We start from the raw sequence: 223,938 nt of genomic DNA, 5'->3' as shown, positions 1-223,938 counted from the left end.
GGTCGTAGGGGAACAGCGGGTCGCCGGGGAAGTACATCTGGGTCACCAGCCGCTGGGCGAAGGCCGTGCCGAACAGCGAGAAGTGGATGTGTGCGGGCCGCCAGGCGTTGAGGTGGTTGCGCCAGGGGTAGGGGCCGGGCTTGATCGTGGTGAAGTGGTACTCGCCGTCGTCGCCGGTCAGGCAGCGGCCCACTCCGGTGAAGTTGGGGTCGAGCGGCGCCGGGTGGTCGTCACGCTGGTGCAGGTAGCGGCCCGCGGAGTTGGCCTGCCAGATCTCCACGAGCTGGCCGCGTACCGGACGGCCCTGGCGGTCGAGCACGCGGCCGGTCACGGTGATCCGCTCGCCCAGCGGTTCGCCGAGGTGCTGCCGGGTCAGGTCGGAGTCGAGCGCGGTCACGTCCGTGACGCCGAACACCGGGCCGGACAGCTCGCTCGCCTCCGGGTCCTTCAGCGCGACCAGCGGCTGCTTGGGGTGACGTAGCAGGGTGCTGCGGTACGGGGCGTAGTCGCGCGCGGGGTGGTCGGCCGGCCGGTCGCCGCGGGCCTCGCTCAGCGCGGCGATCTCGCGGTCGATGTCGGCCTGCGTGAGTGGTTCGGACATGGACGCTACCTTTCGAGTACGACGGCCAGCCCCTGGCCGACGCCGATGCAGAGGGAGGCGAGCCCGACGCCCGACCCGGCCGCGGCCAGCCGGTGGGCCACGGCGCCGGTGACGCGGGCCCCGGAGGCGCCGAGCGGGTGGCCGATCGCGATCGCGCCGCCGTCGGGGTTGACGAGGGCGGGGTCGAGCTCGGGCAGCTCGGCCAGGCAGCCGAGCACCTGCGCGGCGAACGCCTCGTTCAGCTCCACGGTCGACAGGTCGCCGAAGCCCTTGCCCGCCTTGGCCAGCGCCTTGCGTACGGCCTCGACCGGCCCGAGCCCGAAGTAGCGCGGCTCCAGCGCGCTCGCGGCACTCGTGGTGATGCGGGCCAGCGGCTCGCGGCCGCGCAGCCCCTCCTCGTCGGTCAGCAGCAGCGCCGCCGCGCCGTCGTTGAGCGGGGAGGAGTTGCCGGCCGTGACCGTGCCGCCGTCCCTCCTGAACACCGGCTTGAGCCGGGCCAGCGCCTCGGCGGAGGTGTCGTCGCGGATGCCCTCGTCCCTGGTCAGGCCGGCGATGGGGACGATCTCGCGGTCGAGGGCCGCCTTGGCCGCCTTCCGGTGGCTGCCCAGCGCGTACGCGTCCTGTTCCTCGCGGGTGATGCCGTGCTTGTCGGCGATCAGCTCCGCGCCCTCGCCGAGCGCGACCGTGTGCTCGGCGGGCATCCTCGGGTTGACCAGCCGCCAGCCGAGCGTCGTGGAGACCAGCTCCTGGCCGCCCGCCGGGAAGGCGCGGTCGGGCTTGGGCAGCACCCACGGGGCGCGGGTCATCGACTCCACGCCGCCCGCGATCACCGCCGAGGCGTCGCCGACCGCGATGGCCCGGTACGCCTGGATGACGGCCTCCATGCCCGAGCCGCACAGCCGGTTGACGGTCGCGCCGGGCGTGGTGACCGGCAGCCCGGCCAGCAGCGCGGCCATGCGGGCGACGTTGCGGTTCTCCTCGCCCGCGCCGTTGGCGTTGCCGAGGAGCACCTCGTCGGCGCTCTCCTGGCCGGTGCGCTCGACCAGCGCCGCGACGACGTGCGCGGCCAGGTCGTCGGGGCGTACCCCGGCCAGCGCGCCGCCGTACCGGCCGAACGGCGTGCGGACGGCGTCGAGGATGTAGACGTCCTTCATGCGATGACCTCCGCGTCGGTACGGTTGCGCAGCTCTTCCAGGCTCACCCCTGGCGCGAGTTCGACCAGGGCCGGCCCCTGTTCGGTGATGTCGAGGACGCCGAGGTCGGTGACGACCCTGTGCACGCACCGCCGGCCGGTCAGGGGCAGCGAGCACTCCTCGACGATCTTCGGTGAGCCGCCCTTGGCGTTGTGCTCCATGATCACGATGACCTTGCGCGCGCCGTGCACCAGGTCCATGGCCCCGCCCATGCCCTTGACCAGCTTGCCGGGGACCATCCAGTTGGCCAGGTCGCCGCGGGCCGAGACCTGCATCGCGCCGAGCACGGCCACGTCGACGTGACCCCCTCGGATCATGCCGAACGACAACGAGGAGTCGAAGAACGACGCGCCGGGGAGCACGGTGACCGTCTCCTTGCCCGCGTTGATCAGGTCGGGGTCGACGTCGGCGGGCGCGGGGTACGGGCCGACGCCGAGGACGCCGTTCTCGGAGTGGAGGACCACGTCGACGCCCGAGGGCAGGAACGTGGGGATGCGGGTGGGCAGGCCGATGCCGAGGTTGACGTAGTCGCCGTCGCGCAGCTCGGCCGCCGCCCGCGCGACCATCTGGTCACGGGTCCAGCTCATTCGGTGACCGTCCCCCCTGCCGGAGGCGGGGTAGTCGTACGCCTCTCGATGCCCTTGTCGGCGGCCTGTTCCGGGGTGAGGGGGAGCACGCGCTGCACGAACACGCCCGGCAGGTGGACCTCGTCGGGGTCGATGTGCTCGGCCAGCTCCTCGACCTCGGCGACGGTGATCCGCCCGGCCATGGCGGCCAGCGGGTTGAAGTTCCTGGCGGAGCGGTGGAAGACCAGGTTGCCCGACCGGTCGCCCCTGGCCGCCCGGACCAGCGCGAAGTCGGTGCGGATGCCGTGCTCCAGGACGTACTCCCGGCCGTCGAACTCGCGCACCTCCTTCGGCGGCGAGGCGACGGCGACCGTGCCGTCGGGGTGGTGGCGCAGCGGCAGGCCGCCGTCGGCGACGGGGGTGCCGACCCCGGCCGGGGTGTAGAAGGCGGGGATGCCGCTGCCGCCGGCCCGCAGCCGCTCGGCCAGGCTGCCCTGCGGGGTCAGCTCGACCTCGATGTCGCCGCCCAGGTACTGCCGGGCGAACTCCTTGTTGTCGCCGATGTAGGAGGCGGTCACGCGGGCGATGCGCCCGGCTGCCAGCAGGATGCCGAGGCCGCCGCCGTCGACGCCGCAGTTGTTGGACACGACGCCGATGCCGGTCACGCCGGTGTCGTAGAGGGCCTGGATCAGCACGTTGGGGATGCCGCTGAGCCCGAAGCCGCCGACCGCGAACGACGCGCCGTCATGCACGCCGGCCAGCGCCTCCGCGGCCGTCGCGACCACCTTGTCTCTCCGCACGACGCTCCGTTCAGCCGAGCAAGTTCGCCGAGGTGTTCGCTCTGCGAACTTTAGTTCACTATTATGGTTCGAGTATCTGTAACGGGAGCGTTCCTGTCAAAGCCCCCCGATCTGGACGAGGAGCCGCCGATGGAACCGGCCGGGACCCTGGAGCGCGGCCTCGCCGTGCTGCGCGTGCTGGCGGACGACCCCGGGCGGCGCATGCGCGCGACCGACCTCGTACGCGCCACCGGGCTGGCCAGGTCCACGGTCGACCGCGTGCTGGCCACGCTCGTGCACCTGGGTCACCTGCGGGCCGAGGGCCGCGACGTGCTGCTCGCGCCGCCGCTGATGGAGCTGGGCGCGGCCTACCTGGCCTGCGACGGCCTCCAGGAGACCCTGTCGCCCCTGGCCGAGCGGCTGGCCGCCGAGCTGGACGAGTCCGTCTCCCTGGCCGTGCGCGACGGCGACGGCGTGCGATTCGTCGGCCAGTTCACCCGGCGGCGCACGATGTCGGTGGCCTTCCGGGTGGGCGACCTGCTGCCCGCCGGGCGGTGCGCGGCGGGGCTGGCGCTGCTCGACCCCGGCGCGCCCTGGGCCGAGGACGACCAGCTCATCGAGCCGGGGCTGATCGCGGTCGCGCTGCCCGTCCGCGACCCGGACGGCAAGGCGGTCTGCGCGGTCAGCGTGGTCAGCCACACCAGCAGGCACACGATGGCGGGGCTGCGCGAGCACGCCCTGCCCCGCCTGCGCGCCACGGTCGCGGCCATGGAGGCCGCCCTGGCCGTCCGGGCCCGGGAGCCGCGTCGCGCGCCCGCCGGCGTCGACGGCTCCCGGGCCGTCAAGGAGGAGCTGGGCATGGGGTACCTCCGGTCGCTCGCCCGCGGCCTGGCCGTACTGGTCTCGCTCGGGTCGGTGCGCGGGGGCGGCACCCTGGCCGACTCCGCGCGGGCGACCGGGCTGCCCCGCGCCACGGTCCGGCGCGCGGTGCAGGCCCTGGAGGGCCTCGGCTACGCCGCCGCCGAGGGCGACCGCCACGTGCTGCTGCCCAAGGTGCTCGAACTGGGCTACACCCACCTGTCCGGGCTCACGTTCGGCGAGGTGGTCCAGCCGCACCTGGCCGACCTGGTGGCCCGCGTACGCGAGTCGGCGTCGGTCGCGGTGCTGTCCGGCGACGACGTGGTCTACGTGGCCCGGGTGCCCACGGTCAGCATCATGAGCGTCGACATCACGGTCGGCACCCGCTTCCCCGCGTACGCCACCTCCATGGGCCGGGTGCTGCTGGCCGGGCTGCCCGCCGAGCGGGTGGCCGCCATCGAGCCGAAGCCGCTGTCCCGGCGCACGGTCACCTCGCCCGAAGGGCTGGCCGCGGCCGTACGGCAGGCCGCCACCGACGGCTACGCGCTGGTGGACCAGGAGCTGGAGGAGGGCGTGCGGTCGATCGCCGTCCCGGTGCGCGGGCCGGACGGGCGCGTGGTGGCGGCGGTCAACGTGGCCACGCACGCCAGCAGGGCCAGCCGCGACCACCTGCTGCGCGACGTGCTGCCCGAGCTCAGGGCGACGGCCGCGCGCATGGAGGCCGACCTCGCGCACACCGGCCGCCTTCCCTGAGGACGGCCCTCCGGCTAGCGGGTGGCCTCGGCGCGGGCCTCGCTCGGGGTCAGGCCGTACCGGGTGCGGAAGAGCCGGGCGAAGTGGGCCTGGCTGGAGAAGCCCCACCGGTGCGCCACGTCGGCGATCGTGGTCTCCCGGGCGCCGGGGCCGGTCAGCTCGGCGTGCGCCCGGACCAGCCGGCGTTCCACGATGTGCCGGGCGGGCGAGCGGCCGGTGGACTCGAAGATGCGCGCCAGGTGCCGTACGGAGATGCCCATGACCCCGGCCACCTGCGCCGCCCCCAGGCACGGGTCGTGCAGGTGCCGGTCGATGTAGTCCTCGGCCACGATGAGCTGCGACCGGTAGGCGTCGGGCCCGGGACGCCCGCCCGTACGCTCCTCGGCGAGCTGCCTGAGCAGGTCGAGCACGGCCCGCTCGGCCTCGGCCGGGTCGGGCGCGGACCGCAGGGCGGCCAGGCCGCCGATCATCGAGCGCAGCGCGGCCACGAGCGCGCCCTCGCGCGCCGTCCCCCTGCCGAACACCATCGGCCCCGGCAGCCCGCCCGCCACGCACGCCTGCGCGAACAGGTCGCGCGGGACGTCCACCAGGATCTGCCGCATCGAGGAGGAGAACCCGAACAGGTACGGCCGGCGGGTGTCGTAGACGACCAGCTCGCCCGCCGTGGCCGCCAGGCAGCCGTTCTCGTGCAGGAACACCGCCTCACCCTTGAGCAGCAGCGTCGCGAACACCGAGTCCTTCGGCGTGGACCTGACGGTCTGCGGGCTGCGCTCGATCGCGTGGGCGTTCCCGGCGATCTCGGCCAGCCGCAGCCCGGCCAGCTCGATGTTGGTCTGCCTGGCCAGCAGGCCGTGCTCGGAGTACGACGTGCACGACAGGCCCACGAGCGCCCTGCGGTTGTAGTCCTCCCAGAAGTGGATGCGCTCGGCGGGTTCGACGTGCTCGGTCGTGGCCTGGGAGATCACGGAGACGGCGGACAAGGCGACCCTCCTCGCGTTCGTGCCTGTCAGGGGGACCCTCAGCTTAGGTGACCTGTCACACAGCCAGATAGCCTCCGTCCACGGGGAGGACCGCCCCGGTGACGTACGACGCGGCCGGCGAGCACAGGAACGCCACCACCGTGGCCACCTCGCGCGGCCTGCCGAGCCGTCCGCCGGGGATGCGGGCCAGCACCTGGGCCAGGGCCGGTGGGTCGTCGAGCACGCCGCGGGCCAGCGGGGTGACCACGAAGCCGGGGGCGACGGCGTTGACCCTGATGCCGTCGGCGGCGTACTCGGCCGCCAGCGACTTCGTGAGCTGCGAGACGCCGCCCTTGCTCGCGCTGTAGGCGGGCCGGTCCCTGCTGCCGGAGAAGGCGAACATGGAGGAGACGTTCACGACCGCGCCGCCGTGCTCGGCCAGCGCGGGGCGGGCGGCCTGGCAGGCGACCATGGTGGCGGTCAGGTTGACCTCGATGACGCGCTGCCAGCGGGCCAGGTCGTACTCCTCGCGGTCGTGGCTGACGCCCGCGCAGTTGACCAGCGCGTCCAGCGGGTCGCCGGCCGACAGCACTCGGGCCAGGCCGCCCCGGTCGAGCACGTCGTGCTCCACGACCCGGACCAGCGGGTGGACGGGCAGCTCGGCGGGGTCGGCGGGCCGCAGGCCGAGCGCGGTCACGGCGGCGCCCAGCTCGGCGAGGAGCACGGCGGTCGCCGCGCCGATGCCGGAGGTGCCGCCGGTCACGAACGCTTGCCGTCCGGCGAACAGCCCGGGGGCGAATCCGCCGGTCATGAGAGCCGCCCTTCGTCGTGAGGGGGTCGTACCAGCACCTTGACCTGGTCCTCGCCGCGCAGCAGCGCCTCGAACCCGTCGCGGACCACGTGTTCGAGCGGGATGGTCGCGGTGACGATCGCGGCCAGGTCCACGCCCTCCTCGGCGACCATGCGGATCAGCTCCGGGTAGACGTCGCGGTAGCCGACGCTGGTCACGATCGTCTGCTCGTTGTTGACCAGGGCGAAGGCGTCGAGGGAGACCGTGCCGGTCAGCCCGAGGAACACCACCCGTCCGCCGCGCCTGGTGACGGCCAGGCAGGCGCGCAGCGTGCCCTCCGAGCCGACGGCCTCGAAGACGACGTCCGCGCCCTCCCCGCCGACCGCCTCGGCCAGGCCGTCGCCCGGCACCGCCTCCGCGCCGAGGCGGCGGGCCAGGTCCAGGCGGGCGGGCGAGCGGTCGGCGGCCACGACGCGGCCCGCGCCGGCCCGCGCCGCGAAGCGGGCCACGAGCAGCCCGATCGGGCCGAGCCCGAGGACCGCGACGGTGTCGCCGTCGCGGATGCCGGCCCGCCGCACCGCGTGCAGGGCCACGGCCGCCGGCTCGAACACCGCCGCCTGCTCCAGCGGCACCGCCTCGGGCAGCCGGTGCAGCATGTACGCGGGCACCGTCGCCCGTTCGGCGAGCCCGCCGTGGCCCATCAACCCGGCGAACCCGAAATGTCGGCAGATGTTGTACTCCCCCGCCAGGCAGCGCGGGCAGCTCCCGCACCGGTAGTGCGGTTCCACCGCGACCCGGTCGCCCACGGCCAGGCCGGTGACCTCCGCGCCCAGCCCGGTGACCGTGCCGCAGAACTCGTGGCCGAGGACGACCGGCGCGCGGACGCCCGACTCCGGGTGCGGCTCGCCCACGGGGATCGCGTGCGGGCCGTCGGCGTACTCGTGCAGGTCGCTGCCGCAGATCCCGCAGTACGCCACCGCGATCGTCACCTCCCCCGGGCCGGGCTCGCGCACGGGGACGTCCTCGACCCGCACGTCCTTGGCCCCGTGCCAGACCGCGGCCCTCACGCGGCCGCCCTGCGCAGCACGGCGGGGGCCGTCTCCTTCAGCGCGAAGGCGAGCCCCACCACGACCAGCGCGCCACCGGCGGCGATGAACATCGCGGCCTGGAGCCCCCACTGGTCGGAGGCCCAGCCGGCGACCATCGGGCCCAGGAAGCCGCCCGCCAGCTCGCCCACGCCCATGATCACGCCGAGCGCGGTGGCCAGCGCGCCGCGCGGCACGGTCTCGGCCGGGATCGTCGCCATGAACAGGGTGAAGCAGCCGAGCCCGGTGTAGGTCACGATCATGATCGCGCCGAGCAGCACCGGGCTCTCGACGTAGACCACGGCGAGCGGGCAGAACACGGCGAGCGCGGTGAAGCCGATCAGCGCGGGCTTGCGTCCCAGCCGGTCGGAGATGGCCGGGGTGGCGAAGCCCCAGAGCACCCAGGCCACGCCCAGGCAGGTCATGACGCCGCTCATCGTGCCGGGTCCGAAGCCCTTCACCTGGGTCAGGTACGTCGGCGTGAAGGTGATGATGGTGACGAACCAGGTGAGGTAGCAACAGGCGATGAGCATGCACACGACGATGTTGCGCAGCTTCAGCACCTCGCCCAGCGGCACCCTGGGCTCCTTGGTGGGCGCCTCGGCCGCCGTCCGCGGCGACCGCTCGCGGACGAACTTCGCGATCAGCGCGGCCATCACCAGCCCCGGCACGATCGTGACGTAGAAGGCGATCCGCCAGTCGTAGGTCTCGGCGATCCACACCACGACCAGCGGCGCGACGATGCCGCCGAGCAGCCCGGCCGACGAACCCTGCAACAGGCCCATGTTGAAGCCCCTGCGGCGCTCCCGGCTGGCCTCGACCATGAGCGACTGCGCCATCGGCAGCACGGCGCCCTCGGCCGTGCCCATCAGCGCGCGGGCGGCCAGCAGCCCGGCGAACCCGCCCATCAGCCCCGACGAGGCCGAGAACAGCGAGAACAGCACCACGGCCGCGACCAGGATGGGCTTGCGCCTGCCGAGCACGTCGGACAGGCGGCCGGCGAACATCCCGGCCAGCGCCCAGGTGAGCGCGAGCACGCCGGACAGCGTGCCCAGCTCGGCGTTGGACAGGCCGAAGTCCTGGTCCATGTACGGCGCCAGGAACGACAGCGCCTGCCGGTCGAAGAAGACGAAGCCGAAGGACAGGAAGAGGATGACGAGGAGGCGGTTCTCGTACCGGTCGGCGGCCCTGGTGTCCGGCGCGGCCGCGATGTCGGTCATGACGTTCTCATTTCGGGGGATGCGGCGGGGCGGCGGTCAGCGGAACAGGGAGTTGACGTAGTCGGCGCCGATGCCGACCTTCTCGTAGTGCTCGCGGCACATCTTGATGTAGTCGTGCACGTCGAAGAAGCCGTCGGGGTCGCCGTTCTCGTCCAGCCAGACCAGGGGGCCCTTGACGATGAAGAACGTCTTCATCGGCTCGCCGCTGTCGTAGGCGACCAGCGTGTGGCCCTCGCCGGGGGCCTCGTAGACGAAGTCGCCGGCGGTCGCCGTCCAGGGGCGTTCCAGGTAGCCCCACTTGCCGGAGATCGTGTACGCGAACACCTCGTGCGGGTGGTAGTGCCGGTTGACCAGCCCGGCCTCCTTGGCCCGCAGGATGTCGGCCCAGCTGTTGTCCTTGACGTTGATCCACAGCGGCCGGGAGCCGACGGTCTCGGTGAACGGCACGTAGTACCGGTCGTCGTCGGTGGCCACCTTGGACAGGTACACCTCGGGCAGCGCGTCCGGCCGGAAGGAGTTCTCGATCGGCCGCAGGTCCTTCCAGAACTCGCCGGCAGGGTTGTCAGGCATGTGAACGGCCCCTTTCGTGTCGTGTTCCCGGAAGTGAATCCCGGTGGGGCCGACGCCGTCTTTCGCCTGGTGGACGTGGCGGCTTGCATATTCAGGACATGCGGGCGGGCTCGCCGCGGCTCAGGCGCCCAGGTCGCGCACCACGTTGTCCAGCCGTACGGCGAGGTCGTCGAGGGCCTGCCCGCTCGTCGCGGCGCCGTCGGGGAGCTGGGACACGACGTCCTCGCGGCTGGCGATCACGAGCCCCCGGTGGGCGTCGTCGATCTCTGCGGCCCGCAGCACGACGCAGTCGCCCCGGACGAACACGAGCGTCGCGTCGGCGTGCTCGGACTCCAGCAGCTTGCGCACACAGTCACTGTCGATGAGAGACATCACGGCTCCTCTTTCCTCAGCGGGCGTGTACCCCCACAAGCGACCCGAAACCCCAGGCAGCGACCCCGCCGGCGTCCGCACGCTAGCCGAAGGTGGGCGGGCCGCCGTCGTCGCGGGCGCGGCGCCGCGCGAACACCACCAGGTAGACGGCGGCGGCCACGGCCAGGATCGCGGGCGGCAGCGCCAGCGGAAGCCGTCCGGCCAGCACCGCGAGCACCGCCAGCACGATCCCGGCGAGCAGCAGCAGCGCGGCGGCCAGCAGGCGCAGGCCGAGCGCGTTCGACGGCGGCGGGTGCGGGGACCAGTGCCCCTCGCCGCCGCCGTGCACGCCGGGCACGCCGGTGTCGCTCACCACGCCGGAACGGCTGATCTCGTCCGGGGGCGGCGGCTCGCGCAGGACGGGGGCGAAGAACTCGTCCTCGGGATCGTCATTCTGCCGGTTCATGAGGGTGACCCCTACCCAGGATTCCGGCCGCTCCCACGAGTGAACGGCGAGGCACCGGGAAGGGCTGTTGCTGGCGGTAACGAGCCGCCCACCTGCGTGAACGAGGACTGAGGACATGACGACGACGCCGCATCCAGCTTCTGGGGACGAGCAACGGGAGCACGACCTGCGCGATGCCGTGAAGGCGGACATCGAACGCGTCGAGGAGCCCGCGCGCCTGCTCCGCGTGAGCGCGATGGCCCGCAGCCTGCTGGAGGAGGCCAAGGGCGTGCACCTGGAGGAGCGCGCCCGGGAGCGCATGCACCGCATCTACGAGCAGGCCATCAAGGAGGTCGCGGGGGCGGTCGCGCCGGAGCTGCGCGACGAGCTGGAGCGCCTGCGGCCCACCCCGGACGGCGCGACGCCGACGGAGATGGAGATCCGGGTCATGCAGGGCCAGCTCGTGGGCTGGCTGGAGGGCGTCTTCCAGGGCATCCAGGCGGGGCTCCAGCTCCAGCAGGCCGCCGCCCGCCAGCAGCAGCTCGGCCTGCACGCCGGCCGCGCCCTGCCCCTCCCCGAGGGCGCCCGCGTCCAGGGCGAGGGCAACTACCTCTGAACGGTCAGGGCTCGGGCCGTCAGCGGGAGGGGCTCCATTCGGGGCGCCAGCCGGGGCGGAGGCGGTAGCCGTAGGCGAGGTGGCGCAGCGTCTGGCAGGGCGATCCGGCGGCCTCGCCGCACAGCGGACAGGCCGCCTCCCTGGCCTCCCTGGCGCCCCCGGCCTCCCTGGCGCCCCCGGCTTCCCCGGCGTTCCCGGCGGTCAGGGGCGGGGTGTGCTCGTTCAGCAGCGCCAGCTCCGCGCCGCAGCGGGCGATGGCGTCGGCCGGGTCGTGCAGGGCGATGTGGATCGCCTCGACCGGGTGGAGCAGGTCGTCGTCGTGGAAGCCGATGCGGGTGACCGCCCGACCGCCGCCGAACTCCAGCCGCCGCGCGCCGCCCGGACCCTGGCGCACCGGGGCCGCGACGGGGCCGGAGGCGGTGAGGTAGCGCCAGGCCCCGGCGCCGGCCGCCTCCGCGGTGGCCTTGTCGGCCTCGATCTGCGTACGCAGCCACTGCGCCAGCGACGCTCCGCCGGTGTCGAGGACGCCCTCGGCGCCGTCCAGCTCGCGCAGGAACGGGGTGACCGCCGCGTTCAGCTCGGCCACGAACGCCTCCAGGGACGCCTGGGCGTCGTCCAGGTTGGGCAGGCCCTCGGCGCGCGGCCGGGTGGGCGTCGGCAGCCGGTCCCCGGACAGCGGAATGCGCAGCTCCAGCGTGCTCAGCACGGTCGGCGCGCCCTCGGTGCCCGCCGCGTACGCCTGCTCTCCCACGTGCCGCCAGCTCGACCAGCCGTCCGGCAGCGGGACGGGCGGCGGCGCGGCGAGTTCGACCACGGCCAGCGGGTCGCGCGCGTCCTCGGCGCGGTGGCAGGTCGCGTCCAGGACGCGGGGATGGGTGCGCACGTACGGCAGATCGGCGACCGGCCGGGTGGCCACCTCCCAGGCGGCCAGCGCGAAGTGCAGCGGATCCAGCGTGACGCCGCTCGCGCCCGGCTCCCCGCCCGTGGCCGCGAACGCGTGCCGCCACCTGCGCAGCTGCTCGCCGTAGTGCTCCTGCCCACCGCCGTGCCCGGCGTCGATCCAGAACGCCTGCGTCGCGGCGCGAACCGTACTCTTCATCGTAAAAACTCCCCTTAAATCCCCGCTTATACCTTTATGCCCGATATCGAGGGCGACCAACGCCTCCCGAAGGCCCCCTCGTTAGCGCTGTGACCTGCGGGGTAGGCCACGGCCAGCGGGTAGTGCGAGCGAGGGGGATTGTGGTCATGCGCACGACTGCTTTTCGGGGCATGAGCTCCAACAACGGGGAACCGCGGAAAATCCGCGGGGAACTGCGGAAAACCGGCGGAGAATCGCGGCAACAGGCTCCGCGGCGCATTCAGATCGTCCACACGGAGTCGCGAAGGCGGTCCCATCCGATCGCCGCGGCCGTGCTCGGCGCGTGCGCCGGGGCCGCGGTGACATACCTGCTGGATCCGGACCGCGGCCGTACGCGCCGCGCCCGCGTACGGGACAAGGGCTCGCACGCCACGCACGAGATGCGCGACGGCCTGGGCGTGCTCGGCCGCGACCTGTCCAACCGGGGCCGCGGATCGGCCGCGGCGGCCAGGTACCGCCTGACCGGCGGCACCGCCGACGACCGCGTCCTGCACGAGCGGGTACGCGCCGAACTGGGCCGCCACATCAGCCACCCGCACGCCGTCGAGGTCGACGTGCACGAGCGCGTCGTGACGCTCACCGGCGACGTGCTCGCGGGCGAGGACGAGCGCGCCCGCCAGAAGGTGCGCCGCATCCCGGGCGTCAAGCACGTCGAGACCAACTGGCACGTGCACAGGGACGGCACCGACTCGCCCCGGCTGCAGGGCCAGGGCAGGCGGCGCAAGGCGGTGCCCGAGCTGATGCAGCAGCGCTGGTCGCCCACGACCAGGCTGCTCGCGGGCGGGGCCGCGGCGTCGATCTGGGCGATGACCGGCAAGCTGCCGGGGCCGCTGTCCTGGCTGACCCGCTGCGCCGCGTCCGCGCTGGCCGTCCGGGCGGCGACGAACCTGCCGCTGCGCCGCCTCACCGGGGTCAACGCCGGCCGCGAGGCGATCCACGTCAACGCGGCCGTCTCGATCGCGGCGCCGCTGGAGGCCGTGTGGCCGCTGGTGAGCGACTATTCGCTGTTCCCGCGCTTCATGCCGGACGTGGAGGAGGTGCGGCTGTCGGCCGACGAACTGCGCTCCCACTGGGTGATCAGGGGCCCGGCCGGGACGCGCATCCGCTTCACGGCCACGGAGACCAGGCGCGAGGAGGGCGCGGAGATCGCCTGGAAGTCCACCGAGGGCGAGCTCATCGCCCACAGCGGCGTGCTGCGCGTGGACGCCCAGGCCGACGGCAGGACGCGCGTCCAGGTCCATCTGTGCTACAACCCCATCGCAGGGGCGGCCGGGCACGCCATCGCCGGACTGCTCGGCGCGCATCCCGCGCGCAAGCTGCGGCAGGATCTGATGCGGCTGAAGGAGCACGTCGAGAACCAGGTGCAGCCGGTTGCGCCGACGATGATCTGACGCAGGCGGCCACGCGCGACGGGTGCTCGCGCGTGGCCCGTACGCTGCGGTGATATCGAAATCGATATCACCGCAAAGTTGATATCGGTCTTGGACAGCGTCTTTTGTCCTGTGTTGTCATGTCCGGGCTCACCCATGTTCCCGCCCGGAGGTGCTCCCGCATGCCCACTCGCCTGTCGAACGTCGCCCGGCTCACGGTCGCGGCGGTGTCGGCCGGGCTGCTGACGGCGGCGATCACGCTCCCCGCCGTCGGCGGCACCGGCAGCCTGGTCGTCTCCGCCACCGAGGAGCTGAACCTCAAGCCGATGGCGCTCGTGGAGCCGCCGCTCTCCCAGACCTCCACCGTGTACGACGCCCGCGGCAACGTGATCGCCCGCTTCTACGACCAGAACCGGGAGATCGTCCGGCTGGACCAGATCGCCGAGGTGATGCGGACGGCGGTCGTCGCCATCGAGGACGACCGGTTCTACGAGCACGGCGCGATCGACGTGGAGGGCACGGTGCGCGCCCTGGTCAAGAACCTCAGCTCCGACCGGCTCAGCCAGGGCGGTTCGAGCATCACCCAGCAGTACGTCAAGCAGGTCCTGCTCAACGCGGCCGACACCGAGCAGGACAAGAACAAGGCCCTGGAGGCCAGCTACGCCCGCAAGCTCAAGGAGCTGCGCTACGCGATGGGCGTCGAGAAGAAGTACGGCAAGGACGAGATTCTGCGCCGCTACCTCAACATCGCCTATTTCGGGGCGGGGGCCAACGGCGTGCAGGCCGCGGCCCGGCGCTTCTTCGGCGTCCCGGCGTCCCGGCTGGACCTGGCCCAGGCCGCCACGCTGGCGGGCGCCGTGCAGGACCCGAACACGACCGACCCGAGCCGCGGCAAGAAGGCCCGCGAGCTGCTGCTCGCCCGGCGGAACGTGGTGCTCGACCGGATGGCCGAGCTCGGCAGGATCACGCCGGAGCAGGCGTCCGCGGCCAAGGCGAAGAAGCTGGGGTTCAAGGACGTCCGGCTGCCCAACGGCTGCGGCGACAGCGACTATCCGTACTTCTGCGAGTACGTCCGGCGCGAGCTGCTGATCAACCCGGCCTTCGGCGGCACGCGGCAGGCCAGGGAACGCGCCTTCGCGCAGGGCGGCCTGAAGATCTACACCACGCTCGACCCGAAGGCCCAGGCCGCCGCCGACCGGGCGATCAAGAAGCACGTCAACGCCACCGACAACGCCCTGGCCTCCGAGGCGCTGGTCCAGCCCGGCACCGGCGCGATCAGGGCCATGGCCGCCAGCCGCGGCTACGGCTCCTCGGCCAAGAAGAAGCAGATCTCCTACAACGCGGTGGCCGACGCCCGGCACGGCGGGCTGATCGGCTTCCAGGCGGGCTCGACGTTCAAGACGTTCACCCTGATCGCGGCGCTCCAGCAGGGCATGAAGGTGGACGACGGCATCACCGTCGGCAACGGCTACAACGCCCCCTCCGCCGCGGCCTTCAAGAACTGCGCCGGCGGCGGCGTCGGCGACCCGTCCTGGACGGTCACCAACGACGAGGGCACCCCCGGGTTCAAGACGCTGCGCACCGGCACGTGGGGGTCGGTGAACACGTTCTTCATGGCACTGGAGCAGCGGGTGGGCCTGTGCCGGACGGTGGAGACAGCCAAGTCGCTCGGCGCCCTCCGGGCCGACGGGCGCAAGCTCCAGGAGTACGAGACGTTCACGCTCGGCATCAACGAGATGGACCCGGTGACGGTGGCCAACGCGTACGCCGCCATCGCCGCCCAGGGGAAGTACTGCACGCCGATGGCGATCACCAAGATCACCGCCTCCGGCACCGGCCCCGGCCGGACGACCTCGTACCGGCCGTCGTGCCGGCAGGCGCTCGACCCGGGCATCGCCGACGCGACCGCGCACATCCTGTCGGGCGTGTTCACCAAGGGCACGATGCGCGGCGTCGGCGGCATCGGCCGTCCCGCGGCGGGCAAGACCGGCACGACCGACGGGTACGCCTCCGCCTGGTTCGCCGGGTTCACCCCGGATCTGGCGGGCGCGGTCAGCATCGGCGACCCGCGCGGCTCGCAGCGGCACAAGCTGGTGAACACCACGATCGGCGGCCGGTACTTCCCCCTGGTGGCCGGGGCCTCGCTGCCGGGGCCGATCTGGAAGGACACGATGACGGCGGCCCTGAAGGGCGTGCCCGCCACGCCGTTCGCGCCGATCGACACCGGACGCTTCGGCGGCTGCGGCGACGACTGCGCGCCCGCCCGTCCCAGCGGGGACGCCGACCGTCCCGACGCGGGAGAACCCGCTCTGGGGGAGCCTGACCCGGGAGAGCAGGGCCTCGGCGAGCTCGACGCGGAGGAACTCGGGTGACGGGGACGCACCGCTCCCGCATCCCCGCCCGGCCCCATAACGCCGACCGGCGACTCAAGAGCTATACGACAGGGCACGCGGCCCGCCCATACCCTCGATGAGTCCGCACATCTCCGCCTCACGAGGGACGGTCTCTCCATGCCCAAGGCACGGACGTTCAGCCGGACACATCTGGCGCTCTGCCTCGCACTCGCCGCCGGGGTCGCCGCGATCGGCGCGGGAGCGGTGGCCGACGCCACCGCCTCGCGGCCGGGCGACCCGCGGCCCGTGGTCATCCGCGACACCCACGGCGTCGCGGTCGGCAGGCTCAGCATCCTGCGCGAGGGGTTCGGGACGGCGCGCGTCTCGGTCTCCGTCAAGGGTCTGACGCCCGGCTTCCACGGCTTCCACATCCACACGACGGGCCTGTGCGACCCGCAGGCCGTCGATCCTGCGACCGGCCAGGTCTCCCCCTTCTTCACCGCCGGGGGCCACCTCGACCTGGCCGGCGGCGGCAGCCACGCCGGGCACTCGGGCGACCTGCCGCCGCTGCTGGTCGGCAAGGACGGGTCGGGCACCGCGTCGATCGTCACCGACCGGTTCGGGCTGCGCGAGCTGACCGACGCCGACGGCAGCGCGATCGTCGTGCACGCGCTCCCCGACAACCTGGCCAACATCCCCGCCCGCTACGCCCCGAACGGCCCCGACGAGGCCACCCTCAGAACCGGCGACGCAGGCGGCCGAACGGCCTGCGGCGTGATCAAGTAACCCACGCGCCGGCCTGCGCCGTGATCAGGCGGCCTGACGCCGGTCAGTGGCGTGACCAGGTGGCACGGGCGGTGGCCTGTGGTGCGGTCGGTGGCACGGCGCGTCCGGCGCGCCTGGTGGCGGACGCGGACGGGCGGTGGTCTGCGGCTAGTCTCGTGCCGTAACGCCACCGACCACGGAGAGTTCTCGTCATGATCTTCATCACCGCCAAGTTCCGCGTCCTGCCGGAGCACGCCGGCCGCTGGCCGGAGATCTCGGCCGAGTTCACCGAGGCCACCCGCGCCGAGCCGGGCTGCCTGTGGTTCGACTGGTCGCGCAGCCTCGACGACCCGGCCGAGTACGTCCTCGTCGAAGCCTTCCGCGACGAGGACGCCGGGGCCGCGCACGTGACGTCGGCGCACTTCAAGCAGGCCCAGCAGGTGCTGCCCGGCTACCTGGCCGAGACGCCGCGCATCGTCAACGCGAACGTCCCGCAGGACGACTGGTCGCTCCTGGGCGAGCTGGCCGTCCCCGAACGGGACTGACCACCGCCCAGAACGACCCCACCGCCGAGAACGGCCCCACCGCTCAGAGCGACACCACCGCTCAGAGCCGCACCACCAGCGCGGTGTCCAGCGCCAGGGTGGCGACCGCGAGCGCCAGGAACACGATAGCCAGGTAGAACTGCGGCGAGCGGTCGTCCACGCGCAGGTGGGTGAAGAGGGCGCAGACGAAGTAGAGGACGAGCCCGGCCGCGGCCGCCGTCCCGGCCAGGGGCACACCCAGCAGGCCGAGCGCCAGCCCGGCCGCGCCGGCCGCCTTGAGCGCGCCGATCGGCCAGACCAGCCACGACTCCGGCACCCCGGCCCGGTCGAGCGCGGGGCCGAGCGTCCGCATGACCGGCTTGAGTCGGGTCATGGCGGCGAACCCGGAGAAGGCGTTGAAGCCGATCGTCACCAGCGCGGTGACGACGTAGGCGGTGGAGTGAACCACGAAAACCTCCGATCCCGGCCGGCCGTCCGGCCGTCCAGCTGAAAAAACGCCAACCGACGAGCCGCGGCCCGGTCAGGCCGACGGGCGGAGGGTGGGGCGGGTTCGTCAGGGGTGGTGGAAGGCCGGGGCGTGGGTGGTGGCCCAGGTGGCGAAGGTGCGGGGTGGGCGGCCGAGTGCCGCGGCGGCGTCCCCGGTGACCGGGTGCTGCGGGCGGGCCGCGTACCGGGCGTACCGGGCCAGCAGGGCGTGGACGAACGGCTCGGGCAGCCCGCCCGCGACCAGGTGCCGTTCGGCGGCCTCTGGCGGGATCTCCTCGAACCGCAGCGGCCGGCCGATCGCCTCGCCGATCACCGCCACCATCGCGGCATGGGTCAGCGACTCGGGCCCGGTCAGTTCCAGCCGCCCGCCGAGCCGCCCGCCGGGGTGGCCACCGGAGTGGCCACCGGGGTGCCCGCCGGGGTGCCCGCCGGGGTGCTCGCCGGGGTGCTCGCCGAGCAGCGCCTTGGCGGCCACCTCGATCAGGTCCCGCTCGTCGATCGGCACCTCCTGGAAGCCGGCGTGCACGTACCGGACGACGTCCCCGGCCCGGATCTGCGGGGCCCACGCCTGGAGGGCGTTGCCGGCGAAGGAGGCGGCGCGCAGGCTGGTCCACTCCAGGCCGCTGTCCACGGCGGCGGCCTCGGCCTCCTTGTTGCGGTCGCCGCGGAAGCGGGAGGGCTGCTCGTCGAGGGGGTCGTCGGCGTTCATCGCGGACAGGGCCACCACCCGCCGCGCCCCGCGGTCGGCGGCGCGGGCGAGCAGGCCGGGCGCGCCGTCGCCGATGGCGCGCGGGTGCAGGAAGACGGCGGTGACGCCGTCCAGGTGATGGGCGAGGGTGTCGGGGCGGGCGGGGTCGCCCTCGACGACCTCGACCCCGGCGGGCAGCCGCACCGGCCCCGCCGAACGGGTGACGGCCCGCACCTTGGCCCCTTGGGCGGTGAGCAGTTCGACCAGCGGACGTCCGAACGCCCCGGTGGCACCGGTGACGAGAATCATGTCGTTCATGCCCCCTGAGAGAACCCCGGGGCGGGAAGTGTGACATCAGGCCACGAACCCGAACGGTGACCCGATCGAGCCCCGAGACCCGCCGACAAGGGGTGCTTTATCCGGATCGGAGCGATGGACGGCTACTCTGCGGCCCATGCACACGCAGTCACTCGCACCCGCTCCGGCCCTCGGCCCCAGACTCATCAAGGCCGAGATCCTCGTCGTGCTGTCGGTCTCGCTCGGCGCCAGCGGGTTGTTGTCGCTGGTCCGGCTGATCGGCGCGCTGACCGCGCCCAAGGAGCTGAAGGGGCAGCAGGCCGTGCTCGTCGGCTCGCTGGCGCCGGGACGTCCGTGGCTGGACCTGACGTTGCAGCTCGTGGACATCGCGATCTCGGTGGCGCCGGTCGCGCTGGTGGCGTACCTGCTGGTCCGGTCGGGCGAGTCGCTGCGGACGATCGGGGTGGACCTGCGCGAGCCGGGCCGCGACACGCTGCGCGGCGCGCTGCTCGCCGCCGCGATCGGCGGCACGGGGCTGGCCTTCTACCTGGTGGTCTACGCGCTGGGCGTCAACCTGACGGTGGTGCCGGGGCAGTTGCCGGAGGTGTGGTGGCGGGTGCCGGTGCTGCTGCTGGCCGCGGCGCAGAACGGGGTGCTGGAGGAGGTGCTGGTCGCCGGCTACCTGTTGCACCGGCTGGACCAGGCGGGCTGGGGGCCGTGGCGGGCGGTGGCCGTTTCGTCGGTGTTGCGGGGGTCGTACCACCTGTATCAGGGGTTCGGGGGGTTCGTCGGGAACGTGGTGATGGGGCTGGTGTTCGGGCGGTTGTACCAGCGGTGGGGGCGCGCGATGCCGTTGGTGATCGCGCACACGCTGATCGACGTGGTGGCCTTCGTCGGGTACGCGGCGCTGCACGGCCGGGTGAGCTGGCTCCCATGACGACCGCTTGCAAGCGGTTTGCGTAACTGTCGCAAGAAATCGATAGTGTCTCGAAGCTCGACAACAACGTTACGAAACTCCTTCGCAGGAGCCTTGTGTCCCGGGGTCGTGGGGTCCTACTGTCACCTCACCCCCCGAGAGAATCGAGCTTCGGATGTCACTCACGAGCACATCCCGGAGGGTCGTGGCGGTGCTCGCCGCGGCTCTCGGCCTCCCCCTCGTCTCGATCGCCGTCCCCGCGGCGGCCGCCGCCACGGCACAGCGGCCCGTCGTGACGCGGGCCGCCCTCGACCCGGCGCTGGTCGCCGGCCGGGGCGCGCGCGTCGGCTTCGCCGAGCAGGAGGCCGAGAACGCAGCGACGGACGGCACGGTCATCGGCCCCGACCGCAGCGCGTACACGCTGCCCGCCGAGGCGTCCGGGCGGCGGGCCGTCAGGCTGACCCCCGGACGGCACGTCGAGTTCACCCTCCCGGCCGCGGCCAACGCGATCACGGTGCGCTACAGCATCCCCGACGCGCCCTCGGGCGGCGGCATCACCGCGCCGCTGGACGTGGCGGTCAACGGCCGCCATCGGGCGACCATGACGCTGACCTCGCAGTACTCGTGGCTGTACAACCAGTACCCCTTCACCAACGACCCCGGCGCCGACCTGCTGCACCCGGACTGGTGGATCACCGAGTGCTCCTGCGTGCCCAGCGCCACCACCCCCGCCCCTGCGATCACCAAGCCGTTCCGGCCCAGCCACTTCTACGACGAGCAGCGCCTGCTGCTCGGGCGCACGTACCGGGCGGGCGACCGGATCCGGCTGACGGCGGGCTCCGGCGCCGCCTGGACGGTCATCGACCTGCTGGACTCCGAGCTCGTCGCCCCGCCGCGGATCGAGCCGGTCGCGGCCAACGTGCTGGCCTTCGGCGCCGACCCGTCCGGCCGCCGCGAGTCCTCGTCCGCCTTCGACCGGGCCGTCGCCTTCGCCCGGCGCACCCACCTGAAGGTGTACGTCCCGCCCGGCACGTACCAGGTGAACCGGCACATCGTCGTGGACGACGTGACGATCACCGGCGCGGGAAGCTGGTACACGATCATCAAGGGCCGCGAGGTCGCCCTCGACACCCCGGCGCCCGACGGGTCCGTCCACACCGGCGTCGGCTTCTACGGCAAGGACGCCAAGGACGGCGGCAGCCGGAACGTGCACCTGTCCGGGTTCGCCGTCGAGGGCGACGTCCGCGAGCGGATCGACACCGACCAGGTCAACGGCGTCGGCGGCGCGATGAGCGACTCCACGATCGAGGGCCTCCACATCCACCACACCAAGGTCGGCCTCTGGTTCGACGGGCCCATGAGCGGCACCCGCGTCACCGGCAACGTGATCGCCGACCAGATCGCCGACGGGCTCAACCTGCACACCGGCGTCACCGACTCGGTCGTGTCGGACAACTTCGTCCGCAACTCCGGCGACGACGGCCTGGCCATGTGGTCGGAGAGGACGGCGAACGCGCGCAACACGTTCGACCACAACACCGTGCAGACACCGGTGCTGGCCAACGGCATCGCGATCTACGGCGGCACGGACAACACGGTCTCGGCCAACCTGGTCGCCGACCCCGTCCGGGAGGGCAGCGCGCTGCAGGTCGGCTCCCGCTTCGGCGCCGAGCCGTTCACCGGCCGCCTGGACATCACCGGCAACACCACCGTGCGGGCGGGCACGTACGAGCTGAACTGGAACATCGGCCTCGGCGCCATCTGGTTCTACGCCCTGGAGCGGAACATCGACGCCGACGTCCGGGTGACCGGCGACCACTACCTCGACAACACCTACAACGCCGTGATGCTGGTCGCCGACTGGCCCGTCAAGGACCTCTACTCCATCACGAACCTGCGCTTCAAGGACGTCCGGGTGGACGGCACCGGCACCTCGGTGCTCAGCGCCCGCGCCGCCGGCTCGGCCACCTTCGAGAACGTGGACGCCCGCAACGTGGGCGCGGTCCCCGTCAACAACTGCGGCACCTTCCACTTCACCCCGTCCGGCTCGGAGTTCTCACTGACGGACGGCGGCGGCAACGACGGCTGGCTCGCCCCCTGGCTCCTCCCCAACACCCTCACCTGCGACGACCGCCCCCCAGTGGTCACACCCCCGGCCCCCTCCCCCTGGTGAGCCCGGAAACACCGGCGAAGGGATTTTGACAGCGTGATTCCTGCGGCCATGATGGAGGAGCACATTCGTCCCAGGAGCTGATCGACGTGCACGGAGACGGCGGAGCGCCCCCTGGTCCGGGCGGCAACGAATGGCCTGCCGACCTCGACGTCGGGCTCCTCCTGGAGTCCGGCTGGCGCCCCACCGCCTTCCGCCAGTTCATCCTCAAGCTGCACAGCCGCTGCAACCTCGCCTGCGACTACTGCTACATGTACGAGATGGCCGACCAGAGCTGGCGCCGCCAGCCGCGCAGCATGGCGAAGCCGACCATCGACCGCGTGGCCGCCCGCATCGCCGAGCACGCCGAGGCCCACCAGCTGAAGAGCGTGGAGATCACCCTGCACGGCGGCGAACCCCTGCTGGCGGGCATGCCACACGTCCGGTACGCGGTGAACGCGCTGAGATCGGCGCTCGGCGAGCGGACGGACGCGGTCGTCCAGGTGCAGACCAACGGCGTCCTGCTCAGCGAGGCGTTCCTGGACCTGCTGACCGAGCTCGACGTGTACGTCGGCGTCAGCCTCGACGGTGACGCCGACGGGCACGACCGCCACCGCCGGCGCGCCGACGGGGAGGGCAGCTACCCGAAGGTGCGCGCCGGGCTGGCCCGGCTCACCTCCCCCGCCTATCGCCACTTGTTCAGCGGCCTGCTGTGCACGCTCGACCTGGCCAACGACCCTGTCGTCACCTACAAGGCCCTGCTGGAGTTCCAGCCGCCGACCGTCGACTTCCTGCTGCCGCACGGCAACTGGGAGACCCCGCCGCCCGGCTGGTCGGCGACCGCGCGGCCGTACGGCGACTGGCTCGTCGCCGTCTTCGAGCACTGGCGTTCGGTCCGGCCCAGGACGACCCGCGTCCGGCTGTTCAACGAGATCATCCGGCAGTTGTGCGGCAGCCCGTCCAGGAGCGAGTCGATCGGGCTGGCGCCCGTGGCCGTCGTCGTGGTGGAGACGGACGGCAGCATCGAGCAGGTCGACACGCTCAAGTCCGCCTACGAGGGAGCGACGCGCACCCCGCTGCACGTGCTGCGGGACTCCTTCGACAGGGCCCTGCTCGAACCGGCCATCGTGGCCCGGCAGATCGGCCGTGACGCGATGTCGGAGACGTGCGCGTCCTGCGACATCGTGGGGATCTGCGGGGGCGGCCTCTACCCGCATCGGTATCGCGACGGCAGCGGCTTCCGCAATCCGTCCGTCTACAGCCGCGACCTGTACCGGCTGATCACGCACATCCGGGGCGCGCTCCACGAGGAGCTGGCCGCGCTGTCCGGGCCGCCCCCGGCGGGGAGCGAACGCGGAGGGTGAACGCCGCGCCCGCCCGTCACACGGGTGGGGGGTCGAAGTCCAGGTCGAGATGGCGGCCTTCGTCCGCCGCCCGCGCGTCGGGATGCTCCATGCCGCGCGTCTCGCGGTAGTGGCGCATCGTCTCCTCGCGCAGGGCGTCCGCCTCCTCCTTGTGGCCGGCCCTGGCCAGGTCCGCGGCGAGGTTGGCGGCACAGGCGAGGGTGGTGGGATGTTGCTCCCCCACCAGGGGGCCGAGCTGCCGATGTGTGTCCCTGCCCAGCCGGCAGGCCGCTTCGAGCTCGCCGAGGGCGGCCAGGTCGCTGGCGAGGTTGACGGAGACGGTCAGCACGTAGTGGTGGCCACCGCCCACCTTGGCCCGCAGCCCGTTGATGACGCGTTCGTTCAGCTCGCGGGCGCCCTCCACGTCGCCGCGCACCCGCAGCAGGACCGCCACGTTGCTGGCGCAGCCGAAATAGTACGGATGGTCGGCCCCGTACACCCGCGGATAGCGCACCATGGCGTCCTGGGCCAGCTTGAACGCCCGGTCGATCAGGTCGTTGACCCGGAACGCGTTGGCCAGGCACAAGGCGGCGCCCAGCGTGCTCGGATGGTCGATGCCGTAGTTGCGCACGTAGCGCGCGTGCACGGTGGCGGCGAGTTCGAGGGCCTCGGCCGCCTCCCCCACCCTGAGCCGGGCGATGGCCAGGTCCTTCTGGGTGAGCAGGATGCGCGGATGATCGGCGTCGAGCTGCTCCTGGCCGTAGGCCAGCGCCTCCTCGCCGATGTCGCAGGCCTCGGCGTAGTCTCCGCAGAGCCGGGTCATGCGGCTCAGGCTGGCCCACAGGTTCAGGACCGTGCCCCGGCTCACGGCCGACTCGGAGAGCTGAGCCGCCCTCAGCGCCTCTTCCAGCAGTGTCCGCGCGCCGCGGTAGTCGCTGTTGAGCCCGAGGTCGAGCGCCAGGTTGTTGACCGCCATGAGCGTACGGGCGTTGTCGGGGCCGAGCACGGCCTGGTGCAGGCTCACCGACTCGGTGTCGTGCTCGCGCGCCTCGACGAACAGGCCGCGGCCGCGCAGGTCGGCGCCGATGCCGTTGCGCAGGACCAGGGTGTCGCGATGCTCGTCGCCGGCCACCTCCCGCATCGCGGCGAGCGTGGCGGTGTCCAGGTCGTACGCCTCGTCGTAGCGGCCCAGGAAGCGGAGCAGGTCGCCCTTGACGCGCCGCGCCCGCAGCACGCTCATGTCCTGCTGGCCGGAGTCGGCGGTCCACCGCTCCAGGAAGCTGTCGACGTGCGTGCGCGCGACGTTGTGGTTGCCGGAGGCCATCAGGTATTCGAGGATCCGCAGCGCGAACTCCCGCACGTCTCCGCGCCGGCTGTCGGCCAGCCTGGTCGGCGCGACGTGGGCGAGCAGGGCGTCGAAGCGGGGCCAGTTCGCGGGGTCGCCGGTGTCGCCGGGCGCCGCTCCGGCGAGCAGGGAGTGCACCTCCGTCCGGATCTGGTCCTGGGTGTCGGCCGCCAGGCCCTCCCTCAGCAGCGCCTGGATGAGCCGGTGGACCTGGATCGTGCGCTCGCCGGTGACCGTGCCCTCACCCGGCTCGGCCTCGATGCGGACCAGCGCGTACTTCCCCAGTCGCTTGATCGCCCTGCTCAGCCGGAGCGGGTCGGCGAGCAACTCGGCCATGACGGGCCGCACCGGGCCCTTGACCGGGCGGAACACCCCCCGGGGGATGGGCTCGGGCCCGAAGAAGGCGCAGCAGCGCAGCAGCTCCATGGCTTCGGGCAGGTGCTCCTGGAGCGTGCTGACCGACAGCTCCCAGGCCGCGGACATCGACAGCGGATACTCGGCGGGCTTGCCCTCGCTCAGCAGGCTCGCGGTGCGCTCATTGAGCAGGCGCAGGTACTCCTCCGGCGACATGCCGGTCTCGCTCTGCAGCGCGGCCGACTGCTCCAGCGCCAGCGGCAGGTCACCGAGGGCCTCGGCGAGCCGTCCGGCGTCGGCGTCGCTGATCGAGCGGCGCATGCGCCTGCCGAGGAACTGCATGCTCTCCTCGCGGCTGAACACGTCGACGGCGACCGTGCCGACCACGCCTTCCCAGCGGTGGTTGCGCGAGGTGATGAGCACGTGCCCGGGGCCGGGAGGGATGTTCGGCTGGAGGTCTTCGGGCTCGTCGGCGTTGTCGAAGATCAGCAGCCACCGCTCGTACGGCTCCCCGCTGCGCAATCTGTCGATCACGGCGTCGGCGGCGTCCTCCGTGCTGGTCATGGTGGATCCCGGCACGCCCAGCCTCGGCGCGAGCTGCGCCAGGTTCGATCGCACGAGGCCCGGCTGGTCGGCGGGGATCCACCAGACGAGGTCGTACTGGTCGCGGAAGCGGTAGGCGTACTCGATGGCCATCTGGGTCTTGCCGACGCCGCCCAGGCCGTGCAGGGCGCGCGGGCCCTGCGGGAGGGTGGGGGCGTGTGCCACCACGGCGGTGACCTGGCCGACGATCCCGCTGCGCAGCCTGTCGAGCAGATCCTCGCGCCCGGTGAAGTTCTGGTTCCGTGGCGGGACCTTCCAGACCGCGGGGTACGGGCCCGTGGTCCCCCACGCCACCGACTCCGGTGAATCCGTCACGCGTTTTCGCCTCCCGTCCGCGAGTCCCAGTGATGGATTACCGCACTGGTGGCAGGGGCAAGATGGAGATGGCCGACATTATGCTGATTAGCGTACAGGTTTCATACACGCCGGTCATTACGGTCAGCACTGTTAGCGCTTTCCGGACAGCTACAATAGGGCGACAACAATGCCGGCACGCAGACAGTACCTTCCAGATCAACGTCCTCGCGAAACTTCAGAGGAGAGGGCCATGGCGCCGCAGCGAAGCGATCTCATCGACGCGTCCTCGATCGTGTCCGACCTTGACAGGCTCGGCGACTCCCCCATCGGCCTGACCGTGCGGGAGCTGCTGGAGGAGCCGCGTCAGGCGGAGGACTGCAGGATGTTCGACAACTGCACCCCGCCGCCGCCCCTGACGGGCGACCGCTAGGGACCGGATTTCGGGGTCGGCGAGGAATCGACACCTCGCCGACGCCCCTCCAAATACGTCATTTCATTACTTAATCGACATTAAACCCAACGCCGCTTTCGCCCGCCTAAACGGACCATTTATTGATTCATCCGACGTCTAACCATATGGTCACATCAGTAACACAACCGTAGACGGCTCATCCTCCGTTGTGGTGTAGGTCTTGTGTGACCGTAGGGTGGTTCAACTATTCGGATGCCGTGAAAGTGCTGGGCGGCGAGGGGAAATTGGTCAAGGCGCTCGACCGCCTGGTCGGAGGGCTGTTGCTCAGCGCCACCGGCCCGACGGGCGAGCTGGTGGTCAGCCTGTTCGACGTCGAGGGGGAGCTCGCCCGCGTGAGCGGACAGCTCGGCACGGCGCTGCACGACCGCTTCTCCGGGCTCGGCAGGTACCAGCGCACCCAGCGGATCGCCGCGGCCCACGCGGTCATCGTCGTCACCGCGTTCTTCGAGGCCGTCCGGCAAGGCGAGGAGCACTTCGGCTCCGGGAAGCTGCGCATGCTCAAGTCGGAGCAGGTGCTCATCGCCGGGGCCTCGGACGTCACCGGCACCCGGCTGGGCGACCTGGTCGAGCACCTCCTGCACGCCGAACTGCCCTGCCCTGGACCGACGCAGCCGTACGAGCAGGTCGAGGAGGCCCTGGACGACTACTACCGGCTGCTGTCGGCCCGGCTGCTGGCGTTCCTGCGCGGGCTGCGCATGTGGGAGTCCATGGCCGAGGCCCAGCGCGAGCAGGCCGAACGCTGGCTGACCGACGGCGTTCCGCAGGCGGCCCGACGGCAGTACGCCGAACTGTTCCACCGCCTGTGCACCGAGGTGCCCGAGATCGCCTACTGGGCGGCGCGCGTCGACCGTCAGGCCACCCGTGCCGTCATAGGATCGCTCGACACCGGCCTGCGCGATCTGCGCCGGCTGCTCGAATCGGTCGTGTCGGGGGCCGTGCCCGGCGGCATCCGCGACGCGCTCTCGCAGCACTACCGGACGGCGTTGAACCAGCCCGTCATCTCCAGCGCCGACCTGCCGGACGACATGACCATGCCCACGCTCGACCAGGCGTACATCAGCCCGTGCTTCCGCCGGGCGGTCATGACCGGCTCGTCCCGGCCGGCCGAGTGGAGCTGGTGGCGGGGCCGTCCTCTGGAGAACGACCTGCACGCGTTGCTCTTCGGCTACCTCACCCATCCGAGTGCCACCCAGCTGCCGCTGCTGGTGCTGGGGCAGCCCGGCGCGGGGAAGTCCGTGCTGACCAAGATCCTGGCGGCCAGGCTGCCGCCGGAGCAGTTCGCCGTCGTCCGCGTCCCGCTCCGGGAGGTGCCGGCCGAGCAGGACCTGCAGACGCAGATCGAGCACGCCATCCGGCAGGCCACCGGTGAGAGCGCGCGATGGCCCGCCCTGCACGCCGGGGCCGCCAACATCGTCGGCGTGGTCATCCTGGACGGCTTCGACGAGTTGCTCCAGGTCACCGGCGTGAGCAGCACGAACTACCTGGAGAAGGTGGCCGGGTTCCAGGAGCGCGAGGCCGCCCAGGGAAGGCCCACGGCGGTCATCGTCACGAGCCGGACCGTGGTGGCCGACCGGGCCCGCCTGCCGCGGGAGACCGTGGTGATCCACCTGGAACCGTTCAACGAGACCCAGGTCAGGCACTGGCTGGACATGTGGAACCGGCTGAACGCCGGCTACTTCGGCGACCACTCCCTCCTCCCGCTGGAGCTGTCCACCGTCGCCGGGCTCGGCGAACTCGCCTCGCAGCCGCTCCTCCTGCTGATGCTCGCGCTCTACGACATGGACGGCAATCCCCTGCGGCACGAGCTGGGCAGGCTGGACCGGGCGCAGCTCTACGAACGGCTCCTGGTCAGGTTCGCCCGCAGGGAGGTCCGCAAGTCCGGCGACGCGCTGTCGGAGGAGGCGCTGGAGCGTTCCGTGGACCAGGAGCTGCTGCGGCTGTCGGTGGTGGCGTTCGCCATGTTCAACCGCAACAGCCAGTGGGCGACCGAGGAGGACCTCGCGGGAGACCTTCTCCGCCTGCTGTCCGAGGAGAGCAGCCAGGCCGGCGAGTTCCAGACGCCGTTGAACCCCGCCCAGCTCATCGTCGGGCGCTTCTTCTTCGTGCACGAATCGCAGGCGACGCAGGACGACCGCAAGCGGAAGACCTACGAGTTCCTGCACTCCACCTTCGGGGAGTATCTCGTCGCCCGGCTCACCACCCACGAGGTCGAGGCCCTGGTGGCCGCGGCGGAACTGGACACCGGACACGCCCGGCGCAACCGGCCGAACGACGATTTCCTGCATGCGCTGCTCTGCCACAACCCGCTGTCGGCCCGTGAGTCGGTGCTGGAGTTCCTCCAGGACCTGATCCGCGGACTGAGCCGGGACTCGCGGACCATGCTCAAGCGCACCCTGCTGGCCCTGTTCCACGACGCGCTGTACTTCCGCAGCTCCACGAGCTTCGGCTCGTACCTGCCCGGCCGCGTCCGCGAGCTGCGCACCGCCCCCATGCAGTTCGCCACCTACAGCCTCAACCTGCTCATCCTGCTGACCCTCGCGTGCGACGAGGTCACCGGCGAGGAGCTGTTCCCGGCGCCGGCGGTCACGGCGGGCACCCCGATCTCGGTGGTGAGCAGGTGGCGGAGCATCGCCCGTCTGTGGCGGTCCCAGATCGCCTACAACGCCTGGACGAACCTGGTCCGCAGCGTGGAGGTCCAGCGGTCGTGGCAGGACGGCGAACGCACCCTGCTGCTCAGGTGGGTGGGCAGCAGGGGATCCGCCCCGCCGCTGGTCGACCTCTACTGGACCTTCGAGAGGGGGCCGGGGCACGAGACCCGCGGACAGTCCTCCTGGATGCACGAGGAGTTCATGGCGGCCGCCCGCCACTTCCACTTCATCTGCGGGTACGAGGAAGAGCTGCTCGTCCACGCCCTGGCGCCGCTCACGGCCGAGCTGAGCCGCTCGCTGATGACCGTCGCCGGCTACTGGCCCGACCGCGCGATGTCGCCCGCCCACGCCCTGCTGCGCCTGTGGCTGCTCTCCAGCCGCGGCGACGACCCGGCCGAGCTGGCCGGCGCCTACGCCGACTGCATCCTGCTGAGCCAGGCGTTCGCCCCCTATGCCGACAAGGACGCGACCGCCTTCCTCGACATCGTCCTGGGACACCTCAGGCTGGACGCGCCCCGGCTCCGCGGCGTGCTCACCCTGCGGGATCTGCGGCTCGGGCGGGACAAGCCCGCGATGGTGGCCAAGGTCCGCTCGGTGCTGGCGGAGTTGGGGCTGGGGTCGTGAGCCCGGGGCGTCAGGCGGCGGGGGTCGGGCAGGGGGATGGCATGACCGACAGTTACGACCGGGTCGCCGTCGTCACGGGCGCCGACTCCGGTATCGGCAAGGCCACCGCCGTGCTGCTCGCCGAGCACGGGTTCGACGTGGGGATCACCTACCACGAGGACGAGGAGGGCGCGTGGGAGACCGCCGCGCTGGTGCGGGAGGCGGGCAAGGCGGCGGCCGTGCGCCGCCACGACCTGACCGACCCGGTACGGGCCGCGCACGTCGTCGACGAGCTGGCCGGGGAACTGGGCGGGATCGGCGTGCTGGTCAACAACGCCGGCACGGGGTCGTCGGAGCCGTTGCTCGGCATGGACTACGAGCGCTGGCGTTCGGTGTTGTCGGTGGACCTGGACGGGCCGTTCCTGTGCGCGCAGCGGGCGGCCCGGCGGATGGCGACCGAGGGGCGCGGCGGCCGGATCGTGAACGTCACCAGCGTGCACGAGGAGTACCCGAGGGTGGGGGCGGGGCCGTACTGCGCGGCCAAGGGCGGGCTGAAGCTGCTCAGCCGGGTGCTGGCGCTGGAGCTGGCCGTGTACGGCATCACGGTCAACACCGTCGCGCCCGGCGAGATCGCCACCCCGATGACCGGGCAGGAGGACCGGGTGCCGCGGGCCGGGAGCCGTCCTGGGTACCCGATCCCGCGGCCGGGCGACGCCCGCGAGGTGGCCGCGGTCATCGCCTTCATCGCCTCGCCGGCCGCCTCGTACATGACGGGCTCGTCGGTGTTCGTGGACGGCGGGATGGTCACGATGGGACCGCAGGCGGCGGGGGCGCTCCAGTCCGGCGACTGGCGTTGACCCCGCGCCCCCGCCCGCTCGGTGAGGCCCGCTGAGAAGGCCCGCTGAAGAAGGCCCGGTCAGGAGGCCGGTCGGGGAGGCCCGCTCCCCGGAGAGCCGCCCGGTCTCAGGCGGTGGCCGGGTGGCCGACCGCGAGGGCCGCGGCCACCTGCGGCGCGACGCGGTCCGCCCAGCGGCTCAGGATCTCCTCCAGCTCGGGCAGCCGCGACTCCAGCACGGCCAGCCCCGGCGTCGGCACGGTCGCGCCGAGCTCCACCAGCAGGGGCCGCAGGTGCACCTCGACCGCCAGCGCGTGCTTCGGGTCGCCCATGACCAGCAGCGGCAGCGCCGCCACCCCGGCCAGCGCCTCCGGCCGCAACCGGTCGAGGAACGCCTTCAGCAGCCCGGTGTACGTCCCCTTGTACGTGGGGCTGGCCACCACCAGCACCCTCGCCTCGGTCACCAGCTCCAGCGCCACCTCGACGCCGGGCGCGGGCCCGGGGGCGAGCAGGTGCGGCCCGAGCGCCGACAGGTCGACCACGTCGTGCGCGCCCGGGAGGCCGAGCCGCCGCGCGACGGCCTCGGCCGCCTCGACCGCCACGGTCCTCGTCCTGGAGCCTTCGCGGGGGTTGCCGACCAGCGCCACGACGCTCATCCGGCCACCGCCGCTGCCAGCCTGGCGGCGTACCGGGAGGCGGGCCGGGTCAGGCCGTAGTTGTCGCGGAGGGTGCGGCCCTCGTACTCGTACCGGAACAGGCCCCTGATCTGCAGCTCCGGCACGACGTGGTCGACGAAGTCGGACAGGCCCGACGGGAGCAGCGGCGGCATGATGTTGAAGCCGTCGGCCGCCCCGGTGAAGAACCATTCCTGGAGCTGGTCGGCGATCTGCTCGGGCGTCCCGGCGACCACGCGGTGGCCGCGGCCGCCGGCCAGCCGGTTGAGCAGTTGCCGGACCGTCAGGCGCTCCCGCTTGGCCAGGTCGATGACGAGCTTGCGCCGGCTCTGCGCGCCCTCGGTCTCGACGGGCACGTCCGGCAGCGGCAGGTCGAGGTCGTCCTCGGTCAGGTCGATGCCGGTCATGTGGGAGAGCTGGGCCAGGCCGTAGGCGGGGATGATCAGGTCTTCGAGCTCCTTCTCCAGGTGCAGCGCCTCCCGTTCGGTCGAGCCGATGATCGGCGAGATGCCGGGCAGGACGAGCAGGTCGTCCGGCTGCCTGCCGTGGGCGGCCACCCGCCGCTTGATGTCGCTGTAGAACTCCTGGCCCTCCTCCAGGGTCTGCTGGGCGGTGAAGACGGCCTCGGCGTGCCGGGCGGCGAACTCCCTGCCGTCCTCCGACGACCCGGCCTGCACCAGCAGCGGACGTCCCTGCGGCGAGCGCGAGGTGTTCAGCGGTCCCCTGACGGCGAAGTGGCGCCCGATGTGCTCGATGGGATGGATCTTGCCGGTGTCGGCGTAGAGGCCGCCGGCGCGATCGCCCAGGACGGCGTCGTCCTCCCAGCTGTCCCAGAGCTTGCCGACGACCTCCAGGAACTCGTCCGCCCTGGCGTAGCGGGCGGAGTGCGCGGGGCGTTCGACGCCGAAGTTGAGCGCCTCGGCCTCGCTGGCGGAGGTGACGATGTTCCAGCCGGCCCGGCCGCCGCTGATGTGGTCGAGGGAGGCGAACTTGCGCGCCACGTGGAAGGGCTCGTTGTACGTCGTGGAGACGGTCGCGATCAGGCCGATGTGGTCGGTCACCGAGGCGAGGGCGGCCAGCAGCGTGAGCGGTTCGAGCCCGCCGAGCGCGTTGTGCCGGACGTTGCCCTGCAGGGCCACGCCGTCGGCGAGGAAGAGCGAGTCGAGCTTGCCGCGCTCGGCGATCCTGGCCAGCTCCTGGTAGTGGCGGACGTCGGTCAGGCGGCTCGGCTCGGTGCGCGGGTGCCGCCAGGCCGCCTCGTGGTGGCCGACGCCCATGAGGAAGGCGTTCAGGTGGAGCTTTCTCGTCACGTGGTCCTCCAGGTGGAGAAGCGGCGCTCGACGCCGATCAGGAGCAGGTTGAACAGCAGGCCGACCACGGAGATCGTGATGATGCCGGCGTACATGTCGGGGATGCGGAAGCTGGACTGGGCGTCGAGGATGAGGTAGCCGAGCCCGGCCTTGGCGCCGACCATCTCGGCGAACAGCAGGACGAGGATCGAGTACGCGCCCGCCAGCCGTACGCCCGTGAAGATGGTGGGGACGGCGGCCGGCAGGATCACCTTCTGGAACAGCCGCACCGGGCCGAGCCCCATCGACCGGGCCGACTTGATCAGCAGGGGCTCGACAGTCTTCACGCCGCTGATGGTGTTGAGCAGGATGGGCCAGGAGCAGGCGTACAGGACGAACGCCACCTTCGTCGTCTCGCCGATGCCGAGGATGAGCGTGAAGACCGGCAGCAGCGCGACCGCGGAGGTGTTGCGGAACACCTCCAGCAGCGGGGTCAGGAAGTCGGCGACCGGCTTGTACCAGCCGATCAGCAGCCCGAGCGGGATGGCCAGCACGATCGCCAGCCCGAACCCGGACAGCGAGCGCGCCAGCGACGCCTCCAGGTGCTCGGGCAGGCGGCCCGTGAGCAGCAGGTCCGCGCCGGCGGCCAGGCTCTCGGAGAGCGGGGGCACGAACACGGGGTCCACCACGCCGAGGCGGGGCAGCACCTCCCAGGCGGCCAGGAGCAGCAGGATCGCGGCCGAGTTCCGTCCCGCCCGCCGCGCCAGCCCGCCCGCGCGGCTCCGCGCCGCCTTCCGGCTCGCTCTCGCCGGGGCCGGGTTCCGGCTCTCCCCCTCGGTGGGCCGGACCGGGACGGCGGGCTCCTTCCCTGAGGTGGGAACGGGCTCCGGCTCGTCGTCGGGGAGGTCGTACCAGTGGACGTCGCCCTCGGGGCGGGTCCGCTCGTCGGCGCGCGCGTCAGTCATGCCGGATCGCCGCCGTCCGCTCCTGCACCTGCGCCGCGGCGACCTCGTCGCGCAGCAGCCCCCACACGTGGTGCCGGTACTCGCCGAAGCGCGGGTGTGCCCGCAGGTCGCCCTCGCGCGAGTCGAACTCCACCTCGATGATCTCCTTGATCCGGCCGGGCCTTGAGGTCATCACGGCGACCCGCTGCCCCAGGTAGACGGCCTCGTCGATGCCGTGCGTGATGAAGACGACGGTCTTGCGGGTGTGCTGCCAGATGCGCAGCAGCTCCTCCTGGAGGGACTCGCGGGTCTGGGCGTCGAGCGCGGCGAACGGCTCGTCCATCAGCAGGACGTCGGGGTCGAAGGCCAGGCTGCGGGCGATGGCGACGCGCTGGCGCATGCCGCCCGACAGCTCGTGCGGGTAGCGGTCCTCGAAGCCGGACAGGCCGACCAGTTCGAGGTGCCGCCGCGCCCGTTCCGTACGCTCGGCCCTGGGCACGCCCTTGGCCTCCAGCCCGAACGCGACGTTGGCCAGCGCGGTCCGCCACGGGAACAGCGCGTACTGCTGGAAGACGATCCCCCGGTCGAGGCCGGGCCCGGTGACCGGCGCGCCGTTGACCACGATCTCGCCCGTCGTCGGCGCGGTCAGCCCGGCGACCAGGTCGAGGAGGGTGGACTTGCCGCAGCCGCTCGGCCCGACGAGCGTGAGGAACTCCCCTTCGCGGACGTCGAGGTCGATCCCGGACAGGGCGGTGAACGGCTCCTCCGCGTCCCTGACCGTGAACTCCTTGCCGACGTTCCGGATGCCGATCTTCGTACGGACGCCGGTCTCGCTGATCGTGGCGGTCATGAGCCGCTCCCGTTCGCGTAGGGGTTGAACTCGTTGGTGTAGAGGTCGGTGGCCTTGACCTGGCCCGGACGGAGCTCGCCCTCGCGCTGGAGCCAGTCGATCCACCGCTGGAACTCCCGGCTGTCGATCACCCCGCCCCTGCCCGCGATGCCGGTGCTCTTCCAGAGCTTGACGACGTCGGTGCTCTCGTTGCGCCCGCGCTTGGCGATGATCTGCTCGAACGTGGCGACGACCTCCTCGCGCGGCCGGGTCTGCGCCCAGGCGATGGCCTTGGCGAAGCCGGCGACGAAGGTCCTGACGGTGCCGGGGTTCCTGGCGATGAAGTCCTCGCGCAGCACGACGGACCCGGCCGTGAACGGCCCGAACAGCTCGACGTCGGTGAACAGCGGACGCAGCCCGCCGCGTTCGAGCGCCTTGTCCTTGAGCACGGCGCCGAGCGTGCCGACGTCGAGCTGCCCCTGCCGCAGCGCCTGCTCGGTGTTGACCGGCGGGATCACCACGAGCTGGACCTGCTCGATCTCGGCCGGGGTCAGGCCCTGGCGCTTGAGGTACTCCTTGATGACGGCCTCGTGGTGGGCGCCGAGGGTGTTGACGCCGATCTTCTTGCCGATGAGGTCGCGGGCGGTTCTGATGGGGCTGTCGTCCTTGACGTAGTAGCCGTTGAACGACTTCTCGTCGGAGCCGTAGTAGCCGATCACCGCCTTGATCGGGGCCTTGGCCGCCTTGAGCTTGATGACCGCGCCGTCGAAGGCGCCGCCGAAGTCGGTCTGGCCGGTGGCCGCGGACTGGATGTCCTGCGGCCCTGAGGTGGTGTTGCCCACCCACTTGAGCTTGACGTCGCCGAGGTAGCCGAGCTCCGCGGCCAGTTCGGGGAAGGTGACGTTGCCCGCGCTGCCCTGGTAGCGGAGCTCCTTCACCTCCGGTTCGCCGGGTTTCGCCGAGCCCTCGGCCGCGCCGCAGCCGACCGTCACGGTCGCGAGCAGCACGGCGAGGAGTGCACGTCTGATGTCGATCACGATGAGTTCCTCTGGGGAGAACTGCGCAGGGGGTAGGGAGGTCTGCCGGAGGTACGTGATCAGCGACACTGAGCGCTGGCGACGTGGCCGTAGTCCACGTGCGGGCGCCGGGTCAGGTACAGGCCCTGGCTCATGCGTACGAAGCTACGGAACCCCCGCAGCCAAGTCAACATTTCCTACTGGATTTACATGAAAAGCCTTTCAGCGCATCGCGTCCAGGCCCTCGACCACCGTGCTGGTCAGCGTTCCGACCTCGGCGATCCCGATGGAGACGACGTCGCCGTGCCGCAGCGTGAAGGGCAGGTCGGGCACCAGGCTCGTGCCGGTGGACAGCACCGCCCCGTCGGGGAAGACGTCGGCGCGGAAGAGGTGGGCGACCAGGTCGTCCAGGCGCCGGTGCAGCCCGGACGTGGACGCCTCGCCGTCCCACACCGTACGGCCCCGCCTGGAGATGGCCATCGTGATGCCCAGCGCGTACGGGTCGGCCACCTCCCACACGGGCCTGATCGCCGGGCCGACGGCGCACGCGCCCAGGTAGATCTTGGCCTGGGGCAGGTAGAGCGGGTTGGCGCCCTCGATCGTGCGCGAGCTGACGTCGTCGACGACCGTGTAACCGGCGACCTCGCCGGCCGCGTTGAGCACCAGGCCCAGCTCCGGCTCGGGCACGTCGATCTCCGAGTCGGCGCGTACCGCGATCCGGCCGCCGTGCCCGGACACCTTCCAGGCCACGGACTTGAAGAACAGCTCGGGGCGTTCGGCGTCGTAGACGAGCTCGTACACGTCGGCCGCCCGCTCGCTCTCGGTCACCCGGGCCTCCCGCGACCGCCGGTAGGTGACCCCGGCGGCCCACACCTCCATCCGGCCGTCCACGGGGGCCAGCGGGCGCACGTCCGCCGACCTGTGCCGGGGACCGCCGGGGGCGGCACATCGTTCCCGCAGCTCGGCGACGGGCAGCCGGAGCAGCTCGCCCACCCCGCCCACCCCGTCGAGCTCCGCCACCTGTTCCCCGTCGTCGACGCCGACCGCGTCGAGACGGGTCACCGGGCTGTTGAACCGCACGATGCGCATGATCCGCTCCTGCTCTCGTCCGTCGGGGGCACGATCACCCTACGGCCGGTCGCGGCGCGGGCCATGCCGGATGGGAATGCCTTCTCCCGAAGGGGAACGACAGGGATGAAAGACCTGGTCAGCGCGGTTCCGCCGGGCCCTCCTGGCACGCCGGGCGGCCCGTTCGGGGCGGCGGTGGAGCGGAAGGCCATTGGCGGGCAGGCGAAAGTCCGCCAAGGTGAAACCGGCCCGTCGAGCGACTTCGCCTCGTGCGAGGAACGCCGCGGGCAGGCCGGAGCCGACGAAGGAGCATCCATGACACCGCCGACCGTCACGTGCCCCCAGGACCTTGTCGACCTGTCCGTCCTCGCACCCGCGCGGCTGGAGGGACTCGGGAACTCCGTCATCGCCATGGAGCTGCTCGAACTGCTCGCATCGGCTCCGGAGGAGGACGACCTGTTCGCCGTGTTCGACACCGGCACGCCCGCGCCGCGTCGAGCCGGCGGTCGCTGACCGCGGCACCGGTCCGCCCGTGACGAGGCCGGCCCGGTCACCGGCGTGCTGGGTTGACAGGGCGGGTGGGGCGGTTTTCGCTGCAACCAGACGCCGGAGGGCGGAGGGGAGCTGGTCATGCGTGGTTTCCGGCGGTTCGTCGTCGCCCTGGTCCTGTGCGTGCCGCCGGTCGCCGTCGCGGCCGGGCCCGCCGTCGCCGCCGGCCCCGCGCCCACCGGGCCCGGGGTCGCGTCCCACTTCGGGCTCGCCCGCAAGGACTGCGTCGGGACGGCGGCCGGCCGGACCTCCAAGGTCTGGTACACGGTCGCGGGCGGCGTGTTGTCCGACGTCTACGAGCCCACGATCGACAACACGAACGTCGAGACGATGCAGTTCGTCGTCACCGACGGCGCCACGTTCACCGAGGCGCAGGCCCGCGACACCACCTACCGGGTGGAGACCGGCCGTTCGGGGCTGAGCTGCACCGTCACCTCCACCAGCAGAAGCGGCCGCTACCGGCTGACCACCACCTACGTCACCGACCCGGGGAGCGACGCGGTCGTCGTGCGGACCCGGCTCCAGCCGCCCGGCCTGCGCCTGTACGTCCGGCTGGACGCGAGCGTGAACGGCAACGGCGGCGGCGGCCCGGCCGACGGCGGGGCCGACACCGGCACGGTGGACGCCGCCACCGGCGCGCCCGTGATCTCCGACACCGGCACCGAGACCTCCGCGGCGGAACGCGACTACGCGGTGCCCACCCACCTGGCGCTGCGGGCGGAGCGGCGGCTGCCGCGGGCCGGCGTCGGCTACGCGGGAACGTCCGGCGACGGGCTGGCGCAGCTCGACGCCGACCACGAGCTGACCGCCTACGACAGCGCGCCGCGCGGCAACGTCGTGGCCACCGCCCGGCTGCCGATCGACGCCTCGGGCGCGGTGACGTTCGCGCTGGGCTTCGGGCGCAGCGCCGAGGCCGCGCTGCGGACGGCGGGCGAGGCGGCGGCGCGGCCGTTCGCGTCCACCCTCGCCCGGTTCGAGGCGGGCTGGGCGGCCTACGACGCCGGGCTGCGCCGGCCGCCCGCCGCCCTCGCCGACGCCTACCGGCTGTCGGCGAACGTGCTTAAGGCCAGTGAGGACAAGACCTTCCCCGGCGCGGTCGTCGCCTCGCCGGCGAGCCCGTGGGGCCAGGCGGTCGACGCGGGCGCGCTGCCGGACGGCAAACCGGTCTACTTCGGCTCCTATCGCGAGGTGTTCGCCCGCGACCTGTACGAGGCGTTCACCGGCTTCCTCACCGCCGGCGACCTGGCCACGGCCCGCGCCACCACCCGCTTCCTGCTGGAACGCCAGCAGCTCCCCGACGGCAGGCTGCCGCGCAACTCGCTGCTCAACGGCCGGCTCGCGCCCGACTCCGGCGGCGACCAGCTCGACGAGACTGCCTATCCGATCCTCATGGCCCACCAGTCCGGGCTCGGCGGCGACGCGACCTTGTGGCCGCGCGTACGGGCGGCGGCCGACTTCCTGCTGGCGCACGGGCCCGCGTACGGCGTGGAACGGTGGGAGGAGCAGCCGGGCCACTCGCCGTCCACGATCGCGGCCGAGATCGCCGGGCTGGTCGCGGCGGGCGAGATCGCCGACCGGCAGGGCGACCGGGCCCGCGCCCGGCTCTACCGGGCCACCGCCGACCACTTCGCCCGCTCGGTCAAGGAGTGGACGGTGACCACCACCGGCCCGTACGCCCCCCGCTACTTCCTGCGCCTGTCGCGCGGCGGCGACCCTGACGCGGCCGTCTCCTACGGCCTGGGCAACGGCGGCCCCACCGAGGACCAGCGCCGGGTGGTGGACGCCGGCTTCCTGGAGCTGACCAGGCTCGGCGTCCTGCCCGCGGACGACCCCGACGTGCTGGCCGGCCTCGCGGTCGTGGACCGGGTGATCAGGCGCACGACCGCGAGCGGCCCCGGCTGGTACCGGTACGGCTCGGACACCCCGGGCACCGAGGACGGCTACGGCGACTGCCACGAGCCCGATCCGACCTCGTGCGCGCCGTCCGGCAGGCCGTGGCCGACCGGGAACACCGGCTCGGGCCACGTGTGGCCGGTGCTGGCCGGGGAGCGGGCCGAGCAGGCGCTCCAGACGGGCGACCAGGCCACGGCGGCGTCGCTGCTGGCGGCCATGCGGGCGATGTCGTCGGGGACGGGGCTGGTGCCGGAGCAGGCGTGGGAGAACCCCGGCCTGGGCGCGTCGCCGTACGGGAGCGACCCGGCGACCGCCTCGATCGGCTTCCGCGACGGCGGGCCGGCGGGGTCGGCGTCCCCGCTGACCTGGGCTCAGGCGCAGGAGGTGCGGCTCATTCTGTCGCTCGGCTCCCGCCGTCCGGCCGAGCAGCCCGAGGCGGTGCGCGAGCGGTACGCCGCCCACGGCCTGCCCGCCGCCACCCCGCTCACCCTCACCTCGCCGCCCGCCGGAGGCGGGACGATTGCTGACACCTCAGTCACCGTGAAGGGGACGGCCGCGCCGGGCGCGCTCGTGGACGTCGAGGCCGCGCCCGTGGACGTCGGGGCGCCCGCGCGGGTCGTCTCGGTGCGGGCCGGGGCCGACGGCGCGTTCACGGCCCGGGCTCCGATCGTGTTCGGCGAGGTCGTGCTCACCGTCGCCGCGACCTCGGACGGCCGCACCGGGTACGCCCGGCGCTCGGTCGTCGGCGACATCACCGGCGGCACGACCGTGCTCGACGTCACCGACCCCGAGGGCGACGACGACGGCCCGGGGACCTACGCCTACCCGACGGCGGCCGACTTCCGTCCCGGAGCGTTCGACCTGCGGCGGTTCCAGGTGATCACCGATGCGACCACCGTCTACCTGCGGGCCGGGCTGCGCGACCTGACCCCCACGTTCGGCAACCCGCTCGGCGCGCAGCTCCTCGACGTCTACGTCCAGGATCCGGCCGCCGCCGGACGGTCGGCGCAGGCGGCCTTCCCTCAGCGCAACCACCGGATCGCCGAGGAGGACGCCTGGTCGCAGCGCGTCGAGGCGCAGGGCTTCGCCGCCCCCGTCTGGGTCACCGCGGACGGGCGCGGGCCCGGCGGCGCGGCGGTGCGCGCGTCCGAGGCCACCAGGACGATCACCGTCGCCCTGCCCAAGGCGTCCTTCGGCACGCCGGGGCCGGGGTGGCGGTTCGCGGTCGTGCTGACCGGCCAGGACGGCTACGCCGCCGACCAGGCCAGAGGGTTCGCGGCGACGCCCGAGCCGTACCGGTTCGGGGTGTGCGCCGAGGGCGGCGGCGCGCCACTGTGCGCGGCCGACCCCGGCACGGTGCCCAAGGCACTGGACGTGCTCACCCCGCCCGGGGTGTCCCAGGCCGACGAGCTGAACCCGCTTCCCGGCCCGGTCACCCTCCACGCGGTCGCGGTGCCCTGACCCGCCGACCGGCCACGCGGTCGCCGCGCCCTGCCCCCGTCTCCCATTAGGCGAAGCGTTCGATGGTCACCGGGATCAGGCCCTGCCCGCGGATCGCCTGCCGGTGGTGGTGGAGCAGGGCGCCGATGGCGGCGAGCGGGCCGGCGCTCAGGCGTACGGTGACGTCCAGGCACCAGGCGATGCCGGGGCCGATGCGCCGCAGCTCCCAGGTGAAGGTGTGTCCCGCGGCGGTCCCGGTGGCGGTGCCCGCGATCCTGGCCCGCGGGTTCACCTCCGGCTGCTCCAGGCGCAGGACCGTGCGCACGTTCGCCAGGCCGCGCTCGCCGAGCTCGCCCGCGAACAGGATGCGGTAGCGCCGGGTCTGCGTGGACCGGGAGCCGCCCAGGTCGAGCGGGGCCGCGGCGGGCAGCGCCTGGCGGTACTGGAAGAAGGCCCGCAGCTCGGCCTCCTGCGGCAGCGCGCCCCCGCCGAGCATCGAGTAGGTGTCGCGGGCGTCGCGCCGGGTCACCGGCAGCACCCGCTCGCGCAGCGCGGGCTCGGCGCGGATGGCCCGGCTGGACCCGGGCGACTCACGCCACTCGCCGCAGTCGGAGGTCCATTCCGCGCAGTCGATGCCCGCGGCGGTGTAGTCGTCGCAGAGCACGAACTCCTCGACCAGGATGCCCAGGGGAAGTGTTCCGCGACCGCGGTCTTCGGGGGCGGCGTAGATCAGGTAGTAGTCCAGGGGTACGTCGGCGTCCATTCGCGACATGATCGTGGGACGGACCCGCGCGGGCAAGGCGACATTCTGATGTTCTCGCAGGTCCTGCCGTTAGATGCGGGTCTAGCCGGTAACGGGCTTGCCCGTGGCGCCGCCGGCGAGCCACTCCTCCCACGACTTCGCCCACGGCGTGGGGCCGTTCCCGAACCGCAGTTTGCGCGAGGTGCCCTTGACCTGGATGACGTCGCCGCGCTGGGTGAAGTCGTAGAACCAGCGGGCGTCGGCGGGGCTCGCGTTGACGCAGCCGTGGCTGACGTTGGAGTTGCCCTGCGCGCCGGTGGACCAGGGCGCGGCGTGGAAGAAGGTGCCGCTGTAGGTCATCCGGACGTTCCACTTGGTCTTGATCTTGTACTCGCCCGGCTTCCCGATGGTGGCCGAGTCCATGACGGTCTCCGCCGCCTTCTCCTGGGCGATCATGGTGCCGGAGTAGCTGTCGTCGCCGGGTTTGCCGAGGCTCACGGGGATCGTCCGGACGGTCTTGCCGTCCGCGGTGACGACGGCCCGGTGGCGGTCGGCGTCCACCTTGGTGATGTGCCGCGGGCCGACGGTGAAGGACAGGCTGCGGTCCTTGGTCCCCCACAGGTCCTGGCCCGCGCGCAGCCCGGCCAGGTGGGCGACGACCTTGACCTGCTCGCCGACCGGCCAGTAGTCGCGCGGCCTGAACTGCACCTCCCGGTCGCTCACCCAGCTCCACGCGCCCTCGACCGGCTCGGACATCTTCACGACCAGTGAACGCTCGACCGCCGCGCGGGCCTGCCTGGAGGTGACCGGCTGGGACAGCAGGAGCTGGACCGGCATCCCTACGCCGACCTTCTCGCCGTCCAGCGGCGACATGCCGCTCTGCAGGGTCCGGCCGGGCTTGAGCGTGGTGAAGGACGACTGCCCGGTGACGGCCTTGCCGTCGGTGCCCATGGCCTGCGCGCTCACCGTGTACGACGTCGCCGGCCGCAGCGGCCACCGGGGCCGCCAGGTGCCGTCGGCCGCCGTCGAGCCGGTCACCTGGCGTCCCTTGGCGTCGGCGACGGTCACCTTGGTGACCTTGCCGCCGGTGACCTTGACGCTGATCCCGGTGTCGGGGGCGACCTTCTTCGTGCCGTCGGCGGGGGTGATCGCGAGCCTGGCCACCGGGCCCTGGGCCTGTCCTGGGCCGCCCGGCGGCCGTGCGCCGCCTCCGCCGGAGGCGCATCCGGCGATCAGGAGCGCCGCGAGGGCGAGGGTCGTGCTGGTCCGGCCGTTCCGCATCTCCGATGCCTCCCGTGCCTGACAAGGCGTCGTTTCCACCTTAGGCGGTCGGTGCTGTCACGTCCGGACACTTCTGCCCGTAGGGCATGGGAGAAACCTTCATCCGCAGATGATCGCTCTTGCGAACCTTGCGGGCGGATCTGGTGTCCAACTCTCTGGAACGGTCCTTGTGGGCTGATCTCAGGGGATGACGCACCGGGGGCGGTGCATGAGGGGGAACGCCATGAACAGCGCCATGAGGCCGGGTCTGTCCGGTATCGCAATGGCCACGGCGATGCTGGCCGTCACGACCGCGCTCACGGGGGCCACCCCCGCCGGCCCCACGCCCTCCCCCACGCATCCGACCCCCACGCATCCGACGCCGTCGGCCTCCCCGGAGCCGAAGCCCGACCAGAAGCCGGACCAAGCCGAGCCGTCCGCCGAGCCGTCCGGCAGCCCGGCGGAGAAGGTCGACTGCCGCAAGGTCAAGTGCGTGGCGCTCACCTTCGACGACGGCCCGGGCCCCTACACCGGGACGCTCCTGCGGCACCTGGCGAAGTACCAGGCCCGCGCCACGTTCTTCGTCGTCGGCCGGAACGTCGCCGCCTACCCCGACGTGGTCCGGCGCACGGTCGGGGCCGGGCACGAGCTGGGCAACCACACCTGGTCCCACCCCGACCTGACCCGGCTGACTCCGGCCGCGATCAGGTCCCAGCTCGCCCGCACCGACCGGGCCGTGGAGTCGGCCACGGGCGTCGTGCCCGGCCTGGTACGCCCCCCGTACGGCGCGATGGACCGCGACGTGCGGCGGCAGGCGCGCCGGCCGCTGGTCCTGTGGAGCGTGGACACCCTCGACTGGGCCCACCGCGACAGCGCCAGGGTGGCCCGCGTCGCGCTCAAGCGGGTCCGCCCCGGCAGCGTCATCCTGTTCCACGACATCCATCCGACCACGGTCAAGGCCCTCCCGCGGGTGCTGAAGGGCCTGTCCGCCCGCGGCTACCGCTTCGTCACGGTCGGCGAGCTGTTCGGCGGCCGGCCGCCGAAGGTGGTCTACGACGCACCGGCCCGCCGGCTCTCGGGCGGCCCCAAGTAGCTGGGCAGGCGCCCGCCGGTGTCCACCACGAGCCGTTGCAGGACGACGGTCGGGTCCACCATCCAGAACTTCAGCACGTGCATGCCCGGGGTCGTGACCGTGTGCACGGTGGTGGTCTCGTTGACGTTGTCGGAGGTGTTGCGCTCCCACTGGCGGTTCATGGTCGTGTCGTTCGCGCCGGTCACGGCCGTGATGTCGACCGTCTGGGGCGGCTGGTCGTCGATGGAGACGGCGTACCGGAGCCCGTCGGACGGCAGGAGCAGGAAGCGCGCGAACGGGCTGGATCTTCTCATGTCACGTTCTCCGGGAGGGTGCGGGGACGCGCGAGGAGCCGACCGAAAGTTTCGGATATCATGGGAAATTTTCGGATACAGGCATGCGGATGCTAGAACGAACCTGACGCCCGGTCAACGATCCGCGAGCCCTGTTCCCGGCTCAGGCGAGGTCGCGGGTGTAGGTCAGCTCGAAGTCGAGGCGCCAGACCAGACCGTCCTCCGACATCTCCCAGCGACCCTCGATCAGGTCGCCGCCGTCGCAGATCTCGCCGGTGAAACGCTGGTTGAAGCCGGGCGCCTCGCGCCAGACGCGCCAGACACCGCCGTCGAGGGTCGTGCGGTAGACGCGGTGAACGCCGCGGACGTCGGCGTAGAGCATCGCGCACTCACCGGTGGCGTCGTCGAGGCCGATCAGGGAGGTGGCGGGGAACGGCGAGTTCCGCCGCCACTCCAGGGGCGCGGTGTCGGGGACCGGGCCGGACTCGGTGTGCTGGCGCAGGTAGGCGCCACCCTCCAGCCAGGTGAACTCGGACCGGGCGGCGCCGAGCCCCGGCACCTTGGCCTGGAGGGCCCACCGGCCGGTCAGCGCGTCGAAGCGGGCGAGTGCGGGGTTTCTGCCGTCCATCTCGTCCTCCCTCCGCCGGAAGCCTATCCCGCGAGTCGTGGCAGGCCATTGACTGGCGATCGTTTGGGCCCATACATTTTTGTTTCACCCCCGTCCACGACAGAAGGGCCGACGATGGCAGACCCGGCGGACGCACGGACTCACGGCCAGACGTTCGCCACCGAACAAGCGGTGACCCACGAGGAATGGCTGAGCCGGGCCGCGGCGCTGGTGCCGCCGTCCGCGCACCACATCGACGGTGCCGACGAGCCGGGCGGCGCGTCCTTCCCGGTGCGCTCGCCGCGCGACGGCCGGGTGCTGGCCGAGGTGGCCGACGGGGGCGAGGCGGAGGTCGGGCTCGCGGTGTCGGCGGCGCGGCGGGCGTTCGACTCCGGGCCGTGGCCGCGGATGGCGCCCGCCGAGCGCGGGCGGGCGCTGGTGCGGCTGGCGTCCCTGATCGAGGAGCGGCGCGAGCAGCTGGCGCTGCTCGTCAGCCTGGAGATGGGCAAGCCGATCACCGACGCGCACGACATCGAGCTGCGCGCCGCGATCACCACCTTCCGCTGGTACGGCGAGCTGGCCGGCAAGCTCACCGACGAGGCCCCGCACGTGCCCGCCGACGCCCTCGCCCTGGTCACCCGTGAGCCCGCCGGGGTCGTCGGCGCGGTCGTGCCGTGGAACTTCCCGCTCACGCTCGCCTCGTGGAAGGTGGCCCCCGCCCTGGCCGCGGGGTGCACGGTCGTGCTGAAGCCGTCGGAGCTGTCGCCGCTGTCGGCCCTGGAGCTGGGCCGGCTGGCCACCCGGGCCGGGCTGCCGCCGGGCGTGCTGAACGTCGTCGCCGGCGACGGCCCCACCGCCGGGCGGGCGCTCGGCCTGCACCCCGGCGTGGACGTGCTGGCCTTCACCGGCTCCACCGCCGTCGGCCGGCATTTCCTGCGCTACTCGGCCGACTCCAACCTCAAGCGCGTATGGCTGGAGCTGGGCGGCAAATCGCCCAACATCATCCTTCCCGACGCCCCCGACCTGGAGGCCGCCGCCGCCACCGCCGCCTGGGGCATCTTCTTCAACCAGGGCGAGATGTGCACCGCGCCCTCCCGCCTGCTGGTCCACCGGTCGGTCGCCGAGCGGGTGACGGAGGCCGTGGTCGCCCGCGCCCGTACGCTGCGGGTCGGCGACCCGCTCGACCCGGCCACGGAGATGGGCGCGCTGGTCGGCGAGGCCCACCTGGAACGGGTGCGCGGCCACGTCGAGGCCGGGCTCGCCGAGGGCGCGCGGCTGCGTACGGGCGGCGGCCGGATCCTGACCGGCAGCGGCGGCACGTACCTCGAACCGACCGTCTTCGACCGGGTGGACCCCGGCTCCCGGCTGGCCAGGGAGGAGATCTTCGGGCCGGTGCTGTCCGTGCTGGCCTTCGACGACGTGGAGGAGGCCGTCCGCCTGGCCAACGACACCGATTACGGCCTCGCGGCCGGCCTGTGGACGTCGGACCTGGGCACCGCGCACCGCGTCGCCCGCGCGCTGAGGGCGGGCACCGTCTGGGTCAACTGCTACGAGGAGGGCGACCTGACCGTGCCCTTCGGCGGCATGCGGCAGTCGGGCAACGGCCGCGACAAGTCGGCGCACGCACTGGAGAAGTACACCGAGCTCAAGACCACCTGGATCCAGCTGTGAGACCCCTGATCGCGATCCCCGCCCGCTTCTCCGCCACGGCCTCGGCCCTGCGGTACGCCGCCGAGGTGAGCGCCCGCGCCCTGGTGGAGGCCGTGTGGCGGGCGGGCGGCGAGCCGGCGACGATCCATCCGGCGGACGAGCACGACGTGGCGGGCCGGATGGCCAGGTTCGACGGCCTGCTCCTGCCCGGCGGCGGCGACGTGGCCCCCCACCGGTACGGCGCCCCCGACACCCACCAGGACGTCTACGACGTGGACGACGAGCAGGACGCCTTCGACCTGGCCCTGGCCCGCCACGCGCTGGCCGCCGGGCTGCCCACCCTGGCCGTCTGCCGCGGGCTCCAGGTCGTCAACGTGGCCCTCGGCGGCACCCTGGAGCAGGACATGGGCGGCCCCGAGGGCGGGCACCGGCACGTCGTGCACCCGGTGTCGCTGCTCCCGGGCACCCTGCTGGAGCGCGCGGCCGGGACGCGGAAGGTCGAGGCGTCCTGCTTCCACCACCAGCGCGTCGAACGCCTCGGCGACGGCCTGTCCCCCGCCGCCCACGCCGCCGACGGCACGGTGGAGGCCCTGGAGCACGACGGCCTGCCCGGCTGGTTCACCGCCGTCCAGTGGCATCCGGAGGACACCGCCCGTCGCGACCCGGCCCAGCAGGCCCTGTTCGACGCACTCGTCCGCGAATCGGGGCATCATGGCTGCCATGATCCGCGCCGCCGTCCCTGAGGACCTGCCCGCACTGCACGTCCTCGCCGTCGCCTTCTACGCCGAGGACGGCTTCACCACCCCGGCGCACACGCTGAAGGCCAACCTCACCAGGCTGATCGCCTCGCCGGAGGCCCGGGTCGCGGTCAGCGAGAGCGACGGCGCGCTGGTCGCGTTCGGCATCACCACGACCGCGTTCGGGCTGGAGCAGGGGCTCTACGCCGAGCTGGAGGACCTGTTCGTCACGCCGGCGGCGCGGCGGCGCGGCGAGGCGGAGCGGCTGATCGAGGACAGCCGCCACTGGGCCGCCGCCCGGGGCTGCACGACCCTGGAGATCGTGATCGCCCCGAACGGCGCCGACGTCGGCCACCTGTTCGCCTACTACGGCAAGCGCGGCTTCCGCGACGAGGGCCGCCGCATCCTCAGCCGGCCCCTGTGAGCCTCACGGGCGGCGCGGCGCACGCACGCCCCTGAACTCCCAGTCGCCGCCGAGCGCGGTCGAGCGCACCTCCTCCGACTCCGTCGGCTGCGCGCCCACGTCGGACCGGATCGGCACCGGCCCGGTCACGACGTGGTTGGTCAGCCGGCCCAGCCCTTCGGCCTCGACCTCGACCACGTCCCCCGGCCGGATGGGCCGCGAGCCCGCCGGGGTGCCCGACAGCAGCACGTCGCCGGGGAAGAGGGTGATCGTCCGGGCGATGTCGGCGACCAGGTAGTGCATGTCCCACGTCATCTCGTCGGTGTTGCCGTCCTGGACGACCTCGCCGTTGACGTACGTCCGCAGCCGCTTGCCGCGGAAGTCCCAGCCGGTCACCAGGCCGGGGCCGAGCGGGCAGAGCGTGTCGGAGCCCTTGACGCGCAGCATCGAGCCGGCGTCGGTGTCGCGGAAGTCGTGCAGCCCGAAGTCGTTGGCCACGGTGTAGCCGGCGATGTGCTCGGCGGCCTCGGAGGGGGCGATGTTGCGGCAGGTCCGGCCGATGACGATGGCGATCTCGCCCTCGTAGTTGAGCCACTTGCAGCCCTCGGGCCGCACGACCGCGCCCCGGTGGGAGTTGAGCGCGGAGGTGGGCTTGTGGAAGTAGGTCGGCGCGTCCGGCAGCCGGGTCCGGAACTCCTCGACCCGGCTGCGGTGGTTGAGGTGCACCGCGATGATCTTCGTGGGGACGACCGGCGGCAGGTGCGCGGCCTCCTCGGCCCTGATCCGGCGGCCGTCCCCGGCGACGAGGTCGTCCCCGTCGCGGACGGTCTCGGTGACGGCGCCGTCGAGCAGGACGCGGCGGTACTCAGGCATGGGCGTTCTCCTGTCGGGGGGCGGTCCAGCCGCCGGACGGGCGGTCGAACCAGAGCAGCGCCTGGCCGGTGCCGACCGAGTTCTCGTACTCGCCGTACTGGCGGGCGGGGGCGGTGCAGCGTTCCTCGCCGAGGGCGCCGGCCAGCATGGCGTAGTGGTGGAAGCGGGCCTCGGGCTTGTACGTCCAGAACTCCGGCATCGTGCGCAGGACCTCGTCGTGGCGGCCGTGCCTGAACCACTCGATGCGCTGGAGGTCGGCGGCGCGGGCCTCGGGGGTGAAGATGTGGCGCGGGTCGCTGGCCTCGTGGTCGCGCAGCTCGCGCAGCGGCCAGAACGTGTGCGACAGCGCGCCGGAGGCGATCACCAGCACCCGGCGGTCGGTGGCCGCGACGCCGTCGGCCAGCGCGCGGCCGAGCCGCAGGTGGTCCTCCATGTCGCCGGTCTGGCACACGCCGATGCTCACCCAGCGCTTGCCGGGCAGGCCCTCGCCGAGGTACTTCCACAGGTTGGTGGTGGCGTAGTAGATCGGCAGGTACTCGTCGTCGATCGGGGTGATCCAGGTACCGTGCCGGTCGGCGAAGGAGGCCACGTTGCGGGCCAGCTCGGGGTCGCCGGGGAAGTCGTACGGCATCCGGCACATGCCGCGCGGCAGCTCCTCGGAGGTGAACAGCCCGGCGCGGCGCGGCTGGGCGGTGACCACGAACTCGACCGTGGTGGCCCAGTGGGAGTCCAGCACCACGACGGTGTCGTAGTCGTCGCGCTCGAAGACGTCCCGGCGCAGCTCGCGCAGGCCGGTGACCAGGGTGATCTCCTTGCCCCCGTTCAGCTCCAGCCGGACCCGCTCGGGCAGCACGATGGTGGGGACGTGCGCGAGCAGGCCCGCCCCGACGATCTCACCCATGGTCGTTCCAGCCCTTCGGCGCGGTGACGGTGTTCTTCAGGTCGCAGTAGAAGTCGAAGCTCCAGGTGCCGCCCTCGCGGCCGACGCCGGACTCGCGGGAGCCGCCGAAGGGCGCGCGCAGGTCGCGCACGAAGAAGCAGTTGACCCAGACCGTGCCCGCGACCAGCCGCTCGGTGACCCGGCGGGCGCGCTCGCGGTCGCCGGTCGCGACGGTGGCGGCCAGGCCGAAGCGGGTGTCGTTCGCCAGCCGGACGGCCTCCTCCTCGGTGTCGAACGTCTGCAACGTGAGCACCGGGCCGAAGACCTCCTCCTGGACGATCTCGCTGTCCTGGGCCACGTCGGTGAGCAGGGTGGGCCGGTAGTACAGGCCGTCCCCGCGCTCGCCGCCGATGACGGCGCGGGCCCCGGCCGCCAGGGCCCGGCGGACGAATGCGTCGATCTTCTCGACCTGGCGCGGGTGGATGTTGGGGCCGACGTCGGTGGCCTCGTCGCGCGGGTCGCCCTGGACCAGGGCCGCGGCCCGCTCGGTGAAGCGCCGGGTGAACTCCTCGGCGATCGGCGACTCGACCAGCAGGCGGGTGGCGGCCAGGCACACCTGGCCGGCGTTGTCGTACTGCTCGACGGCCAGGTCGACGGCCAGGTCGAGGTCGGCGTCGGCGAAGACGAGCAGCGGCGACTTGCCGCCCAGCTCCAGGCTGAGCGGGGTGAGGTTGGCGGCGGCCGAGCGGGCGATGCGCCGCGCGGTCGGCACCGAGCCGGTGAAGCTGACGCGGCGCACGCCGTGGTGCTCGACCAGGGCCTGCCCGGCCTCGTCGCCGAACCCCTGGACGACGTTGAGCACGCCGTCCGGCAGCCCGGCCGCGGCGGCGACGTCGGCCAGCAGGGAGGCGGTGAGCGGCGACCACTCGGCGGGCTTGAGCACCACCGTGTTCCCGGCGGCGAGCGCGGGGGCGATCTTCCAGGTGGCCAGCATGAGGGGGGCGTTCCACGGCGTGATCAGCGCGCAGGGGCCGGCCGGGTCCCAGGAGACGTGGTTGGCGTGGCCGCGGGTGTCGAAGTCGTCGTGGCCGAGGCCCTCCAGCCAGTCGGCGAAGAAGCGGAAGTTGTGCGCCACGCGGGGCATGACGCCGCGGCGGTGCGAGCGCAGCAGGGCGCCGTTGTCGCGGGTCTCGACGGCGGCCAGTTCCTCCAGCCGCTTCTCCACGCCGTCGGCGATCGCCCGCAGCACGGCGGCCCGTCCGGCGCGCGGGGTGGCGGCCCATCCGGGGAAGGCGTCCTGGGCGGCGGTGACGGCGGCGTCCACCTCGGCGGGGCCGCCGCGGGCGATCTCCCCGAGCGCGGTGCCGTCGATGGGCGAGAGGTCGGTGAACGTGCGCTCGGAGGCGACGCGCCGGCCGCCGATCCAGTGGCGGGTGTCGACGGTGACCCCGGCGACGGTGATGTGTTCGGACATGTCAGGTGCTTCCCTTCTCAAGGGGCTAGTGCGCGCCGGACGTGCCGGATTCCAGGAGTGTGCCGCCGTCCCACACCACGCCGACCTGGCGGAAGTAGGCGCCGATGGGCTCGCGGACCGCCAGCCGGGACAGCTCTTCGGTCGGGGCGTCGAACAGCTCCAGCTCGGCGTCGCCCGCCCATGCCTGGCCGGCCTCGAAGGCGGCGGCGCCGGACTCGACCAGCTCGTCGAGCGCCAGCCCGCCGCCCTTGCCGATGGCGGGCAGCCAGCGGTGGTGGGCCATCGGGTGGCCGTTGACGAACCCGTTGTGCGGCGACGGCTCGCGCAGGGTCACCACGGCCTGGGCCAGGCGGCGGTCGGCGGCGGCCAGCGTCGCGCCGAACCGGGCGCCCGCCTCGATCCGGGGCGCGGGCCCGTACGGGTGCGGCCTGGTCTGGTGGATCGACCCCAGCTTCTTCGGGTAACCCTGGTGCAGCCCCCTGGCGACGGCGAAGTCCTTGTCCACCCAGATGTAGACGCACCTGGAGTACGTCCGCCCCCGGTAGGAGCAGCGGACGACCGCGAACGCCTCCTTGTACTGCGAGCGCACCGGGTCCAGCAGCTCCTCGCGGGAGCCGGCGCAGGACTGCCAGTCGGCCCAGATGAGCGCGACCGCGCCCGGGTCCTCCTCGGCGAGCTCCAGCGGGTCGGGCAGCAGCTCGCGCACCCGGCCGGGGTCGGTGCGGTACTCGATCGTGAGCAGGTCGCCGGAGTAGTGCCACGGCGGCTCCGGGACGAGGGACGAGCGGCCCGTGGCCGTCTTGGGGTGGAAGTAGCCGCGGACGCCGGCCAAGATGGTCCTCCTGGAAACTCGTTTGGTTCCAAATAAAATAGGAACATCTGGGCCGATCGGTCAACAGGTCTTGCGGCGGCCAATACGCGCCCGTTACGTTTGGCGTCAAACGACCATAGGAGAGACCGGTGCAGCAGCACATCGACCGCCTGACCGAGCGGGGCGTCGACGTGGTCCGCGTGACCTACCCCGACCTGACCGGGACCGACCGCGCCCGCGACGTCCTGCTGGAGTCGCTGCCCGACGCCGTCGATCACGGTCTCGCCTTCTGCCGGGCGGTCTACCACTCCACCCCGCGCGGCGGCACCGCCGACATCAGCGGCGGCCTGGACGCGGGGCTGCCCGACATCGCCGTCATACCCGATCTGGCGACGCTCGCCCCGCTGCCGTGGGAGCCCGGCGTCGCCTGGTGCCACGGCGACGTCGTCGACCCCGCCACCGGCGCCCCGGCCCCCGAGTCGCCCCGCGACCTGCTGCGCGCCGTGCTGGCCCGGTGCGCCGAGCAGGGCCTGCGCCCGGTCGTCGGGCCTGAGCTGGAGTACTTCCTGTGCGACCCGGCCCCCGCGGGCGGCTGGCAGCGCTACGCCGAGGCCACCGGCAACGTCTACACCGCCGGCCGCCGCGGCGACCCCGACGGCCACCTCACCCGCACGCTGCGGCACCTGCGCGACCTCGGCCTCGGCGTGACGGCGGGCAACCACGAGTTCAGCAGCGGCCAGTTCGAGATCAACCTGCGGCACTCCGAGGCGCTCGACGCGGCCGACCGGGCCTTCTGGTTCAAGGTGGCGGTCAAGGAGCTGGCGCGGGTGGAGGGCAGGCTGGCGACGTTCATGGCCAAGCCGTTCAACGACGAGGGCGGGTCGGGGTTCCACCTGCACCTGTCGTGCCTGGGCGAGGACGGCGGCAACGCCTTCGACGACCCGGCCGCGCCGTACGGGCTGTCGGCGACCGCGCGGTACGCGATCGCGGGCGTGCTGGCCCACGCCCCCGCGCTGGCGGCGCTGGCCAACCCGACGGTCAACTCCTACAAACGGTTCGGCCCCGACACGCTGGCCCCCTGGCTCGTCGACTGGGGGCTCGACAACCGCAGCGCGATGCTCCGGATCCCGCCGGAGCGCGGCGCGGGCACCCGGTTCGAGCTGCGGCTCGGGGACGCCAGCGCCAACCCGTACCTGCTGGTCGCCGGGGCGGCGGCCGCCGCGCTGCTGGGCGTGCGGGCGGCCGAGGAGCCGCCCGCACCGCTCGTCGGCTACGGCTACGACGCCTCCAAGGCCCCCGTGCTGCCGATGACCCTGCCCGACGCCCTGGACGCCCTGGAGGCCGACGGCGAGCTCACCGAGCTGCTCGGCAAGGACTTCACCGCCGCCTTCCTGGCCTACAAGCGCGACGAGGTCGCCCGATTCCAGCGGCACGTCACCGACTGGGAGTTCGGCGAGTACGCCTACCACCTGTGACCCGTCATTCGATCGCGCGCTGCGCCAGGTCCTCGGCCAGCGCGATGATCTCCGGGTTGTAGGGCGCCTTCTCGCCGGGCACGTACCGCACCCGGTCCAGGCCGCGCCGGTAGCGGAACACGCCGCGGCGCTCGTGCAGCTCCCAGTCCACCGGGCCGCCGTAGTCGAAGCCGACGCTGATGCCGGTGAAGGGGGCCATGCCCAGCAACTGCGGGACCCCCTCGACCGCCAGCACGGGCTTCTCCTCCACCAGCACCTCGATGTCCCAGCGCATCTCCGGCAGCGCCGTGAAGCGGGCCGTGACGGTCACCGGCCCCTCCGCCGGGAGCGGGCCGCCCGCCCGCACCGGCACCCCGTAGGCGTTGTACGTCAGCCGCAGCTCGCCGTCCTCCACGTAAAGGACGTAGCCGCCGCCCTGGTCGCCGTGGGCCACGATCACGCCCTCGTCGCCCGGCCGCCGTTCCAGCCAGGCCTCGATCGTGAACGAGCGCATAGAGGTGAGCCTGCTCGACCGGAACCGTTCCAGCACCGGCGTGCCCGGGCGGATGGTGACCGGCTCCGACAGCGGCAGCTCGGTCGGCGGCCGGGTCTCCAGCATGTCGGGCGTGTCGGCCAGCGGGAAGACCGTGTTCAGCCAGGCCGCCGCCCGCCACTTCGCGGCCAGGTCGGCGACCCGTTCCGGCTGCTCGGCGGCCAGGTCGGCGGTCTCGGCCGGGTCGCGGGCGATGTCGTACAGCTCCCAGTCGTGGCCGAGCGACGGGGCGATGATCTTGTAGTCGTCCTCGAAGTAGCCGCGCTGTCCGCCGCACTCGACGTACTGCGAGCGGTGCAGGCTCGGCCGGTCGCGCTCGCGCAGGAAATGGTCGAACGGCACGCCGTCCACGTCCTGCGGGCGGTCCAGGCCGGCCAGCGCGAGGAGGGTGGGGGCGACGTCGGTGACGTAGGCGTACTGGTCGCGCACGCCCGGGTCGCCGGCTCCCCTGGGCAGGCCGGCCGGCCACGACAGCACGAACGGCACATGGATGCCGCCCGCGTGGGCGTGGCCCTTGTAGAGGCGGAACGGGGTGTTGGAGACGTTCGCCCAGCCGCGCGGGTAGTGGCCGTGGACCTGGGGGCCGCCGACGAGGTCGAGGTCGCGCGGCACGTCGGGGCACCAGTCGTCGGGCAGGCCGGCCAGGCGCACGAAGCGGCTGAAGTAGCTGCGCGTGCCCTCGGGGCCGCCCTCGGCGGTCGCGCCGTTGTCGCTGGTGACGACGATGACGGTGTTGTCGTACTCGCCGATGCGCTTCAGGTGCTCGACCAGCCGGCCGAGGCTCTGGTCCACGGCGTCCACGGCGGCGGCGTAGACCTCCATGTGGCGGGCGTACAGCTCGGTGTTCTCCTCCCACGGCGGCAGGTCCGGGTCAGACGGCCTGGTGCCCTCGGGGAAGAGGCCGTCGCGGAGCTGGCGGGCGAAGCGCTCCTCGCGGGTCCGCGCCCAGCCCGCGTCGTAGCGGCCGCGGTACTTCGCGACGTCGGCCGGCTTGCCCTGCACCGGGCCGTGCACGGCCTGGTGGGCGAAGTAGAGGAAGAACGGCTTGTCCGCGTCGTTGGCGCGCAACCCGTCGATCATGCCGATGGCGCGGTCGGTGAGGGCGTCGGTCAGGTAGAAGTCGTCCGGGAAGCCTTCGTCGGGGACCGGGCCGTTGTCGCTGATCAGGCGGTGCGGGTGGAACAGGGAGGTGAAGCCGTCCATGGAGCCGTAGTAGCGGTCGAAGCCGCGCTGGATCGGCCAGGAGCTCTTGTCGGCCCCGTCGTGCAGCTTGGACTCGATCGTCAGGTGCCACTTGCCGACCATGAACGTCGCGTACCCGCCGGCCCGGAACGACTCGGCCAGCGTGGGCACCTCCGGCGCGATCTCCATCCGGTAGCCGGGATAGCCGGGGTCCACGTGGGCCACCATCGCGAACCCGGCCCGGTGCGGGTTGAGCCCGGTCATCAGGGCGGCCCTGGAGGGCGAGCAGAGCGGCGTGCTGTGGTAGTTGGTGAACCGGTAGCCCGACTCGGCCAGCGCCTGCACGTGCGGCGTGTCGATCTCCGACCCGAACGGCGACAGGTCGCTGAAGCCCAGGTCGTCCACCAGCACGACCACCACGTTGGGCGCGCCGCGACGGGCCCGCCGTCGCGGCGGCCACCAGGGCGTGGACTGCGAGGCCAGCTCGCGGACCGTGCCGCCGAAGCCCTCGTAACCCCTGCTCGGCGGGGTGCTCACGGGCCCTCCGGATCGACGGCGTCCTTGTCGGCCCACAGCGGCGCCACGCGGGCCCGCAGCTCCTCGGCGCCGACCCGCTCGACCAGCTCCACGGCCGCCAGGTTGTCGCGCAACTGCTCCAGGCCGGTCGCGCCGAACAGCGTGGTGGTGTTGGCCGGGTGGGTGAGGGTGAAGGCCACGCACACCTGCGCCGGGGTGGTGTCCAGGTCGGCGGCCAGGCGGGCCAGCTCGGCCGCCGAGGCCGCGATGCGCTCCCTGATGCCGCCGGGGTCGCGGCCGACCTGCCGGTCCACGCCCTTGCCCAGCAGCACGCCGCCCTCCAGCACGTCGGAGGACTGCAACGTGACGCCCTGGGCGAAGATCCGGGCGAACGGCGCCCCGTCGGGGATCGACCGGCGTGAGACGCTGTACTTGAGCTGCGCGATGGCCGGGCCCTCGACGCCCTCCCCGGCGGCGGCGTCGATGAGCGTCTGCACGTTCGTCGCCGACCAGTTGTTGACGCCCCAGCTCCGGATCAGCCCCTCCTTGGCCAGGCCGTCCAGGTCGAGGACGAGCCGGTGCAGGTCCACGCCGTCGTGCCGCAGGTCGCCCAGCACCACGAGGTCGGCGTGGTCGGCGCCGGCGCGGAACAGGGCGTTGTGGAGCTGGTCGCGGAGGCTGTGCTCGGGGTAGCCCTCCAGCCACAGCTTGGAGGAGAGCAGGTAGTCCTCGCGGCGCAGGCCGGCCGCGCGCACCAGGGCCGAGAAGATCACGTCGGTGAAGACGGGCGGCATGCCGGGGAAGCCGTACACGCCGACGTCGAAGAGGTCGATGCCGCGGTCCACGGCCTCGCGGATCATGGCGACCGCGTCGTGGAAGTCCATGCGGTCGTAGGTGTGCCAGGAGCCGAGCGCGAGCACGCCCGTCTCCGGTCCGTTGCGCCCGATGCGGCGGCGCGGGATGGTCTGCACGGTGGGGCTCCTAGGGCAGGCGGGGGTCGACGACGGCCTTGATCTGGCCGAGCCTGGACATCGACTCGACGCAGGCGGTGGCCCGGGCCAGGCCGACGGGCTCGCTGAACAGCTCGTCCCACGGCATGCGGCCGGCGAACGTCTGGAAGAACTCGATCGAACGGTGGTAGTCGGCGATGTCGCCGTTGAGCGAGCCGACCACGGTCAGCTCCTTGCCCATGACCGCGCCGAGCGGCACGGGCGCGAGCTCGAACCCGGTGGAGCCGACGATCACCACGGTCCCGCGCTGGGCGGCCACCGCGACGGCCTCCTCGGCCACGGTCGGCGCCCCGGCCAGGTCGAACACGTAGTCCGCGCCGCGCTCCCCGGCCAGCTCCCTGATCCGGGCGACGCGCTCGTCCTTGCCCAGGTCGGTCGAGACGGTCGCGTCGGCGCCGAAGCGCGTAGCGGCGGCCAGCCGGTCGTCCGGGCCGCCCACGGTGATGACCCGGCCCGCGCCGGCGATCCTGGCGACGGCCGTGGCGAAGATGCCGAGCGCGCCCGCGCCCTGCACCACCACGGTCGAGCCGGCCCTGATGCCGCCGGCCCGGTCCACGGCGCGCAGCACGGTCTTGGCCGCGCAGCCCGACATCGAGGCCCAGGTGTCCTTGACGTCGGCGGGCAGCAGCAGCTTGGCCGCGCCCGGGGTCACGTAGCAGTACTCGACCAGGCCGCCCGTGGCGTACGGGGGGCGGTCTGCGCGCTGGGTGAAGCCGTACCCGCGGTTGGCGCAGGCGACCGGCTGGCGCAGCACGGCGCAGCCGTAGCAGTGGCCGCAGGTGGACTCCGACCAGCCGATGCGGTCGCCCGCGCCGATCGGGCGGCCGAGGGCGTCCGTGGTGCCCGGCCCGGCCTCCACGACCTCGCCGACCATCTCGTGGCCGAGGATCATCGGGAGCATCCCGGGGAACGTCATCTGCCCGGCCCACAGGTGCACGTCGGTGCCGCACAGGGTGGTGCACGTGATGCGGACCAGGGCGGCGCCGGGTTCGACGGCGTCGGGCAGCGGCACGTCCTGAAGGCTGAGGGGCTTGCCGTGCTCGGTGAGGACGGCGGCGGCGGTTCTCGTAGGCATGGTCACCTTCGTGGCTTTCGACCGTTAAGTGTGGTTAATCTACACTCGTTGACAAACAATTACAGCCCCTCAGGAGGAACCCGGTGTCAGCGGACGAGTACGCGGACCTCGTGGCGGTCGGCGGCAACGTGCTCACCTTCGACGCCCGCGACGGGCGGGCGAGCGCCCTGGCGGTGCGCGCCGGACGCCTGGTGGCGGTCGGGACGGACGAGGAGGCCCTGGCGCACGCCGGGCCGGGCACGCGGGTGCTCTCCCTGGCCGGACGCACGGTCCTGCCGGGCATCAACGACTCGCACCTGCACGCCGCCTGGCTGGGCGCGGTCTGGCCGGACACCCTGATCAGCGAGCACGGCCTGTCCGCCCACCAGGGCCTGCTGCTGGCCGACGAGGAGTCCAGGCGGGCGGCCATCCTGCGCGCCGGACGGATCTGCGCCTCGCTCGGCATCACCAGCTACACCGAGCCCGGCCTCGGCCCCGGCGAGGACGACGGCGAGACCGGCTGCTTCTCCCAGGCCGTCCTGGACACCTACGCGAGGCTGGCCGAGGAGGGCGAGCTGCGGGCGCGGGTGACCGCGTTGCGGCTGTTCGGCGCCCTCGACGGCCCCAGCACCCTGGAGGACGTGGCCGCCGGCCTGGACGCGCCGCTCCCCCGGTCCGACCCCGCCTGGCTGAACGTGGCCGGGCTCAAGATCTTCGCCGACGGCATCCCGCCCATGGGGTCGGCCTGGACCTGCCACCCCTACACCGCGGGCGGCCACGGATCGCTGCTGGTGGCGGGGGCCGACGACGCCGGGCGCGAGCACAACCTCCGCACGATGATCCGGCTGGCGCACCGGGCGGGCCTCCAGGTGGGCGTGCACGCCACGGGCGACCGGTCCATCGACGCGTTCGTGGACACGGTGGCCGAGCTGGAACAGGGGGCCGCGGGACGGCACTACGTCATCCACGGCGACCTGGTGAACCCCGCTCAGATCGCCCGCATGGGCCTGCTCGGCATGGGCCTGACCACGCAGCCCGTGATCGCGGTCGCCACGGCGGACTGGGTGGCGGGCGCGCTCGGCCCTGAGGTCGCGGGCGCGGCCTGGCCGCTGCAGGAGCTGCTGGCGAGCGGGGTGACGTTCACCCTGAGCAGCGACGGGCCGGTGACCACGCCCGACTGGCGGGCGCAGGTGGCGGCGGCGTGCGCGCTGCTGGGCGAACGGGCCCCCCGTCCCCGGCTGATGGCCCGCCTGCTGCACTGCTACACCACCGCGCCCGCCGTGCAGGACGGCGCGGAGGCGTGGAAGGGGTCGCTGGAGGCGGGCAAGGTCGCCGACTTCTGCGTCCTGGAACGCGACCCGCTGGAGGTCGCCCCGGCGGACCTGCCCGCGGTCGCGGTCGACGCCACCGTCACCGGAGGCCGGATCGTCCACCTCCGCGAGGGGGTGGCCCTGGACTGACCGCCGGGGCCAGGTGGCGGCCCGGCCCCGGCGGTGGCGGGTCAGGCCAGGAGTTGGCCGCCGTCCACCTGGAGGCTGACGCCCGTGATGTGGCGGGCGCCGTCGGAGGCCAGGAAGAGCACGGCCGGCACGATGTCGGCCACCTGGGCGATCGAGCCCAGCGGGATCCGGGCCTCCCACGCCTTCCTGGCCGCGTCGTCCGTGGCGAACATGGCCGTCATCGGGGTGAGCACCGGCCCGGGGGCGACGCCGTTCACGCGGATGCCGTGCGGGGCCAGCTCGATGCCGGCCGAGCGGGTCAGGGCGTCGATGGCGGCCTTGGTGGCCTCGTAGTGGCCGAGGCCGGGCGTGGGCTGGCGGGCGCCGATGGAGGAGATGTTGACCATGCAGCCGCGTACGCCGCGCTCCACCATGTGCGCGCCGACGGCTCTGGTCATCAGGAACGTGCCGCGGAAGTTCACCCGGGCGCAGGCGTCGAAGACGTCCACGTCGAGCCCGATGAGGAGGCCGCCGCCCGCGGTGTGCCCGGCGTTGTTCACCAGCACGTCGATGGAGCCGTGCTCGGCGACGACGGCCGCGACGGCGGACTCGACGGAGGCGGCGTCCCCGACGTCCACCTGGACGTGGTGGGCGCCGATCTCCTCGGCGACGGCCCGCGCCCGCGCCTCGTCGAGGTCGGCGACGAGGACCCGATCGCCCGCCGCGGCGAAGGCCTCGGCGACGCCGCGGCCGATGCCGCTCGCGCCGCCGGTGACGAGGACGGTCCTGGGAACGACAGGTTCGCTCATGTGGGGGTTCCTGTTCGGTGAGTGCCCTTCACAGACGGGGCTGCGGGGGCGTCCGGGGTTTATTATTATACAAGCGTAGACAAAAAAGACCTCGTCCGGCAGGGAGTGGATCGACGTGAGCGACACAGAGCGGGTTCCGGTACGACGCCTCGGACCGGACGGCCCCACGACGTCCCTGTTCGGGCTGGGATCCTGGAACACCTGGGACCGCATGGAGTTCGGCGACGCGGTGGCCCTGATCAGGGCGGCGCTCGACGCCGGCGTGACCCTCTTCGACGTCGCCCACTACAACATGGGCCCGCACGCCGAGCAGGCCCGTACGGACCTCATCTTCGGCCGGGCGGTGCGCGAGGCGGGCGCGAAGCGGGACGACTGGCAGCTCTGCGGCAAGCTGTGGCTGTGGGAGTACCCGCGCACGGGCTTCCGCGAGCAGCTCGACGTCAGCTTCGAGCGCGTCGGCGTCGAGAGCGCCGAGACCGTCGTGGTCGGCGACTACATGCAGCGGCCCGACATCCGGCAGATCGTGACGGACGTCGCCGAGCAGATCGCGGCCGGCCGGTTCACGAGCTGGGGCGTCAACAACTGGATCGCCGAGGACGTCGACCTCGCGCTGCGCTTCGCCGCCGAGGAGGGCCTGACACCGCCGAGCTTCGCCCAGCTCAAGTACAGCATCGCGCGGCGTTCGATGGCCGAGGGCGACTTCTACGGCCGGCACTTCACGTCCGGGGCGCTGGCGTTGCAGGCCAGCGACGTCTTCGAGGGCGGCATCCTGGTCGGCAGGAAGTTCCCCGAGCGGAAGATCGGCGCGGACCCGGGCGGCATCCGGGAGGCGATCAGAGAGGCCGCGGACGTGGTGGCGCGGGTGGCGGACGAGTTCGGCGCGACGTCCGGCCAGGTCGCGATCGTGTTCTGCCTGGAGCATCCGGCGGTGGCCAACGTGCTGTTCGGGGTGAGCAGGCCGGCCCAGCTGGAGGACAACCTGGGCGCGCTGCGACTCTGGCGCGAGCACGGGCCGCAGGTCCGCGCGGCCCTGGCCGACCTGTGGCTGGACCGCGAGGTCAGCCCGGACGGCGTCTGGACCCCCTGACACGGACGCGGGGGCGCCCGGCGGTGATCGCCGGGCGTCCCCGCGCGCGCCCGCCGTCACCGTGCCGGACGGCGGGTGCGCAGCTTCTGCAGCTCGCTCATCGACCGGGCGCGCGCGTCCACGACGTTGCGCATGCTCGACCCGATGAGGTTCAGCAGCAGCACGCAGAACATGATCGCCGCACCCGGCAGCACGATCAGCCACGGTGCCTGCGTCAGGTACGACCGCCCCTCGGCGATCATGTTGCCCCATGTCGGCGTCGGCGGCGCGATGCCCAGCCCGAGGAAGCTCATCGCCCCGTCGACCAGCATCGCCGAGGCCGACAGGATCACGACCTGCACCAGCGCCAGCGGCAGCACGTTGGGCAGCACGTGCACGAACAGGATCTTCGCCGGTCGCATGCCCGACACCCGCGCCGCCCCGATGTACTGCCGCGCCGCCACGCCGAGCACCCGGCTGCGGATCACCCGGGCCGTGAACGGCGTGAAGATGACCGTCAGCGCGATCAGCTCGGTCCAGATGCTGGCGCCGAGCCCGATGGCCAGCGCCATGGCCAGGATGATCGCGGGGAACGACATCCAGGCGTCCATGATCCGCATGACGATCGCGTCCACGGTCCGGTAGAAGCCGCTGACCAGGCCGATCACCATGCCGGTGAACGCCGCGCAGAGCGTGATCAGCGCCGACAGGCCGAGCGAGGCCCGGCCGCCGGAGACCAGGCGGCTCAGCACGTCCCGGCCGTAGGAGTCGGTGCCGAGCAGGTGGTCGGCCGAGGGCGGCAGCAGCCGGTGCACCGGGTCGGTCGCGTTCGCGTCCGGCAGGAACACCGGCAGCAGGACGACGGCCAGCACGACCAGGACGAGCAGCGCGGTGGCGGTGATCAGCACCCGGTTGCGGCGCCAGGCACGGGAGGCGGCGGAGGGCCGCCCGGCCGTCCCGACGCGCCCCGCGACGGCCTCGGTAGTCACGAAACACGCACCTTGGGGTCGAGGAGGGCATAGGACAGGTCGACGATCAGGTTGACGACCACGAACATCAGCGCGACGAACAACGTCACGCCCTGGACGAGCGGGAAGTCCCGGGTCGAGACCGCGCCCATGAGCAGCGACCCCAGCCCGGGGATGACGAAGATCGACTCGATGATCACGATGCCGCCGACCATCATCGCGAAGTTGCTGCCGAGCTGGGTGATCAGCGGCATGAGCGCGTTCGGCAGCACATGCCTGAGCATGACCTGCCGCTCCGACAGGCCCTTGACCCGCGCGGTGCGCAGGTACGTGTGCGGCAGCTCGCCGAGCACGCTCTCCCGCAGCGTCAACGTGAACAGCGCCGACTGCCCGATCACCAGGCACACCACCGGGAGCACCAGCATCGGCACCCCGGCGACCGGATCAGTGAAGAGGTCGGCGTACCCGCTGGAGGGGAACCAGCGCAGCGACACGGCGAACACCAGCACCAGGATCAGCGCGATCCAGAAGTCGGGGATCGCCATGCCGAGCGAGGACAGCAGGTTGAGCGCGCGGGCCACGGGGTTGCGCGGCGAGACCGCGTTCCACGAGGTGACCAGCACCGCGACGAAGAAGCTGACGACGGTGCTGATCACCGCCAGGGTCAGCGTCGGGACGAAGTGCTCGGCCACGACCCCCACCACCGGCGCGTGGTAGGTGATCGACGAGCCGAAGTCGCCGCCCGCCACGTTGCCGAGCCAGCTCAGGTACTGCTCCCACAGCGAGCCGGACAGGCCCATGCTCTGCCTGAGCGCCTCGACGTCCTCGGGTCTGGCCGTCGGGCCGAGGATCGCGATGGCCGGGTCGCCCGGGATCAGGCGGATGACGAAGAACATCATCGTGCCCACGATCAGCAGGATGACGACCAGGTCACGCAGTCGCCGGAGCAGCAGTCCCGCCATGTTCCCCCCTCACTTCTGGAGCCAGGAGTTCCAGAACACGCGGTAGAACGTGTCGTACCCCTTGAGCTTGGGCGAGTAGGCGGCGTACAGCTTCGACTGGCTGATCGTGATGACCGGGAACTGCTGCCACACGAACGCCTGGAGCTGGTCCATCAGCGTCCTGGCCGTCTCGGGGGAGGTCGCGGCGTTGTAGTCCTCGATGAGCTTGGCCAGCTCGGGCGAGCCCGAGCCGTTGAACGCCCCGAGGGTCAGCGCGGGCATCTGCGAGGGCGAGGTGAGCGCGGCGTTGAAGAACAGGGTGGTGATGTCCCAGCCGCCGGGGTCCTTGGTGATCGTGCCGAGCATCGTCGGGAAGTCGTAGGTGTCGATCTTCGTCTTGATGCCGATCTTGGAGAGCTGGTCCTGCAGCAGCACCGCCCACTGGCTGAACTGCGGGTAGCTGCTGGAGGTCAGGATGCGCACGGTGTCACCGGCGTTGACGCCGGCCTGCGCGAACAGCTCCTTGGCCTTGTTCGGGTCGTGCTGCCTGTAGACGTCGTCGCCGGCGGTGGAGTACAGGCCCTTGTTGTCCTGCGAGACCAGCGCGCCCACCTCGGCGGTGAGGTCGGGGCCGCCGCCGGTGGCGGCGTTCAGCGCGGGCTTGTCCATCAGCAGGTTGAGCGCCTGCCGGGCCCGTACGTCGGAGAACTTGGAGCCCTGGTTGAAGTTGGGGATCAGCACGTTCTGGTTGGCCCCGGCCAGGTTCGACACGACCACGGCGGGATTGTTCTTGAGCGGGGTGTACTGGTCGTCGCCCGGCATGGCGTGCGCCCACTGGCCGGTCTGGAGGCCGTTGACCACGGCGTCCTGGTCGGCGACGACCTTGTAGGTGACCGTGTCGAGGTAGGCGTGCTTGGCGCCGGCCTGGCCGCCCCAGTCCTCCTCGGTGCGCGACTTGTAGCCGTCGTAGCGCTCCAGCACGACCTGCTGCCCGATGTCCCAGCTCTTCAGCTTGTACGGCCCGGTGCCGACCGCGCCCTCCTTGGCGAAGCCGGTGGCCGGCACGCCCTTGAGGTTCTTCGCCTCGTAGACCTCCGCGCCGGGGCTGGCCAGCTCGTCGATCAGCGGGTACCGCGGCTTCTTCAGCTCCAGCGTGACCGTGGTGTCGTCGGTGGCCTTGAGGCTCTTGACGTCGGCGGCGACCTGCTGGCCGGTGACGTGGCTCTTCAGCCAGCGCTCCAGGCTGGCCACCACGTCGGCGGCGGTCAACGGGTTGCCGTCTTGGAACGTGACACCGGCGCGCAGCCTGAAGGTGTAGGTGAGCCGGTCGTCGCTCTGCTTGTAGGTGTCGACCAGCATCGGCCTGGCCGTGAAGGTCTTGTCGACCTCGAAGAGCTTCTCGTACAACATGTTGCCGATGTGCGCGGTGACCTGGCCCGGGTTGGCGACCATGTCCAGCGACTGCGGGTCGGTCGGCACCGCGACGACCAGGCCGCCGCCCCGTACGGGGGTGCCTGCGTCGGCGGAGGAGGACGGGGAGGACGACGTCGCGCCGCCCGCGCAGCCGGAGAGCAGCAGGGCGCTCGCCGCGGCGACGGAGACGAGCCCGGCCCTCAGGCTCTTGAGCACGTTCATGGGGGTTCTCGCTCTTGCTCTAAAAGGGGGGACAGAAGAGAAGGTCGGCCCGGGGCTATCCCACGTATGCCGACAAGTCGGGGTTCGCGGCGAGGAGCCGTCGCGTGTACTCGTGGGTGGAGGAGGAGGCGATGGTTTCCGGGGCGCCGACCTCGATGAGATCGCCCTTGTACATCACGCCGACACGGTCGGCCACCGACAGCACCAGGCTGAGGTTGTGCGTGATGAACAGGAAGCTGATGCCGTGCGAGCGGCGCAGTTGCAGGAGGAGATTCATGACCTGGCCCTGGACGGAGACGTCGAGGGCGGAGGTGGGCTCGTCGGCGACGATGAGCTTCGGCTCGGCGGCGACCGCGCGCGCGATGGACACGCGCTGGCGCATGCCGCCGGACAGTTGCGAGGGCAGCTTGCCGGCGCAGTCGGCGGGCAGGCCGACCTCGTCGATCAGCTCGGCCACCCGCCGGTCGAGGTCCGCGCCGCGCAGCGGGGTCAGCTCGCGCAGCGGCTCGGCGATGATGCGGGCCACGGTGTGCCGGGGGTCGAGCGAGCTCTGCGGGTCCTGGAAGATCAGTTGGGTGACCCGGCGGAAGGCGCGCTCGTCGCCGCGCAGCCCCGACTCGGTGATGCGGTGCTCGCCGAAGGCGATGCTGCCCGAGGTGGGCCGTTCCAGTGCGCTGACCATGCGGCCGAGCGTCGTCTTGCCGGAGCCGGACTCGCCGACCAGGCCGAAGAACTCGCCGGGCGCGATCTCCAGCGAGACGTCGTCGACCGCGCGCACGCTCGCCCGGCGGCCGGTCCGGTAGACCTTGGTGACGTTCTCGACGACCAGGGGCGGGGTGCCGGTCACCGGCGCCGGCTCGTCGCCGAGCGCCGGCGTCTCGGTCACGGTCCCGCCGGAGCCTTCCGTGGCGGCCCGCAGCTTGGCCTCCGAGATCGTCGGGAATCCCGTACGGCGGCTGACGCCGAGCCGCGGCACGCATTCCAGCAGCGCCTTGGTGTACGGATGCGTAGGCTTAAGAAGGATGTCCATCTTGTCGCCGATCTCCACCAGCCTGCCCCGGTACATGACGGCGATCCGGTCGGCGATCTCGGCGGCGACGCCCATGTCATGGGTGATGAACACGCAGGCGGTCCGATGCTCACGCTGCACGCGGCGGAACAGCGCCAGGATCTCGGCCTGCGTCGTCACGTCGAGCGCGGTGGTGGGCTCGTCGGCGATGAGGATGTCGGGGTCGGACATCAGCGCCATGGCGATCATCACGCGCTGCTGCATGCCGCCGGACATCTGGTGCGGATAGAGCGCCATGATCCGGTCGGTGTCGTCCAGCCCGACCTCGGTGAGCAGGCTCCTGGCCTTGGCCTCGGCCTCGCGGCGCAACCGGCTCCCCCGGCGCAGCGCCTGCCGGGGCAGCGCGCCCTCGGGCCGGTAGCCCTCGATGAGCTGCACGCCGACGCGCTGGGCGGGGTTGAGCGAGTCCAGGGCCTCCTGGAAGATCATGCCGATCCGGGCGCCCCGGTAGGCGCGCATCTGCTCGGCGCTCAGCCGCGTGACGTCCACGCCGCCGATCTCGATCGTCCCCTCGGTGTAGGCCGGCGCCACGAACTCCAGCAGGCGGATGATCGACAACGCCGTCACGGTCTTGCCGCTGCCCGACTCCCCCACCACGCAGAGCGTCTGCCCGGAGGCGACGTCGAGGGTGAGCCGATGGACGAGTTCCTGGGGCTCGGCGTCCTCCCGGGTGACGCCGATGGTGAGGTCCGTCAGGTTGAGCAGCGACATGCGCGAGAGCTCCATTCCAGGCACCGGTCCCGTGCTCGAAGTGGGGTACGCAAACCCACACTGAGCTGCCGAAAAGCCATGTTCGAGCCAGATAGTTCTACAAAGGTTGACAGAGGGTCCCCCTACTGTCAACGGTTATTCCACGTTCGTAGACAGAGGGTCTATGGTGAACGTCTACATTCGTAGACAATACAGAAAGGGCAGGGCCTTGACCATGTCCACGCCTTCCCCCACGCCGGATCCGATCGTCGCCATCGCCACCGGTTACATGGGCGCCAAGCAGCTCTTCGCGGCCAGCCGCATCGGGCTCTTCGCGGCGCTCGCGGACGGCGAGCGCAGCGCCGGGGAGATCGCGGCGGCCACCGGCGTCACCCCCCGCATGGCCCGCATCCTGGCCGACAGCATGGCCGGGCTCGGCCTCCTGACCAGGACCGACGGCCGGTACGCCCTCGGCGCCGACGCGGCCGGCTACCTGGCCGGGCAGAAGTCGTCCGAGCTCGACCTCGGCCCGTTCCTGACCTTCCTCAACGAGGTCAGCTACGGGCACTGGCTGCAGTTCGACAAGACCGTGGACACCACCGAGCCGGGCGTCCTGGACACCTCGGGCGAGCGGTGGGGCACGTTCATGGCCGGGGTGATGACCTACAACAGCCTGCACGCCAGGATGCTGGGCGGCGCGTTCGACTTCTCCGGCTTCCGCAGCCTGCTGGACCTGGGCGGCCTGTCCAGCGCCTTCGCCTTCGAGGCCCTGCGCGCCAACCCGGGGCTGCGGGCGTCCTTCGTGTACGACCCGACCTTCTCCGACTCGATCGCCGAGCAGGTGGCGCAGGCCGGGTTCGCCGACCGGGCCGAGGTGACCGGCGTCCCGACCGACACGGCCACGCCGTCCGGCCCGTACGACCTGGTCATGGTCAACCACGTCATCCACCGGTTCGGCGTCGAGCAGAACCGGGCCATCCTGCGCAACGCCCGCGCGGCGGCGGCGCCCGGGGCGCGGCTGCTGCTGCTCGACTTCTTCCTCGACGACGACGCCGAGCAGCGCGCCATCGACGCGCTGCACGCCGGGGAGTACCTGGTGATCGACGGGACCGTCGTCTACGAGGAGTCGGAGGTGCGCGGCTGGCTCGACGAGGCGGCCTGGAAGCCGGTGGACAAGCTGGCCCTGCCGGGCAGCCCGCGGGTCATCGTGGCCGAAGCGGTCTGAGCACGCGCCGGCCCGCGCCGCGGACGCGCGACGCGGGCCGGAACGGGCGGGATCAGGGCCGGGTCAGGGCCGGGTCAGGGCCGGGAGATGCGGTCGAAGAACGACTCCAGGTGCCGCTTCTGCAGCTCGACCGTGGAGAACTGCGGGCCGACCAGGCTCATCACGTTGGCCCCCGCGTTGAGCAGCACGAGCTCGTCCACGAGTTGCTCGTCGGGGATCGAGGTGCGGATGTCGCCGTCGGCGCGGCCCTCCCCGATGAGCCGGTGGAGCATCCCGCGCCAGGCGCGCAGGTGCTCCAGGTACTTGTCGTACATCTTGGGGTTGGTCAGCGAGGTCTGCCAGAAGATCAGCAGCACCCGGCCGGCCGTGATGCGCTCCTCGTCGATCGGCATCGCCGCCTCGCACATCTCCCGCAGCGCGCCCAGCCCGCGACGGCCGTCGAGCTTGACGTAGCTGGTCACGATGGCCAGGGCGCGCTCGTACGTCGCCTCGATGATGTCTTCCTTGCCGGGGAAGTAGTGCTTGAGCGCGCCGTTGGCGAAGCCGGCCGCGTTCGCGATCTCGCGCATGGTGGCCGCCTCGATGCCCCCTTTCGTGATCAGCTCCCACGTGACGTCGATGATGTCGCTACGACGCTGGTCGTGGTCAATGATCTTGGGCATGCGGCACCCCTCCGTACGGCGTTTCGTCTACCAGTGTAGGACAAACTGCCAGGAGGGTATGACCCGATCGTTAGCCGCGGGTGACCCGGACGTCATAGAGGGCGCCGGCGGTGTTCGTCTTGTGCGCGCAGGCGAGCCGTTCGATCTCCGCGGGGTCGGCTCCCCCGGCGATGAGGTCGAGCAGGTGCTCGTGCTCCTCGACCGAACGGCGGGCCCGGCCCGGCAGGTAGCCGAACACCGAGCGCCGCATGTGGTCCAGCCTGGTCCATTCGGCCTCCAGCAGGAAGTTCAGGTGCTCGTCGTCGCAGTGCTCGTAGACCGAGAAGTGGAAGGCGCGGTTGAGCGCGGTGAACGCGGCGGGGTCGAAGGAGTCGAGCGCCTGGAACAGCCGGGCGTTGATGTCGCGGGAGCGGGCCACGTCCGCCGGGCCCATGCGCGGGGCGGCGACGGCGGTCGCGTACCCCTCCAGGCGGGCCAGCACCTCCAGCGTGTGCCGCACCTGCGCCGCGTCGAAGACCGCGACGCGGGCGCCGACGTTGCGCACGACCTCCACCAGCCCGTCGGACTGCAGGCGGCGCAGCGCCTCGCGCAGGGGGATCGTGCTCACGCCGATCTCCCGCGCGAGGCGGTCCATGACGAGCTGGTAGCCGGGGCCGTACGTGCCGTCCAGGATGCGCGAACGCAGGATCTCGTAGCTGAGCTCCGCCTTCGACGCGACTCCGTCGGTGCTGGTCACGTGCCGAGCACCGTATCGGACGCCGTACTGAGCGCTGCGGCGATCGCGGCGCGGAACTCGGGGCCGGCCAGCGCGGCTCGGTGGTCGCCGGGGACGGTGACCAGCCGGGCGCCGGGGACCAGCGCGACGACGTTCTCGATGCCCGAGGTCATCATGTCCTGCGAGCCCGCCACGAACACCGGCGGCGTGCGCCCGGCCCAGCCCTTGGGCTCGAACGGCGTACCGCGCAGCCCCTCGACCAGCCGTACCAACCCGGCGGCGCGCTCGGGGTCGCCGCCCGAGGCGCCCGCGATCATCGACGCGATCATGCCGGTCATCGGGTCGCCCGGCTCGCCGCCCGCGACGGCCGAGCGCAGCGCCGCCACGTCGAGCGCGGCGAACGGCTCGAACGGGCTGAGCCCGCCCAGCACGACCGCGCGCACCCGGTCGGGGGCCAGCTCCGGCAGCTCCCAGGCGAGCCGGGCGCCGAGGGAGTAGCCCACCACGTCGAGCGGCCCGTCGCCGGTCAGGGCGAGCAGCGCCGCCGCGACCTCGGACGCGCCCACCGGCCCGGCCGGAACCGGGCTCTCGCCGTGACCGGGCAGGTCGGGCACGACGACCACGCGCCCGGCCGCGGCCAGTTCCGCCGCGATCCCGGTCTCCACCCAGTCCTGCCGCCCGCTGGAGGCGAACCCGTGCAGCAGCAGCACGGGCGGCGCCCCGCCGGGCCTGTCGGGCGTGAACGTCTGTACGGCCGTCATCTGCGCTGATTCCTTCATGTCGTGTGGTGGGCGGGCACGGGGAAGTCGACGACCACCTGGCCGGTGCCGCTGCTGCCGAAGTACGGGCAGAGCTGCTCGCCCCGTCCGGTGTACTCGCGCCAGCCCAGCAGCCCGAACAGCATGGCGGTGTCGGCCATGGCCCCTTCGCCGGTGCAACGCTCGTTGTAGTCGGGCAGCATGTCGAGGAACTCCGGGATGCGCCCTTCGCCCCACATCTCCAGCACCGCGTGGTCGACGTTGCGGTTCAGCTCGCTGCTCACGTCGTCGAGCAGCGACTCGGCGATCTCGTTGGGCGGGAAGGCGTGCGAGAGCGACCCGCTGGCCAGGAAGGCGACCTTCCGGTCACCGCGCCGCACGGCGCGCAGCAGGGCCTCGCCGATCCGCCGGTTCTCCTCGACGGTCGAGTAGATGTTGCAGCCGATGGGCAGGACCCGGATGCCGGCGTCCTGGTTCATGAAGTACATCGGCACCAGCGTGGCGTACTCCAGGCCCAGGTCCTGGTAGGTGTGCACGCGGGCCTTCTGGCCGCCCGCGACGATCTCCTCGCGGATCAGCTCGGCCAGCTCCGGGTCGCCCGCGTAGTCGTAGGCGAGGTCGTGGATGAAGTGCGGCAACTCATGGCTGACGTACGTGGCCCGGTGGCGCGGCTTGCCGTTGAGGTGGAAGCCGATGCTGTTCATCCAGTGGGTGTCGGCGATCAGGAACGTGTCCGCGCCGCGCTCGCGTGCCCGCCTGCCGACCTCGGCGAGGGCGAGCTCGGCGGGCCTGCGGATGCCGAAGTGTTTGCCGGGCTGGATCGACAGCCAGATCGACGGCACGTGCGTGATCTTCGCGGCGAGCACGATCTCGCCCATCACGCCACCCGCCGGCCCGCTTGGGCGGTCTGAACCATCATCCGCACTCTCCTCTCCACTGATGACGTGATGAGCATCATGTAGGCATCTGAGGGGGTTTGTCGATATTGTTCCACATGTCATAACATAAACGATGTCGTATATGATTTGGAAGGAGACGAGGTGGGACACCCTCTTGGCCTGTCACCGGGGAAGATCATCGCGGTCCATCTGAACTACCGCGGCCGGGCCGCCGAGCGCGGTCGCGTCCCTGCCGTCCCCTCCTACTTCCTCAAGCCGCCGACGTCCCTGTCCTGGTCCGGCCGGCCCGTGGTGCGTCCGGACGGATGCGAGCTGCTGGCGTTCGAGGGCGAGATCGGCGTGCTGATCGGCAGCCGCGCCCACCGCGTATCCCCCGAGCGCGCGCTGGAGCACGTGGCCGGGTACGTGGCGGCGAACGACTTCGGCGTCTACGACTTCAAGCACGCCGACCTCGGTTCCAACCTGCGGGCCAAGGGCCAGGACGGGTTCACCCCGGTCGGCTCGGAACTGCTCACCGGCGCCGACCCGGGGCGGTTGTGGCTGCGCACGTACGTCAACGGCGAGCCGGCCCAGGAGGCGTGCACCGACGAGCTGCTGTTCGGCTTCGACCTGCTGATCGCCGACCTGTCCCGGTACATGACGCTGGAACCCGGCGACCTGATCCTGGCCGGCACCCCGGCGGGCTCGACCGTCGTGCAGCCCGGGGACGTGGTGGAGGTCGAGCTGGAGGGCACGGCCCGGCTGCGCAACGAGGTCGTCGCGGGCCAGGGACCACCGGCGGCGTACGGCGTCCAGCCCAAGGTCACCGACGCGACCCGGGCCGCCGCGTACGGCGCCGCGCACCCCGCGCCCGGCCCCCTGACCCCGGAGATCGTCGCCGCGCTGCGGTCGGTCTCGACCGCGACGCTCTCCTCCCAGCTCCGTTCGCGCGGCATCGACCACCACTTCATCGAGGGCGTCCGCCCCGCCCGCCCCGACCTGCGCATGGTCGGCGTCGCACGCACCCTGCGCTACCTGCCGCTGCGCGAGGACGTCTTCGCCGAGCGCGGCGGCGGCATGAACGCCCAGAAGCGCACCGTCGAGGAGCTCCAGCCCGGCGAGGTGCTGGTGATCTCCGCCCGGGGCGAGCACGGCGCCGGCACGCTGGGCGACATCCTGGCCATGCGCGCCCTGCGCCGGGGCGCCGCCGGCGTCGTCACCGACGGCGGGCTGCGCGACAGCCCCTCCTTCGCCTCCCTCGACCTGCCCTCCTACTACGGCGCCGCGCACGCCGCCGTGCTCGGCCGCCGCCACGTCCCGATGGACTCCCAGGTGCCGGTGGACTGCGGCGGCGTGCTGGTGTGCCCCGGCGACGTGCTGGTGGGCGACGCCGAAGGCGTCGTCGTCATCCCGCCCGCGCTGGTCGCCGAGGTCGCCGGGGACGCCGCCCGGCAGGAGGACGAGGAGCGCTTCATCCTCGATCGCGTCTCCGAGGGAGCCTCGATCGACGGCCTCTACCCGCTGAAGGGCGCCTGGCGCGAGGCGTACGAGCAGCAGCGCTGACCCCCCGAGAAGGAGAACCCCATGAAGTTCCGCTCCGATCCGTCGACCGTCCGCGGATCCATCGCCCCCGTGGTGACGCCGTTCGCCGCCGACGGGTCGCTGGATCTCGGCTCGCTGCGCTCGCTGGTGCGCTGGCAGCTCGACCAGGGCTCGCACGGCATCTCGACCGGCGGGTCCACCGGCGAGCCCGGCGCCCAGTCCGTCGAGGAGCGCGTCGCGGCGATGGCCGTGGTGGCCGAGGAGACCGCCGACCGGGTGCCGTTCCTGCCCGGCACCGGGTCGGCCAAGCTCGACGAGACCCTGCGGCTGACCGCCGAGGCCGAGCGCCTGGGCGCCGACGCCGCCCTGGTCATCACGCCCTACTACGCCCGTCCCACCCAGGAAGCCCTCTACCGCTGGTACGCCACGGTCGCCGCCGAGTTCCCCGCGCTGCCGATCGTCATCTACAACGTGCCCTCCCGCACCGCCGTCGACATCGCCCCCGCCACCGTGGCCAGGCTGCGCCGCGACCACGACAACATCGTCGGCATCAAGGAGACCACCAAGGACTTCGAGCACTTCTCGCACGTGCTCAACCTGTGCGGGCGCGACTTCCTCATGTGGTCCGGCATCGAGCTGCTCTGCCTGCCGCTGCTGGCCATCGGCGGCGTCGGCTTCGTCAGCGCGGCGGCCAACCTCGCGCCGAAGACCGTGGCCCGCATGTACGAGGCGTACACGTCCGGCGACCACGCGACCGCGCTGGACCTGCACTACTCGCTGCACCCGCTGGTCGAGCTGCTGTTCGTGGAGACGAACCCGGCCCCCGCCAAGTGGGTGCTGGAGCAGCGCGGCCTGATCGCCTCCGGTCACGTACGGGCGCCCCTGATCACCCCCACCGAACCCGGCATCGCCCGGATCAACGAGCTACTGGCACAGAGCGAGGGAGTCGCCTGATGAAACTGGAGCACTACATCGGCGGCCGGCACGTCCCGAGCCAGTCCGGTGCGACCTTCACCGCGCTCGACCCGACCACGAACGAGCCGTACCTGGAGGTGTCCGCGGGCGGCGCGGCCGACGTGGACGCGGCCGTGGCCGCCGCCCAGAAGGCGTTCACCGACGGCCCGTGGAGCACGATGCCCGCCGAGCAGCGGGCCGGGACCCTGCGCGCGGTCGCGGCGGCCATCGAGTCCAGGGACGACGAGATCGCAGCCCTGGAGTGCCGGGACACCGGCCTGCCGATCACGCAGGCCCGCGGCCAGGCCCGGCGCGCCGCGCACAACTTCCGCTTCTTCGCCGACGTGATCACCACGATGGGCGAGGACGTCTACCGCGTCGGCTCCGCGCAGCTCAACTACGTCGTGCGCAAGCCGGTCGGCGTGGCGGGGCTGATCACGCCGTGGAACACGCCGTTCATGCTGGAGACCTGGAAGCTGGCCCCCGCGCTGGCCGCCGGATGCCCGGTCGTGCTCAAACCCGCCGAATGGTCCCCGGCGTCGGCGAGCCTGCTGCCGCAGATCATGGAGGAGGCCGGGCTGCCCGAGGGCGTGTTCAACCTGGTCCACGGCATCGGCGAGGACGCCGGCGCGGCGCTGGTCGCCCACCCCGACGTCCCGGTGATCTCCTTCACCGGCGAGAGCGGCACCGGGCAGACCATCATGCGCAACGCCGCGTCGTCGCTGAAGACGTTGTCGATGGAGCTGGGCGGCAAGTCGCCGCTGCTCGTCTTCGAGGACGCCGACCTGGAGCGGGCGCTCGACGCGGCCGTTTTCGGCGTGTTCTCGCTGAACGGCGAGCGTTGCACGGCCAGCTCGCGGGTGCTCGTCCAGGACACCGTCTACGAGGAGTTCGTGACGCGGCTGGCCGAGCGGGCCGCGCGGGTGCGCGTGGGCGCGCCCGACGACCCGGCCACCGAGCTGGGCGCGCTCATCCACCCCGAGCACTACGAGCGCGTCATGGAGTACGTCGCGATCGGCTCGGGCGAGGGCGCCCGCCTGGTGGCCGGCGGTTCCCGGCCCGAGCACCTGACGTCGGGCAACTTCCTGTCCGCGACGGTGTTCGCCGACGTGGCCCCGCACATGCGGATCTTCCAGGAGGAGATCTTCGGACCGGTCGTCTGCGTGACGCCCTTCTCCACCGAGACGGAGGCGGTGGAGCTGGCCAACGCGACCCGGTACGGCTTGGCGGCCTACCTGTGGACCAACGACCTGCGCCGGACGCACCGGCTGGCCCAGTCGATCGAGGCGGGCATGGTCTGGGTCAACTCCCAGAACGTGCGCGACCTGCGTACGCCGTTCGGCGGGGTGAAGGCCAGCGGCGTGGGCCGTGAGGGCGGCAGGCACAGCATCGACGTCTACACCGAGTCGCACATCGTGCACGTCGCCACCGAGGACCTGCCGATCCCCCGGTTCGGCGCCGCCTGATCCGGCACGTCCCACGCCGGGCCGATCCCGGCCCGGCGTGGGACGTGGACGCCGAGGAGTGCGCGGAGTTACGCTCCCGGTGGCCGATACGGCGGTGATGGCCATCTTTGGGGGGAACCCAATGAGCTACACACTTTTGCGCGGCAGCTTCGTGATTCGTTACCCGGACCTTCCCCGGCAGGGCCCCGAGCCCGACGGCGACACGATCAAGTTCAGGCCGGACACGCCCGCCCTGGTCGAAGGGCTGGCCCGGCCGTCCGGACGGCCGCCGGTGCTCAGCGCGCGCGGCATCTCCGTCCGTCTGGAGGCCATCGACGCGCTGGAGACCCACTTCCAGGACACCCACCAGGAGCTGACCGGTGCGAACGCCGCCCGCGACGAGCTGCTGCGCCTGCTCGGCTTCACGAACGTGCGCTTCTTCGACGACCTGCCCAACAAGGTCCGCTCCGCCGACCAGGACGAGCTGCGCGGGCACGTCCTCAGCAACGGCATCGACGCCAACGGGCGGTTGATCGGCTTCGCGTTCCCCGGCGAGCACCCCGGGCCCGACGGGCTGGCCGTGTTCCTCGACGAGGCGCTGGTGGACACGTCCGCGAACGCCAGGCTGCTGGCCACCGGGCTGACGTACCCGGCCTTCTACGCCACGCTGCCCGCGACGCTGCGCGCGCACCTGGCCGGGGTGTCGCGTGCGGCCAGGGCGCAGGCGTCGCCCACCGGCATCTGGCCGCGCTCGGCCGCCGACCCCGACGGGCCCGCCGAGGTCGGCTCCCTGGACGCGCTCACCGGGCTGGTCATGTGGCCCAAGCTGTTCCGCAGGCTGGTGCCCTACCTCGCGACCGGGGCGGCCGACCTCGACGGCTTCGACGCCTGGCTCCGGGCCGACCCCGTCAACCGGGACGACGCGGTCTTCCTGCTGGACCAGCTCGAACACGGCAACCTGCACGACGTGATCCGGGCCTCGGGCACCCAGATCCAGCTCACGGCCTGGCCGGAGGACTTCGTCATCAGCCCCGACCCGGCGCCGCCCGGCGCCACCGTCGAACCGCACCCGCCGTCCACCGGGGACGTGCTCATCGTGGCCGCGCTGCCCGACCCGCTGGGCGGCGACCGGGGGCACGAGACCGTCACCCTGCTCAACGTCACCAGCCGGGCCGTGGACCTGGCCGGATGGGCGCTGGCGGACTCGGGGGGCGGGCGCGAGGAGCTGACGGGGACGGTCGCGGGCGGGGGCGTGGTGCAGGTCGTGGTGGGCGGTCGCGGGCAGCTGCGGAACCAGGGCGACACGATCCTCCTGGTGGACCCGAAGGGCCTCACCATCGACCGGGCCACCTACAAACCCGACGCCGTCCACCCCGGCCGCACCATCCCCTTCAACCACTGATCCCGACCGAAGAACACCCACCCCGCCCTGAGCGTCCGCGGGCGCGGTTGCGCCCAGGGCGGTGGTGCCCCACCCAGAGCAGCGGCTCGGGGCAGGGTGGCTCGCTCACACCAGCAGTGCTGCCAGGGCGGTGGCCGTGGTGGGGTGGTCGGTGAGCAGGGTTTCCACCTCTCGGTGCTGGGAGCCGGTGGCGGGGGTGGCAGCCTGCCAGCCGCCCCCGCAGCCCAGCAGCCCGGCCACCGCGTCGCAGGCCACCGGGTGCCCCGCCAGCAGCTCCGCGACCGGCCCCGACGCGACCGCCGGGACCGCCTTCGGCGCGGGCGCCGCCGTACGGGCCCAGGGCGGCGTCCAGGCGTCCACCGCCGTCAGGCTGCCCGGGAACGTGCGCCCGGCCTCTCGGACGAGGACCGGCATCAGCTCCCCCGCCTGATCCCGCAGCGTCGTGATCAGCTTCGGCAGCCACGGCAGCAACACGTGGTCGGGCAGCCGTCCGAACGCCTTGGAGATCACCTCGACCACGAACCCGGACAGCGCCGGAGCCGGCTCCATCGCCTGGACGAACCCGGTGATGTACTGCGGGAACGACGGGATGACCAGCGGGTTGCCCAGCAGCTCGTCGCACCGCGACCGCAGCTCGGCCAGCGGCAGCAGCCCCAGCAGGTGCTGGGCGGCCCACAGCAGCGCCACCTTGGCCGGCGCCTCCGGATGCGACTGCCGCACCGCGATCTCCAGCTGCGCCCGGTCGCAGCCCAGCGCCAGCGCCAGCCCCTCCATCGTGAACAGGAACCCGAGCATCGCCGACACCTGCCGCACGCCGGTGTCGTCCTCGACGAACGCGGTCGGGAGCAGGGTGCAGTAGTGCGCGTACCCCTCGGTCACGAACGCCTCGCACCACGCCGGCAGCGTGGGCTCGGCGGTGCGGTAGTAGGCCAGCAGGCGGCGGATGCGGCGCAGCACGTCGGGCGCGTCGTCGACGCCGCGCTCGGCGGCGAGCAGCTCGACCGCCCGCGCGCCCAGCTCGTCGGCGATGCGCCCGCCGCCCAGGTAGAGGATGGCGTCCTCGACGGCGGCCAGCGCCACGGCGGCGGTGGCGTCCGGCTCCCAGACCATGCGCCGCAGCCGCTGTTCGACCACCTGCTCGATGGTGACGCCCTCGTAGCCGAGCTCGATGATGGCCCGCTGGTTGCGCCCGAGCGCGAGGTCCCAGCTCTCCTGGATCGACCGCTCGCCGAGCCGGCGCTCGCCCATGATCGGCCGCGCCGCGTCGCCGGGCAGCAGGAAGCGCAGCATCCACAGCAGGTCGGAGCAGGGCCGCAGCTCCGGATCGGAGTGCAGGTCGAGCAGCGCCCGCTGGATCGTGCGCTTGTCGAAGTCGACGCCGAGCGGCCGCAGCCGGTCGTAGACGTTCTGGGCCAGCGGTGGCAGCGCGTCATAGCCGACCGAGCCGATGCGGTCGCCGCCGAGCAGGATCTCGCACAGGCGCCGCACGTCGCGCCGGCCCGGCACGACGTCCTTCTCGATGCAGGTGACCGCCGCGTCCTGGAAGTCGTACGGCGTCGGCCTGGCCCGGTTGCGCATGCCGGCGAGCAGGATCGACGTCTCGAACACCGCGATGGCGTCGGCGGTGCTGGCGAGGTAGCCGTTGCGCCGGGCCAGCCGGACGATGTCCACGCTCCAGCCCAGCAGCTCGGCCTCGTCGAGCGCGTCGAGCGCGGGCGGCCTGGACAGGAACCCGGTCAGCCGGTCGGTGACCTGCGCCGGCGCGGTCGGCGCGGGCAGCTTGACCGGCCGTTTCCTGGCCCCCTTCTGCCCGCTGAGCTGGAACGGGGTCAGCTTGCTCCGCGTCACCGCCTTGGCCCAGGTCGCGGCGGCGATCGAGACCGACCCCGAGGCCAGCCCGAACTGCGCCTCGATGGCCGAGTGGCTGGAGGGGATCAGGCCGTACAGCCAGCGGGTCGCGGTACGCGGGCCGATCTCGTACGGGGCCGTGGCGGCCAGACCGAACTGCTCGACGCGGCTGGCGGCGTGGAAGGCTCCGCAGACGTACAGGCAGTCGGCCGGGTCGGCGCCCGAGGTGGACAGGTGCTCGCGCATCCTGGTCCACATGTAGCGCTCGCGCTCCTCGTCGCCGGCCAGCCGGTCGTCGTCGGGGCGCAACCGGCGGAACAGGCTGCCGATGAGGACCATGACCTGGCGGTAGGTGTCGTAGTCGGCGCCGGAGAGCGGCTGCTCGACGTACTGGTCCCACCATTCCGACCAGTGACGCACCTTGCCGTGGTGGAGCAGGTGCTCCTCCAGCTCGGCGAAGCGGGGGCGCAGGTCGCCGATCTCCACGCCGACGGCGTCGCCGTGCAGGCCGGCCTCCTCCCCCGGTTTCGCCGGCTCCTCCCGCTCCTGCGGCAGCCACTGGAAGACGTGGTCGGACGAGCGGTCGACCAGCACCAGCTCGACGCCCGGGGTCTCCAGCGCGTACGAGATGGCCTGGTACTCGGCCGACGCCTCGGTGATCGGGGCCACCACGCTCAGCGGCCCCGAACCCTTGGGGAAGCCGTCCAGCTCGGTCGCGAACGCCTGGAGCGCCACCGGCAGCCGGCAGTTGCGCAGCTCGGTCAGCAGCGGCGTCAGGTCTTCGCAGAGCTCCAGGTAGATGACCTTCGGCTGCTTCTCCCGCAGGCGGCGCACCATGGCCAGCGCCGAGGCCGGCGAATGGTGACAGACCGGGAAGATCTCCAGCTCCTCGCGCAGCGCCCGGTCGACGTCCTCCAGCATGCCGGTGAGGATGGACGACACCGCGCCGTCGCCCGCGAAGGCCGAGGCGGCCTCGCTGAGCTGCTCCTTCAGCGGTTGGAAGAGGCTCATGACAGGGTGGAGATGGCCTGGCGGCCGCCCTCGAGGAAGTCCTGCCACGGGCCGCCGTCCTTCTTGCTGCGCGGCTCGACGACACCGTGCCAGTACTTGTTGAGGATGGCCAGGTCTTCCGGGCTGCGCCGGGCCAGCGAGCCGACCAGCGAACCGGCGAGCGTGTCGGGGCGCAGCGTGCGGTCGCCGAAGAAGTGGCTGTGCAGGATCGCGTCCTCCAGCACGCCGATCTGCTCGGCCGTGGACAGCGCGGACTCCAGCTTCTCGTCGTCGCTGGTCGCCGAGGCGGCCGCGGCCCGCAGGTCGGCGAAGCTCTGCAGCAGGATGTCCAGCAGCGTGGGCGGCAGGTCCAGCTCGATCTGATGCCTGCGCAGCAGCTCCTCGGTACGGAAGCGGACGATCTCCGCCTCGCTCTTCTTGTTCGTCACCACCGGGATGCGGACGAAGTTGAAGCGGCGCTTGAGCGCGGAGGACAGGTCGTTGACGCCCCGGTCGCGGCTGTTGGCGGTGGCGATGATCGAGAAGCCGGGCTGGGCGAAGACGATGTTGTCGTCGTCGAGCTCGGGGATGGAGACGTACTTCTCCGACAGGATCGAGATCAGCGCGTCCTGGACGTCGCTGGTCGAACGGGTCAGCTCCTCGAAGCGGCCGATCACGCCCTGCTCCATGGCGTTCATGATCGGCGAGGGGATCATCGACTCGCGCGACTGGCCCTTGGCGATGACCATCGAGACGTTCCACGAGTACTTGATGTGGTCCTCGGTGGTGCCCGCGGTGCCCTGCACGACCAGCGTGGAGTTGCGGCTGATCGCCGCGGACAGCAGCTCGGCCAGCCAGCTCTTGCCCGTGCCCGGGTCGCCGATCAGCAGCAGGCCGCGGTCGGAGGCCAGCGTCACGATGCTGCGCTCGACGAAGCTGCGGTCACCGAACCACTTCTGCGGGATCTCGCGGTCGAGCCCGTCGGAGCGCTCGGAGCCGAGGATGAAGATGCGGATCATGCGCGGGCTGAGCCGCCACGAGAACGGCTTGGGGCCGTCGTCGACCGACTCCAGCCAGTCGAGCTCGTCGGCGTACTTCACCTCTGCGGGGGCGCGCAGCATGTCACTCATGGTCGGGGGTTCTCCTAGGTGAGGAAGTTCTTGAGCTCGAAGACGAGCTTGCGGACATGGCCGGAGAGCACGGGGGTGCCCAGGTCCTTGAGTTTCTGGCGGTACCACGGATCGACGCTCTGGTAGCCGGAGCTGTTGACCGAGCCGACGGGGATGAACTTGACCCCCGACCGGTGGATCGACCCGAAGTCGTTGATCAGCGAGCGGTTGTCGTAGAAGTCGGAGATCCACACCATCACCGTGTTGCGCGGATCGGCGATCTTCGGTCTGGCCAGGGCCATCGCGGCCGTGCCGTCGGTGCCGCCGCCGAGCGTCGTGCGCAGCAGCACCTCGAACGGGTCGTTCACCCACGGCGTCAGGTCGAGAGCGCGGGTGTCGTACGCGACGAGGTGCACGTCGACCTTGGGCAGGCCGGCGAAGATCGAGGCCAGGATGGTGCAGTTGACCATCGCGTCGACCATCGAGCCCGACTGGTCGACGACCACGATCAGCCGGGCCGGGGTGGTGCGGCGGGCCGTCTGCCGGTAGAAGAGCCGGTCGACGTAGAGCCGCTGGTCCTCGGGGCTCCAGTTGGTGAGGTTCTTCCAGATCGTGCGCTCGATGTCGAGGTTGCGGAAGACCCGCTTCGGCGGCACCGACCGGTCGATGACGCCCACGCTGGTCTTCTCCACCTGCGTGCGCAGCACCTCGGCGACCTCGTCCACGAACCTGCGGATGAGGGCCTTGGCGTTGGCCAGCGCGACGCCCGACAGGTTGGACTTGTCGCGCAGCAACTGCTCGATGAGCGACATGCTGGGTGTGAGCTGCCTGGCCAGGGCCGGGTCCGCCAGCACCTCGCGCAGGCGCATGCGCTTGACGAGGTCGCCCTCGATCATGGCGAGCACGGCGGCCAGCTCCTCGTTGCCCGGCCCGTTCCTGAGGCCGCCGGGCTCGCAGCCCATGCCCTTCTCGAACCAGCCGGCGTCCTGCTTCCAGCGGGCCAGCTGACCCGCCGAGACGTCGCCCGTGCCGGTGGAGAACACGTTGAGCAGCAGCTTGGAGACCAGCGCGGCGCGGCGCACCTCGCCGCCCTCCTCGTGCTCCTTGTCCGCCATCAGGTCCTGGAGCTCGTCGCCCAGCTCGGGAAAACGCTGGACGAGCGTGTCCACCGACACGCCGGGGTCGAGCAGCGCGGGCGGCAGCTCCAGGTCGCCGACGATGCCCATGCTGGCCGTCTCCAGCGCGGGCTGCTCGTCGGCCGAGAACAGCCGCGACATGAGCCGCCAGTACAGCACTTGACGCCTGGTCTCGTCGGCGCTCGTGGTGGGTTCGGTCATTTCCGCAGCAGCCGTCCTGCCCGTTCGCGCAGCACGGCGACCACGTCACCGGCCTTGGCCTCGGCCTTGACGACCTTGGGGTCGGTCGGGCCCGTCGCCCAGTCGCCGTTGTGCACGGTGACCGGCTTCTTCTTGACCGTGGCCTGGACGGCGAGCGGCTGCAGCAACCACCTGCCGCCGTCGCGGCGCACCAGCCCGATGCACGCCGAGGACGCGGCCACCAGCTCCGGCGTGAGCGGGCAGCTCGTCGGGAGCCGGTCGAGGTCGAGGGTGAGCTTGTTGCCGCCCAGGTCGAGGACGTGCCCGTCGACCGTGTACCCCTCGACCAGCACCGGCTCGGCGATGCGTACGGGATGGCGGTCGAGCGGCGGCGTGGCCGGGGCCGACGCGCCCGCGAGCTGAACCCGCGCGGTGGTGAACGGATCGGCCTCGGCCCCCGTACGGGCGCGGTCGTCGTGCCACAGCAGGTCGCCGCCGGGCAGCAGCGGCATGCCGTCGATCTCCACGGACCGGTGCTCGGCCAGCGCGCCCATGAGCACGGGCCGGCCGCCGAACAGCCGCCACACCGACGGCCCGACGATGGTGTCGACCTTGGCCGCCGCGACACTCGTCCGCACCAGCCTCGCCTGCCCCCCGGCCTCCTCCAGGACGCCGTGCACCTGCACGCGGACGACCGTGGCATGCTCGTGCACGTCGGCGCCGAGGATCAGCAGCCGCCCCGACACCGGCTCGGGCACGCCGTGCCACGGGCCGGACTGGGCGAGCAGCAGCCCGCGCGTCCACAGATCGGCCCACCGCCTGACCGGCACCCTGTCCATGGTCGCCACCGGGGACGACGCCCGCAGCTCGGCCGCCAGCCCGTCGAGCAGGACGGCGAGCCCGCGTGACCCGGGCACCGCGAGCAGCGCCTCGATCACCTGGTCACCGCCGGAGACGAGGTCGTCGTCGACGCCCCGCCAACCGGTGATCGCCAGCTCCCGCAACCACACCCGGCACCCGGCCAGCACGTTCTCCGGCACCCCACCACCGGACGCCGCCCCTGCATCGACCTCCGTCGCACCGCCGACAGACGCCGCCCCTGTGTTGGCGTCAGTAGTGGCGGCCGAAGGCCAGGAGGTGCGGCTGCGGCCCAGTGCCTGGTCGAGGCGGGCGAGCAGGGCGTCGTGCACCGCGCCGAACAGCGCGGCACGCCCCCCGGCCAGCGCCGCCAGATGCTCGTCGGCGACCGACCCCGCGGTCACCTTCTCCGCCGCCTCGGCCAGCCGGTCGCCGAGCGGGGAGCCCGCGAGCGCCCCCGCCAGCGCGGCCAGCGCCGCCGCGTCCTCCTCCGCGACCCGGGCGAACCCGTGCCCGAGCGCTCCGTCGAACCCCGCGACGAGCGCGAGCGCCTCCTCCACCCCGGCCGGCCCGTCGCCGACCAGCTCCCCAAGCTGTACGTCGAGCATCACCGCACCTCCCCCATCGCCGGGAACCAGTGCAGCTCGGCCAGCGGCTCGGTGCTGTCCGGCACCTCCAGGTAGGCCAGGTGGCGCAGGAACCGGCTGAACACCACGGCCGCCGGCGTCCGCTGCGGGGTCCCGTTCAGCGCGCTCATCAGGCCGGCGCCTTCGGGCACCTCGACACGCAGGTAGCGGGCCACCCGGTCGAGGCCGTACTGCAGCACGGCCTCGTCGGCCAGCATGCGGATGTGCTTGCACGCGTAGCCGTGCAGCGCGCCGCACGGGCGGTTGTTGTTGGTGCTGCAACTCAGGTCATGGGTGCCGGCGGCGATCGACGAGACGTAGACCCGCTCGATGTCGGACCCGCTCGACACGACCCCCTGCAACCTGCCGTCAGCCAGCTCGACGAAGGGCACCTTCGCCAGCTTGCGCGGCTGGACCGGCGGCACCACCCGCACGACGCTGCGCTGCTCCCACGCGGTTTCGTCCGCGTCCAAGATCTCGACCTCCAGTCCGACGGCATGCTCACGCCGACAGCCAACTTCGATGGGCTTGATCAACAGATCCGGAAATCTACCGGAGGCCACCGACATACCGGGGCCGAACGATCATCTGGCCAGTACGCCTCCCGCGGCGGCCGGCGGCGCGTTCGTCAGGGACACGCTCGGCGCCCGCGTCACCGAGCAGATCATGCCGGACAGCGGCCGGATCCCGGCCCAGTGGCGGCACTTCGCGAACAAGTCCTACGACCTCGTCTGCACCGACGACCGGTCCGGCTCCAGCGGCCGGCTGCACCACATCGCGTTCGCCACGAACAGCCGGGAGGACATCCTGCGGACCGCCGACCTGTGCCTCGACCGCGGCGGCTTCATCGCCGGAGCCGAGGTCAAGCAGCCCGGGCGCTCCGCACCCGGCCTACGCCGTTCACGGCGTGACGGCCGTCCAGGTCGGGTGGTCGCCGGGGGTGAGTTCCGTGAAGCCGGGGAGGTCGCGGAGTGCCGCTTCGGCTCCGCCCGGCGTGTACGTCGCGATGATCCGCAGCGGCCGCCACCCCGTGTTGAACGTGGAGTGCAGCGTGCCCTTCGGGATGTAGATCGCCTCACCGGCCCTGACCGGGAACTCCGGGTCGTCGCCGACGGTCTGCCGCCCCTCGCCCTCGATGACGTAGAGGACCTCGTCGGAGTCCGGGTGGAGGTGGCGTTCGTGCCCCTTGTTCGGGTTGATGATGACCTCGCCGAACGTGGAGGACGCGCCCGGCACGGCGTCGGGCGTCACGTGCCATTTGATGGCCCCCCAGTCGAAGAGCATCGTGGGAAGGGCGTCCGGTCGTCGGTGCATGGCGGGTTCCTCCCGGTCAGAGCTGCTTGAAGGCGCGGACCTGCTCGGCGATGGCCCGCTCGGCGGGCAGGCGTTCCATCGAGGACGCGCCGAAGAAGCCGGCGATGCCGACCGTCTTGTCCTGGATGTGGCGTACGTCGTCGGGCTCGGCGATGGGGCCGCCGTGGCACAGGACGATGATGTCGGGGTTCACGGCGACGGCGGCGTCGCGCATCTCCTGGATCCGTACGGCGGCCTCGTCGAGGCTGATCGCGGTGACGGCGCCGATGCTGCCCTTGGTGGTCAGGCCCATGTGCGGGACGAGGATGTCGGCGCCCGCCCGCGCCATGGCCGTGGCCTGCTCGGGGCTGAACACGTAGGGGGCGGTGAGCAGGTCGCGCTCGGCCGCCAGCTTGATCATCTCGACCTCCAGGTCGAAGCCCATGCCGGTCTCCTCCAGGTTCGCCCGGAAGACGCCGTCGATCAGGCCGACCGTCGGGAAGTTCTGGACGCCGGTGAAGCCCATGCGCTTCAGCTCGTCGAGGAAGTGCGGCATCAGCCGGAACGGGTCGGTCCCGCACACCCCGGCCAGCACCGGCGTGTCCTTGACGACCGGCAGGACCTCGCCCGCCATCTCCACGACGATCGCGTTGGCGTCGCCGTACGGCATCAGGCCGGCGAGCGAGCCGCGGCCGGCCATCCGGAACCGCCCGGAGTTGTAGATGATGAGCAGATCGACCCCGCCCGCCTCGGCGGATTTGGCGGACAGCCCGGTGCCGGCGCCGCCGCCGATGATCAGCTTGCCTGCCTCCCGCTGGGCGCGCAGCCTCCGTAGTGCCTCGTCGCGATGCATCAGGCCCCCTTCTGGATCAGTTGGTGCAGCCGGTCGGCGGCCGCCACGGCGAACTCCGCGCTGTTGATGTCCTGGTCGCTCTGGACGACCTCGACGGGGCTCCCGGCGACGGCCGCGAGCACGGCGTCGAAGCAGGCCGCGTCGGCCCGGGGGTCGTGGAACGGCCCGCCCTCGACGTCGACGGCCGAGACGCCGCCGCGCGGCACGAACAGCGTGACGGGCCCGGAGGCGCGGGCCAGCCGCTCGCCGATCGCCCGCCCGATCTCGGCGTTCTCGGCGGGGGTGGTGCGCATGAGCGTCACGGTGGGGTTGTGGACCAGGAGCTGCCGTGACCTGAAGCGGTCCGGCACGGTCTCCATCGGGCCGAAGTTGACCATGTCGACCGCACCCAGGCTGACGACCTGCGGGACGCCGGCGTTCCCCGCGGCGGTCAGGCGGTCGGGGCCGGCCGACAGGACGCCGCCGACGAGCTCGTCGGCCAGCTCGGTGGTGGTCAGGTCGAGCACTCCGGCGAAGTGGCCGCCCGCCGCCAGCGCCTCCATGGCGCGTCCGCCCGAGCCGGTGGCGTGGAAGACCAGCACCTCGTAGCCCAGGGACTCCAGCCGGGCCCGCGCGGCGTCCACGGCGGGCGTGGTGACGCCGAACATCGTGGCCGCGACCAGTGGTTTGTCCGCGCCGGACGGCTCGGCGCCGGCGTCGTACGAGGCGGCCATCGCGCTGATCGCGGCGGCGGCGTTGGCCAGGATGCGGCGGGAGATGGAGTTGACGCCCGCGACATCGACGACGCTGTACATGAGCGTCACGTCGGTCTCGCCGACGTAGGCGGACACGTCGCCGCTGACCATGGTCGACACCAGCAGCTTGGGCAGGCCGACGGGCAGCGCCCGCATGACCGCGGCGGCGATGGACGAGCCGCCGCTGCCGCCCAGCGCGAGCACGCCGCCCAGCCCGCCGCGGGCGTGCAGGTCCTTGGCGACGGCCGTGGCCCCGGCCGCCATCGCCGCGAGCGCGGCGCCGCGGTCCCCCGCGCTCCTGAGCCGGTCGAGGTCGGTGCCGGCGGCCCGCGCGACGGCCTCGGCCGGGACGTCGGCGGCCAGCGCGGAGGCGCCCATCACGCCGGTGTCCATGAGGACGACGTCCTGCCCGGCCCGGACGATCAGATCGCGGACGAGGGCGTACTCCTCCCCCTTGGTGTCGAGGGTGCCCAGCAGCAGAACCGCCATGTCAGACCTCCTACGATCGGCTCCTCGACCTTACCCGTTGATCTCCGGGCGGGCTGTCACATGCCGGAGCGGTCGCGGGGTCACCGGACGCCGAGGACGTCCACTCCGTGCTCGGACAGGGGGCGGGAGCCGAAGATGCGGCGTTCGTCCTCCGTGATGGGGACGTCGTTGATGCTGGCCTCCCGGCGGCGCATCAGCCCGGACTCGTCGAACTCCCACTGCTCGTTGCCGTAGCTGCGCCACCACTGGCCGGTGGCGTCGCGGGACTCGTACTGGAAGCGGACGGCGATGCGGTCGCCGGTGAACGCCCAGAGCTCCTTGCGCAGGGCGTAGTCCAGCTCCCGATCCCACTTGCGGCGCAGGAACGCGGCGATCTCGGCGCGGCCCGTGACGAACTCGCCGCGGTTGCGCCACACGGAGTCCTCGGTGTAGGCGAGCGCGACACGTTCGGGGTCGCGGGTGTTCCAGGCGTCCTCGGCGGCCTGGACCTTGATCCGGGCGGTCTCCTCGGTGAACGGCGGAACGGGCGGGCGTGTCATGTGATGTCCTCTCATATCGAGAGAACGGGCGTTCTCCCGGGGTGTGCGATAGCGTAGAGAACGAGCGTTCTCCGCCGCAAGCACCTGGAGGAGTGTCATGGATCACGAGCAGCTGCTGCTGGACGCCGCGGGCGACCTGTTCTACCGCCGCGGCGTGCAGGCGGTCGGCATGGACGAGATCCGGGCCGCCTCCGGCCTCTCGCTGAAGCGGCTCTACCAGTGCTTCCCGTCGAAGGAGGCGCTGGTCGTGGCGTACCTGCGGCGGCGCGACGAACGCTGGACGGCCTCGCTCACCGCGTACGTGACGGACGCCGGCGACCGCATCCCGGCGGTCTTCGAGTGGCTGGAACGCTGGTTCACCGAGGACGACTTCCGCGGCTGCGGCTTCGTCAACGCCTTCGCCGAGCTGGGCGCCGGTTCGGCCGCCGTCCGTACGGCGGTGCGCGCGCACAAGGAACGCCTGCGCGCCTACCTGAGCTCGCTCGCCGAGAAGGCGGGCGCCGGCGATCCCGGCCTGCTCGCCGAGCAGTTGCTCACCCTGATCGACGGCGCCACCGTGACCGCGATGATCTCCGAGGACCCCGGCGCCGCCCGCTCGGCCGCCCAGGCCGCCGCCACCCTGGTCGACCAGCACACACGCGAAAGAGCGCACCCCCCGCAGGGAGTGCGCTCTTCACAGGAGGGAGATCAGGCGGCGTACGACGGGTAGCCGTAGCCGACGACCTGGGAGGCCGGGCGGACGCGCTCCTCGACCTTGCCGTTGCCGGTGTTGCCTTCGATCGTGGAGATCGTGCCGTCGCCGTTGTCCTTGACGACGAAGCCGACGTGCTGGATGTCGCTCAGGCTCTTGCTGCCGCTCCAGGAGAAGAAGACGACGGCGCCGGGCTTGGCCTCGGTGCCCCAGCGGCCGTTGGAGGCGAACCACTTGGCGTGCGAGACGGTGTAGGCGTCCCAGCCGACCTGCGGGCGGGCGCCGGTCTGGTCACCGACCCAGGAGACGAACATCGAGCACCATGCGGCGTTCACGTAGTCCTGGCGGCTGCCGCCGTCACGGGCGACGGTCTCGGCGGCGCGGGGCGAGCCGGCGTACCACTTCTGGAACTTGGTGCCGCCGCCGTTGGCGTCCTCGGAGACGCCGACCTGGGCGCGGGCGGTGGCCAGGACCTGGGCGGCGGTGACGTTCACCTTGCCCTTGGCGCTCTCGTCGGTGGCGCGCTTGTCGGCCACGGTGGCGACACGCGGCTGGGCGGCGGCCACGCCGGCGACCTTGGCGGTCTGGGCGGCGGTGCCGGCGGTGGCGTGGACGGTGTCGGCGTTCACTGCCGCGTGCGTGCCGAGCACGCCGGCGACGGCGGTCGCGCCGAGGGCGATCTTGGCGAGGTCGAGCTTGTAGGCACGGTGAAGACGGTGCTTGGCCATGAGGGATTACTCCTTGTGCTTCCGTGCCGCTTGCCGGGTTAGCTGACGGGTTCGGGCGGGAAGCTGCCCTACGGCACCGTGGTGCCGATTCACCCCGATGGACACATGGGTCCCCGGTTCCGCGCACAGGCGGATTCAGCGGTCTCTGGTCAGGCAAAGGGCTGACGCATCGTCTTCCCGGGCCCAGGAAAGGGCCTGAAGGTATATCTGCGACGCCCGGACGCGGTGTATCCGCGCCGACTCTGTACAACACGGGTCCCACTGGGGTAATTCCCCGGCAATGACATCCCTACCTGGGACGTCTCCCCGTTCGGCTGTGTACAACCAAGCTACCCGGCGAGTAATTCCAGGGCAAATGGAGGGCATTGTTCGGACGGTGCGTAGGAGAAACGCTACGCACCGCGAAGAATCGTTTCAGGCCACGTGCGCCTTTATCGCCACGCTCGTGAGGGCCAGCAACAATTCCAGATCGGGCTCGGCGTCGACCTGCACGGCGACCCAGGCGCGGTCGCGGCAGGCATGGACCTGATCGCACGCCTGCAAATAGGGCTCCAGGCGTCCGATGGCGGGGGCGGTGAGCCGTACGTGGACCTCGTCCCGGCCGGCCAGGCGCAGGATCTCGGTTCCGTGTACGGCGAAGGCGACCTGTCGCCCGGTGCCGCTGACGTTCAGCGACGGCCAGGACCGTAACTCCGCGACCGCGCGGACCACGTAAGGTCCGCGGCGCGTGGGCGTCCGCCGCCAGGCGGAGATTCCTGCCACGCTCCCATGCTGGGCCACGGCTCACCCCGCCGTCAGCCCCCGTTCCTGAACCGTTATCCCCTCGTGAACGGGCACATTCGGGGTCTGACCGGCACGATTACGGACGCCTGACCGATACGTATTGACGCTCCCGCAGGCAGAGGCTACCGTCGATTCACAACTTAAAGGAAACTTTCCTAATAGTTTCCCCAGAAGTCTCCCATCCCACTCCCCACACACCCCCCAACGGATGTCGGAGCGACATGAAACACACCATTCTGAGCAAGGTCCTGGCAGGAATGGCGGCATTGGCCCTGCCCCTGACCGCGGCCGTCGCCGTCCCACCGATCGCCTCCGCCAGCACGGTGGCCTTCGCGGCGGCCTGGGCCCCGTGGACCGCGTACACCGCGGGCACGGTCGTCACCTACAACGGCGTGGACTACGTCTGCCTCCAGGCGCACACCTCCCAGCCCGGCTGGGAGCCGCCGAACGTGGCGGCGCTGTGGAAGGTCTCCGGCGGCGGCGGCAGCGACACGACCGCGCCGTCGGTGCCGGGCAACCTGCGCTCGACCGGCGTCACGAACAACAGCGTGGCCCTGGCCTGGGACGCCTCCACCGACAACGTGGCCGTCACCGGTTACGAGATCTACCGCGGCGGCACTCTCGTCACCACCGTCACGGGCACCACGTACAACGACACGGGCCTCACCGCGAGCACGGCCTACACCTACACCGTGCGCGCGCGTGACGCCGCCGGCAACCGCTCGGCCAACAGCAACCAGATCACCGCCACCACCACGGGCGGCGGCGGCGACGACAAGACCCCGCCGACCGTGCCGGGCAACCTGCGCTCGACCGGCGTCAGCAGCAGCAGCGTCTCGCTGGCCTGGAACGCCTCGACCGACAACGTGGCCGTCACCGGTTACGAGATCTACCGCGGCGGCACTCTCGTCACCACCGTCACGGGCACCTCGCACACCGACAGCGGCCTCAGCGCCAACACGTCCTACACCTACACGGTGCGCGCGCGTGACGCGGCCGGCAACCGCTCGGCCGACAGCAACCAGATCACCGCGACCACCACGGGCGGCGGCGGTGGCGGCAACAAGGTGCTGGGCTACTTCGTCCAGTGGGGCATCTACCAGCGCGGCTACCACGTCAAGAACATCGACACCAGCGGCTCGGCGGCCAAGCTGACCCACATCAACTACGCGTTCGGCAACGTGCAGAACGGGCAGTGCACGATCGGCGACAGCTACGCCGACTACGACCGCTTCTACCAGGCGGGCGAGAGCGTGGACGGCGTCGCCGACACCTGGGACAACGGCGCGCTGCGCGGCAACTTCAACCAGCTGCGCAAGCTGAAGAAGAAGTACCCCAACCTGAAGGTGCTCTTCTCCTTCGGCGGCTGGACCTGGTCCGGCGGCTTCGGCCAGGCGGCGCAGAACCCGACGGCCTTCGCCGACTCCTGCTACAAGCTGGTGGAGGACCCCCGCTGGGCCGACGTCTTCGACGGCATCGACATCGACTGGGAGTACCCGAACGCCTGCGGCCTGACCTGTGACACCAGCGGCGCGGCGGCGTTCAAGAACGTCATGTCGGCGCTGCGCTCGCGCTTCGGCGCGAACAACCTGGTCACCGCGGCCATCACCGCCGACGGCAACGACGGCGGCAAGATCGACGCGGCCGACTACGGCGGCGCCTCCCAGTACGTCGACTGGTACAACGTCATGACGTACGACTTCTTCGGCGGCTGGGACGCGCAGGGCCCGACCGCCCCGCACTCGCCGCTCACCACCTGGGACAAGATCCCGATCCCCGGCTTCTACACCGACAACGCCATCCAGAAGCTCAAGAGCAAGGGCGTCCCGGCCGCGAAGCTGCTGCTCGGCATCGGCTTCTACGGCCGCGGCTGGACCGGCGTGACCCAGGCCGCGCCCGGCGGCACGGCGACGGGCCCGGCGCCCGGCACGTACGAGCAGGGCATCGAGGACTACAAGGTCATCAAGACCCGCTGCCCGTCCACCGGCACGGTCGCGGGCACGGCGTACGCCTACTGCGGCAACCAGTGGTGGAGCTACGACACGCCGAGCACGATCGGCGGCAAGATGGGCTACTCGAAGAGCCAGGGCCTCGGCGGCGCGTTCTTCTGGGAGCTCAGCGGTGACACCACCAACGCCGAACTTCTCACGGCCATGAAGAACGGCCTCGGATAAGTTCGCACGTCAGGGCCGGTCCCGGGTTTCGGGGCCGGCCCTTCGCCGTGTCCGGCGCGCCGCAGGACGGAACGTGGACGCCTTGGGAGAAGCTGGTCACCGGGGGTGAACGACGATTCTCTGGGGTGGCGGGCTCAGGCGGCCCTTCTTCACGACGCCGGTGTTCCTGGTCGGCCTGGTCGGGATCACGGCGCTGGTGGTCGGGCTGGACCGGTTCACCGGCGGGGGCGCGGAGCTCGTGCCGGTGCTGATCTTCCTGCCGGCGATCGTCTCGGGGCTCGGCACGGTGTGGCAGACGGCGATCGCGTCGTTGTGGGTGCTGGTGGTGGTGTCGGGCTCGGTCGCCTACCTGGGCGGCAACCTGCGGACGAACCTGGAGGTCTCCGGCTTCACCGCGGCGTTCGGGTTGATGAGCGTGGTCGGGGCGAGCTACCGGATCCAGCGCGAGGACGAGGTGCGCCGGTTGCGCTCGGCCGCCGCGGCCTTGCAGCGGCAGCTCGTCAGGCCGCTGCCGCTGCGCTCGCTCGACGTGGTCGTGGACGGCCTCTACCAGCCCATCGAGGAGGACACGATGGTGGGCGGCGACATGTACGAGGTGGCGCCGTCGCCGTACGGGACCCGGGTCATGATCGCCGACGTGCAGGGCAAGGGGCTGCCCGCGATCGGCGCCGCGCTGGCCGTGCTGGGCGCCTTCCGGGAGGCGGCCTACCGCGAGATCAGCCTCATGGGCGTGGCCGACGCCCTGGAGGACGCGGTGACCAGGCACAACAGGTTCGCCGCGCACACCGGCGAGCCCGAGCGCTTCGTCACCGCGCTCCTGCTGGACGTCGGCCCGGAGCTGGAGGTGGACGCCGTCAACTGCGGGCACATCGCGCCGTACCTGATCCACAACGGGAACGCCGGGCAGCTCTGGCTCGGCGAGCCCGAGGTGCCGCTCGGCCTGGCGTCGCTGACGGGCGAGCCCCGCCACGGCGCGCGTTTCGCCTTCCCGCGGGGGGCCTCGCTGCTGCTGTGCACCGACGGCGTCACCGAGGCCCGCGACCGGGACGGCTCCTTCTACCCGCTGGAGCAGCGGCTGCGCTCCTGGGCCCGCGACCCGCCGGCCAGGACCGTCGAGGCCCTGGCCGCCGACCTGAACACCTTCACCCACGGCGCCCCGCGCGACGACATCGCCGTGCTCATCCTGCGCAGGACCGGCTCATGACCGCCGCTGGTGGCCGAACCTGACCGGCTCGGGGCCGAGCATCCGTACCGCCGGGTCGGGCAGGACGCGTTCGTCGGAGTCCAGCTCGGCGGCCGGGTCGACGACCGGCTCGGCCTCGCCCGCCTCGACGATCCGGCGCAGCAGGCGTTCGCGCAGCTCGGCGGCCACCTGCGCGTGCGAGCGCAGCCCGGCCAGGTTGACCAGCTCGTGCGGGTCGCTGTCGAGGTCGTACAGGGCCTGCTCGCGGTAGCGGGGGGCGGCCGGGGCGTTCCAGGGGTCGGCGTCCTCGGCGACGGCGTAGTACTTCCACCGCCGCGTACGGAGGCCACGTCCCACCTCCGACTCGCTCACCTGGAAGAACACCTCCTCCGGCCACGGCGCGCGGGAGTCGGCGAGCAGCGGCAGGAACGAGCGGCCCTGCATCTCCTCCGGGACGGGCAGCCCGGCCGCCGCCAGCAGCGTGGGCGGCAGGTCCAGGGTGCTGACCAGGCGGGAGATGGCGCCGCCGCCGTCGAAGCCGGGGCCGCGCAGCGCCAGCGGCACCCGCAGGGACGCGTCGTGGCAGGAACGTTTGTACTCGTCGTTGCGGGTCTTGAAGTGGCTGCCGTGGTCGGAGGTGTAGGCGACGATCGTGTCGTCGAGCAGGTCCATGCTGCGCAGCGCGTCGAGCAGCCGGCCGAGGCCCTCGTCCAGGCGTCTGACCTGGCCCAGGTAGCCGCCCAGGTGGCGGGCCGAGGTGCCGCCGAGCGCGGCCAGGTCGGCGGGCAGCCAGCGGCCCTGGTGGCGCTCCTCGTAGCCGTCGGGGGCGGGGTGGTTGTCGACCTCGTTCTGGTGGTGGGGCTCAAGGAACGAGACGAAGAGGTAGAAGGGCTCGGCGTGGTGGTCGGCGACGAACCTGATCGCGGCGTCCACCAGCGCGTCGGAGCGGTAGCCGGGCAGGAAGACCGGCTCGTCGGCGTCGTCGTAGACGATCGTGCGGTAGGCGTCGGAGGTGAACTCCAGCGTGTTGGCCGCCAGCCAGGTGCCGTAGCCGCCGCGCTGCCCGGCCGGTACGGGGTCGCCGTCGGCCAGGTGCCACTTGCCGATATAGCCGGTGGCGTACCCGGCCTCGCCGAAGTGGTGGGCCAGGGTGCGCTGCCCGCCGGGCAGGGTCAGCCCGTTGCGGTGCACGCCCACGGACGTCGGGTAGCGGCCGGTCTGCAGGGCGGCGCGGGCCGGGGCGCACACCGGCTGCGGGGTGAGCGCCACCGTGGCCTGCGTGCCGTGCCTGGCCATCCTGTCGAGGTTCGGGGTGAAGGGGCCGACGGTGTCCCACCGCTGCTGGTCGGTGAGGACGACGATCACGTTCGGACGCAAGAAGGGGCTCCTATCGAAGGCCGGTGAGCGCGATGCCGCGCACGAAGTACCGCTGGGTGAGGACGAACAGGACGGCGGTGGGCACGAAGAGGATCACCGAACCGGCCGCCGTCAGGTGCCACAGCGTGAAGTACTCCTGGTTGAACAGGGTGAGCCCGACCGGGATGGTCCGCATCTCCGGCGTGGACGTGGCCACCAGCGGCCACAGGAACTCGTTCCACTGGAAGACGAAGGTGAACAGCCCGAGCACGGCCATCGCCGGCCTGGCCTGCGGCAGGATGATCCGCCGGTAGATGGCCAGTTCCGAGGCGCCGTCGATGCGGGCCGCGCTGATCAGGTCGTCGGGGATGGGCTGGATGAACTGCCGCATGAGGAAGATGCCGAACGCGTCCATGAGGAACGGCGTGATCAGCCCCTGGTACGTGTCGAGCCAGCCGAGCTGGGCCATGAGCACGTACAACGGGATCATCCGCACGAAGAACGGCACCATCAGCGTGGCCAGCAACGCCACGAACAGCGTGTTGCGCAGCGGGAAGCGGAACTTGGCGAACACGTACCCGACCAGCGGGTCGAACACCAGGTGCGCCAGCGTGATGGCGCCCGCCACGACGAGGCTGTTGACGATGAAGTCGCCGAAGGGCGCGCGGGTGAACAGCTCGGCGTAGTTGCCCCACTGCGGCGCGGCGGGCCACAGGACCGCCTCGGCCGACATGGTCTCCGCCTCGGTCTGCAGCGACAGCGACACCATGTACAGCAGCGGCAGCACGGTGACCAGCGAGGCCAGCCCGAGCAGGGTGTAGAGCAGCGGCCTGCGCATCAGTACACGACCTCCCCGCGCCGGCCGGCCCTGAGCTGGATCAGCGTGAACGCCACGATGACCGCCAGCAGCAGCACCGACTGGGCCGAGGAGTAGCCGAAGTCCCTGGTGCGGAAGGCCACGTTGAAGATGTGGAACACCGACAGGTCCGTGGCGTCGCCGGGCCCTCCGTTGGTGATGATGTACGCCTGGCCGAACGCCTGCAGCCCCGAGATGACCGCCATCACCGACACGAACAGCGTGGTCGGCGCGAGCAGCGGCAGCGTGATCGACCAGAACCGGCGCCAGGCGTCGGCGCCGTCCATCTTGGCGGCCTCGTGGTAGGTCTCCGGGATACCTTGCAAGCCCGCCAGGAACAGCACCATCGTGTAGCCGACGCTCTGCCACAGCGTGACCGCGGCGATGGTGAGCAGCGGCGCGGTGTTGAGCCACTGCTGTCCGGGCAGGCCGAGCGCGCCGAGCAGCCGGTTCAGCACGCCCAGCTCGGGGTCGAGGATGTTCCGCCACAGCAGCCCGACGATGGCCACGGACGTCAGGTACGGCACCAGCAGCAGCACGCGGAAGGCCACCCGCCCCTTGAGCGGCTGGTCGATGGCGAGCGCCAGGCCCAGTCCGATCACGATCGAGCCGGCCACCACGGCCACCGCGAAGGCCACCGTGACCAGGAACGAGTGCCGCACCGCCGGGTCGGCCAGGGCCTGGCCGTAGTTGGCCAGGCCGGCGAACCGGTCGGCCTGCGGGCCGGTGCGCAGGCTGGTGGCGACGACGTTGCCGATCGGCAGGTAGAAGAAGGCCGCGAAGAACAGGATGGCGGGGGTCAGGAACAGGTAGGCCGTCCTGGCGTAGCGGCCGGCCAGGGTCCTGGGGCGCGGGATCACTTGAGGAAGCCCTCCGCGGCCTGGGTGAACTTCTTCAGGGCCGCCTCGGCGGGCGTGTTCCGGATGAGCACCTCCTGATACATGATCTTGAGCTGCTCCTCCCACTTGCCGAGCTGCCCGGTGAGCCGGACCTGCCTGCCGGGGTCCTCGGCGTAGGCCAGGGCGTCGGCGAAGACCTTGGTGGCCGCGTCCGACTGGACCTCGGGCAGGGCGGCCCAGGAGGTGCGGGGCATGAGCATGCCGACCTCCGCGGTCGCCGCCTGCTCGGCCTGGAGGGTGGTGACGCGCCTGATGAAGTCCCACGACAGGTCGGGCCTGGCCGCCTTGGCGGGCACGAACAGGCTGACGCCCGCCGCGTTGGTGGCCTGCCGGGCCTTCCGCAGCGGCGGGGCGACGCCGAGGTCGATGTCGGGGCTGGTCTTCCTGATCGGGTCCAGGTCCCAAGGACCGGTGAGGATCATCGCGGCGCGCTTGGCCGAGAACAGCTTCTGCGGGCCGGAGTAGTCGGTGCTGGAGACCGGGACGGGGGCCACCTTGTGCTTGTGGGTCAGGTCGGCCTGGAACTGCATGGCGGCGACCGCGTCCGCGAAGGGGGTCATGATCTGGCCGGTCTTCGCGTCGTAGGGGGTGACGCCGGCCTGGAGCAGCCAGGGCCAGATGTAGCCGTAGTCCTGGTTGAGCGCGACGCCGTGGACGCCGTCCTTGGTGAGCTTGACGGCGGCGGCGAGGAACTCGTCCCAGGTGGACGGGGGCTCCAGGCCGGCGTCGTCGAGCATGGCCTTGTTGTAGAGGAGCGTGTTGCAGGTCAGGTGGAGCTGAACGCCGTACACCTTGCCCTGGTAGGAGTTGCGCTCGACGGTGGCCGGACGCCAGTCGGCGGGGAAGCCCATGGCGGCGCCGTCGCGATCGACGTGGTCCTGGAGCGAGCGGGCGTTGCCGGAGATGGCGAACTCCTGCACCCAGCCGCCGGGCTCCTCCACCACGTCGGGGCCGATCCCGGAGGCGAAGTCGGCCAGCAGGCGGGTGCGCAGGTCGGGCCACTGGTACTTCTGCAGGTTGACCTTGACCTTGTGGGCCTGCTCGAACTCGGCGATCACCTTGCGGTAGGCCTGGTAGTCGTGGCCGGCGTTCCAGTAGACGGTGAACGTGCCGGGCGCCGCGCTCTGCGTGGGCGGGGCTCCCGCGCAGGCGGACAGGACGGGCACGGCGGCCGCCGCCCCGGCCAGGCGGAGCAGGTCGCGGCGGGAGAGGGTGGGAGACATCTCGCATTTCCCTTCTAGGAAGAGCCCCGCCGCAGGAACGTCCACGGCCGGACGATCTCGCGGGCGGGCAGGGGCTCCTCGGCCTGGAGGCGGTCGAAGAGCAGGCGCACGACGTCGGTGTAGTCGTGCCTGAGCGGGCCGACGGTGCTGAGCTGCGGGTTGCTGATGAGACCTTCGCCGACGTTGCCGACCCCGACCACCGCCAGGTCGCCGGGGACACGCAAGCCCGCGTCCCTGGCGGCCCGGATGACGCTGATCGCGGCCCGGTCGGAGGCGGCGAAGACCGCGTCCGGACGGCCGGGCGAGGCCAGCAGCTCGGCGGCGGTCTGGTAGGCCGAGACGCGGTCGTCCGCGCCGGAGACGATGATCCGGTCGGTGACGCCGTGCCGGTCGAGGGCCGTGGTGTAGCCCAGGAGCCGGCCGACCGGACGGTCGCGGTAGAGCTCGTGGCGCTGGGCCATGAACGCGATCCGGCGCCTGCCCTGCTCCAGGACGTGCTCGACGGCTTCGGCGCACGCCTCGGCCTCCGGGGTGCGGACGACGTCGCAGCCCTCGGGCACGTCCACGTCGTGCACCACCACCATCGGCGGCCGTCCGGCCGACTCGGCCAGCAGGTCGTGGACGAGCTCGTCGACGGCGACGTTGACCAGGGCACCGTCGGCGATGCCGCTGCGCAGCACGTCCGCGGCCGCCCTCGCGCGGGCCCGGGAGTAGACGGCCAGGGTGATCACGGAGTAGCCGTGCATGTCGGCCATCTCGTGCAGGTCCCTGGCCAGCCGCTCCTCCGACGGCACGCCGCCGGGCGAGCTCTGCACCAGGCAGACCCGCTGGGTCCGCCGTCTGCGCAGGCTCCTGGCCGCCTGGTCGGGGGTGTAGCCGAGCTGCCTGGCCGCGTCGAGCACCCGTTTCCTGGTGCCGACGGCGACGGGACGGTCCCGGCCGCTGAGCACGTAGGAGACGGTCGCCACGGACACGTTCGCCAGTTCGGCCACCTGTCGCGCTGTCGGTCTCATGTTAGTCGAATAACCTAGCATTCCCTATAGGAAAGACGGGTAATTGAGCGATGGTGAGCTCGGGCTGCTGTGGCTGGAGTGGGGGAGTGGACATGCGTCGGCCGTCCGTCCTGTTAATCGTTTAACAGAGAGGTGGAGGAACCGTACTCCCCCTGGTCACATGCGGGCAAGCGGCACCTCGGGCGGCCCTCAGGTGAACTATTAAGAAAGTTTCCTAACAGAGAGCATTGACGGTCCTGGTCACTCGGCTTACGTTCCGATCAACCCCCCCAGCCATGCCCCATCGGAGGTGGCCTTGAAGCCCTTACGCACCCGCGCGGCGCTCGCCGCGTGCGGCACCTCACTGCTGCTCATCGCCGGAGCCCTGGCCGGTACGGCCACCGCCGCGGCCGACAACGCCGCCTGCCGCCCGGACGGCCTCTACCAGACCCCCGGCGTGGACGTCCCCTACTGCCTGGCCTACGACGAGGACGGCCGCGAGAAGATGGGGGCCGACCACCCCCGCCGCATCATCGGCTACTTCACCAGCTGGCGCACCGGCAAGAACGGCCAGCCCGCCTACCTGGCGAACAACATCCCGTGGGGCAAGGTCACCCACCTCAACTACGCCTTCGCCCACGTCGACGGCGCCAACAAGATCGCCGTGGACGCCAACGCCACCGCGACGGAATGGCCCGGCGTCGCGGGCGCCGAGATGGACCCCGCCTACTCCTACAAGGGGCACTTCAACCTGCTCAACAAGTACAAGAAGCAGTTCCCCGGCACCAAGACGCTGGTGTCGGTCGGCGGCTGGGCCGAGACCGGCGGCTACTTCGACGCGAACGGCGCCCGCGTGCCCTCCGGCGGCTTCTACTCCATGACCACCAACGCCGACGGCTCGGTCAACCAGGCCGGCATCGGCACGTTCGCCGACTCGGTCGTCGCCTTCATCCGCGCGTACGGGTTCAACGGCGTCGACATCGACTACGAGTACCCGACCTCGATGAAGGACGCCGGGAACCCGCTCGACTGGACCATCGCCAACGCCCGCAGGCCGAACCTGATGAAGGGCTACGCGGCGCTGATGCGGACGCTGCGCCAGAAGCTGGACACCGCGGCGGCCGCCGACGGCAAGTACTACATGCTGACCGTCGCCGCCCCCGCCTCCGGCTACCTGCTGCGCGGCATGGAGACCTTCCAGGTCACCCAGTACCTGGACTACGTGAACATCATGTCGTACGACCTGCACGGCGCCTGGAACGAGTTCGTCGGCCCCAACGCGGCCCTGTACGACGATGGCAAGGACGCCGAGCTGGCCAAGTGGGGCGTCTACACCACCGCCCAGTACGGCGGCCTCGGCTACCTCAACACCGACTGGGCCTACCACTACTTCCGCGGCGCGATGCCGGCCGGCCGGATCAACGTCGGCGTGCCGTACTACACGCGCGGCTGGAAGAACGTCAACGGCGGCACGAACGGCCTGTGGGGCACCTCCAACGGCCAGAGCGGAAGCTGCCCGCAGGGCCTGACGACGTGCGGCGACGGCGCCCGCGGCATCGACAACCTGTGGCACGACGAGGAGAACGGCAAGGAGGTCGGCGCCGGCTCCAACCCCATGTGGCACGCCATGAACCTGGCCAAGGGCATCGCCGGCTCCTACGGCCCCGCCTACGGCCTCGACCCGGCCGGCGACCCCGAGGACAGGCTGACCGGCACCTACACCCGCAACTACAACGCCACCCTGACCGCCCCCTGGCTGTGGAACGCCACCAAGAAGGTGTTCCTGTCCACCGAGGACGACCAGTCGCTCGGCGCCAAGGCCGACTACGTCAAGAACCAGGGCATCGGCGGCGTGATGATCTGGGAGCTGGCCGGCGACTACGCCTGGGACGCGGCCAAGGGCGAGTACTTCATGGGCCAGACCCTGACCGGCCTGCTCTACGACAAGCTCAGGACGGCGAGCCCGTACGGCGCGGCCAAGGCCAAGGTGGCCGTCCCCGCCGAGAAGGTGGACGTCACGATCGAGGCCACCGGCTTCCCCGCCGGCGACAGCAACTACCCGATCAACCCCAAGCTCGTCATCACCAACAAGACGCAGACCACCATCCCGGGCGGCGCGGAGTTCCAGTGGGACTACGCGTCCTCGGCCCCGAACAACGCCAAGGACCAGTCCGGCTTCGGCCTGAGGGTGATCAGCAGCGAGCACACCGGCAACAACGTCGGCGGCCTCAAGGGCGACTTCAACCGGGTGTCGGTGAAGCTGCCCACGTGGCAGACGCTCGCCCCCGGGGCGTCGGTGACCCTCGACTACGTGTACTACCTGCCCGTCCCCGGCCAGGCGAACTACACGCTGACCTTCGGCGGCAGGACGTACGGGCTGCTCCAGGACCTGGCGCGCGGCGGCGTCGCGCCCAGCCCGAGCCCGACGCCGACCGTCACCCCGACCGGCGGCTCCTGCACCGCGCCCGCCTGGAGCGCGACGGCCGTCTACAACGGCGGCCAGCGCGTCTCGCACAAGGCGCACACGTGGGAGGCCAAGTGGTGGACGCAGGGCCAGGAGCCCGGCACCACCGGCGAATGGGGGGTCTGGAAGGACGTCGGCGCCTGCTGAGGAGGCGCCGGCGACCGCGCGGACGGGCCCTCGGCGAGGTCAGGTACGCAAGCACCTGGAGCAGACCCTTGCGACGTGACCGTGAGCTACGGAAGGATCGCCAGATCGAGCCCCACCGGTATCCGTAACCCCATGCGTATACCGAGGCCCGTCACCCCCCGCGTGCGCGCATGACGACATGGAGAGGCTGTCGTGCAACCTCAGGAGAACGTCGAGCAGTTCGGCTACCGTCAGGAATTACGCCGCGGGGTCGGGCTTACCGACCTCGTGTTCTACGGCCTGATCTTCATGGTGCCGATCGCGCCGTTCGCGATCTTCGGCCCGGTGTACAAGATCTCGGGCGGCATGCCCGTGCTGGCGTACCTGGTGGGCATGGTCGCGATGTTGTTCACCGCGGCCTCGTACACGCAGATGGTCCGGGCCTTCCCGTTGTCGGGTTCGGTCTACAACTACGCGGGCCGCGGCATCGCCCCGCCGGTCGGATTCATGACCGGCTGGGCGATCCTGCTCGACTACCTCCTGGTGCCGAGCCTGCTCTACCTCGTCGCCTCGATCGCCATGAACGCCAGCGTGCCGGGGGTGCCGGTCTGGGGCTGGCTGCTCATCTTCGTGGCCGTCAACACGGTGATCAACCTACGCGGCATCCGGATGACGATCACCCTCACCAAGGTGCTGATCACCTGCGAGCTGGTCGTGCTCGGCCTGTTCGTACTCATCGGGGTCTGGGCCCTGCTCCAGGGCGAGGGCCAAGGGTTCAGCCTCTCTCCGCTGTTCAACCCGGACACCTTCTCCTGGCCGGTGATCTTCGCCGCGGTCTCCGTCGCGGTGCTGTCCTTCCTCGGCTTCGACGGCATCAGCATGCTCGTCGAGGAGTCCGCCGGCGGTTCCGCCCAGGTGGGCCGGGCCATGCGGCTCGCGCTGATCCTGGCCGGCCTGCTGTTCGTCGTCCAGGTCTGGGTGGCGGCCCTGCTGGTGCCCGATCCGGCGGGCCTGCTGGCGTCCGGCTCGGAGAGCGCCTTCTACGACGCCGCCGCCTCGGCGGGCGGCGAGTGGCTGCGGCACGTCACCTCGACCGCCACCGCGATCTCCTGGGGCTTCGCCGACACGCTGGTGGCCCAGGTCGCCGTCTCCCGCCTGCTGTACGCCATGGCCCGCGACCGGCAACTGCCCTCCTTCCTCGCCAAGGTGTCGATCAAGCACTCGGTGCCGGCCAACGCCATCCTGCTCGTCTCGGTCCTGTCCGTCGGCATCGGCGTGTGGGCGGCGCAGCTGGAGGACGGCTCCGGCGTCACCCTGCTGAGCAGCCTGGTCAACATGGGCGGTTTGATCGCGTTCGTGGTGCTGCACCTGTCGGTGATCGTCCACTACCGGGTGCGCGGGCGTTCGTCCGACCTCTGGTCGCACGTGGTGATGCCGCTGATCGGCATGGCGATCCTGATCTTCGTGATCGTCAACGCCAACATCCTGGCCCAGCGGGTCGGGCTGATCTGGCTCGCCGTCGGCTTCGTCGTCCTCGGCGTCCTGTACGCCCGGGGCCGCCGTCCGACGCTGGACGACGGCGAGAAGGCCGGCCTGACCGGCATCCGGTCGCCATGACGCGGCCGCCGCTCCACCAGGAGCTGTTCCTCATCGGCCACGACCAGTCCGGCAAGCCCCTGGTGCACCAGCACTCGATGGCGCTCGGGCTGGCCGGGGCGATGCTGCTCGACCTGGCGCTGAGCGAGCGCGTCACGGTCGAGCAGGGCCGGATCGCCGTCACCGACCCCACCCCGGTCGGCGACGCCGCGGTGGACTCACTCGTCCCGATGCTGGCCCGCGACCGGGCCGAGCGGGAGGCCAAGTTCTGGATCAAGAAGCTGGCCGAGGACGCCTACGACCGCACCCGGCAGAGCCTGGTCGCCTCGGGCGTGCTCGTCATCGTGACCAGGCGCCGCATGGGCATGTTGCCGTACACGCGTCACCAGCTGGCCGACATCGCCTCGGTGGTGCGCGCCTCGGCCGGGGTGCGTTCGGCCGTGGAGGGCTGGAAGCAGCCCGACGGGCGCGGCGCGGCGCTGTGCGGGCTGGTGGGGGCGCTGCGGCTGGAGGCCGAGCTCTACCTCGACCAGCCTTCTGCCCGGCTCATCGAACGGCTGCGGGAGATCGCGCGCGAGCACTCCCCCGTCGTCGCGGCGGTCGTGGAGCTGATCGACGACATGCTCGGCGAGGCCGCGGTCGCGGTCTTCCGCTGACCACGGCCCCCGCCGGGAACACGGTCTCTGCCGGGGGACACGGCCTCCCCCCGACCACGATCCCCCGCCCGGGTCAGGTGAACAGCTCGCGGATCTGGCCGACGACCTCCACGATCACCGACACCTCGGCCGCGCGGGCCGACAGCCGCTTGAGCGCGTCCATGACGCGGGAGCGGTCGGGGTCGGCCTGCTCGATCTCCTGCCGCACGTCGGCAACGTCCCGGCGGGCCCGCGCGGGCTCGGTCACGGCCGCCTCGTGCTCGGTGAGCAGCCGCTCCAGCAGGTCGAGGAGCCGGGCAGCCTCGCCGGGGGACGTGCCGCCCAGGTTGTTGACCGTGGCGCGGGAGTGCGGGCCCACCGCGATCGGGCCGCTGACCTCGCCGCCGCTGATGTGCACGCCGTACGAGCCGGGCATGGGGGTCTCCTCGTTCGTCACGCGTTCTGCCCTCCCAGGTTGTTGACCGTCGCGGCGGCCTGGTGCCCGAAGGCGACCGGGCCGCTGACCGTGGCGCCGCCGCTGACCGACAGCGTGTTCATGGTCACGCTCGCCGCCTGCAGACGGTAGGCGCCGGTCTCCACGCCCCGGTCCTCCAGGAAGTCGAGGACCGCCTCGGTGAGCCGTTGCTCGATCATCCGCACGTACTTGGAGACGTCGAGCACCTGGATGTGGGTCTGCAGGTCGTCGCTCGCGCCCAGCTCGCGGACGCTGAAGCGGGCGCCGTAGGGGTAGACGATGTGCTTGCGCGGGTCGGGCGCCATCATGTTCTGCCGGACGGCCTGCGTGCCCGTACGGACCAGGCGCGCGGGGGCGGCGAGCACGTCGCGCAGCAGCCGCAGCTTCAGCGACCGGACCGCCTCCCAGGCGATGCGGCCGCCGGTCATCGTGGGCAGCCGGTCGACCACGTGGTACGGGCCGTAGGCCGGCGGCAGCACGGTGACCACGAACTGGGTGTAGAGCATCCGGCCCTCGACGGCCAGGTAGATGAACGCCGAGGTCAGCGCCTCCTGGTCCTCGGCGGGCGCGACGAGCCGGCCGTTGCGGTCGCGGATCTCCTGCCCGGCGTTGTTGATCGTGACGCGCTGGTAGTAGCGCACGCCGCCCTGCGGATGGCGGACGACGGCCTCGATCTCCTCGGGCGTGGCGTGGGACCTGGGCAGGCCGTTCTTGCCGATCAGCGGATGGGACACCGGGGCGCCGCCCTGGTGCCAGTCGGCCACGGTGAAGATCCCCCGGGTGACGACGTGGTCGCCGATGTCGAGGCGCTGGATGCCCTCGTTGGGACGCAGCACGCGGTCGCGCATGTCCTTGAGCCGCTCGCGGACGAAGGCGTGCAGTTCGACGGGGTCGAGGTCGACCGGGTCGTCCTGGCGGCGCGGCGGGCCCTCGCGGCCGCGTACGCGGTCGAGCTCGACGGCGATCGACCAGCTCCGGGCGATGGACCCGGCGCCCATGAAGGCGTCTTCGTTGGCGTACATGGTGACGTTGCCCCACTGGGCGCTGCGCACGTAGTCGATGCGATGGGCGGCGCGGGGGCCGGCCGCGCCGGTGACCGGCTCGGGCGCGCCCGGCCGCAGCGTGCCGGCCAGGGTCATGTACGTCGCGATCCGGTAGACCAGCGCCACCCCGAGCGTGGTGAGGGGCACGGACATCGCCAGCGCCAGCGGCCCCGCGTTCTGGCCCAGGACGTCGGCGAGGTCGTAGGAGGGGCGGTCGTCGTAGAACGAGGACCCGGAGAACCCCAGCAGGATCGTGTACAGGCCGGTGAAGAACACCGCGAACAGCGTGACCAGGGCCATGCTCGCGGCCCAGAACCAGAGCATGGCCCGCAGCACCGCCGAGCCGCGCCGGACCCGCGCCGAGGTGAGCAGCACCAGCGGGACGAGCACCGCCACCCACGCGATCGTGTTCATCGGGGAGATCATGAACCCGATGAGGAAGAACACCGTGATGAGGGCGTCGCGGACGACGAGCATCGAGCGCGAGCGGCGGCAGTGGTGGATCACCGGGATGAGGTCGAAGCCGCCGTAGGACGGGGGGACCGCGCGGTAGGGATCGAACATCAGCTCCGCCAGCACCCGGTCGCGGAACCCGCTGTCCAGGTAGGCGGCGGCGCTGAGGTAGCGGGTGACGTTGCTCATGCGGGGCACGCCCGGGTGGGCCGCCGTGTCCCGCGTCGAGCCGGTGGCACCGGAGCTGCCGACGGCCATGACCCTCCTTCGTCGGTGGACCCGGCCGAGCTTATGAGGGGCGAGTGCTTTGGGGGGCTCGTTGTTATCAAATAGTCTCGTTCACCAGAAGTGAAGCTCAGGACAAAAGCCCGATAAATCGAAATTCATCCCTTTACGGAACATTACGGGAGGGTGTATTGGTCCACCATTCAGGCGTGGGAGGGCGGTGCGGGCGATGCGGCAGCGACACCGGCGCCCTGGCCCAATGCCCCCGCTGCGGCGCCCTCCTCCCCGTCCCCCCTCCCACCCCCTCCCCCACCTCCCCCGCTCCGACCGCCACCCCTGACACCGGCAGCCCGCCCGGCACCGCAGGAGGCGGCCCAACGCCCACCGGCTCGCCACCCTTCAGCCCCGCGCCCACCGGCTCGCCGCCCCTCGGCCCTGCGGACGTCAGGGGCGGCGCGTCGGGCGGGCGTCCGATCCAGGGCGGGCCGCTCGGCGGGGCTTCGCCGAGGGCGCCCGGGGACGACCATCCGCCGCCGCCCTCACGGCTGCGTCCGCCGGGGTGGCGGCGACCGGTGGTGCTGGTCAGCGTGGCGGCGGCCTGCGCGACGACGGCCCTGGTGTGGTGGGTGGCCGGGAGCGGGCCGTCCGCACCGGCCGAGGCGGGCCGGAGCCCGGACGGCGGGCCGCCGGCCGGGCAGCCGCAGACGTCGACCGCGACGGCCGGGGACCCGGCGACCGACGACCCCTCGACCGGGGACGCCACCGCCACCGGAGACCCGGCCGCGACCGGGGACCCGACGCCGAGCGGCGACCCGACCACGGACGGGGCCGGGACGGCGGCCGGCCAGGCCGGGCAGGTGGACGAGCTCCTGTCCAGCAGCAGCTCGACCCGTTCCAGCCTGTCGGCGGCGATCGCCGACGCGACCGGCTGCCGCCGGGCCGCCGTGACCACGATCGAGGAGATCACCGCGAGCCGCCGCGACCAGCTCGCCGCCGCCCGGACGCTGGAGGTGACGGCCCTGCCCGAGGGCGCGGCGCTGAAGCAGGCGCTCATCACCGCGCTCGACGCCTCCTACGACGCCGACACCGCCTTTCTGTCCTGGGCCCGGCGCCATCTGGCGGGGGGCTGCACCGGCCCGGTCTCCGGCGACCGGAATTACCGGCGGGGTCTCAGCAGATCGGCGGACGCGCAGACGGCGAAGGAGCGATTCGTCCAGGCATGGCGACCGATAGCGGAGACCTACGATCTGACGTTTTGGAAAGCCGATCAGATCTAGCCATATTGGCCCATAATTCACACATATAGCCGAAATTCCGAGCGTACGAAGGAGTGTTGCGATGTTCCTGCCACGACGTCTGGTCCGGCTGGCCGCGGGTGCGGCGGCCGGGTACCTGCTCGCCGTACGCCCCTGGCATCTGCGCTGGGGCGCCACCGACAGCGAGGTGCACGAGGACCTGCCGGGTGACGACATCGTGCCGCTCCCCCAGCTCCAGGCCACCCGCGCCGTCACCGTGGACGCCCCGCCCGCCGCGGTCTGGGCCTGGGTGGTCCGGCTCGGCGGCTACCCGCGTCCCGGCACGCGTCCCGGAGCGGCCGCCGAACCCGACCGGCCCCTCCGGGACCTCAAGCCGGGCGACGTCATCGGCGGCGGCTTCGTCGTCGAACGGGCCGAGGTGCCCCACAGCCTGGTGCTGGCCGACCGCGGCGCGGACGCCACCACGACCTGCTCCGTCGCGCTCCGCGACACCGGCGGCGGCACCCGGCTGATCTACCGGCTCCGGACGCGCGGCGAGCCCACCGTACGCGGCGCCGCCCACGTCGCGATGACGGACGTCGGGGACTTCGTCACGATGCGCAGGCAGCTCCTCGCCGTCAAGGCCGGGGCCGAGTCGGCGGGCTGACCCCGGTTCGCCTCCTCCGCCGCTGCCTTAGGGTTCATGCTGTGGATCAACGGGGAGCGAGCGCGACGGCCGAACGCGCATCCGCCGACGAGCGTCCGGCCCCCCGGCGGCGCAGGCGCTGGTTCGCCTGGACGGTGGTCGCGCTGCTGGCGGCCTGGGCGGCGCTGCGGGTCGGCGGCCTGGAGACCGGCTCCTTCCTGACCCAGCTCATGACGGTGACGCCGATCGGCGCGGGGCTGGCCGCCCTGACCGCGCTGCTGTCGGTGCTCAGGCGCAACCGTCCGGCGGGGCTGTGCGCGGCGCTCGTGGGCGTGGTGCTGGTCGCGTGCCTGATCCCGAGGGCGTCCGGGGTGGAGGCGGGCAAGGTGACCGACGGCGTCCCGCTGCGGGTGTTGTCGGTCAACCTGTTCGGCCGGGCCGACGCCGAGGCCGTGGTGCGCCTGGTGAGCACGTACGAGATCGAGATGTTCAGCGCGCTGGAGCTGACGCCGGACGCGGTCCGGCGGCTCGACCAGGCCGGGCTGCGCAAGCTGCTCCCCTACCGGGTGCTCCAGGCCGCGGACGGCGCGATCGGCAGCGGCCTGTTCGCCAAGCACCCGCTCAGGTCGTTGCGGGGCCTGTTCACCCCGATCGGCCACAACATGCCGGCCGCCACGCTGTCCCTGCCCGGGGGCGTCAAGGTCGAGGTCGTGGCGGTGCATCCCGACGCGCCGCTCGGCCCGATGGTGGAGCGGTGGAACGCCTCGCTCAGGGCGCTGCCGTCCCCGTCGCCGTCGGTGATCAGGGTCCTGGCCGGCGACTTCAACGCCACCCTCGACCACCGCGCCTTCCGCGACCTGCTGGCCCGCGGTTACGTCGACGCGGCCGACCAGGTGGGCAAGGGGCTCGTCCCGACCTGGCCCAGCGGCCGGGCGATACCGCCGATCATCGCGATCGACCACGTGCTGGCCGACCGGCGGGTGGGCGTGGCCCGTACGGAGCTCCTCGACGTGCCCGGCACCGACCACCGCGGCGTCTTCGCCGACCTGCGCCTGCCCGCGATCGGCTGATCCCGCCCGGGTCAGCCGCCCTGCTCCCCGTACAGCCTGCTGAGGGACGCCTTGAGCACCTTGCCGGCGCCGTTCCTCGGCAGCTCGGGGACGAACTCCAGATATTTCGGGACCTTGAAGCGGGCCAGGCGGCCGTCCAGGTGGGCGAGCAGGTCGTCGGGCTCCGCGCTCGCGCCCGGCCGAAGCACGACCAGCGCCTTGCCGGTCTCGCCCCACTTCTCGTCCGGTACGCCGATCACCGCGCACTCGGCCACCGCCGGATGGGCGTACAGCAGGTTCTCGATCTCGGCCGGGTAGACGTTCTCGCCGCCGGAGACGTACATGTCGCTGATCCGGTCGGAGATGCGGACGTAACCGTCCTCGTCGGCCACGCCGATGTCGCCCGACCTGAACCAGCCGTCGGCGGACAGCACCTTCGCGGTCTCCTTCGGACGCCGCCAGTAGCCGGGCATGACGTTGGGGCCCTGCACGTACACCTCGCCGGGCTCGCCGGGGGCGGCGGGCGAGCCGTCGGGGGCCACCAGCCGCACGTCGGAGAAGAAGCACGGCACCCCGGCCGAGCCGAGCTTGTCGTCCGGGTGCCCCTCCCCGAGGAAGAGCGCGCCGGGCGAGGTCTCCGTCATGCCGTACCCCTGGAGGAACGTCAGCCCGCGCGCCCGGTACGTCCTGATCAGCGGCTCGGGCACCGGCGCTCCCCCGCACAGCAGGTGCCGCACTCCGGACAGGTCGGCGCCCGCCCAGCGCGGCGACCGCGCGAGGGCCGTGAACATCGACGGCACCCCGAACATCACCGTCACCCGCTCGGACTCGATCAGGTCGAACGTCCTGTCCACCTCGAACGACGGCTCCAGCAGCGCCCTGCCGCCCTTGAGCACGGTCGGCACGAGCGTCTGCGCCAGGGCCGCGATGTGGAACAGCGGCGCGCTGACCAGCGTCACCTCGTCGTGCGCGAGCGGCACGTCGACCAGCAGGTTCACGGCGTTCCAGATGAGGTTGCCGTGGGTGAGCATCGCGCCCTTGGGGCGGCCCGTGGTGCCCGAGGTGTACATGATCAGGCAGATGTCGTCCTGGCTCACCGGCTCGTCGAGGGGGTCGGCGGGCGCGCCGGCGATCAGCTCCTCGACGGCGTCCTGGCTCAGGTGCCGTCCTGGCAGCCCGCCGCCGTCGCGGCCCTCGCCGAGGACGACGACCCGGGCGCCGGAGTCGTCCAGGACGAACCGCAGCTCGGGCGGGGCGAGCCGGGCGTTGAGCGGGACGAACATCGCGCCGAGCAGGCCCGCGGCGAAGAACGTCTCCACCAGGGACGGGTGATTGGGCCCGAGGTAGGCGATCCGGTCGCCGCGGCCCACGTCGAGGGCCGCGAGCCCGTGAGCCAGCCGGGTGACCCGGTCGTACAGCTCGCCATAAGTGCGGTCGATTCCCTGGAAACCGATCGCGGGCCGGGCGGGCGTCATCCGCGCCCTGCGTGCCGGCCAAGACCCAAGCCCCTGATTGCGCATCGGCACTCCTTGACGGTCAGGACTCAAGGTAGGTCACCAAGCGCTTGCTGTCACCGGAATGCCACACTTTCTCCCGCCCCGCCCGGGCGAGCCCGCATGGTGGCCGAGGGCGCTGCCGGCAAGGCGGTCGCCGAGCAGCTCTTCCTCGGCGGCCGCACGGTCGAGCACCATCTCAGGGACATCTTCAGCAAGCTCGGCATCCGCTCACGGGTGGAGCTGGTCAGGTTCACGTCCTGAGCGATGCCGCCGCCGGAAGGACCCAGGTGAACGTACGACGGCCGCGTGCCCTGCTCGTCATGGACCCCGCCACCTTCGCCGAGCAGTTCCACGAGCCGCAGTTGCGGCGGCTGCGCGAACTGGCCGAGGTCGGCGACCCCGTCTGGACCGCCGACCTGGACGCGCCCGCGGCGCGGCGGGCGCTGAACGCGGCCGAGGTGCTGGTGACGTCGTGGGGCTGCCCGCCGCTGACCGCCGAGCGCCTGGCGGACGCGTCCCGGCTGCGTGCGATCTTCCACTGCGCCGGCTCGGTACGCGGGTTCGCCACGGACGCGGTCTGGCGCCGCGGCCTGCTCGTCACCACGGCGGCGGACGAGAACGCGATCCCGGTGGCCGAGTTCACCCTGGCCGCGATCGTCTTCGCCGGGAAGAAGGCGCCGTTCCTCGCCCAGGACGCGCGCCGGTACCGCGAGGACCGGTCCTACCTGGCCCGCCGCGGCGAGCTGTCCAACCGCGGCAGGACGATCGGCGTCGTCGGCTTCTCCCGGGTGGGCCGCCGGGTCGTGGACCTGCTGCGCGTCCTGGAGGCGGCGGAGGTGCTGGTCGCCGACCCGTACGCGGACGCGGACGAGGTGCGCGCGGCCGGCGCCCGCCTGGTCGCGTTGCCCGAGCTGCTGGCCCGCTGCGACGTGCTCACGCTGCACGTCCCGGCGCTGCCCGCCACCCGTCACCTCGTCGGGGCCGCCGAGCTGGCCCTGCTGCGCGACGGCGCGACCGTGATCAACACCGCGCGCGGCTCGGTCCTGGACACCGCCGCGCTGGAACGCGAGTGCGCGGCCGGCCGGATCGACGCCATCCTCGATGTCACCGACCCCGAGCCGCTGCCGGCCGGCTCACCGCTGTACGACCTGCCCAACGTCATGCTCACCCCGCACGTCGCGGGCTCGATCGGCGCGGAGACCCGGCGGCTCAGCGACAGCGCACTCGACGAGCTCGAACGGCACGTGTCGGGCCGTCCGCCGCGCGCTCCCGTGACGGCCGGGGATCTCGGCGTGAGCGCCTGAGCCGACGCGCGGGCCGTCCGTCCCGGCGGGCGTCACCGGAAGGCGGCGGCGTTGCGCCTGGCCCAGCCCGCGAAGTCGCCGGGGGCCCGGCCGAGGATCTTCTCGACGTCGGGGCTGACGGTCCGCTCCCGGACGGTCGGGGTGCCGAGGATGTCGAGCGTGGTGTCGGCGACGGGGGCGGGCATGAACGTGACCATCTGGGCGCGGGCCTCCTCGCGGGTCTGCTCGGCGAAGGCGATCGGCTCGCCGACGGCCTCGGCGATGGCGGCGGCCCGCTCGCGCGGGGTGGTGAGGGCCGGCCCGGTCAGTTCGTACGTCGCGCCGGCGTGGCCCGGCTCGGTCAGGACGGCGGCGGCCACGGCCGAGATGTCCTCCGGGTCGACGATCGGCAGGCCGACCTCTCCGAAGGGCGCGGCCACCGCACGGCCCGACCGGACGGACGGGACCCAGGCGTAGGCGTTGGAGGCCAGGCCACCGGGGCGCAGGATCGTCCAGTCGGCGCCGGACTCCATGACGGCGCGTTCGAAGGCGGCGAAGGCCAGGCCGTGCGACGGCGAGTCGGGCCGGGTGGCCACTCCCTGGGAGGAGAGCAGGACGATCCTGCCGGCCCCGGCGAAGGGCGCGACCACCCGGACGGGGTCCCCGGTCATCATCAGGTCGCCGCCGATGAGCAGGAAGACCGCGTCCGCCGCGGCAGGCAGGCCGGCGGACGGGCCGGACAGGTCGGCGGCGACCGCGCGCACGCCGGCCGGCACGTCGGACGGGGTGATGCGGCGGGACACGGCGGTCACCTCGTGGCCCCGCTCGGCGAGCAGGCGGACCAGCGGACGGCCGACGTTCCCGGTGGCACCGGTGACAACGATCATGATTCTCTCCTCAGTCATTAGTCAGTTGCCTGACTAACAAGAACCGTAACACAGAAACTGAGTCAGGCAACTAACTACGTGTGAATCCCGCGCGCCCCGGGGACATCTGGGCAAATGGGGACGGTTCTCGCTGCCACGGCGCTGGCCGGGCAAGGATGGACCCAGCTGGGCGAACTGGGCCTGGCCCTGCTGCTGTCGGCCGCCATCGGGCTCGAACGCGAGATCCGCCAGAAGAGCGCCGGCCTGCGCACCCACACGCTGGTCGGCTTCGCCTCGGCCCTGATCATGCTGGTGTCCAAGTACGGCTTCGCCGACGTCCTGGGCGAGCACGTCACGCTCGACCCCTCCCGGGTGGCCGCGCAGATCGTGTCGGGCATCGGGTTCATCGGCGGCGGCCTGATCTTCGTCCGGCGGGACGCGGTGCGCGGCCTGACCACCGCCGCGGTGGTCTGGCTGACCTGCGCGGTCGGCATGGCCGCCGGAGCCGGCCTGTGGCTGCTGGCGATCGCCGTCACCGCCGGCCACTTCCTGGTCCTGTTCGCCTTCACCCCGCTCAGCGCCCGGCTGCCGCGCTCGAAGTACGCCCAGTCGCGCCTGCACCTGACCTACCTCGACCGCCACGGCGCGCTCCGGCGGGTGCTCTCCCTGTGCAGCGACATGGGCTTCGTCATCGCCGAGCTCACCATGGAACGCGAGCACGAGGGCAAGGACCCGCGGTCGGTCTCGATCTGGCTCGTCGTCCAGGGCTCCGGGGTGGTCAGGGAGCTGGTCGCCGAGCTGCTGGACATCGACGGCGTGCTCGGCGTCTCCAGCGAGGACCTCGACGTCACCACGCCCTGACGGCGGCCGGGGCCGCACAACCGTTCAAGACCGGGGCCCGTCCGCCCGGCTACAACGGTTGGCGGCGGCACGCGTGGAGCGGGAGGTCGGGCGCATGGCCGGAGCGGGATTCATCGGACTGGGCATCATGGGACGGCCCATGGCGCTCAACCTGGTGCGGGCGGGCACGCCGGTCGTGGTCTGGAACCGTACGGCGGCCGGGTGCGAGCCGTTGCGGGCGGCCGGCGCGCGGGTCGCGGCGAGCCCGGCCGAGGTGTTCGAGGCGGCCCGGGTCGTGCTGCTCATGCTGGCCGACGAGGCCGCCGTGAACGCGGTGCTCGGACGCGGCACGCCGCGGTTCGCGTCCATGGTCGCGGGGCGGGTCGTGGTGCACATGGGCACGACGTCCCCGGCGTACTCGGCGGACCTGGGCGCGGCGGTGCGGGCGGCGGGCGGCGACTACGTCGAGGCGCCCGTGTCGGGCTCGCGCGGCCCGGCCGAGGCCGGGCGGCTGGTGGCGATGCCGGCCGGCGAGCCCGCGGCGGTCGAGGAGGTACGCCCCCTGCTCGCGCCGATGTGCTCCGAGGTGATCGCGTGCGGCCAGGTCCCCGGCGGGCTGCTGATGAAGCTGGCGGTGAACATCTTCCTGATCACCATGGTCAGCGGCCTGGCCGAGGCCGCGCACTTCGCCGCCCGGCACGGCCTGGACCTGGAGACGTTCGCCCACGCGCTGCACTCGGGCCCGATGGCCAGCGAGGTGTCCCGGTCGAAGGCCCGCAAGCTGCTGGACGGCGACTTCGCCGCCCAGGCCGCCGTCGCCGACGTGCTGAAGAACAACCGGCTCATCGCCGAGGCGGCGCGGGCGTCGGGCGTGGCCTCGCCGCTGCTGGACGTCTGCCACGAGCTGTTCGCCGAGACCCTGGCGCTCGGGCACGGCACGCTCGACATGGCGGCCGTCGTGCGCGCGATCGAGGCCAGGACCGACGGGCCTCAGGTGAGGGCGGCGGTCCACTCGCCGGGCGTGAGCCCGTAGGCGCGCTTGAACATGCGGGTCAGGTGGCTCTGGTCGGCGAAGCCCGCCCGCAGCGCGGCCTCCGGCAGCGGCAGGCCACCGCGCATCGCCCGCCGGGCCAGGTCCAGCTGGCGCATCGTCCTGAACCGGGTGGGGCTGGTGCCGAAGGCGGCGCGGAACTGGCGGGCGATCGTCCAGCGGTCGAGCCCCGAGACGCGTTCCAGCACGGCCACCGGGTGCCGGGTCGCGGGGTCGGCGGCGATCAGCTCGCGCACCCGCGTCAGGGCCTCCAACGCGAGGGCGCCGCGCCGCCGCCGGGCGGGGACGTCGGCGTGACGCTCCAGCGCCGCCGCGACCAGCAGCGCGACCTCCAGCCGGGCCAGTTCCTCCAGGGGCTCGTCCAGGTGCCGCAGCCACGCCAGAAGGGCCGGCGACATCCCCTCCGGCCGCACGACGGGGTCGGCGACGAACGGCAGCGGCCGGCCGCCCAGCGCCTCCTGGACCAGGTACGGGTCGACGTAGAAGATCCGGTAGCCGAAGCCCGCGTCGGTGCCCGCGGCGCCGTCGTGCGGCTCGTCGGGGTGCAGCACGTGCCACTCCCCCGGCAGGCATCGCCGCAGCTCGCCGCGGTAACGGAAGGTCTGCACGCCGGCGAGCGTGACACCGATCGCGTACGTGTCGTGGCGGTGGGGCGCGAACGCCTCGCCGACGAGCGAGGCCGCCAGCCGCTCGATGCCCTCGGCGGCCGGGCCGAAGCGCAGCCGGTGCCCCGGCCGTGCCGCCCCGCCCCGGACAGGTCGTGTCTCCACCACCCCAGTGTCGGCCATCGCGGCCGGGTTCACCCCTCCGTCTCGGGCAGCGCCCGCGCGTCGTTCCCGACGATCGGGTTGCGCACCCGGCCGAGGCGTTCGGCCTCGACCTCGACGACGTCGCCGGGCCGCAGCAGCCACGGCGGGGTGCGCGCGTAGCCGACCCCGGCGGGCGTGCCGGTGGCCAGCAGGTCGCCGGGCCGCAGCGTGAACGTGCGCGAGATCAGGGCCAGGGTGTCGCCGACGCCGTAGACCATCTCGTCGGTACGCCCGTCCTGGACCACCTCGCCGTTCACCCGGGTCCGCACCCGCAGCCCGTCACGCAGGTCGCCGACCTCGGACGCGGGCACCAGCGGGCCGAGCGGGCCGGAACGGTCGGCGTTCTTGCCGAGGATCCACTGGCTGGTGAGCTTCTGCGCCCTGCGCGCGGTCAGGTCGTTGAAGACCGAGTAGCCGGCGACCGCGGCCAGCGCCTCCTCCGGGTCCGCGTCCACCAGCGGCGCGCCGACGTACGCGACCACCTCGCCCTCCCAGTCCAGGCCGTCCTCGCCGGAGGGCACCGGGACCGGGACGCCGTCCACGGTCAGCGACCGCGTCCAGCGGGCGAACAGCGTGGGGTGCGGCGGCACGCCCTCCCCGGCGTACGAGCCCTCGGCGACGTGCCTGAGGTAGTTCAGACCGACGCAGATCACCCGGGCCTGCGGCAGCACCGGCGGCACGAAGGTGACCGACGAGGCCGGGACCCGCTCACCGGCCGGCTCGCCGGACAGGAACCCGGCCGCGCCGGCCCAGAACCGCTCCAGCGGGGCCAGCACGGCGACCTCGGCGCCGTCGTCCGACAACGCACCCACTTCTACCCCGCCGCCCCTTTCAACGGCCCTTTCAACGGCCCTTTCCGGGGCGTTCCGGCGGATCCCGACGATCCTCATCGTTCATCTCCTCAAGGCCGCGAAAACCTTCCAAAGGTTCGCAGGTTTTGTGGTTGGATCCGGACTATGCCCTACCTCTCCTCGCCCGGACAACCGGCGTCCGCCCCCGGACAGGGCGCGCTCACGCGGGCCGAGCGGCTGGCCGCCGCGCTCGACGACCGGATCAGGTCGCGCGGGCTGACGCCCGGCGAACCGGTCGGCACGCTGGAGTCGCTGCGCGCGGAGACGGGCCTCGGCTACGCCACGGTCAGCGAGGCCGTCCGGCTGCTGCGCGACCGGGGCGTGCTGGAGATCCGGCCGGGGCGCGGCGGCGGGCTGTTCGTCGCCGACCCCGGTCCGGTGGTGCGGCTGCGGCACACCCTGCTGGGCGTCGCGGAGGAGCCGGGCACGGTCGCCGACGCCATCGAGCTGCGCGACCACCTGGAGGAGCTGATCGACGTCGGCGCCGCCCGCCATCGCACCCGCCGGGACGTCGCCGACCTGCGCCGCCTGCTGCGACGGCTGCGCGCCGCGCCCGGCTGGGACGCCTTCGTCCGCGCCAACTGGGCCCTGCACGAACGCATCGCCGCGATCAGCCCGAACGCCATGGCCCGCGCCGTCTACACCGGCACCCTCGGCCATCTGGGCGCCACCTCCCCGAGCCCCGACGACGCGGCCGGCGCCGGCTACCGCGAGCAGCGCTACCAGGCCCACGCCGACCTGGTCGAGGCGATCGCCGCGGGCGACGAGAACGCGGTACGGGCCGCCGTCGCCCGGCACAACACCACCACCTGAGACAGACCGAAGGGGCCCGCATGCCCGGCGAGTACCGCCAGTACCTGTTCCCGCACGACCACCCGCGGCTGGCCGGCGTCCGCGGCCTCGACCCCTACGCCTACCGCGAGCTGGCCAGGACGCCGGGCACGTTCACCGGCGGCCTGATCGAGGGCTGGACCCCGCTGTACGGGAACGACTTCCGCGGCGTCACCGAGGACGGCGCCTTGAGGGACGGCCTGCACCCGTTGACACCGGCCGCGCCCGGCGAGGAGGCCCCGGTCGCCGCCATGGTGTCGGCCGCCCGCGACCTGCTGGCCTGCCTCGACGACGAGGGCCGCGAACGCCTCTCGTACGAGGTCGACGCCGTGGAGTGGCAGACCTGGGCCAACCCCGAGTTCATGCAGTTCGACACCGGCCTGCGGCTGGACCTGCGGCCGCCGGTCGTCAGGGAGAAGGCGCTGGCCCTGGTGGGCGCCTCGCTCTCGCCCGAGGGCCACCGGCTCGTCCGCGCGGTGATGCGGGTCAACGGCTTCCTCGGCGAGGTCGTCGGCCTGGAGACCGTGCTCAACGAGTTCAGCTACAACCTCGCCCTCTACGGCACCCCCGACCTGCGGGCCCCCTGGGGCTGGCAGCTCTACGGCCACCACTGCGCCCTGAACTGCCTGGTCGTCGAGGGCCGCATGGCGCTGTCGCCGGTGTTCCTCGGCGCCGAGCCGGACGAGATCGACGCCGGTCCGCACGCCGGCCTGCGTGACCTGTTCGCCGACCGAGTCGCCCTCGGCCTGCGGCTGATGGCCGCCCTGCCCGAGGAGCAGCGCCGGCAGGCCGTCGTGTACGAGCGCATGGTCGATCCGGCGATGCCCGAGGGACGCGTGCACCCCGGGGACGAACGTCACCTGGCCGGGGCGTTCCAGGACAACCGCGTGATCCCGTACGAAGGGATTCGGGTCGCCGCCATGCCCGCGGCGGCGAGGGAGCACGCGCTGGCCGTCGCCGAGTCGTTCGCCGGCCTGCTCCCGCCCGGCCCGCGCGCCACCCGGCTGCGGGAGATCGCCGCGCACCTGGACGAGACCTGGTTCTGCTGGATCGGCGGCCACGCGCCCGGCGACGTCTTCTACTACCGGCTGCAGTCACCGGTGATCGTCGCCGAACTCGACCACCACTGCGGCGTCTTCCTCGACTACGACACGCCGAAGCCGTTCCACGTCCACACCGTGCTGCGCACGCCGCACGGCAACGACTACGGCCGCGCGTGGGTCCGGCGGTGGACGGCCGCGGGTCAGGACTCGGGCTGAAGGTAGACGACCGTGGACATCGGGACCCGTTCGCGGATGCGCCGCTCGGTCTCGGCCAGCGCCTCGGCCACCTCGTCCCCCTGCTCGGCGACGGTGACGCGGGCGGCCACCAGCAGCTCCTCCGGGCCCAGGTGCAGGGTGCGCAGGCGGGTGAAGGAGGCGACGGCGTCGTCCTCGCGCAGGGCCTCCTCGATGGCCCGCTGGACCTCCGGGGACGCCGACTCGCCGATGATCATGCTCTTGGTCTCGGTGGCCAGCGTGATGGCCACGATGATCAGGAGCACGCCGATGGCGATCGAACCGATGCCGTCGTAGACCGGGTTGCCGGTGACCAGCGCGAGCGTGACCCCGATGAGGGCGAAGGCCAGCCCGGTCAGCGCGGCGGTGTCCTCCAGCAGGACCACGGGCAGCTCGGGGGCCTTGGCCTCGCGGATGTAACGCGTCCACGACCGGCCGCGGCGGGCCTGGTCGGCGTTGCGGACCGCCGTGCGCAGGGACAGCCCTTCCATGACGATCGCGCCCACCAGCACGCCGATCGCCCATGGCCAGCTCTCCAGGGGCTTCGGGTCGCTGATCTTCTCGTAGCCCTCGTACAGGGCGAACAGGCCGCCGCCGAAGAACAGCACCACCGAGACCAGGAAGGCGTAGAAGTACCGCTCGCGCCCGTAGCCGAAGGGGTGGTCGGGGGTGGGTCCGCGTTTGGCGCGGGACTGGCCGAGCAGCAGCAACCCCTGGTTGCCGGAGTCGGCGAAGGAATGGATGCCCTCGGCGAGCATCGAGGACGAGCCGGTGAAGAAGAACGCCACGAACTTGGTGACGGCGATCCCCAGGTTGGCGGCCAGCGCCGCGTAGGTGGCCTCCTGCGAACCCTTACCGCTCACGCCGTCCCCGCAACCGGTGCTCGTGCGGGCTGTCGGGTCATCACTGTCCTCCCGGGCCGTCGTCTCTGTTGGATGCGTGCCTTTGCCCCGTGGGCCCGCGTCCACACCTTGATCCCGCGTCCAGGTCGCCGTGCACGGCGTGCATTGATGCGCGTCATGCATCTTTGTAGGGTGGAACGGCCGCATCCGAGAGAACAGGACGTGCCGATGAGCGACACCAGCCTGACCGACGACTCCCCGGGCGCCGGCCCCACGGCGATGCGCCGCATCCTGCCCGCCGACCTGGTCGAGCGCGGCCGCTGCCCGTTCGACCCGCCGCCGGGCCTGCGGGAGCGGCGCGGCCAGGACCCGGTCCAGCCGGTGCGGCTGCTCAACGGCGCCCAGGCGTGGCTGGTCACCGGCTTCGACGAGGCCCGCACCGTCCTGTCGGACGCCCGCTTCAGCGCCGACCGGGTCCGCCACCGCGAGGCCACGTCGTTGCAGCCGCACGAGGTGGCCGAGCAGGCGGCTGGCACCCTCCAGCCGGGCCCGCCGGTCGAGAGCCGCGAGGACGGCTTCTTCGTGTTCATGGACCCGCCCGAGCACACGCGCATCCGCCGGCTGCTGACCGGCCAGTTCACCGTCCGTCGCATGCGGGAGCTGGAGTCGCGGGTCACCGAGATCGCGGTCGAGCACATCGAGGCGATGCGGGCGGCCGGCCCGCGGGCCGACCTCGTGCCGGCGTTCGCGCTGCCGCTGCCCTCCCTGGTCATCTGCGAGCTGCTCGGCGTCGACTACGCCGACCGCGCCGAGTTCCAGGAACGCACCTCCGTAGGGCTGAACGCCAACTCCACCGCCGAGGAGCGGGCCGTCGCGGGCGCCGAGCTGTACGCGTTCATGCAGCGCCTGGTGGCCGCCAAGCGTGCCGAACCGGCCGACGACCTGCTGTCGGGGCTCGTCCACGAGGCCGACCCGCCGCTGACCGACGCCCAGCTCGTGGACGTCGCCCTCGTCCTGCTCGGCGCCGGCCACGAGACCACCGCCAACATGCTGGGCCTGGGCGCGTTCGCCCTGCTGGAGCATCCCGACCAGCTCGCCGCCCTGCGGGAGGACCCCTCCCTCGTCGACAACGCGGTCGAGGAGCTGCTGCGCTTCCTGAGCATCATCCAGCTCGGCGTCAGCCGGGTCACGACCGAGCCCGTCACGCTGGGCGGCGCCGACCTCCCGGCCGGTTCGACGGTCGTGATCGCCACGCCGGAGGTCAACCGCGACCCCCGCCACTGGCCCGACGCCGACCGGTTCGACGTCGACCGCGCCCGCGTCCCGCACCTGGCCTTCGGGCACGGCGTGCACCAGTGCCTGGGCCAGCAGCTCGCCCGGGTCGAGATGCGCATCGGGCTCAAAGAGCTGATCACGCGGCTGCCCGGCCTGCGGCTGGCCGTCCCGGCCGAGCAGGTGCCGGTGCGCAACGAGATGCTGATCTTCGGCGTGCACTCCCTGCCCGTCACCTGGTCCTGACCGGGCCGGACCCCATAATGGGGACCGTGGTGAAGGAGGCCGGGGTGGTTCAGCTCGCATCGGGCGGCGGGGAGCCCGCGTCGCCGGCCGTCGGCCGCCGCGAACGCAAGAAGCAGGCCACCCGCGCCGCCCTCCGCGAGGCGGCGCTCCGGCTCTCCCTGCGCCACGGCGTCGCGAACGTGACCGTCGAGCAGATCGCCGACGAGGCCGACATCGCGTTGCGCACCTTCTTCAACTACTTCTCCAGCAAGGAGGAGGCGGTCGTGGCCTCGCTGGCCGCCGCGGCCCAGGAGCTCATCGCCCGGTTCAGGGCCCGGCCGCGCACCGAGCCGGTCCTGCGGGCGTTCCGCGAGGCCGTGCTGGCCGTCATGAACGAGAGCGACGCCGCCGGCCGCGACCACGTCCGGGCCCTGCAGCTCGTACGGGCGGCGCCCACGCTGGTGCCCCAGCAGCTGGCCGTACTGGCCGCGCAGGAGCAGGCCCTGGCCGAGGCGATCGCCGAGCACATCGGCCACCCCGCCCCCGGACGGCCCGGCGACACCGGCTATCCCCTCCTGTGCGCGTCCGCCGCGTTGACGGCGCTCCGCGTCGTCCTGGACCAGTGGCTCCGGCAGACCGCGGCCTCCGCCCGGCCGCCGGACACGGCCCTGCTCGCGCGGCAGATCGACACGGCCATCGGCCAGCTCGCGTCCGGCCTCGACCACCCCGGCCACGACGCCCCGTAGCGCCCGCCCGGCCGAGAACTGAAGCTGATTACCGGAAAGAGAGTTCGTTATATGGTGGTGAGTGATCGAACTCCTCTGCGCCTGCCCGGCAGCCGACCGTGAAGTGAGCAGCCAGCGTGCCCGACGACCGTCCCTCCACCTGGACCTTCCTCACCCACCACGCACGCGTCCTGATGGAGATCGCCAGAGATCCCGAGACCCGGCTGCGCGACATCGCCGCCCGCATCGGCATCACCGAGCGGGCCGTCCAGGGCATCGTCTCCGACCTGCACGAGGGCGGCTACCTCAACCGCGAGCGCGTGGGCCGCCGCAACCACTACAGCCTCAACCTCGACCGCGGCTTCCGCTACCCGACGGAGGCCGGCATGCCGGTCCGCGCCCTGATCGACATCTTCGCCCAGCACGACCTCCCCACCCGCCACGACCCCGGACCTTGAAGGTCCTGCGGCAAGCAGGCGAACTCCCCGAAGGCGCCCCCCTGACCATCAGCTGACGCCACCGCCTACATCACGGAAGACCGGGCGACGGCGATGCCGCGCTAAGATCGCGTCCCGTGCAGCCGGACGGTTTATGGCGAATTATCAGGATCGGATTGGTAGGTCTGGTCCTTGCGGCGGCGGTCGCGGGACTGATGATCGGCGACTCCTGGCTCTGGGTGGCCGTCGAATGGTCGCCACCGGCTCAGCTGAGGTTCTACGCGCCCGACGGGTTCGACACCCTGACGACGGTGACGCTGCTCGCGGCGGCCCCGGTGAAGGCCGTGCTCCTGTGGCTGATCCTGCGTGCCCCCGCACCGGGCCCGCTGGATCGCCGGGCGAAGGCGCTGCGCCTGCTGCTGTGTCTGGCGGTGGCGTACATGCTCGTGCTGTGGTTCGCGATCGCGCTGCTCCCCGACGTGGTCGGCGCGGCGTTCCGGCTCGCGCTGTGGACCTCGATCAACGTCCTGTACCTGCTCGTCATCCGCTGGCGGTCCTGGGCGCTGCGCACGGCGGCCGGGGCGGTGTTCGCGGTCGATCTGACCGGGATGGCCAACGAACTGCTCGACGAGCTCGACCTCCCGGAGCTCGGCTCGGGCGGCATCGTCGGACCGGTCTTGATGCTGAGCGGAGCGGCGGCGACCGTCATCACGGTCCTCGGGCAGTGGCGCGACGGACGGTGGAGCCGCGGCACGCTGATCGCCGGGTGGTCATCGGTGGGCGTCTGGGCGTTGGTGATCCCGCTCAACCTGCTCTTCGCGGAGATCTTCGGCGGCAGTCTGGCGACGACCGTCGTGATGGACGCGGTGGGGCTCGTCAGCCTCGTCTGGCTCGCCGCGACCGCCCGTGAACTGCCCACCGACGACCGCCTGGCGGATCTTCCGCCCGCGCGGCGGCGGGCGGTCCGCGTCGCGGTGGCGGCCGTGGTCGTGCTGCCGGTCATCGCGGCGATCCACCCGGAGCAGAACGCGTACCGCACCTACACCGGCACCTACACCGGCACGTCGCCGGGCTGCTACGACCCGCCCAGCTTCGGCGACCTCGAACCCGCGGAACGCGACGCCACGTTCCTGTGCCTGGCGCGCAGCACAACTGCCGGGATCCCGCCCATGTTCCCGGACAACCTGTCGGACCAGGCGATCCTCGCGTACGGGCGGGCGCTGTGCCGCGCCAAAGACCGTGACGAGCAGGAGGTGATCCTGAAGCGGGCCGGGAGCGCGCGGCCCGCCTCGGGCGCGTCCCCGTGGGACCTCGTCTACGTCTGCCCGGAGATCGTCGGCGCGACCAATCCCGAACTGCTGCGGTCGACCGCGGAGACCAAGGCGGCGCACGACGCCTACATCGCCAAGGAGAACGCGAAGTGCCGCGATCCGTGGCCCCGGACGAAGGGGGTCGTCCAGGCCACGGCCAACTATTTCCTGTTCGTCGACGGCGATCCCGGCTACCTGGTCCACGACCCCGCGGACGAAGCCGCCGAAGTGGCGGCGGAACAGGCGACGGACAGGAGCTACGACGACAGCGCCGGCATCGGGGTGTCTCGCAGCGCGGCGCTCATCGGGCATGTCGAGGACGTCTCTGATCTGTGTCTCACGGTCAAGGCCCTCCGTACCGCGCCGCCACGGCGCACGGCCGGCTGGGATCAGGTCGACGAGGTGCCGATCGTCAGCCTCAGCGGCCGGCTCACCGTGCCCGAGAAGGGGGAGGGCGAGGTGGGCGCGGGCGCCCCGATGCCGAACCTGGCGATCGCGGGCAAGGGCGGCTACCGTCTCCGTGTCCACGTGCGGATCGGCGAGACGGGAGAGGAACACCTGGTCGTCGTGTTCCCGGGTACGTCGAGAAAGCGGCTCACGCTGAAGCCGTGAGCGGCGGCCGCCGGACGTCAAGCTCAACCGGCTGCGCCGCCTGTCGCTTCCCGGCGCTGGTCAGCCGGCCGGATGGGGTGTCGTCGTAGAGCGGGTCGGGGTCGGCGTGGACGGCACCCGCCGCCCCCTCGGTGGCGTAGGAGCCGGGTTCGATCAGGGTCACCTTGACGCCGAAGGCGGCGACCTCCTGGGCGAGGGCGCCGGCCGAAGTGCTCCTTGCCCGCTTCACGCTCTCGAAGACCGCGGCCCGTTCCGTCAGGTGTGTCAGGACAGGCTGAACGCCGCCGCGCGATGGGCGACCCATTGGGCGTAGGTGAACGGCGGCCGTCCGGTGACGTCCTCGACGGTCGGCGACGTCTCGGCGGTCCTGCCGTCCAGCGCGGCGAGCCCATCGAGGTAGGCGTCGGCCACCTGCGGGGGCATGCCGCTGCCGACCAGCTGCCGCCGGGCCTGCGCGCGTGGCACCTCCTCGAAGCGCACCGGCCGGCCCACCGTCTCCGCGATGATCCGCACGCGGTCGATCTGGGTCAGCGACTGCGGTCCGGTCAGGAGGTACGCCTCACCGACCCGTGCGTCGAGCAGGGCTCGGACGGCGACCGCGGCGATGTCACGGGGATCGATCGCGGGTACCGCCGCGTTGCCGTGGACGCCGCGCACGACCTCCCCTTCGGCGAGCTGCCGAGCCCAGCTGAGGTCGTTGGTCATGAAATAGTCGGGACGGATGAAGGTCCACGGCACCCTGGAGGCGGCGACGGCCCGTTCGAGCCGCAGATGCTGCTCGCCGATCAGCCCGGGTATGGCGTAGGTGACGGCCGCCGACGACAACAGGACGACCTGCCGCAGCTCGACCTGCCTGGCCGCCTCCAGGAAGCCGTCGACGGCGTCGTGGAGGGGGAACAGGAAGGCCCGGTCGATTCCCGTCAGCGCCGCGGGAAGCGTGTCCGGCCGGGTCAGGTCACCGACCACCACCTCGACCTCGTCGGGGAACGGGTGGCGGGTGGGGTCACGGGTGAGCACGCGGACCTGCTCTCCCGCTTCCAGGAGCTGGTGGACGATGTCGGCGCCGACGTTTCCTGAGGCGCCGGTGACCAGGATCATGATCGATCTCTCTTTCTCTTCTCGGGGCCGTGCCGGTCAGGGCCTTCTGAGTGCCGCCACGTCGAACTCCAGCGTCACTTTCCCGGCCACCAGGCCGGCGGCGGCGGACCAGTGCACGCCCCAGTCCTTGCGGTTGATCGTGGCGCCGCCCTTGAGCTGGAGCCGGAGGTCGCCCGACGGGTCGTGCTCGGCGGACGTCAGTTCGAGGTTCACGGTGATCGGGTTGCGCACGCCGCGGATGGTCAGGTCCCCGGTGAGTTCGAAGGCGGTCGCGCCGATCTGCCGCACCTCACTTGAGGTGAAGGTGATGGCCGGGTGCTCGGCGAGGTTCAGGTACTTGTCCCGCAGGTACTCGTCGCGCTTCGGGTTGCCGCTCTGGATGCTCGCGCTCTGGACGGTGAGCTGGACGGCCGACCTGGCCGGGTCGCCGCCGTCCAGACGTGCGTGCCCCTCGAAGTCGTCGAACCGTCCGCGGACCTCGGGGCCGATCGTGTGCCGGGCGACGAAGCCGATCCGGGTGCGGGCCAGGTCGAGGGTGTAGTCGCCGGTCAGGTCGCTGAGCACGAAGGTGGTCGTCATGCTGGTCTCTCCTGGATGCGTCGGGGGGATCAGGCGTTGAGCGGCGAGCCCGGCAGCGGCGTGGAGTCGAGGTACCTGACCTCGTAGACGCGCTCGGCGAACCTCCACCCTTCGCGGGTGCGCTGGTAGCGGTCGTGGTAGAGGGCGAAGTTCAGGTGCGAGCTGCCGTCGCGCATGCGTCCGAACTCCTGGACGTAGGCCCGGCCGGTCGCGGTGTCGCCGTCGATCCGGATGATGCCGGGGTGGACGTTCTGCACGAAGAACTCCCAGAGTCCCTGGCCCCACCTGACCCCTTCGCGGATCTGCTCCCTGCCGAGGAACTCCTTGCCGATGTGCGGCCAGCGCATGGCGGCGTCGGGGACGAACAGCGAGGCGAGGCGGTCGTAGTCGCGCATCATCACCGCGTCGGTGAGCTCGCCGCGCAGCGCCTCGATCTCGACGCGGTCGGCGACGGCCTGCATGTCGCTCATCGGAATCCCTGCCTTGTCGATGTGTTCCTGAGGTGCTTCGCCACCTTCCAGGTGGTGACGTGTTCATCATCAGCGCAGGTCAGAGGCCGATCAATGTAAGGTTCGTGGGGCGATGCATAACATGGGGGTTATTCATGGAGTTACGGGACATCGAGATCTTCCTGACGCTCGCCGAAGAGCTGCACTTCGGCCGCACCGCCGAACGGCTTCACGTGTCCCAGGCGCGTGTCAGCCAGGCGATCAGCAAGCAAGAACGGCAGATCGGCGCGGCGCTGTTCGACCGCACCAGCCGGCGCGTGGCGCTGACCCCGATCGGCCGACGGCTCCGCGAGGATCTGCAGCAGGCCTACGACCTGCTGCGGGAGGGCCTGGCCCGCGCCCAGGCGGCAGGTCAGGGCACGGACCGCACCCTCCGATTGGGCGTGTTCGGCCACGCCGGGCACGAGCTACAGCCTCTCGTGGACGCCTTCCGCGCCCGTCACCCCGGCGGCGACGTGCAGTTCAGCGAGGTCACCGGCGGCGACCCGTTCGCCGCGCTGCGGGCCGGGGAGGCCGACGGGCACGTGCTGTGGTTGCCCGTGGCCGAACCGGACCTCTCCGTCGGGCCCACCGTGCTCACCAGCGGCCGGGTGCTGGCAGTGGCCGAGGGCCATCCGCTCGCCGAACGCGGCAGCGCCTCCCTGGAGGATCTCGCCGACAACCACGTCATCGACCTCGGGCCTCGTGCACCTGACTACTGGGTCGCGTCAATGGTTCCGTTTCGTACGCCGCTCGGCAGTCGGGTCCCCCGGGGGCCCATCGCGCGTACCTTCCACGAGATCCTCGCTCTGGTCGCCGCCGGGCACTGCGTCCACCCGTTGGGCGAGATCGCCGCCCGCTACAACCGCCCTCCCGGCATCGTCTTCGTGCCCCTCACCGACGCTCCCGCTCTTCAGTTCGCCCTGATCTGGCCGTCCGGCATCGACAACCCGGCCATCCGGGCCCTGGCCCGGACCGCCGCCGACCTCGGTCCCATCGTGCTGGACGCTCCTCACGGTGCTTGACGAGGGAGGGGAAGGGCGCGGTCGCCGAGGTCGCTTCGACGGCCCTGCCGCGCCGTCGGCGGGACAAGGGCGACAGCGACCACGACCAGGCCGATCCCGACGAACTCGACAGCGGTCAGGACGGTACCGGAGAACAGCAGATCCAGCAGTGCGGTGACGGGTGGCACGCAGTAGAACAGGCTGGTCACCCGGGCGACTTCACCGGCCGCGACCATCAAGTACAACAATGCGGCTGCGCCGACCGAAACGACCACGATCATCCAGCCGAGCGCGAGGAAGAAGGCCGGATGACTGGTCAGGTGCAGCCCACCCGTGCACGCCGTGATCACGGCGAACGCCGCCGAACTGATGGTGCATTGAATCGCCAGTGCCGCCCAGGTACCCACGCCCACGGATCGGCCTTGGACGATGGTGGCGACGGTGATGGCCCCTAATGCGAGAAAGGCGAAAAGGAATCCCGAAAGCGTGCCGGTCTCACTGGCCCGGGACGTCGAACCGAACGCCGGACCAACCGTCAGTATGACACCGAGGAGACCGATCAGCAGCCCCGTCCGGAATCGGCGGTCATGACCCGGACGGGTGAGCAGCGTGGTGAAGATCGGCTGTGTCCCCAGCACGACGGCGATGATGTGCACCGCAACGGAGGCACGACGACACCCGAACTGTGGAACGCCGAGGCACGGCCGAGCGTCGCCGCGGAGGTCGGCTCGGTCGATGACTGGCAGAGCAACATCGCCGCGAACAACGGTGTGGGCATCACCCCGGCATCGAGCACCCGCCTGCATCCGCACGCCGAGATCGTCTACATTCCCCTGATCGACGCGCCCTCGGTGCCGGTCTTTCTCGCGTGGGCCCCCAATTCCCGACACCCCGCCCTGTCAGACTTCAGCCGGGTGGCACACGCCGTCGTACACGGCGCCCCCGACTCGTGACCTCTGGTGCCGCGCCCCTCAGAGCACTGCGCCATCCCCCACGAAACAGCGACGGAACAAGAACAGAGCTTGGAGGCGGCTGTGGCGATACCGAAGAAGGGCTCACGGCTCATCACCGTCGACGGCACCGTCTTCCGCTGGCGCGTGCGCCACAAGCCGACCTACGACGAGGGCATGGCCTGGTCACCCCTCAGCTTCGCAGTCGAGCGAGCCGAGTAGCCGGGAGTCGTTCTCATGGTGTCACTCCCCTACGCCCGGCCGGACAACTGGCTAGGAGAGCGAGCGATCGCGATCCGTCCTGCTCTCGTCGTCGGATGCATCCGGCGAGCCGCCTCAGCATCTGATCCGAGCTTCCCCTTTCTTCGGGGCATGATTCCGCAAGGTGACGGCATCGAAGACTTCGCTCGACGCCTTGGCACCGTTGGCGTTGGCATCGTCCTCGTCGGAGACCTCCCGCAGATCCGTCCACGGCACCACGCCCGGCAGGCGGCTGCTGCGTGACCTGCCTGGCACGCCGCCTTGGGGCGCGAGGAGGTCGAGGTCGTCGGAGACCGGTGAAGCTGACCCCGGCTCGGCACGCCGAGCCGGACGGGGTGTCGGCCTGGATGCCGCCGTTCAGGCGTCATGACGGATCGGGTCAGGCATGCCCACCGGCGTGTGCGTGCGCGTCGAGGAGGTGCGCGACCGCTTCGGTCACCTGTACGGCGAACGGGATGTGCAGCCATTCGTCCGGCACGTGCACGTTCGAGTCCGCACCGAGCGCGCCCGTGACGACGAACTGCGCCCGCGGGTACCGCCTGCCGAGCATCTCCATGAAGGGGATCCCGCCGCCGATGCCCATGTTCTGGCACGGCTTCCCGAACACGCGATCACCGACCTGCCGCAACGCCGAGGCCAGCCCTGGGGCCGGCGCCGGCGCGTGCCAGCCGTTCAGGACCATGAAGTCGCCGACCTCGACCTGCGCCCCGTACGGCACGTCGGTCGTGAGGATCTTCTCCAGCGCGGCCCGCGCCGCCTCGGCGTCGGCCGAGGGCGGCAGGCGGAAGCTCAGCCGGAAGGAGGTCCAGGGCCGCAGCACGGCGCCCGCCACCGCGGGGTCCGGGAGCCCGCCGGCGCCGGTCACGGACAGGGTCGGCCGCCAGGTGTTGTTGAGGACGAGCTCGACGTCATCGTCGGACACTCGCCTCATCTCCGGCAGCAGCGGCAACCGGGGCACGGCGACCTCCGGATGGAGCGCGACGAGCGCCGCCGCCTCCGCCCGCCGTTCCTCCGGGATGGGCACCACCATCTCGGCCACCTTGACCTCACCGGTCTCCGAGTCCTCCACCCGATCGAGCAGCCGGCGCATGACACGGAACGAGCTCGGCACGATGCCGCTCCCGAGCCCGGAGTGGATGCCCGTCTCGAGGACGCGCACCGTGACGGTCGCCTGCACCGCGCCGCGCAGGCTGGACGTCAGCCACAGCCGCTCGTAGTCTCCGCCGCCCGCGTCCAGGCAGACCACCAGCGACACCTCGCCGAGCCGGTCGGCGAGATGCTCCAGGTACGCGGGCAGGTCCGGGCTGCCGGACTCCTCGCCAGTCTCCAGTAGCAGGACCGCCCGCGCGTGTTCGCCGCCTGCCCCGCGTACGGCCTCCAGCGCGGTCGTGGCGGCGTAGCCCGAGTACCCGTCGTCGGCGGCACCGCGGCCGTAGAGCCGGTCGTCGCGGATCACCGCCTGCCATGGGCCCAGGCCCTCCGACCAGTCACCCAGCGGCGGCTGCTTGTCGAGGTGCCCGTACAGCAGGACGGTCCCGGTCGCCGCCGCGCCCGGCGTCGCGGGCACGTCCACGAACAGGAGCGGGGCACGGCCGTCGAGCTGCACGACGTCGCACCGCGCGTCGGGCAGGCCCCGCGACGCCACCCAGCCCCGCACATGCTCGACGGCGGCCAGCAGATGACCGTGCTCCTCCCAGGCGGCGTCGTAGGCGGACGACACGGCCGGAATCTCGATCAACCCGGTGAGGCTGGGCAGCACGTCCGTCGCCCAGGCCTCACTGATCGATTCGCGAAGTTTCTGATGGTCCATGCGGTAATACTGGCGCAACCCCCGCGCCTCTCACGCACGGCGAGCGCGACGGCCCAGCCAGAAGCTGTCGGCCCCGTACTCCATGATCGGCCGTCGCTCACCGGGAGCAGGCCGGACAGGACCTCTCCCTTGGAGAACAACTCGATCAGTTGGAACGTATGGGGCAACAGGCTCAATCACGAAGGCCGTTCCCCTCTGGGACGGCCTTGGCCGGCTTGGGATGGCGCCCATATCAACGGATCGCAACTTCACCGTTACTCACAGCTCATAAGATCGGCGTCATGGCAGACATCGTCATTTGGGCGAAGCCCTTCGAGCCGCAGAATCACAACCCAGACACGAAGGGGCGCAAGGGCCTCTGCGATTGGCATGAGATGACTTTGAGGCGGGGTCCGTGTCCGCACAGGCCGTACGCAAGCGTGAAGATCAGGCACGAGGAGGCGGACCGCGAGTTCACGCACTCGGCATGTATCGAGGCACTCAATGAGATCTCGCAGCGCTACGGCTTCCCCATCCCCCAGCAGTAAAGCGAGCGCCTGGAGAACAGCTGATGCCGTAGCTGTACCTGGCAGCTCCACAAGATCGACAAGGCCACTTCCCGATCACGGGTAGTGGCGTTTGACCTCGAGTGGAGCCAAGGAGATACGAACTCCCGACATCTTGCTTGCAAAGACGAACACCGATCATGCCCGACCTGCGAAGACGCAGCTCACGGCACTGATCGCGTTCTCCGTGACTTCCCGCTGTTCCCCTGGTTCCCCGCCCTGGCGGGCACACGACGGGCACGGCTTGAGAACCTTCGCGCGGACGCGCACACCTTCGCCCGCCTGACCATCCCGCCTGCCGTCGATAAGCACTATTTGAGTGGTTCGGCGTGTGCCCTACATCGGTGGATGGCATCGTGGGCCCATGGGGAAGGATCTTGTCCGGGGCGCTGGTGTTGGGCTGGTGGTAGGCCTTGGGCTCGGGTATCCGGTGTCGCGGTTGTACGAGGACGACATAGAGACGTACACGGTCATGCCCTTGGTGGCTGTGGGCGTAGTGCTGGTCGTTCCCGTCGGATGGCTGCTTGCCAGAATGCTGAGGATTGCGCATCCGATCCGCAGCGCGTTGCTAGCGCCCCTGTTGTTGTTGGTGTTGAAGAACGCGGTGGATCTGGCCGTGCCGAGCCCCCGTCCCCATCTGGCCTTGCTCGGATTCACCGTCCTGGCCATGGCGAGTTATGCGAGCGCCGCGGGATTGGCGAGTACAGCGTCGCTGATACCCCAGGTCATCGCGGCCGTGGTCGTGTGCGCGTGCGTGATCACGACGACGACGATCCATCAACAGCGAACGGCGGCTCGGAAACAGCAACTCCGCAAAGACTTGATCGCCTCCTACAACGAGTCCCTTCCCCTGGCGGTGCCTGACGTAGTCCCGGGACGCACACTGGTCAACGTATGGACCATCTCCGACGACGTCCTGGCACTCGACTACGCCAAGGACCGACAGAGCGAGCCCGACGTATTCGTCCGTATCAGCAGCAGCGGGGATCCACGCAAGGCGTGTACGGCGTGGGAAAGGGGCTCTGAGTCCTGCGAGCGGCTGGCGGCGGATCGATGGCTGTCCAAGAAGGAGGCGAACGGCAGAATGGTGCTGTTCGCCAGGGTCGGGCGCCGGCTTGTCGAGGTCGACTCAACCACGTTGAGTCTCAACGAGACCCTTGCCGCAGGGAGCAAACTGCGTGCGATCAGCGCGGAGTACCTCGTCGACTTCGAGCCTCCGCAGAGATGATCGTCAGTCAGCCGCCATACGCTAAGTCACCGGTCACGGCGGGAGATCGTATGCCGAGCGCCGTAGCCGAAGGAAGCAGGCGGCGGCGCGTCCATGGTTGGTGCTTTCGGTCGGTACGGCGCGGCAGGTGTGCGGCGGCCGGCCAGGTATCCCGCCGCCGTCCGGGACCGGCCCCCAGGCCGCATGCCCGGCCGGCGGGCGGCAGAGGGCCGGGTACGGCGGCGCGGCGCGCCGCCGCTTGATCGAGGAGCGACGCATCGCGTGCGTCCGCCTCGGGCGCAATGTCCGCATTCCAGAGGCGGCCCTTGAGGCGTTCATTTCGGCGGGACTTGTCGAGCCGGTCACCGCGCGGCGTGGGAGCGCTGCGTGATGGCCGACGCCCCGGAGGAGAAGCCTCGCCGTTCGAGCAAGAGAAAGCCCGCCAAGCGGGCCGGCCACAGCGTCGATGTTCTGCTTCGGGGCTATGCCAATTGCATGGACGGTCAACAGGGCATATGAATACCAAGCCCAACGACGCGTTGACGGGTAGTCCTGATCAATCCGCTTTCGGCCCCGGCTTGACCGGGGCTCATTTCTTGCGCGCTTCTTGCGGAGCAAGATATTCCCGCCGGTTTCGCCGTGCGGCTGGCGTGGCTCAGCAAGCAGGACCAGCCCTGTGGATGAGCCATGTCCGCCGCCCTGCCATAGCACTGGACTGAGCAGGGTGTTCTAGATAGACCAATTCCGACACTTCGGTTGCCTGATGCTTCGAGTAATTGTGCAATTGTTGTCCGGCTTGCGAGGGAGTCGTGTATGACACGAGAGCAACTGGAGCAGGCGTTACGAGGCGCCGAGGCGCTGGCGGAGCAGGCGAGGGCTGATCTCGATGGCGCTGTGGCACTCATGTCGCAGAGTGTCTGGACGGGACCAGCTGCGGATCAATTCGGCCAGGAACTGGCCGGGCAGCGTCAGGCCGTCATGGGGGCGTTCACTGCGGCGATCAGTGAGCTACGTATGCTCCTGGCCCGCACTCCGGCCGATGCACCACAGTAAGCCATGAGCGACTTAGAGGGCATGGTGCCTGACGGGGTCAGGGCTCTGATGGGGAGGCTGCACCGGGCCGAGTCGTCGCTGGAGGCAGCAGCGGAGGAGTTGTGGGGGCTCCTACTGGAAGCTGGGTTGTCGGTTACCCCCGCACATGCTGTACGGCAAGCAGCCGGGTGGGCAGGCCAGCAAGTCCCCGGGATCAATCAGCGCGTGCTGCTGTTGGAGCGGATGGAGCAGGTACGGCCGGACCTCTTCCAAGGGGGAAGGGCCATAACGGTCGACGCCGAGACCTTTACCCCCGGTAAGCCGCTGCCGCTCATGGGTGATGTCGGGGACAGGTTGGGACAGATGTTCCAACGCGCTCTCGACCTCAATCAGAACTCGGGCTTCTCGGCAGCGGAGATGGCCAAGGGTGCAGTGGAGGCCGTAGGTGGTCTGGTGGACATGGCCTCCACATATTCCACCGTCCGGCTTGTCGTGGATCCAGCGGGCTGGGCACAAGACCTTGAAGACCTGGGCAGCGGCCTGGCGCATGGAGTCCAACACCCGATCGAGTTGGGTAAGGCGCTGCTGGACTGGGACACGTGGGCCACCAACCCCGACAGGGCCTTCGGTCGGCTGGTGCCGGACATGCTCATGGCGGCGGCGTCGGCGGGTTCGAGTGGCGCGGCCTCGGGTGCTGTAAAGGGGGCCCGTGCAGTCGACCAAGCCTCCCGCGCTTTGGACAAAGTGGCTGGAGCGGGCAAGGCAGCAGCAAAGATCACCGCTGACGGAGGTTGGGAATGGAAGGGCCTGCGGCTCGAGCCTGAGGTCAACCGTCGAGTGACTGAGGTGTTCTCCGGATTACGGCAGGCCGAGCAGGACGTGTCGGCCAACATGCGGATGAACGCAGGGGAGTTGGGCGCGAAGATGGAAGGCTATCCGGAATTCGTACTGAAGAGTGAGGATCGCTTCAAAGAGAAGCTGGCCAAGCAGGTCGCTGAGCGCCCTGATCTGCCGCTGGACAAGCTGTTAGGAAACATCCCTGACGGCATCAGGTATACCTTCAGCCTTTCTGATGACCGCTACACCTCTGGGGTGACACGAGCGAGACAACTGCTGGAGCACCAAGGTTACGAGCTGATCCTGCAGAAGCCTTCCTGGAGCAACCCGGGAAGCTACAAGGGTATCAATACGAGGTGGCGGGATCCGAAGAGCGGCCAACTGTTCGAGGTGCAATTCCACACCCCCAGCAGCTGGCAGGCTAAGCAGTCGACACACGACGCTTATGAGAAGATTGAGGACCCGACGACTCCACCTGAAGAGATCACGCGCTGGGAAGGGTATCAGGAGGAGGTATTCTCCGCGGTTCCGGTGCCGCCAGGCGCACGCGACATCCCCTCCTTCACGAAGGTCAACCCACCTAGATGAACGAACATGTGCAGTACTACGCGATGGTCCTTCTGGACGGCCCCGACAGCCCGGAAAGCCCTGGCGGGCTCGCACGCCGACGCGTGCTGGAAAACGGCACCCAGGTTGACGAAGCCCTACACCGGGACCTCCAATGGCATCCAACACGCGAGATCAAGCACTGGGAAGTGGGCAATGCAGTCGGAGATCTTGTGGAAATCAGTCAGGCGCAGGCGGAGAAGGTGATCGCATCGTTCCAGCAGAAGTTCGGCCCAAAAGCCCCCTGACACTGGTGGAAGCAGCGAAGCGATTTGCCGACGGAAGGCTGGACAGCGTGGCCCTCCACGAGGTCTTCCGCCTCTCACCAGTGTTCTGCGAGGCTCCATCCGCACCCGGCTTCTTTGCCAGAGAAGTGACCGGCCGCAGCATCATCCCGATCTTCAGCTCACTCGCTGCTCTGGCCGGGTTCACCGAGCATCGGGCCTGGTTCCGTACGAAAGGGGACGATCTACTTACCCAGCTCCCCGGCAGATGCCACCTTCTCCTCGACCCAGGCACTGACCACGCCCTCCATCTGCGCGCCGATGCCATCCAGCGGGTCGCGATACAGACTCAACGCCCATAAGGATTGGGATTACGGAGTCTGAGAAGAATGCCTCCGGCCGTACCGCCCTGATCCGGTCCATGGGAGACAGTGCCCGCTTTATTTCTAAATGCGAAGATGGCAGCGAAATCCTCCTCTCGATTGAGAGTAGTCGCTTTAACTCGACGTCATACCACGTCCAGGGTGTGGCCGCACGACCGGGAGCGCGTCGTACCGCTGCCCGATCGGACGGCAGAGGCCGTCCAGCGGCACGTCTCGGTCTACCGTCCGCTGGGCTGTTCCCTGCCCTGGGAGAGGCTGGATGGCAAGCCCCGCACCCACAACCTGCTCTTCCGCTGGACGGATGACCGCCACATCAGCTCCCGGACCTACAGCGGGACCATTTGAGCCTCGAACACAAGACAGCGAACCCCGCCTCCCAGGAACCGGTAGGCAGGGTTTTCGCATGTCAGGCGCTACTTGGCGAGTTGGCGGGCGATGACCAGGCGCTGGATCTGGTTCGTGCCCTCGAAGATCTGCATGATTTTGGCTTCGCGCATGTAGCGCTCCACCCGGAATTCCCTGGTGTAGCCGTAGCCGCCGAAGACCTGGACCGCGTCCGTCGTGACCTTCATGGCGGTGTCCGTGGCGACCAGTTTGGCCACGCTGGCCTGCCTGCTGTAGTCGAGGCCGGCGTCGCGGCGGCGGGCCGCGTCCAGGTACGTGGCCCGTGCGCTGTCCACGCCCGCCGCCATGTCGGCGAGCAGGAAGCCGAGGCCCTGGTGGTCGATGATGCGCTTGCCGAACGTCTGCCGTTCCTTGGCGTAGGCGACGGCCTCGTCCAGGGCGGCCTGGGCGAGGCCGACGGCGCAGGCGGCGATGCCGAGCCGGCCGGAGTCGAGGGCGCTGAAGGCGATCTGCAGGCCCTGGCCCTCCTCGCCGATCAGCCGGTCGCCGTCGATGACGGCGCCGTCCCAGTGGGCGCTGGTGGTGGGCACGGCGTGCAGGCCCATCTTCTCCTCGGGGCGGCCGAACGTCAGGCCCTCGGCCGCGCCGGGCGCGACGAAGCAGGAGATGCGCTCGCCGGTACGGGCGAACAGGGCGTAGAAGTCGGCGATGCCGCCGTGGGTGATCCACGCCTTGTTGCCGGTGATGCGGTAGTCGCCGCTCTCGGTGCGCTCGGCGCGGCAGGTGAGCGCGCCGGCGTCCGAGCCCGCCTGCGGCTCCGACAGGCTGTAGCCGCCGACGATCCGTCCGGCCAGCATGTCGGGGAGCCAGCGTTCGCGCTGCTCGGCGGTGCCGTACGCGGCCACGGGGAAGCAGGCCAGCGTGTGCACGCTCGTCGCCACCGCGACCGCCGCCCAGCGTGCCGCCAGTTCCTCGATCACCTGGAGGTACACCTCGTACGGCTGCCCGCCGCCGCCGAACTCCTCGGGGTAGGGCAGGCCGAGCAGCCCGGCGGCGCCGAGCGTGGCGAACAGCCCCTCGGGGTACGTCTCCGCGCGCTCGTGCTCGTCGACCCGGCGCGCGAGCTCCTTGTCGGCGATGTCCCGGGTCAGTTCGATCAGGTCCTTGGCGTCCTGGTCGGGGAGCAGGCGGTCAACGGTCACGACGACTCCTTGGGTGCGGCTTCGGCGAGGCGGGCCAGGGCGGTCGCCGCCCGCTCACGGAACTCGGCGACGCGGGCGAGCTTGATGTCCTCGTACCCGCGGATCGACTCGGGAAGGCCGGCGATCTCGGCGACGGCGTCGATCGTGCCGGGGGTCAGCCGGGCGAGGGCGGCACGCATGAGATCACGATATTCGGTGATCAGTTCCCGTTCGACCCGGCGGACCTCGGCCTGGCCGAACACGTCGAAGGCGGTCCCGCGCAGCACGCGTGCGGCACGCAGGCCGCGGAACAGCGTCGGCGCGCTGCGGCGCAGCCGGATCTTGCGCTTCATGCCCATCGCGCGCAGCAGCGGCGGGTGCAGCAGCACGGACACGACCGCGTCGGCGCCGTACTCGCGTTCGCGCCTGGCCTGCTCGTCGGGGTCGAGGTGCAGCCGGGCGACCTCGTACTCGTCCTTGTAGGCCATGAGCTTGTGCAGGGAGCGGGCGTAGGCGAGCCCGACGCGCGCGCCGGCCTCCTCCCCCGCACGCCCGGCCGCCTCGGCGATCACGCGCCTGACCTCGGTCTCGTACGTACGGGCGTAGGTCGCGTTCTGGTAGCCGGTCAGGTCCGTCACCCGCAGGGCCAGCGTCTCCTCCAGGCCGGGCGCGGGCCGCTCGGCGGGTTCGGCGAGCGCGGCCCGGCGTACCGCCTCGCGGTCGGCGACGGCGGCCCGGCCCCAGCGGAAGGCCGCGAGGTTCTGCTCGACGGCGGCCTTGTTGAGTCTGATCGCCGCCTCGACCGACGCGGCCGAGACGGGCAGGCAGCCGTGCTGGTACGCCGCCCCGACCAGCAGCATGTTGGCCGGCATGTGGTCGCCGAACAGCGCTTCGGCCAGCTCGTGGGCGTCGAGGTAGAGGTTGTCCCCACCCTCTGTGGCCGACTCCAGCCTGACCACGGCGTCGGCGGAGGAGCCGGGCAGGGCGACCCGTCCGGTGACCATGGCGGCGGTGGGCACGACCGAGGTGTTCACCACGGCGACCGTACGGCCGGGCGCGGCGACGGCGAGGTTGGCGTCGGCGGCGGCCCCGAGCAGGTCGAACCCCAGCAGCACGTCGGCCGTGCCGCGCGAGGCCCGCACCGAGCCGTCCACCGGCCGCTTGGCGATGCGCACGTCGCTGACGACCGGGCCGCCCTTCTGCGCGAGGCCGGTCTGCTCGATGCCGGCGGCGTGCAGGCCGTCGAGGTGGGCGGCCATCTGGAGGATCTGCGAGACCGTGACGACCCCAGTGCCGCCGATTCCGGGCATCCGGATCAGCGTCTCGGCGTCGCCGTCGAGCCTGACGACCGGATCGGGCAGCGGCACGGGCAGCGGCGGCAGCTCGCGCGGCGCCCTGGTGCCCGGCTCGACCAGCAGGAACGACGGGCAGTCGCCCTTGAGGCAGCTCAGGTCGGAGTTGCACGACGGCTGGTGGATGCGGGTCTTGCGGCCGTACTCGGTCTCGACGGGCTGGACGGACAGGCACGTGGAGACGTCGCCGCAGTCGCCGCAGCCCTCGCAGACGCGCTCGTTGACCACGACCTTCGCCGTCGGGGTGGGCAGCTTGCCGCGCTTGCGCAGCCGCCGTTCCTCGGCCGCGCACTTGTCGTCGTGCAGCAGGACGGTCACGCCGTCGAGCGCGGCCAGCTCCCGCTCGACGTCGGCGAGGTCGTCGCGGTGCCGCACCGACACGATCGGCCCGAGCCGCACCCCGCGGTACGTCTCCGGCTCGGGCGTGGTGATCACGATCCTGCGCACGCCCTCCTCGGCCAGCGACCGCGTCAGCGCGGGCACGTCGAGCCGCCCTTCGGCGCGCTGGCCGCCGGTCATGGCGACGGCGTCGTTGTAGAGCAGTTTGTACGTCATCGTCACCCCGGCCGCCACCGCGGCCCGCACCGCCAGGGAGCCGGAGTGGTGGAAGGTGCCGTCGCCGAGGTTCTGTACGAAATGCCGGTCCCGGGTGAACGGCGCGAGCCCGATCCACTGGGCGCCCTCGCCGCCCATCTGGGTGATGCCGATCTGGGTGCCGCGGCCGTGCCCGTCGAGGGCGATCATGGCGTGGCAGCCGATGCCGACGCCGACCAGCGTGTCGTCGGCGGTGCGGGTGGAGGAGTTGTGCGGGCAGCCCGAGCAGAAGTACGGCGTGCGCGCCGCGACCACCGGCAGCAGGCGGCGCGCGGCGGTCGGGGGCGGCGTCAGGCGGACGCTCCCGCGCGGGAGCCGGTCGGGGCCGAGGCAGCTGACCAGCGCCTTGGCGACGTCCTCGGCGCCCAGGGTGCCGCGGGCGGTCAGCAGGTCCCGGCCCGACACGACCGGCGCGCGCTCGCCGCCGTACAGGGCCTGCTTGAGGTGCCCTTCGAGGAACGGCACCTTGTCCTCGACCACCAGCACCCGGTCGAGGTCGGAGGTCATGGCGGCCAGGTCGGCCGCGGCCAGCGGGAACGGCATGCCGAGCCGGATCAGGCGCAGGCCGAGGTCCTCGGTGGCGCTCTCGTCCAGGCCGAGGTCGGCCAGGGCGCGCAGGACCACCGCGTACGTGGTGCCGGAGGCCAGGATGCCCAGCGTGGCGCGGGGCGCGTCGCGCATGACGCGGTTGAGCCCGTTCACGCGGGCGTAGTCGCGGGCCAGCTCCAGCCTGCGGGTGAGCAGGTCGTACTCGGCGTCCAGGGCGGACGGGCCGACCAGGATCGGCGACTTGCCGCGGTCGGCGTGGTCGGGGAAGGGGATGCCCTCGCGCAGCGCGCCCAGGTCGACGGTGGCCGAGGCGTCGGCGATGTCGGCGACGATCTTCAGGCCCGTCCACAGGCCGGTGGCGCGGGAGAGGGCGACCGCGTGCAGGCCGAACTCGATGATCTCGGCGACCGAGCCGGGCGCGAGCAGCGGCATCGACAGGCTCTGGCACATCGGCTCGCACGAGCTGGGCACCGTGGAGGACTTGCAGCCGGGGTCGTCGCCGATCCAGGCCACCGCGCCGCCGAGCGCGGCGGTGCCGGCCATGTTGCCGTGCCTGATGGCGTCGGCGGCGCGGTCGAGGCCGGGGTTCTTGCCGTACCAGAAGGCGGTGACGCCGTCGTGGCTGCGGCCGGGGACCTGGCCGAGGAGCTGCGTGCCGGCCACGGCCGTCGCGGCCAGCTCCTCGTTGAGGCCGGGACGGAAGACGACGCCGGCCTCGTCCAGGAACCGGGCGGCGCGGGCCATCTCCAGATCGACGCCGCCCAGCGGGGAGCCCTGGTAGCCGGAGACGAAGGCCCTGGTGTCCAGGCCGCGTTCCCGGTCCAGGCGCCGCTGTTCGAGGGTCAGCCGGACGAGGGCCTGGATGCCGGAGATCAGCACCCGGCCGTCGGGCGCGGCGTACTTGTCGTCGAGCGACACGGTCGCGCTGTTCACGCTCACGCGAACCTCCTGGCGGGCAATGCGTATGTGGGGTTCCCCAGCACAGCAACGGAGAGCTACTGTGCGCAAGTATCAGACGCGAAACCACGAAGAAGACGCAAATAATGTGAGCTGGGCGATTCTGACACAGAAGATCTTTGCGTCACCAGGGAGGATTCTCACATGCCGGACATCGACGACATTGACCACCATGTGCTCCGGCTGCTGCGCGAGGACGGCAGGCGGACCTTCTCCGAGATGGCCGATCAGGTCGGTCTGTCGGTGGCGGCGGTCAAGCGGCGGGTCGACCGGCTCAGGGAGATCGGGGTGATCACGGGGTTCACCGTCCAGATCGACTACGCCAAGCTCGGATGGGGCATCGAGGCGTTCACCGAGCTGCGGTACCCGGGCACCACGCCGGTGGCCGAGATCGTCCGCACGGCGACCGACGTGCCGGAGGTGCAGGCCGTCTTCACCATCGCCGGCGACCCCGACGCCCTCATCCACGTACGGGTACGGGACCTGGGACACCTCCAGCTGGTCATCGACCGGCTGCGCAGAGCCGGCAACGTCACGGGCACCAAGTCCCTGCTGGTCCTGGGCTCCTGGACCCGCGACGCCCTCACCTGACCCTACCCGGCGAGGCACGGGCCGGTCAGTTCACCCGCCAGGCGTACTCGTACTCGGGCAGCTCGAACCCCTGCCGAAACGGCACATCCGCTCGTCGGTGCGGCGTGCGCCGTGTCGTTCGTAGAAGGCGACGGCCCGCGTGTTCGCGCTCAGCACCTCCAGGTAGACCTCCCGGCCGGGGTGCTCGTCCGCCACCCAGGCCAGGCCGCGGCGCAGCAGCCGCGACCCGGCGCCCGAGCCCGTGCTCCCCGGCCGCACGTGCAGGTTGTCGAGCAGGACGCGGCCGTCCGGGGCCGGGAGCAGGTAGACGAACCCGAGCAGGTCCCCGTCGTCGTCATGGCCGACGAACAGGCCCGCTCCCGGCACCGGCGCGTCCAGCCGTTCCCGCCAGAGGGCCAGCCGGTCGTCGCCCAGGGGGCCGTTCAGGAAGGCGTCGGGCATGATGCCCGCGTAGGCCGTACGCCAGCTCTCCACGTGCAACGCCACGATCGGGGAAATGTCGTCAATTGTCCCGTTCCTTATCAGCATGGCGGAGAGCATTCCATACCGGGACCGCCCTCACCCCACCCGGCAGGACACCGAGGGCCAGGTCCAGTTGCCGTTGTGCTGGACGGTGAACCCGAAGGTGTTCCCGCCGCCGTTCGGCCGCATCGTCATGACGTTGCCCGTGCCGTCCCAGGTCGGGGTGCCGTTCCAGGTGGCGATGATCTTCTGCGGGCTGCGCACGGTCACGGTGACGATCCAGGAGTTCGTGCCGGAGACCGTGACCGACAGGTTGAACCGGTCGCTCCACTGCCGGCCCGCAGAGACGGTCGCCGTGCAGGTGCCGCCGCCGGGCGGCGGGGACGAGGGCGGCGTGGTCGGGCCGCTCCCGTCGGGCGCGACGGCCCGGCCGGTCGCCGGCGAGATCATGCCCGCGCACATGTTGCGGGCACGCAGGTTCGCGGCGATCTGCGGGACGGCGGCGATCGTCGTCGCGTAGTTGTCGTGCATGAGGATGACCTGGCCGTTCTGCAACCGGCCCGCCGCCTGGACGATCTGGGCGGTGCTCGCGCCGTTCCAGTCCTGGGAGTCGACGTCCCAGATGACCTCGGTCAGGCCGAGTTGCTGCTCGACCGACCGGAGAGTGGCGTTGGTCTCCCCGTACGGCGGCCGGAACAGCTTCGGCGCGGCGCCCGTGGCCTGCTGGATCGCCTGCTGGGTGCGTTGCAGTTCGGACTGGATCTGGGCGGCGCCCAGCTGGGTCAGGTGCGGGTGGGTCCAGCTGTGGTTGCCGATCCACATGCCCGCGTTCTGCTGGGCCCGGACCAGGGCCTGGTTGTTCTGGGCGTTCTGACCGACGTTGAACATCGTGGCCCGCAGGCCGTTGGAGGTCAGCGCGTCGAGCAGGTTGGAGGTGGTGGCGGGGTTGGGGCCGTCGTCGTAGGTGAGGCCGACGTAGCCGCCGCTGCAGTCGGCGGCTTTCGAGGGGGTGGTGGTCCAGGTCAGCACGAGGCCCGCGGCGAGCGTGCACGCGGCGCCCAGGACGAGCAACTTCCGGATCATGGTCTGCCTCCAAAGCGGCCGGGCGGAGGGGGGAAGCTCGATGGCGAGTGTGATGACCATCCCGAAACATGTCAATCCATCACAGAAACTTTCGCCCACGCCCTCCGACGACCGCGAGAAGAGCTGCGCGAACCGGCCGAGAAAGTTTCGCCGCACGGAAAGCTTCATGACCCATACGTAGATTTCCCGATGCTTTGCCCGCCCGATGTGCCTACTGTCGGCCCCATCCGAAGCCTTCCGAGCAAGGTGGGTTCATGCGCGTGCTGACCGTGTTCCTGTCCGGACTCCTGCTGGCCACCACCCTCCAACCTCCCGCCGCCGCCGTCGCCGCCGTCGCCGAGCAGAAGCCGGGGCCGCTCGTCCCCGACGTCGTCTACCAGCGGGCCGACTTCGCCGCGGGCGCCGGCGAGGGCACGTCCGCCGGGGACGGGCTGTCGTTCGCCGCGGCCGCCGGCACCACCTCCTACACCGACGCCCTGGGCACCAAGAGCTGGGAGTACTCCCGCTGGACCGGCCCCGAGCGCACGGTCGGCTTCCCCGCCACCGAGCTGATCGCCTCCTGGACCGCCGACGTGCCCCAGGGCAGCTGGGTGCAGGTCGAGGCCAGGGCCAGGAACACCGCCGGCCTGACCAAGTGGTACGTCCTGGGCCGCTGGTCCTACGCCGAGGGCGACATCCTGCGCACCTCCGTGGCCGGCCAGGGCGACGCGGACGCGTCCGTCGCCGTGGACACGCTGGTGGCGGCGGCCGGGCGGCAGCTGTCGGCGTACCAGCTGCGCCTGACCCTCTACCGGACGCCGGGCTCGACCGTGACGCCCCGGGTGCGCACGCTCGGCGCGATGGCCTCGAACGTGCCGGACCGCAAGACCGTCCCGGTCAGCCCTGGCGGCGGCGCGTGGGGCGTCGAGCTGAACGTGCCGCGCCGCTCCCAGAACGTGCACGCCGGCCACTACCCCGAATGGGACGGCGGCGGCGAGGCGTGGTGCAGCCCGACCTCGACCACGATGGTGCTCGGCTACTGGGACAAGTGGCCGAGCGCGCAGGACACCTCCTGGGTGGACCCGTCCGACCCGAACCCCGAGGTGGACCACGCGGCCCGCTACACCTACGACCACGCCTACCAGGGCGCGGGCAACTGGCCGTTCAACACCGCCTACGCCGGCCGGTACGGCCTGGACGGCTTCGTCACCCGCCTGCGCACCCTGACCGAGCTGGAACAGCTGATCAAGGCGGGCATCCCCGTGATCACCTCGCAGTCGTTCAAGAAGGGCGAGCTGCCCGGCGCCGGGTACGGCACCGACGGCCACCTCATGGTGGTCGTCGGCTTCACCGCGACGGGCGACGTGATAGCCAACGACCCGGCCTCGTCCGGCAACGACGCCGTCCGCCACGTCTATCCCCGCGCCGCCTTCGAGAACGTGTGGCTGCGCAGTTCGAGCAGCGGCGGCGTCGCCTACGTCATCCGCCCGCCCGGCCACGCCCTGCCCGCCACGACGCCGGGGCTGCCCGCGAACTGGTGATCAGTCCAGGACCGGGTAGTTGGCACGGAACACGCCGTGCGGGTCGCGCGAGCGCTTGATCTCGCGCAGCCGGGCGAGCGCGGGCTCGGGGAACGCCTGCGCCGCCCGCTCGCCCGGCGCCAGGAACGTGTACGGCTTGCGCCCGCTGACCCGGTCCCCCAGGGCGGCGGCGATCGCGCCCTGCTTGGCCCGTACGGCCTGGGTGAGCTGGGGGGTGGCGCCGGGCCCGAGCAGGTAGAGCAGGTACGGCTCGGCCAGCGCTCCCCCGGCGCCGCCTCCCGGCCGGGTCAGCGCGCCGCCCAGGTGCCTGATCTGCATGCTGATCAGCGGCTCGACCGGCTCGGCCGTCAGGATCTCCACGGTGTCGTCGTCCAGCCCGGTCAGCAGCTCCGTACGGGACAGCGCGGGCGCCGGGTCGGTCGGCTCGGCGGTGATCGTGCCCAGGTCGGCCGTGGCCATGGCGGCGCGCGTGTCGGCCAGCACGCCGTCGATCTTGGCCAGGCGGCCCAGCAGGTCCTCGGCCTCGGCCGCCCCGCCCAGGTGGGCCAGGTCCACGGTCACCATCGGGGGCGCCTTGGGGAACTGCACCCGGTTCAGCCACAGCGACAACTCGGGCGGCGCGTCGGCGGTCAGCTCCCGGAAGGCCGCGAACACCTCGGCCTCCTTCTGGCCGGGCCACATGAGGCGGCCGCCGTACAGGGCGCGTTCGGCGTACAGGTCGAACTCGACGGCGGTGACCAGCGCGAAGTCGCCGCCGCCACCCCGCAGCGCCCAGAACAGGTCGGGGTCGCTCTCCTCGGTCACCCGCGCGGGCCTGCCCTCGGCGTCCACGACGTCGAAGGCGCGCACGCTGTCGGCCGCCCAGCCGTACCTGCGGGCGAACCAGCCCAGGCCGCCGCCGAGGGTGTAGCCGGTGACCGTCACGGTGGGGTTGCTGCCGGCGAGCCCGGTCAGGCCGTGCCTGCCCGCCTCGGCCTGCACGGCACCCCAGTTCACGCCCGCGCCGGCACGGGCGCGCCGCTCGCCCGGGTGGATCTCCAACTCGTCCAGCCGGTTGGTGCGCAGCAGGATCACGCCTTCGCAGGCGCCGCTCGCGCCGTGCCCGCGCGGCTGCGCGGAGACGGTCAGCCCCTCCTGGCGCGCATGGCGGACCAGGGCGGCCACGTCGCCGGCGTCGGCCGCCTCGACCACGGCGGCCACCGGCTGGGCCACCGTCAGGTTCCACGCCCTGGCGGCCTCCTCGAAGCCCTCGTCGCCGGGCAGCCACACCCGCCCGTCGACCACGGTGCGCAGGTTGTCGTACGTCATTCGGTCACTCCTTCATGAAGACTCACCACCTTGACGACGGGGGCCCGGAAAAGGTGACCGCCGATCAGAAGAAGCACGATCGTCCCCAAGACATGCCCGCGGGCCTTCACCACCCCCGGACGGGCCTTAGGATTCCGCCATGGTCGCCCCCCGTCGTCGCCCAGCCGCCTGTATGACGACCCGGCGCGACGAAAGGTGACCGATGAACGCGCAAGCCCACCTGGCCGAGCACTTCGACCTGACCAGGAGCCATCTGCGGGCGGTGGCGCACCGCATGCTCGGCTCGGCCGACGAGGCCGACGACGCCGTCCAGGAGACCTGGCTGCGCGCCGCCCGCGCCGGCACGGACGGGGTCGCGAACGTGCCCGGCTGGCTGACCACGATCGTCGGCCGGGTCTGCCTCGACATGTTGCGCGCCCGCGGGCGCAGGGACGAGCACCTCGTCGAGGCGGAGCGGTTCGACCAGGTGAGCGTCCATGACGGCGATCCGGCCGACGCGGCGGTGCTGGCCGACTCGGTCGGGCTCGCCCTGCTCGTGGTCCTGGACACGCTGAGCCCGGCCGAGCGGGTCGCGTTCGTGCTGCACGACCTGTTCGCGGTGCCGTTCGGGGAGATCGCGGAGATCGTCGCGCGCACGCCCGCCACGGCCAAGAAGCTGGCCAGCCGGGCGCGGCAGCGGGTGCACGGCACGCCCGTGCTGCCCGCCCCCGACCACGCCAGGCAGCGCAGGCTCGTGGCAGCCTTCCTCGCCGCGGCCCGCGCCGGCGACCTGAACGCCCTGCTCGCGGTGCTCGACCCCGACGTGCTGCACCGGTCGGACCTGCCGGGCTCGGGCGGCGAGCGGCGCGGGGCCCGTCCGGTGGCGCAGGGCACGCTCACCGACGCCGGCGGCGCGCGTTTCGCCGACCTCGTGCTCATCGACGGCACGCCGGGCATCGGCGTCCTGCGCGGCGGCAGGCTGTTCCTGGTGCTGCGGGTCACGACGGACGGCGAGCGCATCACCGAGATCGACATCGTCTCCGACCCCGCCCGCCTGGCCGCCCTGGACGTCGCACTCGACGAGGAGGCACCGCCCCCGGCGGCCTGAGGCGGCCGGGCCGGTCACTGGAAGAGCGCGTTCACCTGGGTGTTGGCCGCCGGGACCGCCGTCATGCCAGCCTCGGCACGAGCCGCAGCGCGTTGCGCGCGTACACCTGCTCCAGGACGTCGTCGGGCAGGTCGAGCCCGGAGATCGTCCACCGGCCCATCAGCGGCGGGTCGTCGAGGGAGTGGGCGAACGCCTCGTCGTCGGTCTCCATGAACCGGAAGTGGATGCGGTAGACGTCCCGGTGCGGCGGGATCTCGTCGGTGCCGAACAGCACCCGTCCGGGGTGGCGGAGCATCAGCGCCCGCGTGGCGCGCGGCTGACGTCCCAGCTCGGCGACGCGCGCCGCGATGTCGATGTGGAAGTTCGGGTACGCGTCCAGCATCCGCCCGGCGAACCCGAGGTTCTCCGGCCAGCACCCGGCGTGCACCCCGATCACGGTCGTGGCCGGATGGCGGGCGACCATCGACTCCATGGCCTCCACGAGCCGCTCGAACGAGGGGAACCCGGGCCCGGAGAAGTTCCAGTCGGGCCGGGCGGCCAGCAGTTCGAGGCGTTCGTTGCGCTCGTCCATGGGCTCGAAGAAGGCGACCGGGTCGGCGGTGTGCAGGGCGATCGGGACGCCCGCCTCCCCCACGGCGGCCCACAGCGGGTCCAGCCGGGGGTCGTCGAGCATGACCAGCTCGCCCTTGTGGTCGCGCACCCGCAGGCCGACGTCCTTCCACACCTTCAGCCCGGCCGCGCCCTCGGCCACCGAGCGGCGCAGCTGCGCGGCCAGCCGCTCGCCGAACCCCGGTACGGCGGTCTCGGACCAGTCGACGTGGCAGAACGTGGCGAAACGGCCCGGATGGGCGGCGTCGTAGCGTTCGATGTTCTCGGCCAGCTCCCGGCCCCAGCGGCCGTCGAGGTTGACCATGCCGCGCAGGTTCAGCTCGTCCATCATGCCGATCAGGGCGGGGACGTCCTCGACCATCCAGCCGCCGTCCTCGGTCAGCCAGCGTCCGAGGTGGATGTGGGCGTCCACGACGGGCAGCCGGGCGCGGTCGACCTCGTGGACGGCCACCCGCAGCTGGGACACCGGCCGGTAGCGGGACAACGGCAGGTCGGCATCGCACATGGTCACTTCCTGATGCCTTCGGGCAGCAGCTCGCCGTGGGCCTCGATGAGGGCGTCCACCAGCTCGCGGACCTTGCGGACCGGGAGGGTGGCCGCGGTGTTGGGGTCGAGCAGCGCGGCCTGGTAGACGTGGTCGCGCCGCCCCTCCAGGGCCGCCTTGACGGTCAGCTCGCCGACGCTGAGGAAGGCCCGGTTGAGCGCGGCGACCTGGGCGGGCAGCTCGCCGACGAGCACCGGCTGCACGCCGGACCGGTCGACGTGGCAGGGCACCTCGACGGTGGCCTCGGGCGGCAGGTTGGTGATCAGGCCGCCGTTGCGCACGTTGCCGTGGATCATCCTGCGGGTGCCGGTCTCCATCGAGTGGATGGCCAGCGAGGCCAGCTCCTCGCCGCGTTCGATCGGCACGCCGTGGCCGGCCGCCAGCGAGCCCTTGTACTGCTCGTACTCCTCGTACCCGTCGGCCAGCCACTCCAGGTAGACGTTGATCGGGATGCGGTACCGCTCGACCTCCTCGGCGTGCGGCAGGAACCACGGCAGGTACTCCGAGCCGTGCTCGGAGGACTCGGTCGGGAAGTAGCCGAAGTTGCGGTAGACCTCCACGCGCACCCGCCGCCGCAGCTCGGGGTCCTGGTCGATCAGCTCGTCGAGCCGCCGGTAGAGGTTCTCGCCGTTGTGCTCGAAGCGCAGCACGAACGCCTGGTGGTTGACGCCCGCGGTGAGGAAGGAGATCTCCTCCTCCGGTACGCCGACCATGGCAGCCAGCGTCCTCTGGGTGTCGCGGGCGGCGTGGCAGACGCCGACGACGTTCTTGAACGGGGTGCCGGCGTAGACCGACCACGGGATCATCGACATCGGGTTGGTGTAGGTGAACAGCACCGAGTCGGGGGCCAGCTCGGCCAGGTCGTCGCCGATGCCGACCATGACGGGGATCGTGCGCAGGGCGCGGAAGATGCCGCCGATGCCCAGGGTGTCGCCGATCGTCTGGCGCACGCCGTACGCGGCGGGGATCTCCAGGTCGCGCCTGACCGCCTCCAGGCCGCCCACGGCGATCTCGTTGATCACGTAGTCGGCGCCCTCGACGGCGGCCCTGCGGTCGGCGTACGCCTCGATCCTGGCGCCGATGCCCAGCTCGGTCACCATCCAGCGGGCCATCGCCTCGGCGGTGTCGAGCCGGACCTGGTCGATGTCGTGGAGCACGATCGTGGACTCGGACAGTTCTGGAAATGTCAGGATGTCCGAGAGCAGGTTCTTGGCGAACGTGATGCTGCCGGCGCCCACCAGGACGATGCGGGCCATGGGTTACCTCGATTCCGGGGTCAGCAGAGCTTTGACAGGGGTGGCCTGGCCGTTCATCAGCCGGGTGAAGACCTCGGCGCCCTCTTCGAGGGGGAAGGTCCGGACCCAGCTCAGATCCCAGCGGGCGACCAGGTCCACGGCCGCGGCGAAGTCGGCCGCGTCGTAGGCGAACGAACCCAGCACGCGCTTCTCGCCGCGAACCAGGTCGGCGGCGTCGTAGCCGGCCACGCGGTCGGCCAGGCCCAGCCAGACGGCCACGCCGCCGGGGCGCAGCCGGGACAGGGACTGCTCGTGGGTCGAGGCGGCGCCGACCGCGTCGAAGACGACGTCGTACTCGCCGGTCAGCTCGGCGCCGGCCGCCACGCCGCCGAGCCCGGCGGCCACGGCCAGCCGCTCGGGCGAGCGGTCGGCCACGTCCACACTGGCCGCGCCGCCGGACAGGGCGGCCAGCAGGCAGGTCACCCCGATGGCCCCGGCCCCGATCACGCCCACGCGCGCCCCGGCCGGCCGTCCGGCCAGCCCCCAGGCGTGCACGGCGTTCGCGGCCGGCTCCACCACGCCCGCCGCGCTCCACCCGAGCCCGTCGGGCAGCGGCACCACGGCGGCGGCCGGCACCGCGACGCGCTCGGCGAAGGCGCCCGGCCGGTGCACGCCGATGATCTGCCGCTTCCTGCACACGTTGGGCCGGCCGATCAGGCACACGTCGCAGGCGCCGCACGACAGGATCGGGTTGACCGTCACCGGCCGCCCGTCGTCGGTGCGCCCGGCGAACTCGTGCCCCATGACCAGCGGCGGCACCCGGAACCCGGGGGTCCTCACCCCGTGCAGCTCGCTGCCGCAGATGCCGGAGGCGACCACGTGCACCAGCACCTCGTCCGGCCCGGCCACGGGCTCGGGCACGTCCTGCGGCTCCACGACGCCGGGCGCGGTGAAGACGAGCGCCCTCACGAGAGCGGGCCGGCGGTCGAATGCGCGCGTTCCATTGAGATCCGTCCTGTTCCTGTTCCGTCATAAGGAATGACATTCCGAACTGGCGCTAGGAGACCACTGGGGCGGAGAACGTGTCAAGAGGCAGGGACGAACTCAACCAGGAGCCCCGCACCTCGGCGAGAACGACAGAAGCGGCCGGGCCAGGGCGATGTCCTCGGACGATGCCCCTGAGCCCGGCCGCTCAGACCCTATTCCGGATCATGGAAAGCCGGTTTGGCAGGCAGAATCAGCGCAACAGTACGGGAACCGCCAGCGGCCCCTCGGTGATGATCGACGCCGTGTAGGCGATCTCCTCCGGCGGGACGGCCAGCCGCAGCCCGGGGAACCTGGTGAACAACGACGACAGCGCGATCCTGGCCTCCAGCCGGGCCAGCGGCGCCCCCAGGCAGAAGTGCGGGCCCCGGCCGAAGCCCAGGTGCCCGTCCTTGGCCCTGCCCAGGTCGAAGCTGCCGGCGTCCGGGCCGTAGCGGGCCGGGTCGGTGCCCGCGCCGGTGAGCCCGACGACGATGGGCTCGCCCGCCCGGATGGTCGTCCCGGCGACCGTGACGTCCTTGAGCGCGTAGCGGAACACCAGGCCGACGACCGAGTTGCGGCTGCGCAGCGCCTCCTCGACCACCTGCTCCCACGCGTCCTCCGTACGGGCGCGGTCGAGCTGGACGGGGTCGGCGCACAGGGCCACGACCGCCTTGGCGATCAGGTGCACGGTCGTCTCGTGACCGGCGACGAGCACGACCCACAGGATCCACAGCAGCTCGTTGTCGGACAGCCGGTCGCCGTCGTCCTCGTTGGCGCGGATGAGGCCGGTGGTCAGGTCGTCGCCCGGCTCGCCGCGGCGGCGCGCGATGAAGGCCCCCAGGTAGCCGAGCAGCGACCCGGCCGCCGCGTTCACCTCGTCCGGGGTGGCGGCGTGCGACAACATCACCCCGGTCCACTCGCGGATCTGCGCCCGCTCCTCCCCGGGGACGCCGAACAGCTCGCAGATCACCGCGACGGGCAGCGGCTCGCTGAAGGCGTGCACGAGATCGACCTCGCCGTCCCGCTCGGCCAGGCGGTCGAGCAGCTCGTCGGTCATCTCCTGGACGCGCGGCACGAGCGCGGCCACCCGGGCCGGCGTGAAGGCCCGGTTGACGAGGCTGCGCAGCCGCCGGTGGTCGGCGCCGTCCTTGGTCAGCAGGTGGTCGCCCTGGATGACCTGGCGCAGCGGCCAGTCGGCGGGAACCGTGCCGTCATGCAGCCCGGTGAAGTTCTTGGCGTTCTTGCTGTAGAGCGTGTCGTCGTTGGCCAGCACCTCGTCCGTCGCCTCGTAGGAGGTCACCAGCCAGCCGTTCACCTCCCCGGGCAGCAGGACGGGCAGGACGGGGCCGTGCTCGTCCCGCAGGCGGCGGATCGTCTCGGACGTCCGCTCGCCGGGAACCGGGAACGAAAGTGGACGGATGTCCAATGCAGCCTCCCATGTACGGATGTCTCCCTACTCTCCGTGGTAACGCCGATACAGCCAAGAGGTGAGGCTGTCACCGTCAGGCGGGCAACATCTGCCTCCTCCGCCACGTCGGAGCCCCGAGGCCGGCGGTCTCACACGTTCGGCAGCCCCTCCTCCTCGGGTTCGAGCGCGTACCCGATCCCGGCGTCGACCTCGCCGTCGTACCCGGCGCGGAACGCCGACTCGTACGCGTCGTCGCCCAGGGCCTCGCGCGCCTGCCGCTCGCACTCCTGCCGGGCCGCCACCCAGGCCGGGACGCTGGCCTGCGCCTGCCCGTGGGTGCTCCAGATCCGCTGCGCCAGCCCCAGCAGCCGGGCCGCGCGCTCCGCCCGGCCCGCCGCGCCCGCGCCGAGCGCCAGCAGGTCGACGGTCAGCCCGATCCCGAAGTCGTCGTGCAGCCGCCGCTTGGTGCGCAGCGCGGCCTGCCCATAGGCGACGGCCGCTCCCACCCGTCCGCGGGCCAGCTCGGCCTGGCCGCGCAGCAGGTCGCCGTGCGAGCGCATGGCCTGCTCGCCGCAGCGGTCGCACAGGGCCCGCAGGTCCTCCAGCACCGCGATCGCCTCCTCGATCCGGCCGCCGACGGTGTGCGCGACCGCCCGGCACATCAACGCCAGCAGCCCCGCGATCGTCAGGTCCTCGTCGCTCCAGCGCATCGCGTACGCCGGCTCCGACTCCGTCATGGCCTGCTCCAGGTCGCCCCGGATCACGCCGGCCGACGAGCGCAGCGCCTTGACGCACAGCGCGGCGAAGGCGTCGTCGGGGTCCGCGGCGGCCTCGCACTCCTCGGCCCGCGCCTCGACGGCGGCGGCGTCCCCCTGGGTGGCGGCGAGCAGGCCGTCGGCCCACAGGGCGCGGGCGCGCACCCCGCCGGGAGCCTGGTGAGGCGCCGGATCGAGGGCCAGGGCCTGGCCGAGGTAGTGGCGGCCCTCCTTGGCGTAGCCGCAGCCGTACCAGAAGAAGGCCAGCGTGCCGGCCAGGTCGAGGGCGGCGGCGCCGTCCCGCTCGCCGAGAGCGGTCTCCAGCGCGGCGCGCAGGTTGTCGTGCTCGCCGACCATCCGGTCGTACCACGACGGCTGCGCGGAGCCGAGCCAGCCGGCCGCGCCGCGTACCGCCAGGTCCTGGTAGTGGGCGCGGTGCCGGCGGCGCAGCTCCTCCTCCTCGCCCAGGCCGCGCAGCCAGCCGGCGCCGTACTCGCGCAGCGTGTCGAGCATGCGGTAGCGCTCCCCCGAGCCGGTCGGCAGCCAGGTCAGGATCGACTCGTCGGCCAGGGCGTCGAGCAGCAGCCCGATGTCGCCCTCGGGAAGGCGCTCGTCGGCGCACACCCGGCGGGCCGCCTCGGCGTCGAAGTCCCCGGAGAACACCGACACCCGCGCCCACAGCAGACGCTCGGCCGGCTCGCACAGCTCGTGGCTCCACCCGACGGCGGTGCGCAGCGCCTGATGCCAGGGCGGGTCGGCCTCCTGGACGAGCGCGAGGTCGTCCTCCAGCGTGGCGAAGCGGTCCTCCAGCCGGTCGGCCAGGTGGCCCAGGGGCAGGTCGCGCAGCCGGGCGGCGGCCAGCTCGATCGCCAGCGGGATGCCTTCGAGCCTGCGGCACAGCCGGACGACGTCGTCCCGGTTGGTGTCGGTGACCTCGAAGGTCGGCATCGTCTCCGCGGCGCGCTCGACGAGCAGGGTCACGGCGTCCTGGCCGAGCAGCGCGGTGGCGCCCGCCGCCGGCACCGGCAGCGGCTCGACCACGATCACCAGCTCGGGGTCCATCTCCAGCGGACGGCGGCTGGTGGCCAGGACGTGCAGCCCCGGCACCGCGGCGAGCAGCGCCTCGACGGTCGCCGCGCAGGCCCCGACCAGGTGCTCGCAGGTGTCGAGCACGAGCAGCAGCTCGCGGCCGAACAGGTGCTCGGCCAGCACCTCGGCCATGGGCCTGGTGGTCTGGTCGGTGACCCGGAGTGCCTCGGCGATGGCGTGCGGCAGCAGGGTGCCGTCGTCCAGGGGCGACAGCTCGACCAGCCAGGAGCCGCCGGCGAAGTCGGCCCGCAGGTCGGCGGCGGCACGCAGGGCCAGGCGGGTCTTGCCCACGCCGCCCACCCCGGTCAGCGTCACCAGCCGCGAACGCCGGCACGCCCTCCGCACCTGCTCCAGCTCGTCGCCGCGGCCGATCAGGCTCGTGAGTTCCGCTGGAAGGTTGCCTGCCTGCCACTTACCTGCCATCGTGATCGCCACCTATCGGATGAAGTTGTGAAAGCAGCTTGCCGGAACCTGATGCACTGCGTGACTAAAAGTGAGAAAGTAGCTACTCACCCTGTTCGCCGCGTCCGGAAAGAAGAAGCCGATAACCGGAGACATACCATGCGTTCACAGCGAGGCTGGTTCCTGCTGTTCCTGCTGGTCGAAGTGGTTGTCGCGCTGTTCGTCACCTTCCGGGGCGGCGGTTTCGACCCTCTGACGGGTCTGCTCGTCCTCGCCGCCGCGGCCGGGTGGATGTACGTGAGCTTCCGGATGCAGCGCGGCCAGGAGCGCGAGCTCGCCCGGGTCCGCCAGATCGCCGAGCTCGCCCAGCAGGCGATCGTCCGGCCGCTGCCGCCCCGGCTGGGCGGCATGAGCCTGGCCGTCCACACCCGTTCGGCCACCGACCAGGCGCTGATCGGCGGCGACCTGCACGACGCGCTGGTCACGCCCACGGGCGTGCGGCTGATCGTCGGCGACGTCAAGGGCAAGGGCATGGAGGCCGTCCGGCTCAGCGCCGTCGTGCTGGCCGCCTTCCGCCGGCACGCGCCCGTCGTGACCGACCTGGTGGCGCTGGCCGCGGCGCTCGACGCCGACCTCGCGCCGCACCTGGGCGAGGAGGACTTCGTGACCGTCCTGCTGGCCGAGTTCGTGCCCGGCGAGGTGCGGCTGGTCAACTGCGGCCATCCGGCGCCCCTGCGCATCGGCCACCGCCTGGAGGCCCTGGAGCCGCCCGAGCCCTCGCCGCCGCTGGGCCTGGGCCCCGAGCCGCGGATGCGGCGCGCCGGTCTCGGCCCCTCCCAGCGGCTGCTGCTCTACACCGACGGCCTGAGCGAGGCCAGGGACGCCGACGGCGTGCACTTCCCGCTCGACCGGCAGGTCCGGCACGCCTTGGCCGCGCCGGGCCTGGACCACGCGCTGCCCAACCTGCTCGACCTGCTCGACGAGCACGCCGGAGACCTGCGCGACGACCTGACGCTGGTGCTGGCGCAGCCGGTGCCCGCGCCGGACCCGGCCGAGCGGACGGCGGGCCCCGCACCGGAACCGGCCGAGCGGGTGCCCGGGCCCGTGCCGGGTGGTCCGGGCGTCACCGCCCTCCCGGCGGACTCCCGCGACGACGGCTTCTAGCCGCTTCTAGCCGTCCTGCGACGGCGGTGCCGCGGTGGACGTTCGGCGTGTCGTACCGTTCTCAGGCGATCCGTACGACGACCTTGCCGCGTACGCCGCCCTTCTCCAGGGTCCGGTGTGCCTGGGCGATGTCGTCGAAGGGGAAGACCGTGTCCACGACCGGGCGGATGGCGCCGCTGTCCACGTACCGGGTGAGGTCGGTGAAGAGCCGGGTGGTGGGGTTGCCGCTGAAGAAGCGCACCCGCCGCCGCCCGTGAACGGCCGAGGCGGCGATGTACGCCAGGGACGCCGCGATCCTGCGCTGGTCGAAGGCGATCGCCACCATCCGGCCGGACGGCGTCAGCAGGCGGCGGAAGGCGGCGTGCTCGGTGCCGGCGGTGTCCAGGATCACGTCGAACCTGCCCAGGTCCGCCGGGGCGACGGCGGCGTAGTCGTACGCCTCGTGCGCGCCGAGGTCGCGGACGAGGTCGAGGCCCCGCGCCCCGGCGAGGGCGGTGACGTGGGCGCCGAGCGCCCGGCCGAGCTGTACCGCGACGACGCCCACGCCGCCGCTGCCACCCCGGACGAGCAGGCGTTCGCCCGGCCTGAGCGCGGCCAGGTCGCGCAGCGCCGTGATGGCCGTCGTGCCCACCGGGAGCGCCGCGGCCGTCACCAGGTCGAGTCCCGCCGGGGCCGGGGACAGACGGCGGGGGCGGATCGCCACGTACTCGGCGGCGCTCCCGAACGTGCGTCCCAGCGCGCCCCACACCCGGTCGCCTGCCTTCGGGCCGGTCACCCCGGGGCCGAGGGCGACGATCTCGCCGGTGAGGTCGATCCCGACCCGTTTCGGGAAGCCCCGCTGCATCATCCCGGTCACCAGGCGCAGCCGGCCGGTCCGGCCGTGCACCTCGCCGCCGTTCACGCTGACGGCGTGCACCCGCACCAGCACCTGTCCGGGGGCGGGGACCGGCTTCGGCACCGTGCCCACGTACAGCTCCTCCGGCGGCCCGTACCGGTCGAACAGGGCCGCGCGCATCTGATTCGTCTCCATACGGACGACGCTAGCTCGCTAACCGGACGGCCCCCTCCACTTACGCTAATGTGAGAAATATGGCTGATCATCCCTCTCAGTTGGCGTCGGCCAAGGACCTGCGGGCGGACGCGCGGCACAACCGGGCGCGCATCCTCGGCGCGGCGCGGGAGACGTTCGCCGCGCGCGGTCTGGACGCGCCGATGGTGGCCATCGCCCGGCGTGCCGGGGTCGGGGTGGCCACCCTGTACCGGCGGTTCCCGTCCCGCGAGTCCCTGATCACGGAGGTGTTCGCGGACGAGCTGGCGGCGTGCGCGTCGGCCGTGGACGACGCTCTGGCCGACCCGGATCCGTGGCGGGGGTTCCGCGGGGCGATCGAGAAGGTGTGCGCGATGCAGGTCGCCGACCGGGGGTTCACCGAGGCCTTCCTCACCGCGTTCCCGGACGCGATCGACTACGAGCGCACGCGGTTGCGGGCCGAGCGGGGCCTCGCCGAGATGGTACGGCGGGCCAAGGCCACGGGCCGGCTGCGGGCCGACTTCGACGTCGCGGACCTGGTGCTGCTGTTCAGGGCCAACTGCGGCCTCATCGCCGGTGCGGGGGAAGGGGTGGAGGCGGCGTCGCGGCGGTTGGTGGCGTACCTGCTGCAGTCCTTCGGCGCCGGGCACGCCGAACCGCTGCCGCCGGCACCGCCGCTCACGCTCGGCCACCTGATCCGAACGGTGAACAGCTCCTAGGGCGGGGGCCGCGGCGCGCGCTCGCGGAGGCCGACCCCCTAGTGTGGGGACGTTCGTTTGGCGGTGTCCCTTGAGAGGAAGTTCCGGTGAGCGGTACCGGTGGGCTGGCCGTACCCGAGTCGGTCGAGAGCGCGGGCCGTACCGGGCCGCCTTCGAGCGGTCTGGCGCGGTGGCTGCTGCGGCACCAGGTCCAGCCCGTCGGTCCGGAGTCCGCCGAGGGGCACGGCGAGCCGCAGCCCTGGTGGAAGGTCATGTGCCTGACCGGCGTCGACTACTTCTCCACCCTCGCCTACCTGCCCGGCATCGCCGCGCTGGCCGCCGGCGCGCTGTCGCCGCTGGCCACCCTCCTCATCGTGGGGCTGACGCTGCTGGGCATGCTGCCGATGTACCGGCGGGTGGCCAAGGAGAGCCCGAACGGGCAGGGGTCGGTCGCCATGCTCGAACGCCTGCTGCCGTTCTGGCGGGGCAAGCTGTTCGTGCTGGTCCTGCTGGGGTTCGTGGCCACGTCGTGGATCATCACGATCACGCTGTCGGCCGCCGACGCCTCGGTGCACGTCCTGGAGAACCCGTACTTCCCGAGCTTCCTGCACGGGCACGCGGTGATCATCACCGTGGTGCTGCTGCTGGTGCTCGGCGGGGTGTTCCTGATGGGCTTCACCGAGGCGGTCGGCGTCGCGATCCCGCTGGTGGCGCTGTTCCTGCTGCTCAACGCGGTCGTCGTCGCCGTCGGGTTCGCCGACGTGGCGGCCGAGCCCGAGTCGCTGTCCCGCTGGACGGACGCGCTGCTGACCGGGCGCGGCGGCTTCACCGGGCTGCTCGGCCCGGCCGTGCTGGCCTTCCCGCTGCTGGTGCTGGGCCTGTCCGGGTTCGAGACGGGCGTCAGCATGATGCCCCTCGTGGCGGCCCAGGGCGACGACCCCGAGCAGCGGCTGCGCTCGCGCATCGCCAACACCCGCAAGCTGCTGACCGTGGCCGCGCTCATCATGAGCGTCTACCTGATCGCCACCAGCTTCGTCACCACCGTGCTCATCCCGGCCGACCAGTTCGCGCCCGGCGGGCAGGCCAACGGCAGGGCGCTGGCGTACCTGGCGCACGAGCGCCTCGGCGAGGGCTTCGGCACGGTCTACGACATCAGCACCATCCTCATCCTCTGGTTCGCCGGCGCCTCGGCCATGGCGGGCCTGATCAACATCGTGCCGCGCTACCTGCCCTCGTACGGCATGGCGCCCGAGTGGGGCAGGGCCGTGCGGCCCGTCGTGCTGGTCTACACGGCCATCTGCGTCCTGCTCACCCTGCTCTTCAACGCCGACGTCGACGCGCAGGCCGGCGCGTACGCCACCGGCATCCTGGCCATGATGGTCTCCGGCGCGGTCGCGGTGACGATCTCGGCCGTACGGCGCCGCCAGACGCCGGCCGCCATCGGGTTCACCGTGCTGACGCTGGTGCTGCTCTACGCGCTGGTGGAGAACATCAGGGAGAAGCCCGACGGCATCACCATCTCGGCGTTCTTCATCCTCGGCATCGTCGCGATCTCGCTGATCTCGCGGGTGTCGCGCACGACCGAGCTGCGGGCCGACCGGATCGAGTTCGACGAGGTGGCGCGCCGGTTCGTCACCGACTCACTCGACTACGACGGCGCGCTCAACATCATCGCCAACCGGCGCGGCCCCGGCGACGCGGCCGAGTACCTGGCCAAAGAGAGCGAGCAGCGTTCGATGAACCCGGTGCCGGGCCGGGCCGACGTGCTTTTCCTGGAGATCGACGTCATCGACCCCTCCAGCTTCAGCGACGTGCTGCGGGTGCGCGGCGTCGAGGTCGACGGCCACCGCGTGCTGCGCGCGGAGAGCCCGGCCGCGCCCAACGCCATCGCGGCCGTCCTGCTCGCGCTGCGCGACGCCACCGGGGTGCGCCCCCACTGCTACTTCGAGTGGGCCGAGGGCTCGCCGATGGTCCACCTGCTGCGCTACCTCATCCTGGGGCGCGGCGACACCGCCCCGGTCGTCCGCGAGATCATCCGCAAGATCGAGACCGACCCGCAGCGGCGGCCCGGCATCCACGTCGGCGGCTGACCGGCGGCTGACCGACAGCGGCCCGGTCAGGCCCAGCGGGCGCGCAGCCAGGCGAGGGTGGCGCGGCGGGAGCGTTCGCGCCGGTCGCCCAGCGGCGGCGGCGCGGGCAGGGTGGCCGCGCGCGTCCAGTAGCCGAGCAGGGCGACGAGGAGGGCGTCCACCTGGCCGGCGGGCGCCCGGCGGCCGAGCGGGTGCGCGGTGAGCACGCGCTCGGGGTCGCGCGGTCCGAGGTCCGACTGAAGCAGCAGGCAGACCAGGTCGGCCCAGGCCGGTCCGGTGCAGGCGCGGCCCCAGTCCACCAGGCGGGCGGTCCCGTCGCCGTCGATGAGGATGTTGTCGTAGCGCGGGTCGAAGTGCAGCAGCGTGTCCCCGGCGACCAGGCCGGCCCAGCGGCGTTCGACCTCGGCCAGGCGGGGCAGGTGGGCGCGTTCCCAGGCTCCGGCGCGGGCGGGGTCGAGGGTGTTCCACAGCTCGCAGCGGCCCGACATGCGCCCGGCCAGTGTGAGCAGGCCGCCCAGCGGGGACGGGGTCAGCTCGCGGGCGCACGCCGTGAGCAGGCCGAGCGCGGCGGCCAGCTCGTCGTCGTGCCAGGGTTCGTGCGGGACCCTGCCGGGTGCGACCCGCGAGCAGAGCAGGACCCAGCCCGCCTCCTCGCACGAGAACAGGAACCGGGGCGCGGGCACGCCCGGCGGCAGGGCGGCGGCGACCACCGCCTCCGCCCGGTAGTCGGCCGCGTGCCCCGAGGCGGCGGGCACGGCCTTGACGAACACCCGGCCGCCGCCGGTCAGGGTGAGCACGCCGCGCACGCCGCCGGTGAAGCCGCCGTGCCGCTCCTGGAAGCCCGCCGCCGCCCGGCCGAGCCGCCGCTCGACCTCCCGGACGAGGGCGCCGGGCACGTCGTCCCACGTGTACGGCTGGTCAGGTGGTGTCATCCGGGTGCCGGGGCTCCTTCTGGAGGTCGGGCTGCGGGCCGTCGCGGTCGGGGCCCAGCAGGGCGAGGCGGAAGCGGGCGCAGCGTGCTTCGAGCTCGCGCTCGTCGTCGAGGATCCACTGTTCGATCATGGTCATCCAGAGAACACACCGGCCGCCGGCGGGCGGCCGACTTGGCGCAGTCTTTTCACCGCAGCGACCTTTTCACCGCAGCGACCTTTTCACCGCGGCACCCCTTTCACCGCGGCACCCCTTTCACCGCAGCACCCCTTTCACCGCAGCACCCCTTTCGGCGCAGCACCCCTTTCGGCGCAGCACCCCTTTCAGCGCAGCAACTCGACCGTGCCGCGCTCGCCGTCCACGCGGACGCGGTCGCCGTCGCGCAGCCGCATGGTGGCGTTGCCGGTGCCGACCACGGCCGGGATGCCCAGCTCGCGGGCGACGATCGAGGCGTGCGACAGCGGCGCGCCCATGTCGGTCACGACGGCGGCGGCGCGCGGGAACATGGGGGTCCAGCCGACGTTCGTCAGGGTCGTCACCAGGATCTCGCCGGGCTTGAGCCGGTCGCCGTCCTCCGGGCCGGCGATGACCCTGGCCACGCCCTCGACCACGCCGGGCGCGCCGGGGAACCCGGTCACGGTGTCGCTGACCGGGACGTCGAAGCCGCGGGCGTCGTACACGTCGGCCCGGCGGCCGGGGTCGGCGGCCCACCGGACGGGGTCGAACCGGCCGACGATCACCGTCGGGTACGGCGGCAGCGCGGCGTACAGGTCGTGGGTCGCCCGCCGTACCGGCACCCGTTCCAAGGCAGAGGGGTCGCCGCGCAGCACGTCGAGGATCTCCTCCAGGTAGAGGTGGAACAGGTCGTCGCCGTGACCGGTCAGCTCGCCGGCGCGCACCACGAACGCCCGCAGCACCCAGAAGGCCCGCATGTTCTCCGAGCGGGCGTTCTCCCGGTCGCGGACGACCGCGTTCCACCGCCGTACCCGGGCGCGCATCTTGGCCTCCTTGCCCGGGTGGCGGGCGGCGAACCTCGCCCACGCCTCCTGCCTGGCCTTCTCCTGGCGGGCGAGCAGCGCCTCGGTGCCGGCCCGCAGGTCGCGCAGGCCGGTGAGCTGGGCGTCTATCCAGGCCGGGTCCTCGCCGGGCCGGGGCCGGGAGACCTCGAACTCGTGCGGCCCGCGGTGCCCGTAGGCCAGCGCGAACTCCTCCCTGCTGATCTCGCCCCTGGCCAGCCTGCCCAGGCCCAGGACGGGCCCGAGGCTGGCCAGCTCGCCGTCGGCGTTCACGCCGGTGAGCATGGCCTCGGCGTCCACCTCGCCCATCAGCCTGCGCAGCCGGTCGCGGGTCCAGACGAGCGTGGCGCCGCCCTGGCGGCCGGCGGCCTCCAGCATGCGGCTGGAGGTGACCACGTGGGGCTTGATCTCGGCCGTCCACAGGTCGGCCAGTTCGGGGCCGGAGGAGGTGGCGGCGACGCGTTCGCGCAGTTCCTCGCAGCGCCGCCGGGAGGCGGCGAGGAAGGCCGGCATCTCCTTGAGGTTCCGGCGCACCCGCCGCTGGAGGTTCACGGCCATCGGCAGGACGCGCCTGATGATCTCCCAGCGGGACAGGCCCACCAGGGGCATCTCCAGGCCGGGCGGCAGCTTGCCGAAGACCTGCTCGACCGCGCCCAGCCTGCTCCGCATGCCCAGGGCGGCGGCGATGGAGTGGACGACGCTGAGGTTCATGTAGAACCGGCCGCCGATGTTGCCCACCAGGTCGAAGCCGGGCAGCGCCGAGGCCGACATGGCCTCGTGGATGAACAGCCGGACGAAGGACCAGGTCGCCGGGGTCATCACGTCGGGGATGGCCTCGCCCAGGTTGCCCGCGGTCCACAGGTAGTCGCCCTTGAGGCTGTCGTTCCACTCCTCGACCTGCGGTTTCAGGCCGGTGATCGGGCGGGCCTGGAGGATCGCGAACGTGCCGTCGCGCCTGGCCCACTCGACGTCCATGGGCAGGCCGTACAGGGCCTGGACGCGCTCGCCGAGCGCGGCCAGCTCCACCGCCTGCGGCGGGTCGAGCACGGGTCGGCGGCGCAGTTCCTCGGGCACGGGCTCCTCACGGGTGCCGCTCGCGGTGCGCACGGTCATGACGGTCTTGTCGGCGACCCGCGACCCGGTGACCCGGCCACCCGACAGGGTGATCGTGTCCGGCGTGACCTGCCCGCCGACGACGGCCTCACCGAGCCCCCAGGAGGCGTTGACCACGATCTCGTCGCGCGCGCCGGTGACCGGGTCGGCGGTGAACATGATCCCGGCCGCGTCGGCGTCCACCAGCTCCTGGACGACCACGGCCAGGGCCACGTCGTCGTGCGGGACGCCGTTGCGCTCGCGGTAGGCGACGGCGCGCGGGTTCCACAGCGAGGCCCAGCAGCGGCGGACCGCCTCCAGCAGCCCGTCGCCCCGGATGTTGAGAAAGGTGTCCTGCTGCCCGGCGAACGACAGCTCGGGCAGGTCCTCGGCGGTGGCCGACGAGCGCACGGCCACCGCGACGTCGTCGCCGAGCGCGGCGTGCGCGGCCTCGATCTGCGCGGCCAGGCCGGCCGGGATCTCGTGCGCGGCGAACAGCGCGCCGGGGTCACCGGAGGAGGCGATCTCGTCGCCGAACGCCGACACGAACGACCGGTACGCCCCGGTCGTGACGACGAACCCGCCGGGCACCGGCAGCCCTGCCCTGACCAGCCGGGCCAGCGAGGCGCCCTTGCCGCCCGCGGTGTCGAGGTCGGCGGCGGCTTCGTCGTCGAGGGGGATGACTTCCTTCACTGCACGCGCTCCTTAGCAGGGCTCATGGATGTCGCCAGTTTGCGCCGGGCGACGTCGGCGAGGGCGTCGAGGAGGTCGAGCGTGGCCCGCGCGACGGCCGCGGCGTCGGCGGGCGGCAGCGCGCGTCCGGTGCCCACCGCGCGTTCGACGGTCTCGGCCAGCAGCTCGGCGACGCGGTCGTCGGGCAGCCGCTCGGACTCCGGGCGCGCGCCGGGCAGGAACATGAAGCCGTAGAAGATCGAGCCGATCACCATGACCTGCTCGGCCGGCTCCTCGCGCACGGCGCCCAGCTTGACCAGCTCGCGCAGGTAGGCGTCGAAGGGGCCGCCGAGTTCGAGTCCGCCGATCGACGGGCGCTGCCGCTTGAGCCGGGTGAGCTTGCCGAGCACCTCGGAGTCGTCGAGCAGGACCGCGTGCAGCAGCGGCCGGTGCAGCAGCGCCGAGGCCAGGCTCCCGAACAGCTCGCCGAGGGTGGCGGGCGCGGCCTCGCGCACCCGGTCCAGCATGAGCACCCGCTCGCGCCGCAGCAGCGCGGCGAACAGCTCGTCGCGCGTCTTCCAGTGCAGGTAGATCGTGCCCTTGGCGACGCCGGCGCGCCTGGCCACGTCGTCGACGGTGGTCTTGTCGTAGCCCCAGCGCAGGATCAGCTCAGCGGCGGCGTCGAGGATGCGGTGGGCCCGCTCGGCGTGCCGCGCGGGGTCCTGCGGCGGCCTGCCCGCTCTGGCCATTCTTCGCCCTCCCATTGTTTGACCAGATGAGCTTATATGGTCACGTAATTACCGACAAGACCCAGATCTCCCGTACCCCGCCGGGCGGCCCCGCCGGGCCGTAGCGTAGGGGGCATGGGCAAGGCGTTCTGGATCGACCAGGAGTTCGACAGGGACCGTGACGGGCGCTACGCCGTACACGTGCGCAAGAACCTCGACGAGTTCGAGTGGGGTGACATCGCGCCGGTCAGGTTCGCCTGCGCGGCCTGGCGGCTGGCCACCTCGCCCTCGCTCACCCCCGGCTACGTGCGCTGGGACCGCCGCGTCCTGGAGGCCACCTGCCACCGCAACACCTGGGACGGCACCCTCTACGCCCGCGTCCAGATCGCCTCGCCGCTCCCCGAGGAGCTGACCAGGTCGCGGGCCTGGTGGCGCGACCGCGGCTGGCTGGGCTGGCAGGAGACCTTCGGCCAGTACGTCGAGCCGAGCCAGCAGGACCTGGCGCGCATCCCGTTCCTGCGCGCCACACTGCTCGTCGAGGCGCCCGTGCCGCTCGACGACCTCCCGCCGGAGCCCGAGGGCCCGCACGACGAGGTCGAGCAGCGGGCCCACCGGGCCGTGGTCGTGCTGGCCCGCGAGCTCAACGCCCTGGTCACCCCGGTGCTCGACCAGCTCGGCTAGCCGGCGCGCCCGGCAGCATGCCCTGAGCCCCTGTGGGTAGCGGGTGGCTCATGAGATTCCCGTTCGTCGTTCCCGCGCTCCTCCTGGCGGCCGTCGGCTGCGCCGTGGACACGACGTCCCCCGCGCGGGCCGCCGAACGGTTCCACGCGGCCGTGGCGGCCCACCAGGAGAACGCCGCGTGCGGGCTGCTGGCCCGTACCACCGCCGACAAGCTGCCCGACCCCGGCCAGACCTGCGCGCAGGCGCTGGGCGACGTCAAGCTGGGCCCCGGCGGCCGGGTCACCGAGGTGAACGTGTGGGGGAACGAGGCCCAGGTGCGGCTGGCCGGCGACACGGTGTTCCTCCACCGCTTCGCCGACGGCTGGCGGGTGAAGGCCGCGGGCTGCCGGCCCGTGCGCGACCTGCCCTACGAATGCGAGGTGGAGGGCTGATGCGGGTGATGTTCACGCTGACCCTGCTCGTCATCGCGGCGGGGCTGGCCTGGTTCTTCGCCATCGGGTGGGCGCGGTTGTGAGGTGGCTGAAGGAGAACTCCCTGTCGCTGGCCTTCCTGGTCATGTTCCTGCTGGCGCTCGGCGGCCAGGCGGTGGCCGGCATGCTCCAGTTCAACGACCTGCAACTGGTCCAGGGCGCCGACCCGGTGTCGTTCGCCGAGTACGTCACCTCCTCCGACTTCGCCGTGGACGTGGCCGAGAACTGGCAGTCGGAGTACCTGCAGTTCTTCCTGTACATCATGCTGACCGTCTGGCTCGTGCAGAAGGGCTCCCCCGAGTCCAAGAAGGTGGAGGACGCCGGGGCCGAGTCGGACGAGCAGCAGCAGATCGGCGCGCACGCCACCAGCTACTCCCCCGCCTGGGCCAAGGCCCGCGGAGCCCGGCTGTGGCTGTTCAGCAACTCGCTCGGCCTGGTGATGGGCGTCATCTTCGTGCTGTCGTGGCTGGCCCAGTCGGTGGCCGGCCAGGCGGCCTACAACTCCGTACGGCTGGGCGACCTGCGCGACCCCGTCTCGTGGGGCCAGTACGTGACCTCCGCCGAGTTCTGGAACCGCAGCCTGCAGAACTGGCAGTCGGAGCTGCTGGCCGTGTTGTCGATGGTGGTGCTGTCGGTCTACCTGCGTCAGCGCGGCTCGCCCGAGTCGAAGCCGGTCGGCGCCCCGCACGCCGCCACGGACGTCGAGGGCTGACCGGTCAGCACGGCGACGACGCGGGTGCCCGGCGCGAAGGCTCCCTGCCGGGCCAGGTCGAGCACGCCGTAGAGCATCTTGGCCACGTAGACGCCCTCGACCCGGTGCTCGGCGGCGAACCGGTCGAGGACGGGGGTCGAGCGGGCGTAGCCGCCGAAGTGGTAGTCGAGGTTGACCGACCAGTTCGTCCAGGTACGGCCGTACGCCTCGCGCTGGAGCCGGGCCACCTCGTCCGTCAGGAAGCCGGCCCCCTTGAGCACCGCGAAGCCCAGCGCCCGCCTGCCCTCGGGCAGCCCGGCCGCGATGCCGGCGAGGGTGCCGCCGGTGCCGACCGGGCAGCAGACCACGTCGTAGTCGACGCCGATCTCCGGCGGGAGCTCGGCGCAGCCGCGCACGGCCGCCGCGTTGCTGCCGCCCTCCGGCAGGATCGTGACGTCCCCCCAGCGCTCCCGCAGCCGTGCCTGCACCTCGGGCGTGTGCTTGAGCCGGTAGGAGGCGCGGTCGAGGTAGGTGAGCGTCATCCCGCAGGAGACGGCGAAGGCGAGCGTGGGGTTGAGCGGCAGGTGCTCCTCGCCCCTGATCACCCCGATCGTCTCGATCCCGTGCAGCCTCCCGGCCCGGGCCACGGCACTGATGTGATGGGAGTACGCCCCGCCGAAGGTGAGCAACCGCCGATGGCCCAGGTTGTACTTGAGCTTGCGCCGCTTGTTGTCGTCGTGCATCAGGAACACCCGGACCTCGCCGAGCGCTGGATCCAGGAGCTCCTCCATGGCGCTAGTCTACGGTCGGGCCTTTGTTGAGGAGTGTTGGATTATGCGCGTTGCTGAAGCTTTTCGTGCCGCCTTCGGTGCCGATCCCCGCACGGTCTGGCGCGCGCCCGGCCGGGTCAACCTGATCGGCGAGCACACCGACTACAACGACGGTTTCGTCCTGCCCTTCGCGGTGCCGTGGGGCGTGAGCGCCGCCGTCACCCCGCGCGCCGACCAGACCATCCGCCTGCTGTCCCTCCAGTCCTCCGGCGGCCCGGTCGAGCTGCCGGCCAGGGAGGAGGCGACCGGCTGGGCCCGCTACGCCGTGGGCGTGCTGGCCATGCTCGGCGACCGGGTCGCGGGCGCCGACATCGCGATCGACGGCGACGTGCCCCAGGGCGCGGGGCTCAGCTCCAGCGCCGCCCTGGAGGTGGCCGTCGCCTCCGCGCTGAACGACGTCCACGGGCTCGGCCTGACGCCGATGGAGATCGCCCTGCTCAGCCAGCGGGCCGAGAACGACTTCGTCGGCATGCCGTGCGGCATCATGGACCAGGCCGCCTCCGCGCTGTGCCAGGAGGGCCACGCGCTGTTCCTCGACTGCCGCTCGCTCGGCTCCAGGAACATCCCCCTCGACCTGGCCGCCGAGGGCCTGAGCATCCTCATCATCGACACCCAGGTCCACCACGAGCACGCCGGCGGCGAGTACGCCAAGCGCCGCGCCGAGTGCGAGTCCGCCGCCCGGAAGCTGGGCGTGCCGTCCCTGCGCGACGTCACCGACCTGGCCGCGGCCCTCGACCGGCTCCAGGGCGCCGAGCGCAAGCGCGTCATGCACGTCGTCACCGAGAACCACCGCGTCGAGGCCCTGATCGGCCTGCTGCGCGCGGGCAAGGTCACCGAGATCGGCGCCCTGCTCAACGCCTCCCACCTGTCGCTGCGCGACCAGTACGAGGTCTCCTCGCCGGAGCTCGACGTCGCCGTGGAGGCCGCCTTCCGCGGCGGGGCCCGCGGCGCCAGGATGACGGGCGGCGGCTTCGGCGGCTCGGCCATCGCCCTGGTCCCCGACGCCCGTCTCGACGACGTGCGCGCGTCGGTCACGGCCGCCTACGCCGAGCGCGGCTTCCAGGCCCCGCGCTTCCTGTCGGCCACCGCGGCCAAGGGCGCCCACCGCCTGGCCTGAGCCGGTCAGGGCGTCCGGGCCGCCCCCGCCCGGGCCAGGTTGACCCCGCTGGCGATCACCCCGATGTGGCTGAACGCCTGCGGGAAGTTGCCCGCGAACGCGCCCGTGGCCGGGTCGATCTGCTCCGGGAGCAGGCCGAGCGGGCTGGCGCGGGCGCACAGGGAGGCGTACAGCTCCTCGGCGCGGGCCCGGTGGCCCTGGAGGATCAGGTTGTCCACCAGCCAGAAGCTGCACAGCAGGAAGGCGCCCTCGTCGCCGGGCAGACCGTCCGGCGACTGCTCGTGCAGGTAGCGGTAGAGCAGGCCGTCGCCGGCGGACAGGCGTTCGGCGACGGCCGCGGTGGTCGCCGCCATCCGCGGATGGTTGGCCGGCACGACCTTGCGCAGCGGCAGCGCGAGCAGGCTGGCGTCCAGGCCGCTGCCGCCGTCGAGGTGCTCGCCCAGGCACTGCGCGTCCTCGTTCCACGCCTGTTCCAGGATGAGCCGGCGCAGTTCCTCGGCGGTGGACCGCCACCTGGCGATCGGACCGGCCAGGCCCAGCCGCTCGCCGATGGCCGCGGCCCGGTCCAGCGCCACCTGGCACATGCCCGCCGAGTAGGTGAAGACCCGACCCTGGCTGCGTACCTCCCAGATGCCCTGGTCGGGCTCCTGCCAGGTGCGCGCGGCGGCCTCGGCCAGCTCCGACAGCCCCGACCACAGCGCGGGCTGGAGGTCGCGGCCGGGCAGCAGCCACTGGTCGGCGCAGTCCAGCACCTCGCCGTAGACGTCGTGCTGGCGCTGGTCGGCCGCGCCGTTGCCCCACCGCACCGGCGCCGAGCGGCGGTAGCCCTCCAGATCGGGGTCGACGACCTCCTCGGGTACGGGGTCGCCGCGCAGCGTGTACATGATCAGCGGATCGCCGCTCTGCTCGAAGGCGTCGAGGACCCAGCCGAGGAAGCCGTCGGCCTCCTCCTCGAAGCCGACGCGGCGCAGCGCGAAGACGGCGTAGGCGGCGTCGCGGATCCACGTGTAGCGGTAGTCCCAGTTGCGCACCCCGCCGACGGGCGCGGGCAGCGAGGACGTCGGCGCCGCCACCAGCGAGCCGTTGACCCAGTCGTCGCACAGCTTCAGCGTGATCACCGAACGCCGGACCAGCGCCTCCTGCGGGCCCCGGTAGCCGCACGCGCCCATCCAGCGCCGCCAGGCGTCGGCGGTCTGCCGCAACATCGCCTCGGGGTCGAACCGGTGGTGACGGTGGATGCGCCCCCACGACAGCACCAGGTCGAGGCGGTCGCCCTCCTGGAGGTCGTGCACGGTGCGCAGCCCGGTCAGCGGCCGGTCGGAGCGCAGATGCAGCCGCAGGTCGGGCCGCCGGGACGCGCGCACCTCCAGGCCGCTGCCGAGCATCCGGGCCTGCCCGCCGCCGCGCGGCTCCAGCTCCGCCCGCAGGCGTACGCTCCCCGCCAGGACGACCGCGGACCGGACCAGCTCGCCCCTGCCGCCGCCCGCGTCGTCGCTGAGGTCGGCGCCGGCGCGCAGGACCAGCGCGTCGGTGATCCGCACCACGCCGGACGGGCCGCGCAGCTCGGTGACCAGCACGGCGGTGTCCGGCTCGTAGTACTGCCTGGCCTCGCGCAGGTCGTCGGCCGTCAGCGTGAAGTGGCCGCCGCGCTCGTGGTCCAGCAGGCCGCACAGCAGGGGATCGCTGTCGAAGTCGGGCAGGCACAACCACGGGATCGAGCCGTCGAGACCGACCAGCGCCGCCGTCGTGCCGTCGCCGATGAGGCCCAGGTCCTCCAGCGCCGGGTAGCCGTCCCGGCGGCGCACCGGGCGGAAGGGTGGGTCGAGGTCGAGCATGGCCGGCGTTCTCCTCAGTGCTTCTCGGCGCTCCTCAGTGCTTCTCGGCGCCTTTTGGTGCCCTTGCCGTCACTGGAAGGCGATCATCACCTTCACCACGTCGTCGAGCTTCTTGTCCGAGACCTCGAAGGCGCGTTCCATCTCCTCGAAGCCGAACGTGTGGGTGGTCAGGGGCGTGGGATCGAGCCGGTCGCCCTCCAGGATGCGCAGCAGGCGTTCCATGCGCAGCCGTCCGCCCGGGCACAGGCCGGTCGTGATCTTCTTCTCCGCCATGCCGACGCCCCACTCGACGCGCGGGATGCGGACGAACTCGCCCTGGCCGTAGTAGCCGGTGTTGGACACCGTCCCGCCCGGCTTGGTGATCTTGATCGCGGTCTGGAAGGTGGCGTCCGCGCCGAGCGCCTCGATGGCGGTGTCCACGCCCTGGCCCCCGGTCAGCCCGAGGACGCGCTCGACGACGTCCTCGGTGGCGAAGTCGACGATCTCGTCGGCGCCGTAGTCGCGGGCGAGCCGCTTGCGGCGGGGCACCGATTCGACCCCGATGACCAGGCCCGCGCCGCGCAGCCGGGCGCCGGCGGTGGCCATGAGCCCCACCGGGCCCTGGGCCAGCACGGCGACCGTCCCCCCGATGGGGATGTCGCCGTTCTCGGCGCCCATGAACCCGGTCGAGAGCATGTCGGCGCAGTAGACGGCCGTCTCGTCCGGCACGCCGCCGGGGATCTTGGCCATGTTGGCGTCGGCCTCGTTGACGTGGAAGAACTCGGCGAAGACGCCGTCCTTGGAGTTGGCGAACTTGAACCCGCCGAGCGGGCCGCCGGACTGCGACGGGTGGTTGTCCTGACAGGCGAGATCGCCCCAGTCGGGCGTGATGGCCCCCACCAGGACGCGGTCGCCCGGCCGGAAGTCGCGCACCTCGCCGCCCACCTCGTGCACGACGCCGACGGCCTCGTGCCCGAGCGTCAGGTCGGTGCGCGGGCCGATGCCGCCCTGGACGGTGTGGGAGTCGGAGGTGCAGATGAGTGCGGTGGTGGTGCGGACGACGGCGTCGCGCGGGCCCGGTCGCGGCACGGGTTTGTCCATGAAGCCGACCCGGCCGATCTCCCTCATGACGAAAGCCTGCACCGCGCCCCCCGAACCTGCCCCGCGTCCCCGCTTCGCCGTGAAGCTCCCGGACACGCCCTGCCTACCCGGCGGGGCTCGTCGTCTAACCTCGGCGCGCGCCGGCCGGCCCCCCTCCGGCCTGCGGTTTCACAGCGCCGGGAAGTTGGGCGGGCGCCGCTCCAGGAAGCTGGCGACGCCCTCGGCGAAGTCGGGCCGCCCGAAGGAGGCCAGCATCTCGTGGACGGCCTTCCTGGCCGACTCCTCCAGCGTGGTGTCCCAGTCGTGCCACACCTGCCGCTTGATCACCGCCATGGACGCCGGCGAGCTGTGCACGGCCAGCTCCCTCGCGTACTCCTGGGCCTGCTCCAGCAGCGACTCCCCGGGCACCGCCCGGTTGGCCAGGCCCAGCTCGTACGCCTCCCGCCCGCTGAACACCCGGCCCGACAGCAGGACGTCCATGGCCCGCTGCTGGCCCATGACCCTCGGCAGCACCCAGGACAGGCCGTACTCGGCGACCAGGCCGCGGCGCGGGAACGCCGTCGTCCACTTGGCCTCCTCGGCCGTGAAGACCAGGTCGCAGACGAGCGCGTGCACCATGCCGAGCCCGGCGCAGGCCCCGTTGACCGCGGCGATGATCGGCTTGCCGATGGTCGTGGGGAAGGTGTTGGGCCGCGGGTCGGGGGTCTCGTCGTAGGAGCCGGTCTGGATGGCGGCGAGCGTCCTGAAGTCGGCTCCGGCGCAGAAGCCCTTGCCCGCGCCGGTCACCACGACGGCCCGGACGTCGGGGTCCTTCTCGGCCTCGGCCAGCAGGTCGAAGTAGCGCCGGCCCATGGCGTCCGTCCAGGCGTTGAGCGTGTCGGGACGGTTGAAGGTCAGCGTGAGCACGCCCCGGTCCGACGATGAGAGCACGAGTTCCGCCATGCGCTAACCGAACCATGTTCTGGGCAGGGCTGGCAAGCATGTCACCGGGTGGGGTGGCGGTGCACGTAGGCGGGGGTCAGCTCGCAGGTGTCGTAGTACCGATGGAAGACCGGGGTCGCGCCGCCCGATAGCGGCGGGACGATCCACGACCAGTCGGCCGGGCAGCGGCGTCCGGCGCGCTCCTCGCGTTCCAGGTGGGTCAGGAAGCGCCGGGACTCGGTGTGGTGGTCGGTGATCGTCACCCCGGCCGCCTCGAACGAGTGCAGCACCGCCACGTTGAGCTCGACCAGCGCGTGGTCGCGCCACAGCGAGCGCTCGGTGGAGGTGTCCAGGCCGAGGTGCTTGGCCACTTCGGGGAGCAGGTCGTACCGGTCGGCGTCGGCCAGGTTGCGCGCCCCGATCTCGGTCCCCATGTACCAGCCGTTGAACGGCGCGCACGGGTAGCAGACGCCGCCGATCTCCAGGCACATGTCCGAGATGACCGGCACGGCGTGCCAGCGCAGCCTCAGCTCGGCGAACCACGCGTACTCGGGGTGCAGCAGCGGCACCTCCAGCACGGCGTCGCCGGGCAGGTTGCACAGCAGCGGGTCGCCGAGCCCGGCCCGCACGATCAGCGGCAGCACGTCGAACCGGCCCGGCCCGCCGCGCCAACCGAGCTCCTTGGCCAGGTCGGTGAGCCCGGCGTTGCGCGCGTCGCCCAGGACGCCGCCGCCGTCCAGACGGTGCCCGGCGTAGCGGACGAGCTGGTCGTTGAGCACCCGCGGGCCCGGCATGGCCGGGGTGTCCGGGGCGAAGACGGTGATGGTGGGCCTGATGCGCCCCTCCCCCGTCGCCTCCCGCAGGTGCGCCACGCACTCCACCGCCACGCCCTCCGCGGTCGCCACCTCCCGCCGGTCGCGCAGCTTCAGCGAGCGCCAGTACAGGCGTCCGATGCACCGGCCGCTGTTGCGCCAGGCGACCCGCGCGCCGAACTCCAGCTCCTCGAAGGTGTGGGCGTACGTGCCGTGGCGGGCGACGTCTCTGGCGACGTCGCGCAGCCGGGCGGCCAGGCCGCCGGCGGAGGGGTTCTCGGCGTGGAAGAGCCTGATGAAGCGCTCCGCCTCGCGGACGTCCGTGGTGCGCTCGAACAGCGCGTGCACGGCTTGCACATCGAAGGGACGCAGGGATCTGATCCAGGTACGCACGCGGCAACCAACACTTCTCCGTCAGCGGAGCGCCCCGCCGATTCCGGGTCGGCGGCACGTCCTGCGGCGGCGCCCTCTCCACGCCACCTTCGACGACTTCCCGCGGCTGCCGGCCATACCCGACCGGCTCCCCCATCTTCCGCCCCAACCCTCCCCTTGTCCCCCAAACCCTAAAATCCCGTAACCCACCCACTACAACCCGTACACTCCACGCGCCGCCTCGCACGATCTTGTCGGTGGCGACGTCTACGCTCCCCGTTCATGAGCAACGACGAGACCCGCACCGTACGCCTGACGCTCGACGTCACCGACTACGACGTCGCCGGTCTCCACGACTACCGCGTCCGGTACCACCTCAGGAACACGGGATGGGAAGGCGCGGAGCCCATCGTCGTCCAGGCCACGGGCGGCGCCCCTGAGTACTACCTCGCCCCGTAGGACCGGCGGTCGAGGACCTGGGCCTTGAGTGAGGGGAACGCGTCGTCCGAGACCCCGGACGACGCCCCGGAAACGACTCAGGCCCTCCACCTGTCTCCAGGTAGAGGGCCTGACCACTGGCTCCCGCGATAGGACTCGAACCTATAACCTGCCGGTTAACAGCCGGCTGCTCTGCCGTTGAGCTACGCGGGATCGAACGTTCGCCCTGCTGGTCGGGCTTGTTGGGCCCTTCCTTCGTGCGCAGGAATAGATTAGCGCACTCCGGGAGTGCGTGTCGCATCGCAACTGGGGTAGGCCGGGAGACAGCGGAGGTGCAACATGCGTTATCGGATGACATTTGCGGTCGGTCTGGCGGTCGGTTACGTGCTCGGCAGCCGGGCGGGCCGCGAGCGGTACGAACAGATCAAGCGGGCGGCCCAGCGGGTGGCCGACAGCCCGAGGGTCCAGGAGGCCGCGGGCGTGGTCGGCGCGCAAGCGTCGAAGCTGGCCGGAGCGGCCAGGGAGAAGGTGGGCGGAACTCTTCAGGAGAAGATCCCGTTCCTCGGCTCCGACGGCCATCACAGGTCCGGCAGCGGCTGGCCCGAGGAGGAGGATCTCGCGGAACGCAAGTCCCGCGAGACCGGCATCCCCTACTGAGGCCGAGACCCCGAGATCCGGCGCGGCACGGACGTGTGATCCCTCACACGCCCATGCTGCGCCGGACGCCTTCCAGGGCCTGTTCGGCCTGCGCGCGCAGCCCCGGGTCCGCCGGATCGAGCCCCTCGTCGAAGACCAGGGTCCAGCCCAGCACCTCGCCGCCCGGCGGACGCCTGGCCACCAGCCGTACGCCGCCGCGCCCCGGCAGGCTGACACGCTTGTTGACCACGATGGTGGAGTTCACCCGCTCGCGCACGGTCTCCGGCACCATCCGCGGCTCGGCGACCCGCTCGAAGTACCGGGCGCCGCCGACGGTGACGACCCGCAGCCCCTCGTCGTCCCACGACGCCTTGTCGATCTCCTCGTACGGCACCCGCGTCCCGTCCGACAGGAACAGGGCCAGGTTGGTGGCCACCAGGTGACCGTCACCCGTCTCGGTGAACGTCAGCACCCGCTCCCCCGGCCGGACGTCCAGCGATCGGCGCACGTCGGCGGGCAGGCGGCGAAAAATGCTCATACCTCCACGGTATCGGCGAGCAGGTCGAGGGTGAGCGCCGCGCTCCACGAGAAGTCCCTGCACCCGCGCCCGCTGCCGTCGAAGGGATCGAAACACTCGCGGAACCCGGCCTGCCGGACGAGCCGCAGGGTGCCGTTGGCGAGCTGCCGCCCCAGCTGGTCGAGCGAGTGGACGGCGGCGGCCCGGCGTAACAGCCAGTTGGTGTTCACCCAGGACGGCCCGCGCCAGTAGCGGGTGCGGTCGAACTGGGCGGCGCGGATCTCGCAGCTCGGCACCGGGTAGCCGGTCGCGCCCATGAACCGGGCCGACTCCAGCACCTCGACGCAGGCGTGCAGCTGGTCGCTGGGCAGCCCGGGATCGAGCAGCGGCCCGAACGCGCCCACCGTGCAGACCTTGATCAGCCGGTCGGAGCGCAGGTCGCGGGGGTAGAAGCAGCCGTCCCAGAGCCGGTCGAGCATGGCCTGCCTGATGCGTTCGGCCTGTTCGGCGTGGGGCGCGGGATCGGCGCCGGCCAGCGGCGCCAGCTCGGCCAGCGCCTGGCAGGAGGCGAGCCAGATGCCGTTGAACATCGGGTCCTCGACCGCGAACGGGTGCTCGTCGCGCAGGTACTCGGCGCGGTAGCCGGCGTCGCGGTAGCGCATGGCCAGCCAGACGTAACGGTCGTGGTCGCTGTCGGGGTGGCGGTCGGCCAGTTCCACGTTGCGGTAGCCGTAGCCGATGACGGGCAGCGCGGCGAGCGGCTGGTCCCAGGCCGGGCTGTCGTCCATGCCCGACTCCCAGGGGTGGACGATGGCCGCCAGCCCCGCGCCGCCGAGGTCGCGGGCCGAGGCGAGGTAGTGGTGCTGGGCGACGAGCAGCGGGAAGGTCCGCCGGACGAACCCCACGTCGCCGGTGTGCCGGTAGAGCCACCGCAGCGCCAGCGCCTGCAGCGGCGGTGAGGTGAGCCCGGAGGTGCCGACCCTCGGCGCGGACTCGTGCTCCTGCGAACGCCAGACGGACGGCCCGGGGAAGTACGCCTCGCGCGTGTGGAAGACGATGTGGGGCACCATGCCGGTCGCCCACTGGCCGCTCAGCAGGCTGAGCAGCTCCTCCCGGGCGCGCTCCGGACGGTGCCTGGCCAGGCCGATGACGACGAACGCGGAGTCCCAGCTCCACTGGTGCGGGTACAGGCCGGGCGCGGGCACGGTGCCGCTGCCCGTCCAGTTCGCCTCGAGCACGGCCAGCGCCTCGCGCCCGAGCGCGGCATCGTCAACCGCCGGCCGCGCCTCCATTCACTCACTATGCCTTGGGAAGCGGGCGGAAGCTACGGCCTTTGGGCCCACTTCGCGACGAACGTGACACCGAGGACGACGGCGCCGATGATGAGAGCCCACTTGAGAAGCGTGAAGACGAAACCCACGAGCGGGCCGACGAGAAGCAGTGCGACGATGATCGCGGCGATGATCAGAAGGATGCGTGCCATGTCTCCACGGTAGGAGATCCTTTAAGCCGTTTGCAGGTGACCGAGGGTTGAATCAGGGACAAGTCAGGGTCACCCCTACCCATTGGAACCAACCGGTCAAGCCTCCCGTTGATCCGGTAGAACCACCGGGGCATCGGGGGCCCTCTTCACGGGGAGCGTGATGAGTCTGGGACCGCCCATGAGCAGGGAAGGCGCCGAGTACGCGCTGCGCGCTCGGGCCGACGAACGCGACCGGATCTCCGGCGACCTGCTCGACCTCGAATCTCACACCACCTACCAGTTGCTCAAGGGCGCGGCGCTGGACGGGATGACGCGGCAGCGCTGGACCGCCGTCCAGGCCGCGCTGGCCCGGCTGTGGCTGCTGAACGACGCCTACCGGGCCGTGCTGCGCGAGGCCGAGCAGGTCAGGGCCGTACGGGCGAAGCCGGGCGCGGAGCAGCTCGACGAGCTCACCCGGCTGCTCTCGGGGCCGTCCGTGGTGCTGCGGGCCGCGGCCAAGCCCGTCGAGCAGCGTTCGCTGCTGCCCGAGGCCGACGAGCGGCTGACCCTCGACGAGACCGTGGCCCGCATGGACGGCGCGTTTCGCGAGGTCACCTCGGCGCTCAACGACATCGACGCCGTCTGGAACGCCGTCCTGCCCCGGCTGGACGACGCCGACCGCGCGCTGCGCGAGCTCCGCGACCTGGAACGCGAGCTGGGCGAGAGCGCCGGCCTGGACGCGCAGGAGTCGCAACTGCGGCGGATGCGCGCGGCCCTGCTCGCCGACCCGCTCGGCGCGGGCGTCGGCCCCGACCTCGGCGGGGTCGCCCGCGCGCTGGCCGAGGCCCGCGCGGAGGTCGACCAGGCGATCGTGGTCAAGCGCGAGTACGCCAGGCGCCGCGAGGACCTGGTCGCGGCGCTCGACCGGGTACGCGCGGCCGAGAGCGAGGCCAGGCTGGCCCACGGCGCGGTGGTGGTCAAGATCGCCCTGCCGCCGCAGGCCCGGCCGCGCAGCCGCGTCGAGGAGCTGACCGGCGAACTGGACGCGCTCGACGCCTCGGCCGACACCTGGGTGGTACGTGCCAGGCGGCTGGCGGCTGTGGAGAGCGAGGCGGCGAAGGCGGCCGACCGGGCGCGGGCCACCGCCAAGGCCCTGTACGGGCTGGTCGGCAGGCGCGACGAGTTACGCGGCCGGCTCGGCGCCTGCCAGGCCATGGCGGTACGCAAGGGCATGGCCGAGGACCCCGCCGCCACCGCGTGCTTCGAGCGGGCACGATCCCTGCTGTGGACCGCCCCCTGCGACCTGACCGAGGCTGCCGCCGCGGTCGAGACCTACCAGCGCGCGATACACGGAGGTAAGCCATGACCCGCTGCGCGCAGCCGGGCTGCACCGGCACCATCGAGGACGGCTACTGCGACCTGTGCGGCAACGCGGCGGCCGCGCCACCGGCGCCCGTGCCCATCCCCCAGCAGGTGTCAGGGCCCATCTCGGGGCCGCTCTCGGGCCCGGTGAACACCCAGCCGGTGAGCCGGTCGCTGACCTCGCCGGTGAGCAGCAGCGGCAGGTCGCGGGCCGGGGTGCTGGGCGGCATCGCCGACCTGCCGTCCGTCCCGTACCGGGATCCGGCGACGGCCGTGATGGCCGATCCGCAGGTGCCGGAGGAGAAGCGGTTCTGCGCCAACCCGGCCTGCGGGGAGCCGGTGGGCCGGTCCCGGCAGGGCCGTCCGGGGTTGACGGAGGGGTTCTGCCCGCACTGCCGCACGCCGTACTCGTTCACCCCGAAGCTGGGCAAGGACGACATGGTGGCCGGGCAGTACCGGGTGCTCGGCTGCCTGGCCCACGGCGGTCTCGGCTGGATCTACCTGGCCGCCGACGAGAACCTGGACGGCCGCTGGGTCGTCCTCAAGGGCCTGCTCAACACCAACGACGCCGAGGCGCTGGCGGCGGCCGAGGCCGAGCGCAAGTTCCTCACCACGGTCGACCACCCGAACATCGTCAAGATCCTCAACTTCCAGCTCTCCGGCGGCCTCGGTTACATCGTCATGGAGTACGTCGGCGGCCAGTCCCTGCACGAGCTGCGCCGCAAGGGCCCGCTGCCGCTGCGCGAGGCCCTGATCTACGGCCGGGAGATCCTGCACGCCTTCGGCTACCTGCACGAGAACGGCCTGGTCTACTGCGACCTCAAGCCGGCCAACGTGATCAGGGTCGGCCGGCGGCTCAGGCTGATCGACCTGGGGGCCGTCCAGCCGATCGGCTCCCCGCCCGGCACGTCCTGGGCGACGGTCGGCTACCATGCGCCCGAGCTGGACACCCATCCCTCGTCGGTGTCCTCCGACCTCTACACCGTGGCCAGGACGCTGGCGGTGCTGGCGATCCCGTCCTGGAGCCCGGCCAAGGGTGGCGTGGCCAGCCCGCTGCCGCAGGACTGCGGGCACGAGTCGTTCGCCCGGCTGCTGCGCAAGGCCACCGCGCCCAACCCCGCCGACCGGTTCCAGAGCGCCTGGGAGATGGAGGAGCAGCTCGTCGGGGTGCTGCGGGAGATCAGCGCGGCCGAGGAGGGCGTGCCCTTCCCCGCGCCCTCGACCCTGTTCGGGCCCGAACGCTCGGCCGTGTGGACGGCGCTGTCGGACTCGCGCCAGGAGGTGTTCGGCCCGCTCGACCCGGCCGCGGTCGCGGTCGAGCTGCCGGTACCGCATGTCGATCCGCTCGACCCGGCGGCGGGCCCGCTGGCGGGCCTGGTCGGGTTCGACGGCAAGGAGCTGTTCGACCAGCTCTCGGCGATGCCGCCGACGCCCGAGACCCGGCTCATGCGCACCCGGCTGCTGGCCGAGGCGGGCGCGGCCGAGACGCCGGCGGCGCTGGCCGAGCTGGAACGTCAGCTCCCCGGCGACTGGCGGACGACCTGGTACCGCGGCGTGCTCGCACTGGCCACCCGCCAGACGGACACCGCGGTGACGATGTTCGACGCGTGCGTGTCGGCGCTGCCCGGCGAGCTCGCGCCCAAGCTGGCGCTGGCGTTCGCGCTGGAATGCGCGGGCAGGCAGTCGGCCCACTGGTACAACGCCGTCTGGCGGACCGACCACTCCTACGTCAGCGCCGCGTTCGGGCTGGCCAGGACGGGCCGCGTCAACGTCCTGGACGAGGTGCCGCCCACCTCCAGCTACCGGGTGGCGGCGCAGGTGGCGCTGGCCGCCTCGGTGTTCCGCCGGACCGACCTGAGCACGCTGTCCGCGGCCGACCTGGTCGGCGCGGCCGGGCGGCTGGCCAACCTGGTCGACCTCGACCCGCGCCGCCGCGACCTGCTCACCACCGAGCTGCTGCGCTGCGCGCTGGCCTGGCTGGAGAACAACCCCGCGCCGCCCGGGACGAAGCTGGCCGAGGCCGACTTCACCGAACCGGGGCTGCGCAGGCGGCTGGAGTCGATCTTCAGGAAGCTCGCGGTGGCGGCCGGCTCCCGCCACGAACGCCACGCGCTCATCGACGAGGCGAACGCCGTACGACCGAGGACGTGGCTGTGATGGAACCCGTACCGAACGCCCAGAGCTGCCCGATGTGCGCCTCCCCGGTCGTCCAGGGGGACGTCTACTGCGAGCGGTGCGGGCACGCGCTCGGCGCGCCGGTCTGCACCTCCTGCGGCGCGGCCGCGGTGGACCCGGAGGGCTACTGCGAACGCTGCGGCGTGCGCCAGCCCACCGGCCGGGACCACGCCGAGACCGTGCTCGACGGCAGGGCCGCCGCCGTGACCGACCGGGGGCTGCGGCGGGCCCGCAACGAGGACGCCGTGGCGCTGCTGACCACCGGCGACGCCGTGGTGACGGTCGTGTGCGACGGCGTCGGCAGCTCGCCGCGGGCCGACCAGGCCTCGGCCGCGGCGGTGGAGACCGCGGGCGCCGCCCTGGCCAGGGGGACGTCCGCGCAGGAGGCGTTCGAGCTGGCCGGCAAGGCCGTGGCCGCGCTGGCCACGTCCGTGGACGACGCCCCCGCCTGCACCTACGTCGCCGCGGTCGCCGGCCCCGGCGGGATCACGCTGAGCTGGGCCGGGGACACGCGGGCGTACTGGCTGCCCGGCGCGGACCCCGGGCAGGGCGTGCTGCTGACCGAGGACGACGTGGTCCCGACCGGCGAGATCACCGCGTGGCTCGGCGCGGATTCCGGCGAGGTGTCGCTGCATGTGCGCACACTCGCCCCGGGGGCGCCCGGCCTGCTGCTGGTGTGCAGCGACGGGCTGTGGCGCTACCTGGACGGCTACCGGTTCCCGCACACGGGAACCCCTCTCGACATGGCCCGCGAGATGCTGCGCCACGCACTGGCCTCCGGCGGCCAGGACAACGTGACGATCGTTCTCATCCCCCTAGGAGAAACGCATGGGTGACCAGCCCACGTTCACGCTGAACATCGACCAGAACAAGTACCTGTCCACCGACGCCCGCGAGGTGCACGCGGTCCTCACCGTGGCCTCCTCCGGCGGCGGCTTCGCCCAGGCCGCGCCCACCGAGGCGGCCGAGGTCATCATCGTCGACACCTCCGGCTCGATGAGCGGCGGCAAGATCCGCGAGGCCCGGCAGGCCGCGGCGGCGGCCGTGCACGCGCTGCGCGACGGCGTGTACTTCGCGGTGATCGCCGGGACGGAGAAGGCCAAGGTCGTCTACCCCGGCGGCAACGCCAACCTGGTCAGATCCACGCCCGCCACCCGGGCCGAGGCCGAGCGCGCGATCAGCCGGCTGCTCGCGCACGGCGGCACGGCCATCGGCGAGTGGCTGAAGCTGGCCGGGCACCTGCTGAGCGCGTACCCGAACGCGATCAGGCACGCGCTGCTGATGACCGACGGGCAGAACAACGAGCGTCCCGAGGTGTTCGGGGCCGTGCTGCAGGGGTGGAGCGGCAAGTTCGTCTGCGACAGCCTGGGCGTGGGCGACGACTGGGTGCCCGCCGAGCTGCGGAAGGTCGCCGAGGCGATGCTCGGCTCGTTCGAGTTCGTACGGAACCAGAGTGATCTGGCCGAGTTCTTCCGCCGGGTGACGCAGACGTCGATGAGCAAGACCGTGGCGGACCTGTCGCTGCGGGTGTGGGTGCCGCAGACGGCCAAGCTGAAGTTCGTCAAGCAGGTCTCCCCCACGCTGCTCGACCTGACCGGCAAGCGCACCGACGTCAACCCGCTGACCGGCGACTACCCGACCGGCTCGTGGGGCCAGGAGGAACGCGAGTACCACCTGTGCGTGGAGGTGCCGCCGGGCCAGATCGGCCAGGAGATCAGGGCGGGCTGGGTCAAGCTGGTGCGCCCCGACACCCAGGACGTCGTGGCCAGCGGCAACGTGCTGGCCCAGTGGACCGACGACCTGGCGCAGTCCACGCAGATCAACCGGAAGGTCGCCCACTACACCGGCCAGGCCGAGCTGCACGAGCTCATCCAGGACGGCCTGAGCGCCCGCGCCGCCGGCGACGTCGAGGCCGCGACCGCGCGCCTGGCCAAGGCCAGGGAACTGGCCGCCGAGTCGGGTCGCGAGGACACCGCCCGGCTGCTGGAGAAGGTCGTGGAGGTCGATCCCGCCACCGGCACGGCCCGGTTGCGCAGGAACGTGGACAAGGCGGACGAGATCGAGCTGGACACCGGTTCCGTCCGCACCAGCCGGCTGCGTAAGGACGAGGGCTGATGGCGACCTGTCCCCAGGGGCACGCCTCCGGCTCCGACGACTACTGCGACGTCTGCGGCGCGCAGATGGGCGGGACCGCCGCCCCGTCCCAGCCCCAGGCGACGGCGGCGGCCCCCGGCGGCGGTGACGACGCCTGCCCGGTCTGCCAGACGCCGCGCGCCGGGCAGTTCTGCGAGGTGTGCGGCCACGACTTCACCGGCGGCGGGGGCGGCGTCCCGATCCCCGTGCGAGGGGCGCGATGGGAGGCCGTCGCGGCCGCCGACCGCACCTACTACGAGAAGGTGGTCGCCGAGGGCGGCCCCGACGCGGCGCGCATGGCCTTCCCGCCGTACTGTCCCGAGCGCTCGTTCGGGCTGGTCGGCGAGCAGGTGCGCATCGGGCGGCGCAGCAGGGCCAGGAACCTGGCGCCGGAGATCGACCTGACCGGCCCGCCCGAGGACCCGGGCGTGTCGCACCTGCACGCCGTGCTGCTGGGCCGGCCCGACGGCACGTGGACGCTGGTCGACCCCGGCTCGGCCAACGGCACCCAGGTCAACGGCAGGACGGTCGAGATCAACACGCCCGTCAGGGTCGGGCCGGGCGACCGGATCCACCTGGGCGCCTGGACCGTCATCACCATCAGGGAGGGGACGCCGTGACCCTGGTGCAGAACCCCGGCCCCCTGGTCCAGGCGGGAGCCGCGCCCCCGCCGCACCGCAGCGTGCCCGGCCGCATCCGCGTGATCTCCGGCGTGACGGTGGCGGCGCTGGCGCTGCTGTTCGCGGCGCTCGGGGTCGGCAGCCTGACCGCCGGCGACGGGCTGCAGGTCATCGGCCGCGACGCCGGACCGCAGGTCGTCGCCACCGCCGGGCTCTACCTGGCGCTCAGCGACATGGACGCCCAGGTCGCCAACGCGCTGGTCATGGGCGACCAGTACGGCCAGCAGCGCCGCGTCGCCGTCGACCGGTACGAGCGGCGGCGTTCGGAGGCCAACCAGGCGCTGCTGAAGGCGTTCGAGCTGGCCGGCGACAACGCGGCCGATCGGCGGACCGTGCAGTCGGTGCTCGACGGGCTCGGCCGCTACGAACGGCTCGCCGGGCAGGCGCTCCTGCTGAACGAGCAGGCCCGGCACGCGCCCGGCGCGCCGCCGGAGAACGTGGTGGGCACCTACCGGCAGGCCACCGACCTGATGCGGCTGGTGCTGCTGCCGCAGGCCTACAACCTGACCCTGGAGAGCGGCACGATCGTCCGCAGCACCTACGACGAGAAGAACGCCTGGGTCCCGCTGCTGCGGACCGCGGTGCTGCTGGCCGGGCTGCTCGCGCTGGGCTGCCTGATCTGGCTCCAGGTCTTCCTGGCCCGGCGCTTCCGCCGGGTGTTCGGCCCGGCGCTGCTGGTCGCCACGCTGGCCACGGCGGTCTCGCTGATCCTCGGCGCGAACGTGCTCGGCCAGGACCAGGAGGACCTGCGCACGGCCAAGGCACAGGGCTTCGACTCGGTGCTGACGCTGGCCAAGGCCCGCGCGATCAGCAACAGCATGCAGGGCGACCAGAGCCGGTACCTGCTGGACAAGGAGCGCGCCGACACCTACGAGCACACGTTCCTGGACAAGTCGCAGTCGGTCGTCTACTACGAGTCGGGCAACCTCACCCAGTACCACGCGAAGGTGGCCGGCGACTCCGGGGACGCCCTGGGCATGCTGGGGCCCGAGCTCACCGGCGTGGAGGGCGGGCGCGTGCTGGACGCGTACAAGGCCTTCCAGCAGGCCGACACCTCCTTCCGGGAGCTGGCGCTGGCCGGCCGGACGGCCGAGGCGGTGACCGCCAAGCTCGGGCCGGTCACCGCCGCGTTCGACGCCTACGACCGGTCCCTGGTGGCGCTGGCCGACCGGCACGAGCACACCTTCGACCGGGCCATCGACGCCGGCGAGAACGCGCTGGACAACCTGTGGCGGCTGCTGCCGTTCGCGATCGCCGGGATCGGGCTGCTGATGATCGCCGGGGTGTGGCCGAGACTCAAGGAGTACCGTTGAAGCGGGCACTGGTAGCGGCGCTGGCCCTGGTCGCGGTGGTCACCGCGGCCTGCGGTACCGGCGACCGGGAGTCGATCCTCGACAAGGACTCCCTCGTCATCGCGGTCCGCCCCGACCTGCCGTCGGTGGGCTTCCGCAAGCCGGACGGCACCTTCGAGGGCTTCGACGTCGACGTCGCGCGCTACGTGGCCAAGCGGCTGGGCAAGGACTTCAAGCTGATCCCCGTGCTGGCGGGCGATCGGGAGAAGGTGCTGGTCCAGGGGCGGGCCGACCTGGTGCTGGCGACGTACACGATCAGCATGGACCGTAAGGCGAAGGTGCTGTTCGCGGGGCCGTACCACGTCTCCTACCAGGACATCCTGACGCGGCCGGACGACAGGGTGGACAACGTCCGGGAGCTGAAGGGCCGCCGGATCTGCGCCGTGGAGGGCTCGAACGCGGCCGAGCGGGTCGTGAAGGAGCGCAGCGTGGCGGCCGAGCTGGTGCCGTTCAAGGACTACGCGTCGTGCCTGAGCGCCCTGAAGAGCAGGCAGGTGGACGCCGTGACCACCAACGACGTGATCCTGGCCGGCCTGGCCAACCAGGACGGCTCGGGGCTGCGGCTGGCCAACGCCCAGTTCAACGAGCAGCGCACCGGGGTGGGCCTGCACAAGGACGACGTGCCCGGCTGCGAGGCGGTGAACCGGGCGATCACCGACATGTACCAGGACGGGACCGCGGGCAAGCTGCTGCACAAGTGGTTCGGCAAGGCGGGACTGAACCTGGACAACATCGCCGTACCGCAGTTCGAGGGCTGCTCCTGAAGGACCGGCTCCGGCATGCGGACGGGCCCGGCGCGCTCGCCGGGCCCGTCGCGGGGTCGAAGGGTCAGTCCAGGTAGTCCTTGAGCATCTGCGCGCGCGTCGGGTGGCGGAGCTTGGCCAGGGTCTTCGACTCGATCTGCCGGATGCGCTCCCGCGTCACGCCGAACTCCCTGCCCACCTCCTCCAGCGTGCGCGGATGCCCGTCGGCCAGGCCGAAGCGGAGCTGGATGATGCGCTGCTCGCGGTCGGACAGCGTGGCCAGGATGTCGTCGAGCTGGTCCTGCAGCATGATGAAGGCGGCGGCCTCCATGGGCACGACGGCGTCGGCGTCCTCGATGAAGTCACCGAGGTCGGAGTCCTCCTCGCCGATCGGCGACTGCAGGGACACCGGCTCCTGGGCGATGCGCTGGATCTCCACCACGCGGTCGACCGGGAGGTCCATCTCCTTGGCGATCTCCTCGGGGATGGGCTCGCGGCCGAGATCCTGGTGGAGCTGACGCTGCACTCTGACGAGCTTGTTGATGGTCTCCACCATGTGCACCGGAATGCGGATGGTGCGCGCCTGGTCGGCGATCGCCCGGGTGATCGCCTGTCTGATCCACCAGGTGGCGTAGGTGGAGAACTTGTAGCCCTTCGTGTAGTCGAACTTCTCGACCGCCCGGATGAGCCCGAGGTTGCCCTCCTGGATCAGGTCGAGGAAGAGCATGCCGCGCCCGACGTAGCGCTTGGCGATCGACACCACGAGCCTGAGGTTGGCCTCGATGAGCCGCTGTTTGGCCCTGGTGCCCTGCCAGACGAGCTCCCTGAACTCCGGGAAGGCCAGGCGCGAGACCCCGGTGGCCAGCTTGTCCTCGGCGAACAGGCCGGCTTCGATCGACTTGGCGAGCTCCACCTCCTCCTCGGCGGTCAGCAGGGGGACGCGACCGATCTCGCGCAGGTAGATGCGGACGAGATCGCTGGTCGGCGCCCGCTTGCCTACGTCCTCCTCATCGGCGCGGGTGGATTCCTCGTCGCCCTGGGGCTCAAGGACCTCCACGCCGTTCTCTGCGAGCATCCGCACGACGCGTTCCAGCGCGTCGGACGGCAGCTCGGATCGGTCAAGCGCGGCGGCGACGTCATCGACGGTTACGCTTCCGCGCTCCCTTCCCTTCGCGACGAGGTCCGCCACCTGATCTACCGATGGCGGCCCGCTTGGCAGCACCGATGCACCCACGGGAGACAGTCTGCAGTATTGGTTCCATCAAATGGCAGACCCATTTTTGTTGCGGAAGGTAAGACGATCAGCATTACCGAATTGAGATCGAGTAAAGGTTTGGCCGGAGTTTGATCAGGAAAGAAAAGTCAATTACGCGGTCTGGAATCAGACGTCCGGCGAGGCATGACGGCCGGACGTATCTCTTTCGCTGCCCGCAATGCCCGAGATGCGCCTTCACGGCAGCGCGGGCCGGCCGGAATTCCCCGGTCAACCACTCTGGTTCACCGCCTGCCCCCGCTGCCGAACTGTTATCAAAGGCCCCCGCGTCAGCTTCCGGCGGCGCGGTCGCGCAGCACCCGGCGCTGCTGCTCCAGCGCGACCAGCTCGCCGAACAGCTTGTTGTACTCCTGCTGCTCCTCCACCGGGTTGAGGCGCTGCATGCGGGACTTGACCTGGGCGATGGCCCGGTCGACCGCGATCGCCTCGATGGCCGCCAGCATGGCCCCCGCGTAACGCTCCTCGGCGTGCGCGTCGGCCTGGATGGGCTCCACCGCGAACCTCGTCACGAGCCCCCTGGCGCCCTCGTCGTGGGCGTGCTCCAGCAGCCGGTCGACCCACTCGCGGCCGCCGTGACCGGCCGAGCCGGCGCCTCCGGCGGCCTGGACGACCTTGTGCAGCGCGACGTGGTCGGGGGCGGTGAACGCCTGCGGGTCGAGGGCGTCGAAGCGCGGGCCGAGCAGCGCGGGCCGCTGGACGGCCAGCTTGAGCAGCTCGCCCTCCACCCGCACGCTCGGATCGACGGGGGCCGCCTTGGGGGCGCGCTGGGGACGGCCCTGCTGGGTGTTGGCGACCTCGCCGATGCGCTGCATGACGAACCGCTCGTCCATGAACCCGAGCCAGCGGTCGAGGTCGATGGCGTAGCGCTTGCGCAGGCCGACGTCCTTGATCCCGGCCACGATGGGCGCCGCCGCGTCGAGGGCGGCGATCTTGCCCTCGTTGCTGCGCAGGTCGTAGCGGGAGATGGTGCTCCTGATGGCGAACTGGAACAGCGGCTCGCGGCTGGCGATGAGGTCGCGCACCGCCGCGTCGCCCTGCTTGATCCGCAGGTCGCACGGGTCGAGCCCGTCGCTCTGCACCGCGACGTAGGTCTGCGTGACGAACTTCTGCTCGTCGGCGAAGGCCCGCAGCGCCGCCTTCTGGCCGGCCGCGTCGCCGTCGAAGGTGAAGATGACCTCGCCCCGGAACTCGGCCTGGTCGAGCAGGAACCGGCGAAGGATCTTGATGTGCTCCTCGCCGAACGACGTGCCGCAGGTGGCCACCGCGGTCGGCACGCCGGCCAGATGGCAGGCCATCACGTCGGTGTATCCCTCGACGATCACCGCTTGGGCGCGCTTGCTGATCTCTCGTTTGGCGAGATCAATGCCATAAAGGACCTGGCTCTTCTTGTAAAGCGGCGAGTCAGGCGTATTCAGATATTTCGGGCCATCGTCGGAATCGAGCAACTTGCGGGCGCCGAATCCGATCACGTCACCCGTGGCGTCCCTGATCGGCCAGATCAGCCGCCCCCTGAACCGGTCGATCGGCCCGCGCCTGCCCTCCTTGGCCAGGCCGCCCTTGACCAGCTCGTCGGCGCTGAACCCGCGCCCCATCAGGTGACGCGCCAGCGCCTCCCACTCGGCCGGGGCGTAGCCGACGCCGAACGCCTCGGCGTCGGCGCGCTCGAACCCGCGCTCGGACAGGAACCGGCGCCCCGGGGCCGCGTCGGGCCCGAACAGCTTCTCGGCGTAGAACTCGGCGGCCACCCGGTGGGCCTCGATCAGCCGGGCCCGCTCGCCGTGGTCGCGCTTGGGGACGTAGCCGCCCTGCTCGTACTGGAGCTGGATGCCGGCCCGCTGGGCCAGCCGCTCGACCGCCTCGCCGAACGGCAGGTGCTCGATCTTCTCGACGAACGTGATCACGTCGCCGCCTTCGCCGCAGCCGAAGCAGAAGTACATTCCGCGCTCGGGGGTGACGTTGAAGGACGGGCTCTTCTCGTCGTGGAAGGGGCACAGGCCCTTGAGGTTGCCCCCTCCGGCGTTGCGCAACTGGATGTGTTCGCCGATCACGTCGGCGATGGGTGAACGCTCACGTACGAGCGCGATGTCGACATCACGGATCCGGCCAGCCACGCCGGTGAGTCTATTCCGCCCGACCGACGGTTCCGCCCCCCGCGGGCTGTGCCGCGGCCGGTGAACGGCGAGGCACGGGCGGTGGACGGCCGGGGAAGACGCGCGTCACCTCTGGGTTGCTAAAGCGGGAAACTGGTGATGCGGAGTCCCGTGGTCGGCTACAAAGGTGAGGGTTGTCGGTGGAAACGGTGACACGGGTGAGGAAAACTATGCGTTCCGGGCATATCGCACGGTGGGTGGCTGTCGCCGCCGTGCTGCTCACCGGCGCCTGCGCCCAGGCGACCGGGGTGGCGGGCGTCAGCGCCCAGTCGCCCTCCACGGCCCCGGCCACGAGCACGCCCACCCCCACGCCGGCGGTCACCGCCACCATCCCCTCACCCGGCCCGTCCGACCAGGGCGCCGAGCAGCCGCCCAAGGGCGACGACCCGGTCAAGGTGCCGCCGCCCAAGCTGTCGAAGTTCACCTACGCGTTCCCGGTCAAGGGCTGCGCCAGCACCTACCAGCGCGCCCTGCTCGTGCTGCCCAAGACGACGATCTGGGCCGCGCAGGGCTGCTCGTTCGTCGCTCCCGTGGGCGGCGTCGTGGACGAGGTCAACGTCAAGAACCGGTGGACGCCCTCCACCGACAAGGGCGCCGACCGCGAGGGCAGGTTCGTCACGATCATCGGCGACGACGGCGTGCGCTACCTCGGCGGTCACCTCGACTCCGTCGCCGCCGGCGTCCGGCCAGGGGTGCGCGTCAAGGCCGGGCAGCTGCTCGGCCGGGTGGGCAGGTCCGGCAACGCCCGCGACACCGGCTCCAACCTCTACTTCGCGATCTCCTGGAAGACCGGCCCGGCCTACTGGTGGGTCCGCCGGGGCATGGTCGAGCCGTGGGACTACCTGGACGCCTGGCGGTCCGGCAACCGCACGCTCTCCCCGCGCAAGGAGACGCTGGGGCTGCGCGGCAGGCTCGGCGAGACGCCGCGCTGCGCGGTCCAGTGCAAGTCCAAGAAGGTGCCCCAGGCCAGCAAGAAGCCCAGGAAGCCGCGGACCGACGACACCAAGGACGACGATCCGGTCACGACGGAGCCGACGTCGACCCCCTTCGGTCAGTGACGACGCCCGGCCCGGTCCACCGGCGGGACCGCTCGTGGGAGCGGTTTCACCCGCCCTGTGCCGTCACGTCGACAGGCGGCGGTGCCAGGCCACGGCCGAGGTGTCGGTGAGGGAGGCGATCTGGTCGATCACGACCCGCACCCGGGCCGCGTCGTCGGGGGCCTCCAGGAAGGCAGGCCGGAAGGCGGGTTCGAGCGTGCCGGGGGCGCCGAGCGTGATCAGCGAGGCCAGCTCGGTGATCAGCTCCCGCTGCCTGGCCTGGTTGGCGTGGTGGCCCTCGGTGGTCATCACGTAGTGGGCGGTGACGCCCTTGAGCAGGGCGCACTCCATCAGCGTGGCGCGCGGCACGACGAGGTCGGCGCGGTGGCGGGCGCCGTGGACCTCCTTGGTGGCCGTCTGGGCCGAGCGGCAGAACCGGCCGATCAGGCCGCTGGTGAGCGCCTTGAGGCCGGCCAGGTCGGCGAGCGTCGCCTCGAAGCGGCGCGGCCACAGCGGGTCGGCGATCAGCTTGGCGAAGACCTCCTCCAGCTCGTTGAGGTCGGCGCCGGGCGCGTACCAGGTGCGGGTGATGCGGGCCACCGCGCCGCGTTCGACGGGCGACTGGAGCGCCTCGGGCGTGACGTGGCCGGAGTGGAGCGCGTCCTCCAGGTCGTGGACGGAGTAGGCCACGTCGTCGGCCCAGTCCATGATCTGGGCCTCGAAGCTCACCCGGCCTTCCGGGGCCCCGTCCCTGATCCACTCGAAGACCGGCAGGTCGTCGTGGTAGACGCCGAACTTCGGGGACTTCTCGCACGTCCAGGGGTATTTGACGGCGGCGTCGAGGGCGGCCCTGGTGAGGTTGAGCCCGGCGCTGCGGCCGTCTTCGGTGAGGACCTTGGCCTCCAGCCTGGTGAGCAGGCGCAGGCTCTGGGCGTTGCCCTCGAAGCCGCCGCACGAGGTGGCCAGCGCGTTGAGCGCCACCTCCCCGTTGTGCCCGAACGGCGGATGGCCGAGGTCGTGGGCCAGGCAGGCGGTCTCGACCAGGTCGGGGTCGACGCCGAGCGTGGCGCCCATCTCCCTGCCGACCTGGGCGCATTCGAGCGAGTGCGTCAGCCGGGTGCGCGGGATGTGCTGGCCGCCGCCGAGCGTCTCGCCGGGGCCCACGACCTGCGTCTTGGCCGCCAGCCTGCGCAGCGCGGCGCTGTGCAGGACGCGGGCGCGGTCGCGTTCGAACGCGCCTCGTCCGGGGTTGCCGGGTGGTTCCGGGACCCATCGTTCCTGGTCGTGCTCGTCGTAGTACGACATTTCTGCAGTGATTTTATCCAGTTTCCCGTCTCCGCTAGTGTCAAGCCTCGCGAGAACCCCTTCCCCGGGAGCCCTCCCCCATGACGACAGCGTTCCGAGCGGTGCTGGCCTTCAGTCTGCTCGCCGGCTTCTACGTGCTGGTCGGCATCATCCTGGCGGCCGCCGTGTTCTTCGACGTCCTGCTGCTGGTGGACTTCCACGCCACGGCGCTGAAGGCCGCGATCGTGCTCACGCTGGCGGCGGGCGCGCTGGTGCGGGCGCTGTTCATGGTCGGCCGCCGCCAGGGGGGCGAGCAGCCGGGCGTGCAGGTGGGGCGCGAGCACGAGCCCGCGCTCTGGCAGGTGGTGGAGGACCTGTCCCGGCGGGTGCGCACCGCGCCGCCCGACGAGATCCGGCTGGTCCCCGAGGTGAACGCGGCGGTCTCGGAGGACACCCGGTTCCTGGGGTTGCGCGCGACCCGGCGGCGGATGTTCATCGGCCTGCCGCTGCTGCAGACCCTCACCGTCGACGAGATGCGCGCCGTGCTCGGGCACGAGCTGGGCCACTACAGCGGGGCCCACACGCGGCTGGGCGCGCCGGTCTACCGGGGGCGGGTCTCGCTGATCGCGACCGTGCAGGGGCTCGGCAACCATCCGCTCATCCAACGGCTCTTCGCCGGGTACGCCAAGCTCTACCTGCGGGTCTCCCAGGCCGTGTCGCGCCGGCAGGAGCTGGAGGCCGACGAGTTCGCGGTGGCGATCGGCGGGCGACAGGCCATGTCGGGCGCGCTCCGCAAGATCCACGACACCGCCCTGGGCTGGGACCTGTACGTCGGCGACTACCTGTCGCTGACCGGCGTGGGCGGCTCCCGGCCCGCCTCGGTGTTCGGCGGCTTCCACGCGCTGATGAACGACCCGGGCCGGCAGGCCGAGATCGCCCGGCTCGGCGAGCGGCCCGAGGACGTCTCGCCGTACGACTCCCATCCCAGCCTGGCCGACCGCCTGGCCGCCATCGCGAACCTGCCGGAGCCGGAGCACGTCCCCGATCCGCGTCCGGCGCTGACGCTGCTGCGCGACCCCGACGTGGCGGCCGAGGCGGTGGAGCGGTCGATGTGGACGCCGGAGGCGCTGGCCGGGCTGCGTCCGGTGCCGTGGGACGAGCTGGTGGCCCAGGGCATGTACGCCGGGCGCAACGCCGAGGCCCTGCGCGACCTGGCGGTGGCGGGGCAGCGGGTGATGGGGGCCACGCGCCCCTATCTCGACGCGGCCTTCGAGGCGATCGCCAGGGGCCGGGGGGCCGAGCTGGCCGGGCAGCTGCGCGAGCTGGGGTGGAAGCCGTCCGAGACGCTGCTCGCCGGGGTGCTGGGGCAGGCGCTGGAGGCGGTGCTGATCCAGCTCGGCGAGGCCAGGTGGACGCTGTCCTGGTCGGGCCCCGCCCGGCTGCTGTACGACGACGGCGAGGAGGTGGCCCTGGCCGAGTACGCGGCCAGGGTCGCCGGCGATCCGCAGGCGGTGGCCGGGCTGCGGAAGTGGCTGGGCGACCACGGGATGCGGCACGACTACGTACCGCTGGAGGAGGCCCTGCCCCGCTAGCCGGGTGTGGGAAGGCTCGCGGCCGGCCGGCGGACCATGAGGACGTCCACCTGGTCCTCGCCCTCGACGGTGAAGCCGTGGCGTTCGTAGAGCCGCTGGGCGGCGCTTCCCCGCAGCACGATCAGGCGTACGGGCGCGCCCTCGGCGTCCGCGCGGTCCAGCAGCGTCCGCAGGACGGCCGAGCCGAGCCCGCGTCCCTGGAGGGCGGGGTCGAGGTAGAAGTGCTCCAGCCAGCGGCCGTCCTCGGCGGGGCGCAGGGTGACGCAGCCCGCGAAGGCGCCGCCGGCCAGGATGACGGAGGTGTGGCCGGGAGAGAAGGAGTCCCGGAACCGCTGACGCACCCGGTGCTCGTCGTAGCGGCCCAGCCGCTCCAGGTCGGGGCGCATCACCGTCGCCCGCAGTTCCGCGATCGCCTCGACCTCGTCCGGCCCGGCGGTGCGCAGCTCCCAGTCCACGAGATTTTCCATGGCGGAAAGTATCGCAATGACCGGTTTTGAGGTGATCTCCGGGTCTGTCGACAAGAAGTCAACAGATCCTCAACCGGCCGTTCCTAGGATCCGTCCCGAGGAGCGCTCCTCCAGGGAGCGCCTGCAGGGAGGGAACCCGTCGTGAACCTAGGCGTCCCGGAGATCATCATCGGCTTCGTGCTCTTCTTCCTCCTGATCGGGCTCGTGGTGTTCACCGCCGTGGTGCTGGCCAACCGGCGGCGCGGGTAGCGCGCGGGAGGCGGCCGGGGCCGGGCCCGGCCGCCGGGCGGGTCAGCGGGTGTCGGAGTCGGTGTCGGTCAGGGCGGCGCGGCCGGCCTCCAGCCGGGCCACCGGGATGCGGAACGGGGAGCAGGAGACGTAGTCGAGGCCGACCTCGTGGCAGAAGTGCACCGAGTCGGGGTCGCCGCCGTGCTCGCCGCAGATGCCCACGTGCAGGTCGGGACGGGCGGCGCGGCCCTCCTCGACGGCGATCCTGACCAGCCGGCCGACGCCGTCGCGGTCGAGGGTCTCGAACGGGCTGACGCCGAAGATGCCGAGCTCCAGGTAGCGCGAGAAGAACGCGGCCTCCACGTCGTCGCGGCTGAAGCCCCAGGTCATCTGGGTCAGGTCGTTCGTGCCGAAGGAGAAGAACTCGGCGGCCTCGGCGATCTGGCCCGCCGTCAGCGCCGCCCTCGGCACCTCGATCATCGTGCCGATCAGCGCCTCGACGCCGGTCTCCGCGAGGATCCCGGCCGCCTCCTCGCGTACGGACTCCAGCTCCTGGACGGCCGCCACCAGCGGGATCATGATCTCCGGACGCGCGCCCGGGACCTCGGCCGCGGCCTGGGCGATCGCCCGCACCTGCATGGCGAACAGCCCGGGGATCACCAGGCCGAGGCGCACACCGCGCAGGCCCAGCATCGGGTTCTGCTCGTGCAGCCGCTTGACGGCGGCCAGCAGCCTGCGGTCCTTGTCGGTCACGTCGGGCGAGGTGGCCACCTTGACCGCCAGGTCCACGAGGTCGGGCAGGAACTCGTGCAGAGGCGGGTCGATGAGCCGGATGGTGACGGGGTCGCCGCCCATGGCCTTGAAGATGCCGATGAAGTCGGCCTTCTGGAGGGGTTCGAGGGCGTCGAGCGCGGCCTGCCGCTCCTCGTCGCCGTCGGCCAGGACGAGGTCCTCCACGAGCCGGCGGCGCTCGCCGAGGAACATGTGCTCGGTGCGGCACAGGCCGATGCCCTGGGCGCCGAAGCGGCGGGCCCGCGCGGCGTCCTCGGGGGTGTCGGCGTTGGCGCGCACCCGCAGCCGGCGGACGGAGTCGGCGTGGGCCATGATCCGGTCCACGGCCCTGACCAGGTCGTCGTCCGGCTGCGCGCCCTCGAAGTACTCGACCACGGCCGAGTCCACGACCGGGACCTCGCCGAGGTAGACCTCGCCGGTGGTGCCGTCGATGGAAATGACGTCCCCCTCGGAGACGACCTCGCCGCCGGGCGCGGTGAACCTGCGCTCGGCGGTGGAGACGTCCAGCTCCTCGGCGCCGCACACGCACGTCTTGCCCATGCCGCGGGCGACCACGGCCGCGTGCGAGGTCTTGCCGCCGCGGCTGGTCAGGATGCCCTTGGCGGCGATCATGCCGGCCAGGTCGTCGGGGTTGGTCTCGCGGCGGACGAGGATGACGTCCTCGCCCCGGCCAGCCAGCTCGACGGCGCGCTCGGAGGAGAAGACGACCTTGCCGACGGCGGCGCCCGGCGAGGCGTTCATGCCCTTGGCGATCTTCTTCTTCTCGGCGCCGCCGTCGAAGCGGGGGAACATGAGCTGGGCGAGCTGGTCGCCGGTGACGCGGGTGACGGCCTCGTCCAGGGTGATCAGGCCCTGGTCGACGAGCTGGGTGGCGATGCAGAACGCGGCCGCGGCGGTGCGCTTGCCGACGCGGGTCTGGAGCATCCACAGCTTGCCGCGCTCGATCGTGAACTCGATGTCGCACAGGTCCTTGTAGTGGTTCTCCAGCGTCTCCATGATCTGCAGCAGCTCGTCGTAGGAGGGCTTGTCGAGGCGTTCGAGCTCTTGCAGCGGGATGGTGTTGCGGATGCCGGCGACGACGTCCTCGCCCTGGGCGTTCTGCAGGTAGTCGCCGTAGATGCCCTGCTGGCCGGAGCCGGGGTCGCGGGTAAAGGCGACGCCGGTGCCGGAGTCGTTGCCGACGTTGCCGAAGACCATGGCCACGATGTTGACGGCGGTGCCGAGATCGGCGGGGATGCGCTCCTGGCGGCGGTAGAGGATGGCGCGCGGGGCGTTCCAGGAGTCGAAGACCGCCATGACGGCCAGCCGCATCTGCTCGCGGGGGTCGGCGGGGAAGTCCTTGCCGGTCTGCTCCCGGACGATGCCCTTGTAGGTCTCCACGAGACCCTGCAGCTCGCCGGCGTCGAGGTCGGTGTCCTGGCGGCGGCCCTTCAGCTCGTCGAGCGCGTGCTCGAACAGCTCGCCGTCGAGGCCGAGGACGGTCTTGCCGAACATCTGGATCAGCCGCCGGTAGGAGTCCCAGGCGAAGCGGTCGTTGCCGCCCGCCTGCTTGGCCAGGCCGTGGACCGACTCGTCGTTGAGCCCGATGTTGAGGACCGTCTCCATCATGCCCGGCATGGAGAACTTCGCGCCCGACCGTACGCTGACCAGGAGGGGGTCGTCGGCCTGCCCGAGGCGGCGGCCCATCTGGGCCTCCAGGGCGTCCAGGTGCTCGGCGACCTCGCGCTCCAGGCCGTCGGGAAGAGCGCCTTCCGTCAGGTAGTGACGGCAGGCTTCAGTGGTGATCGTGAATCCGGGGGGGACGGGCAGCCCGAGATTCATCATCTCGGCGAGATTCGCGCCCTTTCCACCGAGAAGATCCTTGAGATTCCTGTTGCCCTCGGTGAAGTCGTAAACGTACTTGGCCACCACAGCTCCAATCCAACGCTTCTGTCCCGGACTCTACCGGCGAAATTGATGATGAAACTGCACTCCTCGGTTAAGTCATCGTTTATGCAGGTCAACCGCCTGGCACAGGTCTAATCCAATTACAGGTACCGCTACCCGATAAATTGGTTTATACCAATTGGTTTACACCAATTCTTGAGAAAGAGGAGCCGGGCCGCAGAATCGGATCACACCTGCGCCAGGAGGTCGCCACGGCCGTCTCCCGCCGAGCCCAAGCGTCGTGCAGGGCCCCGCCAAGGCCGCCGGTGGGCACGGTGACGCACCTGGGCGGCCCGGCCCGGCCCGGGGCGCCGGCGGCATGATCGCTCAACGTGACCCAGCTCGGCTCGTTCCGCGATATGGACGTGATCGGGACATGACACTCTGCTCGCATGCCCCGCACGACGCCACGAGGCCTGATGGCCGCCTGCCTGGCTTTGGCGCTGTCCGCCTGCGGCTCGGGAACGCCCGAGCCCGCCGCAGGGTCGCTGCTACCGGGGGCGGAGCAGCGACACGCGACCCAGCTCAGGCCTGGAGACTGCCTGGTGTCGATCCCCGACGACCTGATCGCGACGCTCGTCCCGTGCGGCAACCCGCACAGGGCCGAGTTCGGCATGATCTACGTCGTGCCGGAGGGTCCGTGGCCGGGCACCGAGCAGGCCAGGCGGCAGGCCAAGAGCTTCTGCGCGCCGCGGCTGCGGGTCAAGCAGGAACGGCTGAGCGACATCGAGGTGACCGCGCTGCCGCCGCTGGAGGCTGAGTGGCCGCGTCACCGCACGGCGTACTGCGTGGCGGTGGCCCGGCAGGGGCAGCTCGTCGGGCGCGTCCTGGAGTAGGCGCGAGGGCCTCGGGCGAGTCCTGGAGCAGGCGCGAGGGCCTCGGGCGAGTCCTGGAGCAGGCGCGAGGGCCTCGGGCGCGTTCTGGAGCAGGCGTGGGGGCCGGGTCACGCGGGGATCGGGTTGGTCTCGGGCGACGGGCCCGGCGCGCCGTCGCGCGGCGGCAGCCACAGCACGAACGTGGCCCCCTGCCGGGGCGCGGAGAACACCGCCACCCGCCCCCCGTGCGACTCCACGATCTGCCGGACGATGGCCAGGCCCAGGCCGGTGTGCCGGTCGCGCCTGCTGGCCTCGCCGCGCCAGAACCGGTCGAACACCCGCTCCTGCTCCGCCGCGCCGAGCCCGGGGCCGTCGTCCCTGACCGCGACCCACAACCAGCCGTCCGACCGGCCGGCCCCGACCCGGACGCGGCCGCCCGGCGGGGTCAGCCGCACCGCGTTGGACAGCAGGTTGGCCACGGCGCGGCGCAGCGCGTCCTGGTCGCCGGTCATCTCCAGGTCCCGGTCCAGCGCGCGGGTGATCGTCAGGCCGCGGGCGGCGGCCGGCGCCGCGTACTCCTCGCACGCCTCCCGCGCCACCCTGCCCAGGTCGAGGTCGGTGTCGGCGAACGCGGTCGCCTGCCGCCGGGCGCTGGCCAGCAGGTCCTCCACGAGCCTGGTCATGCGGGTGGTCGCCCGGTCCACGATCTGCACGGCCCTGGCCCGCTCCTCGTCGCTGGCCTCCGGCGAGGCGAGCACGGCGTCCACGTTGGCCCGGATGATCGTCAGGGGGCTGCGCAGCTCGTGCGAGGCGTCGTCGATGAGCCGGCGCTGCGCGCTGAACGCCTCCTCCAGCCGGTCGAGCATGGTGTCGATGGTGTCGGCCAGGTCCTTGAGCTCGTCGCGCGAGCCGCCCAGCCTGATCCGCCGGGTCAGGTCGGTCGCCTGGATCTCCTCCGTCGTACGCGTGATCGACCGCACCGGACGCAGCACCCGCCCCGACAGCACCCATCCGATGCCCAGGGACGCCAGGTAGAGCCCGGCCAGGGTGGCCAGCGAGTAGTCGCGCAGCGTGGCCAGCGTCCTGATGTTGACCTCGTTCTCGACCTCCTCGATGAAGACGACCTCCTGCTTGCCCACGTACTGGTTGCCGCGGTACGCCTTGGCGTACTCGGTCGAGTACGGGCGTTCCTCGGTGGTCTTGGAGACGGCCGCGTAGATGCCGCCGAGCACCAGGGCGGCCAGCACGAACAGCAGCCCCGAGTAGAGCACGGTGAGCCGGAAGCGGATGGTGTGGATCACGCCGGCTCCTTGAGCCGGTAGCCGCGGCTGATCACCGTCTCGATGAGGCCGTCCTCCTGGAGCTTGCGGCGCAGGTTGCCGACGGTGACCCGGACGGTGTTGGTGAACGGGTCGGCGTGCTCGTCCCAGACGTGTTCGAGCAGCTCCTCGGTGGAGACGACGTGACCGGGACGGGTCATCAGGTAGTGCAGCACGCCGTACTCCTTGGGGGTCAGGGCCAGGGAGCGGCCGTCGAGGGAGACCTCCATGCGGGCGGTGTCGATGCGCAGCCCGCCCACCTGGAGCACGGCGGTGCCGCCGGTGTCCCTGCGCAGCAGCGCCCGTACCCGGGCCAGCAGCTCGGGGAAGGCGAACGGCTTGACCAGGTAGTCGTCGGCGCCCTCGTCGAGGCCGCGTACCCGGTCGTCGAGGCGGTCGCGGGCGGTCACCATGATGATCCGCACGCCGCGGCCGGCGGCCCGTACCGAGCGGCAGAGCTGGAAGCCGTCGCCGCCGGGCAGGTTCAGGTCGAGCAGGACCAGGTCGTAGGTGTTGACCTCCAGCTTCTCGTGCGCCGACGGCGCGTCGTAGGCCACGTCCACCGCGTAGCCCGCCCGGACCAGACCCACCCGTAACGCGTCGACCAGGTCTTCCTCGTCCTCGACCACCAGCAGTCGCATGATCTTGACCCTAGTTCCGGATGGGGTGTCACGCCATGGGTCGGGTCGGCCTTCCCGGCCCGGCAACACTGCACCAAACACCCGCGAAAAACCACATAACTATCGTCTTTACACGATTTTTCGGTGTTGACAGTTAGATCTTTCGACCATGACGCCCTTCCAGCGATATTTGGCAGAAGAAGTGGCACTCGATCACGTTGAGGGCCTGATCTCGCGGCGCGAGGCCCTGCGCCGCCTGGGCCTTCTCGGGCTCGCCCTCCCCGCCGCCACTGCTCTCCTCGCCGCCTGCGGCGCCACCCCGGACACCGACCCGGCGAGCCCCCCGGGGCCACAGACGGCCTCGCCGCCCAGCGCGGCCTCCCCCGCGGGCCCGCCGCCGCTCCCCACGCAGGCGATCACGTTCCCCGGCCCTGACGGGACCACCTTGCGGGCCGCCTGGTCCCCGGCCGCCGCCCCCAAGGGCGCGGTGCTGGTCCTGCACGAGAACCGCGGCCTGACCGACCACATCCGCTCGGTCGCCGGCCGTCTGGCCGCGAGCGGCTACTCGGCCCTCGCGCCCGATCTGCTCTCCCGCGAGGGCGGCACGGCCGCGTTCGCCGACACCGCGCAGGTCACGGCCAAGCTGGGCGAGATCCCGCAGGAACGGTTCGTGGCCGACATGAAGGCGGCCGTCGGCGAGCTGCGGAACCGGGCCGAGGGCGTCCGGCTGGGCATGATCGGCTTCTGCTTCGGCGGCGGGATGACGTGGCTGCTGCTGTCGTCCGGGGAGGACCGGCTGGCCGCCGCCGCGCCCTTCTACGGCCCGCTGCCCGACGACGCCGATCTGACCGGCGCGCGGGCGTCCGTCCTGGCGATCTACGCCGAGCAGGACGACCGCGTCAACGCCACCAGGGACGCGGCCGAGACGGCGCTGACGAAGGCCGGGCTCACCCACGAGCTGGTGACCGTCCCGGGCGTCGGCCACGCCTTCTTCAACGACACCGGCGCCCGCTACGACGCGCGGGCCGCCTCGCAGGCCTACGACTACGTGCTGACCTGGTTCGGCCGCCACCTGTCCTGAACCGGCCGGGCCGTGAACGGCGAGCGCCGCCCGCGGCCGAAGCCGGGGCGGCGCTGGTGGTGCCGAGGTCAGTCGTTGAGGCGCTGACGCAGGTAGGAGTCGACCTGGTCGATGGCGATGCGCTCCTGGGCCATGCTGTCGCGCTCGCGGATCGTCACCGCGTGGTCTTCGAGGGTGTCGAAGTCGACGGTGATGCAGAACGGGGTGCCGATCTCGTCCTGGCGGCGGTAGCGGCGGCCGATCGCGCCCGCGTCGTCGAACTCGACGTTCCACCGCCTGCGCAGCTGCGCGGCCAGGTCGCGGGCCTTCGGCGACAGGTCGGCGTTGCGCGACAGCGGCAGCACCGCGGCCTTGACCGGCGCGAGCCGGTGGTCGAGCCGCAGCACCGTGCGCTTCTCCAGGACGCCCTTGGCGTTGGGCGCCTCGTCCTCGGTGTAGGCGTCGAGCAGGAAGGTCAGCGTGGCCCGGTCGACGCCGGCGGCCGGCTCGATGACGTAGGGGACGTAACGCTCACCGGTGTCCTGCTCGAAGAAGCTCAGGTCGACGCCCGACGCCTTGGAGTGGGCGGTGAGGTCGAAGTCGGTGCGGTTGGCGATGCCCTCCAGCTCGCCCCACTCCGAGCCCTGGAAGTTGAAGCGGTACTCGACGTCGACGGTGCGCTTGGCGTAGTGGGACAGCTTCTCCTGCGGGTGCTCGTACAGGCGCAGGTTGTCCTTGTTGATGCCCAGGTCGGAGTACCAGCGGAAGCGCTCGTCGATCCAGTACTGGTGCCACTCCTCGTCGGTGCCGGGCTTGACGAAGAACTCCATCTCCATCTGCTCGAACTCGCGGGTGCGGAAGATGAAGTTGCCCGGGGTGATCTCGTTGCGGAAGGACTTGCCGACCTGGCCGATGCCGAACGGGACCTTCTTGCGCGCCGACTGCTGCACGTTGAGGTAGTTGATGAAGATGCCCTGCGCGGTCTCCGGACGGAGGTAGGCCAGGCCCGACTCGTCCTCGACCGGGCCGAGGAAGGTCTTGAGCAGGCCGCTGAACTGCCGGGGCTCGGTGAAGGTGCCCTTGTTGCCGCAGTTGGGGCAGGTGACGTCGGCCAGGCCGTTGTCGGGCTCCTTGCCGTTCTTCTCCTCGTACGCCTCGACGAGATGGTCGGCGCGGAAACGCTTGTGGCACGACTGGCACTCGGTCAGCGGGTCGGTGAAGGTCTCGACGTGGCCGCTGGCCCGCCAGACCTCGGGGGCCAGGATGACGCAGGAGTCGAGGCCCACCACGTCGTCGCGCGACTGGACCATCGACAGCCACCACTGCCGCTTGACGTTGTTCTTCAGCTCGATGCCCAGAGGACCGTAGTCCCACGACGCGCGAAGTCCGCCGTAGATCTCGCTCGACGGGTAAACGAGCCCGCGGCGCTTGGCGAGGCTGACGATGGTGTCCATGACGTCGGTGCGTCGTGCCATTTTGGTTGCGTCTCTTTCCGGCTGGAGGTCGGCGAGTGAATTCGATGAGATCCCAGCTTAGGGGACGCTCACCCGGTCTCGCGCGCGAGTAACGCTACGCACCCTCTTGCGTGTACACGTCCTCGTACGCGCTGGGTTCGTTGACCATGAGGATCATCAACGGGTACATGACCATCCTGGAGGCCGACAGCGCCCTCCGGTAGAACCCCGCGCCCTCCCATTCGCTGATCAGCGCCCACAGATTGGGCTCGTCGACCGAACGGGCCAGCCGCCCGCGCTGGTAGCCCGGCTGGGCGGCGAAGGTGTCGAGGATGGCGTGGCCCTGCTTGAGGAAGTCCTGAGACTGGGACTCTGGCACGGTGTATCGGATCACGGCGAGCACCAGCCCAGCCTAGAGGTGCGCACCCTGCTGTCACGCGAACTCCCATAGGCTCTCGACGTGGCCTCCAAAAACAAGCGCCCGCTGCCCCAGGGCGAGCAGTTCTTCACGCCGGGCGCGAGCGGCGTCCGCAAGGCCGTCGAGCGGCGCAGCGCGATCCCGATGACGTTCCTGTTCACGCAGGTGCCCAGGTGGGCGACGCCCGCCGTGCTGGTGATCCTGCTGCTGGCCGCCTTCGCGGTGGGCAACTGGCTGGGCGGCGTGGCGGCGCTGGCGGCGCTGGCGTTCGTCGGCTGGCTGGCGTACCTGTCGTGGCCGTCGCTGGGCGTCGGCGGGCGGCTGCTGCGGGTCGCGATGGTGGTCTTCCTGGCGATCCTGGCGGCTGACCGGTTTGGGGCGTTCTAGTCCGGCCCGCCGGAGATTTTGACAATCATTTTCATTTTCCTCCATACTTGAGGGCGTGATGTCCCGTACGCCCCCAATGCGCGCCGTAACCTTCCTCGCCGGAGCAGCCCTGTTGGCCACGTCCGCCTGCGGCGCCGGGTCGGCGGAGACCGCCGCGGACGGCAGGCCCGAAGTGATCGCCGCCTTCTACCCGCTCCAGTGGCTCACGGAGCAGGTGGCCGGGCCCGACGCGAACGTGACCGTCCTGACCGCGCCCGGCGTCGAGCCGCACGACCTGGAGCTGGGCATCCAGCAGATGACCAAGCTCCAGGACGCCGCGCTCACGGTCTACGTCAAGGGCGTGCAGCCCGCCGTCGACGACGCCGTCTCCGGCGACACGGCCTTCGACGCCGCCGCCGTCGTCACGACGATCCCGGCGGGCGGGCACGCCGATGAGGAGGGGCACACGGAGGAGCACGCAGCGGAGCACGGCGTCTCCTACGACCCGCACATCTGGCTCGACCCGTCCCGGCTGGCCACGGTCGCCGGCAAGCTGGGCGAGCGCCTGGCCGCCGCCGACCCCGACCACGCGCAGGCGTACGAGGACCGCGCCGCCAAGGCGGCGGGCGTGCTGGGCGGCCTCGACCAGGAGTTCGCCAAGGGCCTGGCCGGCTGCGCGGGAAAGACCCTGATCACCGCGCACGAGGCGTTCGGCTACCTGGCCGACCGCTACAAGCTCAAGCAGGTGGGCATCACGCTCGACCCCGAGACCGAGCCGTCGCCGAAGCGCCTGTCGGAGGTGGCCGCGCTGGCCAGGTCCGAGGGCGCCACCACGATCTTCACCGAGTCCCTGGTCAGCCCGAAGGTGGCCGAGGTGCTGGCCGGCGAGGTCGGCGCGAAGACGGCCGTGCTCGACCCGCTGGAGAGCAAGCCCGCCGGCGACTACCTGACGGCCATGCGCGGCAACCTGGAGACCCTCCGGACGGCGCTGGGGTGTGCGGCATGAGCGAGACGGCCTTCGCGATGACCGACGGCCGGGTCGGCTTCGACGGCCGGCAGATCCTGCGCGGCATCGACCTGACCGTCCGTCCCGGCGAGGTCGTGGCGCTCCTGGGCGCCAACGGCTCGGGCAAGTCCACCCTGGTCCGCGCGCTGCTCGGCCTCACCCCGCTGTCCGGCGGCCGGACCCTCCTGTACGGCTCCCCGCCCGCCAGGTTCCGCGACTGGTGGCGCATCGGCTACGTGCCCCAGCGCCTCCAGGTCGGCGGCGGCGTGCCCGCCACGGTCCGCGAGGTCGTGGCCTCGGGCCGCGTCGCCCGGCAGAGCCGGCTGCGCAGGACCAGCGCGGCCGACCGGGCGGCGGTCGCCCACGCCCTGGACGCGGTCGACCTGACCGGCCGGGCCGGCGACCCCGTGCAGTCGCTCTCGGGCGGCCAGCAGCAGCGCGTGCTCATCGCCCGCGCCCTGGCCGGCGAGCCCGACACGTACGTGATGGACGAGCCCACCGCGGGCGTGGACGCCGAGACCCAGCGACTCCTGGCCGGCACGCTGACGGGCCTGGTCCGCGACGGCAAGACGATCGTCCTGGTCGCCCACGAGCTGGGCCCGCTGGAGCCGCTGATCACGCGCGGCGTCGTGGTCCGGGAGGGCCGCGTCGCGCACGACGGCGAGCCGCCGCGGACCGGCGGCGAGCACGCCGGGCCGGGACACGAGCACCGACATCCGCACGCCGGACCGCCGACCGGACGGCAGGGAGAACCACGATGATCGAGCTTCTGCAGGAGAACCTCTTCCAGCTCGCGCTGATCGCCGCGCTGCTGGTGGGGCTGTGCGCGCCCGCGGTGGGCACGTTCATCGTGCAGCGCAGGCTGTCGCTGCTCGGCGACGGCATCGGGCACGTCGCGCTGACCGGCGTGGCGCTGGGCTTCCTGACCGGCACGGCGCCGGTGCTGACGGCCGTGGTCGTCTCCGTGCTGGGCGCGGTGGCGATCGAGCTGGTCAGGGCCCGGGGCCGGACCAGCGGCGACGTCGCGCTCGCCCTGCTGTTCTACGGCGGCATCGCGGGCGGCGTCATGCTCATGGGCATCGCGCCCGGCGGCAGCAACGCCAAGCTCAACTCCTACCTGTTCGGCGCCATCGCCAGCGTCACCCAGCAGGACATCTGGATCATCGGCGCGCTGGCCGTGGCGGTGATCGGCGTGGTCGTCGTCTTCGGCAGGGAGCTGTTCGTGCTCTGCCAGGACGAGGAGATGGCCAGGGCCAGCGGCCTGCCGGTGCGCTTCCTCAGCCTGCTGATCGCGGTCACCGCCGCGCTCACCGTGGTCATCGCCATGCGGGTGGTCGGCCTGCTGCTGGTCAGCGCGCTGATGGTGATCCCGGTGGCCACGAGCCAGCAGCTCACCCGGGGTTTCCGGGCCACGATGGGGCTGGCGATGCTGTTCGGCGTGCTCGCCTCGGTGGGCGGGCTGCTCGCCTCGACGATGTCGTCGCGGGTGCCTCCGGGCGCGGCGATCGTGCTTCTCGCCCTCGCCGGCTTCGTCCTGGCCCTCGCTGTCGGTAAATTCGTACGGCGAGGCCGTATCCAGGAGTCCCCAGTGAGCCGGCGACCACAAGTCCGTGTCGAGGAGGTCGCATGACGACGAGGCGCGATGCCGTGCACGACACCCTTCGCGGGAGCGAGGGGTTCCGCAGCGCCCAGGACGTCTATGCCGAGATGCGCCTGCACGGCGCCAAGATCGGTCTGACCACCGTCTACCGGGCGCTGCAGGCGCTGGCCGACTGCGGCCAGGTCGACGTGCTGCGCACCGACGAGGGCGAGTCGGTCTACCGCGCGTGCGCCAGCGACGACCATCACCATCACCTGGTGTGCCGTCGTTGCGGCCACACGGTCGAGGTGGCCGGGCCGGCCGTCGAGCGCTGGGCCGAGGCGGTGGGCAGCGACCACGGCTTCACCGAGATCACTCACACGGTCGAGGTCTTCGGCACCTGCTCGTCCTGCTCGGCGCCGGCCCGGGTGGGCTGAGGGCCGCGGGAGCCGTACAGGACGCCGAGCACGACCGCGGCGCATCCGGCCAGTTGCAGCGCCGAGGGCCGCTCCCCCAGCGTGAGGGTGGAGACGACGACGGTGGTCATCGGCTGCACGAGCAGCAGCAGCGCGGTGAGCGCCGCGGGCTGCCTGGGCAGCGAGTACGTGATCAGCAGCCACCCCACCACCTGCGGCCCCAGGGCGAGCAGCAGCAGCCACCCGTGCGCCGGCCATTCCGGCGCCAGGTCGGCCCCGCCGAACAGCGGGCTGAGCGCCGCGATCAGCACGGTGGCCACGACGGTCGCCTGCGCCAGCGGACCCGCCGTCCGTCCCGGGCCGGCCTTCATGAGCAGCAGGTACGCGGCGTACACGACCGAGGTCGCCATCCCGGTGGCCGCCCCCATGACGGGGTCGAGCCCGTACGCCGCGCCGTCGAACACGCCGGAGATCAGCACGACCCCGCCGAAGACGATCGGCGTGCTCGCCATGAGCCGGTTGGAGGGGCGCTCGCGGAAGATGCCCCAGGCGGCGAAGGCCACGATGAACACCTGAAGGTTGCCCAGCACGGTCGCCAGGCCCGCGCCGACCCACTTGATCGACTGGTGCCAGAACAGCAGGTCGAGCGAGAACAGCGCGCCCGCGGCCCAGGCCCGCCACGCGCTCTTCCAAGGCAGGGGCCCCAGCTTCCGCCGTTCGAGCCAGGCGAGCAGGAGCATGGGCGGCACCGCGTACGCGCAGCGGAACAACGCCGACGTCGCGGGCGACACCCCAGACAGGCGCACCAGCGGCGCGGAGGTGGAGATGATCAGTGCTCCGGCGATCGCGATCAGGACGATACGCCGATATGCACTCATGGAAACCCCCCGAGCCCCATGGGAGAGATACGCTGCGACCACGCTAGAACCGGCCCCGACAGGAGTCAACATGCCGTTTGGCCATGACATGGTGCATTCTTTGGCGACCGTTGTCGACCTGGTCAACACCTCGCCGTCCACCGGCGGCGATGACGACCTGGCCAGCCTGGCCGAGTTGCAAACCTTCGTGGAGTCCCGGCAGATCAGCGGCATCGGCGCGCTGACGGCCCGCGACCTCGGCCAGGTCCGCATGGTGCGCGAGGCGTTCCACCGGGTGTTCACGGCCTCCGACGTGGCCAGCGCCGTGCGCACCCTCAACGCGCTGCTCGCCGAGACGCGCATCACGCCCAGGCTGACCGAGCACGACGGCCATCCGCTGCACGTCCACTATTTCGCCACCGACGCCACGCTGGCCGAGCACATGGCCGCCGACTGCGGCGTGGCGCTGGCGCACCTGCTGGTGGAGGGCGAGATGGAACGCCTGCGCACGTGCTCGGCCCCCGACTGCGACCGCGTGTTCGTGGACGAGTCCCGCAACCGCTCACGGGTCTACTGCGACAGCCGCACCTGCGGCAACCGCATGCACGTCGCCGCCTACCGCGCCCGCCGGCGCGCCTGACCGTCCCCGATCACGCGAACCGCCCGCCCCCGCGATGACCGGGGGCGGGCGGCAGCCGCGCCGGATTCAGGGCGCTTCGCTGGACGTCTGCCACCACGGCGGCTTGGCGGTGGCGAAGACGTCGGAGCAGTTGCACGAGCCGCAACCTGGGATCATCGGCCCTCCTTCTTCGTGGGGGAACGGGTTGTACCCGCCTTCACCCGCTCTCAGCCTGACCCGCGTGACAGAATTCCCAATCCCGCCGCCGAGCCACGTTCCTCAGCCGACGTCGCGCCGCCGCAGGGCGAACAGCCCGCCGGCCGTGAGCGCGGCCGTCAGGGCGAGCAGCGTCAGCTCGGGCGCCGTGCCGAACGCCTGCCCCGCCATGATGTTCGGCAGGTAGTGGAACGGCTCGAACGGCGTGCCGCCCCACACCCCGTAGAAGGGGGCGACGACCTGGCCGAGCAGGGCGGTCAGGACCCAGGCCGCCCAGCACAGCGGCACGCTCGCCCGGGGCAGCAGCCCGTAGGCCGTCAGGCAGACCGCGCCGACGCACCAGGCCGCCGGAGCCTGGCTGAGCGCGGCGGCCAGGAAGCGCGGCGCGGTGCCGGCGAGGTCGCCGAGGAGCGCGGCGTACACGGCACTGAAGACGAGGGCGGCCAGCGCCAGCAGCGCGACCGTGCCGAGCGCGGCCACCGCCAGGTGCCCGGCCGCCCAGCGGACCCGGGTCAGGGGCGTGGACTGCACGTGGTCGGCGCGGCCCGAGGTCTCCTCGGCGCGCAGCCGCATGATCATGAGCACCGGGTAGAGCGCGATGCCGTAGGCGAGGATCAGCAGGTAGTACCACATGTACCCGTCGAGGGCGTCGGCCGCCGGGACGCCGAGCAGGGTCGTGATGTTGGTGACCACGACGCTCGGGCGGGCCAGGACGTCCTTGGCCAGCGGGCCCATCGCGCCGCCCACCGCCGCGAACGCCGCCGTCCCGGCCGCCCACTTCAGCAGCAGGCCGCGGTGCAGCCGCCAGGCCAGCGAGACCGGGCCGCGCAGCCCGGGGGCCTCCTCCTTGCCCGGACGTTCCGGCAGCAGGCCCGAGCCGAGGTCGCGGCGGCCGAGGAGCGCGTACGCCACCGCGCACAGCGCACCGGCGGCCAGCGTGGACACGCCGAGCAGCCACCACCGCTCGTCCCGGTAGGCGTCCACCAGGTGGCTCCAGCCGAGCGGTGACAGGGCCTTGAGCCAGGGCCGGTCGCTCGCGTCGGCGGCGTAGCGCAGGACGTAGGCGAGGCCGAGGGCGTACAGGCCGATGACCGTGGCGGTACGGGCGTCGCGCGCCAGTTGCGCGGCGACGGCGGCGACGCCCGCGAACACCCAGCCCGCCACCACGACGGCGGCGCCGTAGGCGAGCGTGCCGACGGGTTCGAGGCCGGCGGCGAGCAGGGCGGCGGCGGTCAGCGCCCCGCCGGTCAGGCTGGTCGCCCCGGCGACCAGCAGGGCCGCGCCGAGCGGCGCTCGGCGGCCGACCACGCCCGCGCGCACCAGTTCGGTCCGGCCCGCGTCCTCCTCCCTGCGGGTGTGCCGCACGACGGTCATCAGGGCGGCGAACGCGTTGATCACGTAGAGAAAGCCGCCGCTGCGCCAGGTCGCCAGCACCTCCAGGCGCGGTTCGACGACCCCACCGCCGAGCGCCCGGAAGAAGGCGTAACGGCGGACGACGTCGGTGTAGGCGAGCTTCAGCTCGTAGGTGCCCATGTTCCGGTTGATGTAGCCGACCATCGCCAGGCTCAGGGCCACGAGCAGCAGGAACCACCAGGGGGCGACGGCACGCTCGCGGCGCAGCGCCAGGCGGACGAGCGTCCCGGTGCCGCTCATCGCACGGCCTCCGCCCGCCGACCGCCCTCGTAGTGGCGCAGGAACAGCTCCTCCAGCGTGGGCGGGCGGCTGTCCAGGGTGCGCACGCCCGCCGCGGTCAGGCTGCGCAGCGCCGCGCCGAGCGCGTCCGCGTCCACGTCGAACCGCACCCGGCCGTCCTCCGCGCGCAGGTCGTGCACGCCGGGCAGCCCGGCCAGCCCTTCGGCGGGCCGGTCGAGCTCGGCGTGGACGGTGGTACGGGTCAGGTGGCGCAGGCCGGCCAGGGTGCCGCTCTCGACCGCGCGCCCGTCGCGGATGATCGTGACCCGGTCGCACAGGGCCTCGACCTCGGACAGGACGTGGCTGGACAGCAGCACGGTACGGTCGCCGCGCCGCCGCTCCTCCCTGACGATCTCCCGGAACGTCTCCTCCATGAGCGGGTCGAGCCCGGAGGTCGGCTCGTCGAGCAGCAGCAGCTCGGCGTCGGAGGCGAGCGCCGCGACCAGCGCGACCTTCTGCCGGTTGCCCTTGGAGTAGGCCCGGCCCTTCTTGCGCGGGTCGAGGCCGAACCGGTCGAGCAGGTCGTTCCTGCGCCCGCGGTCGAGGCCGCCGCGCAGCCGGCCCAGCAGGTCGATGACCTCGCCGCCGGACAGGTCGGGCCAGAGCGTGACGTCGCCCGGCACGTACGCCAGGCGGCGGTGCAGCTCGGCGGCCTCGCGCCAGGGGTCGCCGCCGAGCAGGCGGACACTGCCCGCGTCGGCCCGCGCGAGGCCGAGCAGGATGCGGATCGTGGTGCTCTTGCCCGCGCCGTTGGGGCCCAGGAAACCGTGCACCTCGCCGGTGCGCACGGTCAGGTCGAGGCCGTCGAGGGCCCTGGTCCGGCCGTACGCCTTGACGAGTCCGGCCACCGAGATGGCGTCGCTCATGATCTGCCTCATGACTATTCGCTCGTACAGTTGACTACCCGAACGAGTAGGACGCTATATCAGCGTATAGTCGCCGTCCAGTGCGGCAGCTCAGCGGAGGTGCACTCGGGGTTTCCCTAGGCGCCGGGGACCTGGTTGGGGATCGCGCCGCCGTAGCGGCGGTCGCGCTTGGCGTACGTCTCGCACGCCTCCCACAGGTCGCGGCGGTCGAAGTCGGGCCAGAGCCGGTCGAGGAAGACCATCTCGGCGTAGGCCGACTGCCACAGCAGGAAGTTGGAGAAGCGCTGCTCGCCGGAGGAGCGCAGGAACAGGTCGACCGGCGGGATCTCCGGCTCGTCGAGGTAGCGGGCGAACACCTTCTCGTTCACCTTGGACGGCTTGACCCGCCCCGCCGCGATGTCGGCCGCCAGCTTGACCGCCGCGTCGACGATCTCGGCCTGGCCGCCGTAGTTGACGCAGAACTGCAACGTCAGCTTGCTGTTGCCGACGGTCATCTGCTCGGCGGTCTGCAACTCGGAGATCACGCTCTTCCACAACCGCCCCGGACGGCCCGCCCAGCGCACCCGCACGCCCATGGCGTTGAGCTCGTCGCGCCGCCGCCTGATCACGTCGCGGTTGAAGCCCATGAGGAAGCGCACCTCGTCGGGCGAGCGCTTCCAGTTCTCCGTGGAGAAGGCGTAGGCGCTCAGGTAGGGCACGCCCAGCTCAAGAGCCCCCTCGATGACGTCGAACAGCGAGGACTCGCCCGCCTTGTGGCCCTCGGTGCGGGGCAGGCCGCGCGCCTTGGCCCAGCGGCCGTTGCCGTCCATCACGACGGCGACGTGCCGGGGCACGAGGTCACGCGGGATCGGCGGCGGGGTCGCGCCTGACGGATGAGGGGTCGGAGGCCGGACGTTCACGCATGCTCCCTTTCGACGTGTCGCAGAGAGCGTATTCCGTGTTCGAGATGCCATTGCAGATATGCGGCGACCAGACCGCTGCACTCGCTGCGGTGACGCGACTCCGAGGCGTCGGCGGTGGCCCAGTCGCCGCGCAGCAGCGCCGTCATGAGCCCGATCGTCTCCCCCGCCGGCACCGCCGAGCCCGCCGGGCGGCACGCCCCGCACACCACGCCGCCCGCGACGATGGCGAAGGCCCTGACCGCCGGGGCCTGGCACTTGGCGCACGCCTCCAGCGCGGGCGCGTAGCCGGCCACCGCCAGCGAGCGCAGGAAGTACGCGTCGAGCACCAGCCTGGCCTCGTGGACGCGCTCGGACAGCGTGCGCAGCCCGCCGACCAGCAGCAGGAACTGCCGCAGCGCCGGCTCCTTCTCGCCGTGGGTCAGCCGGTCGGCCGTCTCCAGCATGGCGCTGCCCGCGGTGTAGCGGGGATAGTCGACGGCCAGCGCCTCGCCGTAGGGCCTGATGGTCTCCGCCTGCGTGACCACGTCGAGCGTGCGGCCGGTGTGGAGCTGGAGGTCGACGTGCGTGAACGGCTCCAGCCGCGCGCCGAAGCGGGACTTGGTGCGGCGCACGCCCCTCGCCACCGCCCGGATCTTGCCGGTGCGCTTGGCCAGAACGGTGACGATGCGATCGGCCTCACCGAGTTTCTGCGTCCGCAGGACGACGCCTTCGTCGCGGTAGAGACTCACTTGCCCATCTTACGGCCGCACGCGAGGCATGTTCCGGGCATGCTCTTGTGACGCGACTTTGCCCTGCCGTCACTAGACTTTGACGTCTGTCCCCGCATCACCCGTTGTTCAACCCCCCGCTACTGCCTCGAAAGGGAGTCATGACCCGCGTGGTCCTGCTGGGCTCTTCGCCCGGCCCCGACACCTCTCCGACCGGCCTGAGGCTGGCCGCGCTGCCCGGCAATCCCACCGTGGCCGAGCGGCTGCGAAGCCAGCTCGCTTCCTATGACCCGCGGCCGGCCACGATCGAGACCGGCGACGTGGCCGCCGCCCTGCGTGCCCTGGCCGACGTCGCAGATTCGGCAACGGAGAACCTCTTCATCATCCCCCAGAACTCGGTCGTCCACGACGAGCTGATCTACCAGATCAGCAAGGCCAAGCGCGGCGCGCTGGCGCTCGTGGCCAAGGAGCCGCGGCTGGAGGTGACCGAGGAGGCGCAGGAGGACACCGTACCGATCGACGAGGCCGATCCGGAGATCGGCTACGGCCGCCTCGAAGGGCTGCCCGTGCGCGCCCGCGTCGGCAAGTCCCGCGTCGTGTCGGTCGGCACCGCCAACCACGCGGTGACCAGGCCCAACGCGGTGGTGCTCGGCCCACTGCACATCAGCGCCCGCAACGCCCCCGTGCTCGCGCAGACCTGCCGCGAGCTGGCCCAGATGGCCGGCCGCTTCGGCAAGGACGACGACCTCGTCCAGCTCCTCGTGTTCGGCCTGGTGCGCAACGGCGTGTCGGTCGGCGTGCGCGGCCGCCGCGACCTGTTCTACCGCCGGGTGAGCACGCAGGAGGAGGTCAACGAGGCCGGCTCCGAGATGGCCGGCATGAACGAGGACCGCGCCCGGCTCAACAACGCGGTCAAGGGCGCCGACGGCTTCTTCACCACCTACTTCGTCTCCACCTACTCGCGCTTCATCGCCCGCTGGGCGGCGCGGCGCGGGCTGACGCCCAACCAGGTGACGCTGATCTCGATCACGCTCGGCGTGGCCGCGGCCGCCTGCTTCGCCACCGGCGACCGTCCGTGGATGGTCGCCGGCGGCCTGCTGATCTACTTCGCCTTCGTCTTCGACTGCGTCGACGGCCAGGTGGCCCGCTACGCCCGCAAGTTCGGCGTGCTGGGGGCCTGGCTCGACGCCACCTTCGACCGCTTCAAGGAATACGTGGTCTTCGCCGGTCTGGCCGTCGGCTGGGTCGTCTCGGGCAACGGCGACGACATCTGGATCCTGGCGCTGGCCGCCATCGGGCTCCAGTCCGTACGCCACCTGCTCGACTTCTCCTTCGGCATCTCCAACCGGCGCAAGCCGCCCGGGCAGCTCCCCACCCTCCCGCTCGACGCCCCCGACGACCGCGACCTGCGCAAGGCGCTGGAGCGGCGCAAGGCAGAGCGCAGCCAGGGCCTGCGCGGTGTGCTCAAGATGTGGACCAGGGCGGGCAAGTTCCGCGCGGTCCACTGGGCGCGGAAGATGATCGTGTTCCCCATCGGCGAGCGGTTCGCGGCCATCGCGATCACCGCCGCCCTCTTCGACGCCCGGATCACTTTCCTCACCCTCGTGATCTGGGGCTCCGTCGCCGCCGCCTACACCCTCACCGGACGCCTCATGAGGTCGCTCGTATGATCACTCAACCGCAGGCCATGGCCACCCCCACGCCGGACCCCGACGAGGAACGCCGCCGCATCCAGACCGCCCGCCTGCTCGCCTACCGCGACGACGGCCCGCTCGTGCACGCCCTGGCGGGCAAGCTGGGCAAGGGCCTGCCGCCCGTGCCCGCCACGCTCGTGGCGCTGCTCGCCGTCGTCGCCGTCACCGTCGTCGGGCTGCCCGACAAGGGGCCGCTGCTGCTCGTGCCGGTGGCCATCACGCTGCTGCTCGTGCTGCCGACCGCGCCGCGCGACCACCTGGGCCGCTTCGACTGGCTCACCCCGCCGCTGCTGCGCGGCACCGAGTTCCTCGCCATGATCGCGATCGGCCTGGCCGCCGGCGCGCCGAAGTGGCTGCTGTTCGTGCTGGTCTACGTGGTGGGCTACCACACCTACGACACCGTCTACCGCACCCGGCAGAGCATCTGGCCGCCCGCGTGGGTGTTCCACGCGGGGCTCGGCTGGGAGCTGCGCCTGCTGATCATCGGTGCGGGCGCGGCGCTGGGCTGGCTGACGCCGGTGCTCGCGGTGCTGACGGCGTACCTGTTCGTGCTGTTCGCGGTGGAGAGCGTGACGAGCTGGGTGCGTCTGGACAAGGCCTCTGCGCAGGCCGGCGCCGACGCCGAGCAGGACCTTGAGGCCTCGCCCGAGGACGCGCTCGAACAGGCCACCGGCGAGGCGGAGAAGGGCTGAGCGGCCACCTCCCCCTCCGGACACGACGCCGGGCACGACGGCGGTCACGGGCTCCCGACCAGGGCGCCGGTGGCCGCCGTTTCGCGTCCGCGCCCGGAACCGGCCGCGACGCCCGATCCTGGAGCGCTCTCCCGTATTGACACGCGGTCAAAGGCATGTTTACGTCGCGTCAAGAGAGCGCTCTCTCGCTCGACTCCACACCCCCCATGGAGCTGGGATGACAACAGAGATCCGGCACCGGCGCCGCCTGGTGGCCGTGGCGGTGGTGCTCGTGGCACTCACCGGCCTGCTCGTCAAAGTGGCCGTCAGCGCCTCGGCGTCCGTGCCGTCCACGCCGTCCGGCTGGTCGCTGGTCTGGTCCGACGACTTCAACGGCTCGGCGGGCACGCCGCCCTCGTCCGCCGAGTGGATCGTCGACACCGGGCACGGCTACCCCGGCGGGCCGGGCAACTGGGGCACCGGCGAGGTCCAGAACTACACCGCCGGCACGTCCAACATCGGCCTCGACGGCTCCGGCAACCTGCGCATCACGCCCCTGCGCAGCGGCTCGGGCGAGTGGACCTCGGCCCGCATCGAGACCAGGCGGGCCGACTTCAAGCCGGCCGCCGGACGCGTCCTGCGGATCGAGGGCAGGATCCAGATGCCGAACGTGACCGGTCAGGCGGCGCTCGGCTACTGGCCGGCGTTCTGGGCGCTCGGGGCGCCGTACCGGGGGAACTACTGGAACTGGCCGGGCATCGGCGAGTTCGACATCATGGAGAACGTCAACGGCCTCAACTCCGTGTGGGGCGTGCTCCACTGCGGCGTCAACCCCGGCGGGCCCTGCAACGAGACGACCGGCCTCGGCGCGAGCCGGGCCTGCCCGGGCTCCACCTGCCAGTCGGCCTTCCACACCTACCGCTTCGAGTGGGACCGCGCCGCCAGCCCGAACCAGCTGCGCTGGTACGTCGACGGCCAGCAGTTCCACAGCGTGAGCCAGAACCAGCTCGACGCCACCACCTGGAACAACATGACCGGGCACGGCGGCTACTTCCTGCTGCTCAACCTGGCGATGGGCGGCGCGTTCCCCAACGCCCTGGCCGGCACGGGCACGCCGACGGCGGCGACCGTCCCGGGGCATCCGATGCTGGTGGACTACGTGGCCGTCTGGCAGAGCGGCACGGTCTCCACCCCGACCGCGACCCCGACCGTGACCCCCACCGTCCCGGGCGGCGTGGACGCGCGCTCCACCATCCAGGCCGAGCGCTACCAGGGCCAGTCGGGCACCATCGTCGAGACCACCACCGACACCGGCGGCGGCCAGAACGTCGGCGCGATCGCCAACGGCGACTGGCTGCGCTACGACGGGGTGAACTTCGGCTCCGAGCCCGCCCTCCAGTTCAAGGCCAGGGTGGCGTCGGGGGCGGCGGCCGGTGTGAGCGGGCTGGTGCAGGTGCGGCTGGACAGCCCGTCCGCGCCGCCGATCGGCGACTTCGCGCTGGCGAACACGGGCGGCTGGCAGAGCTGGCGCACGGTACCGGCCAACATCGGCGGGGTGACCGGCACGCACACCGTCTACCTGACCTTCAGCAGCGGCCAGCCCGCCGACTTCGTCAACGTCAACTGGTTCACCTTCTCGACGGCCTGACCTCCCTCAGGGTTCCCCTCAGGCCCGGCTCGGCGCCTCCGGTACGCCGCGGCCGGGCCGGGGAACAATGGGACGGTGCGCGAATTGCCGGTGATCGACATCTCCCCGCTGCTCGACGGTGCCACGGGCGGTGACAGGCAGGCCGCCGGCGCGGCGATCGGCGCGGCCTGCCGGGACAACGGGTTCTTCTACGTCTCCGGGCACGGCGTGCCGCAGGAGCTCCTCGACCGGCTCGACGCGGCCGCCAGGCGTTTCTTCGCGCTGCCCGAGGAGGTCAAGAACGAGATCTCCATGGACCGGGGCGGCCCGGCCTGGCGCGGCTTCTTCCCGGTGGGCGGCGAGCTCACCTCGGGCAGGCCCGACCTGAAGGAGGGCGTCTATTTCGGCGCCGAGCAGCCGCCCGGCCCGCTCCCGCTGCACGGCCCCAACCAGTTCCCCGTCCAGGTGCCCGAGCTGCGGGAGGCCGTGCTCGCCTACCTGGACACGATGACGGGGGTCGCGCAGGCGGTCATGTCCGGCGTGGCGCTCAGCCTGGGCCTGGACGAGGGCTACTTCCGCACCGGCTACACCGCCGACCCCACCGTCCTGTTCCGGATCTTCCACTACCCGCCCGCGCCGCCGGACGACGACGAGACCTGGGGCGTGGGCGAGCACACCGACTACGGCCTGCTCACCCTCCTCCTCCAGGACTCCAACGGCGGCCTCCAGGTCCGCACCGCGGACGGCTGGATCGAGGCGCCGCCGCTGGCGGGCACGTTCGTCTGCAACATCGGCGACATGCTCGACAAGCTCACCGGCGGCCGCTACCGCTCGACCCCGCACCGCGTACGCAACCGCAGCGGCAACGAGCGCCTGAGCTACCCGTTCTTCTTCGACCCCGGCTGGGACAGCGAGGTCCCGCCCCTCCCCTACGCCGCCGGCGAGCGCTGGGACGGGCAGGTCGACTTCACCGGAACCTACGGCCAGTACCTGCTGTCGAAGGTGTCCAAGGTCTTCCCGCGCCTGTTCGAGCGGCAGATCTAGGCCGACTCCCGCACCACCAGCCGGGTGGGCAGCACGACCGGCGTGGTGCTCCTGCCCTCCAGCCGCGACAGCAGCAGCCGCGCGAGCGCCAGCGCCTGCTCGGTGACCGGCACCCGCACGGTGGTGAGCGCGGGGGTGGTGGCCGAGGCGGCGTCGATGTCGTCGAAGCCGACGATCGCCAGGTCGTCGGGCACCCGCCGGCCCGCGGCGCGGGCGGCCAGCAGCGCGCCGATCGCCATCCGGTCGTCAGCCGCGAAGATCGCGTCCAGGTCGGGGGCGTCGCCGAGGAGCTGCCCGGCGGCCGCCGTGCCGGAGGCGCGGGTCAGGTCGCCGATCGCCGGGCGGACCCGCAGCCCGGCGCGTTCCATGGCCGCACGGTGGCCGGCGAGCCGGTCCTGGGTGGCGACCAGGTCCATCGGGCCGCAGATCACGCCGATGCGGCGGCGGCCGGTGGCCAGCAGGTGCTCGGTGGCCGCCGCCGCGCCCGCGGCGTTGTCGGCGTCCACGTACGGCACCAGCGAGCTGACCGGCGGCCGGCCCAGCAGCACGAGGGGCACGCCGGTGCGCGAGAGGCGTTCGGCCAGTGTGTCGCCCCGCTCGGGCGGCAGCAGGACGACGCCGTCCACCAGGCGGGCCTCGGCGTGCCGGACGATGCGGCGGTGGCTCTCGGCGGTGTCGGCGAGCATGAGGGTGATCTGCTTGCCCGCGCCCTCCAGCAGGCTCGTCACGTACTGGACGACGGCCGGGACCATCGGGTCGGCGGCGTGCCTGGGCACCGACAGCACGAGCGCGACGGTGTCGGTGCGCCGGGTCACCAGGCTGCGGGCGGCGGCGTTGGGCACGTAGCCGAGCTCCTTGACGGCCTGGAGGACCGTGGAGCGCACCTCGGGGCTGACCGACGCCTCGCCGTTGACCACGCGGGAGACCGTGGCCCGGGAGACGCGGGCGCGGGCGGCCACGGTCTCCAGCGTGGGCCGCCTGGGCGGGGCCTCGGTCAGGCCGTTGCGCCTGATCACGTCGCGGTACCACAGCGCGCTGTCCTTGGGCCGCCTGCGCTGGGTGTCGAAGTCGACGTGCACGAGGCCGAACTTGCGCCGGTAGCCGTCGGCCCATTCGAGATTGTCCAGCAGCGTCCAGACGAGATATCCGCGGACGTTCGCGCCCTCCTCGACCGAGGAACGCAGAGCCCTCAGGTGTTCCTCGACGAAATGCACGCGGTCGACGTCGTGAATGCCGTCGGGAGTGACCGTGTCGACGAAGTCGGCGCCGTTCTCGGTGACCATGAGTTCGAGGCCGGGATATTCCCTGGAGAGCCGCCGCAGTAACAGGGAGAGGGCGTTCGGGACAATCGGCCAGCCCATCGCGGTGACCGCCGTGGGAATGGTGCTGAAAAGCACGCCCGCGCTTCCCGGATAGGCCGGGTCGGCCGGTTCGCCGGGCTGCGCCTGGACGACGGCGGGCGCGTAGTAATTGACGCCGAGCAGGTCGAGCGGCTGGGCGATGTCGGCCAGGTCGCCGTCGTGGACGTGCCCGAGCCCGGCGTGCTCCTCGATGACCGGCAGCAGGTCGGCGGGGTAGGCGCCACGCAGCATCGGGTCCAGGAACTGCCGGTGGACCAGGGCGTCGATCCTGGCCACGGCCTCGGCGTCCTCCTCCGACAGCGGCCGGTCGAAGTCGCCGACCTGGGCGGGCGTCAGGACGGGCGAGAAGTTGAGCACGGCCCCCACCTCGGCGGCCCCGGCGGCGCGCAGGGCCTGGGCGCCCAGGCCGTGGGCGAGCAGCAGGTGGTGGGCGGCCCGGAACGCGTCGGCGGCCGACCGGCGGCCCGGCGCGTGCACCCCCGAGCCGTGGCCGACGAAGGCCGCCACCCACGGCTCGTTGACGGTGAACCAGGTGCCGACCCGGTCGCCCAGCCGGTCGGCGACGATCGCCGCGTAGTCCGCGAAGCAGCGGGCGGTGTCGCGGGACGGCCAGCCGCCGCGCTCCTCCAGCGCCTGCGGCAGGTCCCAGTGATAAAGCGTGGCGTACGGCGTGATGCCCGCCTCCAGCAGCGCGTCGACCAGCCGCTGGTAAAAGTCGAGACCGGCCGCGTTCACCTTTCCCGCGCCCTCGGGAAGAATGCGCGGCCAGCTCACCGAGAATCGGTACGCCGCCATTCCCAGGTCTTTCATCAGCCGTACGTCGTCGCGATATCGGTGGTAATGGTCGCAGGCGTCGGCCGGGCCGCCGGCGAAGGCGTCCCAAATGGACGGCCCGCGGCCGTCGGCGGCCGTGCCGCCCTCGATCTGGAAGGCCGACGTCGAGACCCCCCAGACGAAACCCTCGGGAAAGCGTGCGATATTCATGTGGCGTCAATCCTCCGGCAGTGGACCGAGCGCCCAGTCTCCCGCGCGGCGCTCGTCGCGCGCCAGCCTGGCCAGGCGGTATACAGAGCGCGTGGAACTGGACCGGCTCGATCGTGACATCATCGCGGCGCTCGTCGACGACGCCCGCGCGACCTACGCGGACATCGGCCATCAGGTGGGGCTGAGCGCGTCGGCCGTCAAGCGGCGGGTCGACCGGCTGCAGAAGAGCGGGGCGATCACCGGTTTCAGCGCGCGGGTCGCGCCGCAGGCGCTCGGCTGGACCACCGAGGCGTACGTCGAGCTGTTCTGCCAGGGCAAGACCAAGCCGTCGGACATCGCGCTGGCGGTGGCCAAGTTCCCCGAGGTGGTGGCGGCGGCCACGATCACCGGCGAGGCCGACGCGCTGCTGCACATCAGGGCCACCGACGTGCGGCACGTCGAGCGGGTCATCGAGCGCATCGCGGCCGAGGCTTTCGTGGTCCGGACGAAGAGCTCGATCGTGCTGTCACGGCTGGTCGACACGCCTCCGGGAGCCGCTCTCTCGGACGCGCGCAACGGATCGCACGTCGTCACCCGATAGACGCAACAGACCTGCGCCAACGCGCAATGCGCACCGCTTGGCCTGCGCAAACGTCAATTCTTAGGCTGTGCTCGTCTCCCCCGACACGGGAACTTCCCCTGCAATGACGACGGAGCCCTGCATGCCCAAACACTTCCTCATGTGCCGCCCGGACCACTTCGCGGTCGAGTACGCGATCAACCCGTGGATGGACCCCGAGGCCGGCGCCGACCGTGAGGTGGCGATCCGGCAGTGGGAAGGGCTGAAGTCGGCGTACGAGGAGCTCGGGCACAAGGTCAGCCTCATCGACCCGATCGAGGGCCTGCCCGACATGGTGTTCGCCGCCAACGGCGCGCTGGTCGTCGGCGGCCGGGTCTACGGCGCCCGCTTCACCTTCCCCGAGCGCGGCCCCGAGGGCCCCGCCTACCTGCGCTGGTTCGTCGAGCGCGGCTACCCGACCCTGGAGCCCACGTACGTCAACGAGGGCGAGGGCGACTTCCTCACCCTCGACGAGGTCATCCTCGCCGGCACCGGCTTCCGCACCGACGTGGTCGCCCACCAGGAGGCGCAGGAGTACCTGGGCCGCCCGGTCGTCTCGCTGAAGCTGGTGGACCCGCGCTTCTACCACCTCGACACCGCGCTGTTCCCGCTCGACGGCCGCAACGTCGCCTACTACCCCGGCGCCTTCTCCAAGGGCAGCCAGGAGGTGCTGCGCTCGATGTTCCCCGACGCGGTGATCGCGACCGCCGAGGACGCCGAGGTGCTCGGCCTCAACGCGGTCAGCGACGGCAGGAACGTGGTGATCAACTCCGAGGCGTCCGGGCTCCAGCTGGAGCTCAAGCGGCACGGCTACGAGGTCATCCCGGTCGAGCTGTCGGAGCTGCGCAAGGCGGGCGGCGGTCCCAAGTGCTGCACACTGGAGATCAGGGGGGAGAAGTAACATGAGCACCAGCGCAGAGCTGATCGAAGTAAGCGAGCGCCGCAGCGCGCACAACTACCATCCGCTGCCCGTGGTCATCCACGAGGCGCACGGCGCGTGGGTCACCGACGTCGAGGGCAAGCGCTATCTCGACTGCCTGTCGGGCTACTCGTCACTGAACTTCGGCCACGGCAACCCGAAGATCATCGAGGCCGCCCAGGAGCAGCTGAAGAACCTCACGCTGACCAGCCGGGCCTTCTACCACGACCAGTTCGCCCGGTTCTGCGCCGGGCTCGGCGACCTCACCGGCAAGGACATGATCCTGCCGATGAACACCGGCGCCGAGGCCGTCGAGACCGCGATCAAGGTGGCCCGCAAGTGGGGCTACGAGGTCAAGGGCGTCGCGCCGGAGCAGGCCAACATCATCGTGATGGAGGACAACTTCCACGGCCGCACCACCACGATCATCAGCTTCTCGACCGACCCCGACGCGCACGACGGGTTCGGCCCGTACACGCCCGGCTTCACGATCGTCCGTTACGGGTCCGCCGAGGCGATCAGGGAGGCGATCGACGACAACACCGTCGCCGTCCTCGTCGAGCCGATCCAGGGCGAGGCGGGCGTGCTGGTGCCGCCGGACGGCTACCTCACCGAGGTCAGGCGCATCTGCACCGAGAACAACGTGCTGATGATCGCCGACGAGATCCAGTCGGGGCTCGGCCGCACCGGCCGCACGTTCGCCTGTGACCACGAGAACGTCGTCCCCGACATCTACATCCTGGGCAAGGCGCTCGGCGGCGGCGTGGTGCCGGTCTCGGCCATCGCCGCGGACGAGGACGTCCTCGGGGTGATCAAGCCGGGCCAGCACGGGTCCACGTTCGGCGGCAACCCGCTGGCCTGCGCGGTCGGCATCGCCGTCATCGACATCCTGAACACCGGCGAGTTCCAGGCCAGGGCCGCCCGGCTCGGCGAGGTGCTGCACGCGCGGCTGCGCGAGCTGGCCGGCAAGGGCGTGGTGGCGGTGCGCGGGCGCGGGCTGTGGGCGGGCGTGGACATCGACCCGGCCCTCGGCACCGGGCGCGAGGTCTCCAAGGCGCTGATGGCGCGCGGCGTGCTCGCCAAGGACACCCACGGGTCCACGATCCGGCTCGCGCCGCCGATCGTGATCTCCGAGGAGGACCTGGTCTGGGCGGTCGACCAGCTCGCCGCCGTCCTCGAAGACCTCTAGGTCTTCACGGCTTCGCCTGGTCACGCCACCCGCCGTACTTCGGCCGGCGGCCCTCCGGGAAACGGCCGCCGACCCTGCACAGGCGCGCCGCCGTGGCGGCGCGCCCTGTGGGCCTGCTGGGTGGGTCTACCGGGTGGCCGGCCGCCGGCCGCCGGTGGAGGTCACGAACCCGGGGTAGGGGTGACGGTACGCGTCACCGTCGGCTCCGGGGTGCCGGTCGGCCCGGTCTCCGGCTCGCTGGTCGACTCGACCGCGAACGCGCTGGTCGGCTCCGGGGTGAACGTGATCGTCGCCTCGGCCGCCGGCAGCTCCGCCGTCGTCGAGCCGGACTCCGAGGGAATGGGCGTGGGGGCCTGGGTCTCCGGCGTGCAGCTCGCGTCGGCACCGGCGTCGGGGGCGTCCGGCAGGGCGTCCACCACGGAGACGTCGAGCTGGGCCGTCAGCGCCAGGACGCTGTCCTTCGGCGCCCCGGCCTTGGCGTCCACCGCGACCTGCCGCTCGCCCAGGAACGTGTGCGCTGCCGGGTCGAAGATCAGCTCTTCACGCACGCCCCAGTCGGCGACCCGGCCCAGCGCCACGCCCACGCGTCCCGAGGAGTCGGCCACGCCCTCGGCCGCCTCGACGCCGGGGATCGTCTTGACCGCCTCGAACAGGGCGTCCCGCTGCGGCTTGGGCAGGTAGTTCTCCCTGACGAGGTCGCCTGCGCGGGTGAAGGCGGCGGCGTCGGCGTTGACGTCCTTGCCCTTGGGGACCGGCTGGTAGAGGCGGTCGCGCATGGCCGTGGCGTCGGTCGGGAGCGTGCTCAGGAAGGCGTAGTCGTCGCGGTAGGGGCCGCGCAGGTCGGGGCAGGAGGCGAGCTGGTTCCACTCGCTGCCTCGCCAGCTCTTGGCGTCCGCCGGCAGCGGCTCGCCCGGCCAGGGGCGCGGCTCCTGCCCCTCGGTCAGCAGCAGGCCGTCCTTGCTGCCGTCCACCGACTTCCAGATCTTGCGGTGCTGGCGGTAGAGGTAGCGGGTCTGTCCTCCGGACGCGTCGACCGAGTGCGAGCCGTACATGGTGTCGGACTCGACCAGGATGAACTGGTCCGGCCTGGGGTTCAGCTCTCCGCCCGAGAGGACCACGGAGGTGGCCGGGCGGATCTCCGTCCCGCCCTGGCCGGACAGCGCCACCGCCACGCCGCCGACCAGGACGACCGTGACGCCGAACGCGGCGGCCGTCTGCCAGCCGAGCCTCGGCAGCCGCAGGCGTCGCCCGCCGCGCGCCTCGGCCAGCAGCCGTTCCCGTGCCCGCGCGCGGGCCTGCGGCTCGTACGGCGGCGCGGACGGCCTGCCGTCGGCGAACGTCCGGATCTCGTCATCCATGCTGGGGCTCCTCTGCTGCGAAGGGGTCGATGCCGCCGAGCGCCCTGCGTACCTTGACGCGGAGCCGGTGCAGCCTGGACCGGACGGTGCCGACCGGCACCCCGAGGGCGCGGGCGGCGTCCTCGTAGGTCAGGTCGGCCCACGCCACGAGCAGCAGCAGGTCGCGCTCGCTCGCGCTGAGCCTGGTCAGCGCCCTGGCCAGGCGCGGCTGGAGCTGCTCTGCGGTGACCCGGTCGGCGCTGCGCTCGTCGAACGTGCCGGGACGGTCGGCGCCGACCCTGGCCATGGCCGCGGTGCGCCGCCGTTCGGCCCTGCGGTGCTGGGACACGACCTTGGTGGCGATGCCGTACAGCCAGGGCCGTGCGTCGGGCAGGGTGCGGTCGTAGCGGCCGCGCCCGCGGAAGGCGACGAGGAACACCTCCCCCGTCACGTCGTCGGCCAGCTCCGCGCCCAGGCGGCGGGCGGCGTACCGGTGGATCTCGTCGGCGTGCCGGTCGAACAGTGCGGCGAAACGCTCAGGGTCGCCCATGGAATGCCCGATCAGGGTCGAGTCATCCAGCGTTTCGGTTGTGTCCTCGACACTCACCACATCCGGTCCTCTCTCATGCGGTCACCCTGTTGTTGGCCGCACCCGGAAGCCCGGTTCCACCTTTTTTCGGGTTACGCCGCCTTCCGCCAGGCCGCCAGGCCGTCGGGGGCCTCGTCCTTGACGAACCCGGCCGCCGTCAGCTCCGCGGCCAGCCGCTCGCCGCCCGGCCGGTGGGCCTCGCTGGTCACCTCGTCCTCGCCGATCACCACGCCGCGCTGCCTGACCCGGTAGAGGAAGCGGGAGCGCACGGTCTCGCCGGAGACGCCGAGCACCTGGCCCCAGACCTCGTAGGCGTGCCGCCCGACCTGGTACGACCCCATGAGCTCCAGCTCACCCGGCGTGGGCGCGGGCCGCTCGCGCCAGTTGAACAGCAGCAGCCCGCCCGGTTCGAGCTGCCTGGCCAGCACCCGCCACAGCTCCTCCCGCCGCCCGGCCGGGAACGCCTGGAGCACCGAGATCATCACGACCGCCTCGACCGGTACGTCGACGTCGACGTCGAGCGCCCCGCAGGCCAGCACGGTGACGCGGCGGCGCGCCTCCGCGTCACCGGCCAGCCGCGACAGCAGCACCGACCGCATGGCGAGCGCCGGCTCGACGGCGAACACCTCGCCGCGCGTCTCGCGCACGATCAGCTCGGTGATCAGGCCGGTGCCCGCGCCGATCTCCATGACGCCGCCCCGCACCCCCTTCAGCAGGGGCGGCAGCGACTCGCGGATCTCGGGGACGTGCCCGTCCTCGTGCCACAGGTCGTAGAAGGGCACCGCCCTGGAGTACTGGTCGTCGTTCATGGGTCCTTTCTACGCCAGCCGGGCCGAGTCGATCGGCCGGACGCCGTCGCCCACCGACTCGTACCAGGTGATCGTGTCGGGGAAGGTCAGCGTGGCCAGCGCGTTCTGGAACAGCGGCCCCTTGGTCACCCGCCAGCGGAACGGCGGCCGCGGGATGCCGGCCAGCCGCGCCAGCAGGCTGCCCACCAGCGTCGCCAGCCCGAACTGGGTGAGCACGTTGGCCCAGCGCAGCAGCCGGCTGAGCGGGTTGCGGATCGGCGAGCAGACGACCTGGTAGATCTGCCCGGCCGACGCCTTGGCCAGGTAGGAGTAGTGGACGTCGCCGGACAGGATCACGGCCGGTTTGCCGAGCTTGACCAGCATCCTGCCCAGGTCCTCGAACGAGCGCCGGAAGGCCGCCCAGTGCTCCAGGTCGACGGCCTGGCGCAGCTGCTCCGACAGCCGCTGGGCCGTACGGCCCCACTTGCCGTCGCACAGCGCCTCGTTCCAGTTCTGGACGCCGTGGACGCCCTCGGGCAGCAGGAACGGGATCGAGGAGCCGATGACCAGCCGCTCGGCCGGCGTGGCGGCCTGCTCCTGGAGCCAGGCCCACTCGTCGGGGTCGAGCATGCGCCGGTCGCCGGGGGTGAGCTGCCTGGCGCACCTGGTGTCGATCATGATGAGCCGGGTGTGCCCGAGGTCGCGGGTGTAGCTCCAGCGGTTGCTGCTCGGCTCGGCGTCGGCCTTGGCGGCGAACGCGTCGAGGGCCGGGCCGCCGTCGCCGCCGCCCTCGGTGAGCTCGCGCACCAGCGGGTCGGCCGCGCGCTCGGCCGGCGTCAGGTTGCCGAGGTGCTGGTAGACGAAGTACGCCCCCAGCCCCGCGACCACCCGCCGCGGCCACCAGCTCGTCAGGGCCATCTTCTCCCGCCAGGACTGCGAGGTGTTCCAGTCGTCGCGCAGGTCGTGGTCGTCGAAGATCATGGCGGTGGGCACGGTGGACAGCAGCCAGCGGATCTCGGGGTCGGTCCACGCCTGGCGGTAGAGCTCGGCGTACTCCTCGAAGTCGGCGATCTCGCCCTGCGGCTCGGTGGTGCGGCGGGCGTGGATGTAGTCGAGCATCTGGGGCGAGGGGCTGTCGGCGTAGACCTGGTCGCCGAGGAGCAGCAGCAGGTCGGGCCACTCCTGCTCGTCGGCGCGCATGAGGCTCACGCCGTACGCGCGCAGCACGTCGTCGCCGTGGGTGCGGACGTGGGCGGAGTCGTGCGGCACGCTCGTCCGGCACGACCCGAACGCCAGCCTGCGCGGCCCTTCTGCGGGCAGCAGCCGGACCCGGCTGGCCGGGCGACCCGCCAGGGGCCAGACCTGGTCCCCGTCGAGGCTGACGGAATAGGAGGCGATATCCTGGGACAGGCCGACGAGATCCACGATCGCGTAGTGGTGACCGTGCACGGTGAAGGTGGGCGACCGATAAGCCCCGCCTGCCGTCTCGACGGTGACCGTGCAGGGCTCGCTGGTCTCCACCCAGATCGAGGCGCTGACCGAGTCGACGTGACGCAACATCGGCCCAACCACGAGTGCGGGCATCCAACCCTCCGGTTTTCGACGATTCGGCAAACTCTCGATCGACAGCCTGCCAGAGTGGCACGTTCCCAGCACGTTGATCAACGGCTTGGATATCCCTTCATAACCTAGGCAAGGTCAAACAGCCCGGCCTAGGATGATCGAGACAACACGCCCAAGAGGGAAGGCAATGGCGCCTTCTCCCGCAAACTGGGCGCGCATACAGGAGGAAACTCGACCATGAGCATCATGGTGCCGTCAAAGACGCCGGCGCTGATCACACCTGGTCAACAGGCGCTCGACTCCGCTCTCCACCAACTCCATCAGGCCGCCGCCCACCTCGGGCTCGACGACGGCCTCCGCACGATGCTGGCCACGCCGCGCCGCTCGCTGACCGTCTCGGTCCCGGTGCGCCGCGAGGACGGGCGCATGGACGTCGTCCAGGGCTTCCGCGTCCAGCACAACGTCTCGCGCGGCCCCGCCAAGGGCGGTATCCGCTTTCATCCCGGCACCGACATCCACGAGGTCACCGCCCTGGCGATGTGGATGACGTGGAAGTGCGCACTGGTCGGCATCCCGTACGGCGGCGCCAAGGGCGGCGTGGCCGTGGACCCGGGCGCGCTGACCACGATCGAGCTCGAACGGCTCACCCGCCGCTACGTCAACGAGATCCTGCCGCTGATCGGCCCGGAGAAGGACATCCCGGCCCCCGACGTCGGCACCGACGAGCAGACCATGGCCTGGATCATGGACACCTACAGCGTCAACGCCGGCTACTCGGTGCCCGGCGTGGTCACCGGCAAGCCGATGACGCTCGGCGGCTCGCTCGGCCGCACCGGCTCGACCTCGCGCGGCGTGCAGATCGCGGCGCTGGCCGCGCTCGGGCGCTCACCCGAGGGCGTCACGGTGGCCGTGCAGGGCTTCGGCAAGGTGGGCGCGCTGGCCGCGCAGTACCTGTCCGACGAGGGCTGCAAGGTGGTCGCCGTCTCGGACGTGACCGGCGCGCTCTACGCGCCCGGCGGCCTCGACGTCGCCCGCGTGCGCGCCTGGGTGGCCGAGACCGGTGGCGTGTCCGGCTACCCGCACGCCGACGCGATGGCCCACGACGACCTCTTCGAGCTGGACGTGGACGTGCTCGTCCCGGCCGCGCTCGAAGGCGTGATCACCGAGGCGAACGCGCCCCGCGTGCGCGCCCGGCTGATCGTGGAGGGCGCCAACGGCCCCACCACGCCGGAGGCCGACGAGATCCTGGCCGCCAACGGCACCACCGTCGTGCCGGACATCCTGGCCAACGCGGGCGGGGTGATCGTGTCCTACCTGGAGTGGGTGCAGAACATGCAGGCCTTCTCCTGGAGCTCGCGTGAGGTCGAGGTGAAGCTGCGCGACCTGATGGAGAGCGCCTTCGCCGAGGTCAGGTCGATGTCCGCCGAACGCGGGCTGACGCTGCGGGAGGCGGCGCACGTGATCGGCGTGGGCCGGGTCGCCGAGGCGCACAGCATGCGCGGGCTCTACCCCTGACCGACTTTGGTCGCACGTGACCCGCCCAAGGTCGGATGCCGGGGCGGGTCCCGTTCTGCCACTGTCGAGGCCATGAGGGGTTTCTTCGGGATCATGGCCGTGCTCCAGGGGCTCGGCGGGTTCGTCGGGCGCGTCTGGTTCGACACGGAGTGGGGGTTCGTGGGGCGGCTCGTGGAGCTGCCCCTCGCGGCGTATCTGGGGCTCGCGGCCATCGGCGTGGCCCTTCTGGTGTGGGGCGACCACGACAGGAGGAACCGCGAGAGCTGACCGCCGGCGGTTCGGGCAGGATGGCCTCATGACCTATCCGGAACCGCGCTATTCGGGCGACACCGGCGAGCTGTCGGCCACGTACCGCCCCTACGCCCACGGCCCCGAGCTGACCTACCAGAACGGCAACACCGTCCACTACCTGGCCACCGGAGCCACCACCAACGGCCAGTTCGGGCTCTACCGCTGGGTCATGGGGCCCGAGCCGTCCGGGCCGAGCCCCCACTTCCACAAGTCGATCTCCGAGTCGTTCTACATCCTCGAAGGCTCGGTGCGGATCTACGACGGCAGCCGCTGGATCGACACGCGGCCCGGCGACTGGGTCCACGTGCCCGAGGGCGGCGTGCACGCCTTCCGCAACGAGTCGGGCGAGCCCGCGACCATGCTGCTGCACTTCGCCCCCGGCGCCCCTCGCGAGGGCTACTTCGAGGGGCTGCCCGAGCTGGCGGGCAAGAGCGAGGAGGAGAAGGCCGAGTTCTTCATCCGCCACGACACGTACTGGCTGGGCTAGCGGGGGCCACGGCTTCGGCCGAGGCGTGGTCGAGGGCCGCCGCCAGGTCCTCCAGCTCGCGCATCAGCCGCTCGGTGCGCTCCTGGCCGAAGGCGGCGGCGACGGCCCGGTGGTGCTCGGCCACCGCGCCGTCCACGCGGGCCAGCAGGTCGCGCCCCCGGTCGGCCAGGAACACCGCCACCCGCCGCCGGTCGCCCGCCGACGCGCCCCGGTGGACCAGCGCCCGGTCGATCAGCCGGTCGACCGCCTTGGTGAGCGTCGGGTGCGGCATGAGCACCGCCTCGGCCAGCTCCCCCATCGAGTGGCCGCGCCCGTCGGCCAGCGCACGCAGGATGCGCCACTGCTCGACGGTGACGTCCTCACCGGCCAGGGTCGCCGCCAGGCCGCGCGTGACCTCGCGTTCGGCGCGGCTGAGCACGTACGCGAGTGAGGACCCCAGCCCGGATTTAGCCATGGAAGATCAGGTCCTTTCACCGGAGAGCTAGTTCGGAGGATACTCGTCGGCGTGGCGGCGATCGTCGATCCTTTCGAGGCCCGGCTCCTCCCCTCAGACGCGGTCAGGATCGGCCTCGTCGTGCCCGTGTCCGGGGTGCTCGGGCTGGTGGGACCGTGCGCGATCAACTGCGCGGTGCTGGCCGCCGAAGAGGTCAACGCCCGGGGCGGCGTCCTGGGCAGGCAGGTCGAGCTGGTGCTCGTCGACGGCGGGCGGCCGGGGCGCGAGGTGGCCGCCGAGGTGGCCGGCCTGGTGGCGTCCGGCACGGTCGAGGCCGTGGTGGGCACGCACGCGAGCGACGTCCGGGTCGACGTGGTCGCCGCGATCGGCGGGCGGGTCCCGTTCGTGTACGCGCCGCCGTACGAGGGCGGGGGGCACGCGCCGGGCGTCTACTTCCTCGGCGAGACCCCCGGCAGGCAGCTCGAACCCGGCATCGAATGGCTGGTCCGCGCCCACCGGGCACGCCGCTGGTACCTGCTGGGCAACGACTACGTCTGGCCGCGCCTGGTGCACGCGGGCGCCCGGCGCCGGCTGCGCGCGCGCGGCGCGACCGTCGTCGGCGAGACGTTCGTCCGGTACGGCGAGGCGGCCTCCTGGCTCGACCGGATCGCCGACGCCCGCCCCGACGCGATCCTGCTCACGCTGATCGGCAGCGACCTGGTGGCCTTCAACCGGGCCTACGCGGCGAGCGGGCTCGGCGCGGCCCGGCTGTGCGGGGCGCTGGAGGAGCACGGCCTGCTCGGCATCGGCGGCGACGGCACCGGCGAGCTCTACACCTCGATGGGCTACTTCCGTGACCTGCCGACCGAGGCCAGCCTGCACTTCGCCGAGCGGTACGCCAAACGCTTCGGCCCGCACGCCCCCATGCTCAACGCCCACGGCCAGGGCTGTTACGAGGCCGTCGCGATGCTCGCCGCCCTGTCCGGACGGGCCGGCAGCCTGGCCGTCCCCGCCCTCGACGCGGTCGCCGACGGCACCACGATCGTGAGCGCGCGCGGCCCGCTCACGCTGCTGAACCGCCAGGTGCGGCGCACGGTGCACCTCGGCAGGGCGGACGGCCTGGATTTCTTGCTTGAGAAACCTTTTCACTAGAAAGCTTTGGCTCTAAGGTGCCAATCGCCCCCCACGCTTCGAGGAGCCCCAGATGAGCACTATCGAGCAGTTCGGCTACCGCCAGGAACTCCAGAGATCCTTGGGTTTCTCCGACCTGATGATCTACGGCCTGATCTTCATGGTGCCGATCGCGCCGTTCGGCATCTTCGGCAACGTCTTCGCCGTCTCCCACGGCATGGTCGCGCTCGCCTACATCATCGGCCTGGTGGCGATGGGGTTCACCGCGCTGTCGTACGCGCAGATGGCCCGCGCGTTCCCGATGGCCGGCTCGGTCTACACCTACGCCGGGCGGGGCATCGCCGCGCCGGTCGGGTTCATCGCCGGCTGGGCGATCCTGCTCGACTACATCCTCGTGCCCGCGCTGCTCTACCTGGTGGCCAGCACGGCCATGACCTCGTTCGTGCCCGGCATCCCCATCTGGGGCTGGCTGGTCGTGTTCGTGCTGCTCAACACGGTGGTGAACTACCTGGGCATCCAGATGACGGCCAGGATCACCAGGGTCATGCTGGTG

General features: G+C 72.0%; 207 protein-coding genes, 1 tRNA gene and 1 riboswitch (2 of these 209 cut by a window edge). Of the genes, 94 read left to right on the top strand and 114 right to left on the bottom strand.

What is annotated here, in order from left to right:
• The 4 genes in view from pcaH to AB0J97_RS11465 are tightly spaced (at most 5 nt apart) and all read right to left on the bottom strand, a layout consistent with a single transcriptional unit that may run on beyond the window.
• Positions 1–601, bottom strand: the 5' portion of a protein-coding gene (gene pcaH, locus AB0J97_RS11480; RefSeq protein WP_357693612.1) for a protocatechuate 3,4-dioxygenase subunit beta. Its footprint begins 152 nt before the window's first position; the window shows 601 of its 753 coding nt (coding positions 1–601); it begins with the start codon at positions 599–601; the stop codon falls past the left edge of the window.
• A gap of 5 nt (positions 602–606) precedes the next feature.
• Complete coding sequence (locus AB0J97_RS11475) at positions 607–1,755, bottom strand: thiolase family protein (protein WP_364087194.1); 1,149 nt, start codon at positions 1,753–1,755, stop codon at positions 607–609.
• On the bottom strand, positions 1,752–2,381 hold the full coding sequence (locus AB0J97_RS11470) for a CoA transferase subunit B (protein WP_364087192.1): 630 nt from the start codon (positions 2,379–2,381) through the stop codon (positions 1,752–1,754). Before AB0J97_RS11470 ends, AB0J97_RS11475 begins: the two co-directional genes overlap by 4 nt.
• The gene (locus tag AB0J97_RS11465) at positions 2,378–3,160 is read right to left on the bottom strand and encodes a CoA transferase subunit A (protein ID WP_364087190.1); all 783 of its coding nucleotides are present in this window, start codon (positions 3,158–3,160) and stop codon (positions 2,378–2,380) included. Before AB0J97_RS11465 ends, AB0J97_RS11470 begins: the two co-directional genes overlap by 4 nt.
• A 129-nt stretch (positions 3,161–3,289) precedes the next feature.
• On the opposite strand from AB0J97_RS11465, the gene AB0J97_RS11460 reads away from it, so the two are divergent.
• Positions 3,290–4,750: an IclR family transcriptional regulator C-terminal domain-containing protein gene (locus tag AB0J97_RS11460; RefSeq protein ID WP_364087188.1), complete on the top strand. Its 1,461-nt coding sequence runs from the start codon at positions 3,290–3,292 to the stop codon at positions 4,748–4,750.
• A gap of 14 nt (positions 4,751–4,764) precedes the next feature.
• On the opposite strand, the gene AB0J97_RS11455 is transcribed toward AB0J97_RS11460, so the two are convergent.
• From AB0J97_RS11455 to AB0J97_RS11425, 7 genes are all read right to left on the bottom strand, one after another.
• Positions 4,765–5,730, bottom strand: coding sequence for a helix-turn-helix domain-containing protein (locus AB0J97_RS11455; protein WP_357693622.1), 966 nt, complete (start codon positions 5,728–5,730; stop codon positions 4,765–4,767).
• Positions 5,731–5,785: 55 nt separating this feature from the next.
• On the bottom strand, positions 5,786–6,520 hold the full coding sequence (locus AB0J97_RS11450) for an SDR family NAD(P)-dependent oxidoreductase (RefSeq protein ID WP_364087186.1): 735 nt from the start codon (positions 6,518–6,520) through the stop codon (positions 5,786–5,788).
• The gene (locus AB0J97_RS11445; protein WP_364087184.1) at positions 6,517–7,566 is read right to left on the bottom strand and encodes a 2,3-butanediol dehydrogenase; all 1,050 of its coding nucleotides are present in this window, start codon (positions 7,564–7,566) and stop codon (positions 6,517–6,519) included. The genes AB0J97_RS11450 and AB0J97_RS11445 overlap by 4 nt, the downstream gene beginning before the upstream one ends.
• Positions 7,563–8,804 (bottom strand): MFS transporter, encoded by a 1,242-nt coding sequence (locus tag AB0J97_RS11440; protein ID WP_364087182.1) that lies wholly within the window; start codon positions 8,802–8,804, stop codon positions 7,563–7,565. Before AB0J97_RS11440 ends, AB0J97_RS11445 begins: the two co-directional genes overlap by 4 nt.
• A gap of 36 nt (positions 8,805–8,840) precedes the next feature.
• Positions 8,841–9,374 carry a 2,4'-dihydroxyacetophenone dioxygenase family protein gene (locus AB0J97_RS11435; RefSeq protein WP_357693630.1) on the bottom strand — a complete coding sequence of 178 codons (534 nt, stop codon included), beginning with the start codon at positions 9,372–9,374 and terminating at the stop codon, positions 8,841–8,843.
• A 120-nt stretch (positions 9,375–9,494) separates the two neighbouring features.
• Entirely contained in the window at positions 9,495–9,746 is a 252-nt protein-coding gene (locus AB0J97_RS11430; protein ID WP_357693632.1) for a hypothetical protein, read from the bottom strand.
• 82 nt (positions 9,747–9,828) lie between these two features.
• Positions 9,829–10,191: a hypothetical protein gene (locus AB0J97_RS11425; RefSeq protein WP_357693634.1), complete on the bottom strand. Its 363-nt coding sequence runs from the start codon at positions 10,189–10,191 to the stop codon at positions 9,829–9,831.
• A gap of 115 nt (positions 10,192–10,306) precedes the next feature.
• Between AB0J97_RS11425 and AB0J97_RS11420 the strand changes: the two genes are divergently transcribed.
• On the top strand, positions 10,307–10,786 hold the full coding sequence (locus AB0J97_RS11420) for a proteasome activator (RefSeq protein WP_364087176.1): 480 nt from the start codon (positions 10,307–10,309) through the stop codon (positions 10,784–10,786).
• 19 nt (positions 10,787–10,805) lie between these two features.
• Here AB0J97_RS11420 and AB0J97_RS11415 read toward each other — a convergent pair whose 3' ends face one another.
• Complete coding sequence (locus AB0J97_RS11415) at positions 10,806–11,885, bottom strand: DUF6221 family protein (RefSeq protein ID WP_364087173.1); 1,080 nt, start codon at positions 11,883–11,885, stop codon at positions 10,806–10,808.
• 338 nt (positions 11,886–12,223) lie between these two features.
• Between AB0J97_RS11415 and AB0J97_RS11410 the strand changes: the two genes are divergently transcribed.
• The 4 genes from AB0J97_RS11410 (at position 12,224) to AB0J97_RS11395 (ending at position 16,937) form a co-directional block, all read left to right on the top strand.
• Positions 12,224–13,315 carry an SRPBCC family protein gene (locus tag AB0J97_RS11410; RefSeq protein ID WP_364087171.1) on the top strand — a complete coding sequence of 364 codons (1,092 nt, stop codon included), beginning with the start codon at positions 12,224–12,226 and terminating at the stop codon, positions 13,313–13,315.
• 161 nt (positions 13,316–13,476) lie between these two features.
• Positions 13,477–15,666, top strand: a complete 2,190-nt coding sequence (locus AB0J97_RS11405) for a transglycosylase domain-containing protein (RefSeq protein ID WP_364087169.1) — start codon at positions 13,477–13,479, stop codon at positions 15,664–15,666.
• 138 nt (positions 15,667–15,804) lie between these two features.
• Positions 15,805–16,413: a superoxide dismutase family protein gene (locus tag AB0J97_RS11400; protein WP_357693644.1), complete on the top strand. Its 609-nt coding sequence runs from the start codon at positions 15,805–15,807 to the stop codon at positions 16,411–16,413.
• A gap of 191 nt (positions 16,414–16,604) precedes the next feature.
• Complete coding sequence (locus AB0J97_RS11395; protein ID WP_357693646.1) at positions 16,605–16,937, top strand: putative quinol monooxygenase; 333 nt, start codon at positions 16,605–16,607, stop codon at positions 16,935–16,937.
• 61 nt (positions 16,938–16,998) lie between these two features.
• On the opposite strand, the gene AB0J97_RS11390 is transcribed toward AB0J97_RS11395, so the two are convergent.
• Positions 16,999–17,385 (bottom strand): DoxX family protein, encoded by a 387-nt coding sequence (locus AB0J97_RS11390; RefSeq protein ID WP_364087166.1) that lies wholly within the window; start codon positions 17,383–17,385, stop codon positions 16,999–17,001.
• 105 nt (positions 17,386–17,490) lie between these two features.
• Positions 17,491–18,429 carry an NAD(P)H-binding protein gene (locus tag AB0J97_RS11385; protein WP_364087164.1) on the bottom strand — a complete coding sequence of 313 codons (939 nt, stop codon included), beginning with the start codon at positions 18,427–18,429 and terminating at the stop codon, positions 17,491–17,493.
• Positions 18,430–18,565: 136 nt separating this feature from the next.
• On the opposite strand from AB0J97_RS11385, the gene AB0J97_RS11380 reads away from it, so the two are divergent.
• The 3 genes from AB0J97_RS11380 to AB0J97_RS11370 all read left to right on the top strand — a co-directional run bounded on the left by AB0J97_RS11380 (position 18,566) and on the right by AB0J97_RS11370 (position 22,837).
• Positions 18,566–19,345, top strand: a complete 780-nt coding sequence (locus AB0J97_RS11380; protein ID WP_364087162.1) for a CPBP family intramembrane glutamic endopeptidase — start codon at positions 18,566–18,568, stop codon at positions 19,343–19,345.
• Positions 19,346–19,535: 190 nt separating this feature from the next.
• Positions 19,536–21,497: a glycosyl hydrolase family 28-related protein gene (locus AB0J97_RS11375; RefSeq protein ID WP_364087160.1), complete on the top strand. Its 1,962-nt coding sequence runs from the start codon at positions 19,536–19,538 to the stop codon at positions 21,495–21,497.
• A gap of 86 nt (positions 21,498–21,583) precedes the next feature.
• Positions 21,584–22,837: an FxsB family cyclophane-forming radical SAM/SPASM peptide maturase gene (locus AB0J97_RS11370; protein ID WP_364087158.1), complete on the top strand. Its 1,254-nt coding sequence runs from the start codon at positions 21,584–21,586 to the stop codon at positions 22,835–22,837.
• A 16-nt stretch (positions 22,838–22,853) separates the two neighbouring features.
• On the opposite strand, the gene fxsT is transcribed toward AB0J97_RS11370, so the two are convergent.
• Positions 22,854–25,433, bottom strand: a complete 2,580-nt coding sequence (gene fxsT / locus AB0J97_RS11365) for an FxSxx-COOH system tetratricopeptide repeat protein (protein ID WP_364087156.1) — start codon at positions 25,431–25,433, stop codon at positions 22,854–22,856.
• Between the two features lie 232 nt (positions 25,434–25,665).
• Here fxsT and AB0J97_RS11360 point away from each other — a divergent pair, with 232 nt between their 5' ends.
• From AB0J97_RS11360 to AB0J97_RS11350, 3 genes are all read left to right on the top strand, one after another.
• On the top strand, positions 25,666–25,845 hold the full coding sequence (locus AB0J97_RS11360) for a hypothetical protein (protein WP_364087154.1): 180 nt from the start codon (positions 25,666–25,668) through the stop codon (positions 25,843–25,845).
• 239 nt (positions 25,846–26,084) lie between these two features.
• Positions 26,085–29,159, top strand: a complete 3,075-nt coding sequence (locus tag AB0J97_RS11355) for a hypothetical protein (RefSeq protein WP_364087152.1) — start codon at positions 26,085–26,087, stop codon at positions 29,157–29,159.
• Positions 29,160–29,200: 41 nt separating this feature from the next.
• Entirely contained in the window at positions 29,201–29,995 is a 795-nt protein-coding gene (locus AB0J97_RS11350; protein ID WP_364087150.1) for an SDR family oxidoreductase, read from the top strand.
• A gap of 106 nt (positions 29,996–30,101) precedes the next feature.
• Here the strand turns inward: AB0J97_RS11350 and AB0J97_RS11345 are convergent, their stop codons facing one another.
• From AB0J97_RS11345 to AB0J97_RS11320, 6 genes are all read right to left on the bottom strand, one after another.
• The gene (locus tag AB0J97_RS11345; protein ID WP_364087148.1) at positions 30,102–30,629 is read right to left on the bottom strand and encodes an NAD(P)H-dependent oxidoreductase; all 528 of its coding nucleotides are present in this window, start codon (positions 30,627–30,629) and stop codon (positions 30,102–30,104) included.
• Entirely contained in the window at positions 30,626–31,957 is a 1,332-nt protein-coding gene (locus AB0J97_RS11340; RefSeq protein ID WP_364087146.1) for an LLM class flavin-dependent oxidoreductase, read from the bottom strand. The genes AB0J97_RS11345 and AB0J97_RS11340 overlap by 4 nt, the downstream gene beginning before the upstream one ends.
• Positions 31,954–32,901, bottom strand: coding sequence for an ABC transporter permease (locus AB0J97_RS11335; RefSeq protein WP_357693661.1), 948 nt, complete (start codon positions 32,899–32,901; stop codon positions 31,954–31,956). Before AB0J97_RS11335 ends, AB0J97_RS11340 begins: the two co-directional genes overlap by 4 nt.
• Positions 32,894–33,730: an ABC transporter ATP-binding protein gene (locus tag AB0J97_RS11330; RefSeq protein WP_364087143.1), complete on the bottom strand. Its 837-nt coding sequence runs from the start codon at positions 33,728–33,730 to the stop codon at positions 32,894–32,896. The genes AB0J97_RS11335 and AB0J97_RS11330 overlap by 8 nt, the downstream gene beginning before the upstream one ends.
• Entirely contained in the window at positions 33,727–34,746 is a 1,020-nt protein-coding gene (locus tag AB0J97_RS11325) for an ABC transporter substrate-binding protein (RefSeq protein ID WP_364087141.1), read from the bottom strand. The genes AB0J97_RS11330 and AB0J97_RS11325 overlap by 4 nt, the downstream gene beginning before the upstream one ends.
• A 201-nt stretch (positions 34,747–34,947) precedes the next feature.
• Entirely contained in the window at positions 34,948–35,814 is an 867-nt protein-coding gene (locus AB0J97_RS11320; protein WP_364087139.1) for a fumarylacetoacetate hydrolase family protein, read from the bottom strand.
• A 294-nt stretch (positions 35,815–36,108) separates the two neighbouring features.
• Here AB0J97_RS11320 and AB0J97_RS11315 point away from each other — a divergent pair, with 294 nt between their 5' ends.
• Both AB0J97_RS11315 and AB0J97_RS11310 read left to right on the top strand, forming a co-directional pair.
• Positions 36,109–36,306 carry a hypothetical protein gene (locus AB0J97_RS11315; protein WP_364087137.1) on the top strand — a complete coding sequence of 66 codons (198 nt, stop codon included), beginning with the start codon at positions 36,109–36,111 and terminating at the stop codon, positions 36,304–36,306.
• Positions 36,307–36,423: 117 nt separating this feature from the next.
• Complete coding sequence (locus tag AB0J97_RS11310; protein WP_364087135.1) at positions 36,424–39,696, top strand: glucodextranase DOMON-like domain-containing protein; 3,273 nt, start codon at positions 36,424–36,426, stop codon at positions 39,694–39,696.
• A 46-nt stretch (positions 39,697–39,742) separates the two neighbouring features.
• Here the strand turns inward: AB0J97_RS11310 and AB0J97_RS11305 are convergent, their stop codons facing one another.
• Both AB0J97_RS11305 and AB0J97_RS11300 read right to left on the bottom strand, forming a co-directional pair.
• Complete coding sequence (locus tag AB0J97_RS11305; RefSeq protein WP_357693673.1) at positions 39,743–40,438, bottom strand: hypothetical protein; 696 nt, start codon at positions 40,436–40,438, stop codon at positions 39,743–39,745.
• Between the two features lie 81 nt (positions 40,439–40,519).
• Positions 40,520–41,698, bottom strand: coding sequence for an Ig-like domain-containing protein (locus tag AB0J97_RS11300; protein ID WP_364087132.1), 1,179 nt, complete (start codon positions 41,696–41,698; stop codon positions 40,520–40,522).
• A gap of 262 nt (positions 41,699–41,960) precedes the next feature.
• Here AB0J97_RS11300 and AB0J97_RS11295 point away from each other — a divergent pair, with 262 nt between their 5' ends.
• Entirely contained in the window at positions 41,961–42,770 is an 810-nt protein-coding gene (locus AB0J97_RS11295; protein WP_364087130.1) for a polysaccharide deacetylase family protein, read from the top strand.
• Here the strand turns inward: AB0J97_RS11295 and AB0J97_RS11290 are convergent.
• Together AB0J97_RS11290 and AB0J97_RS11285 are read right to left on the bottom strand one after the other, a co-directional pair.
• Entirely contained in the window at positions 42,728–43,063 is a 336-nt protein-coding gene (locus AB0J97_RS11290) for a hypothetical protein (protein WP_364087128.1), read from the bottom strand. The two genes, AB0J97_RS11295 and AB0J97_RS11290, sit on opposite strands and share 43 nt — an antisense overlap.
• Before the next feature lie 142 nt (positions 43,064–43,205).
• Positions 43,206–43,670: a hypothetical protein gene (locus tag AB0J97_RS11285; protein WP_364087126.1), complete on the bottom strand. Its 465-nt coding sequence runs from the start codon at positions 43,668–43,670 to the stop codon at positions 43,206–43,208.
• Between the two features lie 114 nt (positions 43,671–43,784).
• Here AB0J97_RS11285 and AB0J97_RS11280 point away from each other — a divergent pair, with 114 nt between their 5' ends.
• Genes AB0J97_RS11280 through AB0J97_RS11270 form a run of 3 tightly spaced genes read left to right on the top strand, consistent with a single transcriptional unit; the run spans position 43,785 to position 46,460 of the window.
• Positions 43,785–45,320, top strand: a complete 1,536-nt coding sequence (locus AB0J97_RS11280) for an aldehyde dehydrogenase (RefSeq protein WP_364087124.1) — start codon at positions 43,785–43,787, stop codon at positions 45,318–45,320.
• Complete coding sequence (locus AB0J97_RS11275; protein ID WP_364087121.1) at positions 45,317–46,042, top strand: gamma-glutamyl-gamma-aminobutyrate hydrolase family protein; 726 nt, start codon at positions 45,317–45,319, stop codon at positions 46,040–46,042. Before AB0J97_RS11280 ends, AB0J97_RS11275 begins: the two co-directional genes overlap by 4 nt.
• The gene (locus AB0J97_RS11270) at positions 46,020–46,460 is read left to right on the top strand and encodes a GNAT family N-acetyltransferase (RefSeq protein WP_364087119.1); all 441 of its coding nucleotides are present in this window, start codon (positions 46,020–46,022) and stop codon (positions 46,458–46,460) included. Before AB0J97_RS11275 ends, AB0J97_RS11270 begins: the two co-directional genes overlap by 23 nt.
• 3 nt (positions 46,461–46,463) lie before the next feature.
• Here the strand turns inward: AB0J97_RS11270 and AB0J97_RS11265 are convergent, their stop codons facing one another.
• From AB0J97_RS11265 to AB0J97_RS11250, 4 genes are read right to left on the bottom strand one after another with little or no spacing between them, the layout of a single operon-like run.
• Entirely contained in the window at positions 46,464–47,312 is an 849-nt protein-coding gene (locus AB0J97_RS11265) for a fumarylacetoacetate hydrolase family protein (RefSeq protein WP_364087117.1), read from the bottom strand.
• Positions 47,305–48,213, bottom strand: coding sequence for a 3,4-dihydroxyphenylacetate 2,3-dioxygenase (locus AB0J97_RS11260; protein ID WP_357693689.1), 909 nt, complete (start codon positions 48,211–48,213; stop codon positions 47,305–47,307). The genes AB0J97_RS11265 and AB0J97_RS11260 overlap by 8 nt, the downstream gene beginning before the upstream one ends.
• On the bottom strand, positions 48,206–49,666 hold the full coding sequence (locus AB0J97_RS11255) for an aldehyde dehydrogenase (RefSeq protein WP_364087114.1): 1,461 nt from the start codon (positions 49,664–49,666) through the stop codon (positions 48,206–48,208). The genes AB0J97_RS11260 and AB0J97_RS11255 overlap by 8 nt, the downstream gene beginning before the upstream one ends.
• 25 nt (positions 49,667–49,691) lie before the next feature.
• Complete coding sequence (locus AB0J97_RS11250) at positions 49,692–50,498, bottom strand: acetoacetate decarboxylase family protein (RefSeq protein ID WP_364087111.1); 807 nt, start codon at positions 50,496–50,498, stop codon at positions 49,692–49,694.
• Between the two features lie 128 nt (positions 50,499–50,626).
• On the opposite strand from AB0J97_RS11250, the gene AB0J97_RS11245 reads away from it, so the two are divergent.
• Positions 50,627–51,952 (top strand): glutamine synthetase family protein, encoded by a 1,326-nt coding sequence (locus AB0J97_RS11245; RefSeq protein ID WP_364087109.1) that lies wholly within the window; start codon positions 50,627–50,629, stop codon positions 51,950–51,952.
• A 4-nt stretch (positions 51,953–51,956) separates the two neighbouring features.
• Here AB0J97_RS11245 and AB0J97_RS11240 read toward each other — a convergent pair whose 3' ends face one another.
• From AB0J97_RS11240 to AB0J97_RS11230, 3 genes are read right to left on the bottom strand one after another with little or no spacing between them, the layout of a single operon-like run.
• Positions 51,957–54,203, bottom strand: coding sequence for an arylsulfatase (locus AB0J97_RS11240; protein WP_364087107.1), 2,247 nt, complete (start codon positions 54,201–54,203; stop codon positions 51,957–51,959).
• Positions 54,200–55,153: an aldo/keto reductase gene (locus AB0J97_RS11235; RefSeq protein WP_364087104.1), complete on the bottom strand. Its 954-nt coding sequence runs from the start codon at positions 55,151–55,153 to the stop codon at positions 54,200–54,202. The genes AB0J97_RS11240 and AB0J97_RS11235 overlap by 4 nt, the downstream gene beginning before the upstream one ends.
• 10 nt (positions 55,154–55,163) lie before the next feature.
• Positions 55,164–56,267: a zinc-binding dehydrogenase gene (locus AB0J97_RS11230; RefSeq protein WP_364087102.1), complete on the bottom strand. Its 1,104-nt coding sequence runs from the start codon at positions 56,265–56,267 to the stop codon at positions 55,164–55,166.
• An 83-nt stretch (positions 56,268–56,350) separates the two neighbouring features.
• Here AB0J97_RS11230 and AB0J97_RS11225 point away from each other — a divergent pair, with 83 nt between their 5' ends.
• Positions 56,351–57,706: an amidohydrolase family protein gene (locus AB0J97_RS11225; RefSeq protein WP_364087100.1), complete on the top strand. Its 1,356-nt coding sequence runs from the start codon at positions 56,351–56,353 to the stop codon at positions 57,704–57,706.
• A gap of 41 nt (positions 57,707–57,747) precedes the next feature.
• Here the strand turns inward: AB0J97_RS11225 and AB0J97_RS11220 are convergent, their stop codons facing one another.
• Positions 57,748–58,494, bottom strand: coding sequence for an SDR family NAD(P)-dependent oxidoreductase (locus AB0J97_RS11220; protein WP_364087098.1), 747 nt, complete (start codon positions 58,492–58,494; stop codon positions 57,748–57,750).
• 115 nt (positions 58,495–58,609) lie between these two features.
• Between AB0J97_RS11220 and AB0J97_RS11215 the strand changes: the two genes are divergently transcribed.
• Entirely contained in the window at positions 58,610–59,581 is a 972-nt protein-coding gene (locus AB0J97_RS11215; protein WP_364087096.1) for an aldo/keto reductase, read from the top strand.
• 56 nt (positions 59,582–59,637) lie between these two features.
• On the opposite strand, the gene AB0J97_RS11210 is transcribed toward AB0J97_RS11215, so the two are convergent.
• The 4 genes from AB0J97_RS11210 to AB0J97_RS11195 are packed head-to-tail and all read right to left on the bottom strand — an operon-like array spanning position 59,638 to position 64,884.
• Positions 59,638–60,549, bottom strand: a complete 912-nt coding sequence (locus tag AB0J97_RS11210) for an ABC transporter permease (RefSeq protein WP_357693711.1) — start codon at positions 60,547–60,549, stop codon at positions 59,638–59,640.
• A complete protein-coding gene (locus AB0J97_RS11205) occupies positions 60,546–61,490 on the bottom strand; it encodes an ABC transporter permease (protein WP_357693713.1) in 945 nt (314 codons plus the stop codon). Before AB0J97_RS11205 ends, AB0J97_RS11210 begins: the two co-directional genes overlap by 4 nt.
• A gap of 9 nt (positions 61,491–61,499) precedes the next feature.
• Complete coding sequence (locus AB0J97_RS11200; protein ID WP_364087092.1) at positions 61,500–63,104, bottom strand: ABC transporter substrate-binding protein; 1,605 nt, start codon at positions 63,102–63,104, stop codon at positions 61,500–61,502.
• Positions 63,105–63,159: 55 nt separating this feature from the next.
• Positions 63,160–64,884: an ABC transporter ATP-binding protein gene (locus tag AB0J97_RS11195; RefSeq protein WP_364087090.1), complete on the bottom strand. Its 1,725-nt coding sequence runs from the start codon at positions 64,882–64,884 to the stop codon at positions 63,160–63,162.
• Positions 64,885–65,098: 214 nt separating this feature from the next.
• On the opposite strand from AB0J97_RS11195, the gene AB0J97_RS11190 reads away from it, so the two are divergent.
• Positions 65,099–66,088, top strand: coding sequence for a methyltransferase (locus tag AB0J97_RS11190; protein WP_364087088.1), 990 nt, complete (start codon positions 65,099–65,101; stop codon positions 66,086–66,088).
• Positions 66,089–66,162: 74 nt separating this feature from the next.
• On the opposite strand, the gene AB0J97_RS11185 is transcribed toward AB0J97_RS11190, so the two are convergent.
• From AB0J97_RS11185 to hpaD, 4 genes are all read right to left on the bottom strand, one after another.
• Positions 66,163–66,750 (bottom strand): TetR/AcrR family transcriptional regulator, encoded by a 588-nt coding sequence (locus tag AB0J97_RS11185; protein ID WP_364087086.1) that lies wholly within the window; start codon positions 66,748–66,750, stop codon positions 66,163–66,165.
• Between the two features lie 70 nt (positions 66,751–66,820).
• A complete protein-coding gene (locus tag AB0J97_RS11180) occupies positions 66,821–67,486 on the bottom strand; it encodes a GntR family transcriptional regulator (RefSeq protein WP_357693723.1) in 666 nt (221 codons plus the stop codon).
• Positions 67,483–68,226 (bottom strand): alpha/beta fold hydrolase, encoded by a 744-nt coding sequence (locus AB0J97_RS11175; protein WP_364087084.1) that lies wholly within the window; start codon positions 68,224–68,226, stop codon positions 67,483–67,485. Before AB0J97_RS11175 ends, AB0J97_RS11180 begins: the two co-directional genes overlap by 4 nt.
• 14 nt (positions 68,227–68,240) lie before the next feature.
• Positions 68,241–69,101, bottom strand: coding sequence for a 3,4-dihydroxyphenylacetate 2,3-dioxygenase (gene hpaD / locus AB0J97_RS11170; protein ID WP_364087080.1), 861 nt, complete (start codon positions 69,099–69,101; stop codon positions 68,241–68,243).
• Positions 69,102–69,263: 162 nt separating this feature from the next.
• On the opposite strand from hpaD, the gene AB0J97_RS11165 reads away from it, so the two are divergent.
• From AB0J97_RS11165 to AB0J97_RS11150, 4 genes are all read left to right on the top strand, one after another.
• The gene (locus AB0J97_RS11165; RefSeq protein WP_364087078.1) at positions 69,264–70,664 is read left to right on the top strand and encodes a fumarylacetoacetate hydrolase family protein; all 1,401 of its coding nucleotides are present in this window, start codon (positions 69,264–69,266) and stop codon (positions 70,662–70,664) included.
• Between the two features lie 21 nt (positions 70,665–70,685).
• Positions 70,686–71,597: a 4-hydroxy-tetrahydrodipicolinate synthase gene (gene dapA, locus AB0J97_RS11160; RefSeq protein ID WP_364087076.1), complete on the top strand. Its 912-nt coding sequence runs from the start codon at positions 70,686–70,688 to the stop codon at positions 71,595–71,597.
• The gene (gene hpaE / locus AB0J97_RS11155; protein ID WP_357693732.1) at positions 71,597–73,063 is read left to right on the top strand and encodes a 5-carboxymethyl-2-hydroxymuconate semialdehyde dehydrogenase; all 1,467 of its coding nucleotides are present in this window, start codon (positions 71,597–71,599) and stop codon (positions 73,061–73,063) included. Before dapA ends, hpaE begins: the two co-directional genes overlap by 1 nt.
• A 121-nt stretch (positions 73,064–73,184) precedes the next feature.
• Positions 73,185–74,444: a lamin tail domain-containing protein gene (locus AB0J97_RS11150; RefSeq protein WP_364087073.1), complete on the top strand. Its 1,260-nt coding sequence runs from the start codon at positions 73,185–73,187 to the stop codon at positions 74,442–74,444.
• Positions 74,445–74,549: 105 nt separating this feature from the next.
• Here AB0J97_RS11150 and AB0J97_RS11145 read toward each other — a convergent pair whose 3' ends face one another.
• The 9 genes from AB0J97_RS11145 to AB0J97_RS11105 form a co-directional block, all read right to left on the bottom strand.
• The gene (locus AB0J97_RS11145; RefSeq protein WP_364087071.1) at positions 74,550–77,303 is read right to left on the bottom strand and encodes a DUF5682 family protein; all 2,754 of its coding nucleotides are present in this window, start codon (positions 77,301–77,303) and stop codon (positions 74,550–74,552) included.
• Positions 77,300–78,412: an AAA family ATPase gene (locus AB0J97_RS11140; RefSeq protein WP_357693738.1), complete on the bottom strand. Its 1,113-nt coding sequence runs from the start codon at positions 78,410–78,412 to the stop codon at positions 77,300–77,302. Before AB0J97_RS11140 ends, AB0J97_RS11145 begins: the two co-directional genes overlap by 4 nt.
• Positions 78,413–78,426: 14 nt before the next feature.
• On the bottom strand, positions 78,427–79,728 hold the full coding sequence (locus tag AB0J97_RS11135; RefSeq protein WP_364087069.1) for a VWA domain-containing protein: 1,302 nt from the start codon (positions 79,726–79,728) through the stop codon (positions 78,427–78,429).
• A complete protein-coding gene (locus AB0J97_RS11130; RefSeq protein WP_364087067.1) occupies positions 79,725–81,173 on the bottom strand; it encodes a hypothetical protein in 1,449 nt (482 codons plus the stop codon). The genes AB0J97_RS11135 and AB0J97_RS11130 overlap by 4 nt, the downstream gene beginning before the upstream one ends.
• Positions 81,173–81,664, bottom strand: a complete 492-nt coding sequence (locus AB0J97_RS11125) for a hypothetical protein (RefSeq protein ID WP_364087065.1) — start codon at positions 81,662–81,664, stop codon at positions 81,173–81,175. The genes AB0J97_RS11130 and AB0J97_RS11125 overlap by 1 nt, the downstream gene beginning before the upstream one ends.
• A 427-nt stretch (positions 81,665–82,091) precedes the next feature.
• Entirely contained in the window at positions 82,092–82,505 is a 414-nt protein-coding gene (locus AB0J97_RS11120) for a cupin domain-containing protein (RefSeq protein WP_357693746.1), read from the bottom strand.
• Between the two features lie 16 nt (positions 82,506–82,521).
• The gene (locus AB0J97_RS11115; RefSeq protein ID WP_364087063.1) at positions 82,522–83,337 is read right to left on the bottom strand and encodes a phosphoenolpyruvate hydrolase family protein; all 816 of its coding nucleotides are present in this window, start codon (positions 83,335–83,337) and stop codon (positions 82,522–82,524) included.
• The gene (locus AB0J97_RS11110) at positions 83,337–84,560 is read right to left on the bottom strand and encodes a Tm-1-like ATP-binding domain-containing protein (protein ID WP_364087060.1); all 1,224 of its coding nucleotides are present in this window, start codon (positions 84,558–84,560) and stop codon (positions 83,337–83,339) included. Before AB0J97_RS11110 ends, AB0J97_RS11115 begins: the two co-directional genes overlap by 1 nt.
• Before the next feature lie 80 nt (positions 84,561–84,640).
• On the bottom strand, positions 84,641–85,099 hold the full coding sequence (locus tag AB0J97_RS11105) for a nuclear transport factor 2 family protein (protein ID WP_357693751.1): 459 nt from the start codon (positions 85,097–85,099) through the stop codon (positions 84,641–84,643).
• A gap of 97 nt (positions 85,100–85,196) precedes the next feature.
• Here AB0J97_RS11105 and AB0J97_RS11100 point away from each other — a divergent pair, with 97 nt between their 5' ends.
• On the top strand, positions 85,197–85,808 hold the full coding sequence (locus AB0J97_RS11100; protein ID WP_364087058.1) for a TetR/AcrR family transcriptional regulator: 612 nt from the start codon (positions 85,197–85,199) through the stop codon (positions 85,806–85,808).
• Here AB0J97_RS11100 and AB0J97_RS11095 read toward each other — a convergent pair.
• Together AB0J97_RS11095 and AB0J97_RS11090 are read right to left on the bottom strand one after the other, a co-directional pair.
• Positions 85,787–86,518 (bottom strand): CHAP domain-containing protein, encoded by a 732-nt coding sequence (locus AB0J97_RS11095; RefSeq protein WP_357693755.1) that lies wholly within the window; start codon positions 86,516–86,518, stop codon positions 85,787–85,789. The two genes, AB0J97_RS11100 and AB0J97_RS11095, sit on opposite strands and share 22 nt — an antisense overlap.
• A gap of 13 nt (positions 86,519–86,531) precedes the next feature.
• A riboswitch (cyclic di-AMP (ydaO/yuaA leader) is annotated at positions 86,532–86,669 on the bottom strand.
• A 263-nt stretch (positions 86,670–86,932) separates the two neighbouring features.
• Positions 86,933–87,280, bottom strand: a complete 348-nt coding sequence (locus tag AB0J97_RS11090; protein ID WP_364087055.1) for a luciferase family protein — start codon at positions 87,278–87,280, stop codon at positions 86,933–86,935.
• Positions 87,281–87,522: 242 nt separating this feature from the next.
• Between AB0J97_RS11090 and AB0J97_RS11085 the strand changes: the two genes are divergently transcribed.
• Entirely contained in the window at positions 87,523–89,475 is a 1,953-nt protein-coding gene (locus AB0J97_RS11085; RefSeq protein ID WP_364087053.1) for a glycosyl hydrolase family 18 protein, read from the top strand.
• Positions 89,476–89,635: 160 nt separating this feature from the next.
• Positions 89,636–90,679, top strand: a complete 1,044-nt coding sequence (locus tag AB0J97_RS11080) for a PP2C family protein-serine/threonine phosphatase (protein ID WP_364087051.1) — start codon at positions 89,636–89,638, stop codon at positions 90,677–90,679.
• On the opposite strand, the gene AB0J97_RS11075 is transcribed toward AB0J97_RS11080, so the two are convergent.
• The 5 genes from AB0J97_RS11075 to AB0J97_RS11055 are packed head-to-tail and all read right to left on the bottom strand — an operon-like array spanning position 90,674 to position 96,005.
• Entirely contained in the window at positions 90,674–92,035 is a 1,362-nt protein-coding gene (locus tag AB0J97_RS11075; protein ID WP_364087049.1) for a sulfatase-like hydrolase/transferase, read from the bottom strand. The two genes, AB0J97_RS11080 and AB0J97_RS11075, sit on opposite strands and share 6 nt — an antisense overlap.
• Before the next feature lie 10 nt (positions 92,036–92,045).
• Entirely contained in the window at positions 92,046–92,852 is an 807-nt protein-coding gene (locus AB0J97_RS11070; protein ID WP_357693764.1) for a carbohydrate ABC transporter permease, read from the bottom strand.
• On the bottom strand, positions 92,852–93,730 hold the full coding sequence (locus AB0J97_RS11065; RefSeq protein ID WP_357693766.1) for a sugar ABC transporter permease: 879 nt from the start codon (positions 93,728–93,730) through the stop codon (positions 92,852–92,854). Before AB0J97_RS11065 ends, AB0J97_RS11070 begins: the two co-directional genes overlap by 1 nt.
• Positions 93,727–94,992, bottom strand: coding sequence for a sugar ABC transporter substrate-binding protein (locus tag AB0J97_RS11060; protein ID WP_364087045.1), 1,266 nt, complete (start codon positions 94,990–94,992; stop codon positions 93,727–93,729). Before AB0J97_RS11060 ends, AB0J97_RS11065 begins: the two co-directional genes overlap by 4 nt.
• A gap of 14 nt (positions 94,993–95,006) precedes the next feature.
• The gene (locus AB0J97_RS11055; protein ID WP_364087043.1) at positions 95,007–96,005 is read right to left on the bottom strand and encodes a LacI family DNA-binding transcriptional regulator; all 999 of its coding nucleotides are present in this window, start codon (positions 96,003–96,005) and stop codon (positions 95,007–95,009) included.
• A 295-nt stretch (positions 96,006–96,300) separates the two neighbouring features.
• Between AB0J97_RS11055 and AB0J97_RS11050 the strand changes: the two genes are divergently transcribed.
• From AB0J97_RS11050 to AB0J97_RS11040, 3 genes are all read left to right on the top strand, one after another.
• On the top strand, positions 96,301–98,595 hold the full coding sequence (locus AB0J97_RS11050; RefSeq protein ID WP_364087041.1) for a glycosyl hydrolase family 18 protein: 2,295 nt from the start codon (positions 96,301–96,303) through the stop codon (positions 98,593–98,595).
• A 192-nt stretch (positions 98,596–98,787) separates the two neighbouring features.
• Positions 98,788–100,191, top strand: a complete 1,404-nt coding sequence (locus tag AB0J97_RS11045; RefSeq protein ID WP_364087039.1) for an APC family permease — start codon at positions 98,788–98,790, stop codon at positions 100,189–100,191.
• Positions 100,188–100,826, top strand: a complete 639-nt coding sequence (locus AB0J97_RS11040) for a GPP34 family phosphoprotein (RefSeq protein ID WP_357693776.1) — start codon at positions 100,188–100,190, stop codon at positions 100,824–100,826. Before AB0J97_RS11045 ends, AB0J97_RS11040 begins: the two co-directional genes overlap by 4 nt.
• Before the next feature lie 73 nt (positions 100,827–100,899).
• On the opposite strand, the gene AB0J97_RS11035 is transcribed toward AB0J97_RS11040, so the two are convergent.
• Together AB0J97_RS11035 and AB0J97_RS11030 are read right to left on the bottom strand one after the other, a co-directional pair.
• Complete coding sequence (locus AB0J97_RS11035; protein ID WP_357693778.1) at positions 100,900–101,262, bottom strand: hypothetical protein; 363 nt, start codon at positions 101,260–101,262, stop codon at positions 100,900–100,902.
• Entirely contained in the window at positions 101,259–103,034 is a 1,776-nt protein-coding gene (locus AB0J97_RS11030) for a hypothetical protein (protein WP_364087036.1), read from the bottom strand. The genes AB0J97_RS11035 and AB0J97_RS11030 overlap by 4 nt, the downstream gene beginning before the upstream one ends.
• Before the next feature lie 539 nt (positions 103,035–103,573).
• On the opposite strand from AB0J97_RS11030, the gene AB0J97_RS11025 reads away from it, so the two are divergent.
• The 3 genes from AB0J97_RS11025 (at position 103,574) to AB0J97_RS11015 (ending at position 105,952) form a co-directional block, all read left to right on the top strand.
• Positions 103,574–104,278: a hypothetical protein gene (locus AB0J97_RS11025; RefSeq protein ID WP_364087034.1), complete on the top strand. Its 705-nt coding sequence runs from the start codon at positions 103,574–103,576 to the stop codon at positions 104,276–104,278.
• Positions 104,279–104,339: 61 nt separating this feature from the next.
• Positions 104,340–104,903, top strand: coding sequence for a hypothetical protein (locus AB0J97_RS11020; protein WP_357693784.1), 564 nt, complete (start codon positions 104,340–104,342; stop codon positions 104,901–104,903).
• Between the two features lie 41 nt (positions 104,904–104,944).
• Entirely contained in the window at positions 104,945–105,952 is a 1,008-nt protein-coding gene (locus AB0J97_RS11015; RefSeq protein ID WP_364087031.1) for an endonuclease/exonuclease/phosphatase family protein, read from the top strand.
• A gap of 11 nt (positions 105,953–105,963) precedes the next feature.
• Here AB0J97_RS11015 and AB0J97_RS11010 read toward each other — a convergent pair whose 3' ends face one another.
• Positions 105,964–107,406, bottom strand: coding sequence for a long-chain fatty acid--CoA ligase (locus AB0J97_RS11010; protein ID WP_364087029.1), 1,443 nt, complete (start codon positions 107,404–107,406; stop codon positions 105,964–105,966).
• Positions 107,407–107,547: 141 nt separating this feature from the next.
• Between AB0J97_RS11010 and AB0J97_RS11005 the strand changes: the two genes are divergently transcribed.
• On the top strand, positions 107,548–107,688 hold the full coding sequence (locus AB0J97_RS11005) for a helix-turn-helix transcriptional regulator (RefSeq protein WP_357693790.1): 141 nt from the start codon (positions 107,548–107,550) through the stop codon (positions 107,686–107,688).
• Between the two features lie 26 nt (positions 107,689–107,714).
• On the top strand, positions 107,715–108,731 hold the full coding sequence (locus AB0J97_RS11000) for a hydroxyacid dehydrogenase (RefSeq protein ID WP_364087026.1): 1,017 nt from the start codon (positions 107,715–107,717) through the stop codon (positions 108,729–108,731).
• 32 nt (positions 108,732–108,763) lie between these two features.
• Here AB0J97_RS11000 and AB0J97_RS10995 read toward each other — a convergent pair whose 3' ends face one another.
• Positions 108,764–109,597 carry an NAD(P)H-binding protein gene (locus AB0J97_RS10995; RefSeq protein WP_357693794.1) on the bottom strand — a complete coding sequence of 278 codons (834 nt, stop codon included), beginning with the start codon at positions 109,595–109,597 and terminating at the stop codon, positions 108,764–108,766.
• Positions 109,598–109,711: 114 nt separating this feature from the next.
• Between AB0J97_RS10995 and AB0J97_RS10990 the strand changes: the two genes are divergently transcribed.
• Positions 109,712–110,437: an MgtC/SapB family protein gene (locus AB0J97_RS10990; RefSeq protein WP_357693796.1), complete on the top strand. Its 726-nt coding sequence runs from the start codon at positions 109,712–109,714 to the stop codon at positions 110,435–110,437.
• 94 nt (positions 110,438–110,531) lie between these two features.
• Positions 110,532–111,449 (top strand): NAD(P)-dependent oxidoreductase, encoded by a 918-nt coding sequence (locus AB0J97_RS10985; RefSeq protein ID WP_364087023.1) that lies wholly within the window; start codon positions 110,532–110,534, stop codon positions 111,447–111,449.
• Here AB0J97_RS10985 and AB0J97_RS10980 read toward each other — a convergent pair.
• A complete protein-coding gene (locus AB0J97_RS10980; RefSeq protein ID WP_364087020.1) occupies positions 111,407–112,237 on the bottom strand; it encodes an AraC family transcriptional regulator in 831 nt (276 codons plus the stop codon). The two genes, AB0J97_RS10985 and AB0J97_RS10980, sit on opposite strands and share 43 nt — an antisense overlap.
• Positions 112,238–112,266: 29 nt before the next feature.
• Positions 112,267–113,088, bottom strand: a complete 822-nt coding sequence (locus tag AB0J97_RS10975; RefSeq protein WP_364087018.1) for a fumarylacetoacetate hydrolase family protein — start codon at positions 113,086–113,088, stop codon at positions 112,267–112,269.
• Between the two features lie 144 nt (positions 113,089–113,232).
• Between AB0J97_RS10975 and AB0J97_RS10970 the strand changes: the two genes are divergently transcribed.
• Together AB0J97_RS10970 and AB0J97_RS10965 are read left to right on the top strand one after the other, a co-directional pair.
• Positions 113,233–113,940 (top strand): FCD domain-containing protein, encoded by a 708-nt coding sequence (locus AB0J97_RS10970; protein WP_364087016.1) that lies wholly within the window; start codon positions 113,233–113,235, stop codon positions 113,938–113,940.
• Positions 113,941–113,960: 20 nt separating this feature from the next.
• Complete coding sequence (locus AB0J97_RS10965; protein ID WP_364087014.1) at positions 113,961–115,217, top strand: DUF3500 domain-containing protein; 1,257 nt, start codon at positions 113,961–113,963, stop codon at positions 115,215–115,217.
• Here the strand turns inward: AB0J97_RS10965 and AB0J97_RS10960 are convergent.
• The gene (locus AB0J97_RS10960; protein ID WP_364087012.1) at positions 115,202–116,098 is read right to left on the bottom strand and encodes a cation diffusion facilitator family transporter; all 897 of its coding nucleotides are present in this window, start codon (positions 116,096–116,098) and stop codon (positions 115,202–115,204) included. The genes AB0J97_RS10965 and AB0J97_RS10960 overlap by 16 nt on opposite strands.
• Before the next feature lie 207 nt (positions 116,099–116,305).
• On the opposite strand from AB0J97_RS10960, the gene AB0J97_RS10955 reads away from it, so the two are divergent.
• The 4 genes from AB0J97_RS10955 (at position 116,306) to AB0J97_RS10940 (ending at position 120,658) form a co-directional block, all read left to right on the top strand.
• Positions 116,306–117,595: a cytochrome P450 gene (locus AB0J97_RS10955; protein ID WP_357693810.1), complete on the top strand. Its 1,290-nt coding sequence runs from the start codon at positions 116,306–116,308 to the stop codon at positions 117,593–117,595.
• 44 nt (positions 117,596–117,639) lie between these two features.
• The gene (locus AB0J97_RS10950; protein ID WP_364087007.1) at positions 117,640–118,320 is read left to right on the top strand and encodes a TetR/AcrR family transcriptional regulator; all 681 of its coding nucleotides are present in this window, start codon (positions 117,640–117,642) and stop codon (positions 118,318–118,320) included.
• Positions 118,321–118,436: 116 nt separating this feature from the next.
• Positions 118,437–118,757: a helix-turn-helix domain-containing protein gene (locus AB0J97_RS10945; protein ID WP_357693814.1), complete on the top strand. Its 321-nt coding sequence runs from the start codon at positions 118,437–118,439 to the stop codon at positions 118,755–118,757.
• 116 nt (positions 118,758–118,873) lie between these two features.
• A complete protein-coding gene (locus AB0J97_RS10940; protein WP_364087003.1) occupies positions 118,874–120,658 on the top strand; it encodes a hypothetical protein in 1,785 nt (594 codons plus the stop codon).
• On the opposite strand, the gene AB0J97_RS10935 is transcribed toward AB0J97_RS10940, so the two are convergent.
• The 4 genes from AB0J97_RS10935 to AB0J97_RS10920 are packed head-to-tail and all read right to left on the bottom strand — an operon-like array spanning position 120,642 to position 122,805.
• Positions 120,642–120,887, bottom strand: a complete 246-nt coding sequence (locus AB0J97_RS10935; RefSeq protein ID WP_364087001.1) for a hypothetical protein — start codon at positions 120,885–120,887, stop codon at positions 120,642–120,644. The genes AB0J97_RS10940 and AB0J97_RS10935 overlap by 17 nt on opposite strands.
• Positions 120,888–120,922: 35 nt before the next feature.
• Positions 120,923–121,756, bottom strand: a complete 834-nt coding sequence (locus AB0J97_RS10930) for an NAD(P)H-binding protein (RefSeq protein ID WP_364086999.1) — start codon at positions 121,754–121,756, stop codon at positions 120,923–120,925.
• 36 nt (positions 121,757–121,792) lie between these two features.
• On the bottom strand, positions 121,793–122,335 hold the full coding sequence (locus AB0J97_RS10925; protein ID WP_364086997.1) for a YceI family protein: 543 nt from the start codon (positions 122,333–122,335) through the stop codon (positions 121,793–121,795).
• A 29-nt stretch (positions 122,336–122,364) separates the two neighbouring features.
• Positions 122,365–122,805: a nuclear transport factor 2 family protein gene (locus AB0J97_RS10920; RefSeq protein ID WP_364086995.1), complete on the bottom strand. Its 441-nt coding sequence runs from the start codon at positions 122,803–122,805 to the stop codon at positions 122,365–122,367.
• Between the two features lie 134 nt (positions 122,806–122,939).
• Between AB0J97_RS10920 and AB0J97_RS10915 the strand changes: the two genes are divergently transcribed.
• The gene (locus AB0J97_RS10915; RefSeq protein ID WP_364086993.1) at positions 122,940–123,848 is read left to right on the top strand and encodes a LysR substrate-binding domain-containing protein; all 909 of its coding nucleotides are present in this window, start codon (positions 122,940–122,942) and stop codon (positions 123,846–123,848) included.
• On the opposite strand, the gene AB0J97_RS10910 is transcribed toward AB0J97_RS10915, so the two are convergent.
• Positions 123,836–124,483 carry a DMT family transporter gene (locus AB0J97_RS10910; protein WP_364086991.1) on the bottom strand — a complete coding sequence of 216 codons (648 nt, stop codon included), beginning with the start codon at positions 124,481–124,483 and terminating at the stop codon, positions 123,836–123,838. The two genes, AB0J97_RS10915 and AB0J97_RS10910, sit on opposite strands and share 13 nt — an antisense overlap.
• Here AB0J97_RS10910 and AB0J97_RS10905 point away from each other — a divergent pair.
• Together AB0J97_RS10905 and AB0J97_RS10900 are read left to right on the top strand one after the other, a co-directional pair.
• Positions 124,478–124,780, top strand: coding sequence for a LysR substrate-binding domain-containing protein (locus AB0J97_RS10905; RefSeq protein WP_364086989.1), 303 nt, complete (start codon positions 124,478–124,480; stop codon positions 124,778–124,780). The genes AB0J97_RS10910 and AB0J97_RS10905 overlap by 6 nt on opposite strands.
• Before the next feature lie 81 nt (positions 124,781–124,861).
• Positions 124,862–124,999 carry a hypothetical protein gene (locus tag AB0J97_RS10900; protein ID WP_364086987.1) on the top strand — a complete coding sequence of 46 codons (138 nt, stop codon included), beginning with the start codon at positions 124,862–124,864 and terminating at the stop codon, positions 124,997–124,999.
• 418 nt (positions 125,000–125,417) lie between these two features.
• Here AB0J97_RS10900 and AB0J97_RS10895 read toward each other — a convergent pair whose 3' ends face one another.
• Positions 125,418–126,848 (bottom strand): M20/M25/M40 family metallo-hydrolase, encoded by a 1,431-nt coding sequence (locus tag AB0J97_RS10895; protein WP_364086985.1) that lies wholly within the window; start codon positions 126,846–126,848, stop codon positions 125,418–125,420.
• A 909-nt stretch (positions 126,849–127,757) separates the two neighbouring features.
• Between AB0J97_RS10895 and AB0J97_RS10890 the strand changes: the two genes are divergently transcribed.
• The 5 genes from AB0J97_RS10890 (at position 127,758) to AB0J97_RS10870 (ending at position 131,661) form a co-directional block, all read left to right on the top strand.
• Positions 127,758–128,621 (top strand): hypothetical protein, encoded by an 864-nt coding sequence (locus tag AB0J97_RS10890; protein ID WP_364086983.1) that lies wholly within the window; start codon positions 127,758–127,760, stop codon positions 128,619–128,621.
• A 792-nt stretch (positions 128,622–129,413) separates the two neighbouring features.
• Positions 129,414–129,653, top strand: coding sequence for a hypothetical protein (locus tag AB0J97_RS10885; protein ID WP_364086981.1), 240 nt, complete (start codon positions 129,414–129,416; stop codon positions 129,651–129,653).
• Between the two features lie 204 nt (positions 129,654–129,857).
• A complete protein-coding gene (locus tag AB0J97_RS10880) occupies positions 129,858–131,057 on the top strand; it encodes a hypothetical protein (RefSeq protein WP_364086979.1) in 1,200 nt (399 codons plus the stop codon).
• On the top strand, positions 131,054–131,323 hold the full coding sequence (locus tag AB0J97_RS10875; RefSeq protein ID WP_357693840.1) for a hypothetical protein: 270 nt from the start codon (positions 131,054–131,056) through the stop codon (positions 131,321–131,323). Before AB0J97_RS10880 ends, AB0J97_RS10875 begins: the two co-directional genes overlap by 4 nt.
• A 5-nt stretch (positions 131,324–131,328) precedes the next feature.
• The gene (locus AB0J97_RS10870) at positions 131,329–131,661 is read left to right on the top strand and encodes an SseB family protein (RefSeq protein WP_364086976.1); all 333 of its coding nucleotides are present in this window, start codon (positions 131,329–131,331) and stop codon (positions 131,659–131,661) included.
• A gap of 434 nt (positions 131,662–132,095) precedes the next feature.
• Here the strand turns inward: AB0J97_RS10870 and AB0J97_RS10865 are convergent, their stop codons facing one another.
• Together AB0J97_RS10865 and AB0J97_RS10860 are read right to left on the bottom strand one after the other, a co-directional pair.
• The gene (locus AB0J97_RS10865; protein WP_364086973.1) at positions 132,096–133,229 is read right to left on the bottom strand and encodes an acyl-CoA dehydrogenase family protein; all 1,134 of its coding nucleotides are present in this window, start codon (positions 133,227–133,229) and stop codon (positions 132,096–132,098) included.
• Positions 133,226–136,663, bottom strand: coding sequence for an indolepyruvate ferredoxin oxidoreductase family protein (locus AB0J97_RS10860; RefSeq protein ID WP_364087381.1), 3,438 nt, complete (start codon positions 136,661–136,663; stop codon positions 133,226–133,228). The genes AB0J97_RS10865 and AB0J97_RS10860 overlap by 4 nt, the downstream gene beginning before the upstream one ends.
• Positions 136,664–136,804: 141 nt before the next feature.
• Between AB0J97_RS10860 and AB0J97_RS10855 the strand changes: the two genes are divergently transcribed.
• Positions 136,805–137,251 carry an Lrp/AsnC family transcriptional regulator gene (locus AB0J97_RS10855; RefSeq protein WP_364086970.1) on the top strand — a complete coding sequence of 149 codons (447 nt, stop codon included), beginning with the start codon at positions 136,805–136,807 and terminating at the stop codon, positions 137,249–137,251.
• A gap of 30 nt (positions 137,252–137,281) precedes the next feature.
• Here the strand turns inward: AB0J97_RS10855 and AB0J97_RS10850 are convergent, their stop codons facing one another.
• Together AB0J97_RS10850 and AB0J97_RS10845 are read right to left on the bottom strand one after the other, a co-directional pair.
• The gene (locus AB0J97_RS10850) at positions 137,282–137,779 is read right to left on the bottom strand and encodes a GNAT family N-acetyltransferase (RefSeq protein WP_364086968.1); all 498 of its coding nucleotides are present in this window, start codon (positions 137,777–137,779) and stop codon (positions 137,282–137,284) included.
• A gap of 30 nt (positions 137,780–137,809) precedes the next feature.
• Positions 137,810–138,796: a polysaccharide deacetylase family protein gene (locus tag AB0J97_RS10845; protein ID WP_364086966.1), complete on the bottom strand. Its 987-nt coding sequence runs from the start codon at positions 138,794–138,796 to the stop codon at positions 137,810–137,812.
• Between the two features lie 254 nt (positions 138,797–139,050).
• Between AB0J97_RS10845 and AB0J97_RS10840 the strand changes: the two genes are divergently transcribed.
• The gene (locus AB0J97_RS10840) at positions 139,051–140,316 is read left to right on the top strand and encodes a C39 family peptidase (protein ID WP_364086964.1); all 1,266 of its coding nucleotides are present in this window, start codon (positions 139,051–139,053) and stop codon (positions 140,314–140,316) included.
• Here AB0J97_RS10840 and AB0J97_RS10835 read toward each other — a convergent pair whose 3' ends face one another.
• Positions 140,317–141,624, bottom strand: a complete 1,308-nt coding sequence (locus tag AB0J97_RS10835) for an FAD-binding oxidoreductase (protein WP_364086962.1) — start codon at positions 141,622–141,624, stop codon at positions 140,317–140,319.
• A gap of 202 nt (positions 141,625–141,826) precedes the next feature.
• Between AB0J97_RS10835 and AB0J97_RS10830 the strand changes: the two genes are divergently transcribed.
• Positions 141,827–142,711: a sigma-70 family RNA polymerase sigma factor gene (locus AB0J97_RS10830; RefSeq protein WP_357693856.1), complete on the top strand. Its 885-nt coding sequence runs from the start codon at positions 141,827–141,829 to the stop codon at positions 142,709–142,711.
• Positions 142,712–142,772: 61 nt separating this feature from the next.
• Here AB0J97_RS10830 and AB0J97_RS10825 read toward each other — a convergent pair whose 3' ends face one another.
• From AB0J97_RS10825 to AB0J97_RS10805, 5 genes are all read right to left on the bottom strand, one after another.
• Complete coding sequence (locus tag AB0J97_RS10825) at positions 142,773–143,825, bottom strand: amidohydrolase family protein (RefSeq protein ID WP_364086960.1); 1,053 nt, start codon at positions 143,823–143,825, stop codon at positions 142,773–142,775.
• 2 nt (positions 143,826–143,827) lie between these two features.
• Positions 143,828–145,120, bottom strand: coding sequence for an alpha-galactosidase (melA, locus tag AB0J97_RS10820; protein WP_364086958.1), 1,293 nt, complete (start codon positions 145,118–145,120; stop codon positions 143,828–143,830).
• Between the two features lie 3 nt (positions 145,121–145,123).
• Complete coding sequence (locus AB0J97_RS10815; RefSeq protein WP_364086956.1) at positions 145,124–146,068, bottom strand: alcohol dehydrogenase catalytic domain-containing protein; 945 nt, start codon at positions 146,066–146,068, stop codon at positions 145,124–145,126.
• A 268-nt stretch (positions 146,069–146,336) separates the two neighbouring features.
• A complete protein-coding gene (locus tag AB0J97_RS10810; RefSeq protein ID WP_357693863.1) occupies positions 146,337–147,551 on the bottom strand; it encodes a cytochrome P450 in 1,215 nt (404 codons plus the stop codon).
• A gap of 131 nt (positions 147,552–147,682) precedes the next feature.
• A complete protein-coding gene (locus tag AB0J97_RS10805) occupies positions 147,683–149,800 on the bottom strand; it encodes an ATPase (RefSeq protein WP_357693865.1) in 2,118 nt (705 codons plus the stop codon).
• A 138-nt stretch (positions 149,801–149,938) separates the two neighbouring features.
• Here AB0J97_RS10805 and AB0J97_RS10800 point away from each other — a divergent pair, with 138 nt between their 5' ends.
• On the top strand, positions 149,939–150,943 hold the full coding sequence (locus AB0J97_RS10800; protein WP_364086953.1) for a PP2C family protein-serine/threonine phosphatase: 1,005 nt from the start codon (positions 149,939–149,941) through the stop codon (positions 150,941–150,943).
• A 61-nt stretch (positions 150,944–151,004) separates the two neighbouring features.
• On the opposite strand, the gene AB0J97_RS10795 is transcribed toward AB0J97_RS10800, so the two are convergent.
• Positions 151,005–151,973 carry an NAD(P)-dependent alcohol dehydrogenase gene (locus AB0J97_RS10795; RefSeq protein ID WP_364086951.1) on the bottom strand — a complete coding sequence of 323 codons (969 nt, stop codon included), beginning with the start codon at positions 151,971–151,973 and terminating at the stop codon, positions 151,005–151,007.
• A 59-nt stretch (positions 151,974–152,032) separates the two neighbouring features.
• On the opposite strand from AB0J97_RS10795, the gene AB0J97_RS10790 reads away from it, so the two are divergent.
• Both AB0J97_RS10790 and AB0J97_RS10785 read left to right on the top strand, forming a co-directional pair.
• Entirely contained in the window at positions 152,033–152,689 is a 657-nt protein-coding gene (locus AB0J97_RS10790; protein WP_364086949.1) for a helix-turn-helix domain-containing protein, read from the top strand.
• 86 nt (positions 152,690–152,775) lie between these two features.
• Positions 152,776–154,758, top strand: coding sequence for an amino acid transporter (locus AB0J97_RS10785; protein WP_364086947.1), 1,983 nt, complete (start codon positions 152,776–152,778; stop codon positions 154,756–154,758).
• Between the two features lie 26 nt (positions 154,759–154,784).
• Here AB0J97_RS10785 and AB0J97_RS10780 read toward each other — a convergent pair whose 3' ends face one another.
• The 4 genes from AB0J97_RS10780 to AB0J97_RS10765 form a co-directional block, all read right to left on the bottom strand.
• On the bottom strand, positions 154,785–155,690 hold the full coding sequence (locus tag AB0J97_RS10780; RefSeq protein WP_364086945.1) for a phosphotransferase: 906 nt from the start codon (positions 155,688–155,690) through the stop codon (positions 154,785–154,787).
• Positions 155,677–155,826, bottom strand: a complete 150-nt coding sequence (locus AB0J97_RS10775; protein WP_357693877.1) for a hypothetical protein — start codon at positions 155,824–155,826, stop codon at positions 155,677–155,679. The genes AB0J97_RS10780 and AB0J97_RS10775 overlap by 14 nt, the downstream gene beginning before the upstream one ends.
• 185 nt (positions 155,827–156,011) lie before the next feature.
• Positions 156,012–158,489, bottom strand: coding sequence for a PEP/pyruvate-binding domain-containing protein (locus tag AB0J97_RS10770; protein WP_364086943.1), 2,478 nt, complete (start codon positions 158,487–158,489; stop codon positions 156,012–156,014).
• Complete coding sequence (locus tag AB0J97_RS10765; protein WP_364086941.1) at positions 158,486–159,217, bottom strand: helix-turn-helix domain-containing protein; 732 nt, start codon at positions 159,215–159,217, stop codon at positions 158,486–158,488. Before AB0J97_RS10765 ends, AB0J97_RS10770 begins: the two co-directional genes overlap by 4 nt.
• Positions 159,218–159,331: 114 nt before the next feature.
• Here AB0J97_RS10765 and AB0J97_RS10760 point away from each other — a divergent pair, with 114 nt between their 5' ends.
• From AB0J97_RS10760 to AB0J97_RS10750, 3 genes are all read left to right on the top strand, one after another.
• Entirely contained in the window at positions 159,332–159,877 is a 546-nt protein-coding gene (locus AB0J97_RS10760) for a hypothetical protein (protein ID WP_357693883.1), read from the top strand.
• A 50-nt stretch (positions 159,878–159,927) separates the two neighbouring features.
• Positions 159,928–160,308: a hypothetical protein gene (locus tag AB0J97_RS10755; protein WP_364086938.1), complete on the top strand. Its 381-nt coding sequence runs from the start codon at positions 159,928–159,930 to the stop codon at positions 160,306–160,308.
• A 79-nt stretch (positions 160,309–160,387) separates the two neighbouring features.
• On the top strand, positions 160,388–161,059 hold the full coding sequence (locus tag AB0J97_RS10750; RefSeq protein WP_364086936.1) for a DUF6766 family protein: 672 nt from the start codon (positions 160,388–160,390) through the stop codon (positions 161,057–161,059).
• Here the strand turns inward: AB0J97_RS10750 and AB0J97_RS10745 are convergent.
• On the bottom strand, positions 160,993–161,829 hold the full coding sequence (locus AB0J97_RS10745) for a 1-aminocyclopropane-1-carboxylate deaminase/D-cysteine desulfhydrase (RefSeq protein ID WP_364086935.1): 837 nt from the start codon (positions 161,827–161,829) through the stop codon (positions 160,993–160,995). The genes AB0J97_RS10750 and AB0J97_RS10745 overlap by 67 nt on opposite strands.
• A gap of 43 nt (positions 161,830–161,872) precedes the next feature.
• Here AB0J97_RS10745 and galK point away from each other — a divergent pair, with 43 nt between their 5' ends.
• A complete protein-coding gene (gene galK, locus AB0J97_RS10740) occupies positions 161,873–162,985 on the top strand; it encodes a galactokinase (protein ID WP_364086933.1) in 1,113 nt (370 codons plus the stop codon).
• A gap of 5 nt (positions 162,986–162,990) precedes the next feature.
• Here galK and AB0J97_RS10735 read toward each other — a convergent pair whose 3' ends face one another.
• The 4 genes from AB0J97_RS10735 to AB0J97_RS10720 form a co-directional block, all read right to left on the bottom strand.
• On the bottom strand, positions 162,991–164,820 hold the full coding sequence (locus tag AB0J97_RS10735; RefSeq protein ID WP_357693894.1) for a glycoside hydrolase family 15 protein: 1,830 nt from the start codon (positions 164,818–164,820) through the stop codon (positions 162,991–162,993).
• Positions 164,821–164,889: 69 nt separating this feature from the next.
• Complete coding sequence (locus AB0J97_RS10730; protein WP_364086930.1) at positions 164,890–165,927, bottom strand: NAD(P)-dependent alcohol dehydrogenase; 1,038 nt, start codon at positions 165,925–165,927, stop codon at positions 164,890–164,892.
• Positions 165,928–166,068: 141 nt separating this feature from the next.
• Positions 166,069–166,842, bottom strand: coding sequence for an enoyl-CoA hydratase-related protein (locus AB0J97_RS10725; protein ID WP_364086928.1), 774 nt, complete (start codon positions 166,840–166,842; stop codon positions 166,069–166,071).
• A gap of 41 nt (positions 166,843–166,883) precedes the next feature.
• A complete protein-coding gene (locus AB0J97_RS10720; protein ID WP_364086926.1) occupies positions 166,884–167,981 on the bottom strand; it encodes a nitric oxide synthase oxygenase in 1,098 nt (365 codons plus the stop codon).
• A gap of 306 nt (positions 167,982–168,287) precedes the next feature.
• Between AB0J97_RS10720 and AB0J97_RS10715 the strand changes: the two genes are divergently transcribed.
• A complete protein-coding gene (locus AB0J97_RS10715; RefSeq protein ID WP_364086924.1) occupies positions 168,288–168,464 on the top strand; it encodes a hypothetical protein in 177 nt (58 codons plus the stop codon).
• 117 nt (positions 168,465–168,581) lie between these two features.
• Here AB0J97_RS10715 and AB0J97_RS10710 read toward each other — a convergent pair.
• A tRNA-Asn gene (locus AB0J97_RS10710) sits at positions 168,582–168,656 on the bottom strand.
• Positions 168,657–168,782: 126 nt separating this feature from the next.
• Between AB0J97_RS10710 and AB0J97_RS10705 the strand changes: the two genes are divergently transcribed.
• Positions 168,783–169,100, top strand: a complete 318-nt coding sequence (locus AB0J97_RS10705; protein ID WP_357693906.1) for a YtxH domain-containing protein — start codon at positions 168,783–168,785, stop codon at positions 169,098–169,100.
• A 43-nt stretch (positions 169,101–169,143) separates the two neighbouring features.
• Here the strand turns inward: AB0J97_RS10705 and AB0J97_RS10700 are convergent, their stop codons facing one another.
• From AB0J97_RS10700 to AB0J97_RS10690, 3 genes are read right to left on the bottom strand one after another with little or no spacing between them, the layout of a single operon-like run.
• Complete coding sequence (locus AB0J97_RS10700; protein ID WP_357693908.1) at positions 169,144–169,617, bottom strand: hypothetical protein; 474 nt, start codon at positions 169,615–169,617, stop codon at positions 169,144–169,146.
• A complete protein-coding gene (locus AB0J97_RS10695) occupies positions 169,614–170,888 on the bottom strand; it encodes a hypothetical protein (protein ID WP_364086921.1) in 1,275 nt (424 codons plus the stop codon). The genes AB0J97_RS10700 and AB0J97_RS10695 overlap by 4 nt, the downstream gene beginning before the upstream one ends.
• Before the next feature lie 32 nt (positions 170,889–170,920).
• Positions 170,921–171,079, bottom strand: a complete 159-nt coding sequence (locus AB0J97_RS10690; protein ID WP_357693913.1) for a hypothetical protein — start codon at positions 171,077–171,079, stop codon at positions 170,921–170,923.
• Positions 171,080–171,257: 178 nt separating this feature from the next.
• On the opposite strand from AB0J97_RS10690, the gene AB0J97_RS10685 reads away from it, so the two are divergent.
• The 7 genes from AB0J97_RS10685 to AB0J97_RS10655 are packed head-to-tail and all read left to right on the top strand — an operon-like array spanning position 171,258 to position 179,524.
• Positions 171,258–172,424, top strand: a complete 1,167-nt coding sequence (locus tag AB0J97_RS10685) for a hypothetical protein (RefSeq protein WP_364086918.1) — start codon at positions 171,258–171,260, stop codon at positions 172,422–172,424.
• On the top strand, positions 172,421–174,577 hold the full coding sequence (locus AB0J97_RS10680) for a tetratricopeptide repeat protein (RefSeq protein ID WP_364086916.1): 2,157 nt from the start codon (positions 172,421–172,423) through the stop codon (positions 174,575–174,577). Before AB0J97_RS10685 ends, AB0J97_RS10680 begins: the two co-directional genes overlap by 4 nt.
• Positions 174,577–175,431, top strand: a complete 855-nt coding sequence (locus AB0J97_RS10675; RefSeq protein ID WP_364086913.1) for a protein phosphatase 2C domain-containing protein — start codon at positions 174,577–174,579, stop codon at positions 175,429–175,431. Before AB0J97_RS10680 ends, AB0J97_RS10675 begins: the two co-directional genes overlap by 1 nt.
• Positions 175,424–176,710, top strand: a complete 1,287-nt coding sequence (locus AB0J97_RS10670) for a VWA domain-containing protein (RefSeq protein ID WP_357693923.1) — start codon at positions 175,424–175,426, stop codon at positions 176,708–176,710. The genes AB0J97_RS10675 and AB0J97_RS10670 overlap by 8 nt, the downstream gene beginning before the upstream one ends.
• On the top strand, positions 176,710–177,348 hold the full coding sequence (locus AB0J97_RS10665) for an FHA domain-containing protein (RefSeq protein ID WP_357693925.1): 639 nt from the start codon (positions 176,710–176,712) through the stop codon (positions 177,346–177,348). Before AB0J97_RS10670 ends, AB0J97_RS10665 begins: the two co-directional genes overlap by 1 nt.
• Positions 177,345–178,721, top strand: a complete 1,377-nt coding sequence (locus AB0J97_RS10660) for a hypothetical protein (RefSeq protein WP_364086910.1) — start codon at positions 177,345–177,347, stop codon at positions 178,719–178,721. Before AB0J97_RS10665 ends, AB0J97_RS10660 begins: the two co-directional genes overlap by 4 nt.
• Entirely contained in the window at positions 178,718–179,524 is an 807-nt protein-coding gene (locus AB0J97_RS10655; protein ID WP_364086908.1) for a transporter substrate-binding domain-containing protein, read from the top strand. Before AB0J97_RS10660 ends, AB0J97_RS10655 begins: the two co-directional genes overlap by 4 nt.
• 64 nt (positions 179,525–179,588) lie before the next feature.
• On the opposite strand, the gene rpoD is transcribed toward AB0J97_RS10655, so the two are convergent.
• Both rpoD and dnaG read right to left on the bottom strand, forming a co-directional pair.
• Positions 179,589–180,725: an RNA polymerase sigma factor RpoD gene (rpoD, locus tag AB0J97_RS10650; protein WP_357694643.1), complete on the bottom strand. Its 1,137-nt coding sequence runs from the start codon at positions 180,723–180,725 to the stop codon at positions 179,589–179,591.
• Positions 180,726–181,045: 320 nt separating this feature from the next.
• Positions 181,046–182,887, bottom strand: a complete 1,842-nt coding sequence (gene dnaG, locus AB0J97_RS10645) for a DNA primase (RefSeq protein ID WP_364086906.1) — start codon at positions 182,885–182,887, stop codon at positions 181,046–181,048.
• A 236-nt stretch (positions 182,888–183,123) separates the two neighbouring features.
• Between dnaG and AB0J97_RS10640 the strand changes: the two genes are divergently transcribed.
• Positions 183,124–183,984 (top strand): M23 family metallopeptidase, encoded by an 861-nt coding sequence (locus AB0J97_RS10640; protein ID WP_357693933.1) that lies wholly within the window; start codon positions 183,124–183,126, stop codon positions 183,982–183,984.
• Positions 183,985–184,047: 63 nt separating this feature from the next.
• Here AB0J97_RS10640 and AB0J97_RS10635 read toward each other — a convergent pair whose 3' ends face one another.
• Positions 184,048–185,268 carry a deoxyguanosinetriphosphate triphosphohydrolase gene (locus AB0J97_RS10635; RefSeq protein WP_357693935.1) on the bottom strand — a complete coding sequence of 407 codons (1,221 nt, stop codon included), beginning with the start codon at positions 185,266–185,268 and terminating at the stop codon, positions 184,048–184,050.
• Positions 185,269–185,348: 80 nt separating this feature from the next.
• Between AB0J97_RS10635 and AB0J97_RS10630 the strand changes: the two genes are divergently transcribed.
• Positions 185,349–186,839, top strand: a complete 1,491-nt coding sequence (locus AB0J97_RS10630; RefSeq protein WP_364086904.1) for a M48 family metallopeptidase — start codon at positions 185,349–185,351, stop codon at positions 186,837–186,839.
• On the opposite strand, the gene AB0J97_RS10625 is transcribed toward AB0J97_RS10630, so the two are convergent.
• Both AB0J97_RS10625 and ppdK read right to left on the bottom strand, forming a co-directional pair.
• Complete coding sequence (locus AB0J97_RS10625) at positions 186,836–187,306, bottom strand: GNAT family N-acetyltransferase (RefSeq protein ID WP_357693939.1); 471 nt, start codon at positions 187,304–187,306, stop codon at positions 186,836–186,838. The genes AB0J97_RS10630 and AB0J97_RS10625 overlap by 4 nt on opposite strands.
• 291 nt (positions 187,307–187,597) lie before the next feature.
• Positions 187,598–190,234 (bottom strand): pyruvate, phosphate dikinase, encoded by a 2,637-nt coding sequence (ppdK, locus tag AB0J97_RS10620; protein ID WP_364086901.1) that lies wholly within the window; start codon positions 190,232–190,234, stop codon positions 187,598–187,600.
• Between the two features lie 410 nt (positions 190,235–190,644).
• Here ppdK and AB0J97_RS10615 point away from each other — a divergent pair, with 410 nt between their 5' ends.
• The gene (locus AB0J97_RS10615) at positions 190,645–191,088 is read left to right on the top strand and encodes a hypothetical protein (RefSeq protein ID WP_364086899.1); all 444 of its coding nucleotides are present in this window, start codon (positions 190,645–190,647) and stop codon (positions 191,086–191,088) included.
• Positions 191,089–191,195: 107 nt separating this feature from the next.
• Here AB0J97_RS10615 and AB0J97_RS10610 read toward each other — a convergent pair whose 3' ends face one another.
• Positions 191,196–192,368, bottom strand: coding sequence for a HAMP domain-containing sensor histidine kinase (locus tag AB0J97_RS10610; protein WP_364086897.1), 1,173 nt, complete (start codon positions 192,366–192,368; stop codon positions 191,196–191,198).
• Complete coding sequence (locus tag AB0J97_RS10605) at positions 192,365–193,027, bottom strand: response regulator transcription factor (RefSeq protein WP_357693948.1); 663 nt, start codon at positions 193,025–193,027, stop codon at positions 192,365–192,367. Before AB0J97_RS10605 ends, AB0J97_RS10610 begins: the two co-directional genes overlap by 4 nt.
• Positions 193,028–193,208: 181 nt before the next feature.
• Here AB0J97_RS10605 and AB0J97_RS10600 point away from each other — a divergent pair, with 181 nt between their 5' ends.
• Entirely contained in the window at positions 193,209–194,087 is an 879-nt protein-coding gene (locus AB0J97_RS10600; RefSeq protein ID WP_364086894.1) for a dienelactone hydrolase family protein, read from the top strand.
• Between the two features lie 68 nt (positions 194,088–194,155).
• On the opposite strand, the gene AB0J97_RS10595 is transcribed toward AB0J97_RS10600, so the two are convergent.
• Complete coding sequence (locus AB0J97_RS10595; RefSeq protein WP_357693950.1) at positions 194,156–195,541, bottom strand: glycine--tRNA ligase; 1,386 nt, start codon at positions 195,539–195,541, stop codon at positions 194,156–194,158.
• A 94-nt stretch (positions 195,542–195,635) separates the two neighbouring features.
• Positions 195,636–195,923 (bottom strand): antibiotic biosynthesis monooxygenase, encoded by a 288-nt coding sequence (locus tag AB0J97_RS10590; protein WP_364086892.1) that lies wholly within the window; start codon positions 195,921–195,923, stop codon positions 195,636–195,638.
• Between the two features lie 57 nt (positions 195,924–195,980).
• Here AB0J97_RS10590 and AB0J97_RS10585 point away from each other — a divergent pair, with 57 nt between their 5' ends.
• The 5 genes from AB0J97_RS10585 to AB0J97_RS10565 all read left to right on the top strand — a co-directional run bounded on the left by AB0J97_RS10585 (position 195,981) and on the right by AB0J97_RS10565 (position 199,326).
• Positions 195,981–196,325, top strand: coding sequence for a DUF6703 family protein (locus tag AB0J97_RS10585; RefSeq protein ID WP_357693954.1), 345 nt, complete (start codon positions 195,981–195,983; stop codon positions 196,323–196,325).
• Positions 196,326–196,401: 76 nt separating this feature from the next.
• The gene (locus tag AB0J97_RS10580; RefSeq protein ID WP_364086889.1) at positions 196,402–197,310 is read left to right on the top strand and encodes a zinc ABC transporter substrate-binding protein; all 909 of its coding nucleotides are present in this window, start codon (positions 196,402–196,404) and stop codon (positions 197,308–197,310) included.
• Positions 197,307–198,071 (top strand): metal ABC transporter ATP-binding protein, encoded by a 765-nt coding sequence (locus AB0J97_RS10575; RefSeq protein WP_364086887.1) that lies wholly within the window; start codon positions 197,307–197,309, stop codon positions 198,069–198,071. Before AB0J97_RS10580 ends, AB0J97_RS10575 begins: the two co-directional genes overlap by 4 nt.
• Positions 198,068–198,940: a metal ABC transporter permease gene (locus AB0J97_RS10570; RefSeq protein ID WP_357693962.1), complete on the top strand. Its 873-nt coding sequence runs from the start codon at positions 198,068–198,070 to the stop codon at positions 198,938–198,940. The genes AB0J97_RS10575 and AB0J97_RS10570 overlap by 4 nt, the downstream gene beginning before the upstream one ends.
• Positions 198,937–199,326: a transcriptional repressor gene (locus AB0J97_RS10565; protein ID WP_357693965.1), complete on the top strand. Its 390-nt coding sequence runs from the start codon at positions 198,937–198,939 to the stop codon at positions 199,324–199,326. Before AB0J97_RS10570 ends, AB0J97_RS10565 begins: the two co-directional genes overlap by 4 nt.
• Here the strand turns inward: AB0J97_RS10565 and AB0J97_RS10560 are convergent.
• Positions 199,266–200,183 carry a DMT family transporter gene (locus AB0J97_RS10560; protein WP_364086884.1) on the bottom strand — a complete coding sequence of 306 codons (918 nt, stop codon included), beginning with the start codon at positions 200,181–200,183 and terminating at the stop codon, positions 199,266–199,268. The two genes, AB0J97_RS10565 and AB0J97_RS10560, sit on opposite strands and share 61 nt — an antisense overlap.
• A 91-nt stretch (positions 200,184–200,274) precedes the next feature.
• On the opposite strand from AB0J97_RS10560, the gene AB0J97_RS10555 reads away from it, so the two are divergent.
• Entirely contained in the window at positions 200,275–200,802 is a 528-nt protein-coding gene (locus AB0J97_RS10555) for a CGNR zinc finger domain-containing protein (RefSeq protein ID WP_357694645.1), read from the top strand.
• 258 nt (positions 200,803–201,060) lie between these two features.
• Here AB0J97_RS10555 and AB0J97_RS10550 read toward each other — a convergent pair whose 3' ends face one another.
• The 4 genes from AB0J97_RS10550 to recO all read right to left on the bottom strand — a co-directional run bounded on the left by AB0J97_RS10550 (position 201,061) and on the right by recO (position 205,185).
• Positions 201,061–202,650, bottom strand: coding sequence for a polyketide antibiotic transporter (locus tag AB0J97_RS10550; RefSeq protein WP_364086880.1), 1,590 nt, complete (start codon positions 202,648–202,650; stop codon positions 201,061–201,063).
• Positions 202,647–203,555, bottom strand: a complete 909-nt coding sequence (locus tag AB0J97_RS10545; RefSeq protein WP_364086878.1) for an ABC transporter ATP-binding protein — start codon at positions 203,553–203,555, stop codon at positions 202,647–202,649. Before AB0J97_RS10545 ends, AB0J97_RS10550 begins: the two co-directional genes overlap by 4 nt.
• Positions 203,556–203,671: 116 nt before the next feature.
• Positions 203,672–204,454 (bottom strand): isoprenyl transferase, encoded by a 783-nt coding sequence (locus AB0J97_RS10540; RefSeq protein WP_357693975.1) that lies wholly within the window; start codon positions 204,452–204,454, stop codon positions 203,672–203,674.
• Complete coding sequence (recO, locus tag AB0J97_RS10535) at positions 204,451–205,185, bottom strand: DNA repair protein RecO (protein WP_357693977.1); 735 nt, start codon at positions 205,183–205,185, stop codon at positions 204,451–204,453. Before recO ends, AB0J97_RS10540 begins: the two co-directional genes overlap by 4 nt.
• Before the next feature lie 140 nt (positions 205,186–205,325).
• Here recO and AB0J97_RS10530 point away from each other — a divergent pair, with 140 nt between their 5' ends.
• The 4 genes from AB0J97_RS10530 (at position 205,326) to AB0J97_RS10515 (ending at position 210,200) form a co-directional block, all read left to right on the top strand.
• Positions 205,326–206,834, top strand: a complete 1,509-nt coding sequence (locus AB0J97_RS10530) for a CDP-alcohol phosphatidyltransferase family protein (protein WP_357693980.1) — start codon at positions 205,326–205,328, stop codon at positions 206,832–206,834.
• A complete protein-coding gene (locus AB0J97_RS10525; RefSeq protein WP_352323408.1) occupies positions 206,831–207,550 on the top strand; it encodes a DUF5941 domain-containing protein in 720 nt (239 codons plus the stop codon). The genes AB0J97_RS10530 and AB0J97_RS10525 overlap by 4 nt, the downstream gene beginning before the upstream one ends.
• Before the next feature lie 217 nt (positions 207,551–207,767).
• Positions 207,768–209,177: a glycoside hydrolase family 16 protein gene (locus AB0J97_RS10520; protein ID WP_364086872.1), complete on the top strand. Its 1,410-nt coding sequence runs from the start codon at positions 207,768–207,770 to the stop codon at positions 209,175–209,177.
• Between the two features lie 75 nt (positions 209,178–209,252).
• A complete protein-coding gene (locus AB0J97_RS10515; RefSeq protein ID WP_364086870.1) occupies positions 209,253–210,200 on the top strand; it encodes a 2-oxoglutarate and iron-dependent oxygenase domain-containing protein in 948 nt (315 codons plus the stop codon).
• Here the strand turns inward: AB0J97_RS10515 and AB0J97_RS10510 are convergent.
• Positions 210,197–212,545 carry a GH1 family beta-glucosidase gene (locus AB0J97_RS10510; protein ID WP_364086868.1) on the bottom strand — a complete coding sequence of 783 codons (2,349 nt, stop codon included), beginning with the start codon at positions 212,543–212,545 and terminating at the stop codon, positions 210,197–210,199. The genes AB0J97_RS10515 and AB0J97_RS10510 overlap by 4 nt on opposite strands.
• Before the next feature lie 91 nt (positions 212,546–212,636).
• On the opposite strand from AB0J97_RS10510, the gene AB0J97_RS10505 reads away from it, so the two are divergent.
• The 3 genes from AB0J97_RS10505 (at position 212,637) to rocD (ending at position 215,251) form a co-directional block, all read left to right on the top strand.
• Positions 212,637–213,125 (top strand): Lrp/AsnC family transcriptional regulator, encoded by a 489-nt coding sequence (locus tag AB0J97_RS10505; protein WP_364086866.1) that lies wholly within the window; start codon positions 212,637–212,639, stop codon positions 213,123–213,125.
• A gap of 121 nt (positions 213,126–213,246) precedes the next feature.
• Complete coding sequence (gene ddaH, locus AB0J97_RS10500; protein WP_364086864.1) at positions 213,247–214,044, top strand: dimethylargininase; 798 nt, start codon at positions 213,247–213,249, stop codon at positions 214,042–214,044.
• Between the two features lies 1 nt (position 214,045).
• On the top strand, positions 214,046–215,251 hold the full coding sequence (gene rocD / locus AB0J97_RS10495) for an ornithine--oxo-acid transaminase (RefSeq protein ID WP_357693997.1): 1,206 nt from the start codon (positions 214,046–214,048) through the stop codon (positions 215,249–215,251).
• Between the two features lie 161 nt (positions 215,252–215,412).
• On the opposite strand, the gene AB0J97_RS10490 is transcribed toward rocD, so the two are convergent.
• From AB0J97_RS10490 to AB0J97_RS10475, 4 genes are all read right to left on the bottom strand, one after another.
• Positions 215,413–216,609 carry a CU044_5270 family protein gene (locus AB0J97_RS10490; RefSeq protein ID WP_364086861.1) on the bottom strand — a complete coding sequence of 399 codons (1,197 nt, stop codon included), beginning with the start codon at positions 216,607–216,609 and terminating at the stop codon, positions 215,413–215,415.
• On the bottom strand, positions 216,602–217,138 hold the full coding sequence (locus AB0J97_RS10485; RefSeq protein WP_357694002.1) for an RNA polymerase sigma factor: 537 nt from the start codon (positions 217,136–217,138) through the stop codon (positions 216,602–216,604). Before AB0J97_RS10485 ends, AB0J97_RS10490 begins: the two co-directional genes overlap by 8 nt.
• A gap of 131 nt (positions 217,139–217,269) precedes the next feature.
• Positions 217,270–217,986, bottom strand: a complete 717-nt coding sequence (locus tag AB0J97_RS10480; protein WP_364086856.1) for a class I SAM-dependent methyltransferase — start codon at positions 217,984–217,986, stop codon at positions 217,270–217,272.
• Positions 217,987–217,995: 9 nt separating this feature from the next.
• Positions 217,996–219,525, bottom strand: coding sequence for an alkaline phosphatase D family protein (locus AB0J97_RS10475; RefSeq protein ID WP_364086855.1), 1,530 nt, complete (start codon positions 219,523–219,525; stop codon positions 217,996–217,998).
• Positions 219,526–219,765: 240 nt separating this feature from the next.
• On the opposite strand from AB0J97_RS10475, the gene AB0J97_RS10470 reads away from it, so the two are divergent.
• The 3 genes from AB0J97_RS10470 (at position 219,766) to AB0J97_RS10460 (ending at position 221,821) form a co-directional block, all read left to right on the top strand.
• Positions 219,766–221,043 (top strand): Glu/Leu/Phe/Val dehydrogenase, encoded by a 1,278-nt coding sequence (locus AB0J97_RS10470; protein WP_357694008.1) that lies wholly within the window; start codon positions 219,766–219,768, stop codon positions 221,041–221,043.
• A gap of 72 nt (positions 221,044–221,115) precedes the next feature.
• Positions 221,116–221,310, top strand: coding sequence for a hypothetical protein (locus AB0J97_RS10465; RefSeq protein ID WP_364086852.1), 195 nt, complete (start codon positions 221,116–221,118; stop codon positions 221,308–221,310).
• A gap of 28 nt (positions 221,311–221,338) precedes the next feature.
• A complete protein-coding gene (locus tag AB0J97_RS10460; RefSeq protein WP_357694012.1) occupies positions 221,339–221,821 on the top strand; it encodes a cupin domain-containing protein in 483 nt (160 codons plus the stop codon).
• On the opposite strand, the gene AB0J97_RS10455 is transcribed toward AB0J97_RS10460, so the two are convergent.
• The gene (locus tag AB0J97_RS10455) at positions 221,790–222,275 is read right to left on the bottom strand and encodes a MarR family transcriptional regulator (RefSeq protein ID WP_364086850.1); all 486 of its coding nucleotides are present in this window, start codon (positions 222,273–222,275) and stop codon (positions 221,790–221,792) included. The two genes, AB0J97_RS10460 and AB0J97_RS10455, sit on opposite strands and share 32 nt — an antisense overlap.
• Positions 222,276–222,326: 51 nt before the next feature.
• Between AB0J97_RS10455 and AB0J97_RS10450 the strand changes: the two genes are divergently transcribed.
• Positions 222,327–223,406, top strand: a complete 1,080-nt coding sequence (locus AB0J97_RS10450; RefSeq protein ID WP_364086848.1) for a substrate-binding domain-containing protein — start codon at positions 222,327–222,329, stop codon at positions 223,404–223,406.
• Between the two features lie 52 nt (positions 223,407–223,458).
• On the top strand, positions 223,459–223,938 hold the 5' end (the start) of the coding sequence (locus AB0J97_RS10445) for an APC family permease (protein WP_364086845.1). Its footprint extends 888 nt past the window's final position; the window shows 480 of its 1,368 coding nt (coding positions 1–480); the start codon lies at positions 223,459–223,461; its stop codon lies beyond the right edge, outside the window.

The sequence above is a fragment of the Nonomuraea sp. NPDC049607 genome (assembly GCF_040675375.1).
GTDB lineage: Bacteria > Actinomycetota > Actinomycetes > Streptosporangiales > Streptosporangiaceae > Nonomuraea.
This window is presented reverse-complemented; position numbering and strand designations above follow the sequence as displayed.

What these genes read in the sequence shown, in the direction of transcription:
- AB0J97_RS10840 (WP_364086964.1), top strand. Translation starts at nt 139,051, where the DNA reads ATGCGCGTGCTGACCGTGTTCCTGTCCGGACTCCTGCTGGCCACCACC.
- AB0J97_RS11475 (WP_364087194.1), bottom strand. Translation starts at nt 1,755, where the DNA reads ATGAAGGACGTCTACATCCTCGACGCCGTCCGCACGCCGTTCGGCCGG.
- AB0J97_RS11205 (WP_357693713.1), bottom strand. Translation starts at nt 61,490, where the DNA reads ATGGCGGGACTGCTGCTCCGGCGACTGCGTGACCTGGTCGTCATCCTG.
- AB0J97_RS10725 (WP_364086928.1), bottom strand. Translation starts at nt 166,842, where the DNA reads ATGGCGGAACTCGTGCTCTCATCGTCGGACCGGGGCGTGCTCACGCTG.
- AB0J97_RS10825 (WP_364086960.1), bottom strand. Translation starts at nt 143,825, where the DNA reads ATGTGCGATGCCGACCTGCCGTTGTCCCGCTACCGGCCGGTGTCCCAG.
- AB0J97_RS11220 (WP_364087098.1), bottom strand. Translation starts at nt 58,494, where the DNA reads ATGAGCGAACCTGTCGTTCCCAGGACCGTCCTCGTCACCGGCGGCGCG.
- AB0J97_RS10675 (WP_364086913.1), top strand. Translation starts at nt 174,577, where the DNA reads ATGGAACCCGTACCGAACGCCCAGAGCTGCCCGATGTGCGCCTCCCCG.
- AB0J97_RS10930 (WP_364086999.1), bottom strand. Translation starts at nt 121,756, where the DNA reads ATGATCCTGGTCACCGGCGCCTCAGGAAACGTCGGCGCCGACATCGTC.
- AB0J97_RS11380 (WP_364087162.1), top strand. Translation starts at nt 18,566, where the DNA reads ATGCACACGCAGTCACTCGCACCCGCTCCGGCCCTCGGCCCCAGACTC.
- AB0J97_RS11335 (WP_357693661.1), bottom strand. Translation starts at nt 32,901, where the DNA reads ATGACTGACGCGCGCGCCGACGAGCGGACCCGCCCCGAGGGCGACGTC.
- AB0J97_RS11425 (WP_357693634.1), bottom strand. Translation starts at nt 10,191, where the DNA reads ATGAACCGGCAGAATGACGATCCCGAGGACGAGTTCTTCGCCCCCGTC.
- AB0J97_RS11435 (WP_357693630.1), bottom strand. Translation starts at nt 9,374, where the DNA reads ATGCCTGACAACCCTGCCGGCGAGTTCTGGAAGGACCTGCGGCCGATC.
- AB0J97_RS10845 (WP_364086966.1), bottom strand. Translation starts at nt 138,796, where the DNA reads ATGATCCGGAAGTTGCTCGTCCTGGGCGCCGCGTGCACGCTCGCCGCG.
- AB0J97_RS11265 (WP_364087117.1), bottom strand. Translation starts at nt 47,312, where the DNA reads ATGCCTGAGTACCGCCGCGTCCTGCTCGACGGCGCCGTCACCGAGACC.
- AB0J97_RS11095 (WP_357693755.1), bottom strand. Translation starts at nt 86,518, where the DNA reads ATGGCCAAGCACCGTCTTCACCGTGCCTACAAGCTCGACCTCGCCAAG.
- AB0J97_RS10530 (WP_357693980.1), top strand. Translation starts at nt 205,326, where the DNA reads ATGACCCGCGTGGTCCTGCTGGGCTCTTCGCCCGGCCCCGACACCTCT.
- AB0J97_RS10800 (WP_364086953.1), top strand. Translation starts at nt 149,939, where the DNA reads ATGCGTTCACAGCGAGGCTGGTTCCTGCTGTTCCTGCTGGTCGAAGTG.
- AB0J97_RS11320 (WP_364087139.1), bottom strand. Translation starts at nt 35,814, where the DNA reads ATGCGCATCGTGCGGTTCAACAGCCCGGTGACCCGTCTCGACGCGGTC.
- AB0J97_RS10995 (WP_357693794.1), bottom strand. Translation starts at nt 109,597, where the DNA reads ATGATCGTTGTCACCGGTGCCACCGGGAACGTCGGCCGTCCGCTGGTC.
- AB0J97_RS11280 (WP_364087124.1), top strand. Translation starts at nt 43,785, where the DNA reads ATGGCAGACCCGGCGGACGCACGGACTCACGGCCAGACGTTCGCCACC.
- AB0J97_RS11040 (WP_357693776.1), top strand. Translation starts at nt 100,188, where the DNA reads ATGACGCGGCCGCCGCTCCACCAGGAGCTGTTCCTCATCGGCCACGAC.
- AB0J97_RS11440 (WP_364087182.1), bottom strand. Translation starts at nt 8,804, where the DNA reads ATGACCGACATCGCGGCCGCGCCGGACACCAGGGCCGCCGACCGGTAC.
- AB0J97_RS10565 (WP_357693965.1), top strand. Translation starts at nt 198,937, where the DNA reads ATGACGACGAGGCGCGATGCCGTGCACGACACCCTTCGCGGGAGCGAG.
- AB0J97_RS10775 (WP_357693877.1), bottom strand. Translation starts at nt 155,826, where the DNA reads ATGACCATGATCGAACAGTGGATCCTCGACGACGAGCGCGAGCTCGAA.
- AB0J97_RS10680 (WP_364086916.1), top strand. Translation starts at nt 172,421, where the DNA reads ATGACCCGCTGCGCGCAGCCGGGCTGCACCGGCACCATCGAGGACGGC.
- AB0J97_RS10580 (WP_364086889.1), top strand. Translation starts at nt 196,402, where the DNA reads ATGCGCGCCGTAACCTTCCTCGCCGGAGCAGCCCTGTTGGCCACGTCC.
- AB0J97_RS10830 (WP_357693856.1), top strand. Translation starts at nt 141,827, where the DNA reads ATGAACGCGCAAGCCCACCTGGCCGAGCACTTCGACCTGACCAGGAGC.
- AB0J97_RS11315 (WP_364087137.1), top strand. Translation starts at nt 36,109, where the DNA reads ATGACACCGCCGACCGTCACGTGCCCCCAGGACCTTGTCGACCTGTCC.
- AB0J97_RS11395 (WP_357693646.1), top strand. Translation starts at nt 16,605, where the DNA reads ATGATCTTCATCACCGCCAAGTTCCGCGTCCTGCCGGAGCACGCCGGC.
- hpaE (WP_357693732.1), top strand. Translation starts at nt 71,597, where the DNA reads ATGAAACTGGAGCACTACATCGGCGGCCGGCACGTCCCGAGCCAGTCC.
- dapA (WP_364087076.1), top strand. Translation starts at nt 70,686, where the DNA reads ATGAAGTTCCGCTCCGATCCGTCGACCGTCCGCGGATCCATCGCCCCC.
- AB0J97_RS11200 (WP_364087092.1), bottom strand. Translation starts at nt 63,104, where the DNA reads ATGAACGTGCTCAAGAGCCTGAGGGCCGGGCTCGTCTCCGTCGCCGCG.
- AB0J97_RS11360 (WP_364087154.1), top strand. Translation starts at nt 25,666, where the DNA reads ATGGCGCCGCAGCGAAGCGATCTCATCGACGCGTCCTCGATCGTGTCC.
- AB0J97_RS10550 (WP_364086880.1), bottom strand. Translation starts at nt 202,650, where the DNA reads ATGAGCGGCACCGGGACGCTCGTCCGCCTGGCGCTGCGCCGCGAGCGT.
- AB0J97_RS11405 (WP_364087169.1), top strand. Translation starts at nt 13,477, where the DNA reads ATGCCCACTCGCCTGTCGAACGTCGCCCGGCTCACGGTCGCGGCGGTG.
- AB0J97_RS11230 (WP_364087102.1), bottom strand. Translation starts at nt 56,267, where the DNA reads ATGCCTACGAGAACCGCCGCCGCCGTCCTCACCGAGCACGGCAAGCCC.
- AB0J97_RS11270 (WP_364087119.1), top strand. Translation starts at nt 46,020, where the DNA reads ATGATCCGCGCCGCCGTCCCTGAGGACCTGCCCGCACTGCACGTCCTC.
- AB0J97_RS10545 (WP_364086878.1), bottom strand. Translation starts at nt 203,555, where the DNA reads ATGAGCGACGCCATCTCGGTGGCCGGACTCGTCAAGGCGTACGGCCGG.
- AB0J97_RS10485 (WP_357694002.1), bottom strand. Translation starts at nt 217,138, where the DNA reads ATGGGCGACCCTGAGCGTTTCGCCGCACTGTTCGACCGGCACGCCGAC.
- AB0J97_RS10685 (WP_364086918.1), top strand. Translation starts at nt 171,258, where the DNA reads ATGAGCAGGGAAGGCGCCGAGTACGCGCTGCGCGCTCGGGCCGACGAA.
- AB0J97_RS10490 (WP_364086861.1), bottom strand. Translation starts at nt 216,609, where the DNA reads ATGGATGACGAGATCCGGACGTTCGCCGACGGCAGGCCGTCCGCGCCG.
- AB0J97_RS11030 (WP_364087036.1), bottom strand. Translation starts at nt 103,034, where the DNA reads ATGGCCGTCGGCAGCTCCGGTGCCACCGGCTCGACGCGGGACACGGCG.
- AB0J97_RS10560 (WP_364086884.1), bottom strand. Translation starts at nt 200,183, where the DNA reads ATGAGTGCATATCGGCGTATCGTCCTGATCGCGATCGCCGGAGCACTG.
- AB0J97_RS10835 (WP_364086962.1), bottom strand. Translation starts at nt 141,624, where the DNA reads ATGACGTACGACAACCTGCGCACCGTGGTCGACGGGCGGGTGTGGCTG.
- hpaD (WP_364087080.1), bottom strand. Translation starts at nt 69,101, where the DNA reads ATGGGCGAGATCGTGCTCGCCGCGAAGATCACGCACGTGCCGTCGATC.
- AB0J97_RS11255 (WP_364087114.1), bottom strand. Translation starts at nt 49,666, where the DNA reads ATGTCCGAACACATCACCGTCGCCGGGGTCACCGTCGACACCCGCCAC.
- AB0J97_RS10875 (WP_357693840.1), top strand. Translation starts at nt 131,054, where the DNA reads ATGAACGAACATGTGCAGTACTACGCGATGGTCCTTCTGGACGGCCCC.
- AB0J97_RS10665 (WP_357693925.1), top strand. Translation starts at nt 176,710, where the DNA reads ATGGCGACCTGTCCCCAGGGGCACGCCTCCGGCTCCGACGACTACTGC.
- AB0J97_RS10695 (WP_364086921.1), bottom strand. Translation starts at nt 170,888, where the DNA reads ATGGAGGCGCGGCCGGCGGTTGACGATGCCGCGCTCGGGCGCGAGGCG.
- AB0J97_RS11385 (WP_364087164.1), bottom strand. Translation starts at nt 18,429, where the DNA reads ATGAACGACATGATTCTCGTCACCGGTGCCACCGGGGCGTTCGGACGT.
- AB0J97_RS11070 (WP_357693764.1), bottom strand. Translation starts at nt 92,852, where the DNA reads ATGCGCAGGCCGCTGCTCTACACCCTGCTCGGGCTGGCCTCGCTGGTC.
- AB0J97_RS10625 (WP_357693939.1), bottom strand. Translation starts at nt 187,306, where the DNA reads ATGGAAAATCTCGTGGACTGGGAGCTGCGCACCGCCGGGCCGGACGAG.
- AB0J97_RS10480 (WP_364086856.1), bottom strand. Translation starts at nt 217,986, where the DNA reads ATGAACGACGACCAGTACTCCAGGGCGGTGCCCTTCTACGACCTGTGG.
- AB0J97_RS11305 (WP_357693673.1), bottom strand. Translation starts at nt 40,438, where the DNA reads ATGGACGCCGACGTACCCCTGGACTACTACCTGATCTACGCCGCCCCC.
- AB0J97_RS11115 (WP_364087063.1), bottom strand. Translation starts at nt 83,337, where the DNA reads ATGCATCGCGACGAGGCACTACGGAGGCTGCGCGCCCAGCGGGAGGCA.
- AB0J97_RS10985 (WP_364087023.1), top strand. Translation starts at nt 110,532, where the DNA reads ATGGCCGGAGCGGGATTCATCGGACTGGGCATCATGGGACGGCCCATG.
- AB0J97_RS11190 (WP_364087088.1), top strand. Translation starts at nt 65,099, where the DNA reads ATGTCCACGCCTTCCCCCACGCCGGATCCGATCGTCGCCATCGCCACC.
- AB0J97_RS10460 (WP_357694012.1), top strand. Translation starts at nt 221,339, where the DNA reads ATGACCTATCCGGAACCGCGCTATTCGGGCGACACCGGCGAGCTGTCG.
- AB0J97_RS11415 (WP_364087173.1), bottom strand. Translation starts at nt 11,885, where the DNA reads ATGAAGAGTACGGTTCGCGCCGCGACGCAGGCGTTCTGGATCGACGCC.
- AB0J97_RS11105 (WP_357693751.1), bottom strand. Translation starts at nt 85,099, where the DNA reads ATGACACGCCCGCCCGTTCCGCCGTTCACCGAGGAGACCGCCCGGATC.
- AB0J97_RS11175 (WP_364087084.1), bottom strand. Translation starts at nt 68,226, where the DNA reads ATGACGGCCGTACAGACGTTCACGCCCGACAGGCCCGGCGGGGCGCCG.
- AB0J97_RS11185 (WP_364087086.1), bottom strand. Translation starts at nt 66,750, where the DNA reads ATGCCCAAGATCATTGACCACGACCAGCGTCGTAGCGACATCATCGAC.
- AB0J97_RS10615 (WP_364086899.1), top strand. Translation starts at nt 190,645, where the DNA reads ATGCCCCGCACGACGCCACGAGGCCTGATGGCCGCCTGCCTGGCTTTG.
- AB0J97_RS11100 (WP_364087058.1), top strand. Translation starts at nt 85,197, where the DNA reads ATGGATCACGAGCAGCTGCTGCTGGACGCCGCGGGCGACCTGTTCTAC.
- AB0J97_RS11145 (WP_364087071.1), bottom strand. Translation starts at nt 77,303, where the DNA reads ATGAGCCTCTTCCAACCGCTGAAGGAGCAGCTCAGCGAGGCCGCCTCG.
- AB0J97_RS10735 (WP_357693894.1), bottom strand. Translation starts at nt 164,820, where the DNA reads ATGCTCGACCTCGACCCACCCTTCCGCCCGGTGCGCCGCCGGGACGGC.
- AB0J97_RS10850 (WP_364086968.1), bottom strand. Translation starts at nt 137,779, where the DNA reads ATGCTGATAAGGAACGGGACAATTGACGACATTTCCCCGATCGTGGCG.
- AB0J97_RS10730 (WP_364086930.1), bottom strand. Translation starts at nt 165,927, where the DNA reads ATGAGGGAGATCGGCCGGGTCGGCTTCATGGACAAACCCGTGCCGCGA.
- ddaH (WP_364086864.1), top strand. Translation starts at nt 213,247, where the DNA reads ATGCCCAAACACTTCCTCATGTGCCGCCCGGACCACTTCGCGGTCGAG.
- AB0J97_RS10920 (WP_364086995.1), bottom strand. Translation starts at nt 122,805, where the DNA reads ATGAGCGACATGCAGGCCGTCGCCGACCGCGTCGAGATCGAGGCGCTG.
- AB0J97_RS10635 (WP_357693935.1), bottom strand. Translation starts at nt 185,268, where the DNA reads ATGTCGTACTACGACGAGCACGACCAGGAACGATGGGTCCCGGAACCA.
- AB0J97_RS11345 (WP_364087148.1), bottom strand. Translation starts at nt 30,629, where the DNA reads ATGAGCGTCGTGGCGCTGGTCGGCAACCCCCGCGAAGGCTCCAGGACG.
- AB0J97_RS11285 (WP_364087126.1), bottom strand. Translation starts at nt 43,670, where the DNA reads ATGGACGGCAGAAACCCCGCACTCGCCCGCTTCGACGCGCTGACCGGC.
- AB0J97_RS11195 (WP_364087090.1), bottom strand. Translation starts at nt 64,884, where the DNA reads ATGTCGCTGCTCAACCTGACGGACCTCACCATCGGCGTCACCCGGGAG.
- AB0J97_RS10605 (WP_357693948.1), bottom strand. Translation starts at nt 193,027, where the DNA reads ATGCGACTGCTGGTGGTCGAGGACGAGGAAGACCTGGTCGACGCGTTA.
- AB0J97_RS10630 (WP_364086904.1), top strand. Translation starts at nt 185,349, where the DNA reads ATGACGACAGCGTTCCGAGCGGTGCTGGCCTTCAGTCTGCTCGCCGGC.
- AB0J97_RS10895 (WP_364086985.1), bottom strand. Translation starts at nt 126,848, where the DNA reads ATGGACCATCAGAAACTTCGCGAATCGATCAGTGAGGCCTGGGCGACG.
- AB0J97_RS10470 (WP_357694008.1), top strand. Translation starts at nt 219,766, where the DNA reads ATGAGCATCATGGTGCCGTCAAAGACGCCGGCGCTGATCACACCTGGT.
- AB0J97_RS10510 (WP_364086868.1), bottom strand. Translation starts at nt 212,545, where the DNA reads ATGAATATCGCACGCTTTCCCGAGGGTTTCGTCTGGGGGGTCTCGACG.
- AB0J97_RS10765 (WP_364086941.1), bottom strand. Translation starts at nt 159,217, where the DNA reads ATGGCCAGAGCGGGCAGGCCGCCGCAGGACCCCGCGCGGCACGCCGAG.
- AB0J97_RS11005 (WP_357693790.1), top strand. Translation starts at nt 107,548, where the DNA reads ATGGTGGCCGAGGGCGCTGCCGGCAAGGCGGTCGCCGAGCAGCTCTTC.
- galK (WP_364086933.1), top strand. Translation starts at nt 161,873, where the DNA reads ATGCGCGTTGCTGAAGCTTTTCGTGCCGCCTTCGGTGCCGATCCCCGC.
- AB0J97_RS11055 (WP_364087043.1), bottom strand. Translation starts at nt 96,005, where the DNA reads ATGAGACCGACAGCGCGACAGGTGGCCGAACTGGCGAACGTGTCCGTG.
- AB0J97_RS11110 (WP_364087060.1), bottom strand. Translation starts at nt 84,560, where the DNA reads ATGGCGGTTCTGCTGCTGGGCACCCTCGACACCAAGGGGGAGGAGTAC.
- AB0J97_RS11470 (WP_364087192.1), bottom strand. Translation starts at nt 2,381, where the DNA reads ATGAGCTGGACCCGTGACCAGATGGTCGCGCGGGCGGCGGCCGAGCTG.
- AB0J97_RS10965 (WP_364087014.1), top strand. Translation starts at nt 113,961, where the DNA reads ATGCCCGGCGAGTACCGCCAGTACCTGTTCCCGCACGACCACCCGCGG.
- AB0J97_RS10925 (WP_364086997.1), bottom strand. Translation starts at nt 122,335, where the DNA reads ATGACGACCACCTTCGTGCTCAGCGACCTGACCGGCGACTACACCCTC.
- AB0J97_RS11420 (WP_364087176.1), top strand. Translation starts at nt 10,307, where the DNA reads ATGACGACGACGCCGCATCCAGCTTCTGGGGACGAGCAACGGGAGCAC.
- AB0J97_RS11330 (WP_364087143.1), bottom strand. Translation starts at nt 33,730, where the DNA reads ATGACCGCCACGATCAGCGAGACCGGCGTCCGTACGAAGATCGGCATC.
- AB0J97_RS11450 (WP_364087186.1), bottom strand. Translation starts at nt 6,520, where the DNA reads ATGACCGGCGGATTCGCCCCCGGGCTGTTCGCCGGACGGCAAGCGTTC.
- AB0J97_RS11010 (WP_364087029.1), bottom strand. Translation starts at nt 107,406, where the DNA reads ATGACGCCCGCCCGGCCCGCGATCGGTTTCCAGGGAATCGACCGCACT.
- AB0J97_RS10700 (WP_357693908.1), bottom strand. Translation starts at nt 169,617, where the DNA reads ATGAGCATTTTTCGCCGCCTGCCCGCCGACGTGCGCCGATCGCTGGAC.
- AB0J97_RS11350 (WP_364087150.1), top strand. Translation starts at nt 29,201, where the DNA reads ATGACCGACAGTTACGACCGGGTCGCCGTCGTCACGGGCGCCGACTCC.
- AB0J97_RS10755 (WP_364086938.1), top strand. Translation starts at nt 159,928, where the DNA reads ATGAGATTCCCGTTCGTCGTTCCCGCGCTCCTCCTGGCGGCCGTCGGC.
- AB0J97_RS10525 (WP_352323408.1), top strand. Translation starts at nt 206,831, where the DNA reads ATGATCACTCAACCGCAGGCCATGGCCACCCCCACGCCGGACCCCGAC.
- AB0J97_RS10885 (WP_364086981.1), top strand. Translation starts at nt 129,414, where the DNA reads ATGACACGAGAGCAACTGGAGCAGGCGTTACGAGGCGCCGAGGCGCTG.
- AB0J97_RS10760 (WP_357693883.1), top strand. Translation starts at nt 159,332, where the DNA reads ATGGGCAAGGCGTTCTGGATCGACCAGGAGTTCGACAGGGACCGTGAC.
- AB0J97_RS10670 (WP_357693923.1), top strand. Translation starts at nt 175,424, where the DNA reads ATGGGTGACCAGCCCACGTTCACGCTGAACATCGACCAGAACAAGTAC.
- AB0J97_RS10990 (WP_357693796.1), top strand. Translation starts at nt 109,712, where the DNA reads ATGGGGACGGTTCTCGCTGCCACGGCGCTGGCCGGGCAAGGATGGACC.
- AB0J97_RS11130 (WP_364087067.1), bottom strand. Translation starts at nt 81,173, where the DNA reads ATGCTCGACGTACAGCTTGGGGAGCTGGTCGGCGACGGGCCGGCCGGG.
- AB0J97_RS10780 (WP_364086945.1), bottom strand. Translation starts at nt 155,690, where the DNA reads ATGACACCACCTGACCAGCCGTACACGTGGGACGACGTGCCCGGCGCC.
- AB0J97_RS11290 (WP_364087128.1), bottom strand. Translation starts at nt 43,063, where the DNA reads ATGAGAAGATCCAGCCCGTTCGCGCGCTTCCTGCTCCTGCCGTCCGAC.
- AB0J97_RS10915 (WP_364086993.1), top strand. Translation starts at nt 122,940, where the DNA reads ATGGAGTTACGGGACATCGAGATCTTCCTGACGCTCGCCGAAGAGCTG.
- AB0J97_RS10595 (WP_357693950.1), bottom strand. Translation starts at nt 195,541, where the DNA reads ATGGCACGACGCACCGACGTCATGGACACCATCGTCAGCCTCGCCAAG.
- AB0J97_RS10790 (WP_364086949.1), top strand. Translation starts at nt 152,033, where the DNA reads ATGGCTGATCATCCCTCTCAGTTGGCGTCGGCCAAGGACCTGCGGGCG.
- AB0J97_RS11295 (WP_364087130.1), top strand. Translation starts at nt 41,961, where the DNA reads ATGGCCACGGCGATGCTGGCCGTCACGACCGCGCTCACGGGGGCCACC.
- AB0J97_RS11120 (WP_357693746.1), bottom strand. Translation starts at nt 82,505, where the DNA reads ATGCACCGACGACCGGACGCCCTTCCCACGATGCTCTTCGACTGGGGG.
- AB0J97_RS10475 (WP_364086855.1), bottom strand. Translation starts at nt 219,525, where the DNA reads ATGTTGCGTCACGTCGACTCGGTCAGCGCCTCGATCTGGGTGGAGACC.
- AB0J97_RS10955 (WP_357693810.1), top strand. Translation starts at nt 116,306, where the DNA reads ATGAGCGACACCAGCCTGACCGACGACTCCCCGGGCGCCGGCCCCACG.
- AB0J97_RS11430 (WP_357693632.1), bottom strand. Translation starts at nt 9,746, where the DNA reads ATGTCTCTCATCGACAGTGACTGTGTGCGCAAGCTGCTGGAGTCCGAG.
- AB0J97_RS10570 (WP_357693962.1), top strand. Translation starts at nt 198,068, where the DNA reads ATGATCGAGCTTCTGCAGGAGAACCTCTTCCAGCTCGCGCTGATCGCC.
- AB0J97_RS10715 (WP_364086924.1), top strand. Translation starts at nt 168,288, where the DNA reads ATGAGCAACGACGAGACCCGCACCGTACGCCTGACGCTCGACGTCACC.
- AB0J97_RS11085 (WP_364087053.1), top strand. Translation starts at nt 87,523, where the DNA reads ATGAAACACACCATTCTGAGCAAGGTCCTGGCAGGAATGGCGGCATTG.
- AB0J97_RS10705 (WP_357693906.1), top strand. Translation starts at nt 168,783, where the DNA reads ATGCGTTATCGGATGACATTTGCGGTCGGTCTGGCGGTCGGTTACGTG.
- AB0J97_RS10805 (WP_357693865.1), bottom strand. Translation starts at nt 149,800, where the DNA reads ATGGCAGGTAAGTGGCAGGCAGGCAACCTTCCAGCGGAACTCACGAGC.
- AB0J97_RS11135 (WP_364087069.1), bottom strand. Translation starts at nt 79,728, where the DNA reads ATGACCGAACCCACCACGAGCGCCGACGAGACCAGGCGTCAAGTGCTG.
- AB0J97_RS11300 (WP_364087132.1), bottom strand. Translation starts at nt 41,698, where the DNA reads ATGCGGAACGGCCGGACCAGCACGACCCTCGCCCTCGCGGCGCTCCTG.
- AB0J97_RS10890 (WP_364086983.1), top strand. Translation starts at nt 127,758, where the DNA reads ATGGGGAAGGATCTTGTCCGGGGCGCTGGTGTTGGGCTGGTGGTAGGC.
- AB0J97_RS10970 (WP_364087016.1), top strand. Translation starts at nt 113,233, where the DNA reads ATGCCCTACCTCTCCTCGCCCGGACAACCGGCGTCCGCCCCCGGACAG.
- AB0J97_RS10690 (WP_357693913.1), bottom strand. Translation starts at nt 171,079, where the DNA reads ATGGCACGCATCCTTCTGATCATCGCCGCGATCATCGTCGCACTGCTT.
- AB0J97_RS10455 (WP_364086850.1), bottom strand. Translation starts at nt 222,275, where the DNA reads ATGGCTAAATCCGGGCTGGGGTCCTCACTCGCGTACGTGCTCAGCCGC.
- AB0J97_RS11060 (WP_364087045.1), bottom strand. Translation starts at nt 94,992, where the DNA reads ATGTCTCCCACCCTCTCCCGCCGCGACCTGCTCCGCCTGGCCGGGGCG.
- AB0J97_RS11140 (WP_357693738.1), bottom strand. Translation starts at nt 78,412, where the DNA reads ATGAGTGACATGCTGCGCGCCCCCGCAGAGGTGAAGTACGCCGACGAG.
- AB0J97_RS10575 (WP_364086887.1), top strand. Translation starts at nt 197,307, where the DNA reads ATGAGCGAGACGGCCTTCGCGATGACCGACGGCCGGGTCGGCTTCGAC.
- AB0J97_RS10795 (WP_364086951.1), bottom strand. Translation starts at nt 151,973, where the DNA reads ATGGAGACGAATCAGATGCGCGCGGCCCTGTTCGACCGGTACGGGCCG.
- AB0J97_RS11260 (WP_357693689.1), bottom strand. Translation starts at nt 48,213, where the DNA reads ATGGGTGAGATCGTCGGGGCGGGCCTGCTCGCGCACGTCCCCACCATC.
- melA (WP_364086958.1), bottom strand. Translation starts at nt 145,120, where the DNA reads ATGGCCCGCATCGTCCTGGTGGGCGCCGGCAGCATCACGTTCGCCAAG.
- AB0J97_RS11150 (WP_364087073.1), top strand. Translation starts at nt 73,185, where the DNA reads ATGAGCTACACACTTTTGCGCGGCAGCTTCGTGATTCGTTACCCGGAC.
- AB0J97_RS10465 (WP_364086852.1), top strand. Translation starts at nt 221,116, where the DNA reads ATGAGGGGTTTCTTCGGGATCATGGCCGTGCTCCAGGGGCTCGGCGGG.
- AB0J97_RS11400 (WP_357693644.1), top strand. Translation starts at nt 15,805, where the DNA reads ATGCCCAAGGCACGGACGTTCAGCCGGACACATCTGGCGCTCTGCCTC.
- AB0J97_RS10745 (WP_364086935.1), bottom strand. Translation starts at nt 161,829, where the DNA reads ATGGAGGAGCTCCTGGATCCAGCGCTCGGCGAGGTCCGGGTGTTCCTG.
- AB0J97_RS11020 (WP_357693784.1), top strand. Translation starts at nt 104,340, where the DNA reads ATGTTCCTGCCACGACGTCTGGTCCGGCTGGCCGCGGGTGCGGCGGCC.
- AB0J97_RS11310 (WP_364087135.1), top strand. Translation starts at nt 36,424, where the DNA reads ATGCGTGGTTTCCGGCGGTTCGTCGTCGCCCTGGTCCTGTGCGTGCCG.
- rocD (WP_357693997.1), top strand. Translation starts at nt 214,046, where the DNA reads ATGAGCACCAGCGCAGAGCTGATCGAAGTAAGCGAGCGCCGCAGCGCG.
- AB0J97_RS10520 (WP_364086872.1), top strand. Translation starts at nt 207,768, where the DNA reads ATGACAACAGAGATCCGGCACCGGCGCCGCCTGGTGGCCGTGGCGGTG.
- AB0J97_RS11460 (WP_364087188.1), top strand. Translation starts at nt 3,290, where the DNA reads ATGGAACCGGCCGGGACCCTGGAGCGCGGCCTCGCCGTGCTGCGCGTG.
- AB0J97_RS10855 (WP_364086970.1), top strand. Translation starts at nt 136,805, where the DNA reads ATGCCGGACATCGACGACATTGACCACCATGTGCTCCGGCTGCTGCGC.